Annotated in this window: 213 protein-coding genes, 1 tRNA gene and 8 pseudogenes (2 of these 222 running past the window's edge); 113 read left to right on the forward strand and 109 right to left on the reverse strand. The window is 58.8% G+C overall.

The genetic code is table 11. From position 1 onward, the window contains the following. From RBH71_RS06230 to RBH71_RS06255, 6 genes are all read left to right on the forward strand, one after another. Nucleotides 1–424 carry the end of a 2-hydroxyacid dehydrogenase gene (locus RBH71_RS06230; protein ID WP_111802619.1) on the forward strand. Its footprint begins 500 nt before the window's first position, so the window shows 424 of its 924 coding nt (coding positions 501–924); its start codon lies beyond the left edge, outside the window; the stop codon is at nt 422–424. Nucleotides 425–450: 26 nt separating this feature from the next. After that, entirely contained in the window at nt 451–807 is a 357-nt protein-coding gene (locus RBH71_RS06235) for a cupin domain-containing protein (RefSeq protein ID WP_013761644.1), read from the forward strand. Between the two features lie 89 nt (nt 808–896). Beyond that, on the forward strand, nt 897–1085 hold the full coding sequence (locus RBH71_RS06240; protein ID WP_323687210.1) for a hypothetical protein: 189 nt from the start codon (nt 897–899) through the stop codon (nt 1083–1085). A gap of 29 nt (nt 1086–1114) precedes the next feature. After that, nucleotides 1115–2578 carry an aldehyde dehydrogenase family protein gene (locus RBH71_RS06245; protein WP_111801113.1) on the forward strand — a complete coding sequence of 488 codons (1464 nt, stop codon included), beginning with the start codon at nt 1115–1117 and terminating at the stop codon, nt 2576–2578. A 13-nt stretch (nt 2579–2591) separates the two neighbouring features. Beyond that, nucleotides 2592–3635: a tartrate dehydrogenase gene (locus RBH71_RS06250; protein ID WP_111801112.1), complete on the forward strand. Its 1044-nt coding sequence runs from the start codon at nt 2592–2594 to the stop codon at nt 3633–3635. 15 nt (nt 3636–3650) lie between these two features. Further along, nucleotides 3651–5108, forward strand: coding sequence for an NAD-dependent succinate-semialdehyde dehydrogenase (locus tag RBH71_RS06255; protein ID WP_111802620.1), 1458 nt, complete (start codon nt 3651–3653; stop codon nt 5106–5108). A 268-nt stretch (nt 5109–5376) separates the two neighbouring features. Here RBH71_RS06255 and RBH71_RS06260 read toward each other — a convergent pair whose 3' ends face one another. Then, nucleotides 5377–6651 carry an NAD(P)/FAD-dependent oxidoreductase gene (locus RBH71_RS06260; RefSeq protein WP_111802621.1) on the reverse strand — a complete coding sequence of 425 codons (1275 nt, stop codon included), beginning with the start codon at nt 6649–6651 and terminating at the stop codon, nt 5377–5379. Nucleotides 6652–6665: 14 nt separating this feature from the next. Further along, nucleotides 6666–7334: a haloacid dehalogenase type II gene (locus RBH71_RS06265; RefSeq protein ID WP_111802622.1), complete on the reverse strand. Its 669-nt coding sequence runs from the start codon at nt 7332–7334 to the stop codon at nt 6666–6668. A 324-nt stretch (nt 7335–7658) separates the two neighbouring features. On the opposite strand from RBH71_RS06265, the gene RBH71_RS06270 reads away from it, so the two are divergent. The 7 genes from RBH71_RS06270 (at nt 7659) to RBH71_RS06300 (ending at nt 16207) form a co-directional block, all read left to right on the forward strand. After that, entirely contained in the window at nt 7659–8495 is an 837-nt protein-coding gene (locus tag RBH71_RS06270) for a GNAT family N-acetyltransferase (protein ID WP_323687211.1), read from the forward strand. 14 nt (nt 8496–8509) lie between these two features. After that, a complete protein-coding gene (locus RBH71_RS06275) occupies nt 8510–9883 on the forward strand; it encodes an aspartate aminotransferase family protein (protein ID WP_111802623.1) in 1374 nt (457 codons plus the stop codon). A gap of 256 nt (nt 9884–10139) precedes the next feature. Beyond that, complete coding sequence (locus tag RBH71_RS06280; RefSeq protein WP_065687793.1) at nt 10140–10853, forward strand: HAD-IA family hydrolase; 714 nt, start codon at nt 10140–10142, stop codon at nt 10851–10853. 88 nt (nt 10854–10941) lie between these two features. After that, a complete protein-coding gene (locus RBH71_RS06285) occupies nt 10942–12552 on the forward strand; it encodes an ABC transporter substrate-binding protein (RefSeq protein ID WP_111801108.1) in 1611 nt (536 codons plus the stop codon). A 198-nt stretch (nt 12553–12750) separates the two neighbouring features. Then, the gene (locus tag RBH71_RS06290) at nt 12751–13701 is read left to right on the forward strand and encodes an ABC transporter permease (RefSeq protein WP_003511075.1); all 951 of its coding nucleotides are present in this window, start codon (nt 12751–12753) and stop codon (nt 13699–13701) included. After that, nucleotides 13701–14552 carry an ABC transporter permease gene (locus RBH71_RS06295; RefSeq protein ID WP_013761653.1) on the forward strand — a complete coding sequence of 284 codons (852 nt, stop codon included), beginning with the start codon at nt 13701–13703 and terminating at the stop codon, nt 14550–14552. The genes RBH71_RS06290 and RBH71_RS06295 overlap by 1 nt, the downstream gene beginning before the upstream one ends. Further along, a complete protein-coding gene (locus tag RBH71_RS06300; RefSeq protein ID WP_112155754.1) occupies nt 14552–16207 on the forward strand; it encodes an ABC transporter ATP-binding protein in 1656 nt (551 codons plus the stop codon). Before RBH71_RS06295 ends, RBH71_RS06300 begins: the two co-directional genes overlap by 1 nt. A gap of 103 nt (nt 16208–16310) precedes the next feature. On the opposite strand, the gene RBH71_RS06305 is transcribed toward RBH71_RS06300, so the two are convergent. Next, nucleotides 16311–16787 (reverse strand): Lrp/AsnC family transcriptional regulator, encoded by a 477-nt coding sequence (locus RBH71_RS06305; RefSeq protein WP_013761655.1) that lies wholly within the window; start codon nt 16785–16787, stop codon nt 16311–16313. Between the two features lie 231 nt (nt 16788–17018). Between RBH71_RS06305 and RBH71_RS06310 the strand changes: the two genes are divergently transcribed. Beyond that, nucleotides 17019–18344, forward strand: a complete 1326-nt coding sequence (locus RBH71_RS06310) for an NAD(P)/FAD-dependent oxidoreductase (protein WP_076845543.1) — start codon at nt 17019–17021, stop codon at nt 18342–18344. An 87-nt stretch (nt 18345–18431) separates the two neighbouring features. Here the strand turns inward: RBH71_RS06310 and RBH71_RS06315 are convergent, their stop codons facing one another. From RBH71_RS06315 to RBH71_RS06345, 7 genes are all read right to left on the reverse strand, one after another. Then, nucleotides 18432–19367: an ABC transporter substrate-binding protein gene (locus tag RBH71_RS06315; protein WP_035199520.1), complete on the reverse strand. Its 936-nt coding sequence runs from the start codon at nt 19365–19367 to the stop codon at nt 18432–18434. A gap of 133 nt (nt 19368–19500) precedes the next feature. Continuing rightward, nucleotides 19501–20439, reverse strand: coding sequence for an ABC transporter substrate-binding protein (locus tag RBH71_RS06320; RefSeq protein WP_065662550.1), 939 nt, complete (start codon nt 20437–20439; stop codon nt 19501–19503). Between the two features lie 24 nt (nt 20440–20463). Then, the gene (locus tag RBH71_RS06325; RefSeq protein ID WP_111802625.1) at nt 20464–22269 is read right to left on the reverse strand and encodes an amino acid ABC transporter permease/ATP-binding protein; all 1806 of its coding nucleotides are present in this window, start codon (nt 22267–22269) and stop codon (nt 20464–20466) included. A 13-nt stretch (nt 22270–22282) separates the two neighbouring features. Beyond that, nucleotides 22283–22840 (reverse strand): GNAT family N-acetyltransferase, encoded by a 558-nt coding sequence (locus RBH71_RS06330; RefSeq protein WP_111802626.1) that lies wholly within the window; start codon nt 22838–22840, stop codon nt 22283–22285. A gap of 23 nt (nt 22841–22863) precedes the next feature. After that, on the reverse strand, nt 22864–24051 hold the full coding sequence (locus RBH71_RS06335; RefSeq protein WP_111802627.1) for a M20 aminoacylase family protein: 1188 nt from the start codon (nt 24049–24051) through the stop codon (nt 22864–22866). A gap of 85 nt (nt 24052–24136) precedes the next feature. Beyond that, nucleotides 24137–25477, reverse strand: a complete 1341-nt coding sequence (locus tag RBH71_RS06340) for an LLM class flavin-dependent oxidoreductase (protein ID WP_111802628.1) — start codon at nt 25475–25477, stop codon at nt 24137–24139. Between the two features lie 23 nt (nt 25478–25500). Next, the gene (locus RBH71_RS06345; RefSeq protein ID WP_065687796.1) at nt 25501–26505 is read right to left on the reverse strand and encodes an LLM class flavin-dependent oxidoreductase; all 1005 of its coding nucleotides are present in this window, start codon (nt 26503–26505) and stop codon (nt 25501–25503) included. 304 nt (nt 26506–26809) lie between these two features. Here RBH71_RS06345 and RBH71_RS06350 point away from each other — a divergent pair, with 304 nt between their 5' ends. After that, nucleotides 26810–27259: an RrF2 family transcriptional regulator gene (locus RBH71_RS06350; RefSeq protein ID WP_003511094.1), complete on the forward strand. Its 450-nt coding sequence runs from the start codon at nt 26810–26812 to the stop codon at nt 27257–27259. Between the two features lie 7 nt (nt 27260–27266). Here the strand turns inward: RBH71_RS06350 and RBH71_RS06355 are convergent, their stop codons facing one another. The 5 genes from RBH71_RS06355 to RBH71_RS06375 form a co-directional block, all read right to left on the reverse strand. Beyond that, on the reverse strand, nt 27267–28211 hold the full coding sequence (locus RBH71_RS06355) for an acyl-CoA dehydrogenase family protein (RefSeq protein ID WP_019564752.1): 945 nt from the start codon (nt 28209–28211) through the stop codon (nt 27267–27269). 51 nt (nt 28212–28262) lie between these two features. Continuing rightward, on the reverse strand, nt 28263–28808 hold the full coding sequence (locus RBH71_RS06360; RefSeq protein ID WP_013761664.1) for a flavin reductase family protein: 546 nt from the start codon (nt 28806–28808) through the stop codon (nt 28263–28265). 195 nt (nt 28809–29003) lie between these two features. Continuing rightward, nucleotides 29004–30173: an FMNH2-dependent alkanesulfonate monooxygenase gene (ssuD, locus tag RBH71_RS06365; RefSeq protein WP_003511099.1), complete on the reverse strand. Its 1170-nt coding sequence runs from the start codon at nt 30171–30173 to the stop codon at nt 29004–29006. Between the two features lie 171 nt (nt 30174–30344). Beyond that, on the reverse strand, nt 30345–30542 hold the full coding sequence (locus tag RBH71_RS06370; RefSeq protein ID WP_111802629.1) for a hypothetical protein: 198 nt from the start codon (nt 30540–30542) through the stop codon (nt 30345–30347). Nucleotides 30543–30759: 217 nt separating this feature from the next. Beyond that, on the reverse strand, nt 30760–31377 hold the full coding sequence (locus tag RBH71_RS06375) for an alpha/beta hydrolase (protein WP_003511103.1): 618 nt from the start codon (nt 31375–31377) through the stop codon (nt 30760–30762). Nucleotides 31378–31776: 399 nt separating this feature from the next. Between RBH71_RS06375 and RBH71_RS06380 the strand changes: the two genes are divergently transcribed. After that, nucleotides 31777–32847: an LLM class flavin-dependent oxidoreductase gene (locus RBH71_RS06380; RefSeq protein WP_065704523.1), complete on the forward strand. Its 1071-nt coding sequence runs from the start codon at nt 31777–31779 to the stop codon at nt 32845–32847. Between the two features lie 57 nt (nt 32848–32904). Here the strand turns inward: RBH71_RS06380 and RBH71_RS06385 are convergent, their stop codons facing one another. The 3 genes from RBH71_RS06385 to RBH71_RS06395 all read right to left on the reverse strand — a co-directional run bounded on the left by RBH71_RS06385 (nt 32905) and on the right by RBH71_RS06395 (nt 36828). After that, on the reverse strand, nt 32905–34080 hold the full coding sequence (locus RBH71_RS06385; RefSeq protein WP_065704262.1) for an acyl-CoA dehydrogenase family protein: 1176 nt from the start codon (nt 34078–34080) through the stop codon (nt 32905–32907). Beyond that, on the reverse strand, nt 34077–35108 hold the full coding sequence (locus RBH71_RS06390) for an ABC transporter substrate-binding protein (protein WP_065704525.1): 1032 nt from the start codon (nt 35106–35108) through the stop codon (nt 34077–34079). Before RBH71_RS06390 ends, RBH71_RS06385 begins: the two co-directional genes overlap by 4 nt. Before the next feature lie 112 nt (nt 35109–35220). Beyond that, on the reverse strand, nt 35221–36828 hold the full coding sequence (locus tag RBH71_RS06395; protein WP_111802630.1) for an ABC transporter substrate-binding protein: 1608 nt from the start codon (nt 36826–36828) through the stop codon (nt 35221–35223). Between the two features lie 269 nt (nt 36829–37097). On the opposite strand from RBH71_RS06395, the gene RBH71_RS06400 reads away from it, so the two are divergent. The 7 genes from RBH71_RS06400 (at nt 37098) to RBH71_RS06430 (ending at nt 44361) form a co-directional block, all read left to right on the forward strand. Then, nucleotides 37098–38087, forward strand: coding sequence for an ABC transporter permease (locus RBH71_RS06400; RefSeq protein ID WP_065687801.1), 990 nt, complete (start codon nt 37098–37100; stop codon nt 38085–38087). Beyond that, nucleotides 38084–39079, forward strand: coding sequence for an ABC transporter permease (locus RBH71_RS06405; protein ID WP_003511114.1), 996 nt, complete (start codon nt 38084–38086; stop codon nt 39077–39079). Before RBH71_RS06400 ends, RBH71_RS06405 begins: the two co-directional genes overlap by 4 nt. Beyond that, nucleotides 39076–40074 carry an ABC transporter ATP-binding protein gene (locus RBH71_RS06410; protein WP_065659601.1) on the forward strand — a complete coding sequence of 333 codons (999 nt, stop codon included), beginning with the start codon at nt 39076–39078 and terminating at the stop codon, nt 40072–40074. Before RBH71_RS06405 ends, RBH71_RS06410 begins: the two co-directional genes overlap by 4 nt. Further along, on the forward strand, nt 40052–40987 hold the full coding sequence (locus RBH71_RS06415) for an ABC transporter ATP-binding protein (protein WP_003511116.1): 936 nt from the start codon (nt 40052–40054) through the stop codon (nt 40985–40987). Before RBH71_RS06410 ends, RBH71_RS06415 begins: the two co-directional genes overlap by 23 nt. 18 nt (nt 40988–41005) lie before the next feature. Continuing rightward, complete coding sequence (locus tag RBH71_RS06420; protein ID WP_003511118.1) at nt 41006–42061, forward strand: aldo/keto reductase; 1056 nt, start codon at nt 41006–41008, stop codon at nt 42059–42061. Nucleotides 42062–42131: 70 nt separating this feature from the next. Further along, nucleotides 42132–43370, forward strand: a complete 1239-nt coding sequence (locus RBH71_RS06425) for an acyl-CoA dehydrogenase family protein (RefSeq protein WP_111802631.1) — start codon at nt 42132–42134, stop codon at nt 43368–43370. 19 nt (nt 43371–43389) lie between these two features. Further along, complete coding sequence (locus RBH71_RS06430) at nt 43390–44361, forward strand: LysR substrate-binding domain-containing protein (protein ID WP_111802632.1); 972 nt, start codon at nt 43390–43392, stop codon at nt 44359–44361. A gap of 16 nt (nt 44362–44377) precedes the next feature. Here RBH71_RS06430 and RBH71_RS06435 read toward each other — a convergent pair whose 3' ends face one another. The 8 genes from RBH71_RS06435 to RBH71_RS06470 form a co-directional block, all read right to left on the reverse strand. After that, nucleotides 44378–45730, reverse strand: a complete 1353-nt coding sequence (locus RBH71_RS06435) for an LLM class flavin-dependent oxidoreductase (protein ID WP_111809996.1) — start codon at nt 45728–45730, stop codon at nt 44378–44380. Nucleotides 45731–45785: 55 nt separating this feature from the next. Continuing rightward, nucleotides 45786–47381, reverse strand: coding sequence for an ABC transporter substrate-binding protein (locus tag RBH71_RS06440; protein ID WP_111788629.1), 1596 nt, complete (start codon nt 47379–47381; stop codon nt 45786–45788). Nucleotides 47382–47422: 41 nt separating this feature from the next. After that, the gene (locus RBH71_RS06445) at nt 47423–47761 is read right to left on the reverse strand and encodes a DUF3088 domain-containing protein (RefSeq protein WP_026330699.1); all 339 of its coding nucleotides are present in this window, start codon (nt 47759–47761) and stop codon (nt 47423–47425) included. Nucleotides 47762–48057: 296 nt separating this feature from the next. After that, nucleotides 48058–49647 (reverse strand): ABC transporter substrate-binding protein, encoded by a 1590-nt coding sequence (locus RBH71_RS06450; protein WP_003511134.1) that lies wholly within the window; start codon nt 49645–49647, stop codon nt 48058–48060. A gap of 34 nt (nt 49648–49681) precedes the next feature. Then, nucleotides 49682–50881, reverse strand: coding sequence for a M20 aminoacylase family protein (locus RBH71_RS06455; RefSeq protein ID WP_111802635.1), 1200 nt, complete (start codon nt 50879–50881; stop codon nt 49682–49684). A gap of 93 nt (nt 50882–50974) precedes the next feature. Continuing rightward, the gene (locus RBH71_RS06460; protein ID WP_111802636.1) at nt 50975–52144 is read right to left on the reverse strand and encodes an LLM class flavin-dependent oxidoreductase; all 1170 of its coding nucleotides are present in this window, start codon (nt 52142–52144) and stop codon (nt 50975–50977) included. After that, the gene (locus tag RBH71_RS06465) at nt 52135–53031 is read right to left on the reverse strand and encodes an NmrA family NAD(P)-binding protein (protein ID WP_111802637.1); all 897 of its coding nucleotides are present in this window, start codon (nt 53029–53031) and stop codon (nt 52135–52137) included. The genes RBH71_RS06460 and RBH71_RS06465 overlap by 10 nt, the downstream gene beginning before the upstream one ends. Before the next feature lie 7 nt (nt 53032–53038). Beyond that, on the reverse strand, nt 53039–54094 hold the full coding sequence (locus tag RBH71_RS06470) for an ABC transporter substrate-binding protein (RefSeq protein ID WP_323687212.1): 1056 nt from the start codon (nt 54092–54094) through the stop codon (nt 53039–53041). A 359-nt stretch (nt 54095–54453) separates the two neighbouring features. On the opposite strand from RBH71_RS06470, the gene RBH71_RS06475 reads away from it, so the two are divergent. Beyond that, complete coding sequence (locus RBH71_RS06475) at nt 54454–55761, forward strand: NtaA/DmoA family FMN-dependent monooxygenase (protein ID WP_111802639.1); 1308 nt, start codon at nt 54454–54456, stop codon at nt 55759–55761. A gap of 61 nt (nt 55762–55822) precedes the next feature. Here RBH71_RS06475 and RBH71_RS06480 read toward each other — a convergent pair whose 3' ends face one another. Beyond that, nucleotides 55823–56851: an LLM class flavin-dependent oxidoreductase gene (locus tag RBH71_RS06480; RefSeq protein WP_080850219.1), complete on the reverse strand. Its 1029-nt coding sequence runs from the start codon at nt 56849–56851 to the stop codon at nt 55823–55825. A 385-nt stretch (nt 56852–57236) separates the two neighbouring features. Here RBH71_RS06480 and RBH71_RS06485 point away from each other — a divergent pair, with 385 nt between their 5' ends. The 3 genes from RBH71_RS06485 to RBH71_RS06495 all read left to right on the forward strand — a co-directional run bounded on the left by RBH71_RS06485 (nt 57237) and on the right by RBH71_RS06495 (nt 60696). Beyond that, complete coding sequence (locus RBH71_RS06485; protein WP_003511150.1) at nt 57237–58385, forward strand: mandelate racemase family protein; 1149 nt, start codon at nt 57237–57239, stop codon at nt 58383–58385. Nucleotides 58386–58389: 4 nt separating this feature from the next. Next, nucleotides 58390–59019 (forward strand): SGNH/GDSL hydrolase family protein, encoded by a 630-nt coding sequence (locus RBH71_RS06490; RefSeq protein WP_080849993.1) that lies wholly within the window; start codon nt 58390–58392, stop codon nt 59017–59019. A gap of 78 nt (nt 59020–59097) precedes the next feature. Then, entirely contained in the window at nt 59098–60696 is a 1599-nt protein-coding gene (locus RBH71_RS06495) for an ABC transporter substrate-binding protein (protein WP_111802640.1), read from the forward strand. Nucleotides 60697–60972: 276 nt separating this feature from the next. Here the strand turns inward: RBH71_RS06495 and RBH71_RS06500 are convergent, their stop codons facing one another. Genes RBH71_RS06500 through RBH71_RS06515 form a run of 4 tightly spaced genes read right to left on the reverse strand, consistent with a single transcriptional unit; the run spans nt 60973 to nt 64481 of the window. Beyond that, complete coding sequence (locus tag RBH71_RS06500) at nt 60973–61731, reverse strand: ABC transporter ATP-binding protein (RefSeq protein ID WP_003511153.1); 759 nt, start codon at nt 61729–61731, stop codon at nt 60973–60975. After that, entirely contained in the window at nt 61731–62567 is an 837-nt protein-coding gene (locus RBH71_RS06505; protein WP_013761686.1) for an ABC transporter ATP-binding protein, read from the reverse strand. Before RBH71_RS06505 ends, RBH71_RS06500 begins: the two co-directional genes overlap by 1 nt. Nucleotides 62568–62571: 4 nt before the next feature. Next, on the reverse strand, nt 62572–63459 hold the full coding sequence (locus RBH71_RS06510) for an ABC transporter permease (protein WP_003511156.1): 888 nt from the start codon (nt 63457–63459) through the stop codon (nt 62572–62574). After that, a complete protein-coding gene (locus tag RBH71_RS06515; protein ID WP_003500347.1) occupies nt 63459–64481 on the reverse strand; it encodes an ABC transporter permease in 1023 nt (340 codons plus the stop codon). Before RBH71_RS06515 ends, RBH71_RS06510 begins: the two co-directional genes overlap by 1 nt. A 331-nt stretch (nt 64482–64812) precedes the next feature. Here RBH71_RS06515 and RBH71_RS06520 point away from each other — a divergent pair, with 331 nt between their 5' ends. Beyond that, the gene (locus RBH71_RS06520) at nt 64813–65448 is read left to right on the forward strand and encodes a LysE family translocator (RefSeq protein ID WP_035200576.1); all 636 of its coding nucleotides are present in this window, start codon (nt 64813–64815) and stop codon (nt 65446–65448) included. A 27-nt stretch (nt 65449–65475) separates the two neighbouring features. Here the strand turns inward: RBH71_RS06520 and RBH71_RS06525 are convergent, their stop codons facing one another. Next, entirely contained in the window at nt 65476–66207 is a 732-nt protein-coding gene (locus RBH71_RS06525; RefSeq protein WP_003511162.1) for a FadR/GntR family transcriptional regulator, read from the reverse strand. Between the two features lie 121 nt (nt 66208–66328). Next, on the reverse strand, nt 66329–67315 hold the full coding sequence (locus RBH71_RS06530) for a GlxA family transcriptional regulator (RefSeq protein WP_112155764.1): 987 nt from the start codon (nt 67313–67315) through the stop codon (nt 66329–66331). A gap of 129 nt (nt 67316–67444) precedes the next feature. Here RBH71_RS06530 and RBH71_RS06535 point away from each other — a divergent pair, with 129 nt between their 5' ends. The 7 genes and pseudogenes from RBH71_RS06535 to RBH71_RS06565 all read left to right on the forward strand — a co-directional run bounded on the left by RBH71_RS06535 (nt 67445) and on the right by RBH71_RS06565 (nt 72262). Next, nucleotides 67445–68272, forward strand: coding sequence for an alpha/beta fold hydrolase (locus RBH71_RS06535; protein ID WP_111802641.1), 828 nt, complete (start codon nt 67445–67447; stop codon nt 68270–68272). A gap of 27 nt (nt 68273–68299) precedes the next feature. Beyond that, a pseudogene (locus RBH71_RS06540) lies at nt 68300–69092 on the forward strand (SDR family NAD(P)-dependent oxidoreductase). A 13-nt stretch (nt 69093–69105) separates the two neighbouring features. Beyond that, nucleotides 69106–69591 carry a hypothetical protein gene (locus RBH71_RS06545; RefSeq protein WP_111802643.1) on the forward strand — a complete coding sequence of 162 codons (486 nt, stop codon included), beginning with the start codon at nt 69106–69108 and terminating at the stop codon, nt 69589–69591. A gap of 193 nt (nt 69592–69784) precedes the next feature. Further along, the gene (blh, locus tag RBH71_RS06550; protein ID WP_111802644.1) at nt 69785–71080 is read left to right on the forward strand and encodes a bifunctional sulfur transferase/dioxygenase Blh; all 1296 of its coding nucleotides are present in this window, start codon (nt 69785–69787) and stop codon (nt 71078–71080) included. Continuing rightward, nucleotides 71074–71427, forward strand: coding sequence for a sulfite-sensing transcriptional repressor BigR (gene bigR, locus RBH71_RS06555; protein WP_003511171.1), 354 nt, complete (start codon nt 71074–71076; stop codon nt 71425–71427). Before blh ends, bigR begins: the two co-directional genes overlap by 7 nt. After that, entirely contained in the window at nt 71424–71831 is a 408-nt protein-coding gene (locus RBH71_RS06560; RefSeq protein ID WP_111802645.1) for a YeeE/YedE family protein, read from the forward strand. Before bigR ends, RBH71_RS06560 begins: the two co-directional genes overlap by 4 nt. Continuing rightward, entirely contained in the window at nt 71828–72262 is a 435-nt protein-coding gene (locus RBH71_RS06565; protein ID WP_003511173.1) for a YeeE/YedE family protein, read from the forward strand. Before RBH71_RS06560 ends, RBH71_RS06565 begins: the two co-directional genes overlap by 4 nt. A gap of 60 nt (nt 72263–72322) precedes the next feature. On the opposite strand, the gene gpmI is transcribed toward RBH71_RS06565, so the two are convergent. The 6 genes from gpmI to RBH71_RS06595 form a co-directional block, all read right to left on the reverse strand. Next, nucleotides 72323–73840 (reverse strand): 2,3-bisphosphoglycerate-independent phosphoglycerate mutase, encoded by a 1518-nt coding sequence (gene gpmI, locus RBH71_RS06570; RefSeq protein ID WP_111801080.1) that lies wholly within the window; start codon nt 73838–73840, stop codon nt 72323–72325. Between the two features lie 212 nt (nt 73841–74052). Then, on the reverse strand, nt 74053–75306 hold the full coding sequence (locus RBH71_RS06575) for a dihydrolipoamide acetyltransferase family protein (RefSeq protein WP_003511175.1): 1254 nt from the start codon (nt 75304–75306) through the stop codon (nt 74053–74055). Nucleotides 75307–75308: 2 nt separating this feature from the next. Continuing rightward, complete coding sequence (locus RBH71_RS06580; protein ID WP_111802646.1) at nt 75309–76322, reverse strand: alpha-ketoacid dehydrogenase subunit beta; 1014 nt, start codon at nt 76320–76322, stop codon at nt 75309–75311. Nucleotides 76323–76325: 3 nt separating this feature from the next. Then, nucleotides 76326–77564 carry a 3-methyl-2-oxobutanoate dehydrogenase (2-methylpropanoyl-transferring) subunit alpha gene (locus RBH71_RS06585; RefSeq protein WP_003511177.1) on the reverse strand — a complete coding sequence of 413 codons (1239 nt, stop codon included), beginning with the start codon at nt 77562–77564 and terminating at the stop codon, nt 76326–76328. Nucleotides 77565–77608: 44 nt separating this feature from the next. Further along, nucleotides 77609–78736 (reverse strand): acyl-CoA dehydrogenase family protein, encoded by a 1128-nt coding sequence (locus RBH71_RS06590; protein ID WP_003511179.1) that lies wholly within the window; start codon nt 78734–78736, stop codon nt 77609–77611. Between the two features lie 12 nt (nt 78737–78748). Further along, nucleotides 78749–79864: an acetyl-CoA C-acyltransferase gene (locus tag RBH71_RS06595; RefSeq protein ID WP_035251565.1), complete on the reverse strand. Its 1116-nt coding sequence runs from the start codon at nt 79862–79864 to the stop codon at nt 78749–78751. Nucleotides 79865–80094: 230 nt separating this feature from the next. On the opposite strand from RBH71_RS06595, the gene RBH71_RS06600 reads away from it, so the two are divergent. The 8 genes and pseudogenes from RBH71_RS06600 to panB all read left to right on the forward strand — a co-directional run bounded on the left by RBH71_RS06600 (nt 80095) and on the right by panB (nt 88952). Beyond that, nucleotides 80095–80568, forward strand: a complete 474-nt coding sequence (locus RBH71_RS06600) for an Lrp/AsnC family transcriptional regulator (protein WP_003500312.1) — start codon at nt 80095–80097, stop codon at nt 80566–80568. Between the two features lie 81 nt (nt 80569–80649). Continuing rightward, entirely contained in the window at nt 80650–81822 is a 1173-nt protein-coding gene (locus RBH71_RS06605) for an isovaleryl-CoA dehydrogenase (protein WP_003511182.1), read from the forward strand. Between the two features lie 8 nt (nt 81823–81830). After that, nucleotides 81831–83433: pseudogene (locus tag RBH71_RS06610) on the forward strand (carboxyl transferase domain-containing protein). Between the two features lie 7 nt (nt 83434–83440). Next, nucleotides 83441–85426, forward strand: coding sequence for an acetyl/propionyl/methylcrotonyl-CoA carboxylase subunit alpha (locus tag RBH71_RS06615; protein ID WP_076845515.1), 1986 nt, complete (start codon nt 83441–83443; stop codon nt 85424–85426). A 1-nt stretch (nt 85427) separates the two neighbouring features. Then, nucleotides 85428–86353 (forward strand): annotated as a pseudogene (locus tag RBH71_RS06620) (hydroxymethylglutaryl-CoA lyase). Continuing rightward, the gene (locus tag RBH71_RS06625; RefSeq protein ID WP_111802647.1) at nt 86343–87119 is read left to right on the forward strand and encodes an enoyl-CoA hydratase-related protein; all 777 of its coding nucleotides are present in this window, start codon (nt 86343–86345) and stop codon (nt 87117–87119) included. Before RBH71_RS06620 ends, RBH71_RS06625 begins: the two are co-directional and overlap by 11 nt. 118 nt (nt 87120–87237) lie before the next feature. Then, the gene (panC, locus tag RBH71_RS06630; protein ID WP_076845514.1) at nt 87238–88116 is read left to right on the forward strand and encodes a pantoate--beta-alanine ligase; all 879 of its coding nucleotides are present in this window, start codon (nt 87238–87240) and stop codon (nt 88114–88116) included. Beyond that, the gene (panB, locus tag RBH71_RS06635; RefSeq protein WP_111802648.1) at nt 88113–88952 is read left to right on the forward strand and encodes a 3-methyl-2-oxobutanoate hydroxymethyltransferase; all 840 of its coding nucleotides are present in this window, start codon (nt 88113–88115) and stop codon (nt 88950–88952) included. The genes panC and panB overlap by 4 nt, the downstream gene beginning before the upstream one ends. A gap of 202 nt (nt 88953–89154) precedes the next feature. Here panB and rhaI read toward each other — a convergent pair whose 3' ends face one another. Next, nucleotides 89155–90447, reverse strand: a complete 1293-nt coding sequence (rhaI, locus tag RBH71_RS06640; RefSeq protein WP_323687213.1) for an L-rhamnose catabolism isomerase — start codon at nt 90445–90447, stop codon at nt 89155–89157. Nucleotides 90448–90547: 100 nt separating this feature from the next. Then, nucleotides 90548–92644: a bifunctional rhamnulose-1-phosphate aldolase/short-chain dehydrogenase gene (locus RBH71_RS06645; RefSeq protein WP_003511196.1), complete on the reverse strand. Its 2097-nt coding sequence runs from the start codon at nt 92642–92644 to the stop codon at nt 90548–90550. Nucleotides 92645–92844: 200 nt separating this feature from the next. Between RBH71_RS06645 and RBH71_RS06650 the strand changes: the two genes are divergently transcribed. The 7 genes from RBH71_RS06650 (at nt 92845) to RBH71_RS06680 (ending at nt 100205) form a co-directional block, all read left to right on the forward strand. Then, nucleotides 92845–93675, forward strand: a complete 831-nt coding sequence (locus RBH71_RS06650) for a DeoR/GlpR family DNA-binding transcription regulator (protein WP_003511198.1) — start codon at nt 92845–92847, stop codon at nt 93673–93675. Nucleotides 93676–93723: 48 nt separating this feature from the next. Then, nucleotides 93724–94734 carry a rhamnose ABC transporter substrate-binding protein gene (gene rhaS, locus RBH71_RS06655; RefSeq protein WP_003511200.1) on the forward strand — a complete coding sequence of 337 codons (1011 nt, stop codon included), beginning with the start codon at nt 93724–93726 and terminating at the stop codon, nt 94732–94734. Between the two features lie 207 nt (nt 94735–94941). Next, on the forward strand, nt 94942–96477 hold the full coding sequence (locus RBH71_RS06660) for a sugar ABC transporter ATP-binding protein (protein ID WP_003511202.1): 1536 nt from the start codon (nt 94942–94944) through the stop codon (nt 96475–96477). Nucleotides 96478–96490: 13 nt separating this feature from the next. Next, nucleotides 96491–97492, forward strand: a complete 1002-nt coding sequence (locus RBH71_RS06665; RefSeq protein WP_003511204.1) for an ABC transporter permease — start codon at nt 96491–96493, stop codon at nt 97490–97492. Next, on the forward strand, nt 97489–98499 hold the full coding sequence (locus tag RBH71_RS06670) for an ABC transporter permease (protein ID WP_003511205.1): 1011 nt from the start codon (nt 97489–97491) through the stop codon (nt 98497–98499). The genes RBH71_RS06665 and RBH71_RS06670 overlap by 4 nt, the downstream gene beginning before the upstream one ends. A 3-nt stretch (nt 98500–98502) precedes the next feature. After that, nucleotides 98503–98826, forward strand: coding sequence for an L-rhamnose mutarotase (gene rhaM, locus RBH71_RS06675; protein WP_003511206.1), 324 nt, complete (start codon nt 98503–98505; stop codon nt 98824–98826). Further along, nucleotides 98823–100205 carry an FGGY-family carbohydrate kinase gene (locus RBH71_RS06680; RefSeq protein WP_111802650.1) on the forward strand — a complete coding sequence of 461 codons (1383 nt, stop codon included), beginning with the start codon at nt 98823–98825 and terminating at the stop codon, nt 100203–100205. Before rhaM ends, RBH71_RS06680 begins: the two co-directional genes overlap by 4 nt. A 55-nt stretch (nt 100206–100260) precedes the next feature. Here RBH71_RS06680 and RBH71_RS06685 read toward each other — a convergent pair whose 3' ends face one another. The 4 genes from RBH71_RS06685 to RBH71_RS06700 all read right to left on the reverse strand — a co-directional run bounded on the left by RBH71_RS06685 (nt 100261) and on the right by RBH71_RS06700 (nt 104743). Then, on the reverse strand, nt 100261–101097 hold the full coding sequence (locus RBH71_RS06685; RefSeq protein WP_065659631.1) for an alpha/beta fold hydrolase: 837 nt from the start codon (nt 101095–101097) through the stop codon (nt 100261–100263). Between the two features lie 335 nt (nt 101098–101432). After that, on the reverse strand, nt 101433–102128 hold the full coding sequence (locus RBH71_RS06690; RefSeq protein WP_003511210.1) for an FkbM family methyltransferase: 696 nt from the start codon (nt 102126–102128) through the stop codon (nt 101433–101435). A gap of 164 nt (nt 102129–102292) precedes the next feature. Then, a complete protein-coding gene (locus RBH71_RS06695; RefSeq protein WP_003511211.1) occupies nt 102293–104227 on the reverse strand; it encodes a putative bifunctional diguanylate cyclase/phosphodiesterase in 1935 nt (644 codons plus the stop codon). A 9-nt stretch (nt 104228–104236) separates the two neighbouring features. Beyond that, a complete protein-coding gene (locus RBH71_RS06700) occupies nt 104237–104743 on the reverse strand; it encodes a molybdopterin-dependent oxidoreductase (protein WP_003511212.1) in 507 nt (168 codons plus the stop codon). A gap of 625 nt (nt 104744–105368) precedes the next feature. Between RBH71_RS06700 and RBH71_RS06705 the strand changes: the two genes are divergently transcribed. Both RBH71_RS06705 and RBH71_RS06710 read left to right on the forward strand, forming a co-directional pair. Continuing rightward, complete coding sequence (locus RBH71_RS06705; protein WP_111802651.1) at nt 105369–106805, forward strand: NAD-dependent succinate-semialdehyde dehydrogenase; 1437 nt, start codon at nt 105369–105371, stop codon at nt 106803–106805. Between the two features lie 338 nt (nt 106806–107143). Further along, nucleotides 107144–108241: a DNA alkylation repair protein gene (locus RBH71_RS06710; protein WP_111802652.1), complete on the forward strand. Its 1098-nt coding sequence runs from the start codon at nt 107144–107146 to the stop codon at nt 108239–108241. 18 nt (nt 108242–108259) lie between these two features. Here the strand turns inward: RBH71_RS06710 and RBH71_RS06715 are convergent, their stop codons facing one another. The 5 genes from RBH71_RS06715 to RBH71_RS06735 form a co-directional block, all read right to left on the reverse strand. Continuing rightward, nucleotides 108260–109285, reverse strand: a complete 1026-nt coding sequence (locus RBH71_RS06715; protein ID WP_003511215.1) for a sulfate/molybdate ABC transporter ATP-binding protein — start codon at nt 109283–109285, stop codon at nt 108260–108262. Between the two features lie 5 nt (nt 109286–109290). Continuing rightward, entirely contained in the window at nt 109291–110178 is an 888-nt protein-coding gene (gene cysW / locus RBH71_RS06720; RefSeq protein WP_111802653.1) for a sulfate ABC transporter permease subunit CysW, read from the reverse strand. A gap of 3 nt (nt 110179–110181) precedes the next feature. Then, on the reverse strand, nt 110182–111024 hold the full coding sequence (gene cysT, locus RBH71_RS06725; protein WP_003511219.1) for a sulfate ABC transporter permease subunit CysT: 843 nt from the start codon (nt 111022–111024) through the stop codon (nt 110182–110184). A 54-nt stretch (nt 111025–111078) separates the two neighbouring features. Further along, nucleotides 111079–112065: a thiosulfate ABC transporter substrate-binding protein CysP gene (gene cysP, locus RBH71_RS06730; protein WP_065659633.1), complete on the reverse strand. Its 987-nt coding sequence runs from the start codon at nt 112063–112065 to the stop codon at nt 111079–111081. 173 nt (nt 112066–112238) lie between these two features. After that, on the reverse strand, nt 112239–113309 hold the full coding sequence (locus tag RBH71_RS06735; protein ID WP_111802654.1) for an enoyl-CoA hydratase/isomerase family protein: 1071 nt from the start codon (nt 113307–113309) through the stop codon (nt 112239–112241). A gap of 281 nt (nt 113310–113590) precedes the next feature. Between RBH71_RS06735 and RBH71_RS06740 the strand changes: the two genes are divergently transcribed. Next, nucleotides 113591–113842, forward strand: coding sequence for a DUF2934 domain-containing protein (locus tag RBH71_RS06740; protein WP_003511224.1), 252 nt, complete (start codon nt 113591–113593; stop codon nt 113840–113842). Between the two features lie 68 nt (nt 113843–113910). Here RBH71_RS06740 and RBH71_RS06745 read toward each other — a convergent pair whose 3' ends face one another. After that, entirely contained in the window at nt 113911–114714 is an 804-nt protein-coding gene (locus RBH71_RS06745) for an SH3 domain-containing protein (protein WP_003511225.1), read from the reverse strand. Beyond that, a complete protein-coding gene (locus tag RBH71_RS06750; RefSeq protein ID WP_139104343.1) occupies nt 114715–114933 on the reverse strand; it encodes a hypothetical protein in 219 nt (72 codons plus the stop codon). It abuts the gene before it with no gap. A gap of 39 nt (nt 114934–114972) precedes the next feature. On the opposite strand from RBH71_RS06750, the gene ubiG reads away from it, so the two are divergent. Further along, nucleotides 114973–115719 (forward strand): bifunctional 2-polyprenyl-6-hydroxyphenol methylase/3-demethylubiquinol 3-O-methyltransferase UbiG, encoded by a 747-nt coding sequence (ubiG, locus tag RBH71_RS06755; protein WP_026330704.1) that lies wholly within the window; start codon nt 114973–114975, stop codon nt 115717–115719. An 82-nt stretch (nt 115720–115801) separates the two neighbouring features. Here ubiG and RBH71_RS06760 read toward each other — a convergent pair whose 3' ends face one another. From RBH71_RS06760 to RBH71_RS06775, 4 genes are read right to left on the reverse strand one after another with little or no spacing between them, the layout of a single operon-like run. Next, a complete protein-coding gene (locus tag RBH71_RS06760) occupies nt 115802–116230 on the reverse strand; it encodes a DUF1178 family protein (RefSeq protein ID WP_111802655.1) in 429 nt (142 codons plus the stop codon). Further along, the gene (locus RBH71_RS06765) at nt 116227–117078 is read right to left on the reverse strand and encodes a carbon-nitrogen hydrolase family protein (RefSeq protein WP_003511228.1); all 852 of its coding nucleotides are present in this window, start codon (nt 117076–117078) and stop codon (nt 116227–116229) included. Before RBH71_RS06765 ends, RBH71_RS06760 begins: the two co-directional genes overlap by 4 nt. Before the next feature lie 29 nt (nt 117079–117107). Continuing rightward, nucleotides 117108–117362 carry a glutaredoxin 3 gene (gene grxC / locus RBH71_RS06770; RefSeq protein WP_003511229.1) on the reverse strand — a complete coding sequence of 85 codons (255 nt, stop codon included), beginning with the start codon at nt 117360–117362 and terminating at the stop codon, nt 117108–117110. A 60-nt stretch (nt 117363–117422) separates the two neighbouring features. Then, nucleotides 117423–118214, reverse strand: a complete 792-nt coding sequence (locus RBH71_RS06775) for a ComF family protein (RefSeq protein WP_111802656.1) — start codon at nt 118212–118214, stop codon at nt 117423–117425. Between the two features lie 144 nt (nt 118215–118358). On the opposite strand from RBH71_RS06775, the gene RBH71_RS06780 reads away from it, so the two are divergent. Beyond that, the gene (locus RBH71_RS06780; RefSeq protein ID WP_003511231.1) at nt 118359–119240 is read left to right on the forward strand and encodes a methyltransferase domain-containing protein; all 882 of its coding nucleotides are present in this window, start codon (nt 118359–118361) and stop codon (nt 119238–119240) included. A 17-nt stretch (nt 119241–119257) separates the two neighbouring features. Here the strand turns inward: RBH71_RS06780 and RBH71_RS06785 are convergent, their stop codons facing one another. The 6 genes from RBH71_RS06785 to RBH71_RS06810 form a co-directional block, all read right to left on the reverse strand. Beyond that, complete coding sequence (locus tag RBH71_RS06785; protein WP_026330706.1) at nt 119258–119449, reverse strand: Flp family type IVb pilin; 192 nt, start codon at nt 119447–119449, stop codon at nt 119258–119260. Nucleotides 119450–119543: 94 nt separating this feature from the next. Further along, nucleotides 119544–119858, reverse strand: coding sequence for a hypothetical protein (locus tag RBH71_RS06790; protein WP_003511234.1), 315 nt, complete (start codon nt 119856–119858; stop codon nt 119544–119546). A 162-nt stretch (nt 119859–120020) separates the two neighbouring features. Further along, nucleotides 120021–120434: an 8-oxo-dGTP diphosphatase MutT gene (gene mutT / locus RBH71_RS06795; RefSeq protein ID WP_003511235.1), complete on the reverse strand. Its 414-nt coding sequence runs from the start codon at nt 120432–120434 to the stop codon at nt 120021–120023. Further along, the gene (locus RBH71_RS06800) at nt 120431–121207 is read right to left on the reverse strand and encodes a GNAT family N-acetyltransferase (RefSeq protein WP_013761724.1); all 777 of its coding nucleotides are present in this window, start codon (nt 121205–121207) and stop codon (nt 120431–120433) included. The genes mutT and RBH71_RS06800 overlap by 4 nt, the downstream gene beginning before the upstream one ends. Nucleotides 121208–121225: 18 nt before the next feature. After that, the gene (gene argJ / locus RBH71_RS06805) at nt 121226–122467 is read right to left on the reverse strand and encodes a bifunctional glutamate N-acetyltransferase/amino-acid acetyltransferase ArgJ (RefSeq protein WP_111802657.1); all 1242 of its coding nucleotides are present in this window, start codon (nt 122465–122467) and stop codon (nt 121226–121228) included. Nucleotides 122468–122559: 92 nt separating this feature from the next. Beyond that, nucleotides 122560–123423, reverse strand: coding sequence for a peptidylprolyl isomerase (locus RBH71_RS06810; RefSeq protein WP_111802712.1), 864 nt, complete (start codon nt 123421–123423; stop codon nt 122560–122562). Nucleotides 123424–123666: 243 nt separating this feature from the next. Between RBH71_RS06810 and secA the strand changes: the two are divergent. The 5 genes and pseudogenes from secA to RBH71_RS06835 all read left to right on the forward strand — a co-directional run bounded on the left by secA (nt 123667) and on the right by RBH71_RS06835 (nt 131457). Next, nucleotides 123667–126376, forward strand: a pseudogene (secA, locus tag RBH71_RS06815) (preprotein translocase subunit SecA). A 149-nt stretch (nt 126377–126525) separates the two neighbouring features. Next, on the forward strand, nt 126526–127419 hold the full coding sequence (locus RBH71_RS06820) for a DMT family transporter (protein WP_111802658.1): 894 nt from the start codon (nt 126526–126528) through the stop codon (nt 127417–127419). Between the two features lie 138 nt (nt 127420–127557). After that, nucleotides 127558–128704, forward strand: a pseudogene (locus RBH71_RS06825) (acyltransferase family protein). A 57-nt stretch (nt 128705–128761) separates the two neighbouring features. After that, nucleotides 128762–130177 carry a Wzx-type polysaccharide biosynthesis protein UppV gene (gene uppV, locus RBH71_RS06830; protein WP_111802660.1) on the forward strand — a complete coding sequence of 472 codons (1416 nt, stop codon included), beginning with the start codon at nt 128762–128764 and terminating at the stop codon, nt 130175–130177. A gap of 8 nt (nt 130178–130185) precedes the next feature. Next, nucleotides 130186–131457 carry a GNAT family N-acetyltransferase gene (locus RBH71_RS06835; RefSeq protein ID WP_003511245.1) on the forward strand — a complete coding sequence of 424 codons (1272 nt, stop codon included), beginning with the start codon at nt 130186–130188 and terminating at the stop codon, nt 131455–131457. 63 nt (nt 131458–131520) lie between these two features. Here the strand turns inward: RBH71_RS06835 and uppQ are convergent, their stop codons facing one another. After that, nucleotides 131521–132120: a polysaccharide biosynthesis GNAT family N-acetyltransferase UppQ gene (gene uppQ, locus RBH71_RS06840; protein WP_111802661.1), complete on the reverse strand. Its 600-nt coding sequence runs from the start codon at nt 132118–132120 to the stop codon at nt 131521–131523. Nucleotides 132121–132416: 296 nt separating this feature from the next. On the opposite strand from uppQ, the gene RBH71_RS06845 reads away from it, so the two are divergent. Next, nucleotides 132417–132501, forward strand: a tRNA-Leu gene (locus tag RBH71_RS06845). 100 nt (nt 132502–132601) lie between these two features. On the opposite strand, the gene RBH71_RS06850 is transcribed toward RBH71_RS06845, so the two are convergent. Next, nucleotides 132602–133690 (reverse strand): site-specific integrase, encoded by a 1089-nt coding sequence (locus RBH71_RS06850; RefSeq protein ID WP_323687214.1) that lies wholly within the window; start codon nt 133688–133690, stop codon nt 132602–132604. Further along, complete coding sequence (locus RBH71_RS06855) at nt 133691–133945, reverse strand: helix-turn-helix transcriptional regulator (RefSeq protein WP_111788647.1); 255 nt, start codon at nt 133943–133945, stop codon at nt 133691–133693. It abuts the gene before it with no gap. Nucleotides 133946–134033: 88 nt separating this feature from the next. Between RBH71_RS06855 and RBH71_RS06860 the strand changes: the two genes are divergently transcribed. Beyond that, nucleotides 134034–134816, forward strand: coding sequence for a hypothetical protein (locus RBH71_RS06860; protein WP_323687377.1), 783 nt, complete (start codon nt 134034–134036; stop codon nt 134814–134816). Between the two features lie 378 nt (nt 134817–135194). Here the strand turns inward: RBH71_RS06860 and RBH71_RS06865 are convergent, their stop codons facing one another. Further along, a complete protein-coding gene (locus RBH71_RS06865; RefSeq protein ID WP_323687215.1) occupies nt 135195–135917 on the reverse strand; it encodes a hypothetical protein in 723 nt (240 codons plus the stop codon). 292 nt (nt 135918–136209) lie between these two features. Here RBH71_RS06865 and RBH71_RS06870 point away from each other — a divergent pair, with 292 nt between their 5' ends. The 4 genes from RBH71_RS06870 to RBH71_RS06885 all read left to right on the forward strand — a co-directional run bounded on the left by RBH71_RS06870 (nt 136210) and on the right by RBH71_RS06885 (nt 138795). Continuing rightward, nucleotides 136210–137118 carry a glycoside hydrolase family 19 protein gene (locus tag RBH71_RS06870; RefSeq protein WP_323687216.1) on the forward strand — a complete coding sequence of 303 codons (909 nt, stop codon included), beginning with the start codon at nt 136210–136212 and terminating at the stop codon, nt 137116–137118. 29 nt (nt 137119–137147) lie between these two features. After that, nucleotides 137148–137387 (forward strand): hypothetical protein, encoded by a 240-nt coding sequence (locus RBH71_RS06875; protein WP_323687217.1) that lies wholly within the window; start codon nt 137148–137150, stop codon nt 137385–137387. A 196-nt stretch (nt 137388–137583) separates the two neighbouring features. Further along, nucleotides 137584–137874, forward strand: a complete 291-nt coding sequence (locus RBH71_RS06880; protein ID WP_323687378.1) for a phage holin family protein — start codon at nt 137584–137586, stop codon at nt 137872–137874. Nucleotides 137875–138045: 171 nt separating this feature from the next. Further along, complete coding sequence (locus RBH71_RS06885) at nt 138046–138795, forward strand: DUF5131 family protein (RefSeq protein ID WP_323687218.1); 750 nt, start codon at nt 138046–138048, stop codon at nt 138793–138795. On the opposite strand, the gene RBH71_RS06890 is transcribed toward RBH71_RS06885, so the two are convergent. Next, nucleotides 138792–139619 (reverse strand): three-Cys-motif partner protein TcmP, encoded by an 828-nt coding sequence (locus tag RBH71_RS06890; protein ID WP_323687219.1) that lies wholly within the window; start codon nt 139617–139619, stop codon nt 138792–138794. The two genes, RBH71_RS06885 and RBH71_RS06890, sit on opposite strands and share 4 nt — an antisense overlap. A gap of 406 nt (nt 139620–140025) precedes the next feature. Between RBH71_RS06890 and RBH71_RS06895 the strand changes: the two genes are divergently transcribed. Genes RBH71_RS06895 through RBH71_RS06905 form a run of 3 tightly spaced genes read left to right on the forward strand, consistent with a single transcriptional unit; the run spans nt 140026 to nt 142116 of the window. Next, complete coding sequence (locus tag RBH71_RS06895; protein ID WP_323687220.1) at nt 140026–140799, forward strand: dCTP deaminase domain-containing protein; 774 nt, start codon at nt 140026–140028, stop codon at nt 140797–140799. Then, nucleotides 140799–141152 carry a hypothetical protein gene (locus tag RBH71_RS06900; RefSeq protein ID WP_323687221.1) on the forward strand — a complete coding sequence of 118 codons (354 nt, stop codon included), beginning with the start codon at nt 140799–140801 and terminating at the stop codon, nt 141150–141152. Before RBH71_RS06895 ends, RBH71_RS06900 begins: the two co-directional genes overlap by 1 nt. Beyond that, entirely contained in the window at nt 141142–142116 is a 975-nt protein-coding gene (locus RBH71_RS06905; RefSeq protein ID WP_323687222.1) for a hypothetical protein, read from the forward strand. Before RBH71_RS06900 ends, RBH71_RS06905 begins: the two co-directional genes overlap by 11 nt. Nucleotides 142117–142257: 141 nt before the next feature. Here RBH71_RS06905 and RBH71_RS06910 read toward each other — a convergent pair whose 3' ends face one another. The 6 genes from RBH71_RS06910 to RBH71_RS06935 all read right to left on the reverse strand — a co-directional run bounded on the left by RBH71_RS06910 (nt 142258) and on the right by RBH71_RS06935 (nt 144009). Beyond that, the gene (locus RBH71_RS06910) at nt 142258–142581 is read right to left on the reverse strand and encodes a BrnA antitoxin family protein (RefSeq protein WP_323687223.1); all 324 of its coding nucleotides are present in this window, start codon (nt 142579–142581) and stop codon (nt 142258–142260) included. Further along, nucleotides 142581–142826 (reverse strand): BrnT family toxin, encoded by a 246-nt coding sequence (locus RBH71_RS06915; RefSeq protein WP_323687224.1) that lies wholly within the window; start codon nt 142824–142826, stop codon nt 142581–142583. The genes RBH71_RS06910 and RBH71_RS06915 overlap by 1 nt, the downstream gene beginning before the upstream one ends. A 62-nt stretch (nt 142827–142888) precedes the next feature. Next, nucleotides 142889–143197: a hypothetical protein gene (locus tag RBH71_RS06920; protein ID WP_323687225.1), complete on the reverse strand. Its 309-nt coding sequence runs from the start codon at nt 143195–143197 to the stop codon at nt 142889–142891. Further along, the gene (locus RBH71_RS06925; protein WP_323687226.1) at nt 143194–143529 is read right to left on the reverse strand and encodes a hypothetical protein; all 336 of its coding nucleotides are present in this window, start codon (nt 143527–143529) and stop codon (nt 143194–143196) included. Before RBH71_RS06925 ends, RBH71_RS06920 begins: the two co-directional genes overlap by 4 nt. Next, a complete protein-coding gene (locus RBH71_RS06930; protein WP_323687379.1) occupies nt 143502–143705 on the reverse strand; it encodes a hypothetical protein in 204 nt (67 codons plus the stop codon). The genes RBH71_RS06925 and RBH71_RS06930 overlap by 28 nt, the downstream gene beginning before the upstream one ends. A 64-nt stretch (nt 143706–143769) precedes the next feature. Further along, a complete protein-coding gene (locus RBH71_RS06935) occupies nt 143770–144009 on the reverse strand; it encodes a hypothetical protein (protein ID WP_323687380.1) in 240 nt (79 codons plus the stop codon). A 340-nt stretch (nt 144010–144349) separates the two neighbouring features. Here RBH71_RS06935 and RBH71_RS06940 point away from each other — a divergent pair, with 340 nt between their 5' ends. From RBH71_RS06940 to RBH71_RS06950, 3 genes are all read left to right on the forward strand, one after another. Further along, complete coding sequence (locus RBH71_RS06940; protein WP_323687381.1) at nt 144350–145654, forward strand: nucleotide-binding domain-containing protein; 1305 nt, start codon at nt 144350–144352, stop codon at nt 145652–145654. Further along, the gene (locus RBH71_RS06945) at nt 145651–146238 is read left to right on the forward strand and encodes an SLATT domain-containing protein (protein WP_323687227.1); all 588 of its coding nucleotides are present in this window, start codon (nt 145651–145653) and stop codon (nt 146236–146238) included. The genes RBH71_RS06940 and RBH71_RS06945 overlap by 4 nt, the downstream gene beginning before the upstream one ends. Before the next feature lie 69 nt (nt 146239–146307). Next, nucleotides 146308–147078: an FRG domain-containing protein gene (locus RBH71_RS06950; RefSeq protein WP_323687228.1), complete on the forward strand. Its 771-nt coding sequence runs from the start codon at nt 146308–146310 to the stop codon at nt 147076–147078. Nucleotides 147079–147127: 49 nt separating this feature from the next. On the opposite strand, the gene RBH71_RS06955 is transcribed toward RBH71_RS06950, so the two are convergent. Further along, nucleotides 147128–147622, reverse strand: a complete 495-nt coding sequence (locus tag RBH71_RS06955) for a hypothetical protein (RefSeq protein ID WP_323687229.1) — start codon at nt 147620–147622, stop codon at nt 147128–147130. Nucleotides 147623–147801: 179 nt separating this feature from the next. Further along, nucleotides 147802–148764 (reverse strand): hypothetical protein, encoded by a 963-nt coding sequence (locus tag RBH71_RS06960; protein WP_323687230.1) that lies wholly within the window; start codon nt 148762–148764, stop codon nt 147802–147804. A gap of 569 nt (nt 148765–149333) precedes the next feature. Here RBH71_RS06960 and RBH71_RS06965 point away from each other — a divergent pair. Next, nucleotides 149334–149849 carry a disulfide bond formation protein B gene (locus RBH71_RS06965; protein ID WP_013761732.1) on the forward strand — a complete coding sequence of 172 codons (516 nt, stop codon included), beginning with the start codon at nt 149334–149336 and terminating at the stop codon, nt 149847–149849. Nucleotides 149850–149880: 31 nt separating this feature from the next. Here RBH71_RS06965 and RBH71_RS06970 read toward each other — a convergent pair whose 3' ends face one another. After that, on the reverse strand, nt 149881–150438 hold the full coding sequence (locus tag RBH71_RS06970; protein ID WP_111801065.1) for an HNH endonuclease: 558 nt from the start codon (nt 150436–150438) through the stop codon (nt 149881–149883). Between the two features lie 321 nt (nt 150439–150759). Here RBH71_RS06970 and RBH71_RS06975 point away from each other — a divergent pair, with 321 nt between their 5' ends. The 3 genes from RBH71_RS06975 to RBH71_RS06985 all read left to right on the forward strand — a co-directional run bounded on the left by RBH71_RS06975 (nt 150760) and on the right by RBH71_RS06985 (nt 152848). Next, nucleotides 150760–151062, forward strand: a complete 303-nt coding sequence (locus tag RBH71_RS06975; protein ID WP_003511249.1) for a hypothetical protein — start codon at nt 150760–150762, stop codon at nt 151060–151062. A 148-nt stretch (nt 151063–151210) separates the two neighbouring features. Further along, nucleotides 151211–151816, forward strand: a complete 606-nt coding sequence (locus RBH71_RS06980) for a transglutaminase-like cysteine peptidase (RefSeq protein ID WP_111801064.1) — start codon at nt 151211–151213, stop codon at nt 151814–151816. Nucleotides 151817–152056: 240 nt separating this feature from the next. Then, on the forward strand, nt 152057–152848 hold the full coding sequence (locus tag RBH71_RS06985) for a metallophosphoesterase family protein (protein WP_111801063.1): 792 nt from the start codon (nt 152057–152059) through the stop codon (nt 152846–152848). 54 nt (nt 152849–152902) lie between these two features. On the opposite strand, the gene RBH71_RS06990 is transcribed toward RBH71_RS06985, so the two are convergent. The 4 genes and pseudogenes from RBH71_RS06990 to RBH71_RS07005 form a co-directional block, all read right to left on the reverse strand. Beyond that, nucleotides 152903–154120, reverse strand: a complete 1218-nt coding sequence (locus RBH71_RS06990; protein WP_111809712.1) for a glycosyltransferase family 4 protein — start codon at nt 154118–154120, stop codon at nt 152903–152905. Between the two features lie 9 nt (nt 154121–154129). Then, nucleotides 154130–155456: pseudogene (locus RBH71_RS06995) on the reverse strand (polysaccharide pyruvyl transferase family protein). Continuing rightward, complete coding sequence (locus RBH71_RS07000) at nt 155441–156928, reverse strand: lipopolysaccharide biosynthesis protein (RefSeq protein ID WP_111803035.1); 1488 nt, start codon at nt 156926–156928, stop codon at nt 155441–155443. The pseudogene RBH71_RS06995 and the gene RBH71_RS07000 overlap by 16 nt, the downstream one beginning before the upstream one ends. Before the next feature lie 161 nt (nt 156929–157089). Next, nucleotides 157090–158325: a glycosyltransferase family 4 protein gene (locus tag RBH71_RS07005; RefSeq protein WP_019564824.1), complete on the reverse strand. Its 1236-nt coding sequence runs from the start codon at nt 158323–158325 to the stop codon at nt 157090–157092. Nucleotides 158326–158793: 468 nt separating this feature from the next. On the opposite strand from RBH71_RS07005, the gene RBH71_RS07010 reads away from it, so the two are divergent. The 7 genes from RBH71_RS07010 (at nt 158794) to RBH71_RS07040 (ending at nt 168419) form a co-directional block, all read left to right on the forward strand. Next, the gene (locus RBH71_RS07010; RefSeq protein WP_111801060.1) at nt 158794–160122 is read left to right on the forward strand and encodes a hypothetical protein; all 1329 of its coding nucleotides are present in this window, start codon (nt 158794–158796) and stop codon (nt 160120–160122) included. 140 nt (nt 160123–160262) lie between these two features. After that, on the forward strand, nt 160263–161381 hold the full coding sequence (locus RBH71_RS07015) for an acyltransferase family protein (RefSeq protein WP_111801059.1): 1119 nt from the start codon (nt 160263–160265) through the stop codon (nt 161379–161381). 186 nt (nt 161382–161567) lie between these two features. Continuing rightward, nucleotides 161568–162476: a hypothetical protein gene (locus tag RBH71_RS07020; RefSeq protein WP_111801058.1), complete on the forward strand. Its 909-nt coding sequence runs from the start codon at nt 161568–161570 to the stop codon at nt 162474–162476. Nucleotides 162477–162606: 130 nt separating this feature from the next. Then, a complete protein-coding gene (locus RBH71_RS07025) occupies nt 162607–164862 on the forward strand; it encodes a polysaccharide biosynthesis tyrosine autokinase (RefSeq protein WP_111801057.1) in 2256 nt (751 codons plus the stop codon). Nucleotides 164863–164872: 10 nt separating this feature from the next. Then, nucleotides 164873–165532, forward strand: a complete 660-nt coding sequence (locus RBH71_RS07030) for a hypothetical protein (protein ID WP_111801056.1) — start codon at nt 164873–164875, stop codon at nt 165530–165532. Between the two features lie 69 nt (nt 165533–165601). Beyond that, on the forward strand, nt 165602–167125 hold the full coding sequence (locus RBH71_RS07035; protein ID WP_111803036.1) for an O-antigen ligase family protein: 1524 nt from the start codon (nt 165602–165604) through the stop codon (nt 167123–167125). A gap of 88 nt (nt 167126–167213) precedes the next feature. After that, entirely contained in the window at nt 167214–168419 is a 1206-nt protein-coding gene (locus RBH71_RS07040) for a glycosyltransferase family 4 protein (protein ID WP_003511266.1), read from the forward strand. Nucleotides 168420–168456: 37 nt separating this feature from the next. Here RBH71_RS07040 and RBH71_RS07045 read toward each other — a convergent pair whose 3' ends face one another. Both RBH71_RS07045 and RBH71_RS07050 read right to left on the reverse strand, forming a co-directional pair. Beyond that, entirely contained in the window at nt 168457–169551 is a 1095-nt protein-coding gene (locus RBH71_RS07045; protein ID WP_003511269.1) for a glycosyltransferase family 4 protein, read from the reverse strand. A 55-nt stretch (nt 169552–169606) separates the two neighbouring features. Continuing rightward, nucleotides 169607–170755, reverse strand: a complete 1149-nt coding sequence (locus RBH71_RS07050) for a glycosyltransferase family 4 protein (RefSeq protein ID WP_111801054.1) — start codon at nt 170753–170755, stop codon at nt 169607–169609. A 421-nt stretch (nt 170756–171176) separates the two neighbouring features. On the opposite strand from RBH71_RS07050, the gene RBH71_RS07055 reads away from it, so the two are divergent. Further along, a complete protein-coding gene (locus RBH71_RS07055) occupies nt 171177–172514 on the forward strand; it encodes an SGNH/GDSL hydrolase family protein (protein ID WP_111803063.1) in 1338 nt (445 codons plus the stop codon). Between the two features lie 136 nt (nt 172515–172650). Continuing rightward, entirely contained in the window at nt 172651–174033 is a 1383-nt protein-coding gene (locus RBH71_RS07060; protein ID WP_162632398.1) for an O-antigen ligase family protein, read from the forward strand. 74 nt (nt 174034–174107) lie between these two features. On the opposite strand, the gene greA is transcribed toward RBH71_RS07060, so the two are convergent. Then, nucleotides 174108–174590 (reverse strand): transcription elongation factor GreA, encoded by a 483-nt coding sequence (gene greA / locus RBH71_RS07065; RefSeq protein ID WP_003511275.1) that lies wholly within the window; start codon nt 174588–174590, stop codon nt 174108–174110. A gap of 209 nt (nt 174591–174799) precedes the next feature. On the opposite strand from greA, the gene RBH71_RS07070 reads away from it, so the two are divergent. Beyond that, a complete protein-coding gene (locus RBH71_RS07070) occupies nt 174800–176197 on the forward strand; it encodes a family 16 glycosylhydrolase (RefSeq protein ID WP_111801053.1) in 1398 nt (465 codons plus the stop codon). A 78-nt stretch (nt 176198–176275) separates the two neighbouring features. Here the strand turns inward: RBH71_RS07070 and RBH71_RS07075 are convergent, their stop codons facing one another. From RBH71_RS07075 to RBH71_RS07100, 6 genes are all read right to left on the reverse strand, one after another. After that, the gene (locus RBH71_RS07075) at nt 176276–177190 is read right to left on the reverse strand and encodes a TIM barrel protein (protein ID WP_162632399.1); all 915 of its coding nucleotides are present in this window, start codon (nt 177188–177190) and stop codon (nt 176276–176278) included. A gap of 26 nt (nt 177191–177216) precedes the next feature. After that, complete coding sequence (locus RBH71_RS07080) at nt 177217–177942, reverse strand: glycerophosphodiester phosphodiesterase family protein (RefSeq protein ID WP_111800343.1); 726 nt, start codon at nt 177940–177942, stop codon at nt 177217–177219. Nucleotides 177943–177953: 11 nt separating this feature from the next. After that, nucleotides 177954–179066 (reverse strand): ABC transporter ATP-binding protein, encoded by a 1113-nt coding sequence (locus RBH71_RS07085; RefSeq protein WP_019564839.1) that lies wholly within the window; start codon nt 179064–179066, stop codon nt 177954–177956. A 5-nt stretch (nt 179067–179071) separates the two neighbouring features. Beyond that, a complete protein-coding gene (locus tag RBH71_RS07090) occupies nt 179072–180160 on the reverse strand; it encodes a carbohydrate ABC transporter permease (RefSeq protein ID WP_111801051.1) in 1089 nt (362 codons plus the stop codon). After that, nucleotides 180160–181071 carry a carbohydrate ABC transporter permease gene (locus RBH71_RS07095; protein ID WP_019564841.1) on the reverse strand — a complete coding sequence of 304 codons (912 nt, stop codon included), beginning with the start codon at nt 181069–181071 and terminating at the stop codon, nt 180160–180162. Before RBH71_RS07095 ends, RBH71_RS07090 begins: the two co-directional genes overlap by 1 nt. Before the next feature lie 67 nt (nt 181072–181138). Next, entirely contained in the window at nt 181139–182512 is a 1374-nt protein-coding gene (locus RBH71_RS07100) for an ABC transporter substrate-binding protein (protein ID WP_111803037.1), read from the reverse strand. A 94-nt stretch (nt 182513–182606) separates the two neighbouring features. Here RBH71_RS07100 and RBH71_RS07105 point away from each other — a divergent pair, with 94 nt between their 5' ends. After that, a complete protein-coding gene (locus RBH71_RS07105; RefSeq protein WP_065662492.1) occupies nt 182607–183746 on the forward strand; it encodes an ROK family transcriptional regulator in 1140 nt (379 codons plus the stop codon). Between the two features lie 28 nt (nt 183747–183774). Here RBH71_RS07105 and RBH71_RS07110 read toward each other — a convergent pair whose 3' ends face one another. Together RBH71_RS07110 and RBH71_RS07115 are read right to left on the reverse strand one after the other, a co-directional pair. Then, the gene (locus RBH71_RS07110; RefSeq protein WP_162632391.1) at nt 183775–184098 is read right to left on the reverse strand and encodes a hypothetical protein; all 324 of its coding nucleotides are present in this window, start codon (nt 184096–184098) and stop codon (nt 183775–183777) included. A 188-nt stretch (nt 184099–184286) separates the two neighbouring features. Further along, nucleotides 184287–184772, reverse strand: coding sequence for a hypothetical protein (locus RBH71_RS07115; RefSeq protein ID WP_003511288.1), 486 nt, complete (start codon nt 184770–184772; stop codon nt 184287–184289). 173 nt (nt 184773–184945) lie between these two features. Between RBH71_RS07115 and RBH71_RS07120 the strand changes: the two genes are divergently transcribed. The 7 genes and pseudogenes from RBH71_RS07120 (at nt 184946) to RBH71_RS07150 (ending at nt 191320) form a co-directional block, all read left to right on the forward strand. Next, the gene (locus tag RBH71_RS07120) at nt 184946–186898 is read left to right on the forward strand and encodes a BTAD domain-containing putative transcriptional regulator (protein WP_035199600.1); all 1953 of its coding nucleotides are present in this window, start codon (nt 184946–184948) and stop codon (nt 186896–186898) included. Between the two features lie 8 nt (nt 186899–186906). Further along, nucleotides 186907–187336: pseudogene (locus tag RBH71_RS07125) on the forward strand (hypothetical protein). 37 nt (nt 187337–187373) lie between these two features. Next, nucleotides 187374–188570, forward strand: a complete 1197-nt coding sequence (locus tag RBH71_RS07130; RefSeq protein ID WP_111803065.1) for a YcaO-like family protein — start codon at nt 187374–187376, stop codon at nt 188568–188570. Beyond that, nucleotides 188570–189283 carry a TfuA-like protein gene (locus RBH71_RS07135; RefSeq protein WP_111803039.1) on the forward strand — a complete coding sequence of 238 codons (714 nt, stop codon included), beginning with the start codon at nt 188570–188572 and terminating at the stop codon, nt 189281–189283. Before RBH71_RS07130 ends, RBH71_RS07135 begins: the two co-directional genes overlap by 1 nt. Continuing rightward, nucleotides 189280–190485 carry a hypothetical protein gene (locus RBH71_RS07140; RefSeq protein ID WP_111803040.1) on the forward strand — a complete coding sequence of 402 codons (1206 nt, stop codon included), beginning with the start codon at nt 189280–189282 and terminating at the stop codon, nt 190483–190485. The genes RBH71_RS07135 and RBH71_RS07140 overlap by 4 nt, the downstream gene beginning before the upstream one ends. A 69-nt stretch (nt 190486–190554) precedes the next feature. Then, on the forward strand, nt 190555–190992 hold the full coding sequence (locus tag RBH71_RS07145) for a helix-turn-helix domain-containing protein (protein ID WP_025595440.1): 438 nt from the start codon (nt 190555–190557) through the stop codon (nt 190990–190992). A gap of 94 nt (nt 190993–191086) precedes the next feature. Then, nucleotides 191087–191320, forward strand: coding sequence for a hypothetical protein (locus tag RBH71_RS07150; protein WP_013761765.1), 234 nt, complete (start codon nt 191087–191089; stop codon nt 191318–191320). Nucleotides 191321–191520: 200 nt separating this feature from the next. Here RBH71_RS07150 and RBH71_RS07155 read toward each other — a convergent pair whose 3' ends face one another. The 3 genes from RBH71_RS07155 to xylF all read right to left on the reverse strand — a co-directional run bounded on the left by RBH71_RS07155 (nt 191521) and on the right by xylF (nt 194756). Then, nucleotides 191521–192303 (reverse strand): ATP-binding cassette domain-containing protein, encoded by a 783-nt coding sequence (locus RBH71_RS07155; RefSeq protein ID WP_013761766.1) that lies wholly within the window; start codon nt 192301–192303, stop codon nt 191521–191523. 18 nt (nt 192304–192321) lie between these two features. Beyond that, the gene (locus RBH71_RS07160; RefSeq protein ID WP_003511299.1) at nt 192322–193635 is read right to left on the reverse strand and encodes a sugar ABC transporter permease; all 1314 of its coding nucleotides are present in this window, start codon (nt 193633–193635) and stop codon (nt 192322–192324) included. A gap of 80 nt (nt 193636–193715) precedes the next feature. Continuing rightward, nucleotides 193716–194756 (reverse strand): D-xylose ABC transporter substrate-binding protein, encoded by a 1041-nt coding sequence (xylF, locus tag RBH71_RS07165; RefSeq protein ID WP_003511300.1) that lies wholly within the window; start codon nt 194754–194756, stop codon nt 193716–193718. Between the two features lie 241 nt (nt 194757–194997). On the opposite strand from xylF, the gene RBH71_RS07170 reads away from it, so the two are divergent. Next, nucleotides 194998–196230: an ROK family transcriptional regulator gene (locus RBH71_RS07170; RefSeq protein ID WP_003511301.1), complete on the forward strand. Its 1233-nt coding sequence runs from the start codon at nt 194998–195000 to the stop codon at nt 196228–196230. 19 nt (nt 196231–196249) lie between these two features. Here RBH71_RS07170 and RBH71_RS07175 read toward each other — a convergent pair whose 3' ends face one another. From RBH71_RS07175 to RBH71_RS07210, 8 genes are all read right to left on the reverse strand, one after another. After that, complete coding sequence (locus RBH71_RS07175; protein WP_003511302.1) at nt 196250–197794, reverse strand: glycerol-3-phosphate dehydrogenase; 1545 nt, start codon at nt 197792–197794, stop codon at nt 196250–196252. Between the two features lie 189 nt (nt 197795–197983). Beyond that, complete coding sequence (gene mce, locus RBH71_RS07180; protein WP_003511303.1) at nt 197984–198400, reverse strand: methylmalonyl-CoA epimerase; 417 nt, start codon at nt 198398–198400, stop codon at nt 197984–197986. A gap of 13 nt (nt 198401–198413) precedes the next feature. Further along, on the reverse strand, nt 198414–200555 hold the full coding sequence (scpA, locus tag RBH71_RS07185) for a methylmalonyl-CoA mutase (protein ID WP_003511304.1): 2142 nt from the start codon (nt 200553–200555) through the stop codon (nt 198414–198416). A 118-nt stretch (nt 200556–200673) separates the two neighbouring features. Then, nucleotides 200674–202677, reverse strand: a complete 2004-nt coding sequence (locus tag RBH71_RS07190) for an acetyl-CoA carboxylase biotin carboxylase subunit (RefSeq protein ID WP_003511306.1) — start codon at nt 202675–202677, stop codon at nt 200674–200676. Then, a complete protein-coding gene (locus tag RBH71_RS07195) occupies nt 202674–203237 on the reverse strand; it encodes an RNA 2'-phosphotransferase (RefSeq protein WP_003511308.1) in 564 nt (187 codons plus the stop codon). Before RBH71_RS07195 ends, RBH71_RS07190 begins: the two co-directional genes overlap by 4 nt. 6 nt (nt 203238–203243) lie before the next feature. Further along, nucleotides 203244–203651 carry a hypothetical protein gene (locus RBH71_RS07200; protein WP_323572490.1) on the reverse strand — a complete coding sequence of 136 codons (408 nt, stop codon included), beginning with the start codon at nt 203649–203651 and terminating at the stop codon, nt 203244–203246. Nucleotides 203652–203776: 125 nt separating this feature from the next. Then, complete coding sequence (gene yghU, locus RBH71_RS07205) at nt 203777–204673, reverse strand: glutathione-dependent disulfide-bond oxidoreductase (RefSeq protein ID WP_003511310.1); 897 nt, start codon at nt 204671–204673, stop codon at nt 203777–203779. Nucleotides 204674–204773: 100 nt separating this feature from the next. Next, nucleotides 204774–206306: an acyl-CoA carboxylase subunit beta gene (locus RBH71_RS07210; protein ID WP_003511311.1), complete on the reverse strand. Its 1533-nt coding sequence runs from the start codon at nt 206304–206306 to the stop codon at nt 204774–204776. 118 nt (nt 206307–206424) lie between these two features. On the opposite strand from RBH71_RS07210, the gene RBH71_RS07215 reads away from it, so the two are divergent. Further along, a complete protein-coding gene (locus RBH71_RS07215; protein WP_323687231.1) occupies nt 206425–207843 on the forward strand; it encodes a helix-turn-helix domain-containing protein in 1419 nt (472 codons plus the stop codon). 15 nt (nt 207844–207858) lie between these two features. Here the strand turns inward: RBH71_RS07215 and RBH71_RS07220 are convergent, their stop codons facing one another. Beyond that, nucleotides 207859–208506 (reverse strand): DNA-3-methyladenine glycosylase family protein, encoded by a 648-nt coding sequence (locus RBH71_RS07220; protein ID WP_111803066.1) that lies wholly within the window; start codon nt 208504–208506, stop codon nt 207859–207861. Nucleotides 208507–208578: 72 nt separating this feature from the next. On the opposite strand from RBH71_RS07220, the gene gluQRS reads away from it, so the two are divergent. Continuing rightward, nucleotides 208579–209463 carry a tRNA glutamyl-Q(34) synthetase GluQRS gene (gene gluQRS / locus RBH71_RS07225; RefSeq protein WP_162632405.1) on the forward strand — a complete coding sequence of 295 codons (885 nt, stop codon included), beginning with the start codon at nt 208579–208581 and terminating at the stop codon, nt 209461–209463. Here gluQRS and RBH71_RS07230 read toward each other — a convergent pair. Beyond that, nucleotides 209431–210348 (reverse strand): YihY/virulence factor BrkB family protein, encoded by a 918-nt coding sequence (locus RBH71_RS07230; protein ID WP_013761775.1) that lies wholly within the window; start codon nt 210346–210348, stop codon nt 209431–209433. The two genes, gluQRS and RBH71_RS07230, sit on opposite strands and share 33 nt — an antisense overlap. Nucleotides 210349–210530: 182 nt before the next feature. Here RBH71_RS07230 and RBH71_RS07235 point away from each other — a divergent pair, with 182 nt between their 5' ends. From RBH71_RS07235 to RBH71_RS07265, 7 genes are all read left to right on the forward strand, one after another. Further along, nucleotides 210531–211364, forward strand: a complete 834-nt coding sequence (locus tag RBH71_RS07235; protein ID WP_019564858.1) for an SDR family oxidoreductase — start codon at nt 210531–210533, stop codon at nt 211362–211364. Between the two features lie 17 nt (nt 211365–211381). Next, nucleotides 211382–211579: a twin transmembrane helix small protein gene (locus RBH71_RS07240; RefSeq protein ID WP_003497428.1), complete on the forward strand. Its 198-nt coding sequence runs from the start codon at nt 211382–211384 to the stop codon at nt 211577–211579. 1 nt (nt 211580) lies between these two features. Beyond that, a complete protein-coding gene (locus tag RBH71_RS07245) occupies nt 211581–212174 on the forward strand; it encodes a cob(I)yrinic acid a,c-diamide adenosyltransferase (RefSeq protein WP_111803044.1) in 594 nt (197 codons plus the stop codon). A 32-nt stretch (nt 212175–212206) separates the two neighbouring features. Beyond that, on the forward strand, nt 212207–212980 hold the full coding sequence (locus RBH71_RS07250) for a rhomboid family intramembrane serine protease (RefSeq protein WP_003511318.1): 774 nt from the start codon (nt 212207–212209) through the stop codon (nt 212978–212980). A gap of 183 nt (nt 212981–213163) precedes the next feature. Beyond that, complete coding sequence (locus tag RBH71_RS07255) at nt 213164–213910, forward strand: electron transfer flavoprotein subunit beta/FixA family protein (protein WP_003511320.1); 747 nt, start codon at nt 213164–213166, stop codon at nt 213908–213910. A gap of 25 nt (nt 213911–213935) precedes the next feature. Further along, nucleotides 213936–214865 (forward strand): electron transfer flavoprotein subunit alpha/FixB family protein, encoded by a 930-nt coding sequence (locus RBH71_RS07260; RefSeq protein ID WP_003511321.1) that lies wholly within the window; start codon nt 213936–213938, stop codon nt 214863–214865. Nucleotides 214866–214982: 117 nt separating this feature from the next. Further along, on the forward strand, nt 214983–215864 hold the full coding sequence (locus RBH71_RS07265) for a 3-hydroxybutyryl-CoA dehydrogenase (protein ID WP_013761782.1): 882 nt from the start codon (nt 214983–214985) through the stop codon (nt 215862–215864). Nucleotides 215865–215931: 67 nt separating this feature from the next. On the opposite strand, the gene tlpA is transcribed toward RBH71_RS07265, so the two are convergent. Next, complete coding sequence (tlpA, locus tag RBH71_RS07270) at nt 215932–216600, reverse strand: thiol:disulfide interchange protein TlpA (protein WP_003511324.1); 669 nt, start codon at nt 216598–216600, stop codon at nt 215932–215934. 24 nt (nt 216601–216624) lie between these two features. Here tlpA and argH point away from each other — a divergent pair, with 24 nt between their 5' ends. The 4 genes and pseudogenes from argH (at nt 216625) to RBH71_RS07290 (ending at nt 222571) form a co-directional block, all read left to right on the forward strand. Continuing rightward, entirely contained in the window at nt 216625–218025 is a 1401-nt protein-coding gene (gene argH, locus RBH71_RS07275; RefSeq protein WP_003511325.1) for an argininosuccinate lyase, read from the forward strand. A 196-nt stretch (nt 218026–218221) separates the two neighbouring features. Next, nucleotides 218222–218425, forward strand: coding sequence for an LPS translocon maturation chaperone LptM (gene lptM / locus RBH71_RS07280; RefSeq protein ID WP_003511326.1), 204 nt, complete (start codon nt 218222–218224; stop codon nt 218423–218425). A 13-nt stretch (nt 218426–218438) separates the two neighbouring features. Beyond that, nucleotides 218439–219708: pseudogene (gene lysA / locus RBH71_RS07285) on the forward strand (diaminopimelate decarboxylase). Nucleotides 219709–219886: 178 nt separating this feature from the next. After that, nucleotides 219887–222571 carry a TIGR02302 family protein gene (locus RBH71_RS07290; RefSeq protein WP_111801043.1) on the forward strand — a complete coding sequence of 895 codons (2685 nt, stop codon included), beginning with the start codon at nt 219887–219889 and terminating at the stop codon, nt 222569–222571. 192 nt (nt 222572–222763) lie between these two features. Here the strand turns inward: RBH71_RS07290 and RBH71_RS07295 are convergent, their stop codons facing one another. The 3 genes from RBH71_RS07295 to RBH71_RS07305 all read right to left on the reverse strand — a co-directional run bounded on the left by RBH71_RS07295 (nt 222764) and on the right by RBH71_RS07305 (nt 224547). Continuing rightward, complete coding sequence (locus RBH71_RS07295) at nt 222764–223123, reverse strand: response regulator (protein ID WP_003511329.1); 360 nt, start codon at nt 223121–223123, stop codon at nt 222764–222766. A 142-nt stretch (nt 223124–223265) separates the two neighbouring features. Then, the gene (gene hpt / locus RBH71_RS07300; RefSeq protein WP_003511330.1) at nt 223266–223808 is read right to left on the reverse strand and encodes a hypoxanthine phosphoribosyltransferase; all 543 of its coding nucleotides are present in this window, start codon (nt 223806–223808) and stop codon (nt 223266–223268) included. A gap of 70 nt (nt 223809–223878) precedes the next feature. Then, nucleotides 223879–224547, reverse strand: coding sequence for a hypothetical protein (locus RBH71_RS07305; RefSeq protein WP_003511332.1), 669 nt, complete (start codon nt 224545–224547; stop codon nt 223879–223881). A 200-nt stretch (nt 224548–224747) separates the two neighbouring features. Here RBH71_RS07305 and ftsE point away from each other — a divergent pair, with 200 nt between their 5' ends. The 4 genes from ftsE to RBH71_RS07325 all read left to right on the forward strand — a co-directional run bounded on the left by ftsE (nt 224748) and on the right by RBH71_RS07325 (nt 228179). Next, nucleotides 224748–225407 (forward strand): cell division ATP-binding protein FtsE, encoded by a 660-nt coding sequence (gene ftsE, locus RBH71_RS07310; protein WP_003511334.1) that lies wholly within the window; start codon nt 224748–224750, stop codon nt 225405–225407. Beyond that, the gene (locus tag RBH71_RS07315; RefSeq protein WP_003511335.1) at nt 225400–226407 is read left to right on the forward strand and encodes a cell division protein FtsX; all 1008 of its coding nucleotides are present in this window, start codon (nt 225400–225402) and stop codon (nt 226405–226407) included. The genes ftsE and RBH71_RS07315 overlap by 8 nt, the downstream gene beginning before the upstream one ends. Nucleotides 226408–226520: 113 nt before the next feature. Continuing rightward, nucleotides 226521–227258: a YdcF family protein gene (locus RBH71_RS07320; protein ID WP_003511336.1), complete on the forward strand. Its 738-nt coding sequence runs from the start codon at nt 226521–226523 to the stop codon at nt 227256–227258. 123 nt (nt 227259–227381) lie between these two features. Continuing rightward, nucleotides 227382–228179, forward strand: a complete 798-nt coding sequence (locus RBH71_RS07325) for a lysophospholipid acyltransferase family protein (RefSeq protein ID WP_003511337.1) — start codon at nt 227382–227384, stop codon at nt 228177–228179. Here RBH71_RS07325 and RBH71_RS07330 read toward each other — a convergent pair. After that, a complete protein-coding gene (locus RBH71_RS07330; protein ID WP_035251575.1) occupies nt 228176–228703 on the reverse strand; it encodes a gamma-glutamylcyclotransferase in 528 nt (175 codons plus the stop codon). The two genes, RBH71_RS07325 and RBH71_RS07330, sit on opposite strands and share 4 nt — an antisense overlap. A 49-nt stretch (nt 228704–228752) precedes the next feature. On the opposite strand from RBH71_RS07330, the gene RBH71_RS07335 reads away from it, so the two are divergent. Then, nucleotides 228753–229593, forward strand: partial view of a DUF2125 domain-containing protein gene (locus RBH71_RS07335; RefSeq protein WP_035199628.1) — the 5' portion only. 161 nt of this gene lie beyond the right edge of the window; only the first 841 of its 1002 coding nucleotides appear in the window; it begins with the start codon at nt 228753–228755; its stop codon lies beyond the right edge, outside the window.

Here is a 229593-nt window from a genome sequence, read left to right on the forward strand (position 1 = left end):
CGATGGCGTCACCTGCCATCATGGCGACGACGGCCTCAAATCCATTCTCTCCACCAGCGATATTCTCGTCTGCCTGCTGCCTCTCACCGACGAGACCACGGGGCTTTTGAACGCCGAGCGTCTGGGGATGCTTCCAGAAGGAGCGGGGCTGGTTCACGCCGGGCGCGGCAAACAGCTCGATCATGACGCTTTGCTCGATGCACTCAACAGCGACAGGCTTTCAGGTGCGGTGATTGACGTTACCGATCCGGAGCCCCTGCCCAAAGACCACCGCTTCTGGACCCATCCGAAAATTCTCCTGACGCCGCATATTGCCAGCGTCACCCAGCCCCATTCCGCTGCCCGCACCGTCGTCGAAAATATCAAACGATACGAATCCGGTCTCGAACCGCTCGGCCTCGTTGACCGTAGCCGCGGATATTGATCCTACCGTTCCAAGAAAGGACACCCATGTCTCTCCTCAAGACCATCGACACCAATCCCGCCTTTGAACCGAAAGCCTCCAAGGCCCTGCCCGAACGCCTCATCGCCGGCGACCCGTCGTTCAAAACCTGGCCGCTAGATGAAGCCCGTGATGGCACCGTGCATACCGGCATCTGGGAAGCGACCCCCGGCGAAAGCCGCTCGATCAAGGGCGAGACATTCGAGTTCTGCCACATTCTCGAAGGCGTTATCGAGATCACACCGGAGGGCGGCGCGCCGCTGCGTTACACGGCGGGCGACAGCTTCGTCATGAAGCCCGGTTTCGTTGGCGTCTGGAAGACAATCGAAACCGTGCGCAAGATCTATGTGACCGTGAACGGATGATTTGCCGAACAGCATGCCTGGCATCCCGGCTGATGGAGAGGCATTTTTGAGAAAAGCGATGGCTGGCAATCCGCAGGAGGATGCCAGCCATGGTTTACATGGGTATCCTGCCCGGATGCCTTTCGACCGGATTTACGGCCCTCGATCGGACCCGCCGCAAGGTTTTCGGCGCGGTCTTCCTGCCCGCCGAAGATTGCGCTGTGGGCCACCAGCAAAACAGGATTTTCGTTCACCGCCCCCGCCGCAGTCGGTCGATGCTGCTTGCCATCAAGGAGTAGCTTTGGCGCATATCCACAGAGGATCATCCATGACGCTCAGCTTCGATCCAGACAGCCTGTCCCTGCCGATCGGCCATTTCATCGGCGACCGGCTGATCCCGGCTAAAAACGGCATCGACATGCATCGTCCTTCGGACGGCATCGAATATGCCGGTTGCCCGAAGGCGGATGCGGCACTTGTCGATGAGGCGGTGCAAACCGCCAAAGCCGCACTGAAGAGCAGTAACTGGGCCGGCGTGCGCCCGCGTGAGCGCACCAGGGTGCTGCAACGCTGGGCAGACCTGATCGAGCAGGAAGCCGAGACGCTGGCGAAAATCGAGGCGCTCTCCTCCACCCGGCCCGTGGGCCACCTGATTGCCGGCGATATCGCCGTCACTGCCGAACAGATCCGCTTCTTTGCCGAATTTGCGGACAAGGAGGGCGGTGATCTCGTGCCGACCGACGATACAAGCGTCGGCATGATCATGACCGAGCCCTATGGCGTCGTGGGCGCCATTACGCCCTGGAATTTTCCGGTGTCCATGGCGGGCTGGAAGCTTGGCCCGGCACTCGCAGCCGGCAATGCCGTAGTGCTGAAACCATCGGAAATGACGCCCTTCTCCAGCATTTTCATGGCGCAACTGGCCATCAAGGCAGGGCTGCCCGCCGGGCTCATCAACATCGTGCTGGGTGACGGGCCTGTGACAGGCAATGCCATCACCGGCCATCCCGAAATTTCCAAGGTCAGCTTCACCGGATCGACGGCAGCAGGTTCGGCCATCATGGCAAATATCGCGCGTACCGGCGTCAAGCCCATGACGCTGGAACTGGGCGGCAAAAGTCCGCAGCTGGTTTTTGCAGATGCCGATATCGAAAAAGCCGCAGCCGCGATCGCCGGCAATATTCTGTCCAATGCCGGGCAGGCCTGCGTTGCCGGCTCGCGCATCATCGTTGAAGAGAGTGTCGCAGAGGCGCTTTCCGCCGCAATCATCGCCCGCATGAAGACGGTGAAGCCCGGCCCGACCTGGGACGAAGCAACACAGTATTCGCCGATCATCTCCGAAGTGCAGCGCCAGCGCATTGACGGCATCGTGCAGGCGGCTGTCGCCCATGGCGGCGAATGCCTGACGGGCGGCGCGATCATGGACGGTCCGGGTTATTTCTACCAGCCGACCTTGATCGCAAATGTCGACCAGACCTCACCTGCTGTCACAGAAGAGATATTCGGGCCGGTGCTGACCCTGCAAACGTTCAAGACGGAAGAAGAGGCGCTGGCGCTCGCCGATCATCCTACCTACGGTCTTGCCGCGGGTCTTTTCAGCCGCGATATCTCGCGCGTCATGCGCCTGTCTCGCGCCATCCAGGCAGGAACGATCTGGGTCAACCGTTATGGCCGCTCCCGCGACCATATCCTGCCGACCGGCGGTTACAAACGCTCCGGCATCGGCAAGGATCTCGGACGGGAGGCCTATCTCGCCAACCGCAAGAGCAAAAGCGTCCTGATCGGACTATAACAGGGGAAACATCTTGAAAACGCATCGCATCGCACTCATTCCCGGAGACGGCATCGGCAAAAGCGTGACTGATGCCGCCTGGCAGGTTCTCAACACCGCAGCAAAAAGCTCCGGTTTTGCGCTTGAAGGCACCGAATTCCCCTGGTCCTGCGCCTTCTACAAGGAGACCGGCGCGATGATGCCGAAGGATGGCATCGAGACCCTGCGCGGCTTCGACGCCATTCTGCTGGGCGCGGTCGGCTGGCCAGCGGAGGTGCCGGATCCGGTATCGTTGCACGGCCTGCTTCTGCCGATCCGCAAGGCATTTGTGCAATACGCCAATATCCGCCCGCACCGGCTTCTGCCCGGCGTGCAGGGACCGTTGAAAGCGGATGGATTCGACATTCTCTGCATCCGTGAAAATACCGAAGGTGAATATTCCGGTGCCGGCGGACGCGTGCATCAGGGCACCGAAGACGAGGTCGCTGTCGAAACCTCCATCTTCACCCGCAAGGGCGTGGAACGCATCCTGCGCTTCGGCTTCGAGCAGGCGCAAAAGCGTCGCGGCAAGTTGGCTTCCGTCACCAAATCCAACGCCCAGAAATATTCGATGGTGTTCTGGGACGAGGTGACGCAAAAGCTCGCCGCCGAATATCCGGATGTTGAAGTTTCCAGCTACCATATCGACGCCATGGCGGCGCGCATGGTGATGGCGCCGGAAAGCCTTGATGTCGTGGTCGCCTCAAACCTCTTCGGCGATATCCTGACTGATCTTGGTGCGGCCATTCAAGGCGGCCTCGGTTTTGCCGCCTCCGCCAATATCAACCCCAACCGCACGGCACCCTCCATGTTCGAGCCGGTGCACGGTTCGGCCCCTGACATCGCCCATCTCGGCATTGCCAACCCCATCGCCGCCATCTGGTCCGGCGCCATGATGCTGGAGCATCTGGGTGAGGCGGATACGGCCAGGCGGGTCATGGCGGCGCTGGAAAAGGCGACCGGCCAGGGCATTGGCACCGTGCCGGGCAAGGACAAGACAGACGTAATAACTGCCGCAGTTCTCGCGGCTCTCGACTGATTTCGGAGACAGATAATGCAGGGCTTGAAGGACAAGGAACTCTTTCGCCAGATGGGTTTGATCGGCGGGGCATGGAAAGCGGCCGCATCAGGCAAGACGGTCGACGTGATCGACCCGGCGACGCAGGCGGTGATCGGCACCGTGCCGGATATGGGCAGCGTGGAAACCCGCGCGGCCGTCGAAGCCGCCAACGCTGCCTTCGGGCCGTGGAAAAAGAAAACGCACGCGGAGCGCGCGACGCTTCTGGAAAAATGGTTCGCGTTGATGATCGAACACATCGACGATCTCGGCCTGATGTTGACCATCGAACAGGGCAAGCCACTCGAAGAGGCCAAGGGCGAAATCCGTTACGGAGCATCCTTCGTCAAGTGGTTTGCGGAAGAAGGCCGACGCATCAGCGGCGGCACCATTCCCTCTCCGACGCCGGATCGCCGTATCGTGGTGCTGAAGGAGCCGGTCGGTGTCTGCGGCATCATCACACCGTGGAATTTCCCGAACGCCATGATCACCCGCAAGGTCGCACCTGCACTGGCGGCTGGCTGCACCGTGGTCATCAAGCCCTCGGAATTCACGCCCTATTCGGCCCTAGCGCTCGGCGTTCTCGCCGAACGTGCAGGCATTCCGGCTGGCGTCATCAACATCGTCACCGGCATGCCGACGGAGATCGGCAACGAGATCATGGCCAATGAGACGGTGCGGAAAATTTCCTTCACGGGCTCTACCCGTGTCGGTTCGCTGCTGATGCGCGGTGCGGCGGACAGTGTAAAACGACTGTCGCTGGAACTCGGCGGCAATGCCCCTTTCATCGTATTCGACGATGCCGATCTCGATCTCGCCATCGAAGGCGCGCTCGTTTCGAAATTCCGCAATGGCGGTCAGACCTGCGTCTGCGCCAACCGCATTCTCGTTCAGGCGAGCGTTTACGATGCATTTGCGAAAAAACTGGCTGATCGCGTCGATGCCATGCGTGTCGGACCCGGAACGGAGCTAGGTGTTTCCATTGGTCCGATGATCAACGAGCCGGCAATCGCCAAAATCCGCGCGCATATCGATGACGCCGTTTCCAAGGGCGCCGAGATCATTACCAAGCCTCATGATCTGCCTGAAGGTTCGCAATATACCGCACCGGTGGTGCTGACGGGCGCAACAACCGCCATGCGGCTGGCGAGCGAAGAGACCTTCGGGCCCGTCGCCCCGCTCTTCCGCTTCGAGACGGAAGAGGAGGCGATTGCGATCGCCAACGGCACTCCCTTCGGCCTTGCCGCCTATTTCTACACTGAAAGCCTCAAACGCGCCTGGCGCGTGGGCGAGGCGCTGGAGTTCGGCATGGTCGGCCTCAATACCGGCGCGATCTCCACCGAAGTCGCCCCCTTCGGCGGCGTCAAGCAATCCGGCCTCGGCCGCGAAGGCGCACAGGTCGGCATCGAGGAATATCTGGAAATGAAGACGTTCCACATCGGTGGGCTTGCCTAAAGACTGTTTCTTTCTCCCCGCCTAAAGGGCCGCTCTGCGGCCCTTCTTTTTGGTGCGAAATTGAAAAGCAGCATTCCCAGGGGTGGAAGAAAAATCCGGAGGCATGAATTGGTTTGGCAAAGCCACGGCATTCACGTGTCGCGACCTCCGAATAGATCCGGGGTCCAGCGCGATCACGTCATTGATCGTAAAAGACTATTCACCGTGCAGGAGCGCAGTGGCTGGATGCCAGATCAAGTCCGGCATGATGAAGAAATGAACTAACGCGCTACTGAATCTTATCCAGCATCTTGTAGTAAAGCCCTACCAAGGGAAGAAACCAGGGCTTGCCGAAATGGCCAGGCACCGCCGGCCAGTCCATCCCCTTCAGCGGGTTGTTGTCCGGGCGGCCCAGAATGGCGTCAGCCATGATCATGCCCAGATGGGTGGAAAGCTGGGCGCCGTGGCCGGAATAGCCCATGGCGTACCAGACGCCATCATGGAAACCGGCGCGGGGATAACGGTCCTTGGTCATATCAACCAGTCCGCCCCAGCAATAATCGATAGGCACATGCGCAAGCTGCGGGAATATGCGGTGAAGGCTATCCATCAGGATCGCGCCACTTTTGGCATCCGAACGCTGGTCCGATGTCGTGGAAAAGCGCGCGCGGCCGCCGAAGATCAACCGGTTGTCCGGTGCGAGGCGGAAATAATTGCCGATATTCATGGTGTTGACGTAGGTGCGGTTACCCGGGACGGACGCCTTGATCTCGGCATCCGTCAACGGCCGCGTGGCGATGATGAAACTGCCGACTGCGATGATGCGGCGGCGGAAATAGCCGAAGCCGGAGGGCGTGTAGGCGCCGGTTGCCACAAGAACATTATCGGCAGTGACCTTGCCGCGCGCCGTTTCCAGCGTGTGTGTCTTGTCGTTCTGAGTATGTTTCGTCACCGCTGCATTTTCGAAGATGACCGCACCATGGCGGCTGGCGGCCTGCGCAAGGCCGGCCACATAGCGGCCCATATGCATCATAGCGCTCTTCTTGGACAGCATGGCGCCATAAAAGGGAGAGCCGATTTCCGCCTTGAGATCGTCAACCGACAGAAGAGCCGTATCGGGATCCACCTCGGCATGAACAGCCTCGAAATTCTTCGCCAGACTTTCGAAATGCTGCGGTTTCGAAGCCATTTTCAGCTTGCCGGCGCGGCGGAAATTACAGTCGATCCCTTCCTCGGCGATCAGGCTTTCCAGCGTGTCGATCGAGGCATCCAGCGCCTTGTAGAGCGCGATGGCGCGCTCCTTACCGAGTTCCGCCTTGGCGGATAGGTAGGAGTGGGCCAGCCCGTTGTTGAGGTGGCCGCCATTGCGCCCGGAAGCACCCCAGCCGACGCGCTGTCCTTCAAGAACAACCACGCGCGCGCCCGCTTTTGCCAGCTGGCGCGCAGCACCCAGACCCGTGAAGCCGCCACCAATGACGGCCACATCGTAATGGCCTTCGACAGGACCTTGCTCCGCCCCCGCAAACAGGGGCGCCGTGTCGTGCCAATAGGAGACGAGCTTCATGATCCGGTCCTTCCTTACAGTCCAACGACGCCCGCGAGACCGGAAATATCGGAGATCTCCGTATAACCGTAATAGGGGTTTGCCGGTTCGTGGCCGCGGTTGACCCAGACCTTGTTCTTGATGCCGAGATCGTGCGCGGACATCAGGTCGTAGCGGAAGGAGGACGACACGTGCAGGATATCTTCCGGGCCGCAGCCGAGCATGTCGAACAAATATTCGAAAGCCTTGAAATGCGGCTTGTAGGCCTGCGCCTGTTCGGCGGTATAGACAGCATGGAACGGCGCGCCAAGCTTTGCCACATTCGACATGATCTGCGAATTCATGGCGTTAGACAGAATGACCAGCGGAATTTCCTTGGCAACCTTCGCCAGACCGGCCGGAACGTCCGCATGCGGACCCCATGTCGGAACGCGCTCATACACCATTACCGCATCTTCGTCCTTGAAAGCCACACCGTTGCGCTTGCAGGTGCGCGACAGGGCGTTATGGACAACTTCGGCGTAAGGCTTCCAGTCATGCATGACCTCGTCCAGGCGATAGGCAGAGAAGTCCTTGATGAATCGCTGCATCTCGGCCTCGCCCAAACGATCACCATAGAGATCGCGGGCAGCTTCTGCCATCTGGAAATGAATCAGCGTACCGTGGCAATCGAAAGTGATGTATTTCGGGCGGAAGATGGTCATGTCGTCGTCGTCCTTGCTTGGGGATGGGTGGTGGCTGCAATAACAAGATCATAGAGGCCTTTGCCCGGTCGACGCACTGCAATTGCCATTCGCGAAAGCAGATTGTTGCGTATGCAGCCGCCAGTTTGGCAGAGAGTTGCGTGCGACAAAACCGGAAGCCGCCGCCCACCCCCGTTCTGCGGATGGAAGCAGATGATGTGCGGCATAAGATGCGGCGGCGGGTAAAAGCAACAGTGAAACATATCGAACCTTGCCATTCGTCGGGACAATGTTCTTTTGCCGTCGGTCTATCAATGAACATGAAGAATAAAACGGAGTTGGGCCATGCAAGCCAGCCTCATCGATATCCAGAAATTTGAGCCGCAACACCTCGACGCCGCCGTCGAGCTTTCCCGCCAGGCCGGTTGGCCACACCGCCGGGAAGACTGGGCGCTCGTCCTTTCACTGAGCAAGGGTTTCGTCGCTATCGAAAACGGTCGCGTCGTCGGAACCGCAATGGCCACGCTTCTCGGAGACACCTGCGCCACCGTCAACATGGTGATCGTGGACGAGGCCATGCGCGGCCGTGGTCTCGGACGCAAGCTGATGCAGGCGGTCGTCGATGCTGCGGAAAATCGCGAGTGCCGTCTGACCGCCACCGCTGAAGGCCTCCCACTCTATGAGAAGATGGGGTTCGTCGCATGCGGCGAGGTGCGTCAGCACCAGGGAATTCCTACGGCCGCCGATAAGCCCGCTAACGTGGCATGGGCAGAAACGATTGTACCGGCCGAGCTTGGCGCACTCGACGCGCAGGCATTCGGTGCGGATCGTACGGCACTCTTTACCGAGCTTGCGGATAGGGCACGGTTTGCGGTGGTTCAACAGCATGGCGCCATCATGGGTTTTGCAGGCCTTCGCGCCTTTGGCCGTGGTGAAGTCATCGGCCCGATTGTGGCGGAAACTGCTGAAATCGCAAAGGATTTGATTGCCTTCGTAGTTTCCGAGCGCCCCGACGCATTCCTGCGCGTAGACACCACCACCGAGACGGGCCTAGGTCCCTGGCTTGCCGAATACGGTCTTGCCCATGTCGGTGGCGGCATCGCTATGCGCCGGCCGAAGGCGGAAACCTCTGCCGACAAAAAACTGAAAACATTCGCGTTGACCAGCCAGGCGCTGGGCTGAATCCGGAGAGACCCATGTTAAGCAATTCACTGATCGAGCTCGACCGCGCCCATCTGGTGCACCCTGTCTCTTCCTTCCGCGGCCATGAAAAGCTTGGCGTTCGCGTGCTGAAATCGGCAAAGGGTGCCACGATTACCGACATGACCGGCCACCAGCTGATCGACGGTTTTGCCGGCCTCTGGTGCGTCAATGCAGGCTATGGCCATGACAGCATCGTGGAAGCGGCGGCAAAGCAGATGCGTGAACTGCCCTATGCCACTGCCTATTTCGACATTGGCAGCGAACCCGCCATCCGCCTCGCCTCCGAACTCGCCGACCGCGCGCCCGGCGATCTCAACCACGTCTATTTCACGCTTGGCGGATCCGACGCGGTGGACAGCACCATCCGCTTCATCCGCTATTATTGGCACGCCAAAGGCCAGCCGCAGCGCGACCAGTTCATTTCCATCGAACAGGGTTATCACGGCTCCACCACCGCCGGTTCAGGCTTGACTGCGCTTCCCGCCTTCCATGCAGGTTTCGGCGTGCCTTACGACTGGCAGCACAAAATTCCGTCTCACTATGCCTATCGCAATCCGGTCGGCAGCGACCCCGCCGCCATCATCGCCTCTTCCCTGCAAATCCTGAAGGACAAGATCGAGGCTATCGGCCCGGAGCGGGTCGCCGCCTTTTATGCCGAGCCCATTCAGGGCTCCGGTGGCGTTCTGGTGCCGCCGCCTGGCTGGATCAAGGCCATGCGAGAACTCTGCCGTTCCTACGGCATTCTCTTCGTTGCCGACGAAGTCATCACCGGCTTCGGCCGCACGGGACCACTGTTTGCCTGTGCCGACGAAGATATCGTGCCGGACTTCATCACAGCCGCCAAGGGTCTGACTTCGGGCTATGTGCCGATGGGCGCCGTCTTCATGGCCGACCATGTTTATGATACAATAGCCGACTTCGCCGGCGATGCCGCGGTCGGGCACGGTTATACCTATTCCGCCCATCCCGTTAGTGCCGCCGTTGGTCTCGAAGTGCTGAAACTTTACGAGGGCGGGCTGCTGGAAAACGGCCGGCGCGCCGGTCAGCGGCTGATGGCCGGGCTGGAAGGATTGAGAAGCCATCCGCTGGTTGGCGATGTACGTGGCCGCGGCATGCTCGCCGCTATCGAACTTGTGACCGACAAAGAGAAGAAAACCCCGCTGCCGGCTGCAGCGGCCCCTGCACGCAAGGTTTTTGACCGCGCCTGGGAAAACGGCCTCATCTTGCGCGCCTTCGCCAACGGCATCCTCGGCTACGCGCCGCCGCTGTGTTGCACCGATGACGAGATCGACGCCATTATAGAGCGGACGCGGAAAACCCTCGACCAGACGCTCGAGGACCCGGCAGTGCGGGCCGCCATGGCCTGAGGCGAACAGTGGATGGCGTTGCGGCACCTTCTCGAAATGTCGCAACGCCGCACATATTCGCAATATTCTGCCGAAGACCCGATCCTTTTCGGAGAATCCGGCGCGCTGGAACTGCCAAACTATCAACAGAAAAAGCACTAAACGCCATAAAAAAGGGCGTTAGCAAGAATGGGAACGGGGCAAGGATCCCGTCCGGGAACAGAATAAAATGCCGCAGCCTTCCCAAGGGCTCTGCGCGGCAAAGCGGAGACCGACATTGCCCAAGAAACTGAGCGACTTCAAATATATGAGCTTCGACGTGGTGGGAACTCTCATCGATTTCGAAGGTGGCTTGAAATCGACCCTGATCCAGATCGGCGCTGAAAACGGCGTTGAGGTCGACGGTGAAAAGGCGCTCGGCCTTTACCGCGCGGCGCGTTACTCCGACGCCACCGATCTGTTTCCGGACGATCTCGTCCGCGTCTACCTGATCATCGCTCCGGAACTCGGTTTGCCGGCGGAGCGCGCTCTGGGTGAGCGCCTGCGCGACGCGGCAAAAAACTGGAAAGGCTTTGAAGACAGCCGTGCCGCGATGGCCGAGCTTGCAAAGACGCATCGTCTCATTGCCATGACCAACGCCCAGCGCTGGGCCTTCGAGTATTTCTCGAAGGAACTCGGTAGTCCCTTTTACGCCGCTTTCACAGCAGATGATACCGGCACGGAAAAGCCGGATCCCGCATTCTTCGAGAAGGTTTTCGCCTTCGTTGAAAGCGAAGGCGCATCGAAGGACGACATTCTGCACGTTGCGCAGAGCCAGTACCACGATATCGGCATTTCACGGAAACTCGGGATGACCAATTGCTGGATAGAGCGCCGCCACGCCCAGAAGGGATATGGCGGCACCATCGAGCCGGAGAACTTTACCGAACCGGACTACCACTTCACCTCGATGGCCGGCCTTGCCGAGGCCACGAGACACTCGGGCCGCTGAACCGCCTGTGGCATGACGCGCACTGGGGCGTGGATGCCGAAAATTACTGCAGATGCCATTTCAACAAATCATACAAAAGGGGAAGACCATGAGTGACAGGATTACAAATTGGACCCGCTCTGACGATGCCGCCGTTGAACAGGCTATCCGTCGCGGCGCGACGCGGCGAGAGCTGCTTCACATGATGCTGGCCGGCGGCGTAGCACTTTCCGCCAGTTCGGCCATTCTCGGCCGCGCCTCGCAGGCTCTGGCGGCCACTCCCGTTTCCGGCGGCACGCTGAAGGCGGCCGGCTGGTCCTCCTCCACGGCCGACACGCTCGATCCCGCAAAAGCCTCGCTTTCGACGGATTACGTTCGTTGCTGCGCGCTCTATAACCGGCTGAGCTTCCTCGATGTTTCCGGCACGCCCCAGATGGAGCTGGCCGAATCCATCGAAACGAAGGACGCCAAGACCTGGACCGTGAAGCTGCGTTCCGGCGTCACCTTCCATGACGGCAAGGCACTGACCGCCGATGACGTGGTCTATTCGCTGAAGCGTCACCTTGACCCGGCCGTCGGTTCGAAGGTCGCCAAGATCGCCGCCCAGATGACCGGCTTCAAGGCGATCGACAAGAGCACCGTCGAGATCACGCTGGCAAACGCGAATGCAGACCTGCCGGCCATCCTGGCATTGCATCACTTCATGATCGTTGCCGATGGCGCGACCGATTTCTCCAAGGGGAACGGCACCGGTGCCTTCAAGCTGGAGAAATTCGAACCCGGCGTCCGCTCGATCATGTCGAAAAACACCAATTACTGGAAACAGGGTGGTCCGCACGTCGATAGCTTCGAATTCTTCGCGATTGCCGAAGACAATGCCCGCGTTAACGCCCTCATTTCGGGCGATATCCACCTCGCAGCGGCTATCAATCCGCGTTCGCTGCGCCTGCTCGACAAGCAGGAAGGCATCGTTCTGTCCAAGGGAACGTCTGGCAACTACACCAACCTCAATATGCGGCTGGACCAGACGCCCGGCAACAATGCCGATTTCATCGCCGGCATGAAGTCGATCGTCAACCGCGAGCAGATCGTCAAGGCGGCTCTGCGTGGCCTCGGCGAAGTCGGTAACGACCAGCCCGTGCCACCAATGAGTCCCTACCACAATCCGGACCTCAAGCCGAAGGCCTTCGATCCTGATAAGGCGAAGTTCCACTTTGAAAAAGCGGGGCTTATCGGTCAGTCCATCCCCGTCATCACCTCGGATGCTGCAAACTCTGCCGTGGACATGGCGATGATCATCCAGGCGTCGGCCGCGGAAATCGGTGTAAAGCTGGATGTGCAGCGCGTTCCCTCGGACGGTTACTGGAGCAATTACTGGCTCAAGGCGCCTATTCACTTCGGCAATATCAACCCGCGCCCGACCCCGGATATTCTGTTCTCGCTGCTTTACGCCTCCGACGCGCCGTGGAACGAAAGCCAGTACAAGTCGCCGAAGTTCGACAAGATGATGCTCGAAGCACGCGGCATGCTGGACATGGACAAGCGCAAGCAGATCTACTTCGAAATGGAAAAGATGATCGCCGACGAAGCCGGCACCATCATTCCCGCCTATATCACCAATGTCGACGCCATCACCTCCAAGCTGAAGGGTCTGGAAGCCAATCCGCTCGGCGGCATGATGGGTTACGCGTTTGCTGAATACGTCTGGCTCGAAGCCTGATAGACCAAGGGGCCGGGCGCCGATGCGCCCGGCAACCTTTCCGCCGGTGCGGGAAGCCTCCACAGCTGGAGCGACACTTTGAAAAACAAGCGGTTTTCGCCTGATATCTCGCTACAGCTATATAATTTGGATCATGATGATTTCAGGTCGATCGGGCCTGAAATCATCATGATCCAGGCAGGTCGCAGGAGCATGTAAATGAACAGCCGGATACTCTCCCTTATCGCCAGGCGGCTGGTCGTCATGCTGACGACGCTGCTTATCGTATCGTTTATCGTCTTTTCCGCCACCAGCCTGCTGCCCGGCGACACGGCAACGATCCTTCTTGGCCAGTCGGCAACGCCGGAGGCCGTGGCCGGTCTGCGCACCGCCATGCATCTCGACGACCCGGCCCTTCTGCGTTTTGTCCGCTGGCTTTTTGGCCTGCTGCACGGCGAACTCGGCACGTCCTACGCCAACAATATGGCGATCGCCGACCTCATAGGCCCACGTTTCGTCAACTCCATGAAGCTTGCCGGCATCACCACTGTTATCGCCGTGCCGCTGGCCCTGACGCTCGGCATCAGCTCCGCCATGCTGCGTGGAACGCTTTATGATCGCGCCGTCACCATCCTGACCATCGGTGTCATTTCCGTGCCGGAATTCATGATCGCGACGCTCGCGGTTCTGCTGTTCGCCGTATATCTGAAGTGGCTGCCGGCCCTGTCGCTGGTCAGCGAGGTGCATACCGTGTTCGATGTGCTGCGGGTTTACGCCATGCCGGTCATCACGCTCACCTTCGTCGTGTCGGCACAGATGATCCGCATGAGCCGCGCCGCCGTCATCGAGACGCTCGATACGCCCTATGTGGAAATGGCGCTCCTGAAGGGCGCTCCGCGCATGCGCATCGTCCTGCGCCACGCACTTCCCAATGCGCTTGGTCCCATCGTCAATGCGGTTGCTTTGTCGCTTTCCTATCTCGTCGGCGGCGTCATCATCGTCGAGACTATCTTCAATTATCCAGGCATCGCCAAGCTGATGGTTGATGGCGTCGCGACCCGTGATCTGCCTCTGATCCAGAGCTGCGCAATGATCTTCTGCGTCGGTTATCTCCTCCTCATCACAACCGCCGATATCATCGCCATCATGTCCAATCCGAGGCTGCGCTGATGACCGACAATATCAAAACAACTTCGGGGACCTCGCGCTTGGGTTACAAAATCAACGTCGTCGGCGTTTTCGGCTTTCTCGTCATTTTTCTCTGGGCCATGGTTGCGATCTTTGCGCCCTATCTCATCCCGCATCCCGTCGGTGAAATCGTCGATCTGGATTATTTCGGTCCGATGACCTCCGATCTCTGGCTCGGCTCCGACTATCTCGGCCGCGACGTGTTTTCCCGCATTCTCATGGGCGCGCGTTTCACGGTCGGCATTTCACTTGCGGCCGTAACAATCGCCTGCGTGTCGGGCGTCGTTCTCGGCATGAGCGCTGCCGTGGTCGGCGGCTGGTTCGATGCGGCCCTCAGCCGTTTTCTCGATGCGGTGAACTCCATCCCAAGCAAGCTTTTCGGACTTGTGGTTGTCGCTGCCGTTGGCTCCTCCATTCCTGTGCTGATCGTCACCCTGTCGGTAATCTATACGCCCGGCGCTTATCGCTTTGCCCGGGCGCTCGCCGTCAATGTCAACACTATGGATTTCGTCACCGTGGCCCGCGTGCGCGGCGAGAGCCTCTTGCACCTCATCAGCTCCGAAATCCTGCCCAACATCATCCGTCCCGTGCTGGCCGATCTCGGCGTGCGCTTTGTATTCATCGTGCTGCTTCTGTCGGGCCTTTCCTTCCTCGGTCTCGGCCTGCAGCCGCCGAATGCAGACTGGGGTGCGCTGGTGCGTGAAAACATCGGCGGCCTGCCCTTTGCCGCGCCAGCCGTGATCTTTCCGTCGTTGGCGATTGCCAGCCTGACGATCAGCGTCAATCTGCTGATCGACAATCTGCCGCAGAAAATCCGCGACAGGAGCGAATAATGACAAATCTTGTTGAAATCCGTGGACTTAAAGTCGAGGCGACCACCGATTCCGGCCGCCGCATCCAAATCATCAGGGGTGTAGACATCGATATCGCCAATGGCGAGATCGTCGCATTGATCGGTGAAAGCGGCTCCGGCAAGACCACCATTGCACTGACATTGATGGGATATGCCCGCCCAGGCTGCCGTATTTCCGGCGGCAGCGTCACGGTGGCAGGCCGCGACATGGTACAGCTTTCCGAAATGGAACGGGCGAAGATCCGCGGTACGAAAATCTCCTACGTCCCTCAAAGCGCCGCAGCCGCCTTCAATCCGGCGCAAAAGATTATCGACCAGGTCATAGAGGTCACCCGCATCCACGATCTGATGCCGCCGCAGGAGGCGCGCCAAAGAGCGGTGGAACTGTTCAAGGCATTGTCGCTGCCCAATCCCGAAACCATCGGCGACCGTTATCCGCACCAGGTTTCCGGCGGCCAGCTTCAGCGTCTCTCCGCAGCCATGGCGCTGATCGGCAACCCGGACCTGGTCATTTTCGACGAACCGACCACGGCACTCGATGTGACGACACAGATCGAGGTTCTCCGCGCCTTCAAATCAGCGATGCGCAAGGGCGGTATCGGCGGCGTTTATGTTTCGCACGATCTCGCAGTCGTCGCCCAGATTGCCGACCGGATCGTGGTGCTGAAAGGCGGCGAGATACAGGAAACCGGCACGACCACGGATATTCTCGAGAATGCCCAGCATCCTTATACGCGGGAGTTGCTCACCGCTTTTAATGACAAGGTACGCACCGTAGCGCCGCTAAAACAAAGTGACGCGAAGCCGCTGCTGGATATCGAGAAGCTGATCGCCGGATATGGAACGAAAGGCGATGACCATATGCCGCTGGTGCGTGCGGTCGATTCCGTCAGCCTTGCAGTCTATCCCGGACGCAATCTCGGCATCATCGGCGAATCCGGTTGCGGAAAATCGACGCTGGCGCGCGCCATTGCCGGCATTCTGCCCGCCGCCAGCGGTCATGTCATCTTCGAAGGTCGGCAGCTGGATGCCGATGCCCGCCAACGCACCAGCGATCAATTGCGCCGCATGCAGATCGTCTTCCAATATGCCGATACGGCGCTCAACCCGGCCAAATCCATCGAGGATATTCTCGGCCGGCCGCTGACCTTTTATCACGGCATGAGAGGCAAGGCGCGCGACGCCCGGATCGACCAGTTGCTGGATATGGTGAAGCTGCCGCGCTCGGTTCGCCACCGCCATCCTTCCGGCCTATCGGGCGGACAGAAGCAACGCGTCAACTTCGCCCGCGCACTCGCAGCAGAACCATCGCTCATCATTTGCGATGAAATTACCTCGGCGCTTGATACGGTCGTCGCAGCCGCGATCATCGACCTGCTCGGCGAACTCCAGCGAGAGCTGAACCTCTCCTACATCTTCATCAGCCACGATCTCTCTGTGGTGGAAACCATCTGCGACGAAATCGTCGTGATGTATGGCGGGCAGAAAGTGGAGCATCTGGCAACGGAAGCGATCAAGTCGCCGACCCATCCCTATTCGAAGCTCCTGTTCTCCTCGGTACCGAAGCTCGACCCGAAATGGCTCGACAATCTTCAGCAGGATGCAGAGTTGGTGCGAGCGTTTTCCAAGAGGTGACAACATCAGTTTCGTCATCCTCGGGCTCGTCCCCAGGATGACGTTGAGTACGAAGCGACGCGTCTCGACATTCTGGCGCCCCTGCAAAAGGACGTCTTCGACCTCAAAGCGGAAACAGGCTGGTCAGCGGCATATGCGATTTGATGATCGGAGATTTCAGCACAACGAAGCTGAAATATTTGTCGATACCGACATCCATGTCCGTCAGCCGCTCCATGATCGACTGATATTCGACGATGCCGGAGGTGACGAATTTCAGGAGGTAATCGTAACCGCCTGAAACGAGGTGGCATTCTACCACCTGATCGATCTTTTCGATAACGCCGAGAAAACGGGCGAAGTCGATCTGGCGGTGGTTCTTGAGCGTGATCTCGGTGAATACCGTCAGCGTCTGGCCGAGCTTGTTGATGTTGATCTGTGCCGAATAACCTTCGATATAGCCCTCGGCCTGAAGCTTCTTGACGCGCATCAGGCAGGGGCTTGGCGAGAGATTGACAAGCTCCGCCAGCTCGACATTGGTGATGCGACCATTTTTCTGGAGTTCGTAAAGGATCTTGATGTCGATCCGGTCAAGTTTCATCACGTGCGGAACCCCTTTTATATTTTTTCGTGCACGCGGCATAAAATTCTGACGCGGCCATGGAAATCTTATCACATGAGCGTGCCCTGTCGACGCGGGGATGTTTTTTTCATCCAGCATAAAGAGTTGCAGACATGGCTACGAACAGCAGGAGATTCCGACAATCGGCGCAGTCTGGCAGCGTTTACCCGGCGACCAAGGTAAATTAAGACGAATACAAGGAGCCCCACCATGCCTGCGCCGCTGCAACAGATCACGACATCACCGGAACTGCCGAAATCGGCGGACGCCGTCATTATTGGCGGCGGCATCGTCGGCGTGTTCGCAGCCTATTACCTCGCCCGGCGTGGCCTGAAAGTGGCTCTTGTCGAAAAAGGTCTTGTTGGCGCGGAGCAATCCAGCCGCAACTGGGGTTGGTGCCGGCAGCAGAACCGCGACGCCCGCGAATTGCCGATTTCAACGCAGAGCCTGGCGCTCTGGGAACGGTTTGCCGCAGAAAGCGGCGAAGACACCGGTTTTCGCCGCTGCGGATTGTTCTACCTGAGCGACAACGAAGCTGAAATTGCCGGCTGGGCGCGCTGGCGCGACTTTGCCATCACCGCAGGCGTGACGACGCATATGTTGAGCGCGGATGAGGCGAGCAACCGCGGACGCGCGACTGGGAAACGCTGGAAAGGTGGCGTCTTTTCGCCAACGGACGGCACCGCCGATCCCTCGATGGCGGCGCCGGCCGTCGCGCGTGCCCTCATGAAACTGGGCGGAACGGTGCACCAGAATTGCGCCGCGCGCGGTCTGGAGACGGAAGGTGGTCGCGTTAGCGCCGTCGTTACCGAAAAAGGCACGATCCGCACCAAAACCGCCATCATGTCCGGCGGCGCCTGGGCCTCGTCCTTCTGCCGCCAGCTCGGAATTCGTTTTCCGCAAGCCGCTGTCCGCTCCTCAATCCTGTCCGTCACAGCAGGTGCGGAAGGACTGCCGGATGCGCTGCATACAAAAGCCGTTTCTGTAACACGCCGGAGCAACGGCGGTTACACGCTCGCCATCAGCGGCCTCGGTCGCATCGACCCGACCGCGCAGCAAATGCGGTTTGCACGCGAATTCGTTCCGATGTTCCTCAAGCGCTGGCGCAGCCTGCGACCGGGTGGATTGGAAGGCGTTCGCGGTGGGCACGAAACGCTGAAACACTGGCGGCTCGATGCGCCGACGCCGATGGAGCGGGTTCGTATTCTCGATCCGAAACCGAATGCCGCCGCCATCCGTGAGACCCACAAAAGGGCGCTGGAACTTTTGCCTGCACTCCGCAAAACCCAGATATCCGCTGCCTGGGCCGGCTTCATCGACAGCACGCCGGATGGTGTGCCCGCCATCGGCGAGACCAGCGAATTGCCCGGCTTCATCCTCGCCGCCGGTTTCAGCGGCCACGGTTTCGGCATCGGCCCCGGCGCTGGCCACCTGATCGCCGATATCGTGACGGGTTCAACCCCGATCGTTGACCCCGCCCCGTATCATCCCAGCCGTTTCCTTGACTCGTCATGGGGCAAGGTCGCAGATTTCTGATTGTTCCGCGCAGGCCAACAGACGAATAAAACAGCACCCGCAGGCATGACCTGCGGGTGCTGCCGTCCACCGCACTTATTCGACCGGTCAGCTTTTCGGCAGGCCGGGTGGGTTGGTTCTCGATTCCGGCAAGGCCTCTTCCGAAAGCTGCCAGCGTTCCAGTATCTTCGCGTAAGCGCCGCTCTTGATCAGATCGTTGGTGGCGAGCGTCAGCGCATCGGCCAGTCCCGAACCCTTGCGGGTGGTGATGGCGACATCCGAACGTTCAGGCCAGCCGGCGGAGAGTGTTCCGACACGTTTGATGGTCTTGTCACGCGCGGCGATGAAGACCAGCTGCGCATGCGGCTGGACGATCACATCGGCCCGCCCGGCAGAAAGCGCGACAAGCCGGGTGGCCTCGTCGTCATAATATTGCAGCTCGAGCGGCTTTAAACCGGCGGCTACATTCTCGTCATTCCATTTCAGCAGAATACGCTCCTGATTGGTGCCAGCGCCGACGATGATCTTCAGGCCCGCCGCATCCTTCGGCTCATTTATGGCGGTGATGCCGCTGTCGGACTTCACGAAAAAGCCGTGCAGGCCCTGACGGTAGGTGGAGAAGTCGAACTTCTCCTTGCGCTGCTCGGTCACCCCGACATTGGAAATGACAGCATCGTATTTGCCGGAGGCAAGCCCCAGCGGCCAGTCGGCCCAGGCGACAGCAACCAGCTCAAGCTCAAGGCCGAGACTATCAGCCACCGCAAGCGCATAGTCCGGATCGGCACCCACCACGGTCTTGGCGTCCGTCGCATAGGTCGCGAGCGGTGGTCCGCCAGGTGCAACCGCGACCGTGAGTTTGCCCGGGGTGATGAATTTGAAATCTTTCGGGATGGCGGCAATCGCTGCGGGGTCTTTTTCTACCCTGATCCGGCCAGGCTGGTCTGGCGAAAGATCGAAGACATCAGTTGCGAAAGCCGACCCGAAAGCGGCGATAGAGAGAAAAACGCCGAACGTGACTGTGGCAAGACGAGAGGTGAGTGCCATTCTGGCTCCCCGATAAAATGAATTGCGGGACGGAGATAGCGCGGACGGGAGGAGGCCCGCGCTACCGGCTGAGTGATGTCCCACCTTCAACTCAGCTTTGTGGAAACTCAGCTTTCTGGCAGCAAACCAGCACTCAGCTCTTGGGCAGACCGGGCGGATTGGTGCGGGATTCGGTGATGGCTTCCGAACCGAGGTTCCAGCGGGCGAGAACCTTGCCGTAATTGCCGTTCTTGATCTGGGCGTTCAGTGCCGCCGTGATGGCTGCGGCAATTCCGGCATCCTTTTTGGAGGCAACGGCGATTTCCGCCGCTTCCGGCCAGCCGCCGGAAAAGGTACCAACGAGCTTGGTCTTCTTCTGGCTTGCTGCCTGGAAGGCTGACGTCGCGTTGGGGCCGAGATAGGCGTCCGCGCGGCCGGATTGCAGGGCGACATCGAGCACGGCCTGATCGTCGTAATATTGCACATCGGTGTCGGCCAGACCCTTGGCCTTGTTGTCCTTGATCCATTTCAGCAGGATCTGCTCCTGATTGGTGGCAGCGCCGACGATAACCTTCAGCCCGGCCACATCCTCGGGCTTGCTGATGCTCGTCACCTTGCTGTTGCTGCCGACGTAAAAGCCGAGCAGGTCGTTGCGGTAGCTGGAGAAGTCGAATTTTTCCTTACGGGCTTCCGTCACCGTGATGTTGGAGGTGACGGCATCATATTTGCCGGAGGTGAGACCCAGCGGCCAATCGGCCCAAGCGATGGGAACTAGCTGAAGTTCAAGGCCAAGACTGTCAGCAACCAGCTGGGCGATATCCGGCTCCACGCCAATAGGCGTTTTCGTATCGCTGGCATAATCGACCAGCGGCAGCCGGAAAGGCACGGTCGCGACCGTCAACTTTCCATCCGCGACGAACTTGTGTCCAGCGGGCAGAAGCTTGATCGCCTCTTCCACCTTCTCGGCGCGCACTCGCCCCTTCTGCTCCGGCGACAGGTCGATTTCCTGCGCATGCGCAGCCGGTATCAGCGCGGTGGTAGCGGTGAAAAGACCGCCTGCAAGCAACGACAATAATTTCGATGAAAAAGCCATGCGAGTGTTTCCTTGTTGTTTTGATTAGAGAACTTTTGCGAGGAATTCGGCGGTGCGGGGATGTTCAGGGCTGTTGAACACTTGGTCCGGCGTGCCTGTTTCGATGATGCGGCCCTGTTCCATGAAGACGACCCTGTCGGAGACTTCACGGGCAAAACCGATTTCATGGGTAACGATGATGAGCGTGACGCCGGAGCGGGAAAGCTCCTTGATGACATCAAGCACTTCGTTGACGAGTTCAGGATCGAGCGCGGATGTCGGCTCATCGAACAGCAAAACCTTCGGCCGCAACGCCAGCGCCCGGGCGATCGCCACGCGTTGCTGCTGACCGCCGGAAAGCTGACGGGGATAAGCGCCAGCTTTTTCGGCAAGGCCGACGCGAGCCAGAAGATCGCGCGCCTCGGTCTGCGCCTGCTCTTTCGATATGCCACGAACGGCGATGGGTGCTTCGATGATGTTTTCAAGCGCGGTCAGATGCGGGAACAGGTTGAAGCTCTGAAACACCATGCCCACTTCGGCGCGGCGCTTGAGGATTTCCCGTTCCTTCAGCTCATAAAGCGTATCGCCCTTTTGACGATAACCGACCAGTTCACCGTCTATGGCGATAAAACCGTCATCGACGCGCTCGAGATGGTTGATGGAGCGCAGCAATGTGGACTTGCCGGAGCCGGATTGGCCGAGAATGGTGGTGACACTGCCTGCCGGAATGGAAAGGCTGATATCATCAAGCACCTTCAGCGACCCGAAGGATTTCGAAACGCCATGAATATTGACCGACCCGCCACGATTTCCGAGTTGAAAGCTCACGGCACGGGCAGGCACCGAACGCTCGGGCCTTACGGCTGTCGTGGCCACCGTTTCCACGGCTTCAGGCAAGGGTTTGCGCGGCAGGAAGGTGCGGTAAATCGTGGCGAACAGTGACGGCGGCGGATTGCGCAGCGCACCGCGTGAAAAATGCCGCTCGATATGGTGCTGCACGATCGAAAGCGCCGTCAGTATCACCAGATACCAGACGGTCGCGACCATCAGCAGCGGGATCACTTCCAGATTGCGGCGATAGATGATCTGGATCGTGTAGAACAGCTCCGGCAGGGCAAGGATATAGACCTGCGAAGTCCCCTTGGCGAGGCCAATGATGTCGTTGAAGGCGGTGGGCAAGATGGAGCGCATCGCCTGTGGCAGAACGATGCGGGACGCCTGCCGCCGCCGGGGAAGGCCGAGTGCTGCGGCAGCCTCAAGCTGCCCCTGATCAACCGAGAGAATGCCGCCACGGACGATTTCGGATGCGAAGGCGGCCTGATTGAGCGTCAGCCCTAGAACGGCGGCCGCAAACGGCGTCATCAGCTGCGTGGTATTCCAGCTGAAGAAGTTGATGCCGGTATAGGGCACACCGATCGTCACGGTCTCATAGAGATAACCGAGGTTGTTGAGGATCAGCAAAAGCACGATCAGCGGGATGGATCGAAAAATCCAGATATAGGTCCAGGATACGGCAACCAGCAGCGGCGAGCGCGCAACGCGCGCAAGCGCCAGCAGCGTTCCCAGCGCGAAGCCGAGCACCGCACCTAGCGCGGTCAGCAGCAGCGTCCGTCCTAAGCCGACCAACACCGGTTCAGCGAAAAACCATTCCGCAAAGACATCCCAGCCCCAGCGCGGATTGCCGAAAACGGAATGCAGAACGGCCGCAATGATGAGTACGGAGAAGACCGTTCCCACCGTCCGCAAGGGGTAGCGGGCCGGCACGATGCGGAAATGGGAATACCCACCCTTGATCGGTTCACCCTTCTGGTCGTTCAATGCAACATGCGGAAAATCAGAGGCTATCGTCATCGGAAAAAGCCTTTCACGGGTGGGCCGGGGAAGAATGCGGCCGGGCCGCTGGTATCGACGCGCCTTCCGCAACGGAGGCGGAGGCGCTATCGGCAAGCCATTTTTCGAAAGGCAGCGACCTGATCGTTTCAGGATCCGCCGACGTATCGAACAACGCGCGATAACCGTTGGTGAGATATAGGCCGACCGCTTCCGGCTGGCGGAAGCCCGTGGTCAGATAGACACGGGCGTAACCCTGCCGGATCGCCTGCCGCTCCAGCTCCTGAAGCACTGTTTTGGCAAGCCCCTGCCGACGGTGGGCCGAATGGGTCCAGACCCGCTTGAACTCGGCGGTTTCCTCGTCGTAGCGCATGAAGGCACCGCCGGCGATCGCCTTGCCGCCACGCAAGAGCAGCAGGAAATTGCCCGACGGCGGGCTGAAAGCCTCCGGCGGATATTTGTTAAGTTCCGCCTTGGCGCCTTCCGCGTTGAAATATGTGCCGTAGCGGCTGTCATATTCGAACAGCAACTCCTCCAGAAGCGGGGTTGCGAGCGGATCCTTGACCGATGTGTAGAGAAAACTGTCGCTCATCTCATTGTCCTAAACTCGTTGCATCAGGAGAGGTATGCTTCGGCCAGGCGCACCCAGAAGCGTGCCGCAGGCGCAATGATCGCATCGTTGAAATCGTAGTGAGGGCTGTGCAGCGGCGCGCTGTCGCCATTGCCGACGAAGAGATAGGAGCCCGGCCGCTCCAGAAGCATGAAGGCGAAATCCTCGCTCGCCGTACGCGGCTGAAAGCCTTCTGCAACCTGTTCGGCTGGAAAATGCCGTTTGGCGACGTCGCGGGCAAAAGCTGTCTGCCTGATGTGATTGATGACGGGCGGGAAGCCACGGGAGTAGGTGACATCGGCGCTTGCGCCAAAGCTTTCCGCCTGTGCTTTGGCAAGGGCGGGAAGCCGCTCCTCCAGTCTGTCGCGCACGGCGGGCGAAAAGGCCCGCGCGGTAATCTGCAGTTCGACACTCTCGGGAATGACGTTGGAAGCAGTTCCGCCATGGATGGAGCCTACCGTCAGCACCGCCATGTCTCGCGGGTCGACATTGCGCGAGACGATGCTCTGCAAGGCGGTGACGAAGCTTGCCGAGGCAAGAACCGGATCAACCGTTTCATGCGGCGCCGCCCCGTGCCCGCCCTTGCCGATGATCCGAACCTTCGCCTTGTCGACGGAGGCCATGGCAGGCCCTTCGACAAAGCCGAATTGTCCGGTTTCGACACCCGGCCAATTGTGCAGCCCGAACACGGCATCGACGGGAAACCGCTCGAAAAGCCTGTCCTTTATCATCGCTCTAGCACCCGCACCGATTTCCTCGGCTGGCTGGAAAATCAGCGTCAGTGTGCCGGAAAAAATCGATGTTTCAGCTAGATAACGGGCAGCAGCGAGCAGGATAGTCGTGTGACCGTCATGACCGCAGGCATGCATCACACCCTGTGTCTGGCTGGCATAGGCAAGACCGGTTTCCTCGGCGATGGGCAGGGCGTCGATATCGGCGCGGATACCCAGACGCTTGTCACCATGACCACGTTTCAAGGTGGCGACGACGCCATGGCCCCCGACACCCTCGGTCACCTCATATCCGAAGGAGAGGAGATAACGGGCAACGAGCGCCGCCGTGCGCTTTTCCCCAAGCGAAAGCTCCGGATGTCGGTGAAGATCGTGCCGGATGGCGATGCTTTCCTCGATGAAGGCAAGGATTCCCCGTTCGGCGTCGTCCTGCGGACGCGCGCCGTCAATGCGGATATTCATGGTTCTGGTCTCCTGCGCTGCGCTTTACCCGCACAGCACCTTGAAATTCTCTCCGGGCGGCAATGGCTGCCGCCCGACCCCGCTTTTATGCGATCGCCTTGCTGGAACCGCTTTCAGCGTGGGAATAGATGCTGTCCTTGAAAGGCAGGCCGAGATGCTCACGCAGCGTTCTGCCTTCCAGATGCGGTTCGAAATATCCGCGCCGTTGCAGCACCGGTATGACGAGGCGGATGAAATCATCCAGCCCTTCGGCAATCACCGGGAAGCCCAGAATGAAACCGTCGGCCGCATCGTGCTCAACCCAGCGGATGATCTCGTCCGCCACCTTGTCCGGGGTTCCGATGAAACCTTCGCGCGGGGTCGCCGCCTCCAGCGCCGCTTCGCGCAACGTCTGGTTCTTTTCCTTCGCACGGCGCTTGATGCGGTCGGTCGTCGAACGGAAGCTGTTCTTGCCGATCTCGCCGAGTTCGGGGAAAGGCTCATCCAGCGGATAGACACTGAAGTCGTGGTGATCGAAGAAACGGCCGAGATAGGCGAGCGCATCCTCGATGGTGATGAGGTTACGGATGATGTCGTATTTCGCTTCCGCCTCCTCCTGCGTCTCGCCCACAATCGGCCCGATGCCGGGGAAAATCTTCACGTCGGCAGCGGACCTGCCCTGCGCGACAGCACTCTGCTTCACGCGCTTGAGGAATGTCTGGTTTTCCTCGAGCGATGCGGAATTGGTAAAAACGGCGTCGGCATGTTTGCCCGCAAGCCCGATACCGGCATCCGAAGAACCCGCCTGGAAAATCACCGGCTGTCCCTGCGGCGAGCGCTGGATGTTCAGCGGACCTTCCACCTGGAAGAAGCGACCCTTGTGGCCGAGCGTGTGGAGTTTTTGCCTGTCGAAGAACTGTCCCGTCTCGCGGTTACGCACGAAGGCATCGTCGTCCCAGCTGTCCCACAGGCCCTTGATCACCTCCAGATATTCATCGGCGATCTCGTAACGCAGCGCATGTTCGGGATGGTTGCGGCTGTAGTTCCTCGCCGTACCTTCGAGTGGCGTCGTTACTGCATTCCAGCCGGCCCTGCCACCGCTCAGAAGATCAAGCGAGGCGAACTGGCGCGCGATGGTGAAGGGCTCGCTGTAGGAGGTCGAAACCGTGCCGGCAAGACCGATCTTCGAGGTGACGGAGGCGAGCGCCGAAAGGATGGTCAAAGGCTCGAACCGGTTGAGGAAGTGCGGAATGGACTTGTCGTTGATGTAAAGCCCGTCGGCAACGAAGGCGAAGGCGATGCCGGCGGCTTCTGCCTTCAGCGCGTTCTTCCTGAAGAAATCGAAGTTGACGCTGGCATCAACAGGGCTTTTGGGGTGCCGCCAGGCGTTCATGTGCCCGCCGGGGCCCTGGAGCATGATGCCGAAACGGATTGTCTTTTTCGTCATGTCATTTCCTCCTGAGGACAAGTTCACGCGGCCCTGGAAAGGCGGTGTGTGGCCAGCAATTCGATCGAGGCGAGCCTCTGATCGGCCCCCACATGCGGCGGCTCCACGATGAATTCCTCGATACCGTGCTCATCGGAAAGCGCGCGCAGCGCCTTGTGAATATCGTCCGGCCCGCCATGCAGGACGTTGGGCTTACGCTCCTCGATGCGATAATCGGTATCGCCGGACTGGCGGGCGAATTCTTCCGCCTGTTCACGGCGGCCAAGGTTGAACGCCTTGCCGTCGCTGAGGAACACCCGGTAGATGCGCTGACCTTCCACCTGCCGCGCCGCATGGTCGGGATCACTGGCGGCAAAGACGGAGAGGGCAAGGATCGGCGCCCTTCCGCCGCTCTCCTCACGGAAAGCCGAGAGGCTGCTGCGAAGAACCTCCGGATCACCATTGAGGTGGCCGGCAAAGACGAAATTCCATCCTTTGGAAGCTGCAAGCCTTGCGCTTTCCGGGCTGGCACCGAGCAGAAACCGTTCCACCGCAACCGGCGGCACCGGTGTTGCCTGCAACCCGGCCTGCGCATGCCCCTGCGGCGCGGCACCGGAGAGAAACGTGGTAAGTTCACCAAAAGCCGTTTCGAAATCCGGCTTGCGGGCGGGATCATAGGCCTGCTGTAGGGCAGACGTCGCAAGCGGCAGCCCGCCCGGTGTCTTGCCGACGCCGAGATCGACCCGACCGGGGGCGAGCGACGACAACACGTTGAAAACCTCGGCGACCTTGTAGGGGCTGTAATGCTGCAGCATCACGCCGCCCGAGCCGACGCGGATACGAGAGGTCTTCGCCAGAATCCATGCAACCAGCGCTTCCGGCGCGGAACCGGCAAGCTCCGGCGAATTGTGATGTTCTGCCACCCAGAATCGGCGATAGCCCAGTTCTTCGGCGCGTTTGGCGAGATTGATCGTGTCGCGGAACGCGCTTGCCGCGTTCTCACCCGTTGGAACAGGGCTCTTGTCCAGCAAACTGAGAGTATACATCATCACCTCGCACGTCTTTTGATGCATACTTTGTCTACTGATTTTATATAGTAATAAAGGACGTTCGTTCCACGTTGCGACGCGATCAGAGAAAATATTATTTCCCGCTATGGTTTCGGCAGGCGTCTTTGGCAAAGCAATCCGAAACGATGAGGAAACAGGGCGAAAAACGATGGTGTAAAGCCGCTTTGTGCATCGAGCCGGGACGAAACGGACTTGCGCGGGAATTCGGTAAAAACTACTTAGTAAGTTGAGAACACCATAACCCGGCACTCAGAAGGTGCTGGCCCTCTTTGCGGATCATGCGATGTTGACCAAAAAAGGCAAATACGGACTGAAGGCTCTTGTCGATCTGGCGCGGTTGCCCCAGGGCGAGACCGCCTTTGTGACCGAGATTGCAACCCGCAACAATATTCCGAAAAAATTTCTGGATACTATTCTTCTGGAACTGCGCAACAGCGGCATTCTGCGTTCCAAGAAGGGACCGAATGGCGGTTATTCGCTGTCGAAAATGCCATCGGAAATCATGATCGGGCAGGTCATCCGCACGCTGGACGGGCCCTTGGCCCCCATCCGCTGTGCCAGCCGCACCGCTTTTGAAGCCTGCGACGACTGCGACGATCCCGAGACCTGTCAGGTCAGGGTTTCGATGACGGACGTGCGGGACGCCATAGCAACAATCCTGGACAATATGACGCTCGCACAATTCGTGGCAAAAGGCGGACAAGACGCGCAATTTATTCCGGCAGGCGAATAAGCGCCGTTTACTGTCGGCGCAGATCGTCGCCCAGAGTCGCAATCAGCCCTGATTCGCTTGCACCATCGATAAGGCCGAGACGGGCCATTAGAATTTCCAGCGTGATGGCATTGTTTCGGACGGAGCGAAAGGTCACGCTTTCCGCCCCCACCTGCGCCGCATCGATATTGGCCGCGAGGCGGGAAATCTGTGCCTTCAGCAATTCGATTGCGAGAAATATTTCGCCGATAAGGGGGCGCGCATCACCTTCCTCGGCCAATCTGTCAATCAGCAACGCTGAAAGCTCACGCTGTTTCTCACCCAGAGCCACGGCGGCCTTCAGAAGGGTGAAAACGGAGGCTGCCAGATTTCCAGCGCCCTGGGCAAGAAACGCGACCTGATCGGCGCGCAGCAGGCCGTCCCATGATGTATCCGGGCGATTGCGAAGAACAACGAGCACGGCCTGCCCTGCCGTGTTGACTGCCGGGACAACGATCCAGTCTGCATCTGAGGTAACAGATCGGGCAATGTCATCGGGCAGCCGCAAGCCATAGTCGTCGCCAGTCAACAGAACCGCCTGATCCACGCCGGCGTCAGATGAGGCAAGCGCAAAAGTCTCACCAAGATCGAGGCGGGCGAAGAGGGTTTTGCGCTGCTCTTCGCTACCGGCGTTCCTGATGAATTCGAGCGCCGTGAAGTGTTCGGCAAGCGCATGCGCCGCCTCCGCATCCGCCGCGGAAATAATCGAGAGAGCTTGCGAGAGAACGTCGTTTGTGATGTCCGCCCCGCCCAGATCGTTTGGAACGGAGAGGGCGAGAAGGCCGGAACGGGCAATCCGCGCGTGGATTTGTGCGGCACTTTCCACCGCGCATTTTTCGGCAATCGTCCGGGCAACGTTCAGTACATCCCCATCCGCGCCGAGACGCGGGGACACGAAACGAATTCTTTCGCCGAGCGGCGTGACAGATCCCATGCTCAACTCCCTCAAAGAATGACCCAGTGAAAGCGCCGGAAAGGCCGGAGCTCAGTCCAGCGAATGATAACGGCCGTTTTGATAGACCAGCGAGTGACCCGACCCGATGCGGATCGCCTCCACCTTACCGATGATGATGACGTGGCTGTGGCGCTCGATCGCCTCCTCGATGGTGCAATCGATCGCGGCAACGGCGTCCTCGAGGATGGGCGCGCCGCTCGCCAGACGGGTCCATTCCGCGCCGCGATAACGGTCCACACCTTTCAGACCGCCAACACCGGCAAACTGGTTGGCGATGAACTGATGGTTCGGGCCGACAATATTCACCGCCAGATGGCCGAAGCGCTGCACCACAGGCCATGTGGAGGAGGAGCGGTTGAGCGCAACCAGAATTCTTGGCGGATCGACCGACAGGGCGGTGGCGGATGTTACCGTAGCACCCGTGCGCGCATCACCCTCGCCCGCCGTAATGACGCTGACACCGCCGCCCAGCGTCCTGAGCGCCGCCTTAAGGCTATCGGCATCCGGCGCCTTGCCAGAGACGGGATCGCGGAGATTGATGAATTGTTGATCCTTGGCCGCATATTGCAATGTCATCGATCGCTCCTGAAAACAGCTTGTTGCTCAATAGTTAGCAGCGGCGGCGGGGCGTGAAATAGACATCGTTTTCCATAATACTTATATTCTATGGAAATAATGTTTTATATGCCGCTCTCCCGTGAACGCTCCGCCGAATGACGCCCATGGGAAAGGCTAACCGGAAGACAGGGCCGCCTGCCTTCCGGCGATTGATCACGAGCCGGATACCAGCTTGACGTTACCGCCGTGGCCGCCGCCGCCGAAAACCTGTTTCGTGCCGAAAGACGAACGGATCTGATTACGTGGCCCATCAAGCCCGATTTCCGGAAACAGCAATTCGGATAGACGATAGGCTTCCTCCAGATGCGGATAGCCCGATGCGATGACGGTATCGATGCCCAGCGCCTGATACTCCCGCAGCCGCGCCGCAACTGTCTTCGGCGAACCCACCAGCGCGGTGCCGGCGCCAGAGCGGACAAGACCGATTCCCGCCCACAAGTTCGGAGAGACTTCAAGCTGGTCACGCCGGCCATTATGCAGCGCCCGCATCCTTGCCTGACCGACCGAATCCGACGCCTTTAAGAAGGCCTCCTGAGCGGAAGCGATGGTTTCGTCGGAAAGCTTGGAAATCAGTTTGTCCGCATCGGCCCAGGCCTCCTCATCGGTTTCGCGCACGATGAAATGCAGGCGAATGCCGAATGTCACTTCTCGCCCCTTTTTCGCTGCGGCGGCGCGAACCTTGGCGATTTTTTCCGCCACCTGTGCCGGCGGCTCACCCCAGGTCAGATATTTGTCGGTGATACCGGCCGAGAACTCGATCCCGGCATCGGAGGAGCCGCCGAAATAAAGCGGCGGACGCGGTTCCTGCACCGGTGGCAGGCCGAGCCTGGCACCCTGTGCCTTGATATATTTGCCGTCGAGATCTCCCTTGCCAGTTTCGATCAACGAATTGAACACCTGGAAGAACTCGTCAGCGTGGTCGTAACGCTCGTCGTGCGGCAGGAAGATGCCATCACCAGCCAGCTCCTGCGCGCTGCCGCCAACGACGATGTTGAGAAGCAGCCGACCATGGGAAACACGGTCCAGCGTGGAGGCAAGCCGCGCATAATAGGCCGGCGAGGCAACGCCCGGACGGATGGCGACGAGGAATTTCAGTTTCTCGGTATAGGCGGCGAGATTGGCCGCGAGTATGAAGGATTCCTCGCAGGCGACGCCGGTGGGAATAAGCACCCCGGAATAACCGAGCCGATCCGCAGCCTGCGCTATTTCCCGGAAATAGCCGGGATCGGCGGGACGTGACAGATCGTCGGAGCCAAGATAGCTGCCGTCGCCTGAGGTGGGTATGAACCATAGAAAATCGAGTGGTTTGTCAGCTGTGCTCATCGACAGGTCCTTTGCAATCCGCCCATCGGGCAATTCGGCTGGGTACTAAAAGGGTAGCCAATTCCCCGCCGCGTTTAAGAAATTTTGTTCCAATTTCCGTGCCGCAAGGAGAGTTTATCTCCGCTGGGAAATGGGTCTGGGAAGCGAAAACAAACCTTTCGCCTCCCTGTGTCAGAGGACCGAATAAAGTCCGAGCATCGCGAAATTCATTTCGTAAATCTCTTCCCGCTCAAGGTCGAGATCGCTCTTTTCCCGCTTGATAAGACCGGAATGATCCAGCGGCTGGAGACTGCCCTGATCAACCCCTCGCGGCCTACGCCTGGCCAGACCGAACAGATCGACAGTAAACGCATGAAGTCCCTGCGGCATGTGCGCCTCCTTTGGTCAATTCGCTCTATCCTCCGGCGAGCGCCCAGATTGGTCAATATTTTCCATAAAATTCCTATTCTATAATTGGCGGATTGCCGGCAAACGTGGACTAAGGTTGCGGCAGCGGGAAAAATTCCGTTTCGAACCACCAATATAGGGGTCATCGCAATGGCGTCGACACGATGGCCGCTCAAAGCACGGACTTGGGACGAAAAGACTATAGAGCGCCGGCATCACCCTGCAGCAGCGCACCGTGCAGAACGGGTGATCCGCGCTTCCTCGATCTGCTGGCCTTGATTTCGGACGCCGCTTTCAGGCGTGCGAAAAGAGCATAGCCCTCGGACCACCGGCCGAAACCGGCGGCAATATTGATGTGTCCAACGGAGCCGAGATTGACGATATCGCTTCCCCAGTCAGCAGCGGTGCGGGCTAACTCGTCTGGATTCATATAGGGGTCGTTCATGCTACCTACGACGAGACTGGGGAAGGTGAGCGGCGACCGAGGAAATGCGCCGAAGCGGACGATGCATGGATGCATTGCCTCCACTCTGTCGAGATGGGCGGGCGCCACCAGAAGCGCACCCCTGATTTTGCTGGCCACGGGTCGTGTCGCCATATTGGCGACGAGCAGGCAACCCAGGCTGTGGGCGACAATATAGGCGCTTTCGGTTGCGGCGAGCGCCGCTTCCAGACGCTCAAGCCAGTCTTCAAGAACCGGGCATTCCCAATTCTGCTGATCGACCAGCTGCGCCTCCGAATCTTCCAGCAGCCAGTGCCGCTGCCAATGCCCCTCATCCGAACCGTTGAGGCCGGGGACAATCAAGGTGGTACACATGCCTACTCCGTGGTTTGCGGGCGGGGTGTGCCAAGAATGGTGAATTTCGCAATTTTAGTCGACTATTGCCTTGCTCAGCTTTTCCGAACTCGAGAAAAATCGATCCAGACAATTCCGTTGCGGCAAAAAATACGTTCTCGGCAGCAGCCTTGGCACTGCGCATGTGGAATCATTGCCTAAAATATTTTCCATAGAAAATATGTTCTAATCGAGCAAACCGCGCGGAAAGCTTTTCCTCTGCCGCATTCCAAAAGAAACGCCGCTGCTTGGCCGTGCCGCCGCCGGTTTGTCATTCTCGCACTGTCGGAGACCTCAACCTCCCGAACCTCAAAATGGCAAATGCCGAGCCTCGGCAGGGCCATTCCACCGCGACATAAAGCGAAAATTCAGGCGGATAATGTGAGCAGCACGAGCGAATTTCTCTGGTACATCCCCAATGACGTCAAACCCGGACATCGGGGCGACGCCGTCAGCGAAAACCACAACAGCCTCGATACTTTAACTACCCATGCCAGGGCGCTGGAAAACCATGGCTGGAAGGGCGCGTTGATCGGCACAGGCTGGGGGCGTCCGGATACCTTTACGGTTGCGGCGTCGCTTACCGCGCGTACCACCACTTTCGAGCCACTGATCGCTATCCGCCCCGGCTACTGGAAGCCGGCCAATCTCGCATCGGCCGCCGCCACGCTCGATCAGCTTTCTGGTGGCCGGGTACGAATCAATGTCGTTTCCGGCAGGGACGAGCTTGCGGCCTATGGCGACGAAGAAGGCGATCAGGCGCAGCGTTATGCGCGCACGAAGGAGTTCATGCGGCTGGTGCGGCGGCTCTGGACTGAGGAAAACGTCACTTTCAATGGCGACCATTTCCGGGTCAAGAACTCCACCGTCTCGCCGCGCATCAGCGAGAGTGCCGGCCGGCCACATCCCAAACTTTATTTCGGCGGCGCGTCCGAGGCCGCCGAACAGGTTGCCGCAACTGAAGCCGATGTCCAGCTCTTCTGGGGCGAACCGCTCGCCGGCGTGCGCGAAAGGATCGAACGTCTCAGACATTTCAGTGAGACCCTCGGCCGTGACCTGCCGCCGCTGCAATTCGGTCTGCGGATCACCACGCTAGTGCGCGAAACCGCGGCTGAGGCTTGGCGCGATGCGGAAGCAAAGGTGGCGGAGATGGCTGCGAACAATGGCGTGCGCTGGAACGATCATCTGCAAGGTGTCGCGGTCGGCCAGCGCCGCCTGCTGGATCTGCACACGCAGAGCGATGTGCTGGACGACAATCTTTATACCGCACCCGGCAAATTTGGCGGAGGCGGTGCCGCAACGACATGGCTCGTCGGTTCGGCGGAAGACGTCGCCGCGTCGCTGCGCAAATACCGCGCGCTTGGCATCACCCATTTCGTGCTTTCCGACACGCCCTATCTTCAGGAAATTGAACGGCAGGGCGACAAGCTGTTGCCGCTACTCCGGGACTGATGCGGGCGGCGTCAACATGGGCGGCCTGCCAAACAAAGCCGCCCATGTCTTCTACGGTCAGCCGCCAACAGCCTTGATGCTCTGACGGCCGAGGATAGTTCGGATCATGTGGCTTTGCGGCGCATGCGCCCTTGCCGTTATGGCGTCGCGGTGATGCCGCTCGAGATTATAGTCCCGGCGAAGGCCGCGATTGCCGCCAAGCTCCAGCGCCAGATCCGTCACTGCCAGCGCATTGTCGATCACCACATGACGAACGGCGAGCGCATCCGTGCCTACCCTCTCACCCGCATCGATATCACGCGCGACGGAGCGGAGCAGACGCCTGTTGGCCGCAAGAAGTACCTCGATCTCGCCCACACCTTCCTGAATGCGCGGAATGGATGACAGCGGCGCGCCGAGGCTTGCCGGAACATGGCCTGTCAGATGGCGCAAGAGGGCGTCACGCGCCGAAAGCGCGACACCGTGATAGACGGAGGCCAGCAGCACGAAGAAATTGTAACCGTCCGCCTCATCCCGCCGCAACGGCTCGTCCGCCGGCTGTTCGGCAACGATATCGGCGAGCGGCACCCTCACATTCTCAAGCAGGAGATCGTCGCTGGCGGTGGCATACATTCCTGTCGCTTCCCATGCCTTTTCCCGGCCGATGCCCGGCGCATCGAGCGGGACCAGAAGCTGGATCAGACGCGGCGCCTCTTCCGTCGTGACGGCAAGTACAATCGCCCATTTCAGACCCGGCAGGCCGGTGACGAAGCTCTTGCGGCCATTGACCACCCAGAAATCGCCCTCGATCCGCGCCGTCGTTTCCGGCAGTCCGCCATGGGCCGGGGAACCGATCCCCGGCTCTGCCTGCGCATTGTTCAGAAGCGCCCGCTCCCTGTTATTGGCGGCCAGCACTTTTGCCGCGAGATCTGCCGGCCACCTGCCGCGCCGGATGGCAGCATGAACGCTGTAATGCATGGCAAGGATGAGGGCGGTTGACGGATCACCCTTGGCAATGGCGGCGATGACGGCATGCGCGGTTTCCATGCCCTCTCCCCAACCACCGTCCTTTTCAGCCGTCACGAGACCAAGCAGGCCAGACTTGAAAAGCGCCTCGAAATTACCGGCGGCGAATTCGCCGCTTTTGTCATACTCCGCCGCAGTCAGGCTGAAATCTTCGGCGAGCGCGGTTGCGATGGCGACGGGATTCAAGTGCTGCTCCGGGCTCGGAACGGCGGATAAAGCGCCGCTCATGCCACCGCCCTTTCACTGGTCGTGACGAAACGGTCATCGATCCACGCAGCGAGATCGAAGTCGTTTTCAAGGAAACCCCATTGATGTAGGAAATCCTTGTAATGGCCGACGGCGGCGACGAGGTCTGCATCGAGGCCAAGACCTAGATGGCGGTGGACATCCGGGCCGTTGGCGGCCAGAACCTGCTCTTCGGTCGCACCCGCCTCGCGCGCGATAAAACGGCGGGTCTCTTCCGGATGCTGCTCCGCCCAGAGCGAGGCTTTGGCAATGGCGGCAACCAGCCGCTCCACCAGATCGGGGCGCTCATCGGCAAGTCGTCCGTCAACTGTCAGCACGCGGGGAGAGCCGGAGTTGATACGTATCTTCGGGTCGGGGTGAAAACCGAATTCCGCCACTTGCACGGCGCCGATCAGGTTCGCGGCGGCGATACCGGCAGTACCCTTGACGAAAATCGCATCGACCTCACCCCGCAACAGCGCGATGATCTCCTCACCGAAGGATTGTCGCCGCTTCAGGCCGAAAAGGGATGGTCCCTCCTGTGTCGCCAGCACGGAATCCTTGATCACGATATCCTTCAGCTCGATATCCTCGACCCTCAGCCCCTCCAGCGAAAGCGCCGAAACGATGCCCTTCAATGCTGTCGCTCGCATGAAATCGACAATCCCATCAGGTCTGCGCGGCACACCGAAACGGCGGCCGACGAGATCGGCAAGCGAGCGGATACCGTTTTCCGGAAGGGTGATGATCGCCTGGAACTCATCGGTCCAGGTAATGCCGATAAGACGCGTATTGCGCCCTTCCGAGCGGGCGCGGATAGGGGGCACATTACCGCCGTGGCGGAAGGACCATTCCAGCGTGTGGTTGAAATGGCTCTGCCGCACAGAACGATCCGGTGAATCGATGATGGATTTCAGCGATATCCCCACATCCTCAAAGGTCTGCGCGAGATAACCGAGCTGCGCCGCAAGCCCCACGGGCGTGGGCACCGGGCAACGTGTGTACCAGATTTCAGAAAGTGTCGTGCTCATGGCTTTGGCCTCGATGAAAACGATGACACCAGAAAGCGATGCTGCGGTGCCCGTCGACGAAAGGGAGATGCCCCTGCCCGCCGCAAACGGCGGGCAGGGGCTGGCGAGACGATCAGGATGCCGCGATATGCGCGAAGGCCAAGCTGCCCGCGACGCCTTCTGCACCGATAGTGTGATCGGCAATGCGCTTGTTAAAGATGGTGATTTCAGGTGCCGCAACGATGTCGATGGCAGGAACGTCATCGACGAGGATCTGCTGTATTTCCTTCCATTGCGCGACGCGCTTGTCCGGATCGATCTCGACAGCGGCAGCTTCCAGCAGCGCATCCACCTTGGGGTTGCTGTAGGCGGCGCCATTTGAGAAGGGCACGCCCTTCTTGAAGTTTTTCGACCAGTATAGCCGCTGCACACCGACGGTCGGGTCGAAGAGATTGCTCATGCCCTCATAGGCAAAATCGAAATCGCGATCCGTGTAGATGCGCTTGGTATAGGTGGCGAAATCCTGCGTCCGCACCGTCACATCCACACCGACCTTCGCCAGCGCCTGGCGAATATAGTCCGCGCCACGCGGATAGGCTTCGGTGCTCGGCACATAGTCCAGATTGAGCTTGAAACGGATACCATCCGCGCCGCGCTTGTATCCCGCCTCGTCCAGCAGCGCTTCGGCCGCCTTCAGATCGATCGGATAGGTCTTCAGATCCTCGACAAACCATTTCGTCAGCTTCGGATTGATCGGGCCGGTGATTGTCGCGCCATAGCCATAATTGACCGTGTTGAAGATGACTTTGCGGTCGATCACATGCGCGAAGGCACGGCGGACGCGGACGTCCTTGAACACGTCCTTCTCGAGGTTGAACTCAACGCGGCTGATCGAATTGGTATATTGATAGCCATTGGTCTCGAAGCCGAGGCTCGGTAGCTCCTTCAGGCGGTCGAGATCGCTATAGGCGACCGGGGTGCTCGGAGCGAGATCGATCTCACCGGTTTCGATTGCGATGGCACGGGCCGACGCATCTGGAATGAAGCGAACAATCAGCTTGTCGAGATAGGGGCGCGGCGCATCCCAGTAATCGGCATTGCGCTCAAAAACGATATGGCTGCCGCGCACCCATTCCTTGAACTTGAACGGGCCGGTACCAACAGGCGCGAGATTGATGGGATTTTCGGTAACTTTCGTACCTTCATAAAGATGCTTGGGCACGATAGGCGTTTCAGCAGCGGCAAGCGCCGTTATCAGATACGGCGCAGGCTTGGAAAGAACCAGCACGGCCGTCAGATCATCCGGGGTCTCGACACTGGTGAGGTTCAGGAAGGTATTGCGCCCGCGCGGATGCACTTCCTTGATGGTGTTGACGGAGAACGCCACATCGGCAGATGTGAAAGGCTTGCCGTCATGCCATTTTACACCGGGTCTCAGATTGAAGGTGTAACGCAGGCCATCGCCGCTGACATCCCACGATTTGGCCAGGAGCGGCTTGGGATTGAGGTCGAAATCATAGGTCAGCAGCCCTTCTGTGACCTTGGGCGATATATAGACGGAATTATAGGCTGTGTGTGCGATCGTCGTCAGCACCGGCGGCTCCGATGAGATGAGTAGGGTGGCTGTGCCACCGCTTGCCGGCTCCGCCGCGTTGAGCTTCAGCCCCGGCAACGACACCACGCCAAGAGCCACCGACGCCAGCAGAAATCCGCGGCGCGTCGTCTGGTTGAAAACAGTCATGCGATACCTCTCCTTAATTGAACCGGCGAAAAACCGGCAAAACTGAACGGCCGCGCTTGGGAAGAAGTTTGTTCCGCAGACGAGAGTGAGATTGGCATGAAGCACCAACCATTCTCATAAATAGGAATTATCTTTTCTTTATGGCGCATATTTCCGTAAATTTCAGAAAATAATTCTATTACTCTTTGACAAATTCCATAAAATTAGTCAACTAATACCAACGCCTTTACGGGCCGATTTCATGTTTTCAAGCGAATGGACTGGAGCCGATGTCGAATTCGAAACGGATTTTATCGCAGGCAAGGCGGGTGGCCATTCAGGCCGTCCCGACGGTTCTCGGTATCGTCATCCTGAACTTCTTCCTGCTGCAGCTGGCGCCTGGTGATGCGGCTGACGTGCTGGCCGCGGAAGCGGGTTCGGCGACCGTCGAGACCATGGCCGAAATTCGCTCACGCTTCGGGCTCGACCTGCCGGTCGTCCATCAGCTCATGAACTATCTCGGCAATCTGGCCCAGTTCAGCCTCGGCTTTTCACCCCGCTACGGCATGCCGGTCGCCGATCTTATCGGCCAGCGATTGCCCGGCACGCTGGCGCTGATGGGAGCAGCACTTGGCATTGCGATTTTCGTCGGCGTTTTCCTCGGCTCCATCATGGCGCTCTTTTCCGGCAAGCTGCCGGACCGGATCATTTCGATTGGCTCGCTAATCTTTTATTCCGTGCCGGGCTTCTGGATCGGCCTGATGCTTATCCTCACCTTCTCGGTCAAGCTCGGCTGGCTTCCGTCTGGCGGCGACAGCACCATCGGCAGCAGCCTCACCGGCCTCGACGCCCTTCTGGACAGGCTGCGCTATATCGTTCTCCCCGCCCTTTCGCTGGCGCTTTATTTTCTGGCGATTTATGCCCGCCTCACCCGCGCGGCGATGCTGGAAGTCAAATCCCAGGACTATGTGCGCACGGCACGGGCAAAAGGCGTTTCACCCTTCCGGCTCACCACACGCCATATTCTGCGCAACGCACTTATCCCGATCACCACCATGGCCGGCATGCATATTGGTGGCCTGCTGGGCGGTGCGGTCGTGGTGGAGACCGTCTTCAGCTGGCCAGGCCTTGGCCGTCTTGCTTTCGAGGCCGTCATGGCCCGCGATTTCAGCGTGCTACTCGGCATTCTGCTTCTCTCTTCTCTTGTCGTCATCATTGTCAATGCCGCCGTGGACCTGTTGCAGGCATGGCTCGACCCCCGCATCGGAGAAAGCCGATGAATTCCTCCCAGACATCAGCAGTTCTCGACGCGGCCGAACTCAGTGCCGAAGAGAGCAATCCCAAACCTAAAAAACCTGAAGAAAAAGTCTGGCCCTATATCCATGCGCCGGACGCGCTTTCAGCCCGCTCCGTCTCCGTGCCGCGGCGCGGCTTGCGGCGGGAACTGAAGATTTTCCTGACCAATCCCAACGCCATCGTTGGGCTGCTGTTCCTTGCCACCGTCCTCATCGCCGCTGTCACGGCCCCGCTGATCTATCCGGGCGATCCGCTGGAAATGGTGGCCCGCCCCTTCCTCTGGCCCGGCCAGAATCCAGCCTATCCGCTCGGCACCGATTCCATGGGGCGTGATGTGCTGGCGGGCATCGTGCATGGCGCACGCATCTCGCTCACCGTCGGTGTCGTCGCCACCCTGATCGGGTTGACGATCGGCATAACAATCGGTGCTTTTGCCGGTTATTTCGGTGGCGTCATCGACGATATTCTCGTGAAGATCATCGAAATCTTCCAGACATTGCCGAACTTCGTGCTGCTGGTGGTGCTCGTCGCCATTGCCCAGCCTTCGGTCACCACGGTAACCTCGGCAATCGGCATCATTACCTGGCCACTTGTTGCGCGCCTGACCCGCGCCGAATTCCGCGCCATCCGCGAGAAGGACTATGTGCTTGCCGCACGAAGCCTCGGTTATGGCCATGCGCGTATCGTGTTTCAGGAAATTCTGCCCAACGCCCTGCCGCCGATCATCGTCACCTCCTCCGTCATGGTGGCGGGTGCGATCCTCATGGAAGCAGCCCTTTCCTTCATGGGACTTGGCGACCCCAACCGTGTTTCCTGGGGTTCGATGATCGGGTCGGGACGCGACGTCATTCGCACCGCCTGGTATCTGACCGCCCTTCCCGGCCTCGCCATCGTCTTCACCGTCATTTCGCTGAATCTCATCAGCGACGGTCTCAACGATGCGCTAAACCCCCGTTTTTCGGAGGAACGCCGATGAGCAAACTTATCGAAGTCCACGATCTCTCCGTCAGCTTCGGCTCAGCCCAACCGGTCAAGGGCGTCAGCTTCGATGTGCAGTCCGGCGAAATGCTTGCAATCGTCGGCGAAAGCGGCTCGGGAAAATCGCTGACTGCGCTCGGCCTGATCGGCCTGTTGCCGTCGCATGCAAAAACCGGTGGGCGTGTTCTGCTCGAAGGCCGCGATCTCCTACCGCTTTCCGAGCGGCAATGGCGCGGCATTCGCGGCCGCGATATCGGCATGATCTTTCAGGAACCGATGACGTCGCTGAACCCGGTCCTGACGGTGGGCGAACAGATCGTCGAGGTGCTGCGCATCCATGAAAGGATCGACAGGCACCAGGCGCGCAAACGCGCCATCGAGCTTCTGGACCTCGTCAATATTCCCGACGCCCAGCGCCGCGTGGACGATTATCCGCACCAGCTTTCCGGCGGCATGCGCCAACGCGTCATGATCGCCATCGGCGTTGCCTGCAATCCCAAACTACTGATCGCCGATGAGGCGACGACCGCGCTCGACGTGACGATACAGGCGCAGATCCTGCAGCTGCTCGACAATCTGCGCCGCGATCTCAATATGGCCGTCATCCTCATCACCCACGATCTTGGCATTGTGGCGCAATGGGCCGATCGGGTCATGGTCATGTATGCCGGCCGCAAGGTGGAAGAAGGATTGCCTGAACCGGTTTTCTCCAATCCTTACCACCCCTATACGCGCGGCCTGCTGGCTGCCTCTCCGCGCGCCGAAGACGGCCAGCATTATCGCGACGGCCCACTCATCGAAATTCCGGGTTCAATCGTTTCCGCTACGGGCGAGCGCGGCTGCGCCTTCCGGCCACGCTGTCCGAGCGCCCGCGGTTTCTGCGGGCAGTTCGTACCGCCGCTGAGGCTCGTCTCGGAAGGTCGCTACGCCGCCTGCCCCTTCGTATCCCCCACATCCCAAGAGGTATCCGATGACGCTCTTGTCAGTGCATAGTCTTTCCACCCACTATTCGGGAGGACGCGGAACAGTCCGCGCCGTCGACGATGTGTCGCTCGACATCGAGGCGGGCGAGACCGTGGCGCTGGTGGGTGAATCAGGCTGCGGCAAATCCTCGCTCGGCAAGTCGCTGATGCGGCTGGTGGAGCCCACTTCCGGCAGGATCACCTTCAAGGGCGCCGATGTCACGGCGATGTCGTCGTCGCAGCTGCGCGGCATCCGCCGCCGCATCCAGATGATCTTTCAGGACCCATTCGCGTCGCTCAATCCGCGCCAGACGGTGCGAACCATCCTTACCGGGCCGTTGAAGGTGCACGGCATTGGCGACAGGGCGCAACAGCGGGAGATCGTCGAGGCGATCGTCGCGCAGGTGGGTCTGCCACCGGATGCACTCGACCGCTATCCGCACGAGTTTTCCGGCGGCCAGCGCCAGCGCATCGGCATTGCCCGGGCGCTCGTTCTCGAGCCGGAACTGGTCGTCTGCGACGAGCCTGTCTCGGCGCTCGATCTTTCCATACAGGCGCAGATCCTCAACCTTCTGGTGGAGATGAAGAAACGGCTTTCGTTGTCCTATCTCTTCGTATCCCACGACCTTTCGGTCGTACGCTATTTTTCCGATCGCGTTCTCGTCATGTATCTCGGCAAGATCGTGGAAAGCGCGCCGACCGCGGAGCTTTGGGCCTCTCCGAAACACCCCTATACCCGTGCGCTTCTCGCGGCCGTTCCCGATCCCGCGCGCCGCAAGCAGGCAGCGCCCATTTCCGGCGACCTGCCGAGCCCCCACAACCCGCCATCCGGCTGCCGGTTTCACACCCGCTGCCCGCTCGCCACCGATCTCTGTCGCGAAAAAGCGCCGGATTACACTCTTTTCGGCAAGAACCACGCCGTGGCTTGCCACCATGCCCAATAAACTGAAGGAGCAACCATAATGGTCGACTATCGCTATCTCGGACGCAGCGCGCTGAAAGTTTCACCGCTGAGCCTCGGCACGATGATGTTCGGAGGCCCGACGCCGGATGACGTGGCCTTCCGCATTATCGACAAGGCACGCGAGCAGGGCATCAACTTCATCGACACTGCCGATGTCTATCACGACGGCAAGTCGGAAGAAGTCGTTGGTCGCGGTATCAAGGCCAGTCGCGATCACTGGGTTCTGGCAACGAAATTCGTCAATTCCCACACCAAGGGTCCGAACCTTGGCGGCCATTCGCGCAAATGGGTGATCGAGACCGTCGAGAATTCGCTTCGCCGTCTCAACACCGACTACATCGATATCCTCTATTTCCACCGCGCCGTCTTCGACGCGCCGCTGGAAGAGCCGGTACGCGCCATTGCCGATCTCATCCGTGCGGGCAAGCTGCGCTATTTCGGCGTTTCCAACTTCCGGGGCTGGCGCATCGCCGAAATTTCGCATTTGGCCGATCAGCTCGGCATCGACCGGCCTATCGCCAGCCAGCCGCTTTACAACATCGTCAACCGCACAGCGGAAGCCGAGCAGCTGCCCGCGGCACATAATTACGGGCTGGGCGTCGTTTCCTATTCGCCGCTGGCACGTGGCGTGCTGACCGGCAAATATCAGCCGGGTGAGCAGCCGGGCGCAGATACCCGTGTCGGCCGTGGCGACAAGCGGGTTCTGGAAACCGAATGGCGCCCCGAGTCGGTCGAAATCGCCCAGAAGGTTGCGGCGCACGCCGCATCAAAGGGTGTTTCGGCAGCGGATTTTGCGCTCGCCTGGGTGCTGAACAACAAGTTCGTCACCGCCGCGATCACCGGCCCGCGCACTGAAGACCATTGGGACGGTTACGTCCGCGCCCTCGATGTGAAGATCGATGCGGAAGACGAGGCGCTGGTCGACAGCCTTGTGACGACAGGCCATCCCTCGACACCGGGCTTCAACGATCCGAGCCATCCCGTCGAAGGCCGCGTGCCGCGCAATATCGAACCGGCTCCCCGCCCGGTCGTCAAGCCGCGCGCGGTCGCCTGATCGTCCAGAAGAAAATGCCTGCGGCGCGACCGTGCCGCAGGTCATCACATCCGCTCAGGGAAAATCCGCAATGTCCAATCCTAAAATACAGACCGCAACCACCGATAATTCCGGCGTGCCGAGCCGAGACGACATTCTGGCCCGCGCCAGGGACATTGCGGCTGTTGCCGCCAAGGATGCCGCTCGCCGTGAGCGTCAGCGGGAACTTCCCTTCGAAATCTTCGGCCTGATCAAAGAAGCCAAGATCGGCACGCTGCGCATCCCCGAGGCCAAGGGCGGACCGGGAGGCTTGATTGCGGACTATATAGAAGTGCTGATGATCCTCGGGGAAGCTGACAGCAATATTCCGCACGCACTCCGCAGCCATTTCAATTTCACAGAAAACCTCGCTCTCACACCGATCGAGCTCGAGGATCGGCGGCACCTCGAAAATGTCCTCACCGGCAAGCTCTTTGCGGGCGCCAGCACGGAACAGGGGACCAAACGCCCCGGTGAAATCACCACGCGCCTCAGCGCCGATGGCGACCGTTATCGTCTGAACGGCCGCAAATGGTATGCGACCGGCACCGCCTTCGCAGATTTCGGCACCTTTAGCGCTGTCGGCGACGACGAACAGCCGATCGGCGTCCTCATTCCGCTTGATCGGCCCGGGATCACCATTCTCGACGACTGGGACAGCATGGGCCAGCGCATGACGGCAAGCGGCGGCGTTTTGCTTGAAAATGTCGAGGTGCTCCCGCATGAACTGACGACCCGCAAGCTCGGCAGCCAGATCGGGCGCCACAGCTCGGCCATGCGACAATTGCACCTCGCTGCCTCTGCCGCCGGTGCCGTTCAGGGTGCACTCAACGATGGCATCGACTATGTTCTGCGCCAGGCGCGCACGACGCTCCACAGCAGCGCCGAAACCGCCAATCAGGACCCCTTTGTGCAAAAGATGCTCGGCGAGATCAGCGCCGGTGCCTTCGCCGTCAAGACGCTGATCCGCGAGGCGGCAAGAACGCTCGACAGGACCGCCGCCGCCTTTTCCAGCGGCGACGAAGAGGCGATAGAAGCGGCTTTGCTGGAAGGTTCTCTCGCCACCGCCCGTACCCAGATCATCGCATCGCAGCTTTCACTGACGGTCGCCACCAACCTTTACGAACTCGGCGGCGGATCGGCGACGTCCAGCGAGCGGAATTTCGACCGCCACTGGCGCAACATCCGCACGGTCTACAACCACAATCCGCTTGCCCACAAGGCGCGTGTCATCGGCGACTACTATCTCAACGGCACCACGACGCACCTCAGGGAAGGCCGTGTATTCTAGCCATGAAGGGAAAACGGCCATGAGAACGGAATTCATCCCTCCTTCGGTCGCAAGAGCGGCTTTTCGATTGCCAACGCTTTCCCGGCTGCCGCCGCTGACGGCCCTGCGCGCATTTGTCGTGGCCGCGCGTCACGCCAGCTTCTCGCGGGCGGCGGAAGAACTGCATGTCTCGACTGCCGCAATCGGCCAGCAGGTGCGCATTCTGGAAACCCATCTCGGGCACACACTCTTCAGCCGCCAGCGCGGCGAGCTGGTGCTGACCGAGGCCGGCAGCACGCTTTACCCCGGCCTTGCGGACGCTTTCGAGACTATGATCGGCAGCCTTTCCGATCTCATGGCCTCCGGCGGCCGGCGGCAGGTGAAGGTTCTGGCGGAAGGCTGTTTTGCGGCCCGATGGCTGGCGCCGCGGTTGGGAACCATCGTTCCAGCCCTTGGAGACGTAGATATCTCGATTGAATCTCTCGAGGGCGACGCCATCGACCTCACGCATTTCGATGCCGATTGCGCGATCGTCGCCACCCACGGACAAATCCCCGGTTTCATTCACGAACCGCTTTTTGCCGACACCGTCAGTGCCGTCTGCACCCCGGATTTTGCCACCCGCCACCAGCTTGGTGGTGAACCCGAGCGGCTTCGGGATATCTCTTTTGCGATGTTGCGCGGCAACGGCACCGATGCTGCCTTCGAATGGGCAAACTGGCTGCGCGCCTGCCGCATTCCGCTTCGGCTTTCCGCAGCAGGACCGCGCTTTTCGCGTCAGACCGCGCTGATAGAGGCACTCTTGTCCAGCCACGGCATCGGCCTTGCGCGCCACTCGCTCATTTCCGAAGAGCTTCGAACCGGCCGTCTGATCGCACCTTTCGGCGCACCTCAGCCGACCGCCAGCCGGTATCATCTTCTAACCAGTCCTGACAGGCGGCGGCTGCCGGAAATCGCATCTCTACTCGCCTTGTTGCGCGAGGATACACGCTCACTCGAAGCCGCCGCCTGAACACGCCCGTCCCACATCAGGCGCGTTCCCTTTGCAACTCCCTGGTCGTATGGATGTTTTCCGGCCGGGGCAGGCCGTAATGATCACGCAGCGTGTCGCCCTCGTAGTCCTCGCGGAACAGCCCGCGCTGTTTGAGGATCGGCACGACCTCGTCGACGAAAATATCGAACCCGCCATTCAGCCATGGCGGCATGATGTTGAAGCCGTCGGCAGCACCTTCACGGAACCAGGTTTCTATCCAGTTTGCCACCTGTTCCGGCGTTCCCGAAATCACCTTGTGGCCGCGCCCGCCGGCAAGCCGGTGCAACAATTGCCGGATCGTCGGATTTTCCCGGTCGATGACATCGAGAACCAATTGATGCCGGCTGCTGTCCGCCTGCGCGCGCGTCGCTTCCACCGCCTCCTTCGGCAACGGCTGATCGAGATCGGTCGATGAGAGATCAATGCCTGTAATGCGCTGCAACTGCCCAAGCGAAAAGGCCGGCTGGATGAGATCGTTGAAACTCGCCTCGAGCTTTCGCGCCTCCTCTTCGGTGGAGGCGATGAAGGGGCTGATTCCCGGCAGGATTTTCACATGGGCGGGATTGCGCCCCGTGGCCGCCACGCGCCTCTTGATGTCGGAATAAAAAGACCGCGCACTCTCCAGAGTTTGATGCGCGGTAAAGATTGCCTCGGCATAACGGGCAGCAAAGCCACGGCCGTCCTCCGAAGAGCCGGCCTGCACATAGACCGGCCTGCCCTGCGGCGAGCGTGGCAGGTTAAGCGCGCCCCGCACCCGGTAGAACTCGCCCTCGTGACTGGCGGGATGGATGCGGTCGGTATCGGCGAAAAGACCGCTCTCCTTGTCGGCGACGATGGCATCGTCTTCCCAGCTGTCCCAGAGCTTTGTCACCACATCGACGAACTCAGTCGCCTGCCGGTAACGGTCGGCATGCGGCGGATGCTGCTGGAGATTGAAGTTTCCGGCCGCCGCATCGGCGGAGGTCGTCACGATGTTCCAGCCCACCCGGCCGCCGCTGATATGATCGACCGAGGCGAACAGCCGCGCGAGATTGTAAGGCTCGTAATAGGTGGTGGAGGCCGTCGCAATGAAGCCGATCTTTTCGGTGACGGCCGCCAAGGCCCCCAGCATGGTGATCGGTTCCAGCCGGTGCCGGGCGGCATAGCGGATATTAGCGTCCAGCACCGGCGCATCGGCAAAGAAAATGGCATCCAGCTTTGCCGCCTCGGCCTTGCGGGCGATATCCTGGTAGAGCCTTATATCCGTGACGCGCAGTGGCTCCGACTCGGGGTGGCGCCAGGCTGCTTCATGGTGCCCACCCGGATAGATGAACGCATTGAGGACAAGCTTCTCGGATTTTCTGCTCATGGCGATGAACCCTTTTCAACTTTGACGCGGCTTTAAACGAGAGGTGAGGATGCGCTTACGCCTCCTTCGTCACCCACGCTTTGGCGAGATTGCCGCTGAGACCCTCCGCCCCTGTCGCGTAGTCCTTGATGCGGACGCTGCCGACGACCGGCTGGATTGGCGAAACGAGATTGATGACGGGAAGATCCTTGGCGACGACGGCCTGAAACTCCTTGAAGAAGGCTGCGCGCTTTTCGATATCCGGCTCCACCGCGGCCGCTTCCAGCAGCCGGTCCACTTCCGGATTGGCGTAGTGGCTGGCATTCGAAAACGGCAGGCCGATCTTGAAGTTCTTGCTCCAGTAGACACGCTGCACGCCGGCCGTCGGATCGAAGGTATTGGAGAGGGATTCGACTGAAAGGTCCCAGGCGCGATCGGTATAAACGACCTTCACATAGGTGCCGAAATCGAATTTCTGGATATCCGCCTCGATGCCGATCTTGGAAAGCGCCTGCGCTATGAAATCCGAATAGGTCTGCGGGTTGAACGGGTTGGTGGTGACCCTGAGCTTGAAGCGCTTGCCGCCATCCTTGCGCGGAAAGCCCGCCTCATCCAGCAGCTTTTCCGCCAGCGCGACGTCGAATTTGGCAAAACCGATATCCGGATTGTGGAACTTCGCAAGGCCGGGGCTGATCGGCGTGGGCGATGGCACGGCGTAACCGTAAAGCACGGTATCGATCAGCGCCGGAACGTCGATCGCGTGGGCAATAGCCTGCCTCACCTTCAATTCCTTGAGATATTCGTTCTCAAGGTTGATGACGAGCTGGTTCTGCTGACCGGCATAGGCGTAGATGCGGTCATCCACCTTCAGCGTCGGGATGGATTTCAGTCGTTCCAGATCGGCAAGCGCCACAGGGTTCGGGCCAATGTCGCCCTCTCCGGTTTCCAGCGCCGCCGCGCGAGCGCCCGCATCGTTGATGAGGCGAATGATGACGCGGTCGAGATAAGGACCTGACGCGTCCCAGTAGTCGGCATTCTTTTCCAGAAGAATATGGCTGCCCGGCACCCATTCCTTCAGGACGAAGGGACCGCTGCCGATGATCTGGGCGGGTTTTGGATTGTCAGTCGGCTTGAAGGTCTCGAAGATGTGCTTTGGCACAACAGGCGATTCCGACGAGGCGAGCGCGGTTATCAATCCCGGCGCCGGCTTGGAAAGCTTCACCTTTGCGACCAGCGGATCGGAAGTATCGACGCTTTCAACATGCGAGAAAGTCGCCCGGCCGCGCGGATGGGCTTCCTTCAGCCGCAGGATCGAGAACTCCACATCTGCCGATGTCACCGGCTTGCCGTCATGGAACTTCGCATTCGGCTGCAGATGAAAGACATATTCCAGCCCGTCGGCGGAAACGCTCCATTCTTTGGCAAGGCTCGGCTTGGGCGAAAGTTCGTAATCGTACGTCAAAAGCCCGTCATAAATCTTCGAGCCGATGAACTGCGGACCGCCCGCACTGGTATTGATTGCCACGAGCTGCGTCGGCTCGGGAAAATAGACGATCTTGAGCGTACCGCCCGAAACCGGCTCTTCAGCAGCAGCGAAAGAACCACCTGGAAGCGCCACGAAAGCGCCGGCGGCGAGTGCAATTTTATGAAACTGGCGTCTGGAAAAGGTCATGTCTGTCTCCGATAAAAATCCGATGTGCGGGGTGCGGCATCTCAGTGCAGTTGCGGGAACCCGTGACGCTCGGCGAGGATTTGCAAAATGCGTTTCGTGTCCTGAATGAAGTGCGTGTCGCCTTTGGTCGTCGCATCGGCTGGTGCATCGCCGGTAAAGACGAACAGCGGCAACGACTGGTTTTCCTCACCCACGACGGCGATGACCGCTTCGCGCGGACGCTGAAAACCGACCCGGTGGATATCAATCCCGGCGGCAAGGTCCGGAAAGGCGGCAAGCAGGCCTTCGATCTGGTTACAATGCGGGCAGACGAACCGGACACCGGGGTGCTTGGGGTCTTCAAAACCGGGGGCGATCAAAAAAAGCGTATCCTTGGCCATGGCATCCATCGTGTGCGGGTGAGATTTCATGGACACAGTGCAGGCAGAGAAATCAGAGGTCCAGAAAGCTATTCTTCCCGCAAAACGAAGAATTCCTTCGCCCTAAATTATTGAAGAAATTGATTTTTTTAGAGTTCCGATAATTGGCATCACCGTTCCTGCCGGCCTGTTCCAAAGGCAACGTTTTTCCCGAAAACGCCGTTATCCCGCGATAGTGAAAAAAGGCCGGAGGGCCGTTTTCAGCAATAAAAAACCCGGCAGAATTGCCGGGTTTTTTATTGCCATATGCAAAACGCTCACTCGTTCTTCCAGGCCGTCGACAGATCGCCATAGGCAATGTCGATGGTGGTGACGAGAGACTGCAGGCTGGTGTTGCGCAGAATGACGGTCGGCAGGGCGACGATAGAGAAATTCGGCAATTCGTCACCGGTGATTTTCTGGATATCGTGGAACTGCCCCGCCCGTTTCGTTTCATCCACTTCAATCGCAGCGGCGCGGAAAAGATCATCCACCCTCGGATTGTTGTAATGGGCGGCATTGACGTATGGCGCGGGTTTCTTGATGCCATCGGACCAGTAGAGCCGCTGCACGCCCGCTGTCGGATCAAACAACCGGCTGATGCCGTTCACTGTCAGGTCAAAACCGCGCTCCGTATAGACGCGCTTGATGAAGGTCGCGAGATCGCCTTCGACGATATCCACCTTCACGCCGAGCTTGCCGAAGGACGAGCGTAGATATTCGGAGGTTTTGCGGAAAACGTCGGAGGGCAGGAAGGCCAGCCGCAGCGAAAAACGCGTACCATCCGCACCCCTCGGATACCCCGCCTTGTCCAGCAGTTCATTCGCTTTGGCCAGATCGAAGGGATAGGTAAAGGGCTTCTCGTCATTATAGGCGGTGAATACCGCCGGAATGTTCGAACCGGCGGGTTTCGCCGTGCCGAAAAAGATCGCGTCGTTGATGAAATTGCGGTCGATGGCATGTGCCAGCGCGTGCCGCACCTCCTTTTTCGCGAGGATCGGATTCTCCAGATTGAACTCGAATATGGCGGCGTTATTGAGATAGGAGTCGGTATAGACCTCCACCGAAAGCTTGGGATTTTGCCGCAAACGCTCCAGATCGCTGTAGGAGACATCGGCGGTATAATCCGCCTCGCCCGTTTCCACCGAGATGGTGGTGGAGGCCGCGTCAGCGACGAACCGCGCCACGAAGCCATCGAGATAGGGAAGATCGGCCTGCCAGTAGTTCGGGTTCTTCCTGAGCTTCACATAGCTGCCGCGTTTCCATTCCTCAAACACAAAGGGGCCAGTGCCAACGGGCGCGTTGCCGTTCGGACTCTCATTGTAGTTTTCCGAAGCATAGGCATGGGCCGGCAAAATGGGCGTTTCGCCACCGGTCAGCGCCCGCAGAAGATAAGGCGCAGGTTTGGAAAGCACCACTACCGCCGTCAGCGGATCGGGCGTTTCGATATCGGCAACATTGGCGAAAGTGATACGGCCGCGTGGGCCCACCTTCTTGAAGGCAAGCAGGGAAAATTTCACATCCTGTGCAGTGAAATCCTTGCCATCATGCCATTTGACGCCCTTGCGCAGCTTGAAGGTGTAGCGCAGCCCGTCGGCGGAGGTTTCCCAGCTTTCGGCGAGAACCGGATGCGGCTTGAACTCGCTGTCGAAGCGCACCAACCCTTCCAGGATCTTGGTGGAAATCGCGCGCGTGCGCGTATTGGAATCGGAAAGCGGCACAAGCGTCGTCGGCTCACCGAGACCCGCAAGGGTAACAATACCGCCCTTTTTCGGCGTCTCCGCCGCCAGCACCGGCACGGATGGCAGCAGCATGGCCGCACCTAGCGCAGCACTCAAAAGCAATGTCTTACGTCTTGTAATATCCATGGATGTTTCCTCTTGCAGGCTTGTTTTTAAAATTTCAGGCAGGCTTCAGCCGGGTTTCGACCAGTCGGGCAAACAAGGTGGCGCCGACCGGCAGGATGGCATCGTCGACAATGAAACCGGGATTATGGGCCGGCACGGTGCCGGAATGACCGAGGGTGAAAAACGCACCGGGCGCATGTTTCAGGAGGTCGGCGAAATCCTCGCTGCCCATGAAGCGGCCAGGCTCGGTGGAAACGCGCTCGTCTCCGAGAACTTCGCGCGCCACCCCGGCCACAATCTCCACCGACGCGTCGTCATTGGTCAGAACCGAGAATATGTCGCGAACATCCACCTCGGCGGTCAGGCCGTGAGCCGCGGCAATATGATCCGAGATGGTGCGGATACGGCCGCGGATCGTTTCACGCACGCTGTCGGAGAAGGCCCGCACCGTGCCTGCAATCGAGGCCGTTTCGGGGATGACGTTATAGGCAGATCCCGCCTCGATGCGGGTGATCGACAAGACGGCCGGATCGGTCGGCGGCACATTGCGGCTGACGATGGTCTGCAAGGCCTGGATGAGTTCACCCGTCGCTGGCACCGGATCACGCGAGACATCCGGGTGAGCCGCATGCGCGCCCCTGCCCTTCAGTCGGATATCGAAGAAATCGGCGCCTGCCAGAATGGTGCCGGGCGAAACCTTCAGATGGTTGGGTGCTGCATGGGAGGAATTGTGCAGCCCGTAAATTTCATCGACGGGGAAATCCTTGAACAACCCATCGGCGATCATGGCGCGTGCGCCACCCAGTCCTTCTTCGGCGGGCTGGAAAATGAAAATCACCGTGCCGGCGAAATCACGGGTTTCCGCCAGATAACGGGCGGTGCCAAGCAATATGGTGGTGTGCACATCATGCCCGCAGCCGTGGAACTTACCGGGATAGACCGATGCATAAGGCAGCCCTGTTTCTTCCGGCATCGGCAGGGCATCCATATCCGCCCTCAACCCGATTGAACGGTTGCCAGCATGACGGCCACGCAGCACGCCGACCACGCCGGTCTTGCCATAACCGCGATGCACCTCGATGCCCCAGGAGTTGAGCTTCTCGGCGACGATGCCGGAGGTGCGCACCTCTTCGAAACCGATTTCCGGATGCTGGTGCAGATCGTGGCGGATGGAGACGAGTTCGGGAACATAGGTCCCGATCCGGTCTATGACTTTCGGCGCGGGCGTTTTGACGGGATCGACGGCAATATTCACGGTATCTCCTCAGGGCAAAAAAGATCGTTCTCGCAATCTCTGTGATTGCGAAGTGCTAAGCTTCAGAACTGGAAATCTGAGGCGGGAGAGGCGTCAGAGCCTCAGGCCAGCCTCCTTCATCAAGGGCAGAATGCGCTCAGCGAAATATTCGAGATCTTCGCGGAAATCGTAGAAATTTAGCTGCACGCCATCGATGCCAGCCTTTTTCAAGCCGACAAGCTGCTCGACCACCTGCTCCGGCGAGCCGATGATTTCGATATTGCCGCCGAGATTGCGCCCCTGCTTGTGGCGCGCATCGCCGCGACCCCGCCAGGCATGGGCGTCGCTGTCGTAATTGTTGGTCGCAAAGGCACGGTTGCCGGGCTGCGGTTTTCCCGCCTCGATGGCGTCGGCATAGGCGATCGCTTGCCTCTCCGTATCGCGGCTGACGATGATCGGATTGATGAGCGTCTTCACCTGACGGCCATAGGCCCTGGCGCGGTTCTTGATGGTGGCGATATGATCGGGAAGCGTTTCCAGCGCGCTATCGATATGCGCGCCGCCGGGCGAGGTAACGAAAACCAGATCGGAATGGCGGGCGGCGAAATCGATACCGGCCGGCGAGCCGGTCGCCGTCACCAGCGGCGGGCGGCCAAAGGCGGGCTTTGGCGTTATCCAGCCGTTGTTGATGGCCCAGGGGTTAAGCTTGCCCTCGTAGGAGAAGTTTTCGGTTTCTCCCCACAGGCGATGCAGCACATCGAACAACTCGCCCGCCATGTCGTAGCGCTTGTCATGGTCGATCCGCTGCCAGCCGAACATTTCATGCTCGATGGCGCGATGGCCGGTGACGATGTTGATGCCCCATCGTCCCCTGGCGATATGATCCAGCGTCGCGCCATATTTGGCGAGATGAAGCGGATGCAGGGGACCGTAAAGCACATGGATGGTGGAGATTAGAAGAATACTCTTCGTGACCGCCGCCATGGCGCCGAGTGCGATGAAACTGTCGAGCGAGGATTCGCCGTCATAACCGCCCTTGGGCAGCCATTGCGTGCGGCTGAAGGCGATTTCGAAACCAAGCTCCTCCGCGCGCTTCACCAGCTCCGCATTGTAGTCGAAGGTCCAGCTATTGCTGGTTGGCAGGCTGGAGAAGTTGATGTCCTGCAGATTGAGGAACAGCCCCAGCATCAGTGGCTGTTTCACTGCGCGGCTGAGCGGGCTGTCTTCGAAATCAGTGGGGCTTTTCAGTTCGGGACCTTCAGGCAGTGAAACAGTCAGCGCCATGTCTTTTCTCCCTCGGAATGATTACCCTGCGGGGTGGTCGCTGCCAGCCGGGCGCGCAAATAGGCCTCCACGCTGCGGGGCTGACGACCGGTAATCCGCTCGATGTTGTCGTTGACGGAGGCCGCGAGGCCCTCGCGGATAAGTTGGCCGAATTCACCAATCGCCTTCTGTTCGAAAGCTCCGATATGCGGTGGAAAAACGGAAGCGGAATGATGCGATATCCCCACGGGGCGATGCAGGATACGGGCCGCGATGCGGGCGATTTCCAGTGCCGTCAAGGCTTCACCGCCGGTTAGCACCAAGGCGCCGGGAACAGACGTGCTCGCAGTCAAGGCGTGAACCGCCACATCGGCTATATCGTCGGCATCAATGAAGGAAACTGCCGCGTCGCCGAAACGGGTGGGCACATCCTCCGCCTGGCGTAGTGCTGCAACGACGGGTTCCAGCGCCACCTGCATCCAGGCATTCGGCCGCAGCACCGTATGCGCAATGCCGCTCCCGGCTAGATATCTTTCGACCTCGGCATGGGCGGCACCCGAGATGGAGCGTGCGGCATTGGCGATGGTCCAGTCGGAACCGGATATTTTCACGATCCGCGATACGCTGGCGGAGAGAGCGGCATCGATGACCGCTTTCTGGTCCGCCGCCAGCGTTTCACCGATTGGGGAAAGGAGGAACACCGTGTCTGTTGCGCGTGAGGCCTCTTTCAGGCTGGCCGGATCGGAGAAATTCCCCTCCGAAATATCCACCCTGTCGCCCCAGAGCTTGAGCGCGTCCTCACCCCGGCGGGTCAGCACCCTAACCTTCGCCTCTTTTTGCAAAAGGCGGCTGACGACGCGTTGGCCGAGCTTGCCGGTTGCACCCGTTACAAGAATGGTTGCTGTCATGACGCCCTCACTTCGCCGCAGCCTGTTGTATTAAAGAAAGGGCGCGCGGATCGGCCCAGTCGTTCACATCGAAATCGTCAGGGATGAATTTCCATTCCAGCAGGAAATCCTTGAAGTGGCTGAGCGCATCCAGCTCCGCCGGATCGAGATCGAGCCTCAGGTTACGGTACACATCCGCCCCGTTGGCGGCGATAACCGCTTCCTCACTGACACCGATCTCGCGGGCGATGAAACGCACCGCTTCCGCCGGATTGTCGTTCGCCCAGCCGGCAACCCGCTGTACCGTGGCCACGAGGTCGGCGACGAGATCGGGCCTCTCATCGGCAAAGGTGGCATCCACGGTCAAAGGACGTGGCGTGCCGTTATTGATGCGGATTTTCGGATCGGGGTGAAACCCGGTCGACACGACGACGTGCGCGCCAATGAGATTGGCGACGGTGACGCCCTCCGCTCCTTTGACAAAAAACGCATCGATCTTTCCGCGATGCAATGCCGCGATCTCCTCCCCATAGGGCAGCCGTCGGCGCAGGCCATGGAACCTGTCGTCAGCCGGTCCGAGCAGCACCGGCTCGGTTGCGGTGAGATCGACCAGCTCGACCTCCGCCACGGAAAGGCCGGAGACGGTCAGTGCCGACACGATGCCCTTGAGCGATGTGGCGCGCTGGAAGTCGATGGTTTCGTTCGGTCGTTTCGGCAGCCCGATGCGCCGGCCCTTCAGCTCGCCGCCCTTTGTTATACCACTGGCTGGCAGCGCTATGACCGCCTGAAACTCGTCGGTCCTGGTCAAACCGACAAGACGCGTCTGGCGTCCGCCGGATTTTGCCCAGATAGGCGGAATATTACCGCCCTGACGGAAGGACCAGTCCAGACGGTGATCGAAATGGCTTTGGCGAATGGCCGGATCCGCCGCATCGCGAATGGAAGAAACAGTAATGCCGTGGCCGGCGAAACTCTCCTCGATCCAGCCAAGCTGCGCCGCGATGGAAAGCGGCGTTGGCGCCGGGCAGCGCGTGTACCAGACGGTTTCAGGGTAGGTTATCTGGCGAAGGGCCGCATCAGCCATGGCGTTCGTCCTCTCAATTGCGATCTCTACGACACGCTACACGCCATAATATATTTTCTATAGATAAAGTGTACTATTTGAGAGGCCATTGAGGAAATTCGTTTCCATATCAGCATGGCTTCGTGCTTCCGGTAAAATATCCTTTCGGAAACGGCGTCATTCTCGCGCGATACTTCGGCGGAGAGCGGCACTCGATGTGAGCCTCTCCTTGCGAGCGTCGGCCATGGCTCGGAAGTTTTTCTTCTCCTGACAGCAAGGATTTTTAACTCGCGACCGGAACCCCGGCTGTTACGCTTCTCCGCAATTGTGCCGGACCCGCAAGCCGGCAATCCAACAGACCTGAAAGAAAAAGTGGCAGCATGAGCACGAACAAACGCCGGCTCAATCTCAATGTCGGCATCAATACCACCGGATACCTCGCCAATGCCTGGAAATACAGGAGCGGAGACCGGCACGATATCAACGATATCGGCTATTACCGGCGACTGACGGAACTGGCTCACAAAGGCCGGTTCGACGCCGTTTTCCTTTCGGATCACCCGGCATTGCTGACCGACCCGACAAGCCGGCCATTTCACACCATCGATCCGCTCATCCTTTCCACATCGCTTGCCGCACAGGTGCCGGACATCGGGTTCGTGGCGACAGTGTCCTCCACCTATAACTCGCCCTATAATTTTGCGAGACGAACGCAATCCATCGATATCGTCACGGGCGGTCGGTTGATCGTCAACATCGTCTCCTCCTTCAATCCGAACGTCGCCGCCAATTTCGGCAACGACCCGCTGCCGCCGCGCAATGAGCGATATGCCAAGGCCACGGAATTTCTCGATGTCGCGAAAAAGCTCTGGTCGAGCTGGGATCCGCGCCGCGAAGGCGAGATACCGGAAGACCGCTTCTGGGATGCGGCGACGGCCGAGACCATCGATCACGAGGGGCAATATTTCCATGTCAAAGGCCCGCTCAACGTCCCTCGTGGACCGCAGGGTCACCCCGTCATCGCTCAGGCGGGCGCTTCCGAGGGCGGCATCGATCTGGCGGCACGTCACGGCGAGATCATCTATTGCAACATATTGTCCCGTCCCGCCGGCCAGGCCTTTGGCAAAAAGGTCCGTGACCGCGCCGTTTCTTTCGGCCGCGATCCCTCCGGCATCCGCATCGTTCCCGGCCTCGTCGTCATTCTCGGCGAGACGCGCGAGGAAGCGCTGCGCAAACACGAACTCTACAGCGGAACCGGCTCGGAAGACGGTCTTCTGGCACGCTTCGCCAAGGAAAACGGTATCGATCCCCGCGATTTCGATCCCGACGCGAAACTGGATGGCGAGCGCTTCATTCCCGACCAGAACCGCCAATGGGCTATCGGCATGGGGCTTGGCCTTTCCGAACTGCTGACCCATGAAAAGCTCACCGCCCGCGAGGCCGTGCGGCGCTCGGAGGGGCATCACCGACTGCTGCTCGGCACAGCGGAAGAGGTGGCGGACGGTATCATCGATCTCTGGCAGGACGGAACGGTTGACGGCTACACATTGCAGCCGCCTCGCGCCCCTGACGATATCGCCGAATTCGTCGAACAAGTCGTGCCGGTGCTGCAAGACCGCGGCGTTTATCCGCGCGAATACGAAGGCACGACCATACGCGAGAGATACGGCCTGCCTCAACCGGACTGACGCTGTTCGCCTCGTTCGCCATTCCCACGCTCGGCGCAGGAATGGCGGCGTTGTGAACGCGCTATTGAGCTGTCGCCACTTTCAAAACCGGCCTTTCGCCGGAAAGCTGCGGCACGACGGACGCGAAATCGGTCACGATCTGGCGATAATCTTCCGGCTGGAATTCATAGGGCAGTTCCAGACGGAATTCCGAGACATGCGGCAAAACGGGATCGCGCGACAATCTTTCCAGAATTTCATCCGTCGTCCCGACAATATCAGGCAGAAAAAGCGTGCGGCGCGCACCATGCGGCGTATGCGTGCGCTTGTCGCGCTCGGCCGCAAACTCCGCATAACGGCGGCGTGTCGCCGGGCTGGCACTGTCCGTCGGTAAAATCACGCGGCCAAGGGCGACGCGCGGCTGGCGCTCATGCGCCCATTCCTGCCGGAACCGAGCAACGAGGGCCGCCTGCGCCGTCAGAAAATCATCGGTATTTTCACCGCTGACGATATTGCCGGTCAGCAGATTGAATCCCGCCTTCCCCGCCCAGCGAGCGGAATTCTGCGATCCGCCGCCATACCACAGCCGGCCGGTCAACCCCTTGGCGAAGGGCCGAAGGCGCGGCACCTGCGCGCCCGCTGCATTGCCCGCCTCCGTTTCGCTGGACAGCGGTTCTGATCTCAAGGCCCTGGCGAGCTTCTCGGCGCGGGCATGGCTGTAATCCGCATCGGGCGCCGTATCGACATAATCCGAAATCAGATGGGCGAAGGGCGGCGCGCCGACAGAGACGCCGACATTCAACCGTCCGTGTGACAGCACATCCACGGTGGCGAGATCTTCCGCCAGCCTGAAAGGGTTTTCATAACCCAGTTGAATGACGGCGGTGCCCAGGCCAATCCGCTTGGTGCGCTGCGACGCCGCCGCGAGAAAGGTGGCGGCCGAGGACACGCCGCGTTCCAGATGGCGCTGGCGGACCCAGGCGCTATCATAACCCAGCGCCTCGCCGGCTTCGAAAAGCTGCAGAGTTTCCTCCAGCCCCTGCGCAGGATCATCATCGTGATAGTTGCCGGGAACCAGAAAAGCAAAATGCGAGATATGGGAAATAGGCATGGTGTGCATCCGGGAATGTTTGTTGAGGCATGATTAAGCTCAGACAGCGCAGGTGCGGCCATCATCCTGTACCGCGCATACCCAAGCAGAATGCACGATGACCGGCATCGCTGGCGCGGCATGGTCTTTTATAGTCCCGGCGATTTTTGAAAGATCGTTGCGCGATTCAGTAGTCTACTAAAATTATAGATTAATCCTCAAGGAGCGGTCGCTTTGTCCCCTCTCCATCCTTTTAAATACGCCGACGTATCGAGCGCCGCGCGAATGCCCTTGATTTTCCTCCCCAACATGTAATACAGATTATCATACATGTTGACAAATAATGCATACATGTATGACATTGCAGCCATCACGAACGCTGCGATACCTGCATGAGGGAGGAATTATGATCATCACCGACGTCGAGGTCCGTGTTTTCCGCACGACGACCCGTCGGCACTCGGACAGTGCCGGTCACGCACATCCGGGTCCGGCGCATCAGGTGGAACAGGCCATGCTGACCATCCGCACGGAAGACGGGCAAGAAGGCCATTCCTTCACAGCGCCGGAAATCGTTCGCCCGCATGTCATCGAAAAATTCGTCAAGAAGGTGCTGATCGGCGAGGATTATCGCGACCGGGAACGCCTTTGGCAGGACCTTGCTCACTGGCAACGCGGCTCGGCGGCGCAGCTGACGGACCGTACGCTGGCGGTGGTGGACTGCGCGCTCTGGGACCTTGCCGGTCGCAGCCTCGGACAACCTGTATACAAGTTGATCGGCGGTTATCGCGACAAGGTGCTCGCCTATGGCTCGATCATGTGTGGGGACGAGCTGGAAGGCGGCCTTGCAACGCCTGAAGACTACGGCCGGTTCGCCGAAACGCTGGTGAAGCGCGGTTACAAGGGCATCAAGCTTCACACCTGGATGCCGCCCGTCAGCTGGGCGCCGGATGTGAAGATGGACCTCAAGGCCTGCGCGGCCGTGCGCGAAGCGGTCGGGCCCGATATCCGCCTGATGATCGACGCCTTTCACTGGTATTCCCGCACCGATGCGCTGGCATTGGGACGTGGCCTTGAAAAGCTCGGCTTCGACTGGATCGAAGAGCCGATGGATGAGCAGTCGCTCTCCTCCTACAAGTGGCTCGCCGACAATCTCGATATTCCCGTCGTCGGCCCGGAAAGTGCAGCTGGCAAGCACTGGCACCGCGCAGAATGGATCAAGGCCGGCGCCTGCGATATTCTTCGCACCGGCGTCAACGATGTAGGCGGCATCACGCCGGCGCTCAAGACCATGCATCTGGCCGAAGCCTTCGGTATGGAATGCGAGGTGCATGGCAATACGGCCATGAACCTGCATGTGGTCGCCGCCACCAAGAATTGCCGCTGGTACGAGCGTGGCCTCCTGCATCCCTTCCTCGAATATGATGACGGCCACGACTATCTGAAGTCTTTGTCCGACCCGATGGACCGCGATGGGTTCGTTCACGTTCCCGACCGGCCGGGCCTTGGCGAGGATATCGATTTCGATTTCATCGACAACAACCGGGTGAGATAAGGCTATGAAAACCGTGCTCGCCTTTGGAGACAGCCTCACCTGGGGCGCAGACCCGGCAACGGGTCTCCGCCACCGGCCTGAGCATCGCTGGCCGGAGGTGCTGGAGGCAGAGCTTTCCGGAAAGGCGAAGGTTCATGCCGAAGGACTTGGCGGGCGCACCACCTGTTATGACGACCATGCCGGCCCGGCCTGCCGCAATGGCGCGCGAGCTCTTGAAGTCGCGCTTTCGTGCCACATGCCGCTTGATCTCGTCATCGTCATGCTGGGCACCAACGACATCAAGCCGGTGCATGGCGGTCGCGCGGAAGCCGCCGTTTCGGGCATGCGGCGGCTGGCGCAAATCGTCGAGACCTTCATCTACAAGCCGCGAGATGCAGTGCCTAAGCTTCTGATCGTCGCGCCGCCGCCCTGCGTCGCCGGCCCGGGTGGAGAGCCCGCAGGCGGTCGCGATATCGGACAATCACTACGGCTTGCGCCGCTCTATCACAAACTCGCCGCCGAACTTGGGCATCACTTCTTTGATGCCGGATCGGTCGCCAGCGCCTCGCCAGTGGATGGCGTGCATCTGGAAGCGCCGGCAACGGCCGCAATCGGCCGGGCGCTCGCCGCTCCGGTCAGAGACATTCTTGGCTGATCACACGAAGCCTGTGGAGGAACAGGCGCGCGGATCGAAACGTGGAAGGCCGTATGAACCGGCCGTATGGGAGGAAAAATGAGACATTTTCTTGCAACCGCAGCCCTCGGTGCACTGCTGATCGGCGCCGTGCCGCTCAGCGTCTTTGCCGAAACGCCGAAGGACCAGCTCATCGTCGCCACGACCATGAGCAATATCCTGACCCTTGATCCAGCCGCCATTACCGGCCGCGAGACGGTGCAGGTTCTGAATAATATCTACGACACGCTGGTCGTGCTTTCGCCCAAAGATCGCAGCGTCCAGCCCCGCCTTGCCGAACGTTGGGAAATCGGCGAGGATCGGAAATCGATCCGCTTCCACCTGCGGGCCGACGCCAAGTTCGCGTCCGGCAACGCCGTGACGGCAAAGGACGTGGCATGGAGCCTGAAACGTCTGCTCGCCCGCAATCTGGCGCAATCGTCTTTCCTCAAAACGCGCGGTTTCAAGCTGGAGGATGCCGACAAGCTTTTCGTCGCCGAAAACGATCAGACCTTCGTGCTTAATATTCCGAAACCTGATGATCCCAATCTGCTGCTGATGATCCTTGCACAGAATGGGCCCGGCTCGATCATCGACAGCCAGACGGCGCTTGCCAACGAAAAGGACGGCGATCTCGGTGGCGCGTGGCTGACGCTCAATTCGGCGGGCTCCGGCCCGTTCAAGCTGACCCAGTGGAAATCCAACGAATATATCATCCTCACCCGCAACGACGATTACTGGGGTGAAAAGGCCAAGATGAAGCGCGTCCTGATGCGCCATCTGCCGGAATCGCAATCGCAGCGGCTGATGCTGGAAAAGGGCGATATCGATGTCGCCTACTCCCTGCAGGCGCCGGACCTGAAGTCGCTCGAAGCCGACAAGACCATCGCCATCGAATCCACACCCGGCTCCGGTTTTTATTACCTCAGCGTTTCGATGAAGGACGAGCGCTTCGCGAACAAGAAAGTGCGCGAAGCCCTGCGTTACCTGATCGACTACGAGGGTCTCGACAAGGCGGTCATGCCCTATTACGGCAAGCTGCATCAGCGCTCTCTTAGCACCGGCGTGATGGGCGCGCTGCCGGATCAGGGCTACAAGCTCGATATCGCAAAAGCCAAGGCGCTTCTGGCTGAAGCCGGTTATCCAAACGGTTTCAAGACGACGTTGCGCGTGCTCTCGGAAGACCCCTTCATGAAAGCGGCAACGGCAATCCAGAACACACTGGCCCAGGCCGGCATCCAGGCCGAACTTATCAGCGGTTCCGGCGACCAGATTTACGGCGCCATGCGCGAGCGCAACTTCGAACTGCTTCTCGGCCGCGGCGGCGGCGGTCAGCAGCCGCATCCGGACAACAACCTGCGCTCCATCGCCTATAATCCGAACAATGCGGACGACGCCAAGCTCACCAACTATCAGAGCTGGCGCACGAGCTTCTTCGATGAAAAGCTGAACAAGATGATCGAGGAAGCCCTTGTCGGGCGCGACGTGGCGAAACAGACGAAGCTCTACGAGGACCTTCAGGCCTATATGGACGAGATCGTCATGTCCATTCAGCCATTCTCCGAAGTTGTCGACACCGCCGCTTTCCGCAGCGACATCAAGGGTATGATCGTCAGCCCATGGCTCTCGCGCTTTGAAGAGGTGAGCAAGGAGCGGTGATCGGCTGCCATATCTGCGAGTAGGAGAAGGCGCGGCTAACCCCGCGCCTTTTTGCTGTAATGAAGCTCCATTCACCCAATGTGTTAGGCGAAGCCTCCGCACTCCGTAACGCCGGACGAGATCCGGGGTCTTGTGTGAGCAGCCTAAGCGCAGTTGGCGGCCCGCCATCCCGCCGTAGCCATCCAAAAAAATTGCCCGGCACTGAAGGCCGGGCAAGGAAGGAGGATTTTATTATTCGTGATGCCCCGGAGGAGGACGATCACGCTTTGGGAGGTGTCATGCGCCTTCATATTCCAGCGAGGCGCCGATCAGTTCGCGCGCATAGGGATGTGTCGCACCATTGCCGGCGATGGCCTCACGCGGCAGGATTTCGGTGATTTCGCCGCGCAGCATCACGGCGAAGCGGTCGCACATGTGGTCGACCACGGCGAGATCGTGCGTCACCATGATATAGGTGAAGCCGCGCTCTTCGCGCAGGCGCTGCAACAGGTTGAGGATTTCGGCCTGCACCGAAACATCAAGCGCCGAGGTCGGCTCGTCGAGCAGAAGCAGCGACGGTTCAAGGATCAGCGCACGCGCAATCGCCACGCGCTGCCGCTGGCCGCCGGAAAGCTGATGCGGGAAGCGGTCCAGGAACGACACGGGCAGACCGACATCCGTAATTACCTTGCGCATGCGCTCTTCACGATCGCCCAGTTTATGGATGGCAAGCGATTCTCCGAGAACGGTGCGCACCGACTGGCGCGGATGCAGCGAACCATAGGGATCCTGAAACACCATCTGCAACGTGCGGCATCGCTCGATCAGCGGCATGTCGCGAACCGACTTTCCATTGATGAGGATTTCGCCGCTCCAGAAATCATTCAGCATCGACACGCAGCGCAACACTGTTGATTTGCCCGAACCGCTTTCACCGACCAGACCGAAACACTCGCCCGGCTCGACGCGAAAGGACACCGAAGGCAGCACTTTCAGCGCCGTGTGGCCGCTGCCGAAGGTGATGGAGAGATCGCGGGTTTCAACGGAAACGGCCATTATACTTTCTCCTCCAGCCATTCGGGGCGGCGATCCAGCACCGCAAGTGGCGCACGCGTGCCGCCAATCCGCGGCTGCGCCGCGAGCAGGCCGCGCGTGTAGGGGTGCTGCGCTTGATCGAGGTCGCGCGCGGCAAGCGTTTCCACCACCCGGCCGGCATACATGATGAGTACCCGGTCGCAGAAATTGCGCACGAGATTGAGGTCGTGGCTAATCATGATGAGACCGATGCCTCTATCCCGAACGAGGCCATCGAGAATATTCAGAACCTGCAGCCGCACCGTCACATCCAGCGCAGAGGTCGGCTCGTCGGCAATGACCAGATCAGGATCGGCAAGCAGCATCATCGCAATCATGACGCGCTGGCCCATGCCACCGGAAATCTCGTGCGGATATTGCTCGTAGACGCGCGCGGCATCGCGGATTTTGACCGCATCGAGCATGGCGAGCGCCTTTTCCCGGGCTTCCGATTTCGACGCCTTGAAATGGCGCAGATAGGTCTCCGTCACCTGGTCGCCGACACGGCGGATGGGATTGAGGGAGAATTTTGGATCCTGAAGGATCATCGACATGCGCCGTCCGCGGACCTTCAGCATCTCCTTCTCACTGAGCGACAGAAGATCGAGACCATCAAAATCAAGCTTGTCGGCCGTTATCGTCGCCGATGGCAGGAGGCGCAGCAAAGCCCGGCCCACGGTGGACTTGCCCGATCCGCTTTCGCCGACAATGCCGAGACGCTCCCGGCCCAGGGTAAAGGAGATGCCGCGCACTGCCTCGGTGGGCGAACCGCCATAACGGATGCGAAGATTTTCGACGTCGAGGATTGGTTTTTCCATGGCCCTATTTCCGGTTCATCTGCTTCGGATCGAGCGCATCCCGCAGGCCGTCACCCAGAAGGTTGAAGGCAAGACTGACGGAAAGGATCGCAACGCCGGGGAAAGTGACGAGCCACCAGCTGTCGAGCATGTAACGGCGTCCGGTCGCGATCATCGCGCCCCATTCCGGCAGGGGCGGCTGCGCGCCAAGGCCTAGGAAGCCGAGGCCTGCGGCGGTCAGAATGACGGTCGCCATATTCAGCGTCAGACGGATCAGGACCGATGGCAGGCACATGGGCATGATCGATTTTATGATGATACGCAGCGGCGAAGCACCCTGAAGCCTTGCGGCGGCAATGTAGTCCGCCTTGCGGAATGTCATCGCTTCGGCGCGTGCGAGCCGCGCGATCGGCGGCCATGAGGTGAGCGCGATCGCGATGATCGCATTGTTGAGGCTGGGTCCGAGCGCGGCCACGAAGGCAAGCGACAGGATGAGGCTCGGGAACGACAGGAAAATATCCGTGATGCGCATCATCACCGTATCGAACTTGCCGCCGAGATAACCGGAGGCCGTGCCGACCAGCAGACCGACCGGACCGACGATGATCGACACCAGCGAGATGATGGTCAGCGTGATGCGCGCGCCCCACAGAAGGCGACTGTAAATATCGCGTCCAAGCTCGTCCGTGCCGAAGAAATGCCCGTTACCGGGCGGCTGCAGCGTCTTGGCGAGATCCTGCACGTAAGGATCATGCGTCGCAAGCCAGGGCGCGAAAATCGCCGCGATGACGAGAAGCAGCAATATCACCAGGCCGAAGGCCGATGTCGGGCTTTTCAGCAGGAAGACAATGATGTTCTTCAGCGCGTTCAAAGGCACGGGAAGACGCAAGGAAGTTTCTGCACGAGCCGTCATCAGCGGGTCCTCGGATCGAAAAAGCGGTAGAGAATGTCGGACAGGAGATTGAGCCCGATGAAGATGACGCCGACGATAAGCACGCAGGTCATCACGGCATTCATGTCGCCGATGATAAGATTGCTGGTGAGATATTGGCCGAAGCCCGGCCAGGCGAAGACGGTCTCGATGAGGACAGCGCCTTCCAGCAGTGAGCCGTAAGCAAGGGCAATGATGGTGACGAGCTGCACGCGGATATTGCCGAAAGCATGCAGCCACACCGTCTGGCGTTGCGACAGGCCTTTGACGCGCGCAGTCGTCACATATTCCTGGCCCAGCTGGTCTAGCATGAAGCTGCGCGTCATACGGGTGATATAGGCCGACGATGAATAACCAAGCAGAGCGGCGGGCAGGATGAGGTGATTGATGGCCGACCAGAAGACTTCCATATCGCCCGCCAGCAGGCTGTCGATGAGCAGGAAGCCCGTTCGTTCCTCCACGAGACCGATATAGAACTGGTCCATGCGGCCACCGCCGCCGACAAGCCCGAGATGAGCGTAAAAAACGATCAGCGCAATCATACCGGTCCAGAAAATCGGCATGGAATGGCCGAACAGGCTGAGCACCCGCACCAAATGGTCCTGCCAGCGGTCTTTCTTGACGGCGGCATAAACCCCCATGGGAATCCCGAGGCCGGCACCGATCAGGATCGCGAAGGTCGCAAGCTCCATCGTCGCCGGCATGACGCGTATGATATCCTGGATGACGGGCTGGCCCGTGCGGATCGAGGTTCCGAAATCGCCGGTGAACACATCGCCGAGATAATAGATGAATTGTTGCCAGAGCGGACGGTCGAAACCGAGCGCATGGTAAACCTGCTCATAGGTTTCGCGGGTCGCGTCCTCGCCGACAATGGCCCGCACGGGATCAGCGGGCATCAGGCGGCCGATGAAAAAGGTCAGCAGCAGCAATCCGAGCAGCGTGACCGCAATACTTCCGATCTGGCCGGACAGGCCATACAGCGAAAGGCGTCTTTTTGGCATGGTTCCTCCCTTGCCAGAAGTCGATTGCACAAAATAACAAAGGCGCAATCCTGTCTGACAACTATTCGCAAGTTGTCACAGGTGTGGAGAGCTGTCAAGCATATGCCGATAAAATTGGTCCTGCGGCAGGCTTGGAAAATGACTGAAGCAGGCAACAACGCTGCCTTTCAAGACCGAGATTTCATCCGAAATCCAGCGGCTCTTTGCTTTGCCGGAGGAAGGAATCACACATATTGCCGCGATGACAAAAGCCTGTATTCTTCGCTTCGAACTGCCTGTGGAGATGCCGGTCCGGCACCGGCACATCTCCTGCTTCAAGGGGGAGGAAGAGATGGCGGAAATGACACTTCTGGCATTTGCGATAGTTGCCTTTATCGGCATTGCCACACCTGGCCCGACGGTTTTGCTGGCGCTTGCGAATGGCTCGCGTTTCGGGGTTCGCCGCGCCTTGACAGGTATGGCTGGTGCGGTGCTGTCAGATTTCGTCCTGATCGGCGCGGTTGCACTGGGATTGGGAGCATTGCTCGCCGCCTCGGAGTTCTGGTTCGGCGTCGTCAAATGGGTCGGCGTTTGTTATCTCGCCTTCCTGGGCGTCATGCTTTTGCGCTCCAGAGGCTCGCTCGATGGCGCTCTTCAATCGGCAGACACTTCCGGGGCCACTTCCGCCCGCTCGATTTTCCTCAAAAGCTTCCTTGTGGCCGTGACCAACCCCAAGGGATATCTGTTCTTTTCGGCTTTCCTGCCGCAATTCATCGATCCGGCAGCACCGCAGATCCAGCAATATGCGGTGCTTGCGCTGGTTTTTGCCGGCATCGATTTCATCGTCATGTTCGGATATGCCCTGCTGGGCTCGCAGGCCGTCAGACTGTTGCGGAAGTCAGGGGCGTTATGGCTCGACCGCATTTGCGGCGGCGCACTTTTGACGCTTGCCGCCTCTCTGGCTTTCTACCGACGGGCGAGCGCTTAACCTGCTGAGAAAGATGAAATTTCCGAGTTATTCAGCGGCTGTGCGGGAGCGCAAAAGCACCTTGTAGCGCTCAAGACTACCGCGCAGATGCGCCGCCATATATTGGCGGGCAGCATCGGCGTCGCCTTCGATGATGGCGTCAACGATCTTCGCATGCTCCTCCTGGAGATGAAGATTGTAGTCCTTCGGACGGGAACCGGGCGCCGCCCCCTGTAATTCGCCACGCGGGATGATGCCGGAGCGGATGAGTTGAAGAAACTCGGGGAATCGCCTGTTCTGCGTCGCCTGCGCAATGGCCAGATGGAACTCGAAATCGGCATCCCGCGTCGGCAACCCGGCGGCGAGACAGTCGCCAACGCGCCGATGCGCATCGACAATCGACTCCACCTGCACGGCGGAACGGCGCGATGCCGCAAGCCCGGCGGACTCAACTTCGAAGACGGTGCGCAATTCCAGTAGTTCGATAACCGAGGAGATCCGCCCCACGGCGAGATCATTGAAAGGCACTTCCTTGGCCGGTTTCACCTCAATGGCAAAAACGCCCGCTCCCTTGCGGGCCTCAACGAGACCATCCGCGCGCAGAATGGCGATGGCCTCCCGCACCACGGTGCGGCTGACGGAATATTCGCGTGTCAGCGCGCTCTCACTCGGGAGACGGTCGCCGGGACGGAACACGCCTTCAGACAAATCCCGCCGCAATGCGGAGCTGATTTTCGCCGCGAGCGATATTCCCGGCTTCGTGCTGCTCTCAACGTCCATTCCGGCCCACCTGTTTTAAACTTGTCTGGCATGTTAGCAAACACCCGCCACATTGCAAGGGCCGCGCTTCTCGCACCAACCTCGTTGCGAAGCGGCAATGTCGCAACAGCGGGATTTGCCCTCAGGCGGCCACCATGGCCGAACCGCTGGAAAAGCGGTTTCTGTACTCGCCCGGCGAGAGGCCGAGAATACGGTGAAATACACGACGGAAGGCAGCGGCATCCTCGTATCCCACCGACCAGGCGATCTGGTCTACCGAACGACGGGTGAATTCCAGCAGTTCCCGCGCCTTGCCAACACGAAGATGCTGGACATATTCGATAGGCTTCATACCGGTGGCGGCCTTGAAGCGGCGAAGGAAGGTTCGCTCCTCCAGCCCGGCATGTGCGGCCATATCGGAGACACTGGTCGCCCGCCCGGCGCGCGCCTGCAGCCAGTGCTGCACCTTCAGGATCGGCTCGTCGCCATGCGTCAGCCGCGGCGCAAAACTGCTGTAATGTCGCTGTTCCCGACCGGAGGGGTCGATCAGCAGGAACTTACCGGTCTCGATCATCACCGAAGGCCCAAGCAGCCGGTCAACAATGCGCAGACCAAGATCGGTCCATGCCATCAGCCCACCCGCCGTGATGATATCTCCGTCTTCGATGACGATCTTGTCTATCTCCAGGCGGATATCGGGAAAGCGCTCGCGAAACCGTTCCGCAAACAGCCAGTGGGTCGTGGCGGGGCGGCCGGCCAGAAGACCTGTCGCAGCGATGATGAAGGAACCGCCGCAACTGGCGGCCAGCGTCGCGCCCTGCGCATGCCGGTCCAGCAGCCAGCGGGCATAGGGCGCAGCCTCATCGATTTCGGCTGGCCCGGTCAGCCGGCCGGGTACGACGAAGATATCGGGATGCCCCTCCCTGCCCGGCTCGGTGTCATGACAACGGGAAAACTCACCGCCCTCACTCATGCTCCAGTGGCTGACGCGCAGTTTCGGCCCACCACGATCCTCTGAGAAGACCGACGCGATGGCAAAAAGATCGGTGATGCCGTGCACCATGGCGACCTGACAGTCCCGGTAGAGAACCAAACCGACTTCCAGCGCACTTCCCGCAACACCCGCCATGCCCCACATCCCCGTTTTGTCAGTTTCGGCTCGTTTTCTGTCAGAAGCGCCAATCCAGCCCCGGCTGTCTCCAGAGTATCTCTATTCCCACAGGACGCAAGCAAACCACCCGCAACAGGAGAGAGAGCCATGACAACGATAGTCACCAGAGACGGAACGCACATCTTCTACAAGGACTGGGGTTCGAAAGACGGCCAGCCCATCATCTTTTCCCACGGCTGGCCGCTCAGTGCCGATGCATGGGACGCGCAGATGGTATTCTTTGCCAATAACGGTTTCCGCACCATTGCCCATGATCGCCGCAGCCACGGCCGCTCCGACCAAGTCTGGCACAACAACACCATGGATCAATATGCTGACGATCTGGCCGAGCTGATCGAACAGCTCGATCTTCACGACATCATTCTCGTCGGCCATTCCACCGGCGGCGGCGAGGTAACGCGCTATATTGGCCGCCATGGTACGGCCCGCGTCGCCAGGATCGCCCTCATCGGCGCAGTACCGCCGCTGATGCTGAAGACGGAAAGCAATGCCATCGGCCTGCCGATCGATGTTTTCGACGGCATCCGCAAGGGTACCTACGACAATCGCAGCCAGTTCTTCAGGGATCTGACCATTCCTTTCTACGGCTACAACCGTGAAGGTGCTGTGATTTCTGAAGGTATTCGCGACGAGTTCTGGCGGCAGGGCATGATGGGCGGCCTCAAGGGCCAGCTAGACAGCATCCGCGCCTTTTCGGAAAGCGATTTCCATCAGGACCTGAAGTCTTTCGACAAGCCAACGCTCGTACTGCACGGCGACGACGACCAGATCGTGCCGATCGGCGCTTCGGCGCTCTCCACGGTCAAGATCGTCAAACATGCGACCCTCAAGGTCTATGAGGGCGCCGACCATGGACTGACACAGACCCATCAGGACCGGTTCAACGCCGACCTTCTTGCTTTCATCAACGCCTGAAACCACCAGACAAAGGAAACACGGGACATGACACAGAATACGTTTCTCATCACCGGCGCGTCCGATGGCATTGGCGCTGTTTATGCCGAGCGCCTGGCAAAACGCGGCTACGATCTTATCCTCGTGGCGCGACGCGCCGAAAAGCTTAAGACGCTGGCCGAGCGGCTGGAAAAGGATCACCAGATCGCTGTCGAGGTTCTGGCAGCAGACCTTTCACGGGCGGAAGACCTCGAAAGGGTAGAGGCACGGCTGCGCGAGGACCGGCGGATCACCGGTCTCGTCAACAATGCCGGTATTGCCGGAGACGGCGCTATCACGGAACTGGACCCGGCCCATGTCACGACGATGATCAATCTCAATATCCTTGCCGTCACCCGGCTTGCAGCGGCGATCGCACCGCGTCTTGCAGCAGATGGAAAGGGCACGATCATCAATATCACCTCGGTCACGGCCTTGATGCCGGCGGCATTTACCGCCGTTTATCCGGCGACCAAAGTCTTTGTGCTTGCCTTCACCGAGGCGCTGCACGCGCAGCTTTCCCCTTCCGGCGTTCGGGTTCAGGGTGTCCTGCCCGGCATCACCCGCACGGCCATCTGGGAAGAGGAACGTCTCGACGCCATTCCCGCCGCCATGGTCATGGATGCTCACGAGATGGTGGATGCAGCCCTGGCCGGTCTTGATCTGGGCGAGACGCTGACCATTCCTTCCCTGCCGGATACGGCAGACCTTGAAAAAATTCCTTGCGGCCCGCGCTGCATTGAGGCCCAATCTATCGCATGCACATGCCGCCAGCCGGTATGGTGCAACCCAAACTGAATAGAGGGAGACGCATCATGATCCTCGGACTGACCATTCCCCAATTCACGACATTGCACGTTGCCTTGAGCCTCGTAGGCATCGTGACCGGATTGATCGCCCTGCCCGCTTATGCGGCAGGGCGATGGATGCCGCGCATGATGGCGCTGTTTCTCGTCACCACGCTCGCCACAACGCTCACCGGCTTCCTGTTTCCAATCGGCAACTTCACACCGGCACTCGGCGTCGGCATCATCTCGACCATCATTCTGGCGGTCGCGCTGGTCGCGCTTTACGGATACGGTCTCAATGGCAGGGCGAGAACTGTTTATTCGATCACCGCCACGATGGGCCTTTATCTGAATATGTTCGTGCTGATCGTTCAGTCCTTTCTCAAGGTCGAGGCACTGAACGCACTGGCTCCGAACGGCAACGAACCACCATTCCTTGTCGCCCAACTCGCCCTGCTTGTTGCGGCAATCTGTCTTGGCTGGAAAGCGACGCGCCGCAAGCTTTTAGCCTGAAGCCAGCCCCCGCCCACACTCACCTGCGGGCTTCCCGGAAAAGCACACTTGCTCGATCCCCTTCGGGCGAGCTTGTGATTTCGTCGCGAACACAGGAAATCGCCGCCTCTGAAATTTTCTCTTCCGTCTGTTGCCGCCGAACAATATACATTATATGATAACGTATATTAATTTAGAACAACAGGAGAAACCGATGAGTGCCGTGAGGATCAACGAACGTCTGACGGTCGCAGACCAGCCGGATATCTCCGACTTTTCATCGCTTTCCGATCAGGGCTACAAAAGCATCATCAATGCCCGGCCGGATGGCGAAGAGCCCGGCCAGCCGGGCAATGAACATGAAAAAAGCGCCGCCAATGCTGCGGGTCTTGCCTACAGTTTCATTCCGGTCAATGGCCCGACTATTACCGAAGCCGATATTCGTGCCTTTCAGCAGACGATGACCGAGGCAAAAGGCCCCGTATTTGCCCATTGCAAGGGTGGAGCGCGAGCGCTGACCCTCTATGTGCTTGGCGAAGCGCTGGACGGGCGCATGAAACAAAGCGAGATCGCGACTTTCGGCCAACAGCATGGTTTCGATCTTTCCGGCGCCGTCCGCTGGCTGGAGCGGCAGGCTGCGGCAAAGCCGCACGTCAAGGCTTTCTTCGATCCGAGCACATCGAGCGTGCAATATGTCGTTTCCGACTCCGCAACCCGGCGCTGCGCCATCATCGATCCGGTCTACGATTTCGACGAGAAATCGGGGGCCACCGGCACGGTGAATGCCGATGCCATTCTGGCCTATGTCAAGGAGCAAGGCCTGTCGGTGGAATGGGTTCTGGACACGCATCCGCATGCCGACCATTTTTCCGCCGCCCACTATCTCAGCCAAAGAACCGGCGCGAAAACGGCAATCGGCGCCAAGGTCACCGGTGTGCAGCGGCTGTGGCAGGAGAAATATAACTGGCCCGATCTTGAAACAGACGGCTCGCAATGGGACCGGCTGTTTGAAGCGGGAGACCGGTTCACCATCGGCTCGCTGGAAGCTCGCGTGCTGTTTTCACCCGGACATACGCTCGCCTCCGTAACCTACGTGGTGGGCGACGCCGCATTCGTGCATGACACTCTTTTCATGCCTGATTCCGGCACGGCGCGCGCCGATTTTCCAGGCGGCAGCGCCAGAGAACTCTGGGCATCCATTCAGGACATCCTCGCCCTTCCCGACGAAACGCGGCTTTTCACAGGCCACGACTATCAACCCGGTGGCCGCGCGCCCAAATGGGAAAGCACTGTTGGAGAACAGAAACGCGGCAATCCGCATCTGGCTGGCATGACAGAGGAAGGCTTCATCCAGCTGCGCGAGGCGCGGGATCGCACCTTGCCGATGCCGAAGCTCATTCTGCACGCCTTGCAGGTCAATATCCGTGGCGGGCGCCTGCCTGAGCCGGAGGCCAATGGCAAACGTTATCTGAAGTTCCCGCTTGACGTGCTGGGGGGCAGCACATGGTAAAGGAAAACATGCGGAAACAGATACCTGATATCACCGAAATCCCGCTTGCCGAGATGGAGGAACGCGCAGTCGAGGTCGCCATACTCTTGAAGACACTTGCCCATCCCGCGCGGCTGATGCTCGCCTGCACGCTGGCGCAGGGGGAGTTTTCTGTTGGCGAGCTGGAAGCCAAGCTGGATATCCGCCAGCCCACACTTTCCCAGCAACTTGGGGTTTTGCGTGAGGCAGGCGTTGTTGAAACGCGGCGCGAGGCCAAACAGATCTTCTACCGGTTAACCGAGGAAAAAGCGGCGCAGCTGATCGAGGCTCTCTATACCATCTTCTGTGCGCCGGAGGAAAACCCGTGACAGCCTATTGGCCCTCTCTATTCGGCGGTATGCTGCTCGGCCTCGCGAGTATTCTTCTGTTTCTCTTTAACGGCCGCATCGCCGGTATCAGCGGCATCCTGGGCAATGTGCTCGGCAAGGAACGGCGCTTGACGGATGTGGCCTTCGTCGCAGGTTTGCTGACAGGCCCCTATCTTTACGCCGCCGCATTCGGCCGCTTTCCCGCGCTCACCATATCTGCACCCTGGCCGCTGATCGTCATTGCTGGGCTGCTGGTGGGGTTCGGTACGCGCATGGGATCCGGCTGCACATCCGGCCATGGCATCATGGGTCTTGCGCGATTTTCCCGGCGCTCCATCACCGCCACTACCATCTTCCTGATCACCGGTATCCTTGCCGCGACGATAACCGGAGCGCCGTCATGAAAAATCAGGTCATGGCGCGTTTCGTGGTGGCACTTGCGGCCGGGGCACTGTTCGGATTTGGCCTCTCCCTGTCCGGCATGATCGATCCTGCCCGCGTTTCAGGCTTTCTCGACGTGGCAAGCGGCCATTGGGATCCGAGCCTGATGTTCGTTCTCGGCGGTGCGGTTTTGGTCGCCGTGCCGGGCGTTCTGTTGTGCCGTTTCCTTGCCAAACCAGTTCTCAGTGCGGAATTTCACCTTGCCGCCAAAACTCGGGTCGACGCGCCGTTGGTTGTGGGCTCGGCTATTTTCGGCGCAGGCTGGGGGTTTGCCGGTTTCTGCCCCGGCCCGGCAATATCGGCGCTTGCTCTCGGCCTAATACCGGTCATTCTCTTCGTTTGCGCCATGATCGCCGGCATGCTCGTTCACGACCGAATCTACGCCAAACGGTAGGCATTTCCGCCTGGCCTGGACATGCGCGAGAGCAGCATGCTCTCGCGCATCGTCGCCGGATTACAGGTCGATCAGGCTTTTGCCCGTCATTTCCGCAGGCAGCGGCACATTCATCAATTGCAGCAGCGTGGGAGCGACATCGGCAAGGATACCGTCATGCAGCTTCGCGCCTTCAGGTCCGCCGAACAGGATCACCGGCACCGGATTGGTGGTGTGCGCGGTGTGCGGGCCACCGGTTACCGGGTCGACCATGGTTTCACAATTACCGTGGTCGGCAATCACCAGCATGGCGCCGCCAACCTTTTCCAGAGCGGCAACGACTGAGGCGAGCCCCCGGTCCACGGCTTCGCAAGCCTTGATCGCGGCTTGCAGATCGCCGGTATGGCCCACCATGTCGGGATTGGCGTAATTGGTGACGATGAGATCGTAACCCTTGCCGATCGCCTCGACGAATTTCTCCGTCACCTCAGGCGCGCTCATTTCCGGCTGCAGATCGTAGGTCGCAACCTTGGGAGACTTCGGCATGAAGCGGTCTTCGCCCACTTCAGGTTCTTCCTTGCCACCATTCAGGAAGAAAGTGACATGCGGATATTTTTCCGTCTCGGCCAGACGAAACTGCCGCAGACCCTGCTTGGCAACCCAGGCACCCAACGTATTTTCGATATCGCGCTTAGGGTAAGCCGTCGTCATGAAGGTCGCATGTTTGGTGGAATATTCCACCATTCCAAGCAGCGCCGAAAGCACTGGCTTTTCACGCACGAACCCGTCGAAATCGTCCGCACCGATGGCAAGCAGGATTTCACGAGCGCGGTCGGCACGGAAATTCAGGCAGAAGAGACCGTCGCCGGATTTGAAGCCTTCGTAACCACCGATGACCGTTGGCAGGATGAATTCGTCCGTAACATCATTTTTGTAGCTTGCGGCAACGGCGCTCACCGCGTCCGGCGCATGTTCGCCCCGGCCGAGAACCATGGCGTCATAGGCCTTTTCAACACGCTCCCAGCGATTATCGCGGTCCATCGCATAATAACGGCCGATCACCGTGCCGATGCTGGCGCCTTCCGGCAGGCTTGCCGCAAATGCGGCGACGAAGCCCTCTGCGGACTGCGGCGCGACATCGCGACCATCGGTGATGGCGTGCACGACGACCTTCAAACCCAGATCGGTCAGCAGCTTCACCGCCGCCCGACCGTGGACGATGTGGCCGTGAACGCCGCCATCGGAAACGACGCACATCACATGCGCCACGCCGCCCGCAGCCTTCACCTTGGCGGCGAAATCGAGCATCGCAGCATTCCTGAAAAAGCTGCCGTCTTCGATAGCCAGATCGATCTGGCCAAGATCCATGGCGACGATGCGACCGGCGCCGATATTGGTGTGTCCAACTTCCGAATTGCCCATTTGCCCGGTGGGCAGGCCGACATTCGGGCCGAAGGTGGTCAGCCGCGCATTCGGGCAGGTGGCGAAAAGCCGATCCATGGTGGGCGTGTTTGCCAGTACTGGCGCATTGCTGGACGTGTCCTCGCTCAGTCCCCAGCCATCGAGAATAGTCAGGACAACGGGTTTGGGAGTGCTCATGAAAGGACCTTCTTCTTCATTCGGTTGCCGACGAACAGCGAAGCGCTGGGCACCGGAGCGCCCCCGTCCGCCACTATGATCATGATGAGAAAACACGCTTCTCGTTCTTTCTCTTCTATACTCGAAGATGGCGAACGCAAGCCTATACCGACACCGAAACAGTTCCGTGAAGCTGAAGTGCTTCACGGAAGAAAATCCTTTTCGAACGAAGCTCAGCCGTCGATGAAGATCAGCGCCGGCTTTTCCAGCAGCGCCTTGATAGCCTGAATGAAGACGGCGGCATCCCAGCCGTCGACGACCCGGTGATCGAAACTGGAGGAGAGGTTCATCATCTTGCGCGGCACGAAACCGCTGCCATCCCAGACCGGTCGCGTCACGATCTTGTTCACGCCGATGATCGCCACCTCCGGGTGATTGATGATGGGCGTCGAAACGATACCGCCAAGGGGGCCAAGCGAGCTGATGGTGATGGTGGACCCCGTCAACTCGTCCCGTTGCGCGGCGCCGGTGCGCGCCGCCTCGGCCACGCGCACAACTTCAGCAGCACACTCCCAAAGGCCGAGCGCTTCCGTGTGGCGAACGACCGGGACCATCAGCCCCGTAGATGTCTGCGTGGCTATGCCGATATGCACCGCTTCGTAGTGACTGACGACCCCTTTTTCGTCATCGAAGGTGGCATTCATGCCGGAATGATCGGCGACCGTTTTCACAAGTGCGCGCATCAGGAACGGCAGGATCGTCAGTTTCGGCTGTCCTGACCGGCGGTTGCCATTCATGGTCGTGCGCAAATCCTCCAGATCGGTCACGTCGATTTCCTCGACATAGGTGATGTGGGGAATGCGGGAGACGGAAAGCGTCATCTTCTCGGCGATCTTGCGCCTAAGCCCTGTCACCTTCACCTCTTCGACAGCGCTATCGCGGGAAGCTATCGGCGCAGCGGGCCGCTCAGATTGCGACCGTGCGGTCAGAAATGTATCGAGATCGGCGTGGGTGATATGCCCGTCCGGCCCTGTTCCCCTCACTTGTCCGAGATCGATATCGAGATCGTCGGCGCGCTGGCGAACGGCTGGCGACGCCAGAGGTTTATGGTGTTCCACCTCAGGGGAAGGCGGCGCATCCTGTATTTCGCGGGCGGGCTGGATTTCAGCCGCTGGCGGCTCTTCCGTCATGTCGGATGGCGCTTCCGGCTCGGTCACATCCGCGGGGGCAGCAGCAACAGCGGAGGCATTGGTTTCGATGCGCACCAGCGGTGCCTTAACCGCCACCGTATCACCCACCTCCGCTGCCAACCATGTGACGATGCCCGCAACCGGCGAGGGGATTTCAACCGTCGCCTTGTCGGTCATCACAGCGGCCAGCACCATATCCTCGTGCACGGAATCGCCGGGTTTGACGTTCCATTCCACCAGTTCGGCTTCCGCCACACCTTCGCCGACATCGGGCATAGTGATAACAAATTCCGCCATCTTCAGGCCTCCATGACTTCGACGAGGGCGCGCCCGACGCGGGCCGGCCCCGGAAAATAATCCCACTCCTGCGCGTGGGGATAAGGCGTATCCCAACCAGCCACACGGACGACCGGTGCTTCCAGATGATAGAAGCAGTGTTCCTGTACCAGCGAAACGACCTCCGCACCGAAGCCTGACGTGAGCGTCGCCTCATGCACCATGACGCAGCGACCGGTCTTGGCAACGGACTTCACGATGGTGTCCAGGTCGAGTGGCAAAAGGCTGCGCAGATCGATGATCTCGGCATCCACGCCCGTTTCTTCCGCTGCGGCGAGCGCAACATGCACCATGGTGCCGTAAGCGATGACAGTGACATCCTGCCCGGCGCGGCGGATTTCGGCCTTGCCGATCGGAATGGTGTAATGCCCTTCCGGCACCTCGCCCATTTCGTGCTTCGACCATGGCGTTACCGGCCGGTCGTGATGGCCGTCGAAGGGACCGTTATAGAGCCGCTTCGGCTCCAGAAACATCACCGGATCCGGGTCTTCGATCGAGGCGATAAGCAACCCCTTGGCGTCGTAAGGATTGGAGGGAACCACCACCTTTAGCCCGCAGACATGGGTAAAAAGCGCCTCCGGGCTCTGACTATGCGTCTGCCCGCCAAAAATGCCGCCGCCGGTCGGCATGCGCAAGACTATGGGGCAGGTGAAATCGCCATTGGAGCGATAACGAATGCGCGCCGCTTCCTGGGTGATCTGGTCATAAGCCGGGTACATGTAATCCGCGAACTGGATTTCGACACAGGGGCGCAGGCCATAAGCGGCCATGCCGATGGCCGTGCCGACAATGCCGGATTCGCTGATCGGCGCGTCGAAACAGCGGGTCTTGCCATGTTTGCTCTGCAAGCCCTGCGTCGCACGAAACACGCCGCCGAAATAGCCCACATCCTCGCCGAATACCACCACATCGTCACTGCGCTCCATGGACACATCCATGGCGCTGCGGACGGCTTCGATCATCGTCATTCTTGTCATGTCTCACCACCCTGCCTTCTGGCGCTGGCGGGCGAGATGCGGCGGCATCTCGGCGTAAACGCCCTCGAAAATATCCTTCTTTGGCGGCTTGCGGCCCTCATGCAGCGTACCGTGGCTTTCCGCCTCACGCTGCGCCTCAAGCACCTCGTCGGCAATTTCCGCTTCCGCCTGCCGGTGCCGCTCCTCCGACCAGACGCCGCGCAGGATGAGATGTTTCTTCAACCGCAGAACCGGGTCACCCAGTGGCCATGCCTCGGACTCGGTCTTGGGGCGATAGGCGCTCGGATCGTCGGAAGTGGAATGCGCGCCGACACGGTAGGTCACATATTCGATCAGCGTCGGTCCGAGATTGCGCCGCGCCCGCTCCACCGCCCAGCGTGCCACGGCATAAACGGCGAGATAATCGTTGCCGTCGACCCGGAGCGCCGGAATGCCGAAGCCCAAACCCCGCGCGGCAAAAGTGCCGGAGCCACCACGCGCGATGCCCTGAAAGGTGGAAATGGCCCATTGGTTGTTGACGATGTTGAGGATGACCGGCGCCTTGTAGGTGGAGGCGAAGACGAGCGCCGAGTGGAAATCCGATTCCGCCGTTGAGCCGTCACCGATCCATGCTGCCGCGATCTTCGTATCGCCCTTGATGGCAGATGCCATCGCCCAGCCGACCGCCTGCACATATTGCGTGGCAAGATTGCCCGACACGGTGAAGAAGCCATGCTCCTTCGAGGAGTAAAGAACCGGCAATTGCCGCCCATGCAGCGGGTCCAGTTCGTTGGAATAGATCTGGTTCATCATGGTGACGAGCGGGTAATCGTCGGCGATCAGCAGACCCGCCTGCCGGTAGGTCGGGAAATTCATGTCGCCTTTGGAGAGCGCCTTGCGGAAGGCGCAACTGACCGCTTCCTCACCCAGATGCTGCATGTAAAAGGAGGTCTTGCCCTGCCGCTGTGCCATCAGCATGCGGGCATCGAAAGCCCGCAGCCGCATCATGTTCTTCAGGCCGACGAGCAAATCCTCATCCGAAAGCAGCCCGGCCCACGGGCCGACAGCCTCACCCTGATGATTGAGGACGCGGATGATGGAATAGGCCAGATCGCGCATGTCTTCAGGTGCTGCGTCCACCTCCGGGCGTGGCACGGAGCCGGCCTTGGGTATCTTCACATTGGAGAAATCCGGCTGGTCGCCTGGCCGCACCGCTGGTTCGGGAACATGCAGGCTGAGATGCGTGGTTTCGGTAATATCCATTCTACTCCTCCCATCGCCATCTCCTCCAGACGACGAAACAATTTTCAGAGGTTTCGCGCGATGACCATGCGCTGGACATCGCTGGTTCCCTCGTAAATCTGGCAGATGCGTACATCGCGATAGATCCGCTCCACCGGATAATCCGCCATGTAGCCGTAACCGCCGTGAATCTGGATGGCGTCCGAGCAGACACGCTCCGCCATTTCCGAGGCAAAGAGCTTTGCCATCGAGGCCTCCGAAAGGCAGGGCTCGCCCGCTTCCTTCAGCGCCGCCGCATGCAGCACCAGTTGCCGCGCCGCCGTTATGCGCGTTGCCATATCCGCAAGCCTGAACGCCACGGCCTGATGCTCGATGATGGCTTGCCCGAAGGCCTTGCGCTCGCGGGCATAATCCCGCGCCGCCTCGAAAGCCGCCTGCGCCATGCCAACCGCCTGTGCGGCAATGCCGATACGACCGCCTTCCAGATTGGCGAGCGCGATGCGATACCCCTGCCCCTCTTCACCGAGCCGCAATTCGGCTGGGACCGCCATGTCGGTAAAGGCAATCTGGCAGGTATCCGAAGAATGCAGACCGAGTTTTTCCTCGACCCTGATTACCTCGTAACCGGGCGTATCTGTCGGCACGATGAAGGCCGTGATACCTTTTTTGCCAGCAGCAGGATCGGTGACGGCGAAGACGATGACGACATCGCCATTCTTGCCCGACGTGATGAACTGTTTTGCGCCGTCGATGATATAGCGGTCGCCATCGCGCCGCGCTTTTGTCTTCAGATTGGAGGCGTCGGAGCCGGCCTGCGGTTCGGTCAGCGCAAAACCGCCGATCCATTCGCCGGAGGCGAGTTTGGGGAGGAAACGCTGCTTCTGCTCTTCCGTGCCGAATTTCAGGATCGGCACGCAGCCAACCGAATTGTGGACGCTCATGATGGTGGAACAGGCGCCGTCACCGGCAGCGATTTCCTCCAGCGCCAGGGCGTAGGCGACAGCACCGGTTTCCGACCCGCCATAGTCCTCCGAGACCAGCATGCCGAGAAAGCCGAGTTCACCCATTTCTTTCAGCTCGTCTTTCGGGAACCGGCTTTCCCGGTCGCGCGCGGAAGCGCCGGGGGCGAGCCGCTCGCGGGCGAAATCGCGGGCCATGTCCCTGATCTGTTGCTGAGCTTCGTTCAGGATCATCTCCGCCTCCCTTCAGTGCCGCTCGACCGCAAGCGCAGTCGCCTCGCCGCCGCCGATGCAGACGGCGGCAACGCCGCGTTTCAGTCCGTGACGCTGCAAAGCGGCCAGCAACGTGACGACGATGCGTGCACCGGAAGCCCCGATGGGATGGCCGAGCGCGCAGGCGCCGCCATGCACATTCACCTTCTCATGTGGCAGATCGAGATCACGCATGGCCGCCATCACCACAACCGCGAAAGCCTCGTTGATTTCGAACAGATCGACATCCTTCGCCGACCAGCCGGTTTTTTCGAACAGCTTTGTCATCGCGCCGATGGGAGCCGTCGGATATCTGGCGGGTGCATCCGCATGGGATGCCTGACCGATAATGGTCGCCAGCGGTGAAAGGCCTCGTCTTTCCGCTTCGGAACGGCGCGTGAGAACGAGAGCGGCTGCACCATCCGAGATAGAACTGGAATTCGCCGCCGTCACCGTTCCGCCGTCGCGAAAGGCGGGCTTCAGCTGCGGTATCTTTTCCGGCTTTGCCTTCCCCGGCAACTCGTCCACGCCATCATCGCCAACAGGCGCGATTTCCGCTTCGAACGCACCTTCCTCTATGGCGCGTCGTGCCCGTTCCAGTGAGGCGAGCGCAAAATCATCCTGCATCGCGCGAGTGAATTGGTAGGCTTCAGCGCAATCTTCAGCGAAAGCCCCCATCAATCTGCCCTTATCATAGGCGTCTTCGAGGCCGTCGAGAAACATGTGGTCGGTGAGCTTTCCGTGGCCAAGACGATAGCCGTTGCGGGCGCGGTCCAGCAGATAGGGGGCGTTGCTCATGCTTTCCATGCCACCTGCAAGCACGATGGAAGAGCTTCCCGCCGCAAGCTGGTCATGTGCCAGCATGATCGCTTTCATGCCCGAGCCACACATCTTGTTGATCGTTGTTGCGCCAACCGAGTTGGGAATGGCGGCGGCTATCGCTGCCTGTCTGGCAGGAGCCTGTCCCTGCCCGGCTGAGAGCACGCAGCCCATCAGCACATCGTCAATGTCAGCGGAAGAAATTGCAGCCCGTTCGACGGCCGCGCGGATCGCCGCCGCCCCGAGATCGGACGCCGCCACCGATTTGAATTCGCCCTGGAACCCACCCATAGCAGTACGGGCGGCCCCGACGATAACGACAGGGTCATGCACAGCCAAATTCACCTCCCTTGGTCATCCTCCCACCGAGAGAACGACCGTCATCGCAATCTCCTCCAGACCGCGACTGACGTGAACGCTATCACTATCTCGAATTCATTTCAAAGCTATTTTGATTGACAGTTTTTTGATTGGCGATATCTTTGATCCAACAATTAGTCATATCATAGAGCAAATGATCCATGATTGAGCTCGACAGTTTCGACCAGAAGATTCTCCATGTGCTTGGCGATGACGGGCGTGTGAGCTGGCGCGATCTGGCGGCCCGGATCGGGCTTTCCTTCACGCCGACACTGCGCCGCGTGCGCAAGCTGGAAGAAGAAGGCATCATTCGCGGTTATACCGCCGTGTTCGATGAGAACCGGTTGCTCGGCAATATGGGCGTCTTCATTTCCGTCACGCTGGAACGGCAGATCAAGGAAGCGCTGACGACGTTCGAGCACCATGTCGCCTCCATTCCGGAAGTGGTGGGCGGCTACCAGACGAGCGGCAGTTCCGACTATCTCATTCATGCCATGGTGCGGGATCTACCGCATTATCAGCAGCTTCTGGATTTCCTGACCACGGTTCCCGGTGTGTCGCGCATCCAGTCCAATTTCGCCATCAAGACATTCGTGCGCCGTTCCGCCGCCTTCACCGGAGGTGACGCGCCATAAATGAGAGTTGCCAGCACGGAGGAGGTGCTGGCCGCTGACGAGAGGGACGGAGATAAAAGGCCGTCCGGAGGAGGAGACGCGATGAGTTTGAACCTCGCCGCCATTTTCGATGCCGATCTCGGCCCGGAAATCGCAGCATTGCGCGACAGCGCAAGAGCATTCGCCGACGATGAAATAGCGCCGCTCGCCGCAGAAATCGATCGCAACGATCAGTTTCCGCGCCAGCTCTGGCCGCGGATGGGTGAACTCGGTCTGCACGGCATTACCGTTTCGGAGGAATTCGGCGGTGCTGACATGGGCTATCTCGCTCATTGCGTGGCGATGGAGGAGATAAGCCGCGCTTCCGCGTCCATCGGCCTGTCCTTTGGCGCCCATTCCAACCTCTGCATCAACCAGATTCATCGCTGGGGAACGGAAGAGCAGAAGCGGCGATATCTGCCGAAGCTGGTGTCGGGCGAGCATGTCGGTTCGCTTGCAATGAGCGAGACGGAGGCCGGCTCGGATGTCGTCTCGATGCGGCTGAAGGCGGAACGTAAGGGCGATGTCTATGTGCTGAACGGCACAAAGATGTGGATCACCAACGGTCACGAGGCAGACACGCTGGTTGTCTATGCCAAGACGGACATGTCCGCCGGTGCGCGTGGCATCACGGCCTTTCTGATCGAGAAAAGCTTCAAGGGTTTTCGCCCCGCACAAAAACTCGACAAGCTTGGCATGCGCGGCTCACCCACCTCCGAACTGGTGTTTACGGATTGCGAGGTACCGGAGGAAAACATCCTCGGGCGTTTGAACGACGGCGTGACGGTATTGATGAGCGGGCTTGATTACGAACGCGCCGTTCTGGCTGCCGGCCCTGTTGGTATCATGCAGGCGGCTATCGATCTGGTGCTGCCCTATGCGCGCGAGCGCAAGCAATTCGGCAAGCCGATCGGCGAATTCCAGCTGGTGCAGGGAAAGCTTGCCGATATCTATTCGGCCATGAACGCCTCCCGCGCTTATGTCTATGCCGTGGCGCGCGCCTGCGACAATGGCCGCATCACAAGGCAGGATGCGGCAGGTGCGATCCTGTTTGCCGCCGAGCGGGCGACGCGAGTTGCACTGGATGCGATCCAGCTTCTCGGCGGTTCCGGCTATGTCAATGAAAGTCCGGCCGGGCGGCTGCTTCGGGACGCCAAGCTTTATGAAATCGGCGCGGGCACCAGCGAAATCCGCCGGATGCTGATCGGCCGCGAACTGGTCAAAGGCAACGGGTGAGGAATGCGATGAAGCTTACATCCAGTCTGAACCGCGATCCCACCTTTTCCGCCAACGTCACCTTCATGTCGGGCCTGGTGGATGACCTGCGGCAGCATGTCGAAAAAAATCTCCAAGGGCGGCGGCGACAAGGCGCGCGAACGGCATCTGTCACGCGGCAAATTGCTTGCGCGCGACCGGATAGAGGCACTGCTCGATCCCGGCAGTCCGTTTCTCGAATTCTCGCAATTCGCAGCATACGAGGTCTACGACGAACCCGTTCCGGCCGCCGGCATCGTCACCGGCATCGGTCGGGTCGCAGGCCGTGAATGCGTCATCGTGGCCAATGACGCGACGGTGAAAGGCGGCACCTATTATCCGCTGACGGTCAAGAAACATCTGCGCGCGCAAGAGATCGCTGCCGACAACCACCTGCCCTGCATTTATCTGGTCGATTCCGGCGGTGCGAACCTTCCCAATCAGGACGAGGTTTTTCCGGACCGCGATCATTTCGGCCGCATCTTTTACAATCAGGCCAATATGTCGGCGGCAGGCATCGCCCAGATCGCCGTGGTGATGGGAAGCTGTACGGCTGGCGGGGCCTATGTGCCTGCTATGAGCGACCAGTCCGTGATCGTCAAAAATCAGGGCACGATCTTCCTCGGCGGCCCGCCGCTGGTGAAGGCCGCAACGGGCGAAGTGGTGAGTGCGGAAGAACTGGGTGGCGCGGATGTGCATTCGCGGCAATCCGGCGTGACTGATCACTATGCCCACGATGACCGCCACGCGCTTTCGCTGACCCGAAGGATCGTCTCCACCCTCAATCGCCGCAAACGCGTGGAGCTGGATATTCGCGAACCCGCAGAACCGCTTTATCCATCGGAGGAGCTTTACGGCATCGTGCCCACCGATACGCGCAAGCCTTTCGAGGTGCGCGAGATCATCGCGCGTCTGGTGGATGGTTCCGAATTCGACGAGTTCAAGGCGCTTTACGGCACGACGCTTGTGTGCGGTTTCGCCCATATCCACGGTTATCCCGTCGGCATCGTCGCCAATAACGGCATTCTGTTTTCGGAATCGGCGCTGAAGGGCACGCATTTCATTGAACTCTGCTGCCAGCGCGGCATTCCCCTGGTTTTCCTGCAGAACATCACCGGCTTCATGGTCGGCAAGGCCTATGAGGCTGATGGTATCGCGAAGGATGGCGCCAAGCTCGTTACGGCCGTTGCATCGGCTAAAGTGCCGAAATTCACCGTCATTATCGGCGGCTCCTTCGGTGCGGGCAATTACGGCATGTGCGGGCGCGCCTATTCGCCGCGCTTCTTGTGGATGTGGCCGAATGCGCGCATTTCCGTCATGGGCGGCGAGCAGGCGGCATCCGTTCTGGCGCAAATCCGGCGCGACGGCATCGAGGCGGATGGCCGCCACTGGTCCAAGGAGGGCGAGGAGGCGTTCAAACAGCCGATCCGGGAAAAATACGAGCGGGAAGGTCACCCCTATTATGCCAGTGCAAGGCTGTGGGACGATGGCATCATCGACCCGAAGGACACCCGCCTCGTGCTCGGCCTTGGCCTGTCGGCCGCGCTGAACGCGCCGATTGAACCCACCCGTTTCGGCATATTCAGGATGTGAGGCGACGATGTTCTCAAAAATACTGATCGCCAACCGCGGCGAAATCGCCTGCCGGATCATCCGCACCGCCCGCAAGATGGGCATCCGCACCGTCGCGGTCTATTCGGATGCCGACCGCGACGCCATGCATGTGGCGCTGGCCGACGAGGCCATTGCGATCGGTCCTGCACCTGCCCGCTCGTCGTATCTCGATGCTGAAAAGATCATCGCCGCCGCACAGGCAAGCGGCGCGCAAGCCATTCATCCCGGTTACGGTTTTCTCTCGGAGAATGCCGGTTTCGCCGAAGCCTGCGCCTCTGCCGGCATCATTTTCATCGGCCCGACACCCGATGCCATCCGCGCCATGGGCGGAAAAAGCGAGGCGAAGGCGCTTATGGCGAAGGCGGGCGTTCCCGTGGTGCCCGGCTATCACGGCGAGGATCAGGCCGACGAAAAGCTTGCCGGCGAGGCAGAAGCCATCGGCTATCCGGTTTTACTCAAGGCTTCAGCTGGCGGCGGTGGCAAGGGCATGCGCGTTGTCCGTGAAAAGCGTGAATTTGCGGCAGAACTCGCCGGCGCAAAACGCGAAGCGCTCGCCGCCTTCGGCAATGACCGTATGCTGATCGAGAAATATCTGGAACGGCCGCGACATGTGGAGGTGCAGGTCTTTGCCGATGGCCATGGCAATTGTCTTTCGCTTTTCGAGCGCGATTGCTCGATCCAGCGCCGGCACCAGAAAGTCATAGAGGAGGCCCCTGCCCCCGGCCTGCCCGATACGCTCAGGCAACGCATGTACGACGCGGCGGTCGCCGCCGCCCGCGCCATCGACTATCGCGGGGCTGGAACGGTGGAGTTCCTGCTCGACCCGTCCGGCGCGTTCTATTTCATGGAAATGAACACGAGGCTTCAGGTCGAGCATCCGGTCACGGAATATATTACCGGGCTCGATCTGGTAGAATGGCAGATCCGTGTTGCGAATGGAGAGGCGCTGCCGGACGACTGGGGCAATCTGCGCATCAACGGCCATGCCATCGAGGCACGGATTTACGCCGAAGACCCGACGCATGATTTTCTGCCGTCAATCGGCACGGTCAGCCACCTCGCCTTTCCGGAAGAAGGACCTCACCTTAGGATAGATAGCGGCATACGCACCGGCGACGCCATCAGCGTGCACTATGATCCGATGATCGCCAAGCTGATCGTCTGGGATTACGACCGTCTGTCTGCCGTGCGGCGTCTGCGTCTTGCACTCGAAAAACTGGCGATTTGCGGCGTCACCAGCAATGCCGCCTTTCTGACACGGCTTGCGGGACTGGATGCTTTCGCCGCCGCCGAACTCGATACCGGCTTCATAGCCCGCAACGAAGCGGCGCTCTTTGCCCCCGGAGCCACGAGCGAGAACGAAATAGCTTTGGCCACGCTCGGCCTGCTTCTCTCACGCCGGAACGGGGCCGAGCCGCAGGCCGATCCTTATAGCCCTTGGAACAATACGAACTCTTTCCGCCTCAATGCGCCAGCGAGGGAAACCTTGCGTTTCGTCCTGGATCAACAGCCGGTCGATGTCGCCGTTACACATGAGCCAGATGGTTTTTCACTGGAGATCGGCACGCGGGCAATCCGCGCTCATGGCAGCATCTCACAAGACGGCGCACTGCGGGCGACCGTCGATGGCAGGCAAAGGCAGTGCCGTTTCTTTGCCAGCGATAACGGCCACGCGCTTTTTCTGGATGGCGAGCACTATCGCATCAGCCAGCCCGACCCCGTCGATGTAGCGGATACCTCCACCCATACCGGCGGTCTGGAAGCCCCGATGCCCGGCGTCATCCGCGCCATTCTAAGCAAGCAGGGCGCAGCGGTTGAGGCCGGTGACGCGCTTGTGGTTATGGAAGCGATGAAAATGGAGCACACTATCCGTGCGCCAGCAAAAGGCACCGTCACCGCCATCAACTGCGCCGAAGGTAATATGGTCGAAGCCGGCGCCATGCTGGTGGATTTCGAACCGGAGGGCGCATGAGATGGCCTTGCCCAAAACCGTCAAGATCGTCGAGGTCGGTGCACGTGATGGCCTGCAAAACGAAACTGCTGAGGTTCCCACCGCCATCAAGATCAGGTTGATCGAGCGGCTGGCTGCGGCCGGATTGGCGGCGGTGGAGGCAGGAGCCTTCGTTTCGCCAAAAAAGTTCCGCAAATGGCAGGGTCGAAGGAGGTGCTTCTAGGCCTCAAACGACATCCCAATACCGGCTATCCGGCGCTCGTTCCGAATATCAAGGGTTTCGAGGCCGCCGTTGAAGCCGGTGTGACGGAGATAGCCGTTTTCGTGTCCGCATCCGAAGGCTTCAGCCAGCACAATATCGCCTGTTCGCGCGCCGAAAGCCTCGAGCGCCTGCGCGATGTTTCGGAGGCAGCGGCCAGCCGTAACATCCGCATGCGCGGCTATGTCTCCTGCATCGCGGGTTGCCCCTATGACGGCGCGGTCGCACCCGAAGATGTGGCGGCGATGGCCGAAGCGCTTGTCGCCATGGGATGCTACGAAATCTCGCTCGGCGATACGATTGGTGTCGGCACGGCCGGGCAAATCCGCAAGCTCATCCAACATGTATCGACCCGCATCCCGTGCGAAAAACTCGCCATGCATTTCCACGACACCTATGGGCAGGGCGTCGCCAATGTGCTGGCTTCGCTTGAGGAAGGTATTTGTGTGTTCGACAGTTCCGTGGCCGGGCTCGGCGGTTGCCCCTTTGCGCCGGGCGCAAGCGGCAATGTCGCCACCGAAGACGTTGTTTATCTCCTGCACGGGCTTGGCATCAAAACCGGCATAGACCTGATGGCGGTGGCGAGAACGGGAGACTGGATAAGTCGCCATCTCGGCAGGGTGAATGCGGCACGCGCAGGTAAAGCACTGCTTGCCGTAAAGATGGAGGATAATGCACATGGTGGGTGAGCTGTTGAGCGAGAAGCGCAAGGACGTTCTGTGGCTGACGCTTAACCGGCCGGACGTCCACAACGCCATGAACGCCGCGATGACGGACGCCTTGATGCATGCGATCCGGACGGCCTCCAGCGACGGCGACCTGCGTGCGGTTGTGATAACGGCGGCGGGCGACCGTAGCTTCTGCTCAGGGGCCGATCTGAAGGAAAGCGCTGGTGGCATGTTCCTCTCGCGAGACGGAACGAACCCCATCGCCAATGTGATGCGCGCTATCGAGACCTGCAACAAAATCGTCATCGCCCGCGTCAATGGCCGGGTGCTGGCGGGTGGGCTAGGCCTTATCGCGGCCTGCGATCTCGCTTATGCCGCCGATCATGCTGAGTTCGGCCTGCCGGAAGTTCGCGTCGGGCTTTTCCCGGCCATGGTGGCGGCGAAACTTCTGGCCAAAATACCGCTGAGCCGCCTCCACGAAATGGCCTATCTGGGGCAACCGGTCACCGCCGCAGAGGCCGAAGGCATCGGCCTCATCAACCGCACGGCGCCACGTGACGAACTCGATGGCGTGATCGAGGGAGTACTCGCCCGCTTGCGGCAGAACGCGCCGGGCGCAGTCGCCGCCGGAAAGGCAGCGCTGCTGACGATGCGCGACATGCCGGCCAGTGAACGGCTCGCCTTTGCCGAAAGCGTCATCGCGAAGATCAGCAGCAGCGAGGAGGCGCGCGAAGGCAGAGACGCCTTCGCTGGAAAACGCCCGCCGCTCTGGACTGGCGGGTCCTGAACCACCGCTCAAGGTCTTAATCGATATAATGCCCACAGCCGCGTTGACCCCGTTCGGCAAATCGAGTTCTATCCACCACCTTTCGCCGGAGGGCGATCGGGGAGCCGGAGGAGAACCTATGCGCCTTGTAAAAACCGTCGCCGAGTTGCGCGGTCTGACCGCCACGTTTCGTCGCGATGGCAAGACCGTCGGCTTCGTGCCGACCATGGGTTTTTTGCATATCGGCCATCTGACGCTGGTTGCCAGGGCGAAAGCGGAGAACGACGTGACGGTGGTCTCGATCTTCGTCAATCCGCTGCAATTTGGAGCCAATGAGGATCTTGCCCGTTACCCCCGCGATCTCGCCCGCGATAGCGCGCTGCTGGAAGAGGCAGGTGTCGACATTCTTTTCGCACCCGAGGTTACGGAGATGTATCCGCGCCCGATGCAGACCGTGGTGGATGTGCCGGAACTGGGAAGCCAGTTGGAAGGTGCGGTACGGCCGGGGCATTTTGCCGGGGTTACGACTGTTGTCACCAAGCTTTTTAATCTCGTGCAGCCGGATGCCGCCTATTTCGGTGAAAAGGACTACCAGCAGGTAACGCTGATCCGGCGCATGGTGGACGATCTCGCCCAGCCAGTCCGCATCGTTCCCGTCGCCACCGTACGTGAGGAGGATGGGCTCGCCTGCTCCTCGCGCAATGTCTACCTGAGCCTTGAAGAGCGTGCCGCCGCCGTAATTGTGCCGCGCGCGCTTGATGAGGCCGAGCGGCTGTACGATGAGGGCTGCGACGACCCGGCCACTTTAGAAGCGGCGATAGAAAAATTCATCGCCAAGGAGAAGCTGGCGTTGCCCGAAGTCGTGGCGGTGCGCGATCCCGACACGCTGGCCCCCGTGGCTTCGCTGCAGGCGGGGCCTGTGCTGGTGGCACTGTTCGTGCGGGTCGGCAGCACCCGCCTTCTCGACAACCGCGTCATCGGACGTGATAAAACCGGCAAACAGGAGGCTGCACGATGAGCACGCACGCGAAACAGAAGCGGCTGACGACAGCCTCCATCAAGCAAATGAAAGGCGGTGCGCGCATCGTCTGCCTCACCGCCTATACGACGCCGATTGCCCGCCTGCTCGATCCGCATTGCGACCTGCTGCTGGTTGGCGATTCAGTCGGCATGGTGCTTTATGGCATGGACACGACGGTCGGCGTCACCCTGGATATGATGATCGCCCATGGCCGCGCCGTCATGCGTGGTGTGGAACACGCCTGCGTCATCGTCGATCTCCCCTTCGGGACCTATCAGGAATCAAAGGAACAGGCGTTCCGCAACGCCGTGCGGCTGATGCAGGAAACCGGCTGTGATGGCGTGAAGCTGGAAGGCGGTGAGGAAATGGCCGAAACCATCGCCTTTCTCGTGGCGCGCGGCATTCCGGTGTTCGGCCATGTCGGGCTGATGCCGCAGTTGGTCCACACCGCCGGAGGTTTCCGCTCTCTTGGACATTCAGATGCGGAAACGCAGAAAATCTGGCGCGATGCGATTGCGGTCGATCAGGCCGGTGCTTTCGCCATTGTCGTGGAAGGTACCGTCGAGCCGCTTGCGCGCGAATTGACCGAAAAACTTTCCGTCCCGACTGTCGGCATCGGCGCATCACCGGCCTGCGATGGGCAGGTACTGGTTTCCGACGACATGCTCGGTCTCTTCACCGATTTCACACCGAAATTCGTCAAACGTTTCGCCGATCTGGGTGCGACCGTTTCACATGCAGCGGCAGGTTATGCCGAAGAGGTGCGCTCCGGTGCGTTTCCGGGGCCGGAGCACACGTTTCAGGTCCGCAGGCAATCGCCTTCCGGTGAGTGAGGGAACGGCGCAGAGGAGGTAGTGAGGTGGTGACGGACACCTTCACCTTCGTCATGCTCGGGCTTGTCCCGAGCATCTGCTACCTATCAATTTTGTGAAATGTCGGGCAGATCCTCGGCACAAGACCGAGGGTGACGTCGCGTTTGAGGCAAGGTTTGTAAGTAGGCTCGGCTTCTCCGCCCGTCGCCTCAAACCCCAACCCCTAAACAATCCCGCCGCTACCACCGACCGAAGCCGGGCGTTCCGCCGCAACCCGTTTGCGATAACCACTCGCTCGGTAGGTGGCAACAGGATCGATCGCGCCGCCTGCCAACTGCCTTGCTTTAGCGAGAACCGGCTCGACATCGGTGCGATAGGCCCGTTTCAGCGTATCGGAGGCCATCAACGCATCGTTGTCTTGCTGGTAGCCATCCAGAGCCGCGCGATCCACCAGCAGCGCCTGCGCATAGGCCCGGCGGATTTCGTTGGCACTAGAAATCAGGCTTTCGATTGCGTCGGTCACATTGTGCGACTGGTCGATCATATGGGCGGGATGGAAGCCCTTCACGCCACGATGTTCGGCATCTACCAGCTCGTTGAAGACGAGGAACAGGCGGTAAGGCTCGATGGAGCCGGCATCCAGATCGTCATCGCCATATTTCGAATCGTTGAAGTGGAAACCACCGAGCTTGCCGAACTGGATGAGCCGGGAGACGATCATCTCGATATTGGTATTAGGCGCATGGTGACCGAGATCAACGAGGCAGAACGCCTTTTCACCGAGCGTATTGGCGATGAGGTAGTTGGTGCCCCAATCCTGCACGACGGTGGAATAGAAAGCCGGCTCGAACATCTTGTGTTCGGAAAAGATGCGCCAGTCATCCGGCAGCGCCTTGTAGATATCGGCCATGGCCGCGAGATAGCGCTCGAAACTTCTGGTGAAATTGCTCTGGCCGGGGAAGTTGGAACCATCGCCCACCCACACCGTCAGCGCCTTGGAACCAATTGCCTTGCCAATCTCGATACATTCGATGTTGTGCTCCACGGCTTGGCCCCGCGTTGCGGCATCGGTGTGGCTGAGCGAACCGTATTTGTAGGAATGGCTCTGATCCGGTGCATCCGAGAAGGTATTGGAATTCATGGCGTCGAAGCCGAGACCTAGCGTGTCGGCATGGTCCTTCAAACGCTTCGGGTCCTGCTTGTCCCACGGAATATGCAGGGAGACATTCGGGGTCGCCCGTGTCAGCTGGTTGATGACAGCGCAATCATCCAGCTTGTCAAAAATGCCGCGGGGCTCACCTTCGCCCGGAAAGCGGGCGAAACGGGTGCCGCCGGTGCCCACGCCCCAGGATGGAACAGCGACGAAGAATTCCGCGACCTTGGCGGTGACAGCATCGATATCGATGTTGCGGCGCGCAAGCTGGTTGCCCAGCGCATCGTAGTCGTCCTTCAGCGCGGCGGCGCGCTTGTCGTTTTCGGCCGCGATCACATCGGCGGCGATTTTGGTGTCGGTCATCTCTTCCTCCCCGGAATCGGTCCAGTGCATGCTCGATCATTGCCCCCTCCGTCATTCCGGCATTCAGCCGGGATGACGGATGTGAGACGTGCCGAAATTCCTACCGCGTAAAGCTCTGCGCATTGCCGGCATCGACATTGATGATATTGCCGGTTGATTTGGCCGACGCGTCGGACGCCAGGAAGTAGATCGCTTCGGCGATGTCTTCCGGGAATACATTGAGCTTCAGCATCGAGCGCTTGCGGTAATGTTCCTCCAGATCGGTCACCTCGATCTTGGACGAGGCCGCGCGCTGCTCGCGCCACTCGCCGTTCCAGATCTTCGAACCGCGCAGAACGGCATCGGGATTGACGGTGTTGACGCGAATGCCGGCTTCCGCCCCTTCCAGAGCAAGGCAACGGGCAAGATGGATTTCAGCCGCCTTGGCCGTGCAATAGGCAGAAGCATTGGGCGAAGAGGCAAGACCGTTCTTCGAGGCGACGAACACCACGTTGCCGCCGAGATTTTGACGCCTGAGTAGCCGGAATGCTTCTCGCGACACAAGGAAATAACCCGTCGCGAGAATATCGATATTCTTGTTCCACATGGCAAGCGTCGTGTCTTCCACCGGTGCAGACGAGGCGATGCCGGCATTGGAGACGAGAATATCCAAGCCGCCAAATTCCACGCTCGCTTCCGCAAAGGCGGAAATGACCGCGTCTTCCTGCGTTACATCCAGCCTGACGCTGCGCACCGCATCAGCACTGTAGCGCTTCGCGAAATCGCCCTTGGCCGCTTCCAGCGCCGCCTCGTCAATATCGGCGAGAACAACGCAGGCGCCCTCCGCTGCCAGCCTTTCCGCCGTCGCCCGGCCGATGCCGCCAGCGCCACCGGTGACAAAGGCCACGCGTCCGGCAAGGCTTTTCGGCTTCGGCATGCGCTGGAGCTTTGCCTCTTCCAGCAGCCAATATTCGATATCGAAGGCTTCCTGTTCGGGTAGGCCCTGATATTCGGACACGGTGGAAGCGCCGCGCATGACGTTGATGGCGTTGACGTAAAATTCACCGGCGATACGGGCGGTTGCCTTGTCCTTGGCGAAGGACAGCATGCCGACACCGGGGATCAGGAAAATCACGGGGTTCGGGTCGCGTATATCAGGCGAATTATCATGGCGGCACGCCTCATAATATCTGACGTAGTCGGCGCGGTATGCCTCTAGCGCCTTGTCGAGACCGGCTGTCAGCGCATCCACATCGGGATTTGCCGTATCGAGATCGAGGATCAGCGGGCGGATTTTCGTGCGCAGGAAATGATCCGGGCAGGAGGTGCCGAGATTTCCGAGCGGCTTCAGATCCTTCGAATTGACGAACTCCAGAACCGCGTCCTGATCATCGAAATGGCCGAGCTTGCGCTCCTCGCGGCCGATCCGACCACGGATTTCCGGCATCAACCGTGCTGCAATCGCGCGGCGTTCGGCAAGTGGCAGGCTCCTGGCAACGGCACCGCCGAAAATCGTCCTGCCTTCGGTCTTGGCCGCAAACCATTCGATCGCCTTGTTGATGATGGCGAGCGTCAGTTCGTAACATGTCTTGGCGTCGTTATCCCAGGTGAACAGACCGTGGCTTTCCAGCACAACGCCCTTGGCCTCGGGGTTGGCTTTTACAAAAGCCTCGAGATCGAGACCCAGTTGGAAACCGGGACGGCGCCAGGGAAGCCAGCCGATGTCATCGCCAAAGATCTGCTGCGTCAGTTCTTTCGAATTTTTGGAGGCGGCAATCGCGATGATCGCATCCGGATGCATGTGATCGACATGATCAAAAGGCACGAAACCGTGCAGCGGCGTATCGATGGAGGCGGCGCGTGGGTTGAGGTTGAAGGTGCAATGCGGCAGGAAGCCGACCATGCGGTCCTCATCCTCGACACCCTTGTAAATGCCCTTTAGCGCTTCCAGCTTGTCGAGATAAAGCGTCGCAAAGCCATCGAGCTTGATGGTACCGACATCGCCGCCTGACCCTTTAACCCACATAACGCGGACTTTCTCGCCCGTCAGCGGATCGGTTTCGAGCACCTTCGCGGATGTGTTTCCGCCGCCGTAATTGGTGATGCGCTTGTCGGCGCCAAGCAGATTGGAGCGATAAAGCAGCTTGCCAGGCTCATCGAGCGTTTTGGCATAGGCATCGTCCCAACGGCTTTCGAGAAGGCGGGATTTTCCCGTCATGTCTTCCTCCCAAGTCAAGTCTGCATTCGCGGTGCCGATATCGGCCCGCCTCCGTTGACGGCAGATATCGCGCATACAAAAGCATAATGTCAATCAAAAACGATCATAAATTTTCATGTTGCAGCGCGATATTGATTAATTTGATCGTTCTTGATTGACAACGTAAAGAGATTGCGAATAATCACAATCAGGAGGATCACATGCACGAACGCGAACGCCATCGCATCATCTTGAGCGCCACACAGGAAAAAGCTGTCGTGACGGTGCAGGATATTGCCGAACTGACGGATGCCTCGGAAGCAACGATCCGCCGGGATATCGCGTCCCTGCATGTTCAGGGAAAGTTACGACGCGTGCGTGGCGGTGCCGAAGCGGTGCATCCACCGCAGTTGGGCAATCTGGCCGCGCGACCGTTCCGCGTGTCCGAATCGGTCAACATCGACAAGAAACGCGCAATTGCGCGCAAGGCGGTTGATCTCTGTAATGACGGTGATGCGATCATCCTGAATGGTGGGACGACCACATTCCAGATGGTGCACTACATGGCGGCGCGACGGTTGCAGGTAATGACCAATTCCTTCGCGATTGCGGAGCATCTGGTCAAACATTCCAAATGCAATGTCAGCGTGCCTGGTGGCGCGATCTATCGCGATCAAAGCCTCATCCTGTCGCCCTTCGAAAACGATGCCATCCGCAATTTTTACGCAAGACGAATTTTTCTCGGCGCGCAGGGCATCGGCGCACTCGGCATCATGGAATCGGACGCGTTGGTGATCCAGAGCGAGCAGAAGCTGATGCGGCAGGCGGAAGAGCTGATCGTGATGGTCGATTCCTCGAAATTCAAAAAACGATCCAGCCTGATTTTATGCCCACTCGAAAACGTCTCGACCATCATCACCGATGACGGGATTTCGGATGAGGCGGCGCGGATGGTTGAAAATGCCGGCGTCGAATTGCTGATCGCCGGCGCAGCGGGGGATGGCAAGATAGCCAACCCGCCTGATGAGGAGGATTCCTCTTCGGTCGCTTGAGGAAGCACCGAAGAGAGGAACAGGTTCAAAAACGGGAGGAAAAGGAACATGAAACTTACACGCAGAACATTGACGAGCGTCCTGGCACTTAGCGCGGCGCTCTCCGTCGCGGGTCTTGGCGGCGTTGCCCAGGCAGCCGATGTGAAGATCGCGCTGGTGGTCAAATCACTTGGCAACGGCTTTTTCGAAGCCGCCAACAAGGGCGCGCAGGAGGCAGCAAAAGACCTCGGTGGCGTCGAGATCATCTATACGGGCCCGACCAGCACCACCGCGGAAGGCCAGATCGAGGTCATCAATTCGCTGATCGCGCAGGGCGTGGATGCCATCGCCATTTCCGCCAATGACCCGGACGCCGTAGTTCCGGCGCTGAAAAAGGCGGCGCAGCGCGGCATCAAGGTCATCTCCTGGGATTCCGGCGTGGCACCTGAAGGCCGCATTCTGCAGCTCAACCCCTCGTCCAACGCGCTGATCGGCAAGATGTGCCTGCAGCTTGCCGCATCGCACCTGGAAGGCGGCAAGGGCGATTTCGCCATCCTTTCTGCCACCACCACCTCCACGAACCAGAATATCTGGATCGATGAGATGAAGAAGCAGTTGAAGGACTTCCCCGGCCTCAACCTCGTTACCACCGTGTATGGTGACGACCTTGCCGACAAGAGCTACCGCGAAGCACAGGGCCTGCTTTCCTCCCATCCTGATGTAAAGGTCATCGTCGCACCGACGACGGTTGGCGTTCTTGCGGCCTCTCAGGCCGTGAAGGATGCGGGCAAGATCGGCAAGGTCTTTGTGACGGGCCTTGGCCTGCCCTCGGAGATGGCTGGCGCCATCAAATCAGGCGCAACCAAGGAATTCGCCATCTGGAACCCGATCGACCTCGGTTATTCCGCCACCCAGATTGCCTACCGCCTTGTGAAGGGTGAAGCAGACGGCAAGCCGGGCTCGGAAATCGAAGCCGGCCGCATGGGCAAGATCAAGGTTGGCGAAAATAGCGAAGCGGCCATGGCCGATCCCTTCATTTATGACGCCAAGAACATCGATCAGTTCTCGAAGATTTTCTGATCTGAATAATTTCCGGCAGTGCGAAGGCTAACCCCCTTTGTCCTGCCGGACATCTCCCCCTGAAGGGGGAGATCGATATGCCGCACCCGCTCGTTCCATAGGCAGGGTGTATCCGCTTGCCGATCTCCCCCCTTGTGGGGGAGATGCCCGGCAGGGCAGAGGGGGGTGCCTCTCGCCGCTTCACTCAAAACCAACCGGTAAGACGGAATGATGCGTGCTGAAACCAAAATCTTAGACGTTACCGAGACTTCCAGCGCGACGCCCATTCTGGAAATGTGCGGCATCAGCCAGATATTCCCCGGCGTGAAGGCGCTGGATGGCGTCGATATCGCGCTTTATCCCGGCAAGGTCACGGCGCTGATCGGCGAGAACGGTGCTGGAAAATCCACGCTCGTCAAAATTCTCACTGGAATCTACCGCCCGAATGAAGGGGAAATCCTTCTCGATGGCCGGCCTGTCACCTTTCACGGCGCACAGGATGCCATCGATGCCGGCGTGACCGCCATTCATCAGGAAACCGTGCTGTTCGACGAGCTTTCCGTGGGCGAAAACATCTTCCTCGGCCATGCGCCCAAAGGCCGTTTCGGCCTCATTGACTGGAAGACCATCAATGCGCGCGCCGGGGTCCTGCTTGAACAGCTCGAAAGCACCATCGATCCGTCCATTCGGCTGAAGGACCTTTCCATCGCGCAGCGCCACCTCGTGGCAATCGCCAGAGCGCTTTCCGTCGAGGCACGTATCGTCATCATGGACGAACCGACAGCCGCCCTTTCCCGCAAGGAAATCGATGATCTCTTCCGCATCGTTGAAAACCTGAAGCGGCAGGGCAAGGCCATCCTGTTCATCAGCCACAAGTTCGATGAAGTATATGAAATCGCTGAAAATTACGCCGTATTCCGGGACGGAAAGATGGTCGGCGCGGGTAATCTCGCCGCCACCCCGCAGGACGAGATCGTGCGCCTGATGGTTGGCCGCGACGTGACCAACGCCTTTCCCAAGCAGGCGGTCACACTCGGCCCGACGGTTCTTTCGGTCCAAAATTATTCACACCAGACGGAATTTCGCGATATTTCTCTCGATCTGCGCAAAGGCGAAATTCTTGGCCTTTATGGGCTGATCGGCGCCGGGCGGTCGGAACTGTGCCAGTCGCTTTTCGGCATCACGCGCCCAGCCTCAGGACAGATTACCCTCAACGGCGAACCGCTCGTCATCCGTTCGCCGGAGGATGCGATCCGCGCCGGTATCGTTTATGTGCCGGAAGAGCGTGGACGGCATGGGCTGGCGCTGGACATGCCGATCTACCAGAACATGTCGCTGCCCTCTCTTGCCCGCACCTCTCGCAAGGGCTTTCTCGCCGCCGCAAACGAATTTGCTCTGGCGCGCAAATATGCCTCACGCCTCGACCTGCGCGCCGCCGCCCTGTCAGTGCCCGTCGGCACGCTTTCCGGCGGCAACCAGCAGAAGGTGGTGATTGGCAAATGGCTCGCCACGCAGCCGAAAGTCATTATTCTCGATGAACCCACCAAGGGCATCGATATCGGCTCCAAGGCCGCCGTGCACGGCTTTATTAGCGAGCTTGCAGCCGAAGGTCTCTCCATCATCATGATTTCATCTGAACTTCCCGAAATTCTCGGCATGTCCGACCGCGCCATCGTCATGCGCGAAGGCCTGATGGCAGGTCTGTTCGAACGCGCCGATTTTTCTCCGGAAAAGCTGGTGCGCGCTGCCACCGGCAACGCCTGAGAGGGGCAAAACCATGCAACGTTTTCTCAAAAATCGCGAATGGCTGCTGGCGGGCATCATCGTCATCATGATCGCAGGCTTTGCGCTGCGCGCGCCCGGTTTCGGTAAGCCGGCCAATCTCGTCAATATCTTCAACGACACCTCCATCCTCATCATCCTGGCGCTTGGCCAGATGGCGGTCATTCTCACCAAATCCATCGATCTTTCGGTTGCCGCCAACCTCGCCTTCACCGGCATGGCAGTGGCGATGACCAATGCCGCCTTCCCGGGAATTCCACTGCCGCTTCTCATCGCCATGGCGGTCGGCATCGGCGCGTTTCTGGGATCGATCAACGGCATTCTCGTCTGGTGGCTCGGCATTCCGCCCATCGTCGTCACGCTCGGCACGCTCACCATCTATCGCGGCTTGGCCTTCGTGCTGTCGGGCGGCGGCTGGGTGAATGCGCACCAGCTTTCGCCGACCTTCCTCAACGTGCCGCGCACCATGATCCTCGGCATGCCGGTTTTATCCTGGGTCGCCATCCTCATCATCGCCGGTGCCTGGCTGGTGCTCAGCCGGACCTCTTTTGGCCGCTCCGCCTACGCTTCCGGCGGTAATCCGGGCGCTGCGGTCTATGCCGGCATCGATGTCGGCCGCACGCGCTTTCTGGCTTTCGTTCTGTCGGGTGCACTGGCAGGACTTGCAAGCTATCTCTGGGTGTCGCGTTATGCCGTTGCCTATGTGGATATCGCCGCCGGTTTCGAACTCGATAGCGTGGCGGCAAATGTGATTGGCGGCATCTCCATTGCCGGCGGCATTGGCTCGGTGGCAGGCGCTGTGCTCGGCGCACTGTTTCTCGGCGTCATTAAGAACGCCCTGCCCGTCATCGGCATTTCTCCCTTCGCGCAAATGGCGATTTCCGGCGTGGTTATCGTGCTCGCCGTCGTCTTCAACGCCCGCGCCGAAGCTCGAAAAGGGCGCATCATCCTGCGCGACCGGGCGGCAAGCGATCAGGCCAAGGAGGCCGCAGCATGAGTACGAATTCTCAACCGGCGCAGAAGCCACGTATCATTCCAGACAAGCTCGGCACGCCGTTGCGCCGTCTCCTGGCAAGCTGGGAAGTGCTGCTACTCGGCGTCGCGATCCTCATCTTCATCGCCAATTCGTTTGCCTCGCCCTATTTCCTCAATGCCTGGAACCTGTCAGACGCGACCTTTAACTTCACCGAAAAGGCGATCATCGCCTTTGCGATGGCGCTTCTGATCATCGCTGGCGAGATTGATCTCTCAGTCGCCGCCATCATCGCTCTCGCCTCCACCGCAATGGGTGCGGCGGTGCAGATGGGTGTCGGCACGCCGGGGCTCGTCGCCATCGGCATCGGAACCGGGCTACTCTGCGGGGCGTTCAACGGCTTTCTCGTTGCTGGCCTCAAACTGCCATCCATCGTCGTCACCATCGGTACGATGAGCCTGTTTCGCGGTATTTCCTATATGGTGCTGGGTGATCAGGCCTATGGCAAATATCCGGCGGATTTCGCCTATTTCGGTCAGGGTTACGTGTACTCGGTCATCTCCTTCGAATTCGTGCTGTTCCTCGCCATGGCCGTCATCTTCGCCATTCTGCTGCACGCCACCAATTTCGGCCGGCAGGTCTACGTGATCGGCAACAATCCGTTTGCCGCCCGTTTTTCCGGTATTCCCGTCGAGCGGGTGAAATTCATCCTCTTCCTTTTGACCGGCCTGATGAGCGGCATCGCCGCCGTCTGCCTCACCTCGCGGCTCGGTTCCACCCGCCCCTCGATTGCTCAAGGCTGGGAGCTTGAAGTCGTGACCATGGTGGTGCTCGGCGGCGTGTCCATTCTCGGCGGCTCCGGCACCATTGCAGGTGTCGTCATCGCTGCCTTCGTCATGGGCCTCGTCACCTTCGGCCTCGGTCTTCTGAACGTGCCTGGCATCGTCATGTCGATCTTCGTCGGCCTGCTTTTGATCATCACCATCGCCATACCCATCGTTGTGCGCCGCCTTCGCGCCATCAGAGGCTAAGCCATGCCGGAATTAGAAAAACACGCTTTCAAGATGAAACTCTTCGCCGGCAAGCAAGCCGAATATAGACGGCGCCATGACGAGATATGGCCGGAACTGGTTGCTCTACTGCACGAAGCGGGTGTGAGCGACTATTCAATCCACCTCGACCCGGAAACCGACATCCTGTTCGGCGTGCTGACCCGCCCGAAGAACCACGGCATGGCAGCATTGCCCGAGCATCCCGTGATGAAGAAATGGTGGGCGCATATGGCTGACATCATGGAAAGCAACCCCGATAATTCGCCTGTCGCGACTGACCTTGTGACAGTGTTCCACCTGCCATGAATGACATGACAAAGCCACGCCGCGTCGCGGTCATCGATATAGGCAAGACCAATGCCAAGGTCGTTGTCATTGACACCCGAAGCGGCGAAGAGATAACCGGTGACAGGCGTTCCAACCCTGTCCTTCGTGACGGCATCTATCCGCATTACGATGTGGAGATGCTCTGGAGCTTCATTCTCACCTCTCTGCGGCGGTTCGCGGAAGAGCCGGGTTTCGATGCGATTTCCATCACGACCCATGGCGCGTCTGCCGCACTTCTTGACGAAAACGGCGATCTTGCCATGCCTGTGCTGGATTACGAGCACAGCTACCCCGCAAGCGTTGCGGAAGCCTATCTCCGCATCCGGCCGGATTTTGCTGAAACCGGCTCGCCCTCGCTTCCAGCCGGATTGAACCTTGGCGCGCAAATTCATTTTCAGAAAACTGCCTTTCCGCAGGAATTCGCTGAGGTGCGCAGCATCGTCACCTACGCGCAATATTGGGCGGGGCGGCTGACCGGCGTTCAGGCCACCGAGACGACCTCGCTCGGTTGCCATACGGATTTGTGGAATCCGCGGCTGAAGGCGTTTTCATCGCTGGTCGAGCGCTTGGGCATTGCGCAATTGATGGCGCCGGTGCGCTCCGCCTTCGATGTACTCGGGCCAGTCCGCGAATCGGTGGCGCTGGAAACCGGGCTTTCGGCGGATATATCGGTCTATTGCGGCATCCACGATTCCAACGCCTCGCTACTGCCGCATCTGCTGCGGCGGCAGGGTGATTTTTCGGTCGTCTCCACCGGCACCTGGGTGGTGAATTTCGCCATCGGCGGTACGGCGGAGACGCTGGATCCCGCCCGTGATACGCTTTTGAATGTCGATGCCCTCGGGCGTCCCGTTCCCTCCTCCCGCTTCATGGGCGGCAGGGAATATGAAATGCTGACGCACCAATTCGGGCCTGCTCCGGGCGAAGAAACCGAAGCCGCTCTCGGCGGCGTGCTCACAAGAGGCATGATGCTGTTGCCCAGCGTCGTAAGCGGTTCCGGCCCCTTCCCCGGCAAAACAGCGCGCTGGATTGCCGACGACAATGCCACGGTTGCGGAACGGCACGCGGCAGCGGCGCTTTATCTCGCCCTGATGACGGAGTTCAGTCTATCGCTCATCGGGCGGAAAGGCCCGATACTGGTCGAAGGGCCATTCGCCAGCAATGCGCTTTATCTCAAGGCGCTGGCAGGTTTTGCCGAAACTGAGGTCATCGCCGTCAGCGGTTCCACAGGCACCAGTGCCGGGGCAGCACTCCTCACCGGTATCAAACCACTTGCCGGTCGCGAGCGTCATTTCGTTCCCGATGCCATTGCAGGGCTTCCCGCCTATCACAGCGAATGGCAGGCCCGTCTGGCTTGACGCAAGACGACAAAATGCGGCCAGGTATCCAGCCGCATTCCGTTTTGCAAAAGGATCAAGCCTTGATGAAGGCCAGGAGATCGGCGTTGAGCACGTCTGCATTGATGGTCAGCATGCCGTGCGAGAAGCCGGGATAGGTCTTCAGCGTACCGTTTTTCAGGAGCTTCACCGATTTCAGCGCAGAGTCTGCAATCGGCACGATCTGGTCATCTTCACCGTGCAGCACGAGTGTGGGCACGCTGATGGCCTTCAGGTCTTCGGTCTGGTCGGTTTCCGAGAATGCCTTGATACCATCGTAATGCGCCTTGGCACTGCCCATCATACCCTGCCGCCACCAGTTCTGGATCACGCCTTCCTGAACGGTCGCTCCATCGCGGTTGAAGCCGTAGAACGGGCCGGAGGGCACATCGCGGAAGAACTGCGCGCGGTTTGCGGCAAGTGCTGAACGGAAGCCGTCAAAAACCTCCATCGGCAGGCCCTCGGGGTTGGCCTCGGTCTTGAGCATCAGCGGCGGCACGGCGGAAACCAGAACGGCCTTCGCGACGCGGCCTGCGGGTTCACCGTGTCTGGCAACATAACGCGCCACTTCGCCACCGCCGGTGGAATGGCCGATATGCACGGCATTTTTCAGGTCCAGCGCTTCTGCAACGGCAAAGGCGTCTGCGGCATAATGGTCCATATCGTGACCTTCGGAAACCTGCGCGGAGCGGCCGTGACCACGGCGATCATGGGCGACGACACGATACCCTTTCGAGAGGAAAAACAGCATCTGTCCATCCCAGTCGTCGGAGCTGAGTGGCCAGCCGTGGTGAAACACGATGGGCTGAGCATCCTTCGGGCCCCAGTCCTTGTAGAAGATGTCCGTTCCATCTGTCGTCTTAACAAAGCCCATGATCGTTTCTCCTTCGGTTGCGTTGGCATCTTCCGGTGCGATCTATGTTGTGCGCCGGTTTGATGGAGGGATGATGACGCAGGAAAACATCCGCAACAATTGCAACAATAATTCTGAATGAATTGCTGATCTGGCAATAACGGCCGTGCCGCCCGCTGTCTTACGCCCCGGTACCGGCGCTAAACGGCACCGCGACCGAAAAGTTGCGACAGAAGACGCAAACGGATTGAAATAACCAACCGGATAAGTTGCGTTTTAAATTGTAATCAACGGCGCACGGGCGCGGTCGCGACTGCACACCGCCGGAAACGAAACTCGCTAAGTTGTTCGAACTCTCAATCCACGTCGGGATCGTATTCCCTCGGGCTGTCGTCCTTGGAAAACAACACGCAAGGGCCGCGTGAACCGCGTGGATCATAGGCGTATCCCTTGGCGGTCAGTGCCTGCATGATGTCGCGAACACCTTCGAGGCCATAAAGGTGATCGTGCAGCTCGACGAATATCCGCTCCACGCCAGCAAGCTCGGCATTGCCGAGCAGATCGCGTTCCGCGCCCTCGATATCCATCACGAGCGCCGTGATGCCCCGGCTGGCGACAAACGCATCGATATTCTCGGACGAGATTTCGATGCGCCTTTCATAAGGACCCTGATTTTCGTCCATGGACGACATCCAGAGATCCTTGCGGACATAGAAGGGATAAGTACGCGGCTCGTCGGCCGTGAGAAGTCCTTGGGAAAACACGACATTGCCACGGCAATTTGCCTTGATCACCCGTTCCGCCAGTGCCGCTGTGGACGGATTGGCCTCGAATGCCCAAACGGAAACATCCTGAATACCGGCAATGATCGAGGTTATGATGCCGATGCCGGACCCCAGTTCCAATACGCGGTCGCCGGGCTTGATGGCTTTCAGGACGCTGCGGGCCTCTTTCGCCTCATAGCTGCCGTCGGTCAGCGCCTGCCATATGACGGGCGATACCTCATCGGAAGAAAGAGGCAGGGCTACTCCATGCACATCCAGAATTTCCATATTTCCCAAGCCCTTTCTCAAAACCCGGTCTCGTCAACAGAACGATCCCGCATAGACCGCGAATGCTCTACAGTATCGGTGCGACAACCGGTATTGGTTTTCGCCGTCAACGATGTATCCCACTGAAATTTAACATGGCTTGCCCTGTTCGAAAGCAAACCCGTTCAAACGGAACTCCAGGCCACCAGCTCCTTGGCCGGCAACGGCCTGCTGATCAGATAGCCCTGTACCAGATCGCATCCCAGACGTTTGACCAGCTCATATTGCTCCTCCGTCTCGATGCCTTCGGCGATGGTGGTCATTCGAAGGCTCCGCCCGACGCCGACCACGAATTCGACGATCGCCAGCGCGTCGCGGTCGCTGGTGATATCGCGCAGGAATGACCGGTCGATCTTGATCTTGTCGAACGGCACGCCGCGCAAATTCGCAAGCGAGGAGTAACCGGTGCCGAAATCGTCCATGGCGATCTGGATGCCGACGGCCTTCAGCCGCGTCAGCGTGTTGATCGTCTGGTCGCTCTTGTTCAGCAGGATCGATTCGGTGATCTCAAGCTCGAGCCGGCTCGGCTCCAGCCCGCTTTTATCAAGGGCACCCATCACGTTCTGAATGAGGTTGGTACTGTGGAACTGAACCGGCGAGAGATTGACCGCCACCTTCATGTCCTCATCCCATCGCATCGCCTCGCGGCAGGCAGTCTCCATCACCCATTTTCCGAGCGAATGGATAAGGCCAGTTCGTTCCGCAACGGGAATGAACACGCTGGGCGGAACATCGCCGCGCACTGGATGTTTCCAGCGCAAAAGTGCCTCGAAGCCACAAAGCTTGCGGGTCTGCGTCGCCACCTGCGGCTGGTAATAGACCTCCATCTCGTCGTTCTGCAGCGCCGTCTGCAGATCGGCCTCGAAGGATTTCTTTTCGGTCAGCTGCTTTTGCATGCGGACCTTGAAAACACTCGCCCGGCCAGGGCCGATGGCCTTGGCTTCATAAAGCGCCAGATCCGCGCGCTTGAACAATTCATCCGCATCGACGGTACCATGCGATATGGCGATGCCGATGCAGGTGCCGATTTTCACCTCCTGCTCGCCGAGCTGGTAGGTCCGGCTGATCTGCTCGATAAGCTTGGAGGCGAGTCGGCGCGCCGTGTCCTCATTGAGATCATCGGACACGACAGCGAATTCATCGCCGCCAAGGCGGCAAACCATGTCGTAATCACCGCCGATTCCCGAAAGGCGCTGTGCCACGGCCTGAAGCAGGGCGTCGCCCGAATCGTGGCCAAGCGTGTCGTTGACGTCCTTGAACCCATCGAGATCAAGCAGAAGAATGGCCGTCGTTCCATTACCGCCGAAAGAGCGGCGCAACCGCTCGATAAGTTCCTGCCGGAACAGCGAGCGGTTCGGAAGGCCCGTCAGCGCATCATGATAGGCATCATGCTCAAGCCGGACATTCTTGGCCTGCAATTCAAGCGTGGCGGCGCGCAGGTCGTCCGTCAGCCCGCGCATGCTTTTCTGCGCGCGGTTCAACAGATCGTTCTGACGAAGCAGCAATATCACCAGCGCGATGCCGCACAGGATCAATCCGCCCGCAAGCGCGGTGTAGACGATATGCAGCTTGCGCACGTCCTCATGGGCCGTATCGATCAGATTGACGTCATAGGCGACCGACGACGAAGCCAGCGTCGTCATCGGCGCATCGAGCGAGCTCATCTCGGAGAGCAGATCCGGAACATCCCTTGGCTCCAGGGTGTTCATCTGCTGTTCCAGGCGGGCCAGAACCGCGTCAAGGCGGGTTACGAGATCCCGCCATTGCTGTTTTTCATTGATGAAAGCGCCGAGGTTACCCTGCTTCAAGAGCTCCAGGCGGCTTAGCATGATGTCCATGCGCAGCTGCAATTCGTCCCGGTCTATGACACCGGGACTGAGCGCAAAAACGGCCAATTTGTTCTGAAGGCGGAGATACTCCGCCACGGTCTGACTGACCGCCCACGAATCGTTATAGCGGGCAAATTTCTGCAGAGCGGTCTGACGCTCGGCAATGACGAAAGCGATATAGCCCGTTGCCAGGACGAAGCAACAGATGATCACCGCCACAAGTTTTCGCAAACGGCACCTTTATTCCACTATCAATTTGGCAACTTGCCATGCGGACCGCGAATAATAGGTCTGCTTCTGCAATTCCGGGTCGCTATCATAGGGATAGATGACAAACAGCGGACCCTTTTCGCGAACTGTCATGTAGTTGCCATCCAGCTTGATCGCGAGGATAACGTTAAATTTCTTAAAATCCTCAACCGGTATGGTGCTCACATAATCGTTGAGTGCAACTGCCGTTACGCTGGTGCCTTTTGCGCCGACGAGATCCATCAACTTTGCCAGTGACACGCCGTCAAAACGAACGCGGCCATCGTGCCAGGGCGTCGTGGTCTCCACCGTCACCATGCCCAATCCCTCCAGCATGTCGCGATCGAATACCGCAGCGCCATCGGCATTGGTGTTGGTGATGTTTCCGGAGATGGTCAATATCGGCTTGCCTTGCGGCTTGGCGATTGTCCCGGCCTCGGCACAGGAAAGCCACATGAGCGACAGAAACGCACTGAGAAGTACCCGGGCGAAACTCATACTCTTTCTCCATCTAGCGTTCAGGTCGAGGGGTTTTCGCCAACCTCTGAGGGTCAAGGGAACCGACGCTCGCAATATATATCAGGAATGAATGTTATATCCTTAGTGAGATTTTATCCGTATTTTCTCTAGGTTTTGAGTAAACCGTTTGGATAATTTTTCCGTCTTATTGTACTTTTTTACACTTCACGCCCTGTTATGACGCAAGCAACACTACAAGTTACGTCTTCGTATCAATCCGTCTGGTGCGACAAAGGCCAAATTGCGGCATATGCGTGATTGCTTAACAACAGCAACACATGATTCGCGCGTATCGGACAAGACCAATGCGCGTTCGGCATCCGCCTGCCTGTCAGGCAGGAAAGCCGAGAGACAAGTTTCGCATCACAGAAAAATCATGGCGATTGCCAGAGCGAACGGTTGAAACATACCGTACGCAACTTAATATAAGAGCTGTCATTTCCGTTTCCGGCATTTTCAGCTTCCTCTTGCCGGAAATGCCCAGACGCCCGTTCCGCGCAGCGCAAGCGGCGATACCGGATATAGTCCGGTCAGGAAAATTCTGTTCACGTCTCCGGGCTGGACGGCACCCTGCCGTATCGGCCGCATCATGAAGGTAGTCCCTATGCACACCTATCCCGACATCAAACTTCTCATTGATGGCGAATGGCGAGACGCCGTTTCCGGCAAGACGATCGCCGTATCCGACCCTGCGACCGACGAAATCATCGGCGCGATCGCTCATGCCGAAAAGGCGGACCTCGATCTGGCACTTGCCGCCGCCGAGCGTGGCTTCAAGGTCTGGCGCGACACCTCGCCCTTCGAGCGTTCCAAGATCATGCGCAGGGCAGCCGACATCCTGCGCGAGCGCAAGGACAAGATCGCCTATATAATGACCCGCGAGCAGGGCAAGCCGCTGTCGCAATCGGCAACCGAAATCATGGGCGCCGCCGATACCGTCGACTGGTTCGCCGAAGAAGCACGTCGCACCTACGGCCAGGTCATCCCGGCGCGCGCAACCGGCGTTTCCCAGCTTGCCATCAAGCTGCCGGTTGGTCCCGTCGCGGCGTTTACGCCATGGAACTTCCCGATCAACCAGATCGTCCGCAAGCTCTCGGCTGCCCTTGCCACGGGCTGCTCCATCATCGTCAAGGCCCCGGAAGAAACACCGGCATCGCCGGCGGAACTGATCCGAGCGTTTGTGGATGCGGGCGTGCCGGCGGGTGTCATCGGTCTCGTTTACGGCGTGCCATCCGAGATTTCGGAATATCTGATCCCGCATCCGGTCATCCGCAAGATTTCCTTCACCGGCTCCACGCCGATCGGCAAACATCTGGCAGCGCTTGCCGGCAAGCACATGAAGCGCGCCACGATGGAACTCGGCGGTCATGCGCCAGTGATGATCTTTGACGATGCCGATATCGAAAAAGCGATCGAGGTGACCTCGCTTGCCAAGTTCCGCAATGCCGGTCAGGTCTGCGTCGCTCCCACCCGCTTCCTCGTGCAGGACGGTGTGGCGGATCGCTTCCTTGAAGGTTTCGTGGAAGCCACGAAGGCGATCAAGGTCGGCAACGGCCTGGAAGAAGGTGTCGTCATGGGGCCGCTCGCCAATGAGCGCCGCATCCCAGCGCTGGAAGGCCTGATCAACGACGCCGTTTCCCATGGCGCGGAACTGAAGACCGGTGGCCGCCGCATCGGCAACAAGGGCAACTTCTTCGAGCCCACGGTGCTCGCCAACGTGCCCGTGACAGCAAAGATCATGAACGACGAGCCCTTCGGTCCCGTCGCCATCATCAACCGCTTCTCGACATTCGATGATGCCATCAACGAAGCGAACCGCCTGCCTTTCGGCCTTGCATCCTACGCCTTTACCAGTTCGGTCAAGACAGCGCATGCGCTCGGCCACCAGGTCGAGGCGGGCATGCTGACCATCAACCACAACGGCCTTGCGCTTCCCGAAGTCCCCTTCGGCGGCGTCAAGGATTCCGGTTATGGCACGGAGGGCGGTTCGGAGGCGGTTCAGGCCTATCTGGAGACGAAATTCGTAAGCCAGATGAGCTGAAGCTTTGGATACAAGCTCAGGGCGGATGACAATATCCGCCCTGAACCTGAATTTGGCGAACCCGGAATCTCCAAGCGTCGTCACCCCGGACTAGATCCGGGGTCCAACACGATCAAGTCATTGACCAAAAAAGACTACTCACCGCGCAGGCGCCCGGTGGCCGGATGCCGGATGCCGGATGCCGGATGCCGGATCAAGCCCGGAATGACGGAGTGAAAGACCTTCGTCAATCTGTGAAGAAGCAATATCTGCTATGTCTTTTCTTCGGTAGTACCACCTCCCTTGCCTCCGTCCTCATCATGCCCTAAAAGAACAAAAAGTGAACCTAGAGAGGTCCTATGAGCGAGACAGCAGCACCCGCGTTGAAGGAAATCTTCAACCACGAAAAACTGCGACACATCGCCGATCAGACCAAAGCCGTTCATGCGCCTTTCGATGTTCCCGCCTTCATGGCGCTTGCCACGACAAATCTCGAAGCGCTGGGCATCATGCAGCGCATGCGGCAGGTGGCGACCAGCCTGCACGCCACGCTTCCCGGCGACTATACCCGCAACATCGAAATTCTGACAGCCGCAGCACCCGGGATAGGCAACGGTTTCGCATCCATTTCGCTGCCAGAATATGTGGCGCTTTACGGTCTCGACGATTTCGATCTTTCCATGCAGGCGCTGCAATGTTTCACCCGTTTCGGCTCCTCGGAATTTGCGATCCGCCATTTCCTGCAAAGGGATCTGGCCCGAACACTTGCCGTGATGGAAACATGGTCACGACATGACAACGAGCATGTGCGAAGGCTGGCGAGCGAAGGCTGCCGGCCGCGCCTGCCTTGGTCGTTCCAGCTCAAAGCCCTGATCGATGATCCCTCACCGGTAACCGCGATCCTTGATGCCATGAAAGCTGACGAGGCGCTTTACGTGCGCAAATCCGTCGCCAATCATCTGAACGACATCACTAAGGACAATCCCGCTTTCGTGCTGGCGCTCATCGACACATGGCCGAAGGAAAACCCGCATACACGCTGGATCGTGCGGCAGGCCTTGCGCACTCTGGTCAAGAAAGGCGACGCTGCCGCGCTCGCCCATTTCGGTGCCCATAAGGAGGCTCAGATCGCACTTTCGGCGTTTCAGGTTTCTCCTGAAAAGGTCGCTCTTGGTAATCCAGTGCGGATTTCAGCTTCTTTCACCTCGACGGCAGAAAGCCCGCAGAAGCTGGTGATCGATTATGCCGTGCATTACGTGAAAAAGAGCGGTGACGCCTCCGCGAAAGTCTTCAAGTGGAAAGAAATCGAGTTGCAGCCGGGCGAAGCATGCGCGCTCTCGATAAGCCGCGCCATGCGTGATTTCACCACCCGCAAGCACTATGCGGGTGTTCACAAGGTTGACCTGATGGTCAATGGCAGGCTGGCGGCCGAGGCCTCTTTCGAACTGCTGATATGAAGCTGGCGAGAGCGTCCCTCAAGCCGCCGGGAAAATCTTCGCACGGCGGATGATGACGGAACCGCGATCGCCTGCCGCGACATCATTTTCCGGCGGCACGTCGAATTCCAGGAGATCGCCGCCATCTGTGCTGGCAATCACCCGCCGCTCGCCTGCCCGGTCGAGAACCCGCGAAACCGAGGCTGGAATGCCCTCGTGCAAATCTTCCCATTCCAGGTCGGAGGGACGGGCATAGATCTCGACGGCGCCATCCGCCTGACCGTAGGAGAAAGGTAGTTCGTTGTCACCGACATAGACCTTGCCGCCGCGCGCCACGCCGGACACACGGTTGGCATCGCCGAGAAAGCGCATGACGAAGGCGCTGTTCGGCTGGCGGCAGACTTCCTTCGGCGTGCCCTGCTGCACGATCTCGCCCTGATTGAGGATGACGACGCGGTCAGCGAGATCCAGTGCCTCTTCCTGATCATGAGTCACGAAAATCGTGGTAATGCCCAGCGCACCGTGAATTTCACGCAGCCAGCGGCGCAGGTCGCGGCGCACATTGGCATCCAGCGCGCCGAAGGGCTCATCCAGTAGAAGCACTTTGGGATCGACCGAAAGCGCACGGGCCAGCGCCACACGCTGCCGCTGCCCACCGGAAATCTGCGCCGGGAACCGGTCGCCCAGACCGTCAAGCTTGACCAAGTTCAACAGTTCCCTGACCCGCGCATCGATCGCGGCCTTGTCGCGCTTCACCTTCGACACCTTCATGCCGAACGCGATGTTTTCATGCAGCGTCATATGCGGAAAAAGTGCGTAGTGCTGGAACACGAAACCGACGCCGCGATCGCGCACCGGAATATTGGTGGCGTCTTCGTCTCCAAAAAAGATGCGGCCGCCATCGCTATATTCGAGACCGGCGACCATGCGCAGGATCGTCGTCTTGCCTGAACCCGAGGGGCCGAGCAGCGCCAAAAGCTCGCCACTTTCAATATCGAGCGAAACATCGCGCACCGCGCGGAAGGTATCGAAGGTCTTCACCACATTTTCGAGGCGGATTTTCATGGGAATCAGGTCTCCGTGGCGATGGCGGCACCGCCGCTGGTCTTCTTGGCCCCGCGCCCGGCGCCGCGCCCTTCCAGCGCCACCTTGGCGATGATGGTGATGACAGCGAGCAAAGCGAGGATGGAGGCCGACGCAAAGGCGCCCGCCGTCTGGTAATCGTGATAAAGCAGCTCGATATGCAGCGGCAGCGTGTTGGTCTGGCCGCGAATATTGCCTGACACGACCGACACCGCGCCAAATTCACCCATGACGCGGGCGTTGCACAGAACGACGCCGTAGAGCAGCGCCCATTTGATATTCGGTAGCGTCACCGAAAAGAAGGTGCGCCAGCCGGATGCGCCAAGCGAGGTGGCCGCCTCCTCCAGATCGCGGCCCTGCGCCTGCATCAATGGGATCAGCTCGCGCGCCACGAAGGGTGCCGTGACGAACATCGACGCGATGACGATGCCGGGTAGTGCGAAGAGTATCTTGATATTGTGCGCATCGAGGAACGGCCCAAACAGCCCCTGCAGCCCATAAACGAAGAGATAGGCGACACCGGCAACGATCGGCGAGATGGAGAAGGGTATCTCGATCAGCACCAGCAGGAAGCGCCGGCCGGGAAAATCGAATTTGGTGATCGCCCATGCGGCCGCGACGCCGAAGGCCGTGTTGATCGGCACGGCAATCAGCGCCGTCAGCACCGTCAGCATGATGGCGTGGCGGGTATCGGGGTGGGTGATGGTGGCTGAGTAAACCTTCCACCCCTGCGAAAAAGCCTCGACACCGATGATGGTCAAAGGAGCGACAACCAGGAACGCGCCGATGACGAGCACAAAAGCAATCAGGCTGCGGCGAACCCAGGGTGCATCACCAACGCGTGGCGGCTTGCGGCGGGAAGAAAACGCGCTCATGTCTCAGCTCCTCACCGTATAACGAAGCGCGCGCGCCTGCAGGGCGTTGGTCACCGCCAGCATCACGAAGGCCGCGATGAGCAGCACCGAGGCGATGGCGGCGGCGGCCTGATAATCATATTCCTCAAGCCGGATGAAGATCAGCAGCGCGGTGATTTCCGTCGAGAACGGCTGGTTGCCGGCAATGAAGATGATGGCGCCAAACTCGCCGAGGCTGCGCGCGAAAGACAGCGAGAGACCGGCCAGCAGAGCTGGCGTCAGAAGCGGCAGGATGACCTTGCGGAAGATTTCGAGATCGGAACCGCCGAGCGATTGCGCCGCCTCCTCCAATGCCGGATCGAGGTCTTCGAGCACCGGCTGCACGGTGCGCACGATGAAGGGTAGACTGGTAAAGGCCATCGCCACCATGATGCCGAGCGGCGTATAGGCAACCTTGATGCCGAATTGCGCAAGCACCGAGCCGAACCAGCCGTTACCCGCAAACAGCGTCGTCAGCGCAATGCCGGCAACGGCGGTGGGAAGCGCAAAAGGCAGATCGACAATGGCATCGACAAGGCGCCAGCCGGGGAAACGGTAACGCGTCAGCACCCAGGCGAGCGCCAGTCCGAAAACGACGTTGAACAAGGTCGCGGCGAGAGCGCAGAGCACCGTGACGCGATAGCTCGCAACAGCGCGCGGCGAAGAGATAATGGCCCAATATTCGGCTGGCCCGAGGCTTGCCGCCTTGAATACCAGCGCCGAGAGCGGCAGAAGCACGATGATGGCGACGTAAGTGAGGGTAACGCCGAGGGACAATTTAAGCCCCGGCAGAACATTCCGCTTCAAACCCCGCCCCCATTTCATCATAAAGCGACCCGGCAGTTTCCCGCCGGGTCTTTTACCTGTTGCATATCGTCGTGATTAACGGCTGCCGTAGAGCGTATCAAGCGTCGCGCCGGACGCAAAATGCTCTTTCTGGATTTTATTCCAGCCGCCGAAGACGTCATTGACGTTGACGAGGCGAATGGCCGGGAACTTGTCCTTGAACTCGCCGACAACCTTTTCGTTGTGAACGCGATGGCCGAATTCGGCAGCAATGCGCTGGCCCTCTTCGGTGTAGAGGAAATCGAGGTAGCTCTTCGCCAGATCGCGCGAGCCGCGCTTGTCGACCACCTTGTCGACCACGGCGACCGGGAATTCGGCGAGCAGGCTGACGGAAGGCACCACGCCCTCAACCTTGTCGGCGCCATATTGCTTGGCAATGCCGCGGGTCTCGGCTTCGAAGGTGATCAGCACGTCGCCGATTTCACGTTCCACGAAGGTGGTGGTGGCGGCGCGGCCTCCGGTGTCGAAAACAGGGGTGTTGTCGAAGATTTTCTTGACGAATTCCTGAACCTTCTTCTCGTCGCCGTTGAACTTCTCCTTGGCATAGGCCGTGGCGGCGAGATAGGTGTAACGGGCGTTACCCGAGGTCTTCGGATTGGGGAAAACCACCTTCACGTCGTCACGGGCAAGATCGTCCCAGTCCTTGATGTGCTTGGGATTACCGGCACGCACGAGGAAAGACGGGAAGGAATAGAACGGCGAGGCGTCGTTCGCGAAATCCTTCTGCCAGTCGGCGGAAACGAAACCCTGCTTCACCAGAAAATCGACATCCGTTACCTGGTTGAAGGTGACGACATCGGCTTCCAGACCCTCAACGATGGCACGCGCCTGCTTGGAGGTGCCGGCGTGCGACTGATCAACCGTGATACCCGGATGCAGCTTGATGAAAGCCTCGTTCTCGGCTGCGAAAACCTCACGGGCAACATCGTAGGAGGCGTTGAGAATGGTGGTCGGAGACTGCGCCTGCGCCGCACCTGCAAAAAGAGCGGCAATGGCAGTGCCGATGATGAGAAGACGTTTCATGAATACCCCCGGAAAATCGAATGGTCGTCAACATAACGGGGGGCGACAAGGCCTGCGAGCAACAGCCGTGCGTTAAGCAGAAGCGTATTAGAAATTTCACCCAAGCAACAGCAATTCAAAAGGTGATGATTTCATATATGTCCGCAAGCCGGATTTCTTTTGCGTTGCGCAATCTAAAGGCGGTGCTCGGGAAAGAGATTACCGGAATGTTTGGTAAAATATGGCAGAAGGTCTTCTTCACGCACCTCTTCCAGCTGTGCCGGTCGCCAGCGCGGATTGCGGTCCTTGTCGACCAGGGCCGCACGCACGCCCTCATAAAAATCATGACCCCGCAATATCTCCGTGCCGGCGGCAAATTCCCGTTCGAGGCATTCGATGAGGCTGGCGCTTTCCCGCCCCAGGCGCAGCAGCTTCAGGGTTAGTTTGAGACTGGTAGGGGAGCGTTTTTTGAGAATTTCCAGACTCTCGCGCGAAAACGTATCGTCACGCTCCGAAAGTGCTGCGAAAATCTCCTCGACCGTGTCGAAACGGAATGCCGCGTCGATGATCTCACGGTGTGCCGACAGGACCCCCTCACCAGCTTCGAAGGCATAAGTTCCGATTACCGCCTCGACACCATCAGGATCGAGCGCTTGCGATAGATCCTCCACCAAATCTGTAAGGCGCGCAGAAGGGACGAAACAATCTGCAAAACCGGCATAGATCGCATCGGCAGCAGATACCGCATTGCCTGTCAGCCCCAGCCAGGTGCCACATTCGCCCGGCGCTCTGGGCAAAAGCCAGGAACCGCCGACGTCAGGGAAATAGCCGATACCGGTTTCCGGCATGGCAAGCTTCGTCCGCTCGGTGACGATGCGGTGGCTGGCATGGGCGGAAATGCCGACGCCGCCACCCATGACGATGCCGTCCATCAACGCGACATAAGGTTTACCAAAGCGGGCAATACGATAATTCAGCGGAAACTCTTCGCGCCAGAAATCCAGCACCTGCGGATCGCCCGCTTTGCCGAGATCGTGAATGATCCGAACGTCACCCCCCGCACAGAGCCCCCTGTCGCCTTCTCCTGTCAGCACCACGCAGGAAACGTCAGGGTCATCCTCGAAACGGTGAAGCGCCTGAAGCATGGCACGAACCATCGGCAGCGTCAGGCTGTTGATGGCTTTCGGACGGTTCAGGTGGATGATGCCGGCCCCTCCCCGTCTCTCGATGACGACCTGCGTCTCCGCTTCCGTTGCAACTTCCAAGGTCGCCTCCTCCGCTACCGTTCACCAGCCCATCTTGGCGGTCCGGGCGCGATCACGCAACGTTGATCTTGTCCTTCAGGAACGTCTTTCGCTCAAACCGCTTTCACCCGCGTAAAATGCCTGAAATCCGCTTTCGCAATGCAGCATGTTTGCTTGACGCCCGGAAAATCATGGCATGTAATGGAGTTTGAAATGCCGGCATTGATTCCTGTCGAGCGTGTGCCGGACCAAGCGGAATGTCGCCTTGTCAAAGGCGTTGTCAACAGCAACGGGAGACGAGCATGCAGGTTTCGGAACAAGAGTGGATCAGCAAACGGGCCTATACACTTTGGGAAAAGGAAGGCCATCCTCATGGCCGTGACGCGGACCATTGGGAACAGGCAAAGCATGAATTTTCGCTGCTGAAGACATCGGAGGCGACAAAGCCTGCCCAGCGCAAGAAAGCAGCGCCGAAGACCGCTGCTGCGGAGCCGGAGGCAGAAGCCCCCGCAAAACCCAAGGCCCGCGCACGCAAGGCCGCAACCGCGAAATAAAAGTACTCTCGTGATAATCTGAACCGGCAAATGAAAAGCCCGACGAAATCTCGCCGGGCTTTGTCTGTTTATCGCGGATCGCAACCGGGATCACCGACCCGGCAACCGCCCTGAAAGTTTTCCGAGGCGGGCGCGCGGCGTGGATCATCCCACTGGCGGCGCTCCGGACGACGCTGGCCTTCGTCCTGATTTGGTTGGCGATCGCGATTGCGGTCGCGGTTTTCTTCCTCGAATCGAGGACGGTCACCATCTCGACGCGGCCTGTCCTGGTTTCCGTCGCCACGGTTTCTGTCACCCTGGTTCCAGTCGCCGTAACGGCGCTCCCAGCGGCCATCATTCGGTCCACCGCCCTGACGCGGATCGCGCCATTCATCCCGGCGGCCATCACGCCATTCGTCGCGCGGACGCGGGCGTTCCCAGTCACCGCGCGGCGGCGGAGGCGCAGCATTCCAGTAACCGCCTGATGGCGGCGGACGACGCCAGCGGTCACGCTCGCGGTAGAAGTCACGGTCACGATAATAACGGTCCCAATAACGACCGGCTTCGAAGGTGATCACGGGAACGCCGAGATCGCGGTAATAACGCGGCTCAACGTAGACCCGGTTCTGCCTAAACGTCGTCTGGATATAACGACCGGCGACCCAACCACGACCGCTGACGAAAGAGACGTCGCACCACGGCGTATCGGACAGGCAGCCATGTACCGTCAATGGTGCGCCGACCGGGATCACGACCACGGCCGGATAGGCTGTGCTCGGACCGGAGCGCATATTCACATTCGCGGTGGCAAAGCCGCGAGTCGCAGCTTCGGCAAGGGCCGGCGCGGCGAGCATGGCCACCAGCGCAATTGCGCCAAACAGTTTTTTCTTCACTTACTTCTCCTCAAGCAAAAGCCCGCTTTGCCCTTGTCGGCGTCCATCGATTTCGATGGACGAGCATGCGTTCCACATACTGCCATGGCTGGAAAATACGCCGTGTTCCATGAACGCAGCATGAAACAAATCGCAGCCCGTTTCAGTTCCACCTGCGGCAATGAAGCACCCGGGAATTTGCCGACGGAATGTGCCGCCGGTCTTGACTTCGGGGATCAATCATCCGACTTCAATGCAACAGCAATATGGAGCATAACCATGAGCGAAACCGCACAGACGACCGTCGACCAGAGCGAAGTGGATCGCTTCTCCGCGATGGCTGCGGAATGGTGGAGCCCGACGGGCAAGTTCCGGCCGCTGCACAAATTCAACCCGGTGCGGCTTGAATATATCCGCAACCGCATCTGCGATAATTTCGGCCGCGACCCGAAGGCGCACCGCCCGCTTGAAGGGCTGCGTGTGCTAGATATCGGCTGCGGCGGCGGCCTGCTTTCCGAACCCGTGGCGCGCATGGGCGCGGACGTGGTGGGCGCCGACCCTTCAGAAAAGAATATCGGCATCGCCTCCACCCACGCCCGTGAAAGCGGTGTCAGCGTCGACTACCGCGCCGTGACCGCCGAACAGTTGCTGGAGGCGGGCGAAACCTTCGACGTCGTCCTCAACATGGAAGTGGTCGAGCATGTGGCCAATGTCGATCTCTTCGTCACCACCTGCGCGAAAATGGTGCGTCCCGGCGGGCTGATGTTCGCCGCCACCATCAACCGCACGCTGAAAGCCCGCGCGCTCGCGATCTTCGCCGCCGAAAACGTATTGCGCTGGCTGCCGCGCGGCACCCACCAATATGAGAAGCTGGTTCGCCCGGATGAGCTTGAACGGCCGCTGGTGGCCAGCGGCATGGATATCGTCCACCGTACCGGCGTCTTCTACAACGTATTGCAGGACCGCTGGAACCTCTCGCCGGACATGGAAGTCAACTACATGATGCTGGCGAAAAGACCCGCGTAAAGCTAGCGCACCCAATTCTCCGGTCATGAACGACGGATGACGTCACCCTGAGTGGTGGACGTCATCAAAATCGTAGGCAAACTCAATTCACATCATCGGGCAGCACCGGCAACGGTGCAATCTCGATGCCCTCGTCAATCAGGGCCTTCGCGTCCTGGGCAGACGCGTGGCCGATGATGCCGCGTTCGTCGGCCTCGCCATAGTGGATTTTGCGGGCTTCTTCGGGAAATTTATCGCCGACATCTTCCGCATTCGCGCGGATATTGGCGACCGCTTCGCGGATTTTTGCGAGCGCCTCTTTTCTGGCCGTGTCCATGGCGAGCGACTGGCGTTCGTCTTTTTTGCGGGCGGTGGAGACCGAAGGCGCCATCAGAAGTTTGGAAACCTGCGGGGAATTGCACATCGGGCAGGACAGGAAGCCGCGCTGCAACTGATTGTCGAAATCGTCGCTCCCGGAAAACCAGCCTTCGAACTCATGGCCCTTTTCACAGGCCAGCGCATAACGGATCACGCCGCCTCACCTCCAGCAGGAATAACCGTGTCCAGTCCGAACTCGCGGGCATTGCGCAGATTGGGGATTTTTCCGCGCGCGGCAGCCACGAGAGACGTGTCGATCTCTGCGAAAATGATCTCTTCCCCGGCGCCACCGGCCATTGCCAGCACCTTGCCCCAGGGGTCGATGATGATGGAATGGCCGAACGTGACCCGCCCGTCCTCATGCAGGCCGGCCTGTGCGGCGGCAATGACGAAAGCGCCGTTTTCAATGGCGCGGGCACGCAGCAGAATTTCCCAGTGGGCTTCCCCTGTCTGGCGGGTGAAGGCGGCCGGAACCGTCAGAACCTCGGCGCCGGCGAGTGCCTCCGCCCGGAAAAGCTGCGGGAAGCGCACATCGTAGCATATCGCAAAGCCGAATTTCCCCAGCGGCAGTTCGGCAACGCGAGCGACAGCACCGGGTTCGTAAGCCGCACTTTCGCGCCAGCTTTCGCCATTGTCCAGATCGACATCGAACATATGGATCTTGTCATAGCTGCAGATACGCGAACCGTCAGGCGCAAACAGAAAACCGCGATTGGCAATCTTGCCATCCGGGCGGGCAATCGCTGTCGAGCCGACATGGACATGGATGCCGAGTTCGCGTGCCAGCCGCGCGGCGGTCGCAACGATGATATCGCCATCGTCGTCACGCAGCTGGGCGCGAAGCGCCTGCCTGTCCTTCTGGAGAGCGCCGGTCATTTCCGGCGTCTGAACGTAGACAGCGCCCGCAGCCGCAGCAACACGTACCAGGCGCTCCATATCGGCGGCATTTTTCACCGTATCGACACCCGAGCGCATCTGAATGGCGGCAGCCTTGAAAATCATCACGTCCTCCGTATCGAAAATCGAGCCGATTAAGCGGCCAGCATAACGTCGAGTTTGCCAGCACGCTCCAGTGCATGCAGATCGTCGCAACCGCCGATATGCTGGCCGTTGATGAAGATTTGCGGGAAGGTGGTTCCGCCGGATTTCTCGATCATTTCCTGCCGGTATTCCGGCGTCGTCGTCGCGTTATATTCGGCGTAATCGACGCCCTTGCTGTCCAGCAACGCCTTGGCGCGCGCGCAATAACCACAAAAATCCCGTGTATAGATCGTTACCGGTGCCATGTATTTCGAAGCCTCGCAAACGTGTGCTGAAACGCACGATATCCTCGTTTCATTCAGGCTTCATATAGGGCCGGAAATGGCCATTGCAAAGGTCAAAACGGTCACATCCGTAGCACCCGCCTTCCGCAAGACGCGACTTGCCGCGCCCACCGTCGCACCAGTGGTATGAACATCATCCACCAGCACCACTCGCTTACCATAAACATCGGTTTTTCGGCCGGGCGCTATTGCAAAAGCACCCCGCACATTGTCCTGCCGGGCAAGCGCGGAAAGCCCCACCTGCCGCTCGGTCGGCTTCACGCGCAACAGCGTGCCGGCAAGCAGCGGTTTGCCGGTGGCCTTGGCCAGATGCCGTGCGAGCTCAGCGGACTGGTTGAAACGGCGACGCCAGAAGCGGTGGCGATGCAGCGGAACCGGCACGATACAGTCGCAGCTATCAACCGTTCCGTCGCTTGCCCGCAGCATCCACAGCGCCATGAAACGCGCAAGATCGGTCCGGTCCTGATATTTCAGCCGGTGCACGAGTTTACGCGCGGTTCCCTCATGGCTGGCAACAGCACGCAGACGGTCGAAAGGCGGTGGGTCGGCGATGGCTTGTGCGCTTACAGTGCCCGCGCCGTGATCCCGGGCGAAGGGAATGCCCAGAACCTCACAAAAAGGCCGATCGATAAAGGCCACATCCCGCCAGCAATCCGCACACAGGGCACCCTCGCCGCCGGTCATGCGGGAACACCCTGCGCAAGTGGGCGGATAGACCATGCGGAAGGCCGAGTGCAACACGCTGCGTGCCGTCACCGACACCGTCGCGGACTTCGACAGCAATCCCGAAAACAGATCTTCACCAGCGCCCATGAGGTTGACTTTAGCGCCGAACGGGTGCCTTTGCGAGAGAGATATGTTTCGGCCTCTGACCGGAAAAACAATGCCCGAAGCGGCATGACAGCAACGATGCGGCCCGCCGATCCCAAAGGCGCTACAGGCCGAGCAGGCACAACGATGGATATTCTCTTTGACCAGGCCCTGATCGAACAAAATCGCCGCCGGGCGTGGAACCGGCGTGACGACAAGGCCCTGTTTCTTCTCGACATGGCCGCCGACGAGTTTGCCGACAGGCTCGCCATCGTCGAGCGCCGTTTCGAGACCGCAATCGAACTGCACGGTGGGACGGGCATCACCGCCCGGCGCTTGACTGAGACGGGCAAGGTGGATGCTATCCGCCGTATCGAGACGGATACCTCCTTTGCGACGGATGGGAATCTGCCGCAGGTGGCCTCCATGGAGCATCTGCCGCTCGAAGAAGCCTCCGCTAATCTCATTGTTTCCCCGCTTGCCCTCCACCTCACCAACGACACCCCCGGTGCGTTGATCCAGATAAGGCGGGCGTTAAAGCCGGACGGACTGTTTCTCGGAGCCATTCCCGGCAGCGGCACATTGCAGGAACTGCGCGATGTGCTGTTGACTGCAGAAGCCGAGTTGACCGGCGGCGCCAGCCCGCGCGTCATTCCCTTTGCCGATGTCCGCGATGTTGGCGCACTGTTGCAGCGTGCCGGTTTTGCGCTTCCCGTCACCGACGCGGAAACTTATACGGTGCGTTACGACTCGATTTTTCCGCTGATGCGCGATCTGCGCGCCATGGGCATGGCCAATCCGCTGGCAAGCCGCAGCAGAAAACCTCTCAACCGCGCTTTTTTCCTGCGGGCAGCGGAGCTTTACGCCGAACGTTATTCCGATCCGGACGGGCGGATCAGAGCCACGTTTTCCATCATCTATGTCTCAGGCTGGGCGCCGCACGAGAGCCAGCAGAAACCGCTGAAACCTGGTTCCGCCAAAATGCGCCTTGCTGATGCCCTGAAGACGACCGAAGTCAAGCTTTCCTGATAGGCGTAGCGCAGGCCTCAGATGTTGGCAAAAGTATCGGCGAGGAACTGGAATACAGCATTGATGGTGCTGCCGATGGTGGTTCCGCCACCGATGATTGCGGCGGAAATAACGCCGACGATCAGGCCGTATTCGACTGCGGTCGCGCCGTTTTCGTCTTTAAAGAAACGAATAAAACAATGCAGCACGGGATATTCTCCATCCGCCATCCGGTGCTTACGCTAACCGGCATTATATATTGCTAAAATCGAATTTATACTATGCCACGGGCATGAGTAATCCGTTACCGATGATGGTAAACGATCAGCAACCGCTCTCGCTGCTATAGCCCGTCACGACACAGGGCATCTCTGGCATCGGCTGGGTTATGCTGCGGCGGATGGAATAGGTCTTGCCAGCATCGGTCTTCTTGATGGAGCCGGTGCTTATCATGTCGTAATTGTCGGAGAACTGCGCGACGCGCGTTGATGATTTTCCGGCAAGCATGGGGGTGACGATCAAGGAAAGAGCAATCACAGCCGTCCCGAAAAGCAGCGCGACATTAAGAACGCCTGTGCGACGGGATTTGTTGGAGTAAGACTGACGACCTTCCACCGTCTTCCAGAAATCCTCGTTCATAGCCAACCTCATACGCGCAGTTTACCGCTTCTTTAGCTTAACAATCTGCCAGAGGGTGCTGAACGATCTGTTAACACAGCCTCGTTTTGGCACGGTAAAGCGGAGTTACGGGATGTTTTCAACAGGCTGCGCGAGGGGATCGAACCCGCCAGGAAGTTCGCTTTAAAGCAAATCCTGAAGGAAGGGGATGAGCGGCTCGTCGGCCGGCGGCATCGGATAATCACGCAGAGCCTGCGGCTTTACCCATTTAATTGCCTGTCCTTCGCGCCCATGGGCCATGCCTTCATAACGACGGCACACGTAAAGCGGCATCAGCAGGTGAAAAGTCTCGTAGGTATGGCTGGCGAACGTCAGCGGCGCAAGGCAGGCTATCTTGGTCTTGATACCCAGCTCCTCGTCGAGCTCGCGGACAAGGGTCTCCTCCGGTGTTTCGCCTTGTTCCACCTTGCCGCCTGGAAATTCCCACAGGCCGGCAAGCGACTTGCCTTCAGGTCGTTGCGCCAGAAGAATACGGCCGTCCTGATCAAGAAGGGCGCAGGCGGCAACCAGCAGGATTTTTTTGCCCGCCTCGCTCATTCTTCACCAGCCTTGCGCCAGTAGCGATAGGAATAGGCCTCAGTGAAGCCGAATTTTTCATAAAGTGCAATCGCGGGCGCATTTGTGGAGACGACCTGCAACCAGGCGCTTTTGGCGCCGCTGATGCGGGCCCAGCGCAGTGCTGACGCCAGCAGCTGCGTGCCGAGGCCCTTTTTCCGCTGCGACTTCTCGACATCGAGGGAAAGAATGCCGGCAAGATCGTTATCCTGCACGCAGATAACGGTAGCAAGTGCGCTGCCCCCTGCTTCTTCGTTGATGAACAGGCCAAGGGTCGGCTTGATCGAACTGAGGATTTCAGCGATCGCCGGGCGCAGGGTGGGGTCGCCATCGCTGACCTTGATGCTCGCCTCGACAAAACGGCCAATATCGTGGCTCGGCAGGCTGACCAGCGTTTCCGGCAGTTCCATGCCAGCGAGATCGGCCGTCATGACCTTGACCTCCTCAACCATGGACCAGCCGTCCTTTACCAGAAAATCCTTGAGCTGCGGCGGCATAAGCGTCGTTTCGCGCACCACCAGCGGACGACCGAAATCCTCGAAGCGCTTGCGCGCCTTTTCTAGCCGCACCGCGCAGTTTCCATAATCGGAAGGATCGAGCGGCACCACGCAATTGATGCGTTTGGATGGATGCGACCCCGTCAGGCGGATTTGCCAGCTACCGTCATAAATCACCGACGAGGCCGGCCATGCCCGAAAGCTGACTGCTTCCAGACGGCGAACCAGCGGCAGATTGACGATTTTATTGTCCTGCATTCTCTTCGGCTCCAACGGTCAGCTCCGGTAGTCGCCGTTGATCGCAACATATTCCTTGGTCAGGTCGCACGTCCATACGGTGGCCTTGCCCTCACCGAGACCGATGTCAACCTTCACCGGAATGTCTTCCAGCCGCATCACGGCGGTGGTCTCCGCTTCCGAATAATCCGGATCGCGTTCGCCATTGACGGCAACGCGCACGCCGCCGAACCAGATGGCAAGGCGATCACGGTCGGCCATTTCACCGGATTTGCCCACAGCCATGACGACGCGACCCCAATTGGCATCTTCGCCGGCAACTGCGGTCTTCACCAGCGGTGAATTGGCAATCGAAAGGGCGATCTTCTTGGCCGCGACATCGTTTTCCGCACCGGTAACGGTGACTTCGACCATCTTGCGTGCGCCTTCGCCGTCGCGAACCACCTGCAGGGCCAGATCTTTCAGGAGATCGTTCAAGGCGGAGCGGAAGGAGGAAAGCCGCTCATCATCGGCGCGCGTCACCTTGACCTGACCGTCCTCAGCCGCCGCGCCGGTCGCAAACAACATCAGCGTATCGGAGGTGGAGGTGTCGCTGTCAACAGTCACGGAATTGAAGGTCGGGCCGACACCGGCGGAAAGCAGCGATTGCAGCGCGGCCGGATCAATATCGGCATCCGTCACCACGAAAGAAAGCATCGTCGCCATATCGGGCGCGATCATGCCGGCACCCTTGGCGATACCGTTGATGGTGACCACGACACCGCCGATTTCGGCCGTGCGGGTCGCCACCTTGGGATAAGTGTCGGTCGTCATGATTGCCTTGGCGGCTTCCTGCCAGAAATCGGCTTCGGCCATGCCCTGCATGTCGCCCAGAACCCCGGCAAACTTGGTGGCATCGAGCGGTTCGCCGATTACGCCGGTCGATGCCAGAAACACTTCATTTTCAGAGCAGCCGACGGCAGCGGCTGCGGATTTCGCCGTCAACTCGGTCGCGGCCTTGCCTTTGACGCCAGTAAAGGCGTTTGCGTTACCGGAATTGACCACCACGGCGCGCGCCACGCCGCCGCCGAGATTGGCGCGGCAGAAATCAACGGGGGCCGAGGGGCATTTCGATTTTGTGAAAACGCCGGCCACGCTTGCCGGCTTGTCGAACACCATCAACAGAACGTCGGTCCGGTTCTTGTACTTGATGCCGGCGGCAGCCGTCGCCATGCGAACACCACGCAGCGCGGGCATGACGGGATAGGATTTCGGAGCGAGCGGGGAAACGGCAACGGACATGGGAAAGCGCCTGAGATTCTGGAAACGGGGAAGATTTGAAAGTGCCTGAGATGAAGCGGGGCGGCCTGTGGCCGCCCCGTAACACGGTTTTATTACTGCTGCGGCTGTGCCTGCTGTTCCTTCGTGGCTTCGTCGTAGCCCTTCTTCAGCGTCTCATCCATGATTTCGATCTTCTGGTCAGCCTTTGCCTTCTCGATGAGGGCAACGTACTTGTCACGCATGACAAGCTGACGAACCTGCGGCTCGACCTGCTCGAAAGCCGGCGGCGGTGCGATGCGCTTGTCTTCCAGCTTGATGACGTGGAAGCCGAACTGCGTCTTGACAGGCGTCTTGGTGTAGGCGCCCTTTTCGAGACCGAAAGCGGCCTCTTCGAATTCCGGAACCATGCGGCCCTTGCCGAACCAGCCGAGATCGCCGCCATCATCCTTGTTGGAGTCGGTCGACTTTTCCTTGGCAAGTGCTGCGAAATCCTTGCCCGCATCAAGCTGCTTGATGACGTCCTTGGCTTCTTCTTCGCTTGCAACCAGAATATGGGCTGCCTTGATTTCTTCTTCCTTCGGCAGCGCTGCGACTTCCTTGTCGTAGCGCGCCTTCACCTCTTCATTGGTGACAGCATCAACCACATGCTTGCGGAAATAGGCGTTGTGCAGCTCACGGTCCTGAATGAACTCCATGCGCTTCTTGAAGTCTTCGGTCTTTTCCAGACCTTCGGCGCTGGCATTCTTCACGAGAAGCTTGACGTCGATCGCGCCGGAAAGGGCTGCGACCTTTTTCTGCTCGTCGGGAAGCTGTGCGAGCTGCGGATCGAGATTGCCCATGGCAAGGTCGAGTTCGGACTGGTGGATTTCCAGATCGCCAACCTTGGCGACAACCTTGTCTTCCTGTGCAAAGGCAGGAAACTGGAGGCCGAGCGTGGCCACAATCACCGCAGCCGCAATTTTATTATAGCGCAACATTTTGAACCTTTCGGGGACAATGCCGGCTCCAGACATGGTTTCCGGCTCTGAAAAAACTTCCAAACACCGGATTGTGGCCATTCTGTAACGGGCAGAACCGTTGACATCATTTGCCCCCCCTCTTATCTGTCACGCAACCTCGCGTCCAGATACGTTGAAGGGCGAAGTCCGTCATTTGTTGCCGAAATCGGCGTGATGGAAAAAACCGCCTGCGAAAACGGAATTTCAGAAAGGGCCAGTAAGATGGTCAGCCTCGGCGGAATAGCCCGCAAATTGTTCGGTTCGGCAAATGAACGCCGCGTCCGCTCCTATAAAAGCAAGATCGCAGCCATCAATGCGCTGGAGGAAGCCACCAAGGCTCTTTCCGACGACGCGCTGGCGGCAAAGACGGCGGAGTTCCGCCAGCAGCTTGCGGACGGCAAATCGCTGGACGATCTGCTGATCCCGGCTTTTGCCGTCGCCCGCGAGGCGTCGCGCCGTGTTCTGCACATGCGACCCTTTGATGTGCAGCTGACCGGTGCCATGATCCTGCACCAGGGCGCCATCGCCGAAATGAAGACCGGTGAAGGCAAGACGCTGGTGGCGACCCTTGCGGTCTACCTCAATGCGCTGGCCGGCAAGGGCGTGCATGTCGTTACCGTCAACGACTACCTCGCCCAGCGCGACGCGGCCACGATGAGCAAGCTCTACCGTTTCCTCGGTCTGACGACCGGTGTGATCGTGCACGGGCTAGATGACGACCAGCGCCGCGAGGCCTATGGCTGCGACATCACCTACGCTACGAATAACGAGCTTGGCTTCGATTATCTGCGCGACAACATGAAATATGATCGCGCCCAGATGGTGCAGCGCGGCCACAACTACGCAATCGTCGACGAAGTGGACAGCATTCTGGTCGATGAGGCGCGCACGCCGCTTATCATCTCCGGCCCGCTGGACGACCGCTCCGATCTCTATAACACCATCGACGCCTTCATTCCGCTTCTGTCGCCGGAAGATTACGAAATCGATGAGAAGCAGCGTTCGGCCAACTTCTCCGAAGACGGCACCGAGAAGCTCGAAAACCTGCTGCGGCAAGCGGGCCTGCTCAAGGGCAGAATCGCTTTACGACATCGAAAACGTCGCCATCGTTCACCACATCAACAATGCGCTGAAGGCCCACAAGCTCTTCACTCGCGACAAGGACTACATCGTCCGCAACGACGAGATCGTCATCATCGACGAATTCACCGGCCGCATGATGCCGGGCCGCCGTTATTCCGAAGGCCAGCACCAAGCGCTGGAAGCCAAGGAAAAGGTGCAGATCCAGCCGGAAAACCAGACGCTGTCTTCCGTCACCTTCCAGAACTACTTCCGCATGTATGCAAAGCTTGCCGGCATGACCGGTACGGCATCGACGGAAGCGGAAGAGTTCGGCAACATCTACGGTCTCGACGTGATCGAGGTGCCGACCAACCTGCCGATCCAGCGTATCGACGAGGACGACGAGGTTTATCGTACCGGCGAAGAGAAGTTCCTCGCCATCATCGCCGAGATCAAGGCGGCGCACGATCGTGGTCAGCCGGTTCTCGTCGGCACGACCTCCATCGAGAAGTCCGAGCTTCTGGCCCACATGCTGCGCCAGTCCGGCTTTACCGATTTCCAGGTTCTGAACGCCCGTTACCACGAGCAGGAAGCTTATATCGTTTCGCAGGCCGGTGTTCCCGGTGCGGTCACCATCGCCACCAACATGGCCGGTCGTGGTACGGACATCCAGCTCGGCGGCAACGTCGAGATGCGTCTGGAGCGCGAGCTGGAAGGCATGGAGCCGGGTCCGGAGCGTGATGCGAAGGAAGCGGCCATCCGCGCCGAGATCAAGGTTCTCAAGGAAAAGGCGCTTGCCGCTGGCGGTCTCTACGTCATCGCGACCGAGCGCCACGAAAGCCGCCGTATCGACAACCAGCTGCGTGGCCGTTCCGGCCGTCAGGGCGACCCCGGCCGCTCGAAATTCTATCTGTCGCTTCAGGACGACCTGATGCGCATCTTCGGTTCCGAGCGCATGGACAGCATGCTGCAGAAGCTCGGCCTGAAGGACGGCGAGGCCATCGTCCATCCGTGGATCAACAAGGCGCTGGAACGCGCCCAGAAGAAGGTCGAAGCTCGTAACTTCGAGACCCGCAAGAACCTGCTGAAATATGACGACGTGCTGAACGACCAGCGCAAGGTCATCTTCGAGCAGCGCCTTGAGCTGATGGAATCCGACAATATCGGTGAAACCGCAGCCGACATGCGCCACGAAGTGATCGAAGCGCTCGTCACCAAGCATATTCCTGAAAATGCCTATGCCGAACAGTGGGATATCGCCGGTCTCAAGGCCGGTATCGCCCAGTTCCTGAACCTCGACCTGCCGGTGGAGGAATGGGCGAAGGAAGAGGGCATCGCCGAGGACGACATTCTTCAGCGCGTTACCGAGGCCGCGGACAAATACGCCGCTGAACGTGCAGAACGTTTCGGCCCGGAGATCATGACCTATGTCGAGCGCTCGGTCGTGCTTCAGACAATCGACCATCTGTGGCGCGAACACATCGTCAACCTCGATCACCTTCGGTCCGTCGTCGGTTTCCGCGGTTACGCCCAGCGCGATCCATTGCAGGAATACAAGGCGGAAGCCTTCGAGCTGTTCCAGTCGCTGCTTACCAACCTGCGTGAAGCCGTCACCGCGCAGCTGATGCGCGTGGAACTGGTGCAGCAGGAACCGCAGCAGCCGGAGCTGCCGGAAATGACCGCGCATCACCTCGACCCCGTCACCGGGGAAGATGAGATGGCGCAGGGCGTGCCGGTCGCTTTCGTACCGGCCGAGGACCGCGACCCGAACAACCCCGCCACCTGGGGCCGTATCGGCCGCAACGAAATGTGCCCCTGCGGCTCGGGCAAGAAGTACAAGCACTGCCACGGCGTTTACGAACAGGCGTAAAAGGCCAGTGCTTTATGCCAGAAATCGATCGCCCGTAACCTGCGTTACGGGCGATTTTGTTTGGGCAGGATCATTGCTGCTGGTCGGGGTGTTGACTGGTATCGGCACTTTCCATATGGGAGCCGGATCATCCTGCGGAAACTGCTTTCATGGCCCCTCGCGATCTTGCCGCCTATATTTTTCTCGCGATTACGTGGGGCGTGTCTTTCCTGCTGCTTCTACATGTCGTCGCAGCCTTCGGCTGGATTGGCGCAGTCACGCTTCGCTCGCTCATAACCGCTGTAGCACTCTTTCTCATTGCGCGTGCGGCACGCCGGAAGCTTGCATTCTCCGCAAGCTGGCGCGCTTTCGCAATCGTCGGCGCAACGACGGTCGCCGGGCAACTAATCGGCCTGTCCTACGCGACGCCTCAGATCGGCACTGCGATGGCAGCCATATTGGTGGCGACCATCCCGCTTTTTTCAATGCTAATCTCGCAGATTTGGGGTCTGGAACGCCTGACGCGGCAGGGTATTGCCGGTCTCGTCATCGGCTTTGCCGGCATCGTCCTGCTCGTTGGTTTTCCCGCTGTTCCTGTCACATACGGCTTTGTCATTGGCTGTGCTGCCGCTGTCGCCGCCTGCATCTGTGCCGCCTATGGCAGCAATTTTGCGAGCCTGCACCTCAAGGGGGTTGGATCCTGGGAAATAACCATCGGTTCTTTCCTGACAGGCGGCCTGATGACCCTGCCGCTTCTTTTCGCGGTGCCCTTGCCCGGAACGCCCGATCTCGTCGATTACGGTTATCTTCTGATACAGGCGGTCGTCATGAGCGGCCTGACCTACATCACCTATTTCAAGCTGGTCTCCTCGATCGGCGCAACGAAGGCGATCAGCGTGGAATTTGCCGTCACCGTTGTGGCGGTGCTTGTTGGCGCCTTGGTGCTCGACGAACCGCTGTCGCTTCCCCAGCTGTTCGGTGCCGGCATCATCATTCTGGGCTGCGCACTGGTGCTTGACCTCATGCCCAAGAAAAAGGCCCCGCCCACGCCGTCGGGTGCATGAAGGGTTTATTAGCGTTTTCCACCAATAGTCGTGTTGATCGTTACGGATCAGGCGGGATCGCGTTCGTCACGCGAGGGGAAAATGCAACCGGGCAAATCAGACTATGAGCATTATTGGGACCCGTTGCGGGCACTCCTCATGCTGCTCGGCATACCCTATCACGCCTCCCCTGCTCTACAGCTATGCTTTGCCCTGGGACATCAAGGATTTCGAGACCAGCCCAGTCCTGACCGCGCTTGGGGCAGCGCTCGTCACCTTCCGCATGCCTTCGTTTTTTCTGGTGGCCGGCTATTTTTCCACCATGGTCATCGGCAGGAAGGGCAAGATGCCATGGCTCAGACAGCGCTTCCTTCGCCTTGGCGTCCCTTTCATCGTGGCCGTGCTCCTGCTTGGGCCATCGCAGCTTTTCCTGCTGAAACTGGCAGGTATCGCCAAAGGTGATATTCCCGCCGACCGGCTGCTCGCGAACCTGCCGGATTTGCTGCTTCCGGGTGAGCAATGGATCATGCATCTATGGTTCCTACCCGCCCTTATCGCGTATTCGGGTCTGCTTGCCGGCCTGCTATTTCTGGCGGGGCGCCCGCCCCTCGCCTATGCAAGAGACTGGTTCGGCAGGATGCGGGGTCAATATCCAGTCGCGTTTTTCGCAGCGCTCTGCGCCTTCCCTGTTTTATGGGAGCTGACAGTTTACGGTTCGGGCCTGCTTGCTGGCAAAAATGGGAACAGCCTTCTCGTTCTCTATGAACGGGCCTCCGACCCTTACGCACGTTACGTACCGTTCTTCCTTATCGGGGCTTTGCTTCATCGAGACCGGGCTCTTTTTCACCGCTTCCGCCAGACGGGCATCCTCACGGGCGTCATCGCGTTTGCCGCGATCGCGGCAGCGGTCACGCTGCGGTTGGAATATCCTTTTTCGAACTCGGCCCTGCTGGTACTCGTCTCCGCAATCGCCGCCGTGGCGGCAAGCCGTCTGCTGATCGACATCGCCTGCCGCTTTTTCGACCGGCCAAGCCGGCTTGCCAGGAGAATGACCGACGCTTCCTTCACCATCTACCTGGTTCACCACCCGCTGATTTATGCCTTCGGCACCCTCTTCATCCTGATCTCGCTGCCGCCGATCCTGGAATTCGCCATCATCGTCGTCGCCACCACGATAACGGCCTATCTGCTGCATCAGGCGATACGCCGGAGTCCGCTTGCCCTTTTTCTCTTCAACGGGATCCGCAAACCGAGGCAGGTGGCCAATATCGGCACACAGGTGCCTGTCTCCCAAACCCTTCGTTAATGATAAGGTGCTTATAATCCAGTTGCCTACTCAACTGGAAATGATGGCGTGTGGATTATGGCTATCCTCAACACGGCGGAAAAAGCCTTACCCGCAGGCCTGCGCGCTAAACTGGCGCCGCTGGGGGCAAAAATCGCCGTCGTCGTTTCCGGGAGAGACGATGTCTCCAGGGCCCAGCGCATGGCGCTCGTCGCCTTTGCGGTGCGCATCATTAGCGCCGGTATCGCTTTCATCTCCCAGATCATCCTTGCCCGCCTGATGGGCGAATTCGAATATGGCCTGTTCGCTTTTGTCTGGGTTCTGGTCATCCTGTTCGGCAACCTCTCCTGTCTCGGCTTTCACACCACCGTCATCCGCTTTTTGCCCGGCTACCGCCTGGAGGATGCCCATGACAAGATCATGGGTCTAACCTCGACAGCGCGCCTCTTCGCCATGCTTTCGGCCAGCGCGCTTGCATTTTTCGGTTTCGTCTTCCTGTTTTTCTTCGGCGAGCGCATCTCCGCCTATTACCTCATTCCGGTTTCGCTGGCGCTTTTCACCCTGCCGATGGTGGCGCTTGGCGATGTGCTGAACGGGACAGCGCGTGCCAACGGCTGGACGGTTTCAGCCCTCAGCCCCACCTATATCATCCGCCCGGTGCTGATCCTGCTGTTCATGCTGGTGGCGATCCGTCTCGGCGCGGAAAAAACCGCGACGACAGCGATGCTTGCGGCCCTTTTGGCCACCTATGTCACCACGCTTTTCCACTTCGTGTTCATGAACCGCCGGCTCAACCGGCATTTCCGCAGCGTTGCCAGCAGGGTGCATTTCCGTCCGTGGATACGGTTTGCCTTTCCGATGTTCCTGATCGACGGCATCGGTTTTTTGATGACCAATTCAGATGTAGTAATCGTCGGTCTATATCTGCCGCCGGATCAGGTCGGCATCTATTTTGCCGCGGCAAAAACCATCGTGCTGATGCAATTCGTGTTTTTTTCCGTGCAGGCGGCTGCGGCCCCACGTCTGGCCGCGCTCATTGCGGCCAATGACAGGCAGGGGCTGGCCGGGTTCGCCAGCCAGGCGGCGCGCTGGGCCTTCTGGCCATCACTTGCCGTTGGCTGTCTCGTGCTTCTGGCAGGGCCGTTTCTGCTGTCCCTGTTCGGTCCCGGCTTCGTACAGGGTTACAAGCTGATGTTCTTCCTCTTTGCCGGCTTCCTCGCAAAAGCACTGATCGGCCCGGGAGAAACGCTGCTGAATATGGCCGGCAAACAAAAATTGTGCGTAGCTCTTTATATTATTATCTTCGGTTGTAACATTATACTCAACATGGTGTTGATTCCGGTCTATGGTCTGACAGGCGCTGCGGCAGCTGTCGCGATAGCAATGTGCATAGAAGCTGTGCTATTGCATGTTGCCATTCGCCGCACACTCGGGATCGTCCTTTTTGCCTTCAACGATCCCCGGGCGGGTCAAGACACTGGGAAGGCGGTGTAACGATAAGCATGTCCAGCGACCCAAAGAATCCGGATTTTCAGGACCCGCGCATCGCTGCGCTGATGGCGTCTACGGAGCGTGACCGACCCGTGGCCGACAGCAGCCGGCGCGTGGGACGCGACGGCCGCGAATTCTGCATCTATCCTGGCCGGCTCGGTTACGACATGCAGGAAGAACTCGACTTCCTGTCCAACCGCGTCATGGAGGCAAATGTCTTCTTCACAGGGCGGCTTCTTGCACCCGCCATGCCGCGTATCGATGACAAGTCCGTGCGCTTCGCCCTTATTCGCGACGAGAACGGCGCTAGAAGCCGCATGCGCTTTCTGATGCCCTTCACGGTGGAAAAGCCGGGTTTTTCCATCGGTCCCTCCATCATCCGTGGCTGGGCCAACCCCTTCGGCCCTCTCGGCACGCCGCTGGTCGATACCGAAGGTGCCGCAGAGACGCTCGACAATCTTTTCGATGCGCTTTCCGACCGGGAAATGCGCCTGCCGAATGTTCTGGTACTGCCGGATGTACGGCTTGAAGGGCCTTTTGCCCGGATGTTCAAGGCCATAGCAATCAGCCGCAACCTGCCGGTGACGACGACTGGTAACTATCAGCGGCCGATGCTGGAGAGCCTTCTGGACGGCGAAGCCTATCTGCGTAATTCACTTGCGCCGCATCATTTGCGGGAGATGCGCAGGCAGTGGCGACAGCTCGAAAAACTCGGGGCCCTTTCCTACACCGTTACCCGGCAACCGAAGGACATACGCTACCGCATGGAGGAATTCCTGGCGCTGGAAGCGAGTGGCTGGAAAGGCCGCAAACGCAGCGCGCTGGTGAACGACCGCTATCGCGCCGCCTTCGCCCGCGAGGCAATCACAAATCTGGCTGAAGCGGATGCGGTGCGCATTCACACCATCGATCTCAATGGCAGCGCCATCGCCTCCATGATCGTCTTCATGACGGCTGGCGAGGCCTATACGTGGAAGACCGCCTTTGACGAATCCTATTCGCGGTTTTCACCCGGCAAACTTTTGGTGCAGAAACTGACCGACTGGCAGCTGGACGACGCTAATATTCTGCGCAGCGACAGCTGCGCAGTGCCCGATCATCCGATCATGAGCCGCTTCTGGCAGGAACGGCAGGAAATGGGCACTCTGGTCGTCGGGCTTGCGCAGAACAGCGACCGTGACGTGCGACAGGTTTCCACGCAGGTGGACATGTATCGCAACACCCGCAACCTCGCCCGCAGCCTGCGCCAGAAAATCCTCTCCTTTGGGCGCAAGAACAGTTAATCCCGAAGGATGCCGCAGCATCCTTCGGTTTGGTCTCGGACTATCCATGGGGCTGACGCTGCGTCAGCGCGAGGCCGTCCGGATCATCTTGCACAATTGTGTCAGTGCGGCGTCATATCCGCCGCCGAGAATATCGGCACAACGACGGGCAAGCTTGATCTGCTCATTTCGCGACATGTCGTTATAGGCCTGTATGGCATTGCGCATGCCACCGGGCGATACCGGCCCCGTGTTGCCGGGGTTTCCAGGATTGCCCGGATTACCGGGGTTCCCCGGATTGCCTGGCGAGCTGGAGCCGCCGATGCCAAGCCCGACACCAAGGCCAAGACCACTCGATCCGCCCACATTCGCACCAACATTGGCATTGATGCCGCTGGAGCCGCCGACGGATGCGTTGACATCCGCATTGACCCCGCTGCTGCCACCGACCGACGCGTTGACATCTGCGCCCAGTCCGCCACTGCTTCTGCCGCCGACATCAGCGCTGGCATTGACGCCATTGCTGCCACCAACGGAAGCATCGACACCGAGCCCACCGCTGCCATTGCCGCCCACACTGGCATTCACCCCGTTCTCACCGCCAATCCCGATATCCAGCGCGTGGGCGTTGACCGGTAAAATCAGACAGGCAGACAGTAACAAATTGCGAGAAAGCGCCCTCATAATTTCCTCCTATGAGTTCTGGCTTCTCCCGCCCCGCGTGGAAACTCCACGCAAACATCATAATTCAATTAGCGATTGTGTATATTCTAATTTATTAGTGGTATCTAATATTGCTTTAACGCCACAACCGTCGGTGTACCGATACGGGACGGACAAACGCCACTCTCCTTTCATTCCCCGCCCGGTAAAAGCTCTGAAATGAAGGCTGCAAACGCACGTCATTAGACAGGAAAAATCAGCTTTGGGGTTGCACGCATGCCATTGGCCGTGATAGACGCCGTGGCATTACCACCGTTGCCCCAATGGCGGAATTGGTAGACGCGCCGCACTCAAAATGCGGTTCCGCAAGGAGTGCTGGTTCGATCCCGGCTTGGGGTACCACTACCTAAAAATAGCATTGATTTGCTTAGGTTTTCTGGCACTAAATGTCCAAGTGGTTTGCATCACCTAGAAAAGTTGGACACTTTTGTTCTGCTTTTGGTCAATCGTCGCTGTCGTCAACAGCCTGATCCATCAGCTTGACGGCGCTTTTTGCGAGCACCTTTTGGCGAGCCGCCTTGGTGTAGCGGATTACCTCTTTAGACGTTGTATGGCCGGTGATAGCCATAATCTGGTGCTCGGTCGCGCCGCGATCTGCCAGCCGCGCAGCGGCTGCTTTTCTCAGCCCATGCGCGCTACAATGCGTAAGTTCGGCTTCATCGCACCTTTTTCGAAACCAGTTGCCAAAGCCATTCGACGTGAAGGGCTTGTTGAATTCGGTGACGAGCAAGGTCAGATCACCGCACGGCCCGGCCTCGATAGCCTTCACAAGATTTGGATGCAGCGGCATTTCCAATCTACGGGGTTTCCTCTTCTTGTCTTTCTCCTGAACAAACCGGAGCCAACCCTTTGTCATGTGCTGCTTTCCGAACAGCACGATATCGCTACGGCGCTGGCTTGTATAAAGCATCAGCATCAAGGCCAGATAGGCTTTCGTGCCGATAGGATGTTTCGCGATGAACTGGTCAACTTCATCCGCAGTCCAAGAGTGGAAACCTTCCGACCCGGTTTTGAAGTAGGGAATATCTCGGGCCGGATTAGTCGTACAAAGTTCAACGGCGGGCATTGTCGCCCAACCGAATATTGCGCGTAACGCCTTAAGCCAGCTATTCGCAGCATCCGGCGTTTCCGCCTTCCGGTCCCGCAGAACGCGAACGGCTTTTGCAGTAAATGCAGGTACCGGCACATCCTCAAATAGCTTCTTGTCTCCCTTCTTGATTGGCTCTTTCCACATCGCCTCAACTATGAGCTTGCGGCGATAGCGCGTCTTGGTGTCCAGTTGTTTGTATTCCGCACTCTGGAAATAGAGCTGGCATAGCCAGCGGAATGTCCCCTTCCCTGCCATCTTCGGGCCGGAGGATTCTTCTCTCTGTACGCCCTCCAACGCGGCGTTATAAGCCGCATTGAACTCGTCGGTGCCGGGTAACCCCGGCAGGCGAACTTTCGGCTGGCCTTTGCGCCTAAAATAAAACCGGAGACTGCCCCCGGTTCGATCTTCCACTACATATTTTTTTGCGAACTTCTTGGGCATTTACGCGAAATCCCATTCCTCTGTTTCATCGCCCTCCCCTCCGGGCAAGCGGCTAAAGGCTCTTTCGAGCGACCGCCTGTCCCAAATGGTGCGGCTATTCGCCTTCTTCGGCTTTGGCATTCTGCCATCGGCCACCATTTCGTCAAACAAGGATTTGGAAACGCCAATATAGGCGGCTGCCTGTTCGCGGCTCAAACCTAGAACCGGTGGCAGCGGGCATGCGCTGGCTGGTCGGGCTTCGGCGGCGGCTGTCATGCTGCTGGTCCTTCCATCATGAGCGCGGGCGGCATGGGATAAAAAATCCCTCGGCGATATCGTCTCGCAGATCGCCAACGAAAGCGGTCTGACGCCGGCGATTGATTCCGATCTGTCGAAGTTCGTTTATGACTGGATCGGCCAGCAGGATGAAAGCAACCTGCATTTCCTGCGCCGGCTCGCCCAGCGCCATAACGGTCTGTTCTCGATCAAGCGCGGCCGGTTGCTGTTTTCAAAGCTGGGTTCGGGCAGATCGGCGAGCGGCAACAATATCGGTAGCGTCATCGTCACCCCTGAAATGGTGCAGCTCGGCAGCCTGAAGTTCGATGTTGGCGACCGCACGAAATACAGCAAGGTCGTTGCCTACTATCAGGATAGCGACAAGGCGCAGCGCGTCGAAATCGAAGCGGATGCGGACGCTGACGGCGATAGCGTCTATCGCATTCCCGAACCGTTTTCCTCGCCGGATGAAGCCGACAAGGCGGCGCAGGCCAAAGCCAAGAACCTGAAGCGTGGCGAGGGCAGTACATCGGTTACCGTGATCGGTGATACCTCGATCTGCGCGGGTGCGCCGCTGCTTTACGCAGGAATCCGGCCGGGCCTTGATGGCGTGCCCTACATCATCGACACGGCCACGCATAAGTATGTCGCGAAAGGCACGTTCACCACCGACATTTCCGGCAAACTCTACGATGGCAAATCATCGACGGAAGGCGAGGATTACGAGGGCAGCGGTTCCTCTGGCGGCGCTGGCGGCTCGAAGGGCGGAACGGAAAATGGCGGCAAGGTCGCGCCAAACAGTGCACCTGGTACACCCGCAACGCCGGCACACTTTCTGACGCCTCGGCTGGGGCGCACGGACGAAAACTAGATGGAATTGGTCGCGTTGAGGACGAAATGACACCCTAAGCAGCCGCTATGCTGTCCCAATTGAACCCTTTTGAATTTTGGTACCGGAAGCCTTGGTTTGCATGGCTTGGCTGCCGTCCCAAACAGGCTTTAGTTCATTTGTTACAGCTCGCATTTGGCACCTTTGCGCCAAGAGAGAGCATTGATCGAACGATTCATGAACGTGCGTCTTCGACCCCAATTCGGACACCGTTGTGCAGATTTCCGCTCGCCAGCGGACGGGACGCCATAGTTGGAAGTGATGTGCTGGTTCTCCGGCACTGCACCCCCGAAGGACATGGAAGGGCGCCGATGACGCAACAATCCCGTCAACCTACGGACTCGATCCCGCAGACGCCGCTCAAATATGCCCAAGCTCTCTCAGCCGAGTGATGAAGGCATCGTAGGCCTGACGGGCTGCCGCGACTTTCTGCGAAAGTTGCTGTTCCAGCTCGTCGTATTTAGCAACCTTGCCCGCGTCATAGGCGAGCATCTCTCGATCCATGTTGAGGTGCGGCGTCATGCAATATCGATAGTCTGAATTTTGGCCTTGGTTATTCGGAAAGGTGAAGAAGTTCGTTTTCACAAAAAAGTGGAGGGTCTTCGCAGCTTCAACGTACTGCTTGAACAACAAATCCGTCTTTTTGTCCTGCAGACCTGTCGCTGGTCCCGCGAATTGAGTTTGGGAGTGTGAGAACTGTGAATCGCGGCTGGACCGATAGGAGTGGTCATCCACGAGATCGTCAAAGTATCTGGCGACTGCAATGACGTTCGGAGGCGACGCGGCGATTGAAGTCCTGTCCTGCTCCCGCCGAGCGGTTTGTGGATCCAGAACGAAATACTTGATCGCGAGAACTCCAAGACCAAGGACAATCAATGGAATTGACACCCAATAATTGATCCCGTCGTCGAGTGGGACGTTCGCCGTTCCAAAAACCGCCACGAGCAGGTGCCACCACCATGGAGTGACCAACGCCGCCAGCCCGAACCCGAGGAACGTGAAGCCGAGGGCGCTGACTAGGTGCCTAACAAACGAAAAGCTCCATTGACCCGATTTTGCATCATGAGTGATCTTTATGGACATTAAGGCTCCTGCGAACTTTTTCGAATGACCTATCACGGAATGTCACAGGGTCAAGAAACGCCAATCACGCTCTGCGAGCATAGTTTCAGTTCGTCCTACCACAGTCTCGTCATTTTAACCTCATCCTGACCCGACCCTTTAAATAACTGATCGTCGGCGCAACGCGTCGGCCTTTCCTGTCTGGTCGCATCGCGTGACTTGGCAATGCCCGGCCTCGCCGGGCACTTGAACCACAAGGTTCAATCCCTCCCCTCGCCTTCGGGCAATCCTCATCAAAATCGGAGTTATCCTTATGGATGCGACAACGTTCTTCGCATATGCGAGGCGCGCGCCTTTTGGCGGCCGTCTTACGCAGGGCCAGATTGATGGCATGAATGCACTGTTCCGGTGCTGGGACGCTCACAAAATTCCCGCTCCGGATAAACGCCCCCTCGCCTACATTCTGGCGTCGGTGTTTCACGAAACGGGTGGCCGGATGGTGCCTGTGCGCGAAACCTTCGCCTCCACCGACGCCGGCGCAATCGATGCTTTGGACAAGGCATACAACGCCGGCCGGCTGGGACAGGTCAGAAAGCCGTACTGGCGCAAAGGCGCAAACGGTAAAGCCTACTTCGGCCGGGGCGATATCCAGCTCACGCACGAAGAAAACTACAAAGTCCTCGGCGAGCGGATCGATGTTGACCTGGTCGGCAATCCATCTCTCGCCCTCGATCTCGATATCAGCGCAAAGATCGCCATCGTGGGCATGCTGGAAGGCCTGTTTACCGGCAAGAAGCTGACCGACTATTTCAACCTCAAGAACGATGATCCGGTCGGCGCGCGTGCGGTCGTTAACGGCCGGGACAAGGCAAAGCTGATCGCAGGCTATTACAAATCCTTCCTTGACGCCTTGGAAGCGGCGACCCTCGCCTATTATCAGGGCCAGCCGGACGATGTTGCCGAACGCGATGCCCAGCCGGACAACGTGCCGGCCATGAAAAGCAAGTCGCTCTTGACGATCATCGGCAGCTTCCTCGGCGCTATCGGCCTCGGCGCGGTGGACGACCTGAAGGGCGTTGTTGAAAGCGGCGCAACCCTGTTCGGCGCGATCTCCAATCCGTGGGCCTTCGGTAGCCTGGTCTTCGCGACTATCGGGGCCGTGGTTCTGACGTGGCTTATCGGTTCCGGCCGGATCACGATCAACCGGCGCGCCGCACGGTAATGTTCGGTCTCGATGCCGGATGGCTCAAAATGGCGGCTGGGGGGCTTATCTGCGCGTTCGCCCTCGCCGCTGGCTCCTATCACCTCGGAAAACACGAAGGGCGCTCCATCGAGCGCGCAGAGAGCGAGGTGAAGGCCGCAAAGAATGCGCTCCAACGCATCACCGAAATGGAGAAAAACAATGCATCGTTTCGCGATCTTGCGCCTCGCCATCGTTGCCTCGCTCTCATGCGCTCTAGCCGGTTGCCTGACGGTGCCTGCGACGACTGAAGGCAGCGGATATCAGGTTACGCGCTTTTCAAATGCGGAGGCGGCGCGGCTGGCTTCGCAGGATGCCACTGCTGGCCCTGCCATCCACTCAAACAACCAGCAGTGCATGAAAGACCCTGCTTGCCGGAAATAGAAATCGTAAGGCTTCAATGAAGCCAAGGGGCTGAAGGTGGACAAATTCAACTCGTTCAACGAAATGCTGACCGCATGGGGCGGCGGGGCATTCACAACTATAATCGGCGCACTTGCCGGCCGCTTCATGTGGCATGGCAACGAAGCCAGAAAGGGCAACAGAAAATTCTTCGGGCGCGAGCTGCTTTGGGAATTTCCGGTGGCCGTGGGTATGGCGCTTATCGGTGAAGGCGTTGCGTCATACTTCGGCATGAACCAGCCTGCGTCAACCGGACTGATTGCCGCGCTTGCCTACCTCGGGCCACGTGGAACGGAAGTTCTCTTCCAGCGCTGGTTTAGCAAAAAGGTCGCCTGACCACGCAAAAAACAAAGGGCCGGCTGGAATTCCGCCCGGCCCTTGTACTGAGCCGCCCTCGGATGGCGGCACGCGGTTATGGGCGTTTCGGGCAAAGGCCGACCAAATTCACCTTATCGGAAAATTAACCGTAGCTGCTACAATTGCGATAATCTCTAAGAAGGTTTGCCGATGGCCGAAACTTCAATTGAATGGACCGACGCAACGTGGAACCCGGTTGCCGGATGCTCGATAATGAGCGCTGGCTGCACAAACTGTTACGCGATGAGAATGGCCGCACGCCTCGAGGCTATGGGCGTTGAGAAGTACAAGGGTCTAACTCGTAAGAGCGGCGGCCGTGCGAAATGGACGGGTGAAATCACGTTGGACGAGAAGGCCCTGTCGATCCCCACGACATGGTCAAGGCCTCGAAACGTGTTCGTGAATTCGATGTCCGACCTATTTCACCCTGATGTGCCGGTCGATTTCGTTCGTAAAGTGTGGTGTGCGATGAAAGATACGCGTCGGCATACCTACCAGATTCTAACTAAAAGACCGGACCGGATGGCCGAAATCCTGAGCGAAAACTTTGATATTCTTCCAAACGTCTGGCTTGGAGCAAGCGTTGAAGACGGGCGGGTACTTCATCGCCTCGACGATTTGCGCAACGTCCCGGCTGCCGTTCGCTTCGTATCGTATGAGCCGCTGATCGGCTCCGTAAAAGGTGGTAAACTCGATGGAATCCACTGGGCTATCGTTGGAGGCGAATCCGGTCCGCATGCTCGTCCGATGGACCCTGCTTGGATTGATGAAATTTTTGAGCAATGCGGGGAGGCCGGGGCTGCCTTTTTCTTTAAACAATGGGGCGGAAAAAACAAAAAAGCTGCCGGCCGGTCATATCGTGGAAAAACTTGGGATGAGATGCCACAACTCACCGCTTAAAATTCTAATGAACCTTGATCGCTTTTAGTCGAGGTTTTCCAGAAGGCGTGAGCCAACTCGTGTCGAGCAACCAGCAAAAGCCAATAGAGATGTTGTCCTCGGCTGCCTGTAATTAGCTTTGTGTCCTTGGACGTGGCTATCCCCGTCTCTGCGACCTGACTCTTCCAGTAGTCGAACACCTCTCGTCTGACGTGCTGGTGGGACTGTTTGAGGTTTACAGCCTCACGCCACCCCGGAGCGAAATTCTCGAACTCATTCTGCTCTTCGGTTATATTACTGGGCAAATTGCGTTGAAAATCCATTTTGCTTATGTGAGCAAGGATATCTACTCGAGTGAGGCGGGAAAGCGTGCGGAATAATTCGAAGTCTAGCGCGCCGATACTGTAAGGGTCGAGAAAAGCGAAATTTAGTCCATAAGCGGCAGCGCGCTGCAATGCGCTGATTGCTGTGTCTTTGGCAGCTCCATGGATCGTCGCGACTGGAGCGCCAAGTTTACTCAAACGCTCAGCCGCCGCTTCTAGGCGGACGATATCGATATCAGCAATAATTACCTTGGAAAACGGAGCGCCGCCCTCGACGCTCTTCTTCCAGGCTGCGACGGGACTGCCGTCAATCCATTCCCCTGTCTCTCTAATGCGTGACCGGCCTGGGCCACAGAATAGGTCGATGTACGTTGCGCCCCCCCGACCAGACGGCGGCAAATATTTGGCACGAACAGCACGAGAGATGTCTACATAGCGACAGAGGTATTCCTGCTTTTCCTTCGCCCAAGGACCAACCTCTTCGGCCGGAAGGCCATCGTCTCCCGCGATCAATTCACCCATTACCGCCCCGCCGCATGGTTTTCTCGCCGCCCCACCCTTCATTTTTATCCTCAAGCGCCAGCCCGAGAAGGAAAGCTTCGATTCGAGAAAGGTTGTTCTAACGTTCGGAAAAAGAACACGCAGAGGGATTGGAGTCGAGTCTACTCAACTAGAATTTTCATCGCAACACAGCCGCTCTAGGACTTTCACCGCAGCAACGCCCGGTCAAGGCTCGGCCCAATCAACGATAATGGATCGAAGCTATCTCGTGGCCTTTCGATGCTTTTTGTCAACCCGCCGCAAAAGACGCCAGCCCCTTGGTCGTTGACAACCGTTTAAAATGATCGTTAGCAACGATTGTTTTCACTACTTCTATGATATGGGCGACAATCAACCAAACGTAGAACCTTAAACCGTGGGCTGGTTAATGACACTAAATGATCGAGATATCGCAAATGCGATTAAGCAAGACCGACTCATCACTAATTTCGATGCTAAAGGTATCGGTGGTGCCTGCTACGAATTGCGTATGGGGAGCGTCTATTATGATCTGAATGAAGAAGGGAAACGTTTCCAGCTCTCTGAAGGCCAAAAGGTGTTGATAAAACCCGGCCATCGCGTGGTACTGATAACAGCGGAGGAACTGAACGTTCCTAGAAACCTTCTTGTCCGGATCGTGAGTAAAGGCGCCCTATTCAGCATTGGATTAACGCCCGTTTCGACATATGCGGATCCAGGGTTCGCCGGCCATTTGGGGATTGTGACTCAAAACATCAGCGACAAATACATCGTTCTTCCTCAAGGTGAACCGATTGCAAAAGCGGATTTCACGCAGCTTTCCGGAGACGCAGGGCGGCCGTATCAGGGGCAACATGGTTTCCAAGCCGGCATATGGCCCATAAAAGCTCATCTCCAGAAAGAATACGCCGACGTTTGCGATGACGAACGCGTGAAATCCGAGAAAGAAGAGGCTTTGGCTCTTCTACCTTTCGCAACAAGGTCGGCGATCGAGCGTTTAGAGTGGACCCTAATCTTAACGTTAGGAGCAGTTTTTATTGCAATCGCAATGAACGCTGTCTTCATATTCCTCGTACAGGGGAAAATCCTTGATCTGTTTTGGGGCGTTGCCGGAAACTTAGGGACGAGTTTGATTCTCTGGGTAGGCGCGACTTTCGTAAATAATTTTAGAAGGAACAAGTGATGCAACTTTCCGACATAATAAAATCCCAAATCGACGCCGACGAGCTTCGCGGTTTCCCGGTTAAGTTCACGACCGACACAGAGCGGCACGACCAACTCATGCGAGACCTTGTCGGCTTAATAAGTGAGGTAGGAGAATTCGCCGATAGCTTGAAAAGAGTAGGTCTTGCGGTTTCAACTCCGGGCTATAAAGGCCCTAGTCTGAGCGACGCGGCACCGCAACTTCGTTCAGAACTCGCCGATGTCTCAATCTACGTCTTTCGGCTAATTTCAATCCTTGACGGAGATTTGGAGGACGAAATTGCCCGGAAAATGAAGATCAATCGAGAGCGGTACCAATATCTTGAGCGATAGATTTATTTTTTTCGCGGCAGTGAATACCGGTTTCATCACCGATGGCCTCCCGGATCACAGATATTTGGAGTTTTATGAATGCCGAAGCTCTCCTGAACTTTATTGCGCAATTGTCGGCAACGTTGTCGTTCCAAACGGGCATGGGACAAATGTTTCGACCCCAGTTATTTCCCCTGACCCAATATGGGCAGACCTTGCCAAGAGAATTAATGACAAGGGAGCGAATGCCGGTATTCAACTTGCGACAGTTTGGGAAGGATATGCCGGGGCAAGGAAGTTCGTCACGTCCACTCCAAGCGCCGTGATCGCAGAAGGACGTGAATTGGCTGCACGTATGGATTTGGAGGAAATTGCGGAGGTGATGAATTCTTTCCGTTCGGGCGCGGCTATTGCAGTCGCGCATGGGTTTCGTCACGTCCAGTTTCATGCTGCTCACGGGTACCTTCTTAGCCTCCTGATCGACCGACGCATAAATCCCCTCGCCGACTATGTTGTCGACGAGCTGAAATCGCTTGCGGTGGCCTTGACTATGGACGGTGTCGAGACGTCCATACGTATATCCTTGAAGACTGGAGATAGTGACTTCGACAAAAGTGGAGCGGCCGACTTTCAAAACGAAATCGCGAAACTCCCCTTTAACTTTATAGATTTGTCTTCAGGCTTCTACAACGTGGACAAGCGGCTGATATATCCTACTAGATCGGAGATCATCAAAGAAAGGATTTCAGAAAGTCGACAAGTTGCGTTGAGGCACCCCAACCAGAAGTTCATCTTCTCTGGTCGTATTGGGATGAATGACTGGGGCGATCTGCCGTCAAATATGCATCCAGCGTTCTGCCGAGATCTTATTGCTAACCCCAGATTCCTTCTGGAGTCCGAAAACGGTTGTTCGAACAACAACAAGTGCCATTATTACTCGAGAGGTGAACCCCACCTCACATGTGGGAAGTGGGCGGCGCTTTAGGTTGAACATTCTCACGGGGCAATGCGCTACCAGAGCCATGATCCGAGATCGCTTGATAACTATTACACTGCTTGACTGGAGCTGCGTCAATTGGTCAAGAGCCGTCCGGTTCGCGCCGGGCGGCTTTTTTTGTGTGGTCACTCAGCGGAGACCGGATAGCTTTCTCAGGTCGCTATTAATGCGTGACTGCCAGCCTTTCCCCATAGCCTTGTAGTGTTCAACCACATCAGGATCGAGACGAATCGTAACCGGCATTTTCGGTGCATCAGCTTTCGGCCTGCCTCGGCGGACAATTTCCCTGTCGATACTTTCGGCTAGAGCGGGGAAGGCCTCACGGAAGGGCTTTGCTTGCGCCATCTCCTCATCAGTGGCTTCCGGGGCGTCCGGGTCGGACGCAATCATCCGATGAATTTCCGCCTCTTCCTTCTCAGTGAGCGGGCGTTTCGAAGAAAACTTTACGGGCATTAGAGCCTCCTTTCCTTGGCGCTGGCTGGCCGCATCGAAATGACGGACAGAGCCTGCGAACCTAACGGGCGAAACACCACCGCGATGATGATGCTGCCCTGAAACTCACCTACGGCCATGAAGCGGTTTTCCTTGGCAGGAACGACAATAGAGCCTACAAAAAACTCAATCGTCAAATCGGCAAAATCGAGACCGTGTTTCTCGATATTCGTCAGCCGTTTCGTTTCGTCATAAGTAATTTTCATAATCTGTACGTACAATAATTACGCGGCCCACGCAAGCTTTTTGTACGTACAAAATATACAATCTAGGTCGTGCCGTTTCGAGCATCTGCGGCAATCATCCGCCGGGACAAAACTTCCGTTCTTCGCGTCCGCTCGATATCGCGTTGTTTCGCGGCTGGTGAATCGCGAGGCGAATGATCCGGGCTCAAGTTGGCCTGCCCCAATCCGTGGCAAAACTGGCACCGCCAGCGCCTGTTAATATAGCTTTGTTCGGGCGGCATTTTCTCTAGATCGACTTTCACGACGCGGTTGCACGGCGTGCAGTAGGCCGTCACGTTGTAACATTCTACCCATAAATAACCGTAGGTGCCGGGCTTTGGTTCGTAGGTCATGGCCAATCCCGCTTTGCTCGCGCCAGAACAAAACTGTTTTTCTCGCGATTACCGCAGCCGAGGCACCGTAGTGACGGCTCCATGGAGATAATCGGCCGGAATTTTCCATAGCGCCGCTGTAGCGCCCATCTATCCAGCATGCCGACGCGCTTGCAGCGCCAGCATTGCGCCCCGACGACATACCATTGCGGCAGATCGGCCAAGGTCGCCGAATGATCCCGCTGGGGCACGAAGATACCGGTGGGTTTCGGCGGCATGTCGTCGTTGTTGCCGCCGGTCAAATCGATACCGCGACGATGGCGCACTATTCTCGCTCGGCGCTCGGTTTCCATCCGCGTGTGTATCCCCGGCCCATGGCTGTGGTGGCAATGGAAAGCTGATTTTGCAGATGGTGGATTTCGTCCAGCAGTGTTTCCACGGCGGCTACAGCATCGCCATCATGACACTGGATAACATAAGCCGCAATATCGTCCGGCTGTTTGATTGCGTTAGGGCGCACGTTTCCAATCTCCTGTTTCAGAGCCGCAAAGTTTTCCCTGTTATGAAAAGGCGCGCGCCCCCGCGCCGATAAATCAGTCTGGCATAAGGTCGGCAATTTGCCCATGCTGAACCAGCAGACGAGGATTAGCCATGCTGCCGCTTTCCTCGTCCACGGTGACGGCATAAGCGGCTACGCCGATGTTGCGCGGTGCCATGGCGCTCGCCATTTTTTCGGCGGATGCTGCGTTGGTTGCAGGGCGCATATCGCCCGGCACGATCCCGTAGCGCCCCTTTTTGAACTGGACCACGATGATCTTTTCGGCGTCTGACATATCATTTGCTCTCTCGTTTGTTCTATAAATGTTCTCATTGTAAGAAAGAGTCAATATGGAGTGCTCCCGCCATGTTTTTGGGGCGGAAAAGTTTTACAGCGCTATTGAAAACGTTGATGGATTTTCGTCACGAGAAACGCAGTTTTACCCGCAAGGCGTTGATATTTCTATCATAGATCGAGCTTCCCAAGCTGAAAGTCTAGGTTTTGAAAACGTTGCTTAAGGAGCGATTGCTATCATTTATTGCATAACTTCTGTGCACAACTCCCCGTGGAGTCTTGGCAACGACGGTATGTGAAAGCAATCTATACTCAATCATATTGGGAGAGATCAAATTAGCATCGCGGCGGACTTTAAGACGTTCTTTGAGAATATCGCAATTGATAATGCCGACACCATCTCTATGAGATATGGTGAGGTCACTCGTGCGCTAAATCTGGCGTTCCGAAGTACTGACGCGCGAAATAGTAACAATCTTCAGGTCGGCTCGTACGGCCGCTGGACGGCAATTAAGGGTATTTCCGATCTGGATATGCTGTACATCATGCCCGAGTGGACTTGGGATGATTACAAAGACGGCGGTCAAGCTAAGTTGCTTCGGCATGCTGCTAACGCGATCAAGGCGCGTTATCGTAGAACTGAGGTTTATCCCGATACCTTGGTCGTGGTCGTGGAATATGCGAATTTCAAGATCGAAGTCCAACCGGTGTACAACGACTCACATGGACATTATCTCTACCCATATGCGCGCGGGGTAGGCGGCTGGCGCACGACCAAGCCGCGTCCTGAATTGGATGCAACAGCTTCGTTGAACCGAGATACAAACGGAAATCTCAGACGGCTTGCAAAGATGGCGCGAGCTTGGAAGAACAAGCACGGGGTGCAAATGGGCGGCCTGCTTATTGATACTTTGGCATACAATTATCTGAGGACAACAGATCAGTTCGACAACACGAGTTTCGGCGCATGCGGGAATATGATCGCTGGTTTTTTGGGGTTTCTAGCCGATCAGCCTGACCAAGACCGCTATGCTGCACTCGGCAGCGGGCAACATGTCAAAGTAAAAAAGAAGTTTCAGAAGAAAGCCCGAAAGGGCGCGGGCATTGCAATAAAGGCGTTGGAAGCTGGCGAAAGCGCTGCTGCAAACAATTTGTGGAGAGCACTACTTGGAAGAGCTTTCCCCTACGGCGCGCGCAGTATTCTCCTCGAAAAATCGTCTGCGGCTGCATCCCACCCAATGCGAACAGAGGAATTTATTGAGGATATATTCCCTGTTGATATCAGATACTCACTTCGTCTCGAATGCGAGGTTACTCAGGACGGATTTAGGGCTTTTTTGATGCGCGCCGCGAGACGGTTAGGAGCAGTGAAGCACATCAAGCGCGAAAAAATGCTGCGCTTTTATATTGAAAGCCATACGATCAAGCGCGACTTCGACGTGTACTGGAAAGTTCTGAATCGAGGTCCTGAAGCCATCAGGCGGGACATGGTGCGGGGACAAATCGAACGCGGAGATCCTTCGAAGATTGAGCATTCCGCGTTTCGCGGTGAGCATGTAGTGGATTGCTTCGCGGTTCAAAATGGTGTCGTGGTCGCAAAGGATCGAATACATGTGCCAATCACAGACGAGAGCGAGGGCGGATGATGGATAAAAACTCGCTTCTGCGGACTATCGCGGAAACTGGATACAATATTGGTTTCGGGGCGCGGAAAACTTTTGCGACGCACGACATTGCCGCTAAGGCTCCAGGCTGGATCGGATTTCTTTCGTTTGCCGTTGGTGCTTTCGCTTTGTTCGTTGATGAGCTCTCTGCACGGGTTCCGTCAGCGATACTCCTTATAGCGGGTGTCGCTGGCTTATATATGAGCTTTTACAACGCGCCAGAGTATGAGCAGACGGCGAAACGTCTACTTCTCCTGCAAAACAGATTGAGAGATATCTACCGATCCGTTCAGAACGGAAAAGACTTAGACCAAGCCAAATTGGAGTTCGATGAGGTCGAGCGAGAGTTTTATACGGTAACCGTCAGCAAGCAGATATTCTTAAGCGACTGGTATGCCCATTACAAATTCTTTGCCCAAAGTCAGATCGGTTGGATGGATGAACAGCTACATTTTGGGCTTTGGAAAGATATGCTGCCACTATCATTGAAGCTGATACTGTTGCTGCTTGGTTGTGGTGCTTTGGCACTTGGCATCCACATGTGGATGGAGCGGTGTTTTGTTTAGATTTGTTGAGCAGAGAAATGGACTCGGTATCATGCACCTCACATCACGAACGCTATGGCTGCTAATCGAATGCGAGTGGTAGAGCTTAGCGCCGGCTCCTTGTCGGCATACATCGCAATAATTGAAGGCCAGCCCGGGGGCTTGCGAAACGTATTTAGGGGTCAGCAAAACGCTGAATGGAGCTTGCAGCCCGGACTTTATCGGATTGACGACACCAATATTCATTCGGCGACCATAGAGGAAAGCTACGGAAGTCTAGAGGCTCATATGGTGAGTAGGTTCTTCGAGCAGGGCCTTCCTTACCTACCCGCCATTAAACGTGGGTTTACCAATGATAGAATTCTTGCGCAGCATTTCGGAGTTCCTACGAGCCTCCTAGACTGGACGCTTGACCCACTTGTGGCGCTTTATTTTGCGACCGAGAACCTTCAAAGCGGCAACGATGCGGCGATATTCATGCTAGCGCCGGACGCAAATTATGATCCCGAGTACTTTGATGCCTTTCGAGGTCGTCAGCTACATCACACCGCTGCATCCATTTACCCACCCGCAATTGATCGCCGTATACCGGCGCAAAAATCGATTTTTACGGTCCACCCTTATGGTGACGCCACAGCCCGCTTTGTGCCACTCGATCAACGTTCGGCTCTCGGTGGGGTATATCTAACTGGAACACAACAAAATCGCGGCTTCGCCAAAATAATAATTCCGGCGCGTTTGAAGAGGTCTTTTCGGCACCTGTTGCATGGCATGGGAGTGGATCAGAGAAACTTGTTTCCCGGGCTGGAAGGAGTTGGTGCAGACATTGCGCGGCGCGCCCGCGCCGGTGCCCTATTGTAACGGACCAATATCGGGCCGTTCCGATCCATCTGTCAGTCCTTAACTGCTTTTAAAAATCCGGCGGGAGAGGCTTAAACATGCTCTCCGGCATCACCCAACACGATTTTGAGGTTTGGATGACAGCGGACGATACCACAAACGCCAAGCCGTAAGCAGAGAAACTAACTACAACACCGAGCATCACTACTGCTGCGCGCGTGCCTATTCTGTTGCCATCGCCAAACGGGTCGTTGAAAAGCGCGTTGAGGTGTTCAAGAACCGATAGGAACAACCTCACCCCCATCACTACAGCAATCAGCGCCATAAACGAGAGACCGAACGTCACTAGTTCATGCCTACGCTGGCTGAAAAGGCAACCGAAACCGGCACTGGTAATCGTACACCAAGTGACGAATACAAGCGTATTACGAGGCAGCGTGAATATTATCGAATCCCTATCAGCAATACGTTTTAGCTGATCTGCTTTCGAAAGTCCTGGATTGAGCGAAGGCCATCTTGGCCTGTAAAAATTTCCACTCAAGCGATTTTGAGGTGTCTCTTCCATAACGATGATGTTTCCAATTATCGCAAACGTAAGGAAAGACCACCCATGGCGTGCTTCCTATATGCTTCCTGTAGCATTTTCCGAAATTTCAAAAGAGCACTGCAAGCCTTGAAAAATATGGCGCACCCGACAGGATTCGAACCTGTGACCTTTGGAATCGGAAACCAAAACACGTGACCTCAATTCCCTTCTCGAAGGAGGGTGGAAAGCCAGTCAAGCCAACCTGCTAGACGAGCGTCTGTAAATTGCGCAGCGAGGAATGCAACAAATGGAACCAAAAGACTTCCGATAACCCCGGTGACAAGGCGTGGAAGTTCGATCAACGGCGACGGTTTATAGTCGTGTTTCAAGTGAATTTTCATCTTCGTTGTCGCGCGGTGAAGAAAGTAAAACGCAATCATAAGAAGGAGGGTTATTAAGGTAAATATAGCACGCGGAATAATTTGAAGGCTCGGCGCTGCGACAAATGCGACGATAAGGATAATGCTATTAAAACTAAGTCCGTAAACTTCATAAAGCGACCTCCACCATCGCCGCTTATTTTCGAATGCATCCCCCATTCGTTGCATTGCCCCAGCCACCCACACCTCATCCATTCCAGACGCTGAGTAAAACGAGTTTTCGGAACTAAGTGAGACAGTGAGAACGCGTGCGACTGGAGAAGGCGGCTCGCTCAAAGATAAGGTAAGCTGTGTGGCGTCTCTCGGCAGGTTGGGCTTTTGCCAAAATACCTTGTCGAACGCCGTCAATTCCTCCCGGCCGTCGTCTCCCGCTTTGATCCAAACATCAAAGTTGCTTGGAAGAAGGTGCTTCATTGTCGCAATTATCTCTTTAACCTCGTCGCGGTACAAAGTTATCCTTGGCAAGGACATCGATTTGTTTGTTACGTAGATCGGTGTCGCCTCCCCGCCCTGAGAAGCTGCGCCGCGATCACTTGCGAAAAGGTCGAAAACTCCTGAGTTGCCGTCCGATAACTCCCATCGACCAAAAATTTGCGAGTCGGTACTCGTCGCAATGTCAAACGTGAGCCGGAGGTCGCGGTTGTTTTGGGCTTCCAATATAAGACGCGAGCTTTCGGGTGCGCTGGGAAATTCGCCGGTAAAGATCGTGACGGCCCCTGCTGATCCAACTTTCAAAGTCAAAACTGCAGAGCCGTTGTGTTCCGAAACCTCAGCAAAGAGATTCGCGACTACTGTTCCTCGAAGATTGCCAATCCAAGTTCGCCCCAAAACTACCTGCCGTTATTCGGTTAGATTTAAGTGAGGAAATCCCCGCGCCCGCCTTCAACCTACATTTGTAAGATCATTTTGCAACGTGTTTTCTCTAGATGTAGATGCTTGGACACTTTTCCAAAAAGGCTAATGAGCGCGTGGTAAAACTCAGTGTCCAAAATACGGACAAGCCGCTGATTTAATTGAAAATCAGCGGCCCGGCTTGGGGTACCATTTCCAAAACCGCATTGATTTTCTTCGCTTTATCCGGGTCTTCACAAAAGACCTGTCGATTGCTTCGCGGCCATCAAGACACTCACGAAACTTTGCTCATTCGCCCCTCGAATATTACCGGGCTTTCATTTGCCAGATGCAAAGGACTGGATTAGACGAATCCGGGAATACACCGTTGAACCGGCGACTTAATTTCGCCATCACGCCCGCCTTTTTGAAAGCCCGTTCGGGATATCTGCTTCTTCGTGAAGTTTGGGGAAAACATCATGGCCACTGCAACAACCGCCGACAACAGCCGCACGCTCGCCGCTCTTGGCGTAACGGCGGGAATGATCTTTACTGTCGGCTCCGCCCTCGGTTTCCAGCATATTGGCGGTTATACGCCCTGCGCATTGTGCCTTTTGCAGCGCGATCCCTACTACTACGCCATTCCGTTGGGTATTCTGGCCATAGCGACCAGCATCTTCAAGCTGCCGGTTCAGATCACGCGGCTGCTTCTAGCCCTCATTGGCGTGGCGATGCTGATCGGCGCCGGGCTTGGTGTTTATCACGCTGGTGTGGAATGGGGTTTCTGGGCGGGGCCTATCACCTGCGCCACAGGTGCTCCATCCATCACCACCAATGCCGGTGACCTGCTTGGCAATCTGAATGCCATCAAGGCACCCTCCTGCAACGACGCTGCACTTCGGGTGCTCGGCCTTTCGTTTGCCGGTTGGAATGTCATTGCAAGCGTTGCGCTTGCGGCGGTTGCCTTTTTTGGCGCTAGCCGGAAAAGCCGTTAAACCGAAAAGCCGCGTTGCAGTCCTCAAAGGATCAGGGCTGCAGCTCGGTATCCCAGTAAAGATAGTCCATCCAGCTTTCGTGCAGGTAGTTGGGCGGGAACAGCCGCCCGTTATTGTGCAAGTCCTGAACCGTCGGCTGGAAGGGCTTCTGCGCAGGGAACATGCCCGCCTGCGTGGGAAGTTTGCTGCCTTTTCTAAGATTGCAGGGAGAGCAGGCCGCCACGACATTGTGCCACGTGGTTTCGCCGCCATGGGCGCGGGGAATAACGTGATCGAAGGTCAGGTCGTCCCGCGTGCCACAATACTGGCATTCGAACTTGTCCCGAAGGAACACGTTGAAGCGTGTGAAGGCGGGGTTGCGGGTGGGCTGGACATAGGTCTTGAGGCTGACGACGCTCGGCAACCGCATGGAAAAGCTGGGTGACGACACCGCGTGATCATATTCTGCAATGATGTTCACACGGTCTAGAAAGACGGCCTTGATCGCGTCCTGCCAGGACCATAACGACAAGGGATAATAACTCAGTGGCCTGTAGTCTGCGTTCAGAACGAGCGCCGGCAGGGCCTGTGGTGAAACTGCAATCGTCAAGGGCTTCTCCTGATCGATTCGGCATCTGCACTTGTATATTAGGTCCGTTGTTACAGGATTGTGAAGCCCATAAATGCATCGGAGAAGAGCTTAATTTTTCAGCTCTAAAAACGTCTTTTTTGCGTTCCGGACAATCGGGCGGCGAGATAGTCGTCTGGCCACTATCTGGTGATGCCCCCAGCGGTACCGAAGCGATTCGCCTGCCGACGAACGCTATATTCGTTCTCACCCTCAATGCGAGATCAGTGATATAGTCAACGCGACGAACGATTGGGAAAGCAGAATGCGTATCTGTCGTTCTGTCGAGGGAAGGAAACGGCCATGATCTTGCGCAGGCACCAAACGGCAGCGTTATGGAAGGGCCTGGCGGCTGGCGCCTTTGCCGTGCTGATGGGCCTGCCCGCTTCCGCTTCTGCCCAGCAATACCAGAATTTCGAAGTCACGCCGGATGGCCGTGGCGGTGCGCAGGGAACGATCGGCGGGCGCAATTTCGAGGTCTACCGCAATTACGACCGGCCGCCGGCAAGTCGGAGCAACTCAACCGATACGCGGCGTGAGTACCGAAACGCTGTGCCACAGCAGACATGTATCATAGATGCCGAGGGCCGCACCCGCTGCAAGTAAGCGCAATCGCACCGGTTTCCCCGCTGTTCTATCTCGCTTTAATAAAATTGGATTTCGCTAAAAAGCAATCTATCGACTTAAACGGCCCGCAACGAAGGGTCGCTATGTTGCCATGCACAAGAGACAACAACCGGGCAGAGGCAGAGACATGGCGAAGAGACAAATCCGTCTCGCAAAGACTTTGGCAGTTGCCGTCAGTGTGGCGGCAAGCATCGCGACAATGGCATCGGCCGCCCCGCTTGCGGGCCTGGCGCAGAACCCGACCGCATCGCGCCCCGGCCTGTTCATGACGACAAGCCGCCCGACAATTGCCCCAATCGCCTTCGCAAAATTTTGCGACGACGCCGCCGACCAATGTATCCGGATTGGTGATCGCGACACGGTCGAACTAACCAAGCAGAAGCGCACGGAACTCCAGCGCATCAACGCCGAGATCAACACATCGATAATCTATACAAGCGAAGCGGACGGACAGGACGAATGGAATCTGAACCCCGCAAGCGGTGACTGTGACGACTACGCGGTGACCAAGCGGCAACGCCTTCTGCGCGCCGGCTGGCCCTCGGGCGCCCTGCGCATTGCCACCGCCCGCACCTCCACCGGCATAGGCCACGCCGTTCTGGTCGTCAGCACCAGCCAGGGCGATCTGGTGCTGGACAACCGCACCAACGTCGTCAAACCTTGGAAAGCGGTTGACCTGAAATGGATCAAGATCCAGTCACACGAAAACCCGCGTGTCTGGCTGAAACTCTAGGTCTATCTCGCACAGGATAGTCATCTTCGAACAGGAAGGGGGCGCTCCGTTCCTCTTCAATTGGCGCGGCGCGCCTTGCGAAAATCGACACCGGCTTTCGCAATTCCCTGCCCCGGATAGCTTTGTCCGACAGGGCTTTGGCGGATGCCGCAGCCGTTGCATGGACCCGGGTTTTACGGGCTCTGTGGCATTGGCTTTCAACACTCTTGACCTCGTGCAAGAGAGACAGTATCGGCATCTATGCCTAAAGTGCTCAACTGGATTCGCGGTCGTAAACAGCCAGCCCCCCGCGACGACCGGAGGCGGCGCAGAATAGACCTCGGCGACAAATCTCCGTCTTTTCCGATCTATGCCATTGGCGACGTCCATGGCAGCCTCGATCTGCTTTTGCAGGCGGAACAGAAAATTCTTGCCGATCTCGCAAGCAATCCATCCCCCGCTCTGGTTATTCTTCTGGGCGACTATGTCGATCGTGGCCGGGATTCCTGCGGTGTTCTCCAGCATCTGCTGCAACCACCGCCGGCGCCCCTGCGCCGCATCTCGCTTTGCGGCAATCACGAACAACTCTTCAGCGATTTCCTCGAAAATCCGCAGGACAACATGCACTGGCTGGATTTCGGCGGCCGCCAGACGCTTTTATCCTACGGGGTCGATATCAGCTACTTCATGAACAACGGCCGCCTGCGGCTCCAGCCGTTCAGGGATGCGCTGATTGGCGCGATCCCGCAGGCCCATCGGCAACTTCTAGTCAGCCTGCCTATCTGCGTCCGCATGGGACCCTATTTTTTCGTTCATGCCGGCCTTAAACCCGGGGTGCCGCTCGAGGCGCAGACCGATGAGGACATGTTGTGGATCAGGGAACCCTTCCTGTCGGAAGGGGCGGGACTGGACCTTCTCATCATCCACGGCCATACGCCGGCGCCGGAACCACAGACAGGTCCGCAACGGATTGGCATCGACACCGGCGCTTTTACAACGGGCAGGCTTACCATTCTAAAGCTCACGGAAGCGGGGCCGCGACTTATTGCCTGATGGCTTGCCATCGTTGGATCAGGTTGCACCAGCCAGAAGCATCGCAATCGCGATTTATTTGCCCTTCAGAATATTGCCGAGAACCGTCATTTGCCGGCGGTTCCATTCGACAGCATCAAGGAACGCATTGTTTCCCAATTCCTGCCGCTGCTCCCGATTGGAAGAGAGCCGCACAATGGCATTGGCAAAGGCCTGATGATCTCCATCTTCAACGACAATCACGCCACCACGATATCCTTCTGAAAGCCCCCTCACACCCGTCTGGGTGCTGATCGTTGGGACACCCGCAGCCAGGGCATCAAGCAGTTTTATATTGATGCCCGTGCCAAGCGTGATGGGATTGATGGAAAGTGGCGCGCGCGTGAACGCATCCTTCAAGTTCTCCACCCGGCCAAGCTTGAGAACCCCCTCCATGTCCTCGACCTTGCCACATATGCTACCTGCCAGCACCAGGCGAATGTCCGGACGGGCCGCCCTAACCAGAGGCAGGACATTGTGAAGGAAACTATTGAGAGAAATGACGTTCGCGTCGTTGCCTGAACCGAGAAACAGAAAATCAGCGGAAGTGAAGTCTTCCACTCTCTGGCCGAGATCCAGAATATGGCTCACCGTTTCAACCACCGGCGGCTCTCCTGCCAGCCGCTGCTTGAACGAACGTTCCTCTTCTTCCTGTATGGCGACAACGACATCGGCGCGGCGGAATGCCTTGCATTCCACGTCCGGCGGAACCGAGAACCAGTACCCAAATCTGTTGGCCGTGTTCACGAACGCCTTGTGACGATCGGCGAAGGAATCGTGCGTGTCGAGAATGCGAAGCACATCATCCGGCAGCCCAAGAAAAGCTCTCGAGTGAAAGGCATATTCGACGATAACGGCGTTAATCCCGAGTCGACGCTGAAGATCCAGGACCTGCCTGCCTATTTCCGGATAATAGAACTCGTCGAGGTAATTGTAGAAACCGCTGTCGCGGCCAAGGAGCCGTTGAATTTTCCGACGGGTTCGAAATGCGGTCAACCCAATCTCGAATTTGAAGTCGTCGATGAGCCGTGCTGCAAACCCGCATGTTTCCCTGGACACGACGTGCATATGTCCGGCCCCAAACTCGACCTCATGGGCCGCGGGATCGAAATCAGCTATCATCGGAGTATCGACATAGACGAAATGCACTTCATGTCCGAGGCTACGCACGGCGCGTGTCAGCTGGAGAATCCTGTTCCGCGCACCCTCGTTGGCGGGAACGGCAGGGAATACGGAAACAAAAGCGACTTTCATGAAAATGACTCAAGGCTGCTTGGCGAAGGTCTCGAACACCTGAAAATTCCTTTTGGAAAGGTCTAGAATTTCAGGCAGCTTCTTCCCGACTTTTTCGCGAGATCTCATCGGCCTGATCCACAAAATTGATCAAGGCATTCTTGATGCCATCATCCGTATGGAACTTGGCGGGGGAAAGCAGCTCAGCCGCGGAGAGACCGAAATGCTGGTACAGCCCTTCGAACTTGCCTTGATACGCAATGCATATCACAGGAACGCCCTTGCCCAGCGCAGCGATCGCAAGATGCATGCGTCCGCTGACGAGGCCATCAAGTTTACCGGCAACGCCTTTTAAAACCGGGGCTGGCCATCTGCCATCCAGATATCGAACCCTATCCGTCTGTGAAGATGGAGCAAGCTCGGTAATGGCCTTGAGGCAGGCCTGATCGCCCACGTCTTTCCGGTAGTCATGCGGAATGACCAGCCAGCAGACCGGTCTTGCATCGGCAACGAACTCCAGTGCTTCGGCCCCGCGCCTGATGATCGCCGCGATCTGCGCGTTATCCGCATTCTTGAACAGCATGGGATGCAGATTGAAGCCCATGACCCTGTATCCCTCGGCGCGCTTTCGCGCGATCCACGAGATCGTATCTTCATCGGGTTCCGATGGGACAAGACTAAATGCAGAATCGGAAACCAGTGCCGCCTTGGCCGTGGCAAAGGCGTTCAGACGCTCGAGGGAAACAACGTCACGCACATTGAGCGACACCCCCGGATGAAGGGAGCTGTAGAACTTCGCCAAAGCGGGGTGCGGCGTTTCATTAAAACTGAAACCGAGGATAACGTTTTTGATCCCGGCGGCGGCAGCCAGATCAGCGCTTGCCAGAAGTTTTGCGCTGACCAGCGGATGATAATAGCCATCCATCACGTCGGCACCGACAACGACGATGCAATCGTACTTCCGCACCGCGAATTGCTGGGCAAGGGCCTGAATGAAGTCAGGCTTTCCAAAGATATCGACGGTAACAAAGCCTCTCTGCAAAGCAGAGTCGCCAAAATTCGTTCCGTCGACGAGGATGTCTATCTCGACATTGGGATTGCTCGCACGGGCATTCTGCACGGTCGCCGTGATCATCGCGTCATCGCCGGCGGAACCGAACAGGGTGATGGGATCACCAGCCACGATCAAAAGCCGGCTCAGCCGATCTCCGACATTGATAGGCTTGATACTGTGCTTCAGCTCTTGCAGATCATTGAAGAGTTGCTGGACCGCATTATCCAGATTGCGCCGCTCGTTATATTGCACCAGCTTCCGACGCAGTGGTGCAGGGAGTATTTTTTTCACGAGCTTGCGCATTTTCTTTCCTTTCGAGAACCGATTTTGCTCATGATGAGGGCGATGGCGGACCGGGCCTCGCTTCTCGCGGTCAGAGCCAAAAGCAACAGATATGCGACGCCAAACATACCACCGAGCAGGATGCCGGATACGAGGTCGCCCGCACCCAGCATTTTAACTTCAGGTCGCATCCACTGAACGAGCAGGAAGCAGAGACCGCTGGAACCGAAGCTTGGCAAAAGCAGGAGGAAAATTCTCCACAGCTTGATGCCGAGTTCCCGGGCGACAAAATAAAATGTGAAAGGCGTCGAAGTGAGCTGCCCGAAGACAAACACGATGACGATTTCCCGGATGTTTTCCGTCGGGACAAGCAATATCAACAGGATGGTAGAGATTGCCTTGACCGTCCCGGCAATCAGCACCTTATCCGGCCTGCCGCGTGCGGACAGAAACGGGCCGTTTTGAAACTGGACGCATTGCAATGCACCCAGCAGCAGCAGCGGCCGCGCAACCGCGTCGGCACCCTGCCATTGCGCGCCGAACAGGACGTTGCAGATCTCTGGCGCCAACGCAGCCGAGAGCACGAAGATCGGTGTCGAAAAGATCGAAGATATGGTGATGGATTGCTTGTACAGTTCCGCCATGCGCTCCCGCTCGTGCGATATGCGGGACAGCACCGTCAACGAAACATCATATAGCGCCGCCTGAAGCAGTTGCATGAGAAGCTGATAGAGCCTGCTGCCGACGGTGTAGAGCCCAAAGAGAGCAACCCCGTAACGCCCCAGGATCATGACGTCGATCAGCCGCGTGGCTCCGAAATCCACGATGCGCAAACCGAGAGCCGACGAGCCGAAGCGAAGCAATTCGAAAAAAGTGTCGGGCTTGAGCGTGGTGCCCGGAAGCCAGTGCGGTTTGCGCCAGAGCCAGATCAGCGTCACAATGGTTGCGACATAAGTCTGAACGACGAGGCTCCAGACGCCCAGGCCCATGATGGCGAAAGCAATCGCAACGCCACCGCCGATAATATTCGAAATGAAGGTTCTTATTGCCAGCGGCTTGAACGCGAGCGCACGCCGATAATTGACTTCCTGAAAAAGCGAGGCGGTATTCAGCGGCAGCAATATGCAGATTGCCACGATGATCGGTGCCAGCCCTTCCACCTCGAACCAGCTTTCCAGTCTGGGCGACAGCAGACAAACAACGATGACAAACACCGTTGCCAGCGCAACGGACACATAAAATGGCAGATTGACGTCGCTTGGCTCCAGATTTCGTTTCTGCACGATCGCATCTGCGAAACCGAACTCCGACAGCATCTGGATGAGCATCAGAACCAGGCCCGCCGTAGCGACCATGCCGTAGTCGGTGGGGCTGAGGAACCGGGCAAGAACGATGAAAAGAATGGAGGTAAAAAGCTTTCCACCCCAGTTCTGGACGATCGACCAGAAAACGCCTGTTATCGCGGCGCTGCCTATCGAACTTTGCTTCGCCATCAACCTGCCGCCTGCAAAGCCGGTCGTGACAGCCCGACCACCGCAGCGGCCAGAAAACGATCGAAGTCCAGCTTGGGGAAACGGACTTTGCCGATATTGCTTTCTACCATGTGCTCTTTCCTTGGAAGAAACGCTTGCAACGGACCCGGTCCGTTGCCGGTCTAAGATGCGCGTAAGGTTCGGCTTTCCCTGCTTTTCGCCAGCACGTCCTCGTAGAGCTTCACATAGTTCTCACCCACCCGGCGCGAGGTGGATTCCTCGACGATATTTCCGAAATCGGCCTCCGTCGGCAATTGCTCGCGCGAAAGCGTCAACACCCGGCGAATGCGTGCGGCAAGGTCCGTGGCGTTGCCCGGTTCGAACAGCCAGTCGTGGTTGGTCTCGCCGATCAGTTCTGGAATGCCGCCCGAGGCCGCACCGATGACCGGCACCCCCATCGCGTAAGCCTCGTAGATGGTGCGCGGCGAAGGTTCAGCCCAGAAGGAGGGAACGATGAGCACATCGATCTCTTCGAAGAATTCCTTCGGCTTTGCCCAGCCGACGAACTCGATCGGCAGGTCGCCGGCCTGGGCCTTGAAGCGTTCGATGGAATCGTCCATCGCGTGGCCGGCAACAAGACAGCGCCAGTTACCGTGGCCGATTTCCCTGAAGGCATCGACCATGTTGCCGACACCCTTTTCCGTGTTGATGCGGCCGATATAGCCGAAGGTCATCGGCTTGCCGGTTCGGTCGATCTGCCTGCGTGCGACCGGGTCGCCCTCCGGAACCGTGCAGGAATAAAAGATCACACGGCGCATGCTTTCCGGCAGGTGATGGAAAAGCCCGTGATCGACATGGGTTTTAAGGATTTCCGTGCCAACGCTTGCCACCGCGCCGATGTAGCGCTGCGTGAATTTCTTGGTGAAATTCACCACCTGACAGCCGAGATGGATGTGTTCGCAGGGCTTGCCGCCCTTGAACATGGCGGCGTTACCGCACAGAAGATCATATTCGCAGATCGTGTGAACGATCGGAATGTTGCGTTTATGCGCCGCCCGCCATACCAGCGTCGTCACATCCAGCAGCGAGTGCGTATTGAGAACATCCGGCTTGAAATCGTCAAGAACGGCTTCGAACTGCTTCTCGACGTTGAAATTCCATTGCTGCTTGATCTTCTGCATACGCCTTTGCTGCGGCGTATATTGTGGCCAGTCCTCCAGCCAGAAATCGTTATTGTGGAACATGCGGTAGACGCTGACGCCATTGCGCACCGTTTTGGGTTCGGCCTGCCGCTCTATGCAGGCGGCACCGACCTCATGTCCCATGGAGACGAGTTCCTCGGCAAGATGTTCGACCGAGCGTTCGCACCCGCCAACGATATGCGGCGGATAAAGGCTGCTGAGATGGAGAATTCGCATACGGATACGCTCTATTTCCTTATCGAAAATTTATGACTTCCGCTTGGCCTCGCCCATGTTGCCGGATACTCCGGGACCAATGAGACATGTGCAAAAAACACAAAAGGCAGAGCAGATTTAACGCTTGAAAATATGAATAACCAAAAATCCACTTTCAAAAAGCACGGGAACTGACGGCATTTCAAGTGCTTTTTTCGCGGCGCGACAAAAGTCATGCCGTGTTGCGAAAAGAACCTGTCCCGTGTTAGCTTCATTCTCATATGAAAAAACGTACGGGCGGAAGCGGTGAATTCTGTTTCGTCCGCAGATAATATCATTAATTTATATATTTATTTCATTTCAGAAACATGGATTTGATGGCGAATGAAGATGCCAAAAACTTCCAAGACAATCTGACATCTTGAGAGGCGCCGCCGATATGATCGCGGCTGCTTTTTATAATCTCGCCGGAATGGCCAGGAGACGCAGATGAACGGAAAGCAGCCGGTCACCATGGGCCACCTGACACGGCGCGGCCTGCTTTCAGCCGCACCTTTCGCACTGGTTGCCGCCACGGGTGTGCGCCCCGCTTTCGCGCAGACTCAATCCGTTTTTTCGGCCAGCACGGAAGCCTTTTTGGACAGTGTGGGCGTGTGTGGCCATTTCGCCCGCACGAACGGCATTTATCCGGAAAGCTTCGAGCGCATCCTGCCTGAACTGGAAGCGCTTGGTGTGGGCCACTTGCGTGACGAGGGACTGATTACCGTAAGGGACAGCCGCAACAGCCCGGCTTTCCAGCGCCTGCGCAGGATTGTGGCGGCCAACGTTCGCCTCACGATCATCTGTTACGACAATCTCAACCCCTACGTCTCAACGCCACTGAACAGGATTGCCGATTTCTACGACTGGTGCGACGGCGGCATCGAAGTTTTCGAAGGCAGCAATGAACCGACGCTGACGAAAGACCCGGCCAATGCGCCGCGCATTTCGGCAGAGCATCAGGCTGCACTTTTTGCAACGATCCGCTCAACTCCGGCCGTGAGCAACGTACCGCTTGTCGCGCCAAGCTATATCCAGGCGAATACGGCGCTGGCGCTAAACCTGCAGAACGTATGCGACTTCGGCAATATTCACCCCTACGCCGGAATGGAACATCCCGAAACGACTGGGCCGGGGGCGCTCTCCAAATCTGTCGCGGCCTCGGCGCATATAGCAGCCGGCCGGCCGGTGCTCGCCACTGAGATCGGGTACCACACCTCACTGCAACCGAAGACCTTCCATTTTCCCGTCACCGAAGGCATCAAGGCGCGCTACATGCCGCGCACGCTCCTGTGGTCCTTCATCAGCGGCATCCGCCGGGCTTACATCTATGAAATGGTCTCCAGCTTTGCCGAAGACGAGACAAATCCGGAATCGTCCTTCGGCCTGCTGCGCCACGATCTGAGCCGGACCCCTGCATACGGGGCCGTTCGTGCTCTTCTTGCGCTTTGCAAGGCAAGTCGACAAACAGAGCCAGCGGAACGCAGCCTCGCTTTCCTCAACGATGATTCCGAAAGGTTTTCCCTGCGCCTGACAAGACCAGACGGCGCGCTGCTCGCCCCGGTGTGGCTTGGCATACGCGGCTGGCAATGGCCGGCGCGGATCGAAAATCCGCCAGCCGAACGTGCAACGGCCTTTTCGGTAACCGGCCCGCATAGCCAAGTCATCGCGCACCGGTTCGGCGATGACGGTTCCGTAAGCCAGCGGGTGATCGCAAAGGAAGGTGGGCAATACCGGCTTTCCGTCAGCGACCAGCTTACGGTGCTGGAGGTTTTCTGAACGGCGTGCGGGCGAAAATTTCCGGCCGACAAATTTTATATATCGTGTCAGCCTATTGCATGATAGCCTTCTGAAATAGAGCACTTTTGCTCGCTGCTGCGAGCGCAAAATATTACTGTATAAATTTTTTCTTTTTATAGATGATGACGATGCAAAAAATTGAAAAAGCGCCTGTTTCCGGGGCGCAGCGTCTCGATATTCTTCAAATGATGCGCGCCCTGGCGGCAATCATGATTGTTGCGCTGCACGCGCAGGTGAACTGGGAGTTCTCGCTCGTCAACCTCCATCTCCTGAGGCTGGGTGCGGGCGTAGATCTGTTTTTCGTCATTTCCGGCTTTGTCATCGTTTATGCCTCCCGGCCGTATTTCGCAGCGGAGGGAGGGCGCTCGGCCTTTCTTGTGCGCCGGCTTCTCCGCATCCTTCCTCTTTACTGGTTCGTGTTGACCATGCGGCTCGCCATGGCCGCGGTCGCCGTTCTTCTCAGCGCCAAGGCCTTCCCGTCCTTGCAGGCCGTCCTAACCTCCTACCTCTTCATTCCCTATGACAGCATGGGTTATGGTGACGCTTATCCGTTTCCAATCATCGATCTGGGCTGGACGCTGAATTACGAGATGTTTTTTTATGTCGTATTCGCGGTTTTTATCTTCCTGCCGCTGGAACGCGCCGTGCTGACAACAGCGGCTGTGCTGCTCGCCGCAGTGCTCATCGGCTCCAACTTCAGTCTCGCCTTGCCGTTTAGTTTCTGGTTTCAGCCCATCATTCTGGAGTTCGTGGCGGGAATGTTGCTCGCCGTGCTTTTCCTGCGCGGCGTGCGCCTGCCGCCCTTGCTGGGGATTGCGGTGGCCCTTTGCGGCGTGGCGATCTGGACGCTTATCGATCTGAAAAGGTTCGAATTCCAATGCAATCCGGGCTGTTATTCCTATACCCGGCTGCTCGTTTTTGGCGGTGGCGCGATTTTTCTGATGGCCGCGGCAACCCTGACCAGGGGCATCTCCCTGCCCCGTTTTGCGCAGCCACTGGCGAAACTGGGCGATTCCTCCTACGCGCTTTACCTTCTGCACCCATTCATCTTTCGGGTATTCCTGGTTGCTTCCGGCGGCATCACCTGGCCGCAGGAGTGGAAAAATGTCGTCTATCTCATCGTCGTCGCCAGCACCATCGCCATCGCCCACACATTTCACGTCCTTGTCGAAACGCCCGCAAATATCTGGCTTCGTGACCGGCTGATAACACCCCGGCGAAAAGTCGCCGTGTCCTGACGCCCAGAGAAAAGTCCTCGTTTCTGCTGTTAAGTATACCCCGAAGTTCCGTTCACAAGTTTATTTTAGCACTTGATCGTTAGCTAGGGCTGTGCGATTTAAAAAGAAAATTTTAGATGTTGGATAACCATATTCAGCATTTCAGCTTACTTAAAATCGTATTTTTTAAAAATTTGGAGAGTTGTGATGTCCCGCCTTCGTATTGGCTCGACGCTCACTGGTGCGGTATTGATCACCAGCCTCGGTCTTTTTTCCGCAGTCGCCAACGCCCAGAACGTGGAACCAGCGCCGCCAGCTGCCGGGCAGCAGACGCCGCCGGTACAGACTGCGACAACTGGCGCACCCGTAAAGGCCGCCGACGAAACCAACGCCGCATTTCTGGCTCGCGTTAACAGCTCCAATCCGGACACGGTTTCCCTTGCTGCCGCGGAACTGTTCAAGCAGTCTCCGACGCAGGCAACGGTCAAGGATCTGGCCGGCATCGCTTCCAGCACCGATGCGGCAAACGCCGACATGACGGGAAAGGTGACGAACGGCTTTCCGATCATTGCCGTTTCCACCAGCGCGGCGCAGTTCTCCGAACAGCTTTCTGGCCTGATCCTGAGCGACTCCAGCCAGTTGCCCACCATCGTCGCACTGGCCCAGAAGGTCGGCAACAAGGACTTCTCCGAAGTTGTCGGCGAAGGTCTGGCACTCGCCTATTCTACGGCGATGCAGAGGGGCAACACGATACTTGCCGCCGCAATCCAGTTGCAGACCAAGGGTGCCGGCGTGCCCTCCGATCTTCTGATCGCCTTTAGCGAAAATGTTCAGGGAACGGCGGCCGGTCCGGCAGCGCCTGCGGCAGCTGCAGCTGCTGCCTCACCGATCGGTGGCGCAGGCTCTTCACCTGCAAGCGGCAACAGCATTGGCGGCTCGGGAGCGGCGGGCTCACCAGCCGGTACGGCACAGGCCGGCGGCGGAGCCGCACCGGTTGGCGGTGGCGGCAGCGGTGGCAGCACCGGCAGCGGCGGAACCACCACAACCAACAACTTCTTTGCCGCGCCCCTTTCAACCGGCAGCACCAGCACGCCAGTCAGCACAAGTCCCGTTTGAACCCGGTTTTGCCGCCCTTCCTGCGGGAATGGCGGCCGCCTGTCCTACCATGCAACCGAGACTTGGCGGGTGCCACGCCCGCCAAAAAGAGCGAGGCTGACAGTTGTTGCAAAGGCACGATCCCCTGACTATGGCCGATATCGACAAAAGCGGATTTACAGCTGACTTTATCGATATAGACGCCGTTCTTGCCACGGTCCGCCGACAGTGGCGCGTCGTCCTCGCGGCAGTCGCCATTGCCGGGACAATCGGTCTCGCTTATGCCGCGACGTCCGTTCCGATCTATTCAGCTTCGGCTACCCTTTTGATCGACCGCAACAACAGCCAAGTCGTCGAGCAGCTTTCGACGATCGGCGGCGTCGTGGAGGACGAGGCTTCCATTCTCAGCCAGGTCGAGGTCCTGCAATCGGAAACCATCGGGATTGCCGTCGTCGACAGTTTGAACCTGACGGAAAATCAGGAATTCAGGGCAAACCGCGCCTCGCTTCTGAGTTCGATATTCGGCACCATCCGTTCGCTCGTCAACGTTTCGCAGTGGTTCTCGCCGGCAAAAGAGGCCGTCATCGATGACGGCACCCTGAAGCGGGCGCTGTCGGACCGGCTGCTGGACGGTCTCAGCGTCAAGCGTATCGGCCGTACCTACGCGCTGGAACTGACCTACAACTCGACATCACCGGTTCTAGCCGCCCAGATCGTCAATGCGGTGGCGTCGGCCTATCTGGTGGACAAGCTGAACTCCAAATACGAGGCGACGAAGCGGGCCAGCGACTGGTTGTCCGACCGTATTGCCGAGTTGCGTCAGCGGGCACTCGACACCGACCTTGCCGTACAGAAATTTCGCGCCGAACACGGCTTGATCGAGACTGGCAATAACGGCCTGCTCTCCGATCAGCAACTGGCCGAATCCAACAGCGCGCTTATTCTGGCGCAGTCGGAAACAGCCAGGTCGCGAGCGCGGGTACAACGCATCGAACATATCCTTGCCACGGACGATGTCGACGCCGTCGTCACCGACATTCTCGAGAGCTCGGTCGCAAACGATCTGCGCAAGAAATATCTCGAATCCTCGAAGATCGAAACGGAAATCACCCGCAGGCTTGGCAGCAACCATGTTCAGGCGGTGCGTCTGCGCAACGAAATGCAGGAATACCGCCGGCTGATGTTCCAGGAAATCAGCCGTATTGCGCAAAGTTACAAGAGCGATCTGGAGGTTTCAGAAGCAAGAGAGAAATCACTTGCGGAGAGCGTTGCCAAGGCTACCAGCGTCAGCAACTCGGCCAGCCAGACCCAGGTTCAGCTTCGCGAATTGCAGCGTGAGGCGGAAACTTACAAGAACATGTATCAGACCTTCCTGCAGCGTTATCAGGAAGCGATGCAGCAGCAATCGTTCCCCGTAACGGAAGCACGCGTGATTTCGAGGGCAGTTCCGCCCAACATTCCAAGCAAACCGAACAAACCGCTACTTTTGGCGCTGTTCATGATCATGGGCGCCGCGGCCGGCGGCGGCATCGCCATGTTTCGCGAGTTCCGCGACCGTTTCTTCCGCACCGGAGAACAGGTTCGCGACGTTCTCGGGCTGGAATTTCTGGGCAACACCCCGCTCGTCCAGAGCAAGCCGGGCACGGATGTGTTGCCAAAGGGACAGGAGGGGCCGCCTACCGCCACACGCCCGTCCAGCGTTGCCCGCTACACTGTCGATCACCCGCTGTCATCCTTCGCCGAAACGCTGCGCAGCACGCGTCTTGCGATAGATCTCGGCATTCCCCCGAAAACCGGCGCGCGGGTGGTGGGCGTCGTATCGGCGTTGCCGAGCGAGGGCAAATCGACGATCTCCATCAATCTGGCTCAGCTTCTGGCCGGACAGGGAGCAAGGGTTCTTCTGCTGGATGCGGATATTCGCAACCCGGGCGCCACGCGCGCTTTGGGGCGCCATGCTGCAGAAGGCCTGCTCGAAGTGCTGTTAGAAGGCCGCAATATGCGCGATGTGCTGCTGCACGACGAAAAGACGCGGCTCGCTTTCCTGCCAACGGTTGTCAAGCAGCGCGTACCGCACTCCTCCGAGCTGCTGACATCGGCGCAAATGTACAAACTGCTGGCCGAAGCGAGCGGTCTCTTCGACTACATCATCGTCGACCTGCCGCCTCTCGGGCCGGTGGTGGATGCCCGCGCGATGGCCGGCCGGATCGACGGTTTCGTCTTCGTCACAGAATGGGGCAAAACCGCCCGCAGGGCGGTACGCAATACGATTGAAAACGAAGTCCAGATCCGCAAGAAGTGTCTCGGTGTCATCCTCAACAAAGTGGACACGGAAAAGCTGAAGCTTTACCGGGCTTACGGTTCAAGCGAATATTATCACGCGCGCTACACGCGATATTACCATGACTAGGCCGGACGGAATGGCGGGCCTGCGTAAATTCTTCGCGGTAGTGCCGGTTCTCATCGTTTCCGTGTTTGTTTTATCCGTCGCCGCACAGGCGTTTTCCGAAACCCGGCGGTTTTCCGATGTCGTCGCCTTGGCAAGAATTGCCGACGACAAAAGCGGCCTGGCGCACGATCTTCTGGCGAAGACGGTCGATGGGCTGCACCCCGTCGTTGCGGAGAAAATCTGCCGTTCGGATATCGTCAAGGCCGGGTTACGGCTCGTGCTCGCAGATCTCGATGCAAATGGCCAAGATGCGACGTCGGAGGCCGGTGCGGCGCGTCTCGGCTTTGCCGAAAGCTATATTCGTCACGCGCTCTCCTGTTTGCCTGCAAATGGCGATGTGTGGCTGCGTCTTGCCATGGTTCGTTCGCTGCGTAACGCCTCGCCAATGGAAATCGCCGTTCTGATGAATTTTTCCCAACTTTACGGGCCTGCAGACGCCAACCTGATACGCGGGCGCTTCGTGATGTGGCAGCAATTTCCAAAAGACACACTGCCTCAGGCCGATGCGGCCCGCAATGCGGACACGGCAGTCGTCTGCGGGAAGGAGGGGGAAATCCTGCGCTGGACCCTGCGGAAGATCTGTCCGCAGCAGCCGCAGGCCGGCATGAAACGTACCGTGCCGCTTCCGTGACATAGCGGCCCGCCTCGTCCTCTACCTTAGACATCGTCGCAGCAACAGTTATTGCAAAGCCGAAAGCCAATGTCGTCCATCGAAGCCCAATCAGAACCGCTATCCTCATCGCCACCGCGACCGGTTGCGTTTCCAGACTATTTTCGGACGGCCGCCATAGTCATCTTCTGGGCTATCTTCCTGCTTGCGCTTCTCAATCGCGGCGCAACCGAAATCGAGAGCCGTATCGTCGTCACCGTTGCAATTTATTTGTTGCTCGTGCCCGCCATCCTGTTGTTCGGGCCGCCCCGGGCTGGTTCAAGCTTGGCACTTGTGGCGACCTGCCTTTTGCTGGGGGCACTCATCATCCAGATGTGGCTGCAATCATCTGTGCCGGGTATTGCTCCACCCAATCCCGCCTGGTCGACCGCCGCCATGTTTATGCAGTTCGCACCCGACGCCACGGTTTCGCTCACCCCGGCGGATGATCGGCTCGGCCTGTTAAGCGCCGCCATGCCCTTCGGCGCCTTCATGGCCGGCCTCGTCATTTTCGATACCGACGAGCGCGCGGCAAAAGCGCTGCGATGGTTCGCAATTGCCGGCGGATGGCTGGCACTGTTGTCAATCGTGCAGTTTCTGCTTTTTCCAGAAACACTCGGCTTCATTCAGAAGCGCTTCTATCTCGGCAGCCTGACCGGCCTTTTCGTCAACCGTAATACCGCCGCCACCTTCTTCGGTCTCATCCTCCTGACCCTCGTCGTGATGCTGCACAAACGGCTGACGGCTCCAGACTGGGGAATGGTCAGGGCGCTGGTGGCAAATCGCCTGACCGTTCCGGTCGGCCAGAAACGCCTCATCCGCAAGGCCGCCTTCATCGGCGTGCTCACTGCCTTTTGCTTCATCGCCTTGATGCTGACCGGATCGCGCGCCGGCATCGCATCAAGCTTTGCGGCACTGAGTTTCCTCATTCTTCTGACCGTCTTCAACTCACCCATCAAAACAGGCCGCAACGCGGCTGCCCTGCGGCGCAAGCGGCGCGGCACGAAGCGCCGCGCGGCGATCGTGCTCGCCATTACGCTTGGCCTGTTCCTGCTCTTCGCCAATCGCGTGGCGCTTCGCATGGAAACGCGATTGGAAGACGACATGCGCTTCTGCTACATGCCGGGCATCGCGCGTGCCATTTCTGACAGCTGGCCATGGGGAACCGGCCTTGCAAGCTTTACGGAAACCTATGCGCCCTATCACGCGGCGCAATGCGGGGTGGACGCCATCGTCACCCACGCCCACAATGTCTATGCCGAGGGACTGCTGACGCTCGGCCTCGCATTTCCATTTTATGCGGCTTTTTTCGTGCTCGTCCAACTCGCCATTTTTATTCGCGGGGCGCGCAAACGCAAAAACTACCGTTACGCCTCCCATCTCGGCCTTGCCGGGCTGCTGCTCGTCGCATTGCATTCGACACTCGATTTTTCGCTGCAGATCCCCGGCTTCGCAATGGCTTACGCCGTATTCCTTGCGCCCGTCGTCACGCTTTGTCTCAACCCCCCAGGGATTGGACGGGACCGGTCGCGGCGGCGCGAACCATCTCCAAGCGATCCCGCAATGCCGGCCTAGATCAGTCCGGATGGGCAGCAGCCATCATTTCGCTGATGCGCAATAGTTGTAACGATTACAAACCACACAAAGACGCGAGAATTTGGGCATGCGGATATTGCAAATAACGTCGCTGTTTTCTCCGGACCGGGTCGGCGGCGCGGAGATATTCGTGGAAGACCTAGCGCGCGGGCTGGCGGAGAATGGACACACGGTAGCGGTGGCGGCGATCTCACGCAAACAACAGGCCGTGGAGCTGCGGGATGATTTCGCCGTTTACCGCCTCGGACATACCACGCCGTTTTTTATCGGGGACTGGGAAGAGCAACCCGGATGGAAGCGAAAATACTACAAGATCGCCGTGCAGCTGGATCCGGGTCTCGTGCGCCGGCTTGCCCGCGTCATCGATGATTTCCGGCCTGATGTCGTCAACACCCATTCGCTGTCGGAGCTGACACCGCTGATCTGGCCGATGATCCGCAAGCGCGGCATTCCGCTCGCCCATTCCCTGCACGATTTCACCAGCATGTGCACCAACGGCTCCCTGTTTCATGACGGTCACATCTGCGACGGCACCAGCAAAAAATGCCGCGCCTTCTCTTACCTGCACCGGCGTTGCCAATGCGCCGTCGACGCTGTCGCCGGTGTCGGCCACGATATTGTCGAGCGCCATGTGCAGGCCGGCTTTTTCACCCATGTACCGGAAAGCCGCCGCACGGTCATCTGGAATGCCATCGCGCCGCCAGCTTCACAGACACAGCGCATTCCACGCGCGCCTGGGGACCCGCTTGTTTTCGGCTATCTGGGCCGCATCGAGGCGCCCAAGGGTGCAGATCTCCTGATCGAGTCGCTGCCGCTCCTGCCGCCGAAGGGCTGGCGACTGGTCATGGCGGGTCGCGCGCCGGGCGGCATCGAAGCCTACGAGCAAAAAACCGCCAACCTTCCGGTCGAATTTCCCGGCTACGTGGACGCCGATAGTTTCTTCGCCGGTATAGATTGTCTGATCGTTCCACCACTCTGGCCAGAGGCTTTCGGGCGCACGGTCGCTGAAGCTATTCTACGCGGTGTGCCGGTTCTCGGCGCTAATCTCGCCGGTGTCGCCGAACAGATCGGTCGGGACCGGCCGGAACGCCTTTTCACGCCGGGCAACGCCGCCGAGCTTGCCGCCCGCATCACTGACGCGATGCGCAACCCCGCCATTCTCGCTGAAACACCGGAAACCAAAGCGCGCATTTCGCAGGGCGTCGCGCCCGAACGGGTAATCGGGGCATACGAAACGCTTTATTCGGAGCTGCGCAGCGGCATCAGGGCATGAGCCGCAAGATTTCACCCGGGGACATGACTCCTAGACGTCAGGTCTGTTCATGGAAAACCTGCGCATAGCTTTCCGCCGCCTTCTGCCATGAATACAGCTTGCGGTTTTCATAACCCGCCTGGCGAAGATCGCTTGCCAGATCCGGCTCCCGAAAAAGCCGCTCAAGTGCCGCGACAAGGCTGTCAGAGTCCGCGGGATCGAAGGTGAGTGCGCCCTTTCCGGCGATCTCCGGCGTTGCGGAACGGTTGGAGCAGACGACCGGACACCCCAGTTGCTGCGCCTCGAGCACCGGCAGGCAGAACCCTTCATATGTGGAAGGCACACAAAGGCAGGCGGCGTGGCGGTAAAGGTCTGCCAGTTGATGGTCGTCTATGCCGGAAAGCCGGATCAGTCGCGCCTTCAGCTCCGGATCATCGAGCACGCTGCCGATTTCCTCGGCATCGTCGCGGCCAACATGCACGACGTGCAAATCCGGCCTAACTTTGCCAATCACGGCAAAAGCCTTGCCCAGAAGCGAAAAGTTCTTATTCGAAGTCGCGTTTCCGACCGCCAGTATGTAGGGCGCGGCAACTGGCGGCGGGCCGTTTAAACTCGCTAGATCGACATTCAGGGTGCTGTCAGAATGGATAGTCAGGCTTTTCCCGGCAGCCGATGGATAAAACTGCGCCAGATCCTTACGCGTCGCTTCCGATACGCAGGTGATCCGGTTCGAACCAGCCATCATCAGTCGAAAGATCAAATCCGTCGTCAACGTCGCCCGCCAGCCGATCTGTTCGGGGATGGTCTTGAAATAAAGATCGTGAACCAGTGTGACGCGCCGTTTGCCGCCGCTGGGACTTCCGAAGGGATCGGCGTTGAACAGCACATCGATGCCGAGCTTGCGGCAAAGTGCCGGCAACGTCATAGCCTGACGCAGCACATCAAACACCATGATACGCGGCCGCGGCGTCTCAATCAGCTGAAGGCGGCTTTCGCGCAGGTTTTCGGGCAGCTGTGCCCGCGTCCAGGGAGAGCGCAGGATGTAGTCGTCCCGCGTCTGATCCAGCAGCCGCTCCAGCAGGCTGAAGGTCACGCGGGCGACGCCGGAAGGTTTGCCGCCATACTGGCTCGGCATGTTTACGAGAATACGCATCCTGACCCTTCCGCTTGCCTGCACTTTCTGCCCGAATTGATCGCCAAGAGGCCCCTCACACTGCTTCCGACAGCAAAGCGGAAACGGACCGGCAGGTCTCCTCCAGCGAAAAACGCCGGCTCACATCCTCGCGGCCCTGCTGCGCCAGCCTTTCCGCCAGAGCCGGCTGCGACAGGATGCAGCCTAGTGCTGCCGCAAGCGCCGATGCGTCGCCCGGCGGCACCAGAAGACCCGTTTCGCCGTCCCTAATGATTTCGGTAACCCCACCACCGCGTGTGGCGACAACCGGCCGCCCGCACATCATGGCCTCGACCACCACCCGCCCGAACGGTTCGGCGACAACAGAGGTGTGGGCAACGGCATCCATCGATGCCATCAGCTCTGGTACATCCGACCGGAAACCGAGGAAGCGGATACGACCATCCAGACCGAGACGGGATGCCTGCTCGCGGATGCGCGTCTCATAGGCGTCCTGCCCGAATAGCGCGCCGCCAACGATGACGGCCTGAACGCCATCCATCGCCGCGATCGCGTCCAGAAAGACGTGCTGCCCCTTCCATTCGCTCAGCCGGCCGAACAATCCGACAAGCGGTTCGGGACCAAGGCCCAATTCCGTACGCAACCGCGCAGCTCTGCCGGGATCGTGGGCCACAGCTTTTGCGGGGTCGAAGCCGTTATAAACGATGCGGACCTTTTCTGCCTGCCCGCCGGCTTCAACGAAAGCCCGGCCGGTTTCCTGCGAATTGACGGCCACCAGCCTTGCGAAAAGGCGCGCGAATGCCAGCGAGGCATGGCGATTGGCGGAGCTGAATGCGGGATCGGTGACTATATCGTGCAAAACCCAGACAAGTGGGCGGCGGCTGAGTTTCGCGGCAAGCGCGCAAACGAACAGCGCCTTCTGCGAATTGGCGCAGATTACGTCGTAATGTCTCGCATGCTGGCTCAATTGCCAAGCGACGGCGACAACATCGGCCGCGCCACGCAGCATTGCGCCAAACGATGAATCACGGCGGATCGACAGCATTTTTTCGCCAGCGGATAACATGACCGGAGGCCTCCCGGCCGCTGCCAGATCATCAGCAGCGCCACCGCCACTGAGAAAACACGCTCGCCAGGAATGCGGTCCGGCCTTGACGAGGTCCGTCAGAAAAAGCTCGGCGCCACCCTTCTCTCCTGTGTGACTGACAAATAGAGCGGATGTCATGACATCACCTGTGAAGTACCAGAGCACCCAAGTTGCCATTGCCCTAAATTGCGGGCATGAATGGACAGCCCGTGAAAATGACGAGTGCACTTGCCAACGGCAGGGATAGTTTCACCGGCAATTTCAGTATAAGAACAACAATGCTTGATTGTGGTTAGAAAAAATAACATTCAAACCTTTATGCGGATAAAAATCCGATATATGTAAATTAAAAGAAAAATATTCTATCTATATATTTTAAAAGAAATCGAAGAAAAAATTTGTGACGTATAATTTTACTGCTTTTCGCCGTCCCGTTTCCTGCGTTTTGTCCCCCTGCCTTTCGGCGGAGTTATCCTAGGGCCAGACCAGGAGAACGAACGATGACACCGCTCAAACGCAACATATGCATATATATGACCGGAACGGAAGAGGTGCCGGCATGATCGGCGTATCGCTCGGTATCACCCCCCGAAACATCCCCACCATGGTCCCTTCCCTGAACGCGCTCTCACCCTTGCGCGCGCGTTTGACTGCGGGTCAGAATGCCACGATCTTCGTGAATGGTGACAGCACCGCCTATGCCGATGCCGGACCATTCCAGCAGTTCGCCATGATGCTTGGCGATCTGCACGACACAAGGGTTGTGCTGCACCGCTGGGCAGAATGGCAGACAAACGCCCCCACCGGGCCAAAGGCCTATGCGGATTCGGTTACGCTGCGCGCAGGCATGGGGCCAACGCTCACGGTCTATCTTGCGGCACTGCCCGGCGGCATGGCCGGTTACATGCTCGCGGACCAGCGCGCGGCGGCGTTGAAGATTCCGCGTCCCGACCTGTGCATCACGCATCATGGGCATAATATGCAGAGTTTCGAGACGCCGGGTGGTATCCTAAGCTCCGGACGAGCCGCCCTGCTCGGACCGCTTGGCATGATGGAGTGGCAATGGCCGGGTGCCCCCCAACTCATCACCACCCAGAACCCCTGGCGCGATAGCACCGGTTACGACAAGGTCTATAATGCGATCCTTGACCTTGCCCGAGCGCACCCGGGCCTCACGCTGGTGGATACACACGCGCCATTTGTAGCGAGAGGAAAGGACCATGCGCTTTACCGCGACAACGTCCATCCGAACGATGCCGGATCTCAGCTCATCGCCCGAACCTTGTTCAGTTGTTATCTGGCATCGGCGCCCGATAACGTCTTTCAGACACCTTGTTGGCCGAAACTTCCCGCCGCCAATCTTATCGTCAACGGCGATTTCACCGATTGGACGGGGTCCGCTCCATCGGGTTGGAATCTCACCGCGCCGGCCTCTGCCGGCAAAACCGCCGCAGTGACCTTTTCTCCGGCCTTCGCTTACAGCCTGGATCTGCGTGCAAACGGCAGCCAGTCAGCCGCGCTGTTTCGTTATTTCCAGAATTCAGAGGCAGCCGCGATGATTGGCAGAACCGTCTCCTTCGCGGTGCTTTATAAAAATACCGAGGGGCAGCGTGCGCCCTATGTCACACTGGTTGCAAAAAGCGGCGGCGCGGTCCGGACGATAAGCTGCTCCGCCCTGCAATTCGGTGGTGCGAATGCCCTCGACAATAGCGGCTGGATGTGGGCGATAGCCAACGAGATCGCGATCGATCCTGATATCAGCCCCAGCGGATACGGTTTCTATGTGAGGATCATGCCGGCATTCGGCATGAGCGCGCCGGTTTCCAACGAACCACTTTACATACAGCGGGTGATCGCCGTTGAGGGCGCTCTACCAAAAGGCAATCTGAGCGACTGAAAACCTTAGAAAATTGTCTTGCGCGACACCGTCATCAAGACCACTATTCCTCGTCATCACCCTGTCGCCTCATGGTGATGACGTCCTCTCCCACAGGGCCGCACCAAGGTCCGCCAGTGAAGGATATAGGCCGCAAATGACCAGAAGCGCAAATATGGCGGCATCGCATCAATCCCCGTTGCCGGGTTTCGTTTTGGCGATGCCTCTTTATCCTTCAAAAACCATACAGGTGCCCGGTCTCTTTCTGGCGATCTTCGTTTTTTCCATTGGCTTTTTCATTCAATGCAATGTGCTGACCAGCAATCTGGGCCTGCGCTTCCTCAACATCACCGACATGCTTGTCCTGATGACGCTACCCGTTATTGCCCTGCTTTACATTCGCTGTCTGACGCCCTCGATCATCCTGCTTTATCTCGTTCCGCTAACCATTTTTTTTGCACTTTCGGCTGTCTTTGCCGACGAACGTGGCGAAGGTGAATTTTACACCACCGCGATGGCATATTTTTACGCGGTCTATTTTCTGTTTTTTGCCTATATGCTGTTTAAGGAGAACCTTCTCGAGCTGTTCTGCTGGGGCATCTTCGCAGGCTTCATCGCGGTGACGATCCTGCTTTTTCTGGACATCGTCATTCACGACCAGCTCGCCTCCCTTGGCCTCTCTTTCATGTTCGATGAAACCGCCGTGCTGGCAGCTGCGGCAAAAGGCGAATTGAGCCCGTTGCTTTTGCGTGTCGAAAAAGCGGGAGGTATCTGGCCGGTGGGCAACACAGCCGGACCTGCCTTTGCGTTGGCGGGTGCGGCAGTCGCCTATCTTGCCGAAAGGCAAAAACGTCCAGTGCTGTTTGCCGTATTTTTGCTGGTCTATCTGGCGAGTTTCACACTTACTCTCAACCGGTCCGGAGTATTTGCGGTTCTTGCGATCGGGGTCTATTTCTACATCAGAAATTTTTCCATCAAAATGCTGCTCAGCACCTATTTTGGTTTTGCCTTGTCCGCCCTTGTCATCGCAGCTGTTTTGCCATTGGGCGCTTTCGATTTTGCAGAACAGATCTTTTCAAAGCGGTTTCTAGAGGACAGCAACAGCAGCAACAATGCGCAGGAACGCTGGGATACGCTCACTGGCGGCTTCCAGGTGATGCTCCATCACCCTTTAGGCATTGGTTTTACCGCTCGATACGAAGAACTGTCGAGAATATCGAGGATCGGAACGCCGCATAATGGCTTTCTCGCCACGGCCTATGCATCCGGCATAGGATTTGGCCTTCTCAGCGCCTTTGCGCTTGTTTACGCGATCGTCCGGAAACGAAAAGTCGGTTTCTTCGCCTATTCGGCGATCGCAATCGTCATCGTCTATCAATTTGAAGAGCTGAATTTCAATCCCGTTTTCATGGCCTATATGGGGCTCGTACTCGCCTATACGTTCATTGATCTGGATTTCAGGTTCTTTCTGAAAAATACGATGATGCGGATGGCTGGAATGGCAGAAGAGGACGCTTTGGCGACGGCACGGCCGGCATAAATTACGGCGAGGTTCTCTCGCTCCAAACCGCACATCCTTGCTGCCAAAATTTGTTCCGTTTTCAAGTGGGCGCTTTAGGTCACTTCGATGATTTCAATATCTTTGCCGCCCAGGCTGACAACATCACCGGCAGATTTTCCCATCAGCAATCCTGCGACCGGGGAGACATAAGACATCGATCCATTGGCCGGATCGGCTTCATCCTCGCCTACGATCCGGAACCGTTGCGTCCTCCCGTCATCACGGCTGAATGTTACCACGCTGCCGAAGGCAACGGTGCCATCAGCAGGAGGGCTCGGCATCAACTGGGCGGTGCGAACGCGCTCCGCGAAATACCGAATGTCCCGCAGAGGATTGGCTGAAAGCCGACGTCTTTCATTGACGTCTTCGACGGCATTGGCCGTTTCGCAGGCTTCGCGCGCCAATTGCAGCTGCTGCTCCAGCGCTTTCAGCCCAGCTTCCGTCACCAGATTGGGATGAGGCGAAATCACCCGGTCCGGCAGAACCGTTTCGGCTGCGGTTTCGGCACTATCTTCCTTGGTAAAGGCTACACTCAATTCTGGCACTCCATTCCCGTGAGATGCCGCTTTGAGCATCTCCCTTGCCGTCCAATCCTGCCACCGCCCATCGCAATGCTGCAATAGCGTGCACCACAGAAACCGCCCATGTACCCCTCATTTCTGGCTCTAACAGGAGGCTTTTCGCCCTGTTAGGGTATTGCCCAAGAGGAGTGAGAAAGCCAACGCTAACGGACAGGAGACGGTCAATGGCCCGGACAGTATTGAATGCGCTTGGAGACACACTCTACTACAGCGACAATTCCACCGGATTTTTTTCCGCCACGGGTTCCGGACCGTTGCTGACAGGCACTGCCGGCAATGATTCCATGTGGGGCGACAGTTCCGTCAATGTGACAATGGCGGGCGGCACGGGCGACGATATTTATTACCTCTATTCCAGCATTAACCGCGCCGTAGAAAATGCCGGGGAGGGTATCGACACCATCGACACCTGGATGAGTTATACCTTGCCCGACAATTTCGAAAACCTGCGGGTAACGGGAGATGGTCGTTATGCCTTCGGAAATGAGCTGGACAACATCATAACCGGCGGATCGGGCAGCCAGACCATTGATGGCGGGGGCGGTAACGACGTGCTGATCGGCGGTGGCGGTGCGGATACATTCGTTTTTACGAGCGGCAACGGCACCGATCTCATCATGGATTTCAGCGCCAACGACACGATCCGGCTTAACGGTTACGGCATCACGTCCTTCGAGCAGCTCGTCAGCAATACCACCCAACAGGGCGATAATCTCTGGCTGAACTTCGCCAACGGCGAGGCCGTCGTTCTTGCCGGAACGACCATCGACGATCTTCAGGCCGACCAGTTCGAGCTCAGCCTCAACCGATCATCCCTCACCCAGACCTTTGCCGACGAATTCGATGCACTTTCACTTCGCAGCGGCGATCAGGGGATCTGGGATGCCAAATATTGGTGGGCACCGGAAAAGGGAAGCTCGCTGACGACGAATGGCGAGGCGCAATGGTACATCAACCCCGCTTATGCCGGCACATCAGAGGTCAATCCCTTCAGCATCAACAACGGTGTCCTGACTATCACCGCCGCGGAAACCCCGCAATCGATCGCCAACGAGGTTGAGGGCTATGATTATACCTCGGGTATGCTGAACACCTATTCGTCGTTCAGCCAGACCTATGGTTATTTCGAAATGCGCGCCGACATGCCGACCGACCGGGGCGCTTGGCCGGCCTTCTGGCTTTTGCCTGAGGACGGCTCCTGGCCACCGGAACTCGATGTCGTGGAGATGCGTGGGCAAAACCCCAATACGCTGATCATGTCCACCCACTCCAATGCAACGGGAGAACAGACATCAGTCATAAACAATGTCAGCGTGCCGAGCACGGAAGGTTTCCACACATATGGCGTGTTGTGGGATGCGGAACATATTACCTGGTATTTCGACGACGTCGCCGTGGCGCAGACGGATACGCCTGATGACATGCACGACCCCATGTATATGGTCGTCAATCTTGCTGTCGGCGGCATGGCAGGAACGCCGTCGGCGGTTGATTTCAGCGACGGTTCGCAGATGATGATCGATTACATCAAAGCCTATTCGCTTTCCGACTGGGCCGCGTAACGAAAAACGCCGGCAGTTGCGTTCAGAACTGCCGGCGCTTCAGACCTCAGCCTGTCGGCTGGGCCTTGTTCAGTTCAGTCATTCAGCCGCGATCTGCATTCGCTCAGTGTAGAGCGACATGAGATGACGCGCCGTTTCAAGGCTCGCGGGCTGTTCGGCACGGTAGCGGCGACCGATTTCCATCATCAGCACAGTATCCGGCAGGAAGGTCAGCTCCGAGAAGATGCCCTGCCAGTCGATATCTCCCCAGCCGAGCGGCATATGCAGATCGCCGATGCCGAGAGCGGTATTTTCCTGGTCGAAATACGGCTGATAAAAGCCCTGCGGCCGGCCGAAGGAATCGTGCACATGCAGATGGCCGGCGACCGGCGCCATGGCGCGAAGCTGCTCGCGGAAATCGAGCCCGCGATAGGTGGATTCGAGATAGGCGTGGCTGAAGTCAATCAGCGCCACGACGTTATCATGGCCGATGGCCTTAACGGTCTGGGCCACCTCGGCAGGCGTCTGGCGATATTGGCCGGGTTCGGTGGAGAAGATATTCTCAAGCGCGACCCGCACGCCATAGGGCTTGCAGAATTCCGCCAGCTCGAAAAGCGCTTCCCGCTCGCGGCTGTCGGCATCGGCCCGCTCGGCGATCTGGTCGGCACGCAGGGCACCACCATGCTGAACGAGGATGCCCGCGCCGATGCGATCGCACAGGACGGCCAGCGCCTTGGCTGCATCTATCTGGTAGCGGCACGTTACCGGGTCCATGAAATTGGACGAAACAAGACCGTGCACCGTGTAACGGAAGTCGAATTCTTTGGCGAGCGCCACGAACCGTTGAGCGCGCTCCTCGATGATGCGACCGCCTGCGATCAGATCAAGGCTCGTTGCGGCGATTTCAACGGTGTCGCAGCCAATTTCGGCAAGCGCACGAAGATCGCTTTCGAGTGTGGCCAGTTCACCGTCGTCCGAGCTGGCGTTGAAGCCGGTTCCAATAAGATTGCTCATGTCATCATCTCCAGGGGTAAGGAAGGTCATGCGAGTTCAGGCTGCCGTACGGCGCGGCGCGCCGTATCGAACAGGTCCGGGCGGTCGATATTGACGTAGTCTACCCCGGCCAATGCGATCTCATTATGAAGGTTGGCATCATCGCCGCCATAATAAACCATGATTTCCAGACCCGCCTTGCGGCATGCCGCGACAAGGCCGGGCTTGCGCATCTGCGCAGGTGTGATCTCGATGATCGAGGCATGGTGAACAGCCGCAGCCAGCGAAGGCGACTTGGCGATATCGAGCGTCATCATCTTGCGGAATTCCGGCGCGGCGGCGGCCAGGCCCCGGCGCATTTCTTCGGAGAAAGAGAAAAAGAAGGTATCACGCACCATGCCGAGGCTTCGTACCAGTGCCGCCACCTTGACGGGATCGCAATATTTCAACTCGACATAGACGCCGCAGCGGCCGCGCAAATGGCTGAGATAGGCATCGAGCCGCGGTACAGCCGCACCCTTGAAGTTTTCGCCGAACCAGCTGCCGGCGTCCAATGCATCGATCTCCCTCGACAGTATGTGGCCGATGGGACCCGTGCCATTGGTGGTACGATCCAGCGTTTCGTCGTGAAAGACATAAAGCACGCCGTCCGCGCTCTCGCGCACGTCAAGCTCGATGTAATCCGCTCCCTGCTGCAAGGCGAGGTCGGCGGCGGCGAAGGTGTTTTCGGGCGCAAAATGGTTGGCACCGCGATGGGAGACGATTTTAGGCATGGAAATTCCTGTCAGTTTACGGCTTCCGGTTCACGCGCCGGAATAGTCGAATGGTGGGAGAGATCGGCATGCAGCCCGGCGATGCGGTTACCGGCGGCATCGAACACGAGCGTCAGCGCCGATTTGCAGCTGATCCCGACACGATCTCCCGGCGCGTGGCGTATCGTCTCGCCATATTCGAGCGCGTGGATCATCCCTGCAGGCGTATCGATCGTGTAGAACACCTCGCGCCCCATGGGCTCGACCGTGGTAACCTGCCCCTCAAGCCGCGCCTCGGACGATGTGACGAGGGCGATATCTTCCGGGCGCAGGCCAAAGGTGACTTCGCCGTCACAGCGGGCATTGAGGTCGAGCAGGGCATCGCCAATCTGCAACTGCCCGCCCTGCGCCCATCCTTTCAAGAGGTTCATTGGCGGCGTGCCGATGAAACCGGCCACGAACAGATTGTCGGGCCTGCGATAAAGATCATCGGGCGTGCCGATCTGGGCAATGGCGCCGTTGTTCATGCAAATGATCCTGTCCGCCATGGTGATCGCCTCGATCTGGTCATGGGTGACGATCAGCGTGGTGATCTTCAGGCGCTTCTGCAGGCTTTTCAGCTCGGCGCGCATGGTGATGCGCAGGGTCGCATCGAGATTGGAAAGCGGCTCGTCCAGTAGCAGGATGTTCGGTTCCTTGACCAGCGCGCGGGCAAGCGCCACACGCTGCTGCTGGCCGCCGGAAAGCTGCGAGGGCCGTCGGTCGAGCAACGCGCTGATCTGCACGAGGCTTGCCGCCTCCTCCACCCGCCGCGCTGCTTCTTCACGCGGAACATTCTTGAAGCGCAGCGGAAACGCGATGTTCTGCCGCACCGTCAGGTTGGGATAAAGTGCATAAGACTGGAAGACGATACCGACATTGCGGTCGCGCGCATCGATGCGATTGACGTTGTGGCCGTCGAAAGAAATCTGACCCGCGGTCGGCGCGTAGAGCCCGGCGAGCAGGAAAAGCGTGGTCGACTTTCCGCATCCGGACGGGCCGAGAACGGCGACGAATTCGCCGTCTTCGATGGAGAGGGTCATCGGTTGCAGAACGCGGGTGTCGCCCCAGCTTTTGGTGACATTGTCGAGGGTGATCCTGGCCATGGCGATTATCCTTTGATCCCGCCGAAACTCATCTGGGTGATGTATTTCTGCGTGAAGATGTAAATGATCAGCACAGGCAACAGATAGATGATGCCTACGGCAGCGATCATGCCGTAGTTCACGCCGGCGCTGTCCTGTGCCACGAAGAAGAGATAGAGGCTCATCGTCATCTGGCTTTTTTCGATGAGCAGGGTCTGGACGAAGACATATTCTTCCCAGCCACGCAGAAAGGTGAAGGTGGCAACCGCGATCAGCCCGCTTCTTACCTGCGGCAGAACCACCATGCGAAAGGCTTGGAAGCGGGTCGCGCCATCGGTGACGGCGCTCATTTCGATGTCCCAGGGAACGTTATCGAAAAAGCCCTTGAGAACAAAAATTGCAAACGGCAGCTCAAGCGCACTCATGACCAGCACGACGCCGAAGAGATTGTTGAGCAGGCCCATGTAATGCAGTTGCACGAAGATCGCGACGGTGAGCGCGAGCGCCGGAAAAGCATGCAGCAGCAAAAGCCCGCGCAGCACATTTTCACGCCCCGCAAAGGTGAAGCGCGACAGCGCATAGGCGGCCGGCGTGGCGACCAGCGCGACGATCAGCGTCTGGGAAGCGGCAAACAGCAGTGAACTGCGCATGGCGGTCCAGACGGACGGCATCAGCGCCATGCGCGTGGTGCCGGTTTTCTCGATATCGCGGCTCCAGAGGAAACTGTAGTTGTCGATGGTCAGATGCGGCAGCACCAGCACGAAGACAAGCGCCGCAACCACGGCACCAAATGCCAGCCATAGCAGCGCGGGATTGCGCAGGCGCGCGGAAAGAAGCGCAACTGCTATCGCCCCGCCATAGGCAAAAGCGGCGATTGCGCCGCTGCGCCACAGCACAAGTCGGCTGAGATTGTCGTCGGAAGTCGTGAGCGACTTCACCAGCAGCCACAGGTAGGGCAGGAGAACCGGAACCGAAACCACCGTCAGGAACATAAGAATGACGGGAACGAAACCGGCGCGATGGGCAAGACTGCGCCTTTCAAGACGCGTCCAGTCCGGCTTCAAATCAAGGGCACGCCTGCTGTGGGCAGGCGAGTGGGTGTGGGCGAGCGTCATCACAGCACCTCGATTTTGGCGGGAGCAAAAGTCGAGCGCATATTGCTGATGCGCCATTGAATGAGGGTGATGGCAACGCCTATCGCCATCAGGCCAAGCGCAAGTGCAGCACCATAGGCATAGGCGCCGTTTTCGAAGGCGCGCCGGTAGATATAAAGCGGATAGGTCGTGGAATCGTAGACAGGCCCACCGCCGGTGATGAGCAGGATATATTCATAGGTCGTCATCAGTGAGAGCGCCTGATAGAGCGTGATGAAACGGATCGGTGCCGAGAGCGCGGGTGCAACGACATGGCGAAGCACACCCCATTCGCTGGCGCCATCGACGCGCGCGGCATTGGCCAGATGCGACGGTATGGAGCGGATGGCCGATGTGAGGATGACCATGGCGAAAGACGCGCCGACGACACCGTTCGCCACCACCACCAGAAACAGCGGAAAGTCGTTGCGCAGGTTGAGAGCGGGTGCGCCGAGCGCGCCAAGAAACTGGTTGAGCAGGCCGGAAGACGTCGGATCGGCGATCCATATCCACAGCACGCCGTAAAGCACGGCGGGGCTCATGCGCGGCAGCAGCCAGAGGCCGCGAAAGAAGTTGCCTAGCCGGTCCGGTATCGCCGTGGTCGTAACGGCCAGAAGCGCGCCAAGCCCGATATTGAAGATGAACAGCGTTGCGCCGACATAGATCAGCGTCGTCAGCAACACCATCGGCAGGCGCACGTCGCGCTGAAACATGCGCTGGAAATTCTCGACCGTGAATTTGCCGACCCTCAGGTTTGCGCCCATATCGGTAAAGGCGATCACCAGATTGACGACGATCGGGGCAAGAAAGAACAGGCCAAGCAAGGCGAGAGCCGGAGCCAGATAAAAGATCGGCCGGGCCGGGCGACGCGCCCGAAGCTGAAATTGAGACATTACGATATACCGGTGGGACCGCGGAAAAGCCGCCCGGCAGAACCGGGCGGCATGGTTTCGGGCAAACTCAGTTGCTTGCGGCGTCGCGGATTTCGATCTCCGCGCCAAATTGCAGCTCAAGCTCGTCGGCGATGAAATCGACCGCCTGCGCGGCCGTCATCTTGCCTGTCTCAACCGCTTGCAGACCGCTGAACAGCACCTTGTTGTAGCTGCCGAATTTGGTGTGGTTGGGCACAAACTGCGCGTATTTCATCATCGGCGAAGCAGCGGAGAGTACCCAGTTATCGCGGTATTTCGGCATGGCCGTCTGGGCGTTGCTGATGGCCGTATGATAGGATGTCACCGCGTGTTCGTTGTTGAAATAGGGCAATGTCGCAAGCGCCACGAGATCGGCGGCGATATCGGCATTGGCACTCTTCGGATTGAGGGTGTAGAGCAGCGGGTGCGACAGGTTGGCCGGCTTGCCGCCTTTTTCGGCTGCCGGAGCGGAAATCCAGCCGATCTTGTTGAAATATCCCTTGCCGTCGGTCGGCCAGGTCGCGCCGTTCTTGTCCCCCACCTGCCAGGCAACCGCCCAGACACCCTGATGGAAGATGAAGGCCTTTTCTTGCTTGAAGGCCGTCTGGATCGCCTCCCAGCTCATGGCGGTATTGTCGACGGGCGTCACGCCTTCCTTGGCATTGCGCTCATACCAGCCGAGCGCCTTGGCCATTTCGGCCTTGGGAAACATCAGCTTGCCGGTCTTTTCGTCCATGAACTTCACGCCATAGGACTGGAACACCATCAGATAGTCGATACCGACATTCGGGCGGTGCAGCATGCCGTATTGTGCGGCCTTGCCGTCTACCACTTCCTTCGACAGGGCCGTCAGATCGTCGAGCGTGAATTCGCCAGCGTCGACCTTGGCCGGCAGACCTTCGATGAAGGCTTCGTCCTTGCCGATCTTGCGCAGCATGTCCTTGTTGTAGAAGAACATGCGGATTTCCGCGTCCTGCGGAATGCCGTAAATCTTTCCGTCCGTCGCCTTGGCCGGATTCCACAGAACCGGCAGGATATCGCCATAGACCCAGGGAGCAGCGGCGATCTTGTCTTCCATCGGCATGGCATAGCCGTCCTGCGCGAACTGGCCGATCCATTCATGCGGCAGGATGTAGATATCCGGCCCCTGCCCCACCGAAAACGCCTTCAGCGTGTCGAGCGCGAAGGAGTCCCAGCCCTGCACGGCGCTGTTGTTGATGTCGATGACGACGCGTTTGTCGACGCCTGCTGCCTTGAACTGCGCGTTCATGATGCCGGCGGCAGCTTCGATGTTGGTGACGCGACCGGGCGCATTCTTGTCGGCGAGCGTCCAGAGCTTGATGTTGATGTCTTCGGCAAAGGCGACAGCCGGCAAAAGCGCGCCGAGGGCAACCGTGGCCATCAGGGTGAGAGACTTGAACATGTGATCCATTCCCGTTGAAACTGATTATTTAATTAAGTTGCTTAATTAACAGCTTCATGACATTTCCCTAGGTAAAGCGCGGGAGAGTGAAACTTTGACTGAGAGACGGCAGGGCGGGCTGGCAGGCATTGGCGCAACACAGGGCGCGCTTCTGGGATATATCAGGCGCAAGGGTTCGGCCTCGCGGGTCGAACTTGCCGACTATTGCAGCATAACGCCCGCTGCCGTGAGCATGATGACGCGAAATCTGCTTGAGCGCGGTATCATCGAGGAAGGTGCACGCCGGCAGGAAGGCCGTGGCGCACCCCATATCGACCTCACGCTCAAAAAAACCGTCGGTTACGCCCTTGGTGCGCACGCCAACCGTTATTCGGTGATGTTGACGCTGTTGAATTTCGGCGGAGAGATCGTTGGAGAATTGCAGATGCGCGGCTCCTATGACGCGTTTTCCGATGTCCAACGGGCGCTTCAGGACGGATCCGAAGAACTACTGACGAAAAATGCGATCAACAGGAGCCAACTGATCGGCGCGGCCATTGCCATGCCGACCCGCTTTCGCAAGGAAGCCATGTCGCTCGATCTTGCCGAAGAGGTTATTTCCTGGGCCGGGTCTGACCTTTCCGCCATGCTGCGCGAGGCGCTGCGTTGTCCGGTGATCATAGAAAATGATGCGAATGCCGCAGCCATGGGTGAACTGACGCTTGGCAATGCGGATGGACACGAAAATTTCGCTTATCTCTATCTCTCCGAGGGGATCGGCGGCGGCATCATTATCAAAAATGAGCTTTATCGCGGTTATCTCGGCAATGCCGGCGAGATCGGCGCCTTGCGCGGCCGCAGCACTTCGCGGCCCTCCTTCGAAGACCTGGCGGCATGGTGCGTGGAGCATGTGGGAGAAAAACCCTCGGGTCGCGCACCCGAGGTCTGGACGGATTACCTCTTGCGCAATTCCGCCGTGTTTGAGGCGTGGCTGGAACGGGCGGGACCCGAGGTTGCGCGCCTCGCCTTCGCTGTCAGCGCCGTTCTGGCGCCCACGGCAATCTTTGTCGGCGGCACCTTACCAAGGATCGTACGACAGCGGCTGGCGGAATGGCTGGATTACGAACGCTCGGACCCGTTCGACGGCGCAAAGGTGATACAGCCGAAAATCCAGCTGCCGGATGTGGTTGCGACAGACCCCGTGGCCTTCGGTGCGGCGGCGATGATCCTGCACGGCGTCGGAGAAGTGCGTTAAAGGCCGGAGCGCATGTCCGGGGGAGGCCTCAGCCGAGATTGGTCACCATGAAATAGATCAGCCAGCAATGCCCGATCACCAGCACGGCCCAGGCCCATTTAGCAAGCCTGATATCGACATCGATGACGGTATTGCTGATTTCCGCCACGCGAAAAGCCTCTTCCTCAACCCGGTTCTCCGGCGGGCGAGATTTCAGCACCTTCCTGGAGACCGGCTCGCCCACGACATAAAGCCTGTCGTTCGCAACTGATGGACGCGGGCCGTCGTTGGCGCTCCCGTCAAGGGAAAGCACGTCGTCACCCGAGGCGCAACTCACCGCTAATAGCTGTGATGACACCCGCCTGTTACGCATGTTACCTCCATTGGGCATCACAAATCTTCCACACAATAAAAATAAAAAAATTCACCTGCTGCTCCCGACAAAGCCTTGGCTTTACCGGGCATATTTGCGATGCGCGCAATACGCGCCGCGCCAGTTGAACCCCTTCTCGCCCCGCGCTTTTGCGCTCCCCCGGAAACGCATCGGCATCAGCCCCGCCATTAACGTGCCGGGCTTCCCGGTAAATCGTGCCTTCCCGCGTAAGGCCTTACCTCCCGCTGGATCAGGAAGACGGATTTCTCCACCGGCAGCGGTTCGGCTGTCCGGTAGCGATGAGACCGCTTGGAATATTCAAACCGGATCAGCCTGTCTTCGAACTTCCCCGCCAGAACGCGATAGCCGTTGACGACCTCGTTCAGTATTTCCAGCTCTTCTCCCCACAGCCAGCCACCGTAAGCAGTGCCTTCGTTGGAGCGCAGCACGATCTCGAAAAAATGCCCGCCGGCCGCAAATGGCATCCGGAAAATAATATCGAGATTGTCCTCATCTTCGTCGTCGCATGCCGACAGTCTGGCATGGGCAACCTTCGCATGGGCCAGCGCCGAGACCGGATAGAACGGGCGCCCTTTGAACCACATGAACTCACACACCGCATAACCGACGTCGTCGGCACGCTGGTAAGGTTCAGTACGCGGCTCGAACGCCATGTAGCTTCCGTTAAACGCTATCAATTTCGAAAATTCCCGATGCCTGCCTGATTCATGATTGCTGTTTTCCGCCCGTCGCCCGCGCCTCTATTCACGACAATAGGCAAGCGGCGTCACACCAGCGTCAAATGGAACGCCAATGATGACTTTCAATTTCCCGGACACATTGTTAGATGGTGATTCATGAGGGAACGAAATTGGCTGGGAACGCTGAACTGATACCGATCCGGCTTTTTGGCACCCCGCGCTGCGATGCGGTGCGGCAAGCGTTTTTCCCGTCCAAGGGCTTTGCCCTCACTGCCGCCCTGATCCTTGCTCCAAACCAGTCCCTTTCCCGCCAGCAGGCCGCATCGCTGTTGTGGGAAAACGTCGAGCAAAAAAGGGCACTGGGCAATTTGCGGCAGCTGATCCTGCGCCTCCAGAAGCTGTCGAGCGATGACGATGCCATCCTTCTGACAGAAGGGAACGACCTGAAGGCCGGAAAGCTGGCGCAGCGGACCGACCTTGCGATCTTTCTTGCCGGCGCGAGAGCAGAAGATCCGATGCAGCGGCTGCAGGCCCTGCTCGAATTCGGCGGCGATCTGCTGGAGGGGCTGGAGGCTGGGCAGGACCACCTTTATCTCTGGCTGCTGTCTGAGCGACGCCGTCTCAAGGACCTGTTCTTTTCAAGCTATACACCGCTTCTGGAGGAGTTGACGCGGTTCGGCCGCGCCAGTTCGAACAACATCGCATCGCTTGCCGAATGCGCGCTGAAGATCGAGCCGGAGCGCGAGGAAACCTACCGCGCCGCCATGGCGGCCTATGCGCGGGTGGGAAACACCAGCGCCTGTGAGGGAATTTTCCAGCTTCTGATGGAACAGCTCCGCCAGGAGGACCGCCCTCCGGAGGCCGAGACAGTGGCGCTTCGACGGCGGATACAAAGTCTGGCCTCGACGATAGTAGCCCCCGCCGAACCGGATGAGGGTAGCCGCCGAAAACCGATGGCAAAACCACGCGTCGCCTTCAGCCGTCCGGTGCGGGTGGACGGGCTTGCGGTATCGCCGGTGATGAGTGCCTTTGTCGAGGATGTCGCCAATAGTCTCGTTCGATACCGGACCTTCACCGTTCTTTCGACGCACAGCACCTTTGTAGCGACACACGACCGGACCGACGACAGTTATGCAATGTTGCGGGCGGATTACCGCATCGTCTCCACGGTTTTCGACGATGCCCGCATGTCGGTAGCGCTGATCGAGGAAGCGACCGGAGAAATCGTCTGGTCGCTGGAGGTTGTGCTGACCGCGCGGCATATTCACGCCGCTTTTCGACTGCTGTCCAAACAGGTGGCCGCGGGGCTTGCCCGCGAGATCGAGCGGCTTCAGGTGGAACCAGACCGCAACCACAGCGGCGAGGCCTACCGGCAATTGCTGGAGGGCCAGCAGCTTCTGCGCGGCAAGTGCGACCTGCCGCTTCTTCGAAGAGCCCGCTCGATGTTCCGCAAGGCGGTCGATCTGGATAACAGCATGGCGGTTGCCCGCGCCCGCGTGGCGCAGAGCCTGCAGCTGGAATGGCTGATGCTGGGCGGCAACGACCCCCACCTGCTGCACCGCGCCAAGGCGGAGGCAGACGCCTCCGTCGAAATCGATCCCGCTCTTGGCGTCGGCCACTGGATGTGCGCCGTCGTGGCGCTCTACCAGCGGGATTTCGACATATCCGCCGAAAGGTTCTTCGAAGCGGAGGCGCTTGCGCCCAACTCCGCCGACCTTTTGCTCCAGCATGCCGATGCGCTCGCCCATTTCGGCGATGCCGAAACCGCATGGGAAAAGTTTCAGCAAGCCATCGACCTCAATCCGCTCGCACCCGACATCTACTGGTGGGCGGGCGCCAGCATCGCGTTCAAGCGTGAGGATTACGGCGCGGCAGTAGAACTGTGCGCGCGCATGGAAAATGACGAGCCGGCATTGCGCGTCTTGACCGCGAGCCACGCGCTCCACGGTGATTTGGACGCTGCCCGGGAAACCGGCAGCAGGCTTCAGGAAAACTATCCGGGTATGACGGCGAGGGAAATCAGCAGCCTGTCCCCAGACCGAGACCCGGTAGCGAATGAAAAATTCTATAACGCACTTCGATTAGCTGGGATCAAATAGGAGTTATTATGTCCTCGCACTTCTTTATTGTCGGAAAAAAGGGTTTCGGCGTTCTCTTCATTCGCACGGCGCCGCTCAGGGTTGCGTCCGTCTCGCATGAGACGATTGCCGCCTATGAAGCCAGCCATCCCGGTGTGGACGGTTACGCGCGCGTTGCTGCGGCAGCAAAATCCATGCTCGTTCGTCAGGACGGCCAGCCCGAAAACGAGCTGGATCAGGTCCAGATCCAGGGCATCGAAGCACTCGTCGCCGGCGGCGCTGTCGTTTCCGAGGCCGATTTCGCCTTTGTCGGCGAAGTGATCGACGCCGGCTGGGATTTCAACCGCATGGTGCAGGCACCGATCGAGATCGGCCCTGAAGGCTGTTGGCCCGGCGGGTTCCGTCACCGGCGAGCTGTTCGACGCCATCCTTGCCGACGACACCAACGCGGCGCCTTGATTGCGGCCCCGCAGCCTTGACCGCTGACGGCGCACATATTCCAGCGACAGCGGCTTTAGGGCATCCGGAAGCTTCGTTCTTCGATCCCGAACTGCTTCGGCGGTTCGGGATTACCCGCGTCGGAGACGTGACCGGTCTCGATATTATCGGCATACCCGTCTGGTTCGCGACGCGACCCAATTCACGCGGACTGTCGGTCTCCCAGGGCAAGGGGCTTGTCGCGGAGCAGGCACGGCTTTCCGCGATCATGGAAGCGATCGAAGGTGCCGTCGCCGAAGACACCCGCAAACATATCACCACTTTCGGCTCCATTCGTGAGATGCGGGACAAAGGCGCCTCTCTCGTTCCTTTCGAAACAATCGGCCGGGTAGACCCGGACACTCTTGATCTGCGAAACGAACGCGCCTGGGTGAAGGGAACATCCATACGCCAGCAGCGGGAGGTTTTTGCCCCCTATGAACTGGTGGGCATGGATTTTCGCGCGGATTTCCCCTGGGACCGGCAGGCCTTTCTCATGAGTTCGCAAGGTCTTGCGGCGGGTTTCGACCATGACCACGCGGTTCTGCACGCCTTGCTCGAACTCATCGAAAACGACGCCTGCTTTCTCGTCGATACCTTCGAAACCCGCAGTATCGCGCCGGAACCGGTCGTGTTGCCGATGGGTGTCGACGCATCCTTCGATGCTCTTGTTCAACACCTTTCACATATAGGACTGCCGCCCCGCTTCTTTGATCTTACCAATACGCTCGGCGTGCCTGTAGTCATGGCAAGCTTGCCACGGTCAATCCACGCGCAGGACGGACTTGCCACCCGCAGCGCTGCCGGCGCAGCGTGCCGGTTTGGCACCTATGACGCGGCAATTGCCGCGCTGCTGGAGGCGATCCAGTCGCGACTGACTGACATCAGCGGCGCGAGGGACGATCTCTCTCCTTTGCGCTACCAGCGGGATATGTTTGCGGCGGGACCGGCGGCATCCGAGGTGCGGCCAATGGACCGGATCCCGGCCAGTCTCGATTTTGCGAATAGCGATCCGGCTCTACCGCCGTGGCGTCAGCTTGCAGAGCATCTTTTCGCCGCCGGGATCGACGACATCCATGTCTTTGCGCTGGAAACGGGCGTATCCGGTCTGCATGTCGTCCGGGTTCTGGCAAGCGGCCTCACCCCTGCCGGTGGTGGCCTTCAACGTATATCCCAGCGCACGCTCGACCGGTTCCTGAACCTCGGAGGCCTTTGATGAAGCCGGTGGTTTTTGCAGGCCCGTCCATCCACGGCATCGCACCCGCGCAGATTTCCGGCCTCGATCTTCGTGGCCCGGCTGCCTGCGGCGATATTTTCGACGCGGTAACGCAGGGTGCCCGGACAATCGGGCTGATCGACGGCCTCTACGGTGACTGCGCCGCCGTGTGGCACAAGGAAATCCTGCTTGCGCTGTCAGGCGGCGTCACTGTTCTTGGTGCCGCCAGCATGGGCGCGCTAAGAGCGGCGGAATGCGCGGCCTTCGGCATGATCGGCATCGGCGAAATCTTTGAAGCCTATCGGGACGGGCTGCGTTTTTCCGACGCCGATGTGGCAGTCAGCCACGCGCCCGGCGAACTCGACTACCGCCCGCTTACAATCGCGCTTGTCGATGCCGAAGCGACGCTCGAAGCGTGTCGCGCCGCTGTCGCCCCAGAGGAACACGACGCCTTGCTGAACGCCGCCCGCAAGCTGCATTTTAACCGCAGGACATGGCGTGCAATGGCAACTGAGGCAAACCTCAACCTCGAGACCGCAAATTTTCTGGCCGGAAACGTGGTTTCCGCCAAACGCAACGATGCGGCCCGGCTTTTAGGCCTGCTTGGCAGCGCAGAATTGCCATCCCCGCCGCCGCAATCGTGGAAATTACAGAACACGGTATTTTTCCAGCAATTGGCCACGCGGCAGACGGCGGGAGAAAAAGCGTCTTGACCGCTGCCCCGCACCCGTCTCTGCTGCCCGACTGCGGAGGACTGATCCGGACAATCGCGCTTGCCTTGCCCGCCGCGTTTTTTGCGGGTGACAGGGCTGAAGGGGGCGTCTCTCCGCTCATCCCGATCGGAAACCTGCTTTCGGCTCTGCCTTCCGACGTCACGGCCCTTGTTCTTATCGATGGCCCCTGTCTCGCCTCCGCTGAAAGCTGGCTCAGCAGGCTGGCAGCCACCTGCACCGCAGAACTGTTACCGCTCGATGCAACCAGCAGCGTTTCGCACCCGTGGATACAGGACGTGTTCCACGTTCGGACTGCTGATGGGATCGCAACCGAACTGCTTTGTGCATCGGAAAGCGCCGTCACTGGCGAGCTCGCCAATCGTCTCGGGCTTGCCGCCAACGCTTCGCATGTCACTTTGCCGGGCGGTAACCAGCTGGTCGGGCCGGACTTTCGATTGGTGGGCCATTCCAGCCTGCAGGACGACAGGGGTATGGCAAACAATGCGGCAACCGAACGGCCGCAACAATGGCAGCGGGTTCAGGCACTCGACTACAGAACCGTGGGCAGTTTCGGATATCGGCCGGAAGACCTCGGCAATGCCTCGGCCTCAATCGCTCTTACCTCGGCAAACACGTCGCCTCCGGCGATCACCTTCGGAAAAATCCACCAATGCGGTTTCCACGTCGACCAGTTCGTTTCGGTCACAGGTCTAAGACGCGATGGCCACCCGCTATTGCTGGTTGCCGATCCGGTGGCCCATGAATGCAACGCCCGTAATGCGATGGATTTGAAACGTAAACTGGATGCCTCCGTTCTATTGCTGGCACAGCAGGGCTTCGCAATCCTGCGAAATCCCATTCCGGTTTTACCCGCCATCGACACCAACAAATGCCTGCCTCGGCTTTATAACAACGTGCTTGTTGAAAATATCGTGCGCTCCGACCAAGAGAAGCCATTCGTCTGGGTTCCCCATTTCGGTGATGCGGAAACGCTCGACGGTTTCGACCGAGAGAACAGGAAAATTTGGGAAAGACTGGGCTTTCACGCCATCGGCGTGGCCGGCTGGAGCCATTTTGCCAGCCGAAACGGGGCATTGCGATGTGCAACAAAGGTGATAAACCGTCAACCAGCACAGCATACCGACGGAAAACAGCCTTACTTTATCAGTAACACCTCACAATACCCGTGGAAATTGTGTTGAATGTCTACCTTCAACAATATTAATTGATAAATATCCAATTTAAGAACCTCACAACTGGAGGAGTTCATGATGCAGGCCAAACTACCCAGCCCGATCGATGTGCATGTGGGTACACAAATCCGAATGCGCCGCAAGTCGCTCGGCATGAGTCAAAGCGCGCTGGCGGGCCGGTTGGGCATTACCTTCCAGCAGGTCCAGAAATACGAAAAGGGTGCCAATCGCGTCGGCGCGTCCCGTTTGCAAGCCATTGCATCGGTTCTCGGCGTCGATGTCAGCTCTTTGTTCGCCAATGCGACGCCGGATGTCGGAAACGCCAATCCCGCCCTTGGCACGATCAATGCCATGCAGTCTTTCGTTGCGTCGAATGAAGGATTTTCGCTCAATCAGGCCTTTGCCCGAATCAAGAGCGCAACCGTGCGCAAGAGCATCGTTGCCCTCGTGACATCGCTTGCGGCTACCGAAGCGGCGGAAAATAACGGCGCGCCGGAAAACAAGAGCGACGATTGACGCAGGTGTGACGCTCGCGTGACGCTCGATGTGGTCGAAAATGAACAACGCGGGATCAACGCGTTTTCATACTGTCGACTGTCGAGAGGGAATCATGGTGGCGTCTACCGCAGCAATACTTGAACAGGACAATGCAGACGAGATTCTGGCGCTCGGGCGGATGGTTTCCTATCTTTGCCAGCGCTCCAAATCTCTGGAACTGGGGATGTCGACCTATTTCCTGGAAATGGCATTGCTGTCGCTGGCCCAGGACATCAATCAGCATGGCTCGCTACCGGCCGGCGCAGAAATGAACGGCAGCGGTTTCGCACACGCCGAACTCCATTAAAACACCGCTTTTTAACGACCGCGTCTGCAATTGCGCAGAGCCGCAGACATTTTTCGTCTGCGGTTCCGGCTGGGCTGAAACACACCGGACGCATATATTTTTTAGTCAACTCCAAGAACTTTTGTTCCCAGCATTTGTCGAGGCCCGGTTTTTACCGGGCCTCGATTTGTAGTGGAAGTAAAGACGACAGAATTCTGTCGTCAGGCAACGACCGCGCCCGGACCCGCCACAGCACCCGGCGGCACCTTGCCCAGAATAATCATGCCGAGGACCTCGTCCTTCGTCACATCTTCCGTGCGGGCATGTCCGACCACCTTGCCGTTTTTCATGACGAACACCCGGTCGGCGAGATCGAAGACGTCATGGATATCGTGGCTGATGAGGAAGATGCCGATGCCCTGCCGTTTCAGTTCCTTGACGAGATCGCCGACCTGTGCCGTTTCCTGCGGCCCGAGTGCTGCCGTCGGTTCGTCCATGATGAGGATGCGGGCATCGAACAGAATGGCGCGGGCGATTGCCACGGACTGCCGCTGGCCACCGGAAAGCGCCTTCACCGGCTCCTTGAACCGCCGGAAATTGGGGTTGAGACGCCCCATGACCTCGCGGGCCGAAGCTTCCATGGCGACATCATCCAATGTTCCCCATTTCGTCTTCAGTTCGCGGCCGAGATAAAGATTGGCCGCCGCATCGACATTATCCGCCACCGCCAGCGTCTGGTAGATGGTTTCGATGCCGTATTTCTTGGCGTCGCGGGGATTGCGGATATCCGCATCCTCGCCGTTGATGAGGATTTCGCCCCCATCCCGCCGGTATGCACCGGACAATATCTTGATGAGCGTCGATTTGCCGGCGCCGTTGTGGCCAAGAAGGGCCACCACCTCACCTGGGAAAAGATCGACAGAGGCGTTTTCCACCGCATGGATACCACCGAAGGAAATGGAAATATTGCGCATTTCCACGAGGGGCGTGACTTGTTCCGTCATTGGGGTTCTCCTCGGTTCTTACTTGGCGCGGGCGCGGTAGATGGTGTCGAGCCAGACGGCGACGACCAGAACCACACCGACGACGATGCGCTGAAAGGGCGTATCGATGCCCACAAGCACCATGCCGGATTGCAGCGATTGCATGACGAGCGCGCCGAGCATCGCGCCCGCTATGGTGCCGACGCCGCCGGCGAGCGACGTGCCGCCGATGACCGCCGCGGCGATCGTATAAAGTTCATCCAGTTCACCCTGGGCATTGGTGGCCGCATTGAGACGGGCCGTGGAGATTGCCGCCGCGATGGCGCAGAGAACGCCCATCAGCGTGAAAATCTTCACCGTGACCCAGCGGGTCTTGATGCCGGCGAGTTCCGCCGCCTCCGGGTTGCCGCCGATTGCGAACACATAGCGTCCGAAGCGCAGCCGCGTCGCGATGAAGGTCATGACAGCACCGACGGCAAGCGCCATCAGCACCGGAATGGCAATGCCGTGCGGAATGAACAGACCGCCATCCGGCCAGGTAATGCCATTGGCATCGGCATAGTTGCGGGCAATGTTGACCGGCCAGGGATAGCTGTTGACGACAGCTACGAAACCGACGACGACGACGCAGCCAAGTGCCACCAGGAAATATTCCGCCCAGACGGGCCGCAGCGGAAAACCGAAACGACGACGCTGGTGGCGGGAATTCAGGATTGCCGCGACAATGGCGACGCAGGCGACAATGGCTGCGATCCAGCTCCATGTCGCGCCGATCGAGCCGCTGGTGCCGCCACCCATCAGGCGGAAGGTGGAATCCATCGGCGCCACGGTGCGGCCGCTGGTGACGAACCATGTGCCACCGCGCCAGACCAGCAGACCACCAAGTGTGACGATGAAGGACGGCACGTTCAGGAAAGCGATGATCGAGCCCTGCAGCATGCCGATCGCTCCGCCGACGAGAATGCCGACCAGAAGCGTGACGATCCATGTCGCCCAATGTTCAAAGCCGAGGAGCTGCGGCAGGATTTCCGCCTGCATGACACCCATGATCATGCCGGAAAAACCGAGGATCGACCCGACCGACAGATCGATGTTACGGGTAACGATGACAAGCACCATGCCTGTCGCCATCACCGCGACCGAAGCGGTCTGGACGGAGAGGTTCCAGAGGTTTCTCGGCGTCAGGAACAGCCCGCCCGAAAGAATATGGAAACCGATCCAGATCAGAAGAAGCGCACCGACCATGCCGAGCAGCCGGGTATCAAGCTCCGTGGCACTGATGAAACGTGAAATCGAGCCCGTCTTTTCCGTCTTGGGGGACGCTGTGGAATTGGATTGTGTCATGTCGGCCATGGACTGCCGGTCCTCCTTACATCTGAAAGGCGCCGCGCCACGTATCAGTGGCGCGGCGCCCAAACATCAACCTAGCGGTCTCAGTTGCAGGCCTTGACGGATCCGGCCTTTACACCCTGGCAGGCCGTTTCCTTCTTGATCCAGCCGGCGTCGATGACGACGTTCAGATTGTCCTTGGTAATGGCGATGGGCTTGAGGAAGACTGACTGCATCGTCACTTTTTTCGGACCGCCATCAAAAGCGGCAACGCCCTTGATTTCCGTCATCTTCTTGCCGCCCGCAAGTTCCAGCGCGATGCCGGCAGCTTCCTTGCCGAGTTCGCGGCTATCCTTCCAGACAGATACCGTCTGCGTGCCGAGCGCTACGCGGTTGAGCGCGGCGAAGTCCGCATCCTGACCGGATACGGGAACAGAACCTGCGAGGCCCTGCGCGGCAAGAGCGGCAATTGCGCCACCGGCCGTTCCGTCGTTCGAGGCGACGACCGCATCGACCTTGTTGTTATTCTTGGTCAGGAACTGCTCCATGTTCTTCTGGGCATTTTCCGGCTTCCAGCCATCGGTATAGGCTTCGCCGACATTCTTGATCTTGCCCGCGTCGACAGCGGCCTTCAGGACTTCCTGCTGTCCGGCAAAAAGAAAGTCCGCATTCGGATCGGAAGACGAACCCTTGATGAAGACGTAGTTGCCTTCCGGCTTGACCTTGAAGACTTCGGCGGCCTGAAGGCGACCGACTTCCTTGTTGTCGAAGGTGATGTAGAAGGCGTTCTTGTTTTCGATCAGGCGGTCGTAACCCACCACCGGAATACCTTCAGCGACGGCCTTTTCAACAGCCGGGCCAATCGCGTCGCTGTCCTGCGCAAGAATGATCAACGCATTGGCGCCCTGGGAAATCAGCGATTCCACGTCGGTCAGCTGTTTTGCGGCGGACGACTGCGCATCGGCGGAAATATACTTCGCACCGGCCTTGTCGAGAGCTGCCTTGATTGCCGCCTCATCCGTCTTCCAGCGCTCTTCCTGGAAATTGGACCAGGAAACGCCAACGACGAGATCAGCAGCAATGGCTGCGGTGTGCAGGGAAACGAGTACAGCTGTACCCGCCAAAAGCTTGGCAAACGAATTCATGATGTCCTCCCGGTAAGGGCGAAGCCTGCACCTCCATGCAGGGAAAACGCCCGGAAAAAGCTGTCGGGCTCTGTGATTTCACAATTTTCTCGACAGTCGAGAAAATTAATGTCAGAGATTTCCCATGCTGTCAACAACGGCTGCGGGCAGCATCCGGGTGCCTTGATCTTGCTCGTGGCGTGCGCCATCAGAGGGGATAAGCACGACAGGAAAAAGCCGTTCAGGGAGCATACCCCAGCCCATGTCCGCCATTGCAAGCACGGAACTGGTGCGCCAGAAAAACAGCCTGTCGGTGATGGCAGCGCTGCGCCTTCATGGCAGCCTCTCCCATACGGACATGTCCTCCTTCACCGGGCTTGCCTCCGCCACCGTTTCCGCAATCACCATGGAACTCGAGCGGGCCGGCCTCATCCTGCGCAAAGAGCAGCTAGCCGCCGCCGGGCGCGGGCGGCCGCGCATCCTCTTTGGGCCTGATGGTGCTTTCTGCCACGTCGCAATCGTCATCATTTCGTCCGACAGCGTGCAATATTCGTTGGTCGACTATGCCGGCAAGCTGGTGGACCGCTTCACCGAGCAGAGGATCACGGCTGAAAAAGGGTCATTCGGCGGCTCGATCCTCTCCGGCCTTGCACGGCTTGCGGACCGTTCGCGCATCGACCGGCACGACATTCTTCAGGTGTCGATCAGCAGCAAGGGGCTTGTGGACGCGGCAGCGGCGGTGCTCGTCTGGTCGCCGGTGCTCGGCACCGAAAAGATAGATTTCCAGCAGCTCATTTCTCAGGACGGCCGCATCCGCGTGACGCTGAACAACGAAACGCTGCTGGCCGCAAAAGCCATCTGGATGCAGGAGCAGGCAAAGGACGGCCCGAAACCGGAGGCACTTGTCACCCTGTCGCTCGGCCACAGCATTGGCCTCGGCATTGCCCGCGCCGCGGGTGGCGGGATAGAGGTTAGCGCCCCCAATTTCGGACATATGCTGCATCTGGCCGATGGCGCCCTTTGCCGCTGCGGCACCAGAGGCTGTATCGAGGCCTATTCAGGGTTTTATGCAATCCTGCGTTCGGCTTTCGAGGCCCCGCCGCAGGCGGAACCGGCAAAATTCGTGCCGATTGCCGAAGTGGACAAGATCGCCGCTTCCGCCCGCGCCGGCGGGCGCATGGCGCGGCTTGCCTTCCGCACAGCCGGGCTTGCACTCGGCAACGGCCTTTCACGTCTGTTCAGCCTGCACGGCCATATGCCGGTCTTCATCACTGGCCCCGGCACACGCTATTTCGATCTTCTGGAAAGCGGCCTTCACGATGGCCTTGCGCAATCGCAGTCGGTACGCTTCGGCGGAATGCCAAAAATCGGCATCGCGCCCAACGAACCGGAACTGGTGTTCGAAGGGCATATGGAACACGCTCTGTCCGCCGCCGACGACTATATATTGAGCGCTGATGGCCCTGAAAGAGCGGCAAGGAACTCGGGGAACTGACGGGAAAACTCGTAGATGCTCAGGCCTGCTCCGTCACGGCTTCGCCCTTTTCCTTGACACCAGTCAGCGTGGAAACGAATTCATCCAGAGCGGCAGCCTCGTCCCTGCTCAACCGCAGGCCCTGTTTAGTGCGCCGCCAGAGAATATCCTCGGCTGCAAAGGCCCATTCGTGTTCCACCAGCCAGCGCACTTCGCATTCATAAAGTGTGCCGCCGAAATGCCGGCCGAGGCCGGAAACATCGGTGGCGACACCGAGCAGTTCCGCAGCCTTCGTGCCGTAGTTTTTGATGAGCCGCTCGGCATGGCGTCCATCAAGGAATGGGTAACGGGAGACAAGCGCCCTCACCTGGGCGTCATATCTCTCCACCCCGAAGTCACCGCCCGGCAGATACGAGCCCGCCGTCCAGGGCTTGCCCTTTTCTCCGATGGCTGCGCCGATCTTTTCCAGAGCATGTTCCGCCAGCCGCCGGTAGGTGGTCAGCTTGCCGCCGAAGATATTGAGCAGCGGCGCTTCGCCCTCTGCCTCTTCAACCTTCAGCACATAGTCGCGTGTGGCTTCCTGCGCCTTTGAAGCGCCATCATCGAAAAGCGGGCGCACGCCGGAATAGGTCCAGACGATATCATCCGGCTTCACCGGCTCGCTGAAATATTCGCTGGCGGCATTACAGAGATAGGAAATCTCTTCCTCGGAGATGCGCACCTTGGCCGGATCGCCCTTGTAGTCGCGGTCCGTGGTGCCGATCAGCGTAAAATCTTGCTCATAGGGAATGGCGAAGATGATGCGGTTGTCCGGGTTCTGGAAGAAATAGGCGCGCGGATCGGAAAACTTCCTGCGCACGATGATGTGGCTGCCCTGCACGAGACGAACATTGTGCACATCGTTGCGGCCGAACACGCCGGACAGCACGTTATCCACCCATGGGCCAGCGGCATTCACCAGCATGCGCGCTCTGTGCGTGGCTGAACGACCGGTCTTTTCGTCCAGCGTCACGATAAGCCACAAGCCGCCTTCGCGCCGTGCGGAAACGACCCGCGTGCGGTTCATGATCGTCGCACCGCGATCCGCCGCGTCACGCGCATTCAGAACCACGAAACGGGCATCGTCCACCCAGCCGTCGGAATATTCGAAAGCCTTGGCAAAGACCGGCTTCAGAGGTTTGCCTGCCGGGTCTTGCCGAAGATCGACCGTGCGCGTCGGCGGCAAAAGCTTGCGGCCGCCGAGGTTGTCATAAAGAAAGAGGCCAAGCCGGACCATCCATGCCGGACGCACGCCGCCTTTCTGGAGCGGCAGGACGAAGCGCATGGGCCAGATGACGTGCGGGGCCATGGCCCACAGAATTTCACGCTCCATCAAGGCTTCTCGCACCAGACGAAACTCATAATGTTCGAGATAACGCAGGCCGCCATGGATGAGCTTGGTGGCTGCCGAAGACGTACCGGAGGCAAAATCGCCCTTTTCCGCAAGCGCCACGGAATAGCCCCTACCCACGGCATCGCGGGCAATGCCGCAACCATTCACGCCACCGCCGATGACAAAAAGATCGAATATGTTTTCGCCGGACATAGGGCCTCGCAAGACAGCGCCGGGGACCATTTTCCCCTACGTTGAAAGATTATCGTCATAAAAACGAAAACAAAACGAATGTCAAAAGAAAACAAACGAAACCCATGTTTTCAGCACAAGCGAACGGCAACTGCCGCCGGTGAATCACTTCGCCAACGTGTTTCGGGATGTCGGTACGGGGTCTGTGTTTCAGACGTGTGTCGGAGTGACCTGCTCAAGCTCGTAAAGCACGCCACCCATATCCTTTGGATGCAGGAAGAGAACGGGATTGCCATGCGCGCCGATCTTCGGCTCGCCATCACCTAAAATGCGGATGCCTTTTTGGACGAGATCGTCTCGCACGGCCAGAATATCCGGCACCTCAAAGCACAGATGATGCGTGCCGCCACCCGGATTTCTTTCGAGGAAGGCGGTAATCGGGGAGTTCTCTCCAAGCGGATGAAGAAGTTCGATCTTGGTATTGTCAGCCTGAACGAAAACCACTGTCACGCCGTGTTCGGGCAGGGATTGCGGCTCGGAAACTTGAGCGCCAAGCGCCCTGTATCGCGAAACCGCGGCATTAAGATCGGGCACGGCAAGGGCGACGTGGTTCAATCTTCCGAACATGGCCGTATTCCTCTCACGCGTTGCGCCGGATGCCTTCCAGCAGATCGAGAACCTTGTTCGCCGCATCCATGACATTGGTGCCGGGTCCGAAAATCGCCGAAACGCCGTGGTCGAGCAGGAACTGATAATCCTGGCGCGGAATGACGCCGCCGACGACGACGATGATGTCCTGGGCACCCTTCTGCTTGAGCGCCTCCACAAGCTGCGGTGCGAGCGTCTTGTGGCCTGCGGCAAGCGACGACATGCCGACCACATGCACCTTGTTCTGAACCGCAAGATCGGCTGCCTCGGCAGGCGTCTGGAACAGCGGCCCGGCCAGCACATCGAAACCGATATCACCAAAGGCCGACGCGATAACCTTCGCGCCGCGATCATGCCCGTCCTGCCCGAGCTTTGCGACCATGATGCGCGGTTTGACGCCGAGCCGTTCTGCCACGCCGGAAAGCCGCGTAGCGAGCGTGGCAAGCTCCGGCTCGTCCTTGTAGGCCTCGCCGTAAATATCCTCCACCACTTCCGGCACGGCAACGTAATCGCCGAAGACGGCACGCAGCGCATCGGAAATCTCGCCGACGGTGGCGCGGGCGCGGGCGGCGACGACTGCCGCCTCGAGAATATTACCCTTGCCGCTACGGGCAATTTCAGACAATGCCGCCAGCGCCTTCGAGACGTCCCCGCCGTCGCGGCGACGTTTGGTGTCCTCAAGGCGGCGGATTTGCGCAGCGCGTACGGCGGCGTTGTCGATATCGAGAACGTCGATATCCTCCTCGGTTTCCAGACGGTAGCGGTTGACGCCGACGATGACTTCCTCGCCCTTGTCCACGGCCGCCTGCCGACGCGTGGCCGCCTCCTCGATCAATCTTTTGGGCAGGCCTTCGGCCACCGCTTTGGTCATGCCACCAAGCGCCTCCACTTCCTCAATCAGCGCCCAGGCTTTTTGCGCCAGTTCATCCGTCAGGCTTTCGACATAGTAGGAACCGGCCAGCGGATCGACGACCTTGGTGACGCCGGTTTCATGCTGGAGAATAAGCTGGGTGTTGCGGGCGATGCGGGCGGAAAATTCTGTCGGCAGGGCAATGGCTTCATCAAAGGAATTGGTGTGCAGCGATTGTGTGCCGCCCAGCACGGCGGACATGGCCTCGAAAGCGGTGCGGACAATGTTATTGTAAGGGTCCTGTTCCTGAAGAGACACACCGGATGTCTGGCAATGGGTGCGCAGCATGAGCGACGACGCCTTTTGCGGCTTGAACTCTTCCATGATGCGCGACCAGAGGAAGCGGGCGGCGCGCAGCTTTGCGGCCTCCATGAAGAAATTCATGCCGATGGCAAAAAAGAACGACAGGCGGCCGGCGAAATCATCGACATTCAGTCCCTTGGCAAGGGCGGCCCGCACATATTCCCGCCCATCCGCCAGCGTGAAGGCAAGCTCCTGCACCAGCGTGGCACCTGCCTCCTGCATGTGATAGCCGGATATCGAAATAGAGTTGAATTTCGGCATCTCCTTCGCCGTATATTCAATGATATCAGCAATGATACGCATCGAAGGCTCGGGCGGGTAGATATAGGTGTTGCGGACCATGAACTCCTTGAGAATGTCGTTCTGGATGGTGCCGGAAAGTGCGGCACGCGAGACACCCTGCTCTTCCCCCGCAACGATGAAATTGGCGAGCACCGGAATGACGGCCCCGTTCATGGTCATGGAGACGGAGACCTTTTCGAGCGGTATACCATCGAACAGGATTTTCATGTCCTCGACGCTGTCGATCGCTACGCCCGCCTTACCGACATCGCCTTCAACGCGCGAGTGGTCGCTGTCATATCCGCGATGAGTGGCAAGATCGAAGGCGACCGAAACACCCTGTTGGCCGGCGGCGAGCGCCTTGCGGTAAAAGGCGTTGGAAGCTTCGGCAGTCGAAAACCCGGCATATTGGCGGATCGTCCATGGCCGCCCGGCATACATGGTGGCGCGCGGGCCGCGCGTGAAGGGTGCAAAGCCCGGCAGGCCATCGAGATGTGAAGCCTTTTTCAGGTCATCGGCCGTGTAAAGCGGTTTGACGTCAATGCCTTCGGGCGTATGCCAGACGAGTGCATCCGGTGAACGCTTCAGCTCCTTTTCGGCAAGCTGCAGCCAATCCCGCACCGTTTTTTCACCCGACATGCATATCTCCCCTTCTGCATTTCATTTTCAGTACTGTGACTGGTGATCGTGACCGAAATCCAGCCTACCCCGTAACCCGCTCCGCCCCTCATCCGTTCCTCAAAAACGGTATCAAGCCCTATTCAAATTCGAGGATGACCTCATCCACGGCGAGGCTATCGCCCGGCTTTGCCGACACTTTGGCAACCCGGCCGCGTTTTTCCGCACGCAGGATGTTCTCCATCTTCATTGCCTCCACCGTCGCCAGCGCCTGACCGGCTTCGACCTCGTCCCCCTCGCCAACCGAGATCCCGGTGATGACGCCCGGCATCGGGCAGAGCAACAGTTTCGACGTATCGGGCGGCAGCTTTTCCGGCATCAGCAGCGCCAGTTCCGCCACGCGCGGGCTGCGCACATGGGCGAGAACATCCATGCCGCGCCAGCGCAGGCGAACCGCCGCACCGGCAAGATCGACCTTGGCGGCGATCACCTCGCCCGCCACCGTGAACAGGCCAAGGCTGCGGCCGGGAAGCCAGCCGGTAGCGACTGTCAGCGCAGCACCATCCTCAAAACGGATTGCCATGCCTTCAGCACCGGTCTCCACGCTGACGCTTCGACGGGATCGACCAAGCGAAACCACCCAGTCCTGACCGACAATGCGACGATGATTGCCAATGGTACCGGAAATTTCGACCGCACGGTTTTGAAGCCGATGGTGGATAACGGTGGCGATGGCTGCGAGCTTGCGCGCGGAGGCCTCATCGGGCTCGACCCCGGAAAAGCCCTCCGGAAATTCCTCGGCGATAAAACCCGTCGTCAAACGGCCGGCCCGAAAACGCTCGTGCTGCATGACAGCCGAGAGGAACGGCAGATTGTGGCCGATGCCCTCCACTTCGAAACGATCCAGCGCCTGCCCCATGGCATCGATGGCGGTTTCACGATCCTTTGCCCAGCTACAAAGCTTGGCGATCATCGGATCGTAATACATCGAGATTTCACCGCCTTCGAAGACGCCGGTATCGTTGCGGATCACGGTGCCGTTTTCCTGCTCGCCCTCTTGCGGCGGGCGATACCGTGTCAACCGGCCGATGGAGGGCAAGAAATTACGATAGGGGTCTTCGGCATAAAGCCGGCTTTCGATTGCCCAGCCGTTCAACTTTATATCGGTCTGCCCGAAGGACAGCTTTTCGCCTGATGCCACGCGGATCATCTGCTCGACCAGATCAATGCCTGTGACGAGTTCCGTTACCGGATGTTCCACCTGCAGGCGCGTATTCATTTCCAGAAAGTAGAAATTGCGCTCGCCATCGACGATGAATTCGACCGTTCCGGCCGAATGGTAACCAACTGCTCTCGACAGAGCCACGGCCTGCTCGCCCATGGCCTTGCGCGTTGCCTCATCAAGAAAGGGCGATGGCGCTTCCTCGATGACCTTCTGGTTGCGGCGCTGGATAGAGCACTCTCGCTCGCCAAGGTAAAGGATATTGCCGTGTTGATCGCCCAGCACCTGAATTTCGATATGGCGCGGCTGGGTGACGAATTTCTCGATGAAGATGCGGTCGTCCCCAAAGGAAGATTTCGCCTCGTTTTTTGACGACTGGAAACCCTCGCGCGCCTCCGCATCGTTAAAGGCGATGCGCATGCCCTTTCCGCCGCCGCCGGCCGAGGCCTTGATCATCACGGGATAACCGATCTCGGAGGCGATCCTCACCGCCTCATCTGCATCCCCAATCAGCCCCATATGGCCGGGCACGGTGGAAACACCGGCTTCCGCCGCGAGCTTCTTGGAGGTGATCTTGTCGCCCATGGCCTGGATAGCGCGGACCGGCGGGCCAATGAAGATCACACCCGCCTTCTCCAGCGCCTCGGCAAAGGCAGCGTTCTCCGACAGGAAGCCATAGCCGGGATGCACCGCATCAGCCCCGGTCTTCTCGATCGCAGCAAGGATTTTATCGATGACGATATAGGACTGCGACGAGGGCGCCGGACCGATATGAACGGCCTCATCCGCCATCTTCACATGCAAAGCATTGGCATCAGCATCCGAATAGACGGCAACCGTCGCAATGCCCATCTTCTTCGCCGTCTTGATGACCCGGCAGGCGATCTCGCCGCGATTGGCGATGAGGATTTTCTTGATCATTTGCCATCGCCTTCAAAAGTATGATTCTCAATCAGCGTCAGATAAGCAGCGGGAACAGCATCGGTCAGCCAGACACCATTGTCGGCTTGAAAAAAGCTGTGGCCAGCGGCAAACATCCGACTGGCATCAACCATTAGGATGGCGGGTTTTCCGTGCCGCTGGCCGACCGCATGTGCCGTCACGCTGTCTGCCGAAAGGTGAACCTGCTGCCGGCTGCCCGGTCGCAATCCTTCCTGCAGGATAGCATCTAGGAAACGTGTCGCAGTACCATGGAAAAGCTGCGGCGGCGGTTCTAAAGGAGCGCTACCAAGATCGACCTTTACTGAATGCCCCTGCGCGGCCCGGATGCGGTGCCCATCTTCCGAAAGGGTGAAACGCTTCTTGTCGCTTTCGGTAACGACCGCACGCAGACCGGCCTCGTCGAGCAGCGTGCCACTCGCATTTGCTTTTGCCAATAGATCTCCGACATCCGCCCAACCCTGAGCATCCATGGTAAGCCCGATGCTTTCGGGCGCATGTCGCAGAACATAGCTCAGGAATTTGCTGGTGGCCGTCGACATTGAATTTCATTCCCTATTGGCGGATGACAGCACACTCAAATCTCGAAAAAAGTTCTCGAAGGATTCCGGGAAATTCTGCCGGGCGACGCGCTCGTCGATGACAAGCATCGCCTGGTAGGAAAGCGGATCGAAATTCTTTTCCGCCGGCAAGACCTCGCGGCCGAACAGCAGGCTGAGGCGGGCAGCGTCGAGATTACCACGCTCGAACGGCTCGGGACCAAAATGGTGCCAGAGCGAGTGCAGGAAGGCCGCATCGATGCGGTGTTCCTTGGAATCGTCCCGCGCCCTTCGGGGTATCATCTTGATGGGCGTTACCCCTTTTGGATTGGCGCGGCGGATGGTGAACTGGATGCCCGTGCTCGGCATGCCGGAGGGAAATCCCTTGTGTTTGGTCATTTCGGGCAGGTTCGCCATCTTTTGTCCTTCCAGAAGCATTTCCATTAAAAGCAGGTCCGCTTTTACGTCCGGATATGCGTAAATTCAAATAATTAGAGCGCTTTCATGGTCCTATTAAAACCAGAAGCGCTCTAGTCTTTTCGTTATGCCTTGCCGATTTTGTCCTGCGTCTTCTGCTCGAAGTCGGAGGCATCGTGGCGTTCATGCAATTGTTCGGACGGATCGCCCGAGGTTTTGTTGACGATCACGCCGCGCTTGACCGCAGGGCGTTCGCCAATTTCAAGCGTCCAGCGCATAAGGTTCTTATAACCGGCCGCTTCAAGGAAAGCACCGGCATCGCCATAAGCTTGGCCGAGCGCTATCTTGCCATACCAGGGCCAGACGGCCATGTCGGCAATCGTATATTCCGAGCCCGCCAGATAACGGTTGTCGGCCAGATGACGGTCAAGCACGTCAAGCTGGCGTTTAACCTCCATGGCGTAACGGTCGATAGCATATTTGATCTTGATCGGGGCGTAGGCGTAGAAATGGCCGAAACCGCCGCCGAGGAAGGGGGCGGAACCCATCTGCCAGAACAGCCAGTTCAGCGCCTGCGTGCGGGCATTGCCCTCTTTCGGCAGGAAAGCGCCGAATTTTTCCGCGAGATAGACGAGGATCGAGCCGCTCTCGAAAACCCGGGTCGGCTCGGGCGTCGAATGATCCATCAGCGCCGGGATCTTGGAGTTCGGATTGACGCCGACAAAACCGGAGCCGAACTGGTCGCCTTCGCCGATCTTGATCAGCCAGGCATCATATTCGGCGCCCTTGTGGCCAGCGGCCAGCAATTCTTCCAGCATGATCGAGACCTTCTGGCCATTCGGCGTTGCCAGCGAATAAAGCTGCAACGGATGTTTGCCGACCGGCAATTCCTTGTCATGGGTGGGACCGGCGATCGGGCGATTGATATTGGCGAACTGGCCGCCATTACCCTTGTCCCAGGTCCAGACCTTGGGCACTTCATATCCGGCGGGAAAATTATCTGCGGAGGAGTTCTCGGCCATAAAAATCAGTCCTTGTGCGTTTCGGGAGGGCACCGAAGGTCGGGCGCCTGAACATCATTATAGTAAGGTGGCCAAAGTATTTTTCCAGCCCCAGAGCAGGTCAGAGCGGAATGGTATCGTGCTTTTTCCAGCGGGTTTCGACGTTCTTGCCCCGCAGCGAAGCAAAGGCACGGGCGATGCGGCGGCGCGAGGAATGCGGCATGATAACCTCATCGATGAAACCACGCTCTGCCGCCACGAAGGGATTGGCGAAACGCTCCTCATATTCCCTTGTGCGCGCGGCGATCTTGTCCGGATCGGAAAGCTCCGAGCGATAGAGGATTTCCGCGGCCCCTTTTGCGCCCATGACAGCGATTTCCGCAGTCGGCCAGGCATAGTTCACATCAGCGCCGATATGTTTCGAGGCCATCACGTCATACGCGCCACCATAGGCCTTGCGGGTAATCAGCGTCACCATCGGAACCGTCGCCTCGGAATAGGCAAACAGCAGTTTCGCACCGTGCTTGATGACGCCGCCATATTCCTGCGCCGTTCCCGGCAGGAAACCGGGCACATCCACCAGTGTCAGCAGGGGAATGTTGAAGGCATCGCAGAAGCGCACGAAGCGGGCGGCCTTGCGTGAGCTGTCAATATCCAGACACCCGGCCAGCACCATCGGCTGGTTTGCGACGACGCCTACTGTCTGGCCTTCCAGACGCATGAAACCGGTGATGATGTTTCTGGCAAACGCCTCCTGCAACTCGAAGAAATCGCCCTCGTCGGCGAGCGCATGGATCAGTTCCTTCATATCGTATGGCTTGTTGGAACTGTCGGGGATCAGCGTATCGAGGCGCGCTTCCAGCCGTGCGGGATCGTCATGAAAAGGCCGGACTGGCGGTTTTTCCCGATTATTCAGCGGCAGGAAATCGAAAAGCAGGCGCACATGCTCAAGTGTCTCGATGTCGTTTTCATAGGCGCCATCGGCAACGGAGGATTTTTTGGTGTGTGTGGAGGCGCCGCCCAGCTCTTCCGCCGTGACGATCTCGTTGGTCACGGTCTTCACCACATCCGGCCCGGTTACGAACATGTAGGAGGTATCGCGCACCATGAAGATGAAGTCGGTCATGGCAGGCGAATAAACGGCACCACCGGCACACGGCCCCATGATGACAGAGATTTGAGGCACAACACCGGAGGCGATGACGTTGCGCTTGAAAACGTCGGCATAACCGCCGAGCGAAGCAACACCTTCCTGAATCCGCGCGCCGCCACTGTCGTTGAGGCCAATCACGGGCGCGCCGTTGCGCACGGCCATATCCATGATCTTGCAGATTTTCTGGGCATGGGTTTCCGACAGCGAACCGCCGAGCACGGTAAAATCCTGGCTGAAAACATAGACCTGCCGGCCGTTGATGGTGCCCCAGCCGGTAACGACGCCATCGCCCGCCACCTTCTGTTCGGCCATGCCGAAATCCACCGCACGGTGGGTAACGTACATGTCGTACTCTTCGAAGGAACCTTCATCCAGCAACACATCGATGCGCTCGCGCGCCGTCAGCTTGCCCTTGGCATGCTGCGCCTCAATGCGCTTGACGCCGCCGCCGAGCCGCGCTTCGTCGCGGCGCGTCTGCAATTGCTCCAGAATGTTGGGCATGTTTCCTCCATGCGTTTCCTCAAAATCAATAGCTTAGAAAACATTCGCCTAGAAGCCTTGATCGTGCGCGTATGCGTGGCATAAATATTTGCAATATTTACTTTTGCAAAGTTGCAACATGGCGACGGAAAAGCTCTTCATCGGCCGCAAGGTCCGCGGCCTTCGCGAAAACGCCCGCGCCACGCAGGCACAGTTTGCCGAACGGCTCGGCATTTCGGCCAGTTATCTGAACCAGATCGAAAACAATCAGCGACCCGTTTCCGCCAGCGTTCTGGTGACGCTGGTGGAAAAATTCCAGCTCGACGTAACGGAGCTGGCAACGGGCGAAAACGACCGACTGGTTTCCGCTGTGCGCGAGGCCCTGAAAGACCCGCTGTTCCTGAATTACGAGCCCGGGCTGCAGGAACTGAAGCTGATTGCGCAGAACGCACCGGGTTTTGCCCATGCGCTTTTGCGCGCCCACCAGGCCTACCGGCAAAACAGCGAGCAGCTGGTGCAGCTGGATGACAGGCTGGGGCGGGGAACCGCGCAGGTGGAAAGAACACCTTACGAAGAGGTCCGCGATTTCTTCCACTTCGTCGACAATTACGTTGCCGAAATCGATCTTCTGGCGGAAGAACTTGCATACGAACTGGAGATAGAGGGCGGCGAGACCTACGGCATTCTCGCGGCCCATCTACGCAGCCGCTTCGGTGTCCATATCAACAGAACGGAGGCGGCGGGCGGATTGATCCGGCATTTCGATCCGGCCGGCAAAACGCTGGCGCTCAGTTCCTACATGGCAGCACCGACCCGCTGTTTTCAGCTTGCGCTTCAGATCGCCCAGCTTCATGCGGGAGCAACCGTGGACAGAGTGCTGGCCGGCGCCGGTTTCCGTAGCGCCGAAGCCGCGGAAATATGTCGCATCGGCCTTCACAACTATTTCGCCGCCGCGCTGATCCTGCCATATGGGCAATTTCACCGGGCCGCGCAGGAATTGCGCCACGATCTGGAACTTCTGGCCGTGCGCTTCGGCGCGAGTCTTGAACAGGTGACCCACAGGCTCAGCACTTTGCAACGCCCTGGTCAGAAAGGCGTGCCGATCTTTTTCGCCAAGATCGACCGGGCTGGCAACATCACCAAACGCCACAGCGCCACAAGACTGCAATTTGCCCGTTTCGGCGCGGCCTGTCCGCTGTGGAACATTCATCAGGCCTTCGAAAGCTCCGACAGGATAGTACGCCAGCTGGCGGAAACACCTGACGGCGTGCGCTATCTTTCCATCGCCACGCAGATCGAAAAAGCCGGCGCCGGTTTCAACACGGACAGGCCACGTTATGCCATCGCGCTCGGCTGCGAAATTTCCCATGCGCAGAATTTCGTCTATGCCGATACACTCGATCTCGCCAATGCCGCCTCCTTCAAGCCCATCGGCGTTTCCTGCCGGGTATGCGAAAGGGTCGATTGCGTGCAGCGCGCCGTACCGCCGCTAAAACGCAAACTACATGTCGATCATCTCTCACGCGGAGCCCTGCCCTACCGGATCGCGGACTTCTAGCGCCGCGCGGCCATATCAGGGTAGCGGCACCATCGCGCGCCGCATGATATTTGCATAGTAGCCCCAGAACAGCCGGGCGGCGACGGAGCGCCAGGGCGTCCAGAGTTCCGCCCGCGCCGCCAGCCATTTCGCATCCGGCCGTGCCTCGAGCGAAAGCGCGTGGCCCACCGCAGCCCGCAGCGCCACATCACCAACCGGAAAAATATCGGGGTGGCCGCCGCAGAACATCAGATAGACTTCCGCCGTCCACGGACCAATGCCGTGAAGCGCCACCAGCTCAGAAAGGGCCACATCTGCTTCCTTGCGACTGACGGCATCAAGATCGATGCGGCCATCCGCAACCGCGTGCGCCAACCCTTCCAGCGTTGTTGCCTTGGCCCGGGAAAGGCCGAAAGTGGCGCGCAATTCTTCCGGCACCGCCAGATAGTTTTCCGCCGTCACCGCCCCGCCCGTGCCGGCAAGGATACGCACCCATATGGCGTTGGCGCTGGCGCGCGACACCATCTGCGACACGACGATATGGGCAAGGCCCGCAAAGCCGGGCTCGTGAATACGCAACTCCAGCGGACCGGCTTTTTCGATAATAAGGCTAAGAGCCGGATCGAGGCGGGCAAGATCCGCCAGACCTTCGCTGATATCGTCGAGGCCCCTGATGATTTTCATGTCTGCACAGCCCATATTCACGTTGGCCCGGCACCGGGTGGCGAGGCGCTTCAAAACATGTCAGAAGAAACCATGCCTTCGCCCGTCCGTCAAAAACCGGTTTATCGTTTTGCGCCCAGCCCCAATGGCGCCCTGCATCTGGGCCATGCGCTTTCCGCTTTTCTGAACCACGACATGGTGCGGGAAAACAGTGGCCATTTTCTGCTGCGCATCGAAGATATCGACCAGACGCGCTGCACTCCGGAGCTGGAGCAGGCGATCTATGATGATCTTGGCTGGCTGGGACTGGAATGGGAAAAGCCGGTGCGGCGGCAATCGGAGCACTTCGATGAGTATCGCACAGCACTCGACAGGCTGGTCGAGGCCGACCTCGCCTATCCCGCCTTCTTAAGCCGGGGTGAGACGAAAGCCATTGTCAGGGCCTTTGAGGCAGAGGGAAGGCTCTGGCCGCGCGATCCCGACGGCGCGCCGCTTTACCCCGCAATAGATCGGCAAAGGCCGCAGGCGGAACGGGCCGAACTTCTGGCATCAGGCAGGCAACACGCCTGGCGGCTCGACATGGAAAAGGCGGTCCGCACCTTGCACAGCAAGCTGTTCTGGCGCGAGAGCGGCGACGGGCAGACCGGGGAAATCGAAGCTTTGCCGGCGCTCTGGGGCGATGTGGTGCTGTCGCGCTCCGACGCCCCCTCCAGCTATCATCTTTCCGTTGTGGTGGATGACGCGCTGCAAGGCATCACCCATGTGGTGCGCGGCATGGATCTGTTTAACGCAACCGCCATTCACCGGCTGCTGCAACAATTGCTGGACCTGCCGCCACCCGCCTATAACCACCACCGACTGATTTTGGGTGCTGATGGGCGCAAGCTCTCGAAAAGCGAAGGCAGCACCGGCCTTTCAGCGCTTCGGGCGGAAGGAAAAACGCCGTCAGATATCCGCCGGCTTGTCGGGCTCCTCTAGCACCTGCTCGCGGCGCGCACTGTTGCCGGAGATATTGCGGCGGATGATCTGCCGGACCTTGTATTTCATCAGAGCGGCATTCACTTCCGCACCCAGCATGAAGATGACACCCACCATGTAAAGAAACACCAGAACCACCATCACCGAGGCCAGACCGGCGTAGGTGGCGGCATAATTGGCGAAGGTGGAGAGGTAATAGGCAAAGATCGCCGCGCCGATGACCCAGAAGATCATTGTCAGCAGAATGCCGGGCCAGACATCCCAGATGCGGCGTTTGCCGGCCGGAAGCCACAGATGCGCCGCCACCAGCCCGACCGTCAGAACGACGATGGTGCCGTAAAGTCCGAGGCTGGAAACCGTGTTCAGCGCATCCGTCAGCCAGGGAAACCGCTGTTCGGCAAAGGACGTTGCGACCGGCACCGCAACAAGTACGATGCTGATGCCGGTAAAGACTACCACTGCGATCAATACATAAAGCAGACTGAGAAGACGGGTGATGTACCACCAGCGCGTTTCCGTGACGCGATAGGCGCGGTTGAGCGAGATTCTGAGCGCCTCGACGCCGTTGGAGGCAAAATATGCGGCCGCCAGCACCGAAATCGTCAGCAGTCCGCCGCGCGGAATGGTCAGGACCTGCTGCACCTGCGCGGCAAGCGGACCTGCGATCGCTTCCGGCCAGGTGTCAAAAATCAGATGCACCGCCGTCTCGGAAAACTGGTCAGCCCCCAGAAAGCCGGCCAAAGCCGTGCCGAAAATCAGGAACGGGAACAGCGCCAGCAGGATGGAAAGCGCCATGTGGCTCGCCATCGCCCAGCCGTCATCCTCGGCAAAATGAGAATAGGCATCGAAGGCAACCTTGCCTGCCAGGCGCACTGCGGCAACCATGTCGCCTCCATTCATCGGCATTTCATTTGTAACTTCGCCCCGAATATGGGAAGTCAGCTCTACTTTGTACAGCGCACAAGCCCGCCTTTCGGTTCCCGCAGGCATACAGATTTTGCGCAATACAATTTTCACAGGCCGGACCATCGGGCCAGCGCAACATTCGGCTTTCCGGAGCGGCATAGATGCCTGAAAAACCCGTCATCATAATTACCGGATGTTCCTCGGGCATCGGAGCCCATTGTGCCGGCGCGCTTCACCGCGACGGCTGGAGGGTGTTTGCCACCGTGCGTCGCATCGTCGATATGGCCGCGCTCGAAAATCAGGGCATAGAAACCCTGATCATGGACTATACCAAGCCCGAAACCATCGCGGCTCTCGTGGATACGGTTGCGGCCAGAACCGGAGGCCGCATCGATGCGCTGTTCAACAACGGCGCCTATGGACAGCCGGGTGCTGTGGAGGATCTGCCGGTGGAGGCACTGCGGCAGCAATTCGAAACCAACGTCTTCGGCTGGCACGATCTGACGCGGCGGGTCATTCCCTTCATGCGCCAGCGCGGTTCAGGGCGCATCGTGCATTGCTCCTCCATTCTCGGCCTCGTTCCCTATCGTTATCGCGGCGCCTATACCGCATCGAAATTCGCCATCGAGGGCCTTGGCGTCACGCTGCGCATGGAACTTCAGGACAGCGGCATCCATGTGAGCCTGATCGAACCGGGGCCGATCACGTCGAAATTCACCACGACGGCGCTTGCCCACGTCAGGGACAAGATCGATCTGGAAAACTCGGCCCATGCTGTGGAATACAAGCGTCAGTTGGCGCGGATGGATGGGTCCGGCCCGGTCAACCGCCACAAGCTTGGCCCCGATGCCGTTTACGCCGTGCTAAAACACGCCCTGACCGCCGCAAAGCCAAAACCGCATTATCCCGTCACCGTTCCCGCCAAACAGGGGCTGTTGCTGAAACGGCTCTTGCCTGCCGGACTGTTCTATCGTCTGCTGCGCAGATTCGATTGAGGAGGAGTACCCCCTAAATGTCCGGCTTCACCACTGTTCTGGCCCTTATCGTCATGGGCCTCGTTGTCATCGTGCTGATACGAGGCCTTTTCAACATGCTGAAGGGCCAAGACGCCAACCGTTCCAACAAGTTGATGCAGCTTCGCCTTCTGTTGCAGGCCATCGCCATCGTGCTCATCATGCTGACCCTTTGGCTCACCGGCGGCGGACGCTGACATGGTGAAACTGAACAAGATCTACACCCGCACCGGCGACAAGGGCACGACGGCGCTGGTGTCCGGTCCCCGCCGCCTGAAGCACGATCTTCGCGTCGAGGCCTATGGCACGGTGGACGAAACGAATTCGGCGATCGGCGTGGCGCGGCTGCATACCGCCAATACTGATATTGCCAGCATGGAAAAGCTGGATTCCATGCTGTTCCGCATCCAGAACGACATGTTCGACCTCGGCGCGGATCTCGCGACCCCGGAAACCGGCGAGCCGCCGGCCTACGAACCGCTGCGCATTGTCGAGAGCCAGGTCACGCGGCTGGAAAACGAAATCGACGACCTCAACTCCGCAATTGACCCCCTGACCTCCTTCGTGCTGCCGGGCGGCAATGCGGCGGCGGCCAATCTGCATCTGGCGCGCACGATCTGCCGACGCGCGGAACGGCTCATGGTGGAGCTCTCGGTTGCTGAAAACGAGATCGTCAGCCCGGAAGCGCTGAAATATGTCAACCGCCTGTCCGACTTCCTGTTCGTTGCCGCCCGTTTTGCCAATGATATGGGCAAGGCTGACATATTGTGGGTTCCCGGCAAGAACCGCTAAAGCCTATCTCTCGCACAAACGAAGGGCGTTCGATGTTCATACCGCTGCACGATGCGAATTCCCTCAAACATATCCGGCTGCAATATGTCACGATCGGCCTGATCGTGGTCAACGTGCTGGTATGGCTATTTACCGGCGTGCTTGCCAGCGACGTCCAGGCCAATGCCGCAGCGCTCGGCCTCGGTTTCATCCCGGCTGTGGTGTTCGACTACGCCTACCTGGAGCCCGCCTTGCAGGTGGTGCCGGATGACCTGACCGTCGTCACCTATGCGTTCCTGCATCTGGATTTCTGGCACATGGCAGGCAATATGCTGTTTCTGTGGGTCTTCGGCGACAACGTCGAGGACGCACTCGGCCACTTCCGTTTCCTTATCTTTTACATCGCCTGCGCCATAGCCGGCGCGCTGTTGCACGGCTTTGTCGCACCCATGTCGGAAGGGCCGCTTATCGGTGCATCAGGCGCTGTTTCCGGCGTCGTCGCGGCCTATTTTCTCCTGCATCCCAAGGTGCGCGTCTGGGTTCTGGTGTTCATGCGCATTCCGTTGCCCTTGCCTGCCTTCATTCCGCTGGCGTTATGGATCGGACAGCAATTTCTGATGCTGGCACTTGGCCTTGAGGAAAATGTTTCCTGGGGGGCACATGTGGGCGGCATATTGGCCGGGGCTGTGATGGTAATTTTCATGCGCCGGCCGGACGTTCCCCTGTTCGACCGCACGATTGTTCCGCCAAGGGCGGCGCAGTTCAAGAATCCGTCGCAAACGGCGGGGTTGTCGCAAATCGAACGGGGCTATGACGGGAGCAGATGAGCCGTTGACGAAGAGATAAATTATTTACGTTAACGTCAACGTAAGGTATGCCTTGCGTGCATGTGATAATGAACATTGCTCCGTTGTATTTGCGGGAAAAATGCTTATCCATGTCGCCAACCTGTTTTTGGAGGTCCGCGCGGTCTTGTCGCCTCGCGGACAGGAGTTTGAGGAAAACCGCCGATGAAGATCCTTGTCCCTGTCAAACGAGTTGTTGATTACAACGTCAAGATCCGCGTGAAGTCGGATGGTTCGGGCGTTGAACTCGCGAATGTGAAGATGTCGATGAACCCGTTCGACGAAATCTCGGTGGAAGAGGCTCTGCGGCTGAAAGAAGCCGGCAAGGCCGAAGAAGTCGTGGTCGTGTCGATCGGCCCTGCCAAGGCGGAAGAGACGCTGCGCACGGCGCTCGCCATGGGTGCCGACCGCGCCATCCTGATCGAGACCGAAGAGACGGTCGAACCGCTGGCCGTCGCCAAGCTTTTGAAGGGCGTGGCGGAAGCCGAGCAGCCCGGCCTCGTCATCGTCGGCAAGCAGGCGATCGACGACGACAGTAACCAGACCGGTCAGATGCTGGCCGCCCTTCTCGGCTGGGGCCAGGGCACCTTCGCCTCCAAGGTCGTACCGTCTGATGGCAAGGTCGCTGTGACGCGTGAAGTCGATGGCGGCCTGCAGACGGTCGAACTGAAACTTCCCGCTGTCGTGACCACCGATCTTCGTCTGAACGAGCCGCGTTACGCCTCGCTGCCGAACATCATGAAGGCAAAGAAGAAGCCGCTCGACAAGAAGACCCCGGCCGATTTCGGCGTCGATGTCACGCCGCGTCTGAAGGTTCTGAAGACAGAAGAGCCGGCTGGCCGCAAGGCCGGCATCAGGGTCGGCTCGGTGGCTGAGCTGGTTGAAAAGCTCAAAGCCGACGGCGTCCTCTAAGGTTTCGGAAAAGGGAGATTACAACATGGCCATTCTTCTTCTGGCAGAACACGACAACGCAACCCTTTCCGACCTGACGGCGAAGACGCTGACGGCGGCAACGCAGATTGGCGGCGACGTCCACGTGCTCGTTGCCGGCTCCGGTGCGAAGGGTGCCGCCGACGCGGCGGCGAAACTGTCCGGCGTTGCCAAGGTACTGCTTGCCGACGACGCATCCTATGCCAACGCGCTTGCCGAGCCGCTGGCGGCGCTGATCGTTTCGCTCAGCCCTTCCTATGACGTCATCATCGCACCGGCGACCGCTTCGGCCAAGAATGTCGCCCCGCGCGTCGCAGCCCTTCTCGATGTGGCCCAGGTCTCGGAAATCATTGAGGTCGTCAGCCCGGATACTTTCAAACGTCCAATCTATGCCGGCAACGCCATCCAGACGGTGCAGGCAAGCGACGCCAAGAAGGTCATCACCGTGCGCCCCACCGCGTTTGCGGCAGCCGCTGAAGGTGGTTCGGCACCGGTGGAAACCATCGGTGCTGCCGAGAACCCCGGCGTTTCTGTCTTTGTATCCGACGCGCTCGCCTCTTCCGATCGTCCGGAACTGACCTCTGCGAAGATCATCATCTCGGGCGGTCGCGCACTCGGCTCCTCGGAAAAGTTCCGCGAAGTGATCCTGCCGGTTGCCGACAAGCTCGGTGCAGCCGTCGGCGCATCGCGCGCAGCCGTCGATGCGGGTTATGCACCGAACGACTGGCAGGTCGGTCAGACCGGCAAGGTCGTGGCACCGCAGCTTTACATCGCTGCCGGCATTTCGGGCGCCATCCAGCATCTGGCCGGTATGAAGGACTCGAAGGTCATCGTTGCCATCAACAAGGACGAGGAAGCGCCGATCTTCCAGGTTGCCGATTACGGCCTCGTCGCAGACCTGTTCGAGGCTCTGCCAGAACTCCAGAAGGCTCTGTGATTTTAAGCCTTTAGCCAAAGGCGGCGCGTTTTTTGAACGCGCCGCCTTCTCTTTTTCGGCGATATGCGTAACATCGCCGCAAATGACGCAGATGAAATCCCATGAGGAGACCAGCATATGACCGCCCCCTTTAAAAACATCGGTATCATCGGAGCCGGTCAAATGGGTTGCGGCATCGCGCATGTTTCCGCCTTGGCCGGTTACAAGGTGCACATTTACGATCTTTCCAAGGACGGCATCGAAGCCGGCCTTGCCACGATCAACGGCAATCTTGCCCGTCAGGTCACCAACGGCAAGCTCTCCGACGACGCCCGCAAAGATGCGCTGGCGCTCATCAGCGGTTCGACTGACGTCAACGATCTGGCGCCCATGGATCTGGTCATTGAGGCTGCTACCGAAAACGAGGAAATCAAACGCAAGATCTATGCGCAGATCTGCCCGGTACTGAAGCCCGAAGCGCTTTTGGCCACTAACACTTCTTCGCTCTCCATCACTCGCCTTGCGTCCGCGACCGATCGTCCCGAACAGTTCATGGGCATCCACTTCATGAACCCGGTGCCTGTGATGAAGCTGGTAGAGCTGGTGCGCGGTATCGCCACCAACGAAAAGACCTTCGATGCGGCGAAGGACTATGTGCGGACGCTGGAAAAGGCGATCACCGTCGCCGAGGATTTCCCGGCCTTCATCGTCAACCGCATCCTGCTGCCGATGATCAACGAGGCGATCTACACGCTCTATGAGGGCGTCGGTTCGGTGGAAGCAATCGACACCGCCATGCGGCTCGGCGCCAACCATCCGATGGGACCGTTGCAGCTTGCCGACTTCATCGGTCTCGACACCTGTTTGTCGATCATGCAGGTACTGCATGACGGGCTGGCCGACAGCAAATACCGCCCCTGCCCGCTGCTGGTGAAATATGTAGAGGCCGGCTGGCTCGGCCGCAAATCTGGTCGCGGTTTTTACGATTACCGTGGAGAGACACCGGTTCCGACGCGCTAAGGCGCAAGAGATATTCCTCGGATATCATTCGAGATGACGGGAGGAAAATCCCTCCCGCACTGGACAATTATTTAGCCTTCACTGCCGATACCAACGCCTTGGCATCTTCGCTGTCCCAGGCTGCCGGACCGTTCATGGCGGCGATCAGGCAGCCTTTTTCGTCCAGAAGAAGCGTTGCGGGAAGGCCAAAAGCCAGCCCTTCCTTTTTCAGAACATTGAAGACGCCCATGGAGCTGTCGCGGTAAAGTTTCAGCGCGTCGATCTTGTATTCGTCAATGAAGGCTTTCGGTTTCTCGTCCGCGCCGGTGTCGATATTGACCGCAACAACCTCAAAGCCATCGCTGCCCTTTTCCTTCTCGAGTGCGTTCAGCGCAGGCATTTCCTCCCGGCATGGCACGCACCAAGTGGCCCACAGATTGAGGAGAACCGCCTTGCCCTTGAGATCGGCAAGCGACATGTCCGACCCTTGCGGACCCTTGAAGGACAGCGGGATGACGCGCGGCGTATCCGTGGCCGACATGGCCGCCACCTGGCCCTTCAGGAGGGGTTTCAGCGAGGCGATGCGGTTTGCCGCACCTTCACATAAACCGGCCTCGGCAACCGCTGCCCCTTGAACCGGGCTCTCAGACCCAATATGCCTGAACCAGACCGCACCCGCGCCGAACACGACACCGGCAACGGCAGCAATTGCAACCAATCTGGCGGAAGGAAGCCTGAACGGCCTTTTTTCTGTCATCGAATACTCCAGGGCACGCAGAACATGGCTGACGGCACAGATCAGAAATCCTCCAACCAGATGTGGGGCGGACGTTTCGCTTCCGGGCCATCAGCCATCATGGAAGAGATAAATGCCTCCATCGGCTTCGACAAGAAGCTTTATGCCCAGGACATCCGCGGCTCTATAGCGCATGCCACCATGCTGGCGGAAAAAGGCATTATTTCGCAGGAAGATAAAGACAAGATCGTTCACGGCCTGAACACGATCCTGTCAGAAATCGAGGCCGGCAGTTTCGAATTCTCGCGCAAGCTCGAAGACATTCACATGAACATCGAGGCGCGGCTTGCCACCCTCATCGGCACGGCGGCAGGGCGGCTGCACACCGCCCGCTCGCGCAACGACCAGGTGGCGCTCGATTTCCGCCTCTGGGTCAAGGAAGAGCTGCAGAAGACGGAAGGCATGCTGACCGCGCTCATCTCCGCCTTCCTCGACCGCGCCGAGGAAAATGCCGATACGGTCATGCCCGGCTTCACCCATCTGCAGACGGCCCAACCCGTCACCTTCGGCCATCATTGCATGGCCTATGTGGAAATGTTCGGCCGTGACCGCGCCCGCGTGCGTCACGCGATCGAACATCTGGATGAAAGCCCGATCGGTGCAGCAGCGCTGGCCGGCACCGGTTATCCTATCGACCGCCACATGACGGCAAAGGCCCTCGGCTTCCGCGAGCCGACCCGCAACTCCATCGACACCGTTTCCGACCGCGATTTCGCGCTGGAGTTCCTGTCGATCGCCTCAATCTGCGCCACGCATCTGTCGCGCCTCGCCGAAGAAATCGTCATCTGGTCGACGCCGCAATTCGGCTTTATCCGCCTGTCCGATGCCTTTTCCACCGGCTCGTCGATCATGCCGCAGAAGAAGAACCCCGACGCCGCCGAACTGGTGCGCGCCAAGACCGGCCGCATCAACGGCTCGCTGGTGGCGCTTCTGACTGTGATGAAGGGCCTGCCACTCGCCTATTCCAAGGACATGCAGGAAGACAAGGAACAGGTTTTCGATGCCGCCGAAAGCCTGGAACTGGCCATCGCCGCCATGACCGGCATGATCCGCGACCTTGAGGTGCGCAAGGACCGCATGCGTGCGGCCGCCGGTTCGGGCTATTCCACCGCCACCGATCTTGCTGACTGGCTGGTGCGCGAGGCAGGCCTGCCCTTCCGCGACGCCCACCATGTGACCGGAAATGCGGTGGCACTGGCGGAAAAGAAAGGCTGCGATCTGGCCGATCTTTCGCTGGAAGACCTGCAGGCGATCCATCCGGCCATTACAAGCGGCGTTTTCGACGTCCTTTCAGTCGAGGCATCGGTTGCCAGCCGCACCAGCTTCGGCGGCACGGCTCCTTCCGAGGTCAAGAAGCAGATCGCCTGGTGGCGTGGACGCAACTAACGCATCGGACCGAAAAGTGTGAAGCGGTTTTCGGAAAATCCGATGCGCAGACAAATTAAAATGAGCGGCGGAAACGATTTCATTTTTTCTCCGCCGCCCTCATAAATCTGCGTTACGCTGCGATCACAAGAAACAGGGTGCACAAGCGCCCTGTTTTTCGTTATCAGAGAAGCACATATTTCCTTTGGACAGGCTCATGCTTTCAAAAACCGCGCGCAATCTCATCGTTCCCATCGGCATGACGCTCGCCGTCAGTCTTGCTCTCAGTGCCTGCGGGCGAAAAGGCGATATCGATCCGCCGAGCACGCCGGTCGAAATGCGCAACAAGCGCAATGCCGACGGAACCGAGACGAAGCCGGCAACGGCGGAGCGGCCGTTCATCCTCGACAAGCTTCTCTGACGGGAAAAAGCCTGTGAACCATTTTGGCTATATCGACGGCGTGCTTCACGCCGAAAACGTGCCCGTGCCTGAGATCGCCAAGGCGGTCGGCACGCCGTTCTATGTCTATTCGACCGCGACGCTGGAGCGCCACTACAAGGTGTTCTCAGGCGCTTTCGCCGATGTGGACGCCATGGTCTGTTACGCCATGAAGGCCAATTCCAACCAGGCCGTTCTGAGGACGCTGGCAAAGCTCGGCGCGGGTATCGACGTGGTATCCGGCGGCGAATTGCGCCGCGCGCTTGGCGCCGGTGTACCGGCAAACCGCATCATGTTCTCCGGCGTCGGCAAGACGGTGGCGGAAATGGATTACGCGCTGGAAGCCGGCATCTACTGCTTCAACATCGAGATCCGAGCCGGAGCTTGAGGTCCTCAACCTGCGCGCCGTCAAGGCCGGAAAAAGGGCGCATGTGTCCTTCCGCATCAATCCGGATGTGGATGCGCGCACTCATGCCAAGATTTCCACCGGCAAAAAAGAAAACAAGTTCGGCATTTCCTATGAGCGGGCGCGTGCGGTCTATGCCCATGCCGCCACTCTGCCCGGCATCGAAGTCACCGGCATCGACATGCATATCGGCAGCCAGATCACAGAATTGCAGCCCTTCGAGGATGCGTTCCGCTTGCTGCGCGAACTGGTGGAATCCCTGCGCGCGGACGGGCACACGATCAGTCACGTCGATATCGGCGGCGGCCTCGGCATTCCCTACCGCGAGGACAATAATCCGCCGCCGCTGCCGGATGCCTATGCGCATATCGTCAAGAACGAGCTAAAGAGCCTCAACTGCAAGATCATCACCGAACCGGGACGCCTGATCGTCGGCAATGCCGGCATTCTGGTGACGGAAGTGATCTATGTGAAGGATGGCGGCGAAAAGAACTTCGTGATTGTCGATGGCGCGATGAACGACCTCATCCGCCCGACGCTTTACGAGGCCTATCACGGCATCCGCCCGGTCGTGCAGCCCGCGGTGGACGCCCCTCGCATCAAGGCCGATATCGTTGGCCCCGTCTGCGAAACGGGTGACTATCTGGCGCTGGACCGCGAGATGGCCGCACCGCAGCCGGGTGATCTGATTGCCGTCAGCTCCGCCGGTGCTTACGGCGCCGTGCAGGCAGGCACCTATAATTCGCGCCTGCTGGTGCCGGAAGTGCTGGTAAAGGGTGACAAGTTCCACGTCATCCGCCCGCGCGGAACCTATGAAGAGCTGATCGCTCTCGATTCAGTACCCGCCTGGCTCGATTGATCCGCCATACATCCGGCTTGGTCGATCACAATTGAGCGAAGCTGCCTAAAAAATGGGGGTGAGCATCCGCTTGCCCTCGTCTTCGCCACAAAGAATGTTATCCTTGCTTCTCATAATACAAGCAGCTCGCCGTTCCGGGAATGGCGTTTGACGTGGCCAGAACCGGGAGAACGGATTGATGACCACAGCCGGAGAGGACAGGACAGGCAGAAAGCGCCCAACCGGCGCATTCGCGCAGCGGCCGGATCTTGCCCGCCGGGTTGCGGCTAAACGCTTCTTCGCAAAAATCGTGTTGTTTTCGGAAAGAGTAGCACCGAAGACGCTGTGGCCGCTTTCCATCGCCGCCGCGTTTCTGGCGCTCGCATGGTTCGGCCTCTACCGGCAAATGCCTGACTTCGTACGGCTGGGCATCGTTTTCCTGCTGGTTTTTGGTTTCATCAGCACCATCCTGCCAATCGTCCGGCTGAAATGGCCGACAGACAACGACGCGTCCCGCCTTCTGGAAGAACGCAATGGTCTCGCTCACCAGCCAGTCGGCGTGCAGGAAGACGAACCGGCGTTGGACACCCCCATTTCCCGCGCCTTGTGGAAAGAACACCAGATCCGTATGGCGGAACGCATCGCCGCGCTGAATGCCGGCCTGCCGAAACCCGATATCGCCCGTTACGACCGCTCGGCACTACGCGCCATTCCCGCCCTTTTTCTGGTTGTCGCCTTCGGTTTTTCCTATTCCAATGGTGCAGGCACGATTACAGATGCCTTCCGTAGCCGACCGGCAGCCGGTCCGCTCAATCCCGATATCCGTCTCGATGCCTGGCTCACGCCGCCCGCCTATACCGGCCGCGCCCCGATTTTTCTGACAGGGCGCGATGCGACGGGCCACGACGCGGTGTCCGTGCCGCAATCCTCCAAACTGACGATCCGCATGACCGGTGGCGATGGCGGCGAGGAAGTGACCTTCGAGCCTGAGACCGCCGGCGCCCTGCAGAAGCTTGCCCCCGAAGCGGCGCGCGCCGACAGCGCAAGTGGCGATGTGGCGGCACAGACAGAAAAACGCGCGCCGGATCAACCTGTCACGCCGCGCACCTTTGCCATGGATGTGACCGAAAGCGGCATGATCACCGCCAATGGCGAACAATGGGTGTTCAACGTCATTCCTGACCAGCCACCGACCATCGGCTTCGACAACATGCCGCGCCGCGCCGTCAATGGTGCGCTGGAGGTGGGTTTCACCGCCAAGGACGACTATGGCATCAAGGAAGCCCACGCCATCATAGAGCCGCTTGGCGTTGCGGAGGGTGCAACAGCACTTTACCCGCCGCCGGAATTCAAGCTCGACCTGCCGCGGCAGAACAACCGCGAGATCAAGGGGCTGACCAGCCGCAACCTGACCGAACATCCTATGGCAGGTAAGCGCGTGCGCATCACGCTGGTGGCAACAGACGGTGCCGGCCAGACCGGCCGCAGCCCCGCGCATGAAATGGTGCTGCCGGGCCGCAATTTCTCTGAACCGCTGGCGGCTTCGGTTGCCGAACAGCGGCAGATATTCTCGCTCGACACGCGCCAGATGCCAAAGGCGATCGCCTATAACGAGGCGGTTGGTCTGCGTCCGGATGAAACCATTCCCAACACCACGCACTATCTCCTGCTGCAATCGGCGCAGACCCGCATGCGGCTCGCCTATAATGAGGAGATGCTGAAGAACACCGCCGATTATCTCTGGGAGATCGCGCTCGGCATCGAGGATGGTGATCTTTCGCAGGCGGAAAAACGCCTGCGTGATGCGCAGACAGCGCTTTCCGAGGCGCTTCAGCGCAATGCCTCCGATGAGGAAGTCGCCAAGCTGATGCAGGAACTGCGTGAGGCGATGCAGCAGTTCATGAGCGAGCTTGCGCAGCGCATGCAGAATGCGCCGCAAGCCAACATGAACCAGCAGGCACAAAACGTCTTGCGGCAGCGCGATCTGGAAAACATGATGAACCAGATCGAAAACCTAGCGCGCTCCGGCAACCGTGACGCAGCACAGGAAATGCTCTCGCAGCTGCAACGCATGATGAACAACCTGCAGGCGGGACGGCCGCAACGTCAGGGCCAGCAGGGGCAGCAGCAAAGCAGCAAGATGCGCCAGCAGATCGACAAGCTGGGTGAAATTTTGCAACAGCAGCAGAAGCTGATGGACGAGACCTTCAAGCTCGATCAGGCGCTGCGTGACCGCATGCAGCGCGGCGACCCGCAGGATGGCGGCGAAGGTCAGGACCCGCAGACGGGTGAAAACGGTGAATCACCGCAACAGGGCCAGCAGAGCGAGAACGGCCAGCAAGGCGGACAGCCGAGCGAGCAGATGACGGCCGAACAATTGCGCGAGGCGCTGAAAAATCTGAGGGCGCAGCAGGACGCGCTGGGCAAGCAGCTGGGCGAATTGCAGCAGGGCCTTCGTGATCTCGGCATGGAGCCGGGCGAAAACTTCGGCAAGGCGCAGCAGGAAATGGAAGGCGCCGGCGAAGCACTCGGCAAAAGCCAGGGCGAACAGGCGGTCGAAGGTCAGGGCAATGCGCTGAACGCGCTGCGACAGGGCGCACAGGATATGATGGGCCAGATCATGCAGGCCATGCGCCAGCAGGGACAGCAGCCCGGACAGGGGCAGGAAGGCATGGCGGGCCAAGGCGGACAGAACGGCCGCGATCCACTCGGCCGTCCGCGCAGCACAACCGGCCCCGATTTCGGCGACCAGGTGAAGGTGCCTGATGAGATCGACGTGCAGCGCGCCCGCGAAATTCTCGAGGCTATTCGCGAAAAGCTCGGCAACAACCCGCCGGGTGAAATCGAGCGGCGTTATCTGGAGCGGTTGCTGGATATACGGTGAGGATGGAGGCCGCCATTCCTAGCGATCGGGCCTGTTTAACCTCGCGCATTTTTGAGGAAAGGCTAGCTTATCAAACACTCAACGTCATCCTCGGCCTTGTCCCGAGCATGACGGCGGAGAGATTTGACAACTCCGCAACAAAAAAGGCGGCCCAAAGGGCCACCCTTTCTCAAATCTCTGTAGCCTTATCGCTCAGGCCGCAAGCGCCCGCGCAACAGCCTTGCGGATATCCGGAAGCGCAAAAGGTTTTGAAACCACGTCCACGATCTTTTCTGCCAGATCATCAGCACGTTCGCGCTGTTCGGCATAACCCGTCATCAACAGGATGCGCATGGCCGGGAAGCGTTCGGCGGCGCGGTGCGCCAGCTCGATGCCATCCATGACCGGCATGCGGATATCCGAAAGAAGGAGATCGAAATTGGTTTCCTGAAGCTTCTCCAGCCCCTGCTCGCCGTCTGCCGCCTCATGGGTCTCGTGACCGTCGAGACGCAGCGCACGGGCAACGAAAGCCCGCAATGCATCCTCATCTTCGGTAATCAGAATCTTCGCCATTAATCATTGCTCCTGGGCATCATTTCCAGCCGTGAGCAACATCGCAGGCTCCTCTTTTCAAGAGGTAAACACCCAGGGTTTCGCTGGGTGAATGGTTAATGAGGCGTCTCCGGCATGTCCCATCCCGGCACGGCAGAAATCGTCAGGCGTCGCCCGTGACGACGCCTACGAAGGGCAGTTCGCGGAAGGCGTAAGCCACATCCATGCCGTAACCGACAACGAAATAATCGGGACATTCGAAACCGACATAGTCGGCCTCCAGATCTTCCTTGCGCTTGACCTTCTTGTCGAGCAGCACGGCGATGGTGACGTGACGGGCGCCGCGTTCGTAAAGCAGTTCCTTGGCGAAACGCAGCGTGCGGCCGGATTCGAGAATATCGTCGATCAGAAGAACATCGCGGTCCTTCACGTCGCTGTCGATATCCTTGACGATCTTCACCCCTTGCGAAACGGTGCCGGCACCGTAGCTCGAAAGCGTGATGAATTCGACTTCGGGGGCAAGGCCGCTGTCATGCAGCGCGCGGATGAGATCGGCCGCGAAAATGAACGATCCCTTGAGCACGGCGATGACCAGCAAATCCTTGGTCGGGCCGCTCGCTATATGCTTGGCCATGTCGCGATTGCGCTCGGCAATCTGCTCGGCGGTGTAAAGCGGCTCAATGTTTTTTCCACGGACGACGGGCATTCTTTCTCCTGTGCTGCGCCTTGCCGATTTTACCTTTCAGTAAAAATACGAAGACCACGCGTTAGCACAGTCAACGTTCGGAAGCACCCGCTTCGACGAAGGAAAGCTTGATCTCAGGCGTTTTTCCACCGGGATGGCGCAACTTTGCCGAAAATCCGTGGCTGAAACCGGGCTGCATCTGCCTGACCGGCGGTTCGATGACCATGCTGGCGACCAGTTGCCCCTTGGCAACGAAGAGGTCGGCGCGAAGTGCCGGCACCTCTTCCAGAGCGGCACCGTTGTTCTCCACAATACCGTTGATGAGCAGGACATCCATGCCGCCAGCCTCCTGCGGCGTGATGGTGACATGGGAAATGGCAAGCGGGTTTGCGGCCGCAACGACCGGCTTTTCCGGCACGACCACCGACAGGCCGCCTGAGCAGATGAAAACAAAAATGACGAGCGCCGCAACCAGCGCCGAATAGGCATCCACAGACAGGCGCGACAATTTGCGGTCCACCCAGCCGATGAACGCGTAACCAAGAGCACTGGCGGTGACGGGCGGTTTTTCCATCTGCCGGCGCATCGCGCCGCGATTATCGTTTCCGGGCTGACGGACACGGTTTTCCTTGATGGTGACAAATTCCGCGTCTACCACATCGGGGCCGGTGTGGGTTGCCCGCGCCGTACGGCGCACTGGCACTTCCGGCATCAGGAGGTCGAAATCGAATGCCGCTTGCCGGCGAGATGAACGGAACATAGCCATAGAATTCCTTGGGTGAGGTTTTCCGGCCCGCAAAACTGGGCATTGCAACGGATCCTGCCAAGTTTTAAATTTAATTGGTTAATGCTTCGCAAAAACGGCTCGCATAGGCCACCGGAACCGGGTTAAACGGCGCATCCGGGCCTCACGCGCCAGCGGTTTGCGAACCACCACGAAACGAAGAGACTGGAAGTCCGTTGATCCATTTCGAAAATGTCGGGTTGCGTTACGGCATGGGCCCCGAAATCCTGAGGGACATGACCTTCGACATTCCCAAGGGTTCGTTCCAGTTTCTGACCGGCCCTTCCGGTGCCGGCAAAACCACGTTCCTGCGCCTGCTACTGATGTCGCTGCAGCCCACACGCGGCAATATCCGGATGTTCAACCGCGATGTGTCGCGCATTCCGCGCAGCGAGTTACCCATGCTGCGCCGCCGCGTCGGCATCGTCTTTCAGGATTTCCGGCTGCTCGATCATCTGACGACCTATGAGAATGTCGCCCTGCCGCTGCGTGTGCGCGGCAAGGAAGAAAGCGCCTACCGCAACGACGTCATCGAGCTTCTGAAATGGGTCGGGCTTGGCGAACGCATCAATGTGCTTCCGGCTATCCTCTCCGGTGGGGAAAAGCAACGCGCCGCCATTGCCCGCGCATTGATGGACCAGCCGGAAATCTTGCTGGCCGACGAGCCGACCGGCAACGTCGACCCGCCGATGGCCAAGCGCCTTCTCAACCTCTTTCTGGAGCTCAACCGGCTGGGTACCGCTGTGGTCATCGCCACCCATGATTTCGGCCTGATGGACCAGATCGACGCACGCCGGATGATCCTCACCGAAGGGCGGCTCGACATCTATGAATGAGATCAACCGCAAACAGTTAAGACCAGAGGCGACCGCACCGAAGCGGCCGCCGATGCGTATCCGCCCGATGGCACCCATTCTGCCGCCCTCCAACATTCAGGGCAATGCGCTGATGGTGGTGATCGCCATCATGGCCTTTCTCGCCTGCCTGACGCTTGGTGCCGTTTCGATGGTGCGTGCCACCGCCGCCACCTGGCAGAGCCAGATTTCCCGCGAAATCACCATTCAGATCAAACCCGAGGACGGGCTGGACATGAATGCAGCGCTCACCAAGGCGCGTACTCTGGCGCTCACCTTCGTCGGCACGCGGGATGGCACGATCCTGGATGACGCCGCCACCGCGCGTCTTCTGGAGCCGTGGCTCGGCAGTGGCCTCGATCTTTCCGAACTGCCGGTGCCGCGCCTCGTCGTGATTACCATCGATGAAAACCACCCGCCCGATTTTCAGGCCATGCGCGATATGCTGAAAGCTGAAATTCCACAGGCGTTTCTGGATGACCACCGTACATGGGTCGACAGGCTCGTCTCCATGGCCAGGACCACTGTCATGATCGGCGTCGGGGTCCTGATCCTCGTCTTCACCGCCATGGTGCTGACGGTGGTGTTTGCAACGCGCGGCGCGCTTTCCGGCAACAGGCACATCGTCGAGGTGCTGCATTTCGTCGGCGCCGAAAGCAGCTTCGTCGCGCGGGAATTCCAGAAGCACTTCCTGAAGATCAGCCTGAAAGGTGCGGCAGCGGGCAGCGCCCTTGCCGCGGCGGTTTTCCTTGCCGCCGGTTTCTGGCAATCGAGCACGGTTGCTACGCCGCAAAGCGATCAGGCAAGTGCGCTTTTCGGCTCCTTTTCCGTTGGCCTCAGTGGTTATATCGGCATCGCCACGACGATGATCATCATCGCGCTGCTCACCACGATCACCGCGCGTGTGACCGTCATCCGCACGATCGACGATATCGACCGCGTCCGTTCCGATCCGTCTAAAAGCGACGGTGTCGCATCGTGACGCCGTCTCCCGGATCTCGCGAGGAAACTGCACCCTTCACACGCCGGATGTAACTTGCGGACGGTGGACAAAAATGCCTGTTCCTTGCCTTAATCGGCGAGTATTCAGGAGGAATGTTTGTGAGTCGGACGGACCATGATCAGGAGCAGACGACCACGCGACAGGCAAAAAAGGGCCTGTTGTCGCGGCGAAGTCGCCTGCGCCGTTTTATTCGCGGTCTCATCCTTCTTTGCGTCATTACTCTCGGGGCTTTTTCCGGCGGTTTTTTGTGGTTCGCAGATTCGGTCGCCTCCATGCGCCCGCCCGAAGGCGCCAAGGGCGACGCGATCATCGTTCTGACCGGCGGTTATCAGCGCATCGAACAGGCGGTCGGCCTGCTGCGGGACGGCGTTGGCAAGCGCCTTCTGATTTCCGGCGTCAATCCGGCCACCACCCGCACGCAAATCCGCAAGATGACGCAAGGCTCTTCGGACATGTTTTCCTGCTGCGTGGACATGGGCTACAAGGCCATAGACACTATCGGCAACGCCAATGAGGCGGCGAGCTGGATACGCGACCACGGTTATTCCTCCATCGTCGTCGTCACCAACAATTACCATATGCATCGCAGCCTGCATGAATTGCACAATGCCAGCCCGCAGACCCAATTCATCGCCTATCCCGTTATCAGCGCCGACCTTGCCCGCACCAACTGGTTCGCGGAGCCAGATGTGGTCCGAACAATGCTCTACGAATACATGAAATTCGTGATTGCAGCAGGACGCGACCTGACCGGGCTCGGCAAGGGCGACGGGTTGCGCAAGGCGGGCGCCGATCACCCCACGATCAAGGCGGCAACCTCTTCCCCGTGAATGGAAAGAACGGAGAGAACACGCTTGCTGCGGAGCCTTGTTTTCGTGTAGGCGTCTGGCATCGGCATCCGGCATCGAGGCGCGCCTGAGCTTCGGAACGGCTGCAACCCGGGAAGTCTGTCGATGCTCAAGCTGCGCTCTTTTCTTTTCAATACGCTGTTTTATCTCAATCTGATTGTCCGCATGATCGTGCTCACGCCGATCTATTTCATCCTGCCGCGCAGAATAGCCTATGAAATCCCCAAGAACTGGGCGCGATCCAACCATTGGCTGATGAAGACCATTGTCGGCACCACCTTCGAGATCGAGGGGCTGGAAAACATTCCCGAAACCGGCTGTATCTTCGCCCCCAAACACCAGTCCTTCTGGGACACCTATGCGCTGCTGCCCAACCTTCCCGATCCGGTCTATATTCTGAAGCGCGAGCTTTTGTGGATCCCGCTGTTCGGCTGGTATGCGATGAAGCAGCGCATGATCCCGGTCAACCGCGCCGCGCGCGGCAAGGTGATGCTGAAGGTCATGGAGCGGGCGAGAGAGGAGATGGCGGCTGGCCGCGAACTCATAATCTATCCCGAAGGCACGCGCCGGCCACCGGGCGCTGAGCCCGAATATCGTTATGGCATCGCACGTCTTTACCGCGACCTCAAAGTCCCCGTCATTCCGGTCGCCATGCATCCCGGCCTCTTCTGGCCACGCCGCTCGACAATGCGTTATCCCGGCCATTTCAAGGTGCGGATCTTGCCGGCCATCGAGCCGGGACTGGACCCGGACGTGTTTTTCAAGACATTGATCGAGGTGACGGAAAAGGCGAGCGACGAGTTGCTGCTGGAGACCGCGCGCAACAATCCGCACCTGCCGCTGCCACCGACCGCCGTGAAGCGTATCGCAGAACTTCAGGGGCAAGACACTCCCACCGGCTAAACCGCGATCGTGCCGACACTGGCGGCAATGCTTTCTAGCAGCGTGTCGCGAATACCCATATCCTGCAGATGCTGCACGGTATTGAAGACGTAATCGGTATTCGGGCCGGACCGGCCCGATGCGGCAGCCACGATCGTAGCCGCTTCCGCGACACCCAGACCACCAATAAACTGCTCGTGGGCGGGATCGGCCACATAGGTCACGGCACTGCCGCGCGTGCCATCGGCGAGCGCAATGGCAACGACGCGTTCCTTGTAGACATTCGTTACCAGCTCGCGCTCGCGCAGATAGGCCATGACCGGACCATGGTCCGCTCCGCGCACGCGAAAGGCAACGCCGAGGCAGGAGCCGCCGCGCTCCAGACCGAGAACAAGGCCGGGCTTCTCCTCAGTGCCGCGGTACACATTTGAACTGATGCAGAGGGAGCGTCGATAACCGTGCAGCCGCGCCTGCTGCCTTTCCTCAAAGGCAAAGCCCGGGTTCCACATCAACGAACCGTAGCCAAAGACCCAAAAATCGTCCATATCCCAAGCCAAATCGAATTTATCTGAAGTCTGTTCATCGGAGATCAATATGGCATCGTCAAGCCAATCCGGCACGGTCAAAAAATTCCTCTGGCTTGGTATCGCCGTCGTGCTGGTTATCGGACTTTACACGGCCGGGTGGTTTTATGCCGCCGACAAGCTGAAGCAGACGGTTCTGAACGTCATCTCGCCTTCGCAGGCCAGAAACGTCAGCGGCGAATGCGGCGACATTGCCTTCAAGGGTTATCCGTTCCGCATCGGCCTTTTCTGCTCCAAGGTAACGGTGGACGACAAGCAGAATGGCGTTTCAGCCTCGTTCGGAGAATTGCGTTCCGCAGCGCAGGTCTACAATCCCGGCCACATTGTCTGGGAACTGGATGCACCGGCTGAAATCCGCACCGCGCATGGCCTCACGGTTTCGGCCGTCTGGCAGAACATGCAGTCGAGCATCGTCACCAAGCTTAGGGGTATCGACCGTACCTCGCTTGTCATCGACGGCCTGAAGGCTCAGGCGGTTTCCACCGTTACCGGCCAGACGATCGATTTCGATGCCGCCAAGACGGAAATGCATCTGCGCCAGAACGGCGCCGATCTAGACGGCGCGATAACGTTGACCGACTCGTCAACCGTCATCAAGGATTGGCCGCAACTTCTGCCGCGCCTCAACGCCATCGCCGATGTCACCCTGGCCGGCAAGGCGGGTATGGTAGACGGCAGCGATACGGCCGGGCTTTACGGTGCGAGCGGCGAGCTTCGCCGGCTGGTCGCTGATATCGGCGAAGGCCGCACCATGCGTATCAGCGGCCCTTTCTCCTTCGATAATGAGGGCTATCTCTCCGGCCAGTTCAAGCTGGAGATCGAAAAGCTCGACGCCTGGTCGGACAATGCCA

The sequence above is a fragment of the Rhizobium sp. AN68 genome, from assembly GCF_030758035.1.
GTDB classification, from domain to species: domain Bacteria; phylum Pseudomonadota; class Alphaproteobacteria; order Rhizobiales; family Rhizobiaceae; genus Agrobacterium; species Agrobacterium tumefaciens.

Coding starts and splice junctions, on each gene's coding strand:
- RBH71_RS07160 (WP_003511299.1), bottom strand. CDS start 193,635: ATGGCCGACATGACACAATCCAATTCCACAGCGTCCCCCAAGACGGAA.
- RBH71_RS06885 (WP_323687218.1), top strand. CDS start 138,046: ATGGCCGAAACTTCAATTGAATGGACCGACGCAACGTGGAACCCGGTT.
- RBH71_RS07055 (WP_111803063.1), top strand. CDS start 171,177: ATGATCGGCGTATCGCTCGGTATCACCCCCCGAAACATCCCCACCATG.
- RBH71_RS06440 (WP_111788629.1), bottom strand. CDS start 47,381: ATGACCTTTTCCAGACGCCAGTTTCATAAAATTGCACTCGCCGCCGGC.
- RBH71_RS06660 (WP_003511202.1), top strand. CDS start 94,942: ATGATGCGTGCTGAAACCAAAATCTTAGACGTTACCGAGACTTCCAGC.
- RBH71_RS06690 (WP_003511210.1), bottom strand. CDS start 102,128: ATGGAAATTCTGGATGTGCATGGAGTAGCCCTGCCTCTTTCTTCCGAT.
- RBH71_RS06780 (WP_003511231.1), top strand. CDS start 118,359: ATGGATATTCTCTTTGACCAGGCCCTGATCGAACAAAATCGCCGCCGG.
- RBH71_RS06325 (WP_111802625.1), bottom strand. CDS start 22,269: ATGACGATAGCCTCTGATTTTCCGCATGTTGCATTGAACGACCAGAAG.
- RBH71_RS06255 (WP_111802620.1), top strand. CDS start 3,651: ATGCAGGGCTTGAAGGACAAGGAACTCTTTCGCCAGATGGGTTTGATC.
- RBH71_RS06535 (WP_111802641.1), top strand. CDS start 67,445: ATGACAACGATAGTCACCAGAGACGGAACGCACATCTTCTACAAGGAC.
- RBH71_RS06320 (WP_065662550.1), bottom strand. CDS start 20,439: ATGGCTTTTTCATCGAAATTATTGTCGTTGCTTGCAGGCGGTCTTTTC.
- bigR (WP_003511171.1), top strand. CDS start 71,074: ATGGTAAAGGAAAACATGCGGAAACAGATACCTGATATCACCGAAATC.
- RBH71_RS06315 (WP_035199520.1), bottom strand. CDS start 19,367: ATGGCACTCACCTCTCGTCTTGCCACAGTCACGTTCGGCGTTTTTCTC.
- RBH71_RS06890 (WP_323687219.1), bottom strand. CDS start 139,619: ATGGGTGAATTGATCGCGGGAGACGATGGCCTTCCGGCCGAAGAGGTT.
- RBH71_RS07210 (WP_003511311.1), bottom strand. CDS start 206,306: ATGCCCAACATTCTGGAGCAATTGCAGACGCGCCGCGACGAAGCGCGG.
- RBH71_RS07255 (WP_003511320.1), top strand. CDS start 213,164: ATGAAGATCCTTGTCCCTGTCAAACGAGTTGTTGATTACAACGTCAAG.
- RBH71_RS06965 (WP_013761732.1), top strand. CDS start 149,334: ATGGCCACTGCAACAACCGCCGACAACAGCCGCACGCTCGCCGCTCTT.
- RBH71_RS06485 (WP_003511150.1), top strand. CDS start 57,237: ATGATCATCACCGACGTCGAGGTCCGTGTTTTCCGCACGACGACCCGT.
- RBH71_RS06410 (WP_065659601.1), top strand. CDS start 39,076: ATGAGCAAACTTATCGAAGTCCACGATCTCTCCGTCAGCTTCGGCTCA.
- RBH71_RS07045 (WP_003511269.1), bottom strand. CDS start 169,551: ATGCGTATTCTCGTAAACATGCCGAGCCAGTATGGCGGCAAACCTTCC.
- RBH71_RS07040 (WP_003511266.1), top strand. CDS start 167,214: ATGCGGATATTGCAAATAACGTCGCTGTTTTCTCCGGACCGGGTCGGC.
- ubiG (WP_026330704.1), top strand. CDS start 114,973: ATGAGCGAAACCGCACAGACGACCGTCGACCAGAGCGAAGTGGATCGC.
- RBH71_RS06820 (WP_111802658.1), top strand. CDS start 126,526: ATGGCCCCTCGCGATCTTGCCGCCTATATTTTTCTCGCGATTACGTGG.
- RBH71_RS07325 (WP_003511337.1), top strand. CDS start 227,382: ATGCTCAAGCTGCGCTCTTTTCTTTTCAATACGCTGTTTTATCTCAAT.
- xylF (WP_003511300.1), bottom strand. CDS start 194,756: ATGAATTCGTTTGCCAAGCTTTTGGCGGGTACAGCTGTACTCGTTTCC.
- RBH71_RS06480 (WP_080850219.1), bottom strand. CDS start 56,851: ATGCCTATTTCCCATATCTCGCATTTTGCTTTTCTGGTTCCCGGCAAC.
- RBH71_RS07200 (WP_323572490.1), bottom strand. CDS start 203,651: ATGGCGAACCTGCCCGAAATGACCAAACACAAGGGATTTCCCTCCGGC.
- RBH71_RS06360 (WP_013761664.1), bottom strand. CDS start 28,808: ATGACATTGCAATATGCGGCCAAGGATCAACAATTCATCAATCTCCGC.
- RBH71_RS07230 (WP_013761775.1), bottom strand. CDS start 210,348: ATGGTTGCCGCAGTGCGCCTGGCAGGCAAGGTTGCCTTCGATGCCTAT.
- RBH71_RS06650 (WP_003511198.1), top strand. CDS start 92,845: ATGCACGAACGCGAACGCCATCGCATCATCTTGAGCGCCACACAGGAA.
- RBH71_RS06500 (WP_003511153.1), bottom strand. CDS start 61,731: ATGGCCGTTTCCGTTGAAACCCGCGATCTCTCCATCACCTTCGGCAGC.
- RBH71_RS06310 (WP_076845543.1), top strand. CDS start 17,019: ATGCCTGCGCCGCTGCAACAGATCACGACATCACCGGAACTGCCGAAA.
- RBH71_RS07150 (WP_013761765.1), top strand. CDS start 191,087: ATGGTGGCGTCTACCGCAGCAATACTTGAACAGGACAATGCAGACGAG.
- RBH71_RS06525 (WP_003511162.1), bottom strand. CDS start 66,207: ATGGACGTTGAGAGCAGCACGAAGCCGGGAATATCGCTCGCGGCGAAA.
- RBH71_RS06785 (WP_026330706.1), bottom strand. CDS start 119,449: ATGGCGGATGGAGAATATCCCGTGCTGCATTGTTTTATTCGTTTCTTT.
- RBH71_RS06595 (WP_035251565.1), bottom strand. CDS start 79,864: ATGGGTGGGTTCCAGGGCGAATTCAAATCGGTGGCGGCGTCCGATCTC.
- RBH71_RS07195 (WP_003511308.1), bottom strand. CDS start 203,237: ATGTCGACGGCCACCAGCAAATTCCTGAGCTATGTTCTGCGACATGCG.
- RBH71_RS07290 (WP_111801043.1), top strand. CDS start 219,887: ATGACCACAGCCGGAGAGGACAGGACAGGCAGAAAGCGCCCAACCGGC.
- scpA (WP_003511304.1), bottom strand. CDS start 200,555: ATGTCGGGTGAAAAAACGGTGCGGGATTGGCTGCAGCTTGCCGAAAAG.
- RBH71_RS06765 (WP_003511228.1), bottom strand. CDS start 117,078: ATGATTTTCAAGGCTGCCGCCATTCAGATGCGCTCGGGTGTCGATACG.
- RBH71_RS06925 (WP_323687226.1), bottom strand. CDS start 143,529: ATGGAAACCGAGCGCCGAGCGAGAATAGTGCGCCATCGTCGCGGTATC.
- RBH71_RS06405 (WP_003511114.1), top strand. CDS start 38,084: ATGAATTCCTCCCAGACATCAGCAGTTCTCGACGCGGCCGAACTCAGT.
- RBH71_RS07235 (WP_019564858.1), top strand. CDS start 210,531: ATGCCTGAAAAACCCGTCATCATAATTACCGGATGTTCCTCGGGCATC.
- RBH71_RS07265 (WP_013761782.1), top strand. CDS start 214,983: ATGACCGCCCCCTTTAAAAACATCGGTATCATCGGAGCCGGTCAAATG.
- RBH71_RS06375 (WP_003511103.1), bottom strand. CDS start 31,377: ATGTGTACCACCTTGATTGTCCCCGGCCTCAACGGTTCGGATGAGGGG.
- RBH71_RS06900 (WP_323687221.1), top strand. CDS start 140,799: ATGCAACTTTCCGACATAATAAAATCCCAAATCGACGCCGACGAGCTT.
- hpt (WP_003511330.1), bottom strand. CDS start 223,808: ATGCCCGTCGTCCGTGGAAAAAACATTGAGCCGCTTTACACCGCCGAG.
- RBH71_RS07250 (WP_003511318.1), top strand. CDS start 212,207: ATGTTCATACCGCTGCACGATGCGAATTCCCTCAAACATATCCGGCTG.
- RBH71_RS06460 (WP_111802636.1), bottom strand. CDS start 52,144: ATGGCGCTGACTGTTTCACTGCCTGAAGGTCCCGAACTGAAAAGCCCC.
- RBH71_RS07245 (WP_111803044.1), top strand. CDS start 211,581: ATGGTGAAACTGAACAAGATCTACACCCGCACCGGCGACAAGGGCACG.
- RBH71_RS06575 (WP_003511175.1), bottom strand. CDS start 75,306: ATGGCGGAATTTGTTATCACTATGCCCGATGTCGGCGAAGGTGTGGCG.
- RBH71_RS07155 (WP_013761766.1), bottom strand. CDS start 192,303: ATGACGGAACAAGTCACGCCCCTCGTGGAAATGCGCAATATTTCCATT.
- RBH71_RS07075 (WP_162632399.1), bottom strand. CDS start 177,190: ATGAGCAATCTTATTGGAACCGGCTTCAACGCCAGCTCGGACGACGGT.
- RBH71_RS07020 (WP_111801058.1), top strand. CDS start 161,568: ATGTCCCGCCTTCGTATTGGCTCGACGCTCACTGGTGCGGTATTGATC.
- RBH71_RS06420 (WP_003511118.1), top strand. CDS start 41,006: ATGGTCGACTATCGCTATCTCGGACGCAGCGCGCTGAAAGTTTCACCG.
- RBH71_RS07035 (WP_111803036.1), top strand. CDS start 165,602: ATGTCGTCCATCGAAGCCCAATCAGAACCGCTATCCTCATCGCCACCG.
- RBH71_RS07190 (WP_003511306.1), bottom strand. CDS start 202,677: ATGATCAAGAAAATCCTCATCGCCAATCGCGGCGAGATCGCCTGCCGG.
- cysW (WP_111802653.1), bottom strand. CDS start 110,178: ATGAGCGCGTTTTCTTCCCGCCGCAAGCCGCCACGCGTTGGTGATGCA.
- RBH71_RS06465 (WP_111802637.1), bottom strand. CDS start 53,031: ATGACAGCAACCATTCTTGTAACGGGTGCAACCGGCAAGCTCGGCCAA.
- RBH71_RS06285 (WP_111801108.1), top strand. CDS start 10,942: ATGAGTGACAGGATTACAAATTGGACCCGCTCTGACGATGCCGCCGTT.
- rhaI (WP_323687213.1), bottom strand. CDS start 90,447: ATGACCGACACCAAAATCGCCGCCGATGTGATCGCGGCCGAAAACGAC.
- gpmI (WP_111801080.1), bottom strand. CDS start 73,840: ATGAGCACTCCCAAACCCGTTGTCCTGACTATTCTCGATGGCTGGGGA.
- RBH71_RS06545 (WP_111802643.1), top strand. CDS start 69,106: ATGATCCTCGGACTGACCATTCCCCAATTCACGACATTGCACGTTGCC.
- RBH71_RS06350 (WP_003511094.1), top strand. CDS start 26,810: ATGTTGACCAAAAAAGGCAAATACGGACTGAAGGCTCTTGTCGATCTG.
- RBH71_RS06700 (WP_003511212.1), bottom strand. CDS start 104,743: ATGAGTTTCGCCCGGGTACTTCTCAGTGCGTTTCTGTCGCTCATGTGG.
- cysP (WP_065659633.1), bottom strand. CDS start 112,065: ATGAAACGTCTTCTCATCATCGGCACTGCCATTGCCGCTCTTTTTGCA.
- RBH71_RS07095 (WP_019564841.1), bottom strand. CDS start 181,071: ATGTCTCAATTTCAGCTTCGGGCGCGTCGCCCGGCCCGGCCGATCTTT.
- ssuD (WP_003511099.1), bottom strand. CDS start 30,173: ATGAGCACAGCTGACAAACCACTCGATTTTCTATGGTTCATACCCACC.
- RBH71_RS06390 (WP_065704525.1), bottom strand. CDS start 35,108: ATGAGCACGACACTTTCTGAAATCTGGTACACACGTTGCCCGGTGCCC.
- RBH71_RS06395 (WP_111802630.1), bottom strand. CDS start 36,828: ATGACTGTTTTCAACCAGACGACGCGCCGCGGATTTCTGCTGGCGTCG.
- RBH71_RS06510 (WP_003511156.1), bottom strand. CDS start 63,459: ATGACGGCTCGTGCAGAAACTTCCTTGCGTCTTCCCGTGCCTTTGAAC.
- RBH71_RS06330 (WP_111802626.1), bottom strand. CDS start 22,840: ATGAGCGACAGTTTTCTCTACACATCGGTCAAGGATCCGCTCGCAACC.
- RBH71_RS06775 (WP_111802656.1), bottom strand. CDS start 118,214: ATGGGCGCTGGTGAAGATCTGTTTTCGGGATTGCTGTCGAAGTCCGCG.
- RBH71_RS06335 (WP_111802627.1), bottom strand. CDS start 24,051: ATGAATATCCGCATTGACGGCGCGCGTCCGCAGGACGACGCCGAACGG.
- grxC (WP_003511229.1), bottom strand. CDS start 117,362: ATGGCACCGGTAACGATCTATACACGGGATTTTTGTGGTTATTGCGCG.
- RBH71_RS06865 (WP_323687215.1), bottom strand. CDS start 135,917: ATGTCCATAAAGATCACTCATGATGCAAAATCGGGTCAATGGAGCTTT.
- argJ (WP_111802657.1), bottom strand. CDS start 122,467: ATGTCCGTTGCCGTTTCCCCGCTCGCTCCGAAATCCTATCCCGTCATG.
- RBH71_RS06670 (WP_003511205.1), top strand. CDS start 97,489: ATGAGTACGAATTCTCAACCGGCGCAGAAGCCACGTATCATTCCAGAC.
- RBH71_RS06950 (WP_323687228.1), top strand. CDS start 146,308: ATGCGAGTGGTAGAGCTTAGCGCCGGCTCCTTGTCGGCATACATCGCA.
- RBH71_RS07170 (WP_003511301.1), top strand. CDS start 194,998: ATGTCCGCCATTGCAAGCACGGAACTGGTGCGCCAGAAAAACAGCCTG.
- RBH71_RS07215 (WP_323687231.1), top strand. CDS start 206,425: ATGGCGACGGAAAAGCTCTTCATCGGCCGCAAGGTCCGCGGCCTTCGC.
- RBH71_RS06385 (WP_065704262.1), bottom strand. CDS start 34,080: ATGAGCGGCGCTTTATCCGCCGTTCCGAGCCCGGAGCAGCACTTGAAT.
- RBH71_RS06920 (WP_323687225.1), bottom strand. CDS start 143,197: ATGACCTACGAACCAAAGCCCGGCACCTACGGTTATTTATGGGTAGAA.
- RBH71_RS07115 (WP_003511288.1), bottom strand. CDS start 184,772: ATGGCGTTCGAGCCGCGTACTGAACCTTACCAGCGTGCCGACGACGTC.
- RBH71_RS06580 (WP_111802646.1), bottom strand. CDS start 76,322: ATGACAAGAATGACGATGATCGAAGCCGTCCGCAGCGCCATGGATGTG.
- RBH71_RS07305 (WP_003511332.1), bottom strand. CDS start 224,547: ATGTTCCGTTCATCTCGCCGGCAAGCGGCATTCGATTTCGACCTCCTG.
- RBH71_RS06370 (WP_111802629.1), bottom strand. CDS start 30,542: ATGCCGCAGGGACTTCATGCGTTTACTGTCGATCTGTTCGGTCTGGCC.
- RBH71_RS06990 (WP_111809712.1), bottom strand. CDS start 154,120: ATGAAAGTCGCTTTTGTTTCCGTATTCCCTGCCGTTCCCGCCAACGAG.
- RBH71_RS06615 (WP_076845515.1), top strand. CDS start 83,441: ATGTTCTCAAAAATACTGATCGCCAACCGCGGCGAAATCGCCTGCCGG.
- RBH71_RS06855 (WP_111788647.1), bottom strand. CDS start 133,945: ATGACAGCCGCCGCCGAAGCCCGACCAGCCAGCGCATGCCCGCTGCCA.
- RBH71_RS06290 (WP_003511075.1), top strand. CDS start 12,751: ATGAACAGCCGGATACTCTCCCTTATCGCCAGGCGGCTGGTCGTCATG.
- RBH71_RS06530 (WP_112155764.1), bottom strand. CDS start 67,315: ATGGCGGGTGTTGCGGGAAGTGCGCTGGAAGTCGGTTTGGTTCTCTAC.
- RBH71_RS07050 (WP_111801054.1), bottom strand. CDS start 170,755: ATGACATCCGCTCTATTTGTCAGTCACACAGGAGAGAAGGGTGGCGCC.
- RBH71_RS06680 (WP_111802650.1), top strand. CDS start 98,823: ATGAATGACATGACAAAGCCACGCCGCGTCGCGGTCATCGATATAGGC.
- RBH71_RS06245 (WP_111801113.1), top strand. CDS start 1,115: ATGACGCTCAGCTTCGATCCAGACAGCCTGTCCCTGCCGATCGGCCAT.
- RBH71_RS07145 (WP_025595440.1), top strand. CDS start 190,555: ATGCAGGCCAAACTACCCAGCCCGATCGATGTGCATGTGGGTACACAA.
- RBH71_RS07220 (WP_111803066.1), bottom strand. CDS start 208,506: ATGAAAATCATCAGGGGCCTCGACGATATCAGCGAAGGTCTGGCGGAT.
- RBH71_RS07060 (WP_162632398.1), top strand. CDS start 172,651: ATGACCAGAAGCGCAAATATGGCGGCATCGCATCAATCCCCGTTGCCG.
- rhaS (WP_003511200.1), top strand. CDS start 93,724: ATGAAACTTACACGCAGAACATTGACGAGCGTCCTGGCACTTAGCGCG.
- RBH71_RS07330 (WP_035251575.1), bottom strand. CDS start 228,703: ATGGACGATTTTTGGGTCTTTGGCTACGGTTCGTTGATGTGGAACCCG.
- RBH71_RS06955 (WP_323687229.1), bottom strand. CDS start 147,622: ATGGAAGAGACACCTCAAAATCGCTTGAGTGGAAATTTTTACAGGCCA.
- mutT (WP_003511235.1), bottom strand. CDS start 120,434: ATGAGCGAGGCGGGCAAAAAAATCCTGCTGGTTGCCGCCTGCGCCCTT.
- RBH71_RS06470 (WP_323687212.1), bottom strand. CDS start 54,094: ATGGCTGATGCGGCCCTTCGCCAGATAACCTACCCTGAAACCGTCTGG.
- RBH71_RS06305 (WP_013761655.1), bottom strand. CDS start 16,787: ATGAAACTTGACCGGATCGACATCAAGATCCTTTACGAACTCCAGAAA.
- RBH71_RS06340 (WP_111802628.1), bottom strand. CDS start 25,477: ATGACGAAAAAGACAATCCGTTTCGGCATCATGCTCCAGGGCCCCGGC.
- RBH71_RS06665 (WP_003511204.1), top strand. CDS start 96,491: ATGCAACGTTTTCTCAAAAATCGCGAATGGCTGCTGGCGGGCATCATC.
- RBH71_RS06430 (WP_111802632.1), top strand. CDS start 43,390: ATGAGAACGGAATTCATCCCTCCTTCGGTCGCAAGAGCGGCTTTTCGA.
- uppQ (WP_111802661.1), bottom strand. CDS start 132,120: ATGAGGGCGCTTTCTCGCAATTTGTTACTGTCTGCCTGTCTGATTTTA.
- RBH71_RS06415 (WP_003511116.1), top strand. CDS start 40,052: ATGACGCTCTTGTCAGTGCATAGTCTTTCCACCCACTATTCGGGAGGA.
- panC (WP_076845514.1), top strand. CDS start 87,238: ATGCGCCTTGTAAAAACCGTCGCCGAGTTGCGCGGTCTGACCGCCACG.
- mce (WP_003511303.1), bottom strand. CDS start 198,400: ATGTTCGGAAGATTGAACCACGTCGCCCTTGCCGTGCCCGATCTTAAT.
- RBH71_RS07005 (WP_019564824.1), bottom strand. CDS start 158,325: ATGCGAATTCTCCATCTCAGCAGCCTTTATCCGCCGCATATCGTTGGC.
- argH (WP_003511325.1), top strand. CDS start 216,625: ATGGCTGACGGCACAGATCAGAAATCCTCCAACCAGATGTGGGGCGGA.
- RBH71_RS06270 (WP_323687211.1), top strand. CDS start 7,659: ATGCAAGCCAGCCTCATCGATATCCAGAAATTTGAGCCGCAACACCTC.
- RBH71_RS06870 (WP_323687216.1), top strand. CDS start 136,210: ATGGATGCGACAACGTTCTTCGCATATGCGAGGCGCGCGCCTTTTGGC.
- RBH71_RS06520 (WP_035200576.1), top strand. CDS start 64,813: ATGGCGGAAATGACACTTCTGGCATTTGCGATAGTTGCCTTTATCGGC.
- RBH71_RS07025 (WP_111801057.1), top strand. CDS start 162,607: ATGGCCGATATCGACAAAAGCGGATTTACAGCTGACTTTATCGATATA.
- RBH71_RS07070 (WP_111801053.1), top strand. CDS start 174,800: ATGGCCCGGACAGTATTGAATGCGCTTGGAGACACACTCTACTACAGC.
- RBH71_RS06945 (WP_323687227.1), top strand. CDS start 145,651: ATGATGGATAAAAACTCGCTTCTGCGGACTATCGCGGAAACTGGATAC.
- RBH71_RS07315 (WP_003511335.1), top strand. CDS start 225,400: ATGAATGAGATCAACCGCAAACAGTTAAGACCAGAGGCGACCGCACCG.
- RBH71_RS06425 (WP_111802631.1), top strand. CDS start 42,132: ATGTCCAATCCTAAAATACAGACCGCAACCACCGATAATTCCGGCGTG.
- RBH71_RS06355 (WP_019564752.1), bottom strand. CDS start 28,211: ATGGGATCTGTCACGCCGCTCGGCGAAAGAATTCGTTTCGTGTCCCCG.
- RBH71_RS06400 (WP_065687801.1), top strand. CDS start 37,098: ATGTCGAATTCGAAACGGATTTTATCGCAGGCAAGGCGGGTGGCCATT.
- panB (WP_111802648.1), top strand. CDS start 88,113: ATGAGCACGCACGCGAAACAGAAGCGGCTGACGACAGCCTCCATCAAG.
- RBH71_RS06265 (WP_111802622.1), bottom strand. CDS start 7,334: ATGACCATCTTCCGCCCGAAATACATCACTTTCGATTGCCACGGTACG.
- RBH71_RS07010 (WP_111801060.1), top strand. CDS start 158,794: ATGAACGGAAAGCAGCCGGTCACCATGGGCCACCTGACACGGCGCGGC.
- RBH71_RS06850 (WP_323687214.1), bottom strand. CDS start 133,690: ATGCCCAAGAAGTTCGCAAAAAAATATGTAGTGGAAGATCGAACCGGG.
- RBH71_RS06985 (WP_111801063.1), top strand. CDS start 152,057: ATGCCTAAAGTGCTCAACTGGATTCGCGGTCGTAAACAGCCAGCCCCC.
- RBH71_RS06585 (WP_003511177.1), bottom strand. CDS start 77,564: ATGGATATTACCGAAACCACGCATCTCAGCCTGCATGTTCCCGAACCA.
- RBH71_RS06490 (WP_080849993.1), top strand. CDS start 58,390: ATGAAAACCGTGCTCGCCTTTGGAGACAGCCTCACCTGGGGCGCAGAC.
- yghU (WP_003511310.1), bottom strand. CDS start 204,673: ATGGCCGAGAACTCCTCCGCAGATAATTTTCCCGCCGGATATGAAGTG.
- rhaM (WP_003511206.1), top strand. CDS start 98,503: ATGCCGGAATTAGAAAAACACGCTTTCAAGATGAAACTCTTCGCCGGC.
- RBH71_RS07080 (WP_111800343.1), bottom strand. CDS start 177,942: ATGCCTAAAATCGTCTCCCATCGCGGTGCCAACCATTTTGCGCCCGAA.
- RBH71_RS07015 (WP_111801059.1), top strand. CDS start 160,263: ATGATGACGATGCAAAAAATTGAAAAAGCGCCTGTTTCCGGGGCGCAG.
- RBH71_RS06740 (WP_003511224.1), top strand. CDS start 113,591: ATGCAGGTTTCGGAACAAGAGTGGATCAGCAAACGGGCCTATACACTT.
- RBH71_RS06625 (WP_111802647.1), top strand. CDS start 86,343: ATGGTGGGTGAGCTGTTGAGCGAGAAGCGCAAGGACGTTCTGTGGCTG.
- RBH71_RS06235 (WP_013761644.1), top strand. CDS start 451: ATGTCTCTCCTCAAGACCATCGACACCAATCCCGCCTTTGAACCGAAA.
- RBH71_RS06260 (WP_111802621.1), bottom strand. CDS start 6,651: ATGAAGCTCGTCTCCTATTGGCACGACACGGCGCCCCTGTTTGCGGGG.
- RBH71_RS06910 (WP_323687223.1), bottom strand. CDS start 142,581: ATGCCCGTAAAGTTTTCTTCGAAACGCCCGCTCACTGAGAAGGAAGAG.
- RBH71_RS06980 (WP_111801064.1), top strand. CDS start 151,211: ATGGCGAAGAGACAAATCCGTCTCGCAAAGACTTTGGCAGTTGCCGTC.
- blh (WP_111802644.1), top strand. CDS start 69,785: ATGAGTGCCGTGAGGATCAACGAACGTCTGACGGTCGCAGACCAGCCG.
- RBH71_RS06515 (WP_003500347.1), bottom strand. CDS start 64,481: ATGCCAAAAAGACGCCTTTCGCTGTATGGCCTGTCCGGCCAGATCGGA.
- RBH71_RS07260 (WP_003511321.1), top strand. CDS start 213,936: ATGGCCATTCTTCTTCTGGCAGAACACGACAACGCAACCCTTTCCGAC.
- RBH71_RS06345 (WP_065687796.1), bottom strand. CDS start 26,505: ATGATGTATACTCTCAGTTTGCTGGACAAGAGCCCTGTTCCAACGGGT.
- RBH71_RS06710 (WP_111802652.1), top strand. CDS start 107,144: ATGAGCGAGACAGCAGCACCCGCGTTGAAGGAAATCTTCAACCACGAA.
- RBH71_RS07110 (WP_162632391.1), bottom strand. CDS start 184,098: ATGCGTAACAGGCGGGTGTCATCACAGCTATTAGCGGTGAGTTGCGCC.
- RBH71_RS06645 (WP_003511196.1), bottom strand. CDS start 92,644: ATGACGGGAAAATCCCGCCTTCTCGAAAGCCGTTGGGACGATGCCTAT.
- RBH71_RS06435 (WP_111809996.1), bottom strand. CDS start 45,730: ATGAGCAGAAAATCCGAGAAGCTTGTCCTCAATGCGTTCATCTATCCG.
- RBH71_RS06895 (WP_323687220.1), top strand. CDS start 140,026: ATGACACTAAATGATCGAGATATCGCAAATGCGATTAAGCAAGACCGA.
- RBH71_RS06505 (WP_013761686.1), bottom strand. CDS start 62,567: ATGGAAAAACCAATCCTCGACGTCGAAAATCTTCGCATCCGTTATGGC.
- RBH71_RS06975 (WP_003511249.1), top strand. CDS start 150,760: ATGATCTTGCGCAGGCACCAAACGGCAGCGTTATGGAAGGGCCTGGCG.
- RBH71_RS06295 (WP_013761653.1), top strand. CDS start 13,701: ATGACCGACAATATCAAAACAACTTCGGGGACCTCGCGCTTGGGTTAC.
- RBH71_RS06605 (WP_003511182.1), top strand. CDS start 80,650: ATGAGTTTGAACCTCGCCGCCATTTTCGATGCCGATCTCGGCCCGGAA.
- RBH71_RS07100 (WP_111803037.1), bottom strand. CDS start 182,512: ATGTTCAAGTCTCTCACCCTGATGGCCACGGTTGCCCTCGGCGCGCTT.
- RBH71_RS07090 (WP_111801051.1), bottom strand. CDS start 180,160: ATGACGCTCGCCCACACCCACTCGCCTGCCCACAGCAGGCGTGCCCTT.
- RBH71_RS07120 (WP_035199600.1), top strand. CDS start 184,946: ATGGTGATTCATGAGGGAACGAAATTGGCTGGGAACGCTGAACTGATA.
- RBH71_RS07320 (WP_003511336.1), top strand. CDS start 226,521: ATGTTTGTGAGTCGGACGGACCATGATCAGGAGCAGACGACCACGCGA.
- RBH71_RS06880 (WP_323687378.1), top strand. CDS start 137,584: ATGCTGACCGCATGGGGCGGCGGGGCATTCACAACTATAATCGGCGCA.
- RBH71_RS07030 (WP_111801056.1), top strand. CDS start 164,873: ATGGCGGGCCTGCGTAAATTCTTCGCGGTAGTGCCGGTTCTCATCGTT.
- RBH71_RS06875 (WP_323687217.1), top strand. CDS start 137,148: ATGGCGGCTGGGGGGCTTATCTGCGCGTTCGCCCTCGCCGCTGGCTCC.
- tlpA (WP_003511324.1), bottom strand. CDS start 216,600: ATGACAGAAAAAAGGCCGTTCAGGCTTCCTTCCGCCAGATTGGTTGCA.
- RBH71_RS06935 (WP_323687380.1), bottom strand. CDS start 144,009: ATGTCAGACGCCGAAAAGATCATCGTGGTCCAGTTCAAAAAGGGGCGC.
- RBH71_RS06800 (WP_013761724.1), bottom strand. CDS start 121,207: ATGCAGGACAATAAAATCGTCAATCTGCCGCTGGTTCGCCGTCTGGAA.
- RBH71_RS06790 (WP_003511234.1), bottom strand. CDS start 119,858: ATGAACGAGGATTTCTGGAAGACGGTGGAAGGTCGTCAGTCTTACTCC.
- RBH71_RS06565 (WP_003511173.1), top strand. CDS start 71,828: ATGAAAAATCAGGTCATGGCGCGTTTCGTGGTGGCACTTGCGGCCGGG.
- RBH71_RS06810 (WP_111802712.1), bottom strand. CDS start 123,423: ATGTTGCGCTATAATAAAATTGCGGCTGCGGTGATTGTGGCCACGCTC.
- lptM (WP_003511326.1), top strand. CDS start 218,222: ATGCTTTCAAAAACCGCGCGCAATCTCATCGTTCCCATCGGCATGACG.
- uppV (WP_111802660.1), top strand. CDS start 128,762: ATGGCTATCCTCAACACGGCGGAAAAAGCCTTACCCGCAGGCCTGCGC.
- RBH71_RS07295 (WP_003511329.1), bottom strand. CDS start 223,123: ATGGCGAAGATTCTGATTACCGAAGATGAGGATGCATTGCGGGCTTTC.
- RBH71_RS06495 (WP_111802640.1), top strand. CDS start 59,098: ATGAGACATTTTCTTGCAACCGCAGCCCTCGGTGCACTGCTGATCGGC.
- RBH71_RS06715 (WP_003511215.1), bottom strand. CDS start 109,285: ATGAAAATCCGCCTCGAAAATGTGGTGAAGACCTTCGATACCTTCCGC.
- cysT (WP_003511219.1), bottom strand. CDS start 111,024: ATGATGAAATGGGGGCGGGGTTTGAAGCGGAATGTTCTGCCGGGGCTT.
- RBH71_RS06705 (WP_111802651.1), top strand. CDS start 105,369: ATGCACACCTATCCCGACATCAAACTTCTCATTGATGGCGAATGGCGA.
- RBH71_RS06685 (WP_065659631.1), bottom strand. CDS start 101,097: ATGGGCTTTGTTAAGACGACAGATGGAACGGACATCTTCTACAAGGAC.
- RBH71_RS06600 (WP_003500312.1), top strand. CDS start 80,095: ATGATTGAGCTCGACAGTTTCGACCAGAAGATTCTCCATGTGCTTGGC.
- RBH71_RS06275 (WP_111802623.1), top strand. CDS start 8,510: ATGTTAAGCAATTCACTGATCGAGCTCGACCGCGCCCATCTGGTGCAC.
- RBH71_RS06915 (WP_323687224.1), bottom strand. CDS start 142,826: ATGAAAATTACTTATGACGAAACGAAACGGCTGACGAATATCGAGAAA.
- RBH71_RS07135 (WP_111803039.1), top strand. CDS start 188,570: ATGAAGCCGGTGGTTTTTGCAGGCCCGTCCATCCACGGCATCGCACCC.
- RBH71_RS06240 (WP_323687210.1), top strand. CDS start 897: ATGGTTTACATGGGTATCCTGCCCGGATGCCTTTCGACCGGATTTACG.
- RBH71_RS07000 (WP_111803035.1), bottom strand. CDS start 156,928: ATGGCGAAGCAAAGTTCGATAGGCAGCGCCGCGATAACAGGCGTTTTC.
- RBH71_RS06835 (WP_003511245.1), top strand. CDS start 130,186: ATGTCCAGCGACCCAAAGAATCCGGATTTTCAGGACCCGCGCATCGCT.
- RBH71_RS06450 (WP_003511134.1), bottom strand. CDS start 49,647: ATGGATATTACAAGACGTAAGACATTGCTTTTGAGTGCTGCGCTAGGT.
- RBH71_RS07240 (WP_003497428.1), top strand. CDS start 211,382: ATGTCCGGCTTCACCACTGTTCTGGCCCTTATCGTCATGGGCCTCGTT.
- RBH71_RS06475 (WP_111802639.1), top strand. CDS start 54,454: ATGAGCACGAACAAACGCCGGCTCAATCTCAATGTCGGCATCAATACC.
- RBH71_RS06590 (WP_003511179.1), bottom strand. CDS start 78,736: ATGATCCTGAACGAAGCTCAGCAACAGATCAGGGACATGGCCCGCGAT.
- RBH71_RS06445 (WP_026330699.1), bottom strand. CDS start 47,761: ATGGCCAAGGATACGCTTTTTTTGATCGCCCCCGGTTTTGAAGACCCC.
- RBH71_RS07175 (WP_003511302.1), bottom strand. CDS start 197,794: ATGTCCGGCGAAAACATATTCGATCTTTTTGTCATCGGCGGTGGCGTG.
- gluQRS (WP_162632405.1), top strand. CDS start 208,579: ATGCCTTCGCCCGTCCGTCAAAAACCGGTTTATCGTTTTGCGCCCAGC.
- RBH71_RS07085 (WP_019564839.1), bottom strand. CDS start 179,066: ATGGCCAGGATCACCCTCGACAATGTCACCAAAAGCTGGGGCGACACC.
- RBH71_RS06300 (WP_112155754.1), top strand. CDS start 14,552: ATGACAAATCTTGTTGAAATCCGTGGACTTAAAGTCGAGGCGACCACC.